The organism is Microvirga ossetica (assembly GCF_002741015.1).
In the GTDB taxonomy this organism is placed as follows: domain Bacteria; phylum Pseudomonadota; class Alphaproteobacteria; order Rhizobiales; family Beijerinckiaceae; genus Microvirga; species Microvirga ossetica.
This window is the reverse complement of record NZ_CP016616.1, coordinates 4098269-4328954: the sequence shown is the minus strand read 5'-3', so window position 1 is coordinate 4328954 and position 230686 is coordinate 4098269. Positions and strand designations below refer to the sequence as shown.

Sequence of the window (230686 nt, the reverse complement as noted above, 5' to 3'; positions counted from 1 at the left end):
GGTGATGCTGACCGCTGTGGCCACAACCGTCCGATAGCCCGGCATGCGGTCGAGATGACCTATGCCCATGCCGATGATGTAAAGCAGCGTGCTCAACCGTCCGCCACGCAGGAAAAGACAGACCTGGAACTCGGGCTTGCCGAGATCCGCCTGTGAAGCGAGCTGGAACTCTCCGCCGTAGAACCGGCTCTTCGCCACGATGATGGAGCTTGCCTCCACCACCTCGGAGCGATCGATCTCGACCCGATAGCGGCGCGGCAGCCCGGCCGCGAGTTCACGCAGGCCCTGCAGGATATAGGCCAGCTTGCCGATCCGTTTCTTCAGGCGAAGGCTCGTGCGATTGACGATATGCGCGTCCATGCCGATCCCGCACATGAGCGAAAAATATCGCCCGTTCGCCCGGCCCACATGGATGTCCCGGGTCCGTCCATCGGCGAGGAGTCGCGCCAGCGCATCGGCTTGCCTCGGAATGCGCAGCTCCCGCGACAGCACATTGGTGGTGCCGATGGGAATGATCCCCAGCGCCGGGGACCGCTCTCGCATCATCAAGCCGTTGATCGCCTCGTTGATCGTCCCGTCGCCGCCGGCCACCACCAGCACGTCGATGTCGGGTCCGCAATCCCGCGCCGTCCGCTCGGCATCGCCGGCGCTCCCCGTTGCGTGCAGCTCGACCTGAACCGCCTCTTTACGAAGCGCGGTCAGGACGGCAGCGAGACGTCTGCGCTCACCGCGCCCGGCCGTCGGGTTATGGATCACGAGCAGCCGGCGGGCCGGTGAAAGGCGGCTGTCCGATGCCGCTGCGGAAACATCTGGCCGGGTCACATCGGCACTTTCGAAAAGCTTGAGGCGTCGATGAAATAGTGGAACATTTCCATAAGCCGTCAGCGCCGGGTTGGTCGATTCGACCAGCCAAGTTGACATGAGGGCCTTCGGATCTAAGCAGGTTTCAGCGGGGTGGCCAACGGATGCTGTCTGTGATTCCATCTCATAGTTTGGTTCGGGATGCGGATCATGGCGGGCAAATCCCCTGTTGTCGCAAGCGCCGCGCAGCGGCGTGAGCTCATGGCTCTCAGCCACTCGCGCGATCGGGGCGAGGCGGATCGGGCGCGGGCGCTCCTGCTGACCCTGGCGGGCTGGACGAGCCCGCGGATCGCCGAGGCCTTCGGCGTGCGCGAGGATACCGTGCGGCTCTGGCGCAGCGCTTTCATGACGGGTGGGGTCGACGCGCTGCGGCGATCCGTTGCCCCGGGACCGGCACCGGTCAAGGCCGAGCGGGCGCTCGCGGTGGCCGAGGCGGTTCTGGCGGGATCGGTCGCAAATCGCCCCAACTGGACCTTGCCGCGGCTGGCCGACGAGATCGAGAAGCGCTCCGGCGTGCGCATCTCGCGCTCACGGCTCTCGGTCGTGTTGCGCCAAAAGGGGATTTCCGCTGGCGCCGGCCGCGCCATACCCTGAAGGGCCGCCAGGATGCAGACGCCGTGGACCGCGCCGGCCTGCGCCGCAAGCTCCTGAAGGCGCAGGCCGAGGCGGGCGATATCGTGCTCTTGTTCGGGGATGAATCCGAAGCGCTCACCCACCCCTATCTCGCCCATGCTTGGGCCAAGAAGGGCGCGGATCTGCGCATTCCCGCGCCCGGCCAAGCCGCCAAGGTGGCGATGCTCGGTCTGCTCGACTGGGCCCCGCGGGACCTGATCGTGCGCACCAGCCGGAGCAAGCGCAGTGCCGATTTTATCGCGCTGCTGGACCAGATCGACACGCAGTATGGCCCAACGTCCGCTCGTGCGACGAAGCCGATCGTGCTCGTCCTCGATAATGGCCCGATCCACACCAGCAAGGCGACGCGCGCCGCCCTCGCCGAGCGGGCGCCCTGGCTCACGGTCGAATGGCTGCCAAAGTACGCTCCCGAACTCAACGCCATCGAAGAGCTCTGGCGCGATCTGAAGCAGCATCATCTTGCTCACCAGACTTTCGCGGGTCCAGAGAACCTCGATGATGCCATCCACGAGGCGGTCGCGATGCTCAATTGCGAGCGAAGTCGCCATCCGTTGGCCAACCACCGAATCGCTGCTTAGCTGATCGATCGAGACTAAGGAAAATACCATGACCAATGCCACGAAGTCAGTCATGACCGGAGGCTGCCAATGCGGCGCCGTTCGCTATGCGCTGATGTCCGAGCCGACCCATGCCAGCATCTGCCATTGCCGCATGTGCCAGAAGGCATTCGGCAATTACTTTGCATCACTTACCGGCGTGCCGCGCAAGGATCTGGTCTGGACGAAGGGCCAGCTTAGCGTCTTCAAGAGTTCCAAGGCCGTAGAGCGCGGCTTCTGCACGGATTGCGGCACGCCGCTGACCTATTCCTATCTGGAGAACGACCGCATCAGCGTGTCCATTGGCAGCCTCGACGAGCCGGGCCGGGTTACGCCGGAGATCCAGTACGGCCTCGAGAGCAAGCTTCCCGCCTTCGAGAGGCTGCATACCCTGCCCGGGGAGCGGACGGGCGATTACGCGACGCCGGAGGAGATGGAGAAGATGGCCTCCCGGCAGCATCCGGATCACGATTGAGGGCAGCCTCCTCGACGTCATCGCCGGCCTTGTGCCGGTGATCCCGATCCGAGAAGCACCGAGCCTCATAAAAGCGAGATGGCCGGGACAAGCCCGGCCATGACGTAAGTGTGCCGCATCCGATCCCGGACCGGCTTGCGCCGTCCGGGATGACGCTTGATCTCAAGCAGCAGCGAGGGCCGCTTCGATGGCAGCGAGAGCCGCCTCGGCCTGGGCACCGTCGGGGCCGCCGGCCTGGGCCATGTCGCGGCGGCCGCCGCCTCCCTTGCCGCCGAGCTTTTCCGAGCCGACGCGCACAAGCGCGACCGCGTCGACCTTTTCGGTCAGGTCCTCGGTGACGCCGACCACGATGCCGGCCTTGCCGTCCTCGGCGACGCCGACGATGGCGACGACCCCGGAGCCGAGGCGCTTCTTGCCCTCGTCGGCAAGGCTCTTCAGGTCCTTCATCTCGACGCCGGTGACCGCGCGGGCCATGAGCTTGATGCCGGCGACGTCCTTGACCGGATCGTCACCGCCCGAACCGCCGCCGCCCATGGCGAGCTTGCGGCGGGCCTCGGCCAAGTCGCGCTCCAGCTTGCGGCGCTCTTCCAGCAGGGCTGCGAGACGCGCGGAGACCTCGTCCACCGGCGTCTTCAGGAGACTTGCGACCTCGCGTAAGCGGCGGCTTTCTTCGGTGAGGTAGCGGCGTGCGGCATCGCCCGTCATGGCTTCGAGACGGCGGACGCCCGCGGCCACAGCGCTTTCGCCGACGATGGTAACGACGCCGATATCGCCGGTGCGGTTCACATGCGTGCCGCCGCAGAGCTCCACCGAGAACGTCCTGTTGGCCTCGCCCTTGCCCATGGAAACCACGCGGACCTCATCGCCGTATTTCTCGCCGAAGAGCGCGCGCGCACCGGACTCGATCGCCTCGTCCACCGCCATGAGCTTGGTGACGACGGGCTCGTTCTGCAGCAGCACCCGGTTCGCGATCTCCTCCACCTTGGCGAGATCCGCATCCTCGATGGGCTTCGGGTGGCTGAAGTCGAAGCGCAGGCGATCGGGCGCCACGAGCGAGCCCTTCTGGGCCACGTGATCGCCGAGCACCTGGCGCAGCGCCTCGTGCAGCAAATGGGTTGCCGAGTGGTTGGAGCGCACGGCCGAGCGGCGCTCGTGATCGACGATCAGCTCCAGAGACTGGTTCTGCTTCAGGGAGCCGTGCTCCACCGTGACATGGTGCACGAAGAGGTCGCCGAGCTTCTTCTCCGTGCCGGTCACGAACACGCGGGCGCCCTCGCCCTGCATCACGCCGGTATCGCCGACCTGACCGCCGGATTCACCGTAGAACGGAGTCTGGTTGAGGACCACGAGGCCTTTCTCGCCGGCCTTGAGCTCCGCGACTTCCTGGCCGTCCTTCAGCAGCGCCAGGACGATGCCCTCGGCCGTTTCGGTGTCGTAGCCGAGGAACTCGGTGGCGCCGGCGCGCTCCTTGACGGCAAACCAGACGGTCTCCGTCGCCGCCTCGCCCGAGCCGGACCAGGCCGCGCGTGCCTTCTCGCGCTGACGTTCCATGGCGGCATCGAAGGCATCCGTGTCGACGCCGATGCCGCGCGGCTTAAGCGCGTCCTGCGTCAGGTCGAGCGGGAAGCCGTAGGTGTCGTAGAGGGTGAAGGCCGTGTCGCCGGAGAGGCTCTGCCCTTTGGTAAGCCCACGGGTTTCCTCGTCGAGGATGATGAGGCCGCGCTCCAGGGTCTTGCGGAAGCGGGTCTCTTCCAGCTTCAGGGTCTCGGTGATCAGCGCCTCGGCGCGGATGAGCTCAGGGTAAGCCTGCCCCATCTCGCGCACGAGAGCGGGCACGAGGCGGTACATGAGCGGCTCCTTGGCGCCGAGCAGCTGCGCATGGCGCATGGCGCGGCGCATGATGCGGCGAAGCACGTAGCCGCGGCCCTCGTTCGAGGGCAGCACGCCGTCGGCGACGAGGAAGCAGGAGGTGCGCAGGTGATCCGCAATCACCCGGTGCGAGGCCTTGCGGTCGCCCTCGGGCGCCACGCCGGTAGCATGGGCCACCGCCTCGATGAGGGTGCGGAACAGGTCCGTGTCGTAGTTCGAGTGCACGCCCTGCATGATCGCCGAGATGCGCTCGAGACCCATGCCGGTATCGATGGAGGGCTTGGGCAGGCCGATGCGGTTGCCGGGCTCGATCTGCTCGTATTGCATGAAGACGAGGTTCCAGAACTCGAGGAACCGGTCGCCGTCCTCCTCCGGGCTGCCGGGAGGGCCGCCCCAGAGCTTGTCGCCCTGGTCGATGAAGATCTCCGAGCAGGGGCCGCAGGGGCCGGTATCCCCCATCTGCCAGAAATTGTCCGAGGTCGGGATGCGGATGATCTTGGAATCCGAGAACCCGGCGATCTTCTTCCAAAGGTCGGCCGCCTCGTCGTCCGTGTGATAGACGGTGACGAGGAGCTTGTCCTTCGGCAGATCGAACTCCTTGGTGATCAGGTTCCAGGCGAGCTCGATGGCGCGCTCCTTGAAGTAATCGCCGAAGGAGAAGTTGCCGAGCATCTCGAAGAAGGTGTGGTGGCGCGCGGTGTAGCCCACATTGTCGAGATCGTTGTGCTTGCCGCCGGCGCGCACGCATTTCTGCGACGACGCCGCCGTGCTGTAGGGGCGCTTCTCGATGCCGGTGAAGACGTTCTTGAACTGCACCATGCCGGCATTGGTGAACATCAGGGTCGGGTCGTTGCGCGGCACGAGGGGGCTCGAGGCCACGACCTCATGGCCGTTCTTGGCAAAGTAATCGAGGAAGGCCGACCTGATTTCGTTGACGCCGCTCATGGGTTCTCAGACTTACGGTAAGGGCTTTTCAGGGCCCGAAAAGGTATGAATGTGGCCGGTTTTAGCCGCCCGCGCCCGCGCTGTCGAGGCGGCGTGTGGTCTAATTCAGGAAGGCGTTTCCCCTCTCTCCTCCGAGAGCGGGGAAACGAAAAGACCGCCGCGATCTCTCGCGACGGCCTCTCTTTGCCCTTGAAGGAGAGCAAAACTTAATCTGCGGAACCCTCGTCGAGGTCGTCTGCGGTCGGGGTCGCCTGCTCCAGGATGCGGTCGGCGAGCAGGCCGGCATTCTGGCGGATGAGACCCTCGATCTTGTCCGCGATCTCCGGGTTGTCGCGCAGGAACTGCTTCGAGTTCTCGCGGCCCTGGCCGAGGCGCTGGCTGTCGTAGGAGAACCAGGCGCCGGACTTCTCGACGATGCCGGCCTTGACGCCGAGATCGATGAGCTCGCCCACCTTGGACACGCCCTCGCCGAACATGATGTCGAACTCGACCTGCTTGAAGGGCGGCGCAACCTTGTTCTTGACGACCTTCACGCGCACCGAGTTGCCGATCGGATCGTCGCGGTCCTTGAGGGTCGAGACGCGGCGGATGTCGAGGCGCACGGAGGCGTAGAACTTCAGGGCGTTGCCGCCCGTGGTCGTCTCAGGGCTTCCGTACATGACGCCGATCTTCATGCGGATCTGATTGATGAAGATCACCATCGTCTTCGACCGGGAGATCGAACCGGTGAGCTTGCGCAGGGCCTGGCTCATGAGACGGGCCTGGAGGCCCGGCTGGACGTCGCCCATCTCGCCGTCGAGCTCGGCCTTCGGGGTCAGCGCCGCCACCGAGTCGATGACGAGCACGTCGACCGCGCCGGAGCGGACCAGCGTGTCGGCGATCTCGAGGGCCTGCTCGCCCGTGTCGGGCTGGGAGATGAGGAGATCGTCCAGGTTGACCCCGAGCTTGCGGGCATAGACCGGATCGAGCGCATGCTCCGCGTCGACGAAGGCGCAGACGCCGCCCTTTTTCTGGGCCTCGGCGATGGAGTGCAGGGCCAGCGTCGTCTTGCCCGAGGATTCCGGCCCGTAGATCTCGATGATGCGGCCGCGGGGCAGACCGCCCACGCCGAGCGCGATGTCGAGGCCGAGCGAACCCGTCGAGATGGTTTCGATTTCAACCGGCTGCTGGCCTTTGCCGAGCCGCATGATCGAGCCCTTCCCAAAGGCGCGCTCGATCTGAGAGAGCGCCGCGTCGAGAGCTTTCGTTTTTTCTTTATCCATTGATGAGCTTTCCACCAGTCGCAGGGAGGACTGTGACATGACCTAACATCCTTATGGCATGGAGGAGGAGTGAATCTCAACGCGGTGTTGAGAGAATATATGTACTTACTTTGTTCTCACCCGCAAGTTCTTTTTTTGTTCTCGCCCGTGAATTCACAGCCTCAACGTCGGCCACGATGTCGCATGGTTAAAATTGTGCTAATTCAACGATTTAGAGCCCGATGACCTGCTTCACCGTCTCGACCAGCTGGCGCAGGCTGAAGGGCTTGGGCAGGAAGTTGAACTCCTCCCCTTCCGGCAGGTTCTTGCGGAAGGCTTCCTCGGCATAGCCTGAGACGAAGATCACCTTGAGATCGGGATAGAGCTTGCGCAGTTCGCCGAGCAGGGTCGGGCCGTCCATCTCCGGCATGACCACGTCGGACACGACGAGGTCGACCGGCGCGCCGCGCTCCTGGATGATCTCGAGCGCCTCGATGCCGGAGGCCGCCTCGAGCACGGTGTAGCCGCGGGCGGACAGGGCCCGGGCGTTCACGGCGCGCACCGGATCCTCATCCTCGACAAGGAGGATCGTGCCCTGCCCCGTCATGTCGGCGGCCGGCTTGCGGACCACCTCGGGCTTCACCTCCTCGGGCGTCTCCTGGATCTCGGGGATGTGCCGCGGCAGGTAGATGCGGAAGGTCGTGCCGTTCCCGGGCTTCGAATCGACGTCGATATAGCCGCCCGACTGCTTGACGATGCCGAACACGGTCGAGAGGCCGAGGCCGGTCCCCTTGCCCACCTCCTTGGTGGTGAAGAAGGGCTCGAAGATCTTTTCCAGCACGTCCGGCGTCATGCCCGAGCCCGTGTCGGAAACCTCGACGACGACGTAATCGGCCGGCGGCATGGCGCTCACGTTCAGCCGAGCTGCCTCGGCGGCAGACACGTTCCCGGTGCGGATCGCGAGCTTGCCGCCGTCCGGCATCGCATCGCGCGCGTTGACCGCAAGGTTCACCACCACCTGCTCGAACTGGTTCACGTCGGCCTTCACGAACCAGAGGTCGCGGCCGTGGCTGAGATCCAGCGCCACGCGCTCACCGAGAAGGCGCTTGAGCAGCATGGAGAGATCGTAGAGCTGATCGTTGAGGTTGAGCACCTCCGGCCGCAGGGTCTGGCGGCGGGAGAAGGCCAGAAGTTGCCGCACCAGGCCCGCGGCCCGGTTGGCGTTCTGCTTGATCTGCATGATGTCCTGGAAGGACGGATCGGTCGGGCGGTGGTTGGCGAGCAGCAGGTCGCTGTAGCCGATGATCGCCTGCAGCACATTGTTGAAGTCGTGCGCCACGCCGCCGGCGAGTTGGCCGACCGCGTTCATCTTCTGCGACTGGGCGAGCTGCTCCTCCACCTTACGGAAGTCGGTGGTGTCGAGGGCGTAGAGGATCGCCGTCTCGCCGTCCGCGCCGGTATCGCCGACCGGCGTCACCCAGACCCGGACGGAGCCGGCATTCTCGCCCGCGGTCTGCAATTCGAGCGGCGGGATGTCGCCCTTGTTCTCCGCCGCCGCCTTGAGGCCGGCCTCGATCGCGCCGCGTTCACGGAAGGCATCGAGGATAGAGGGCCCCTCGTCTCCGGTGTCGCCGGCGCGCGGCAGCGAGCCGAACAGCTTCGAGAACGGCGCGTTGGCGTGAACGATGCGCCCGGCGCGATTGACCGTCGCGATCGCGATGGGCGTGTTGTTGAAGAAGCGCGCGAAGCGCACCTCCGCGGCCCGCTGTCCTTCGTCGACTTCGCCGCCGGCGGAGCGGTTGAGAACGAGCGTCCGGGATGCGCCCATCCGCCCGTCCTGGCCGAAGGCGATGCGGTGATAGAGGCGCACCGGCAGGAACTGGCCGTTGCGGCGGCGCAGATCGAGATCGAAGGTCTCGGTGCGGACGCTGCCCGCCTCGCCCGAGAACGACGTCATCATCGACACCACGTCGCGCGGCACGATGTCGGCGAGGTTCAGCCCGCCGGATCCGACCGTCGCGAGGTCGTAGTCGAGCCACGAGGCGAGCGTGGCGTTCAGATAGACGATGGACCCGGTGGAATCGACAGAGAGAAACCCCGCAGGGGCATGGTCGAGATAGTCGATGGCGTGCTGGAGTTCCTGGAAGACGTTTTCCTGGCGCTCCCGTTCATGCGTCACCTCGCGGATCATCCAGAGCGCCGCCTGACGCCCGTTCGGTCGCGGCACGGGACGCACGCGGACCCGATACCAGCCGAATTCCTGCGCCCCGTTCAAGGCGGGCGACAGGCGGATTTCCTCGGAGCCGGTGCGATGTTCGCGCGCGGCCTGCGCAAGACGATAGACCGCCTCCGAGACTTCCGGCGCGCCCGTGAACAGGCGCTCGACCGACCGCACCTCTCCGCCCTGCAGGCCGGCGAAAGACAGATAGGCCTCGTTGGCATAGGTGATGCGCCCGTCGTCCTCGATCGCCACGAGCCCGTCGCTCGACGTATCGGCCATGAGCTTGGTGATATCGTTGCGCGCCGTCTGCCCGGAAAACTGAACCACGCCGATCGCCATGGCGAAGAGAAAGAACACGCCGGCCATGGCGAAGAAAGCCAGGAGGCCGAGGATCATCAGTTGCGCGTGCTCCATGGCGAGGAAACGAAGAGAGAGAGTTGCGCCGACGAGAATGCCGGCGAGAAGCAGCACCCATCCGATATGGCCGTGACGGTCGGAACGGTCGATGGCCGAACCCTTTGGCATATCGCCCTCGTAAGCCATGGAATATCATTATCCTCAACGGAGGCGGCCGCTCGCTCCGTGCCGACCATCCTACACGCTAATTATTGATCGACCTCTAAGGCGTCGCGGCAAGCGAAAGCAAGGGGGCGAAGGAGGCTGCAACAGGCTGCGTGACGCTTCCCGCCATAGGAAATCCCTATTTTTCTTGATGAAAGCGCGAACAGACCCATCTTGGACGGATCTCGAGGATCCTTCTTCGCCCACAGGCTGCATCAAGAGGCCGGCACCCGTTAACCATCTGTTAACCTTGCCGCTCGCTTTGACGGTCGTTGTGGTACAACCAACGCAGAACTGGCCTGAAAAGGCCTGCACAACGCTTGAGAGTTCATCGTGTCATCTCTTTTTGGTATCGAAGCGTCACGGGCCGTTCAATTTGCGATCGCTTTCGCGATCATCCTGGTCCTGCTCGTGCTCTTCGGTGTGGTCTTCCGCAAGCTGACGGGCGCGCGCCTGATGATGCCCGGCAGCGGCGATCGCAGCCGCAGCCGTCAGCCCCGGCTCGGCATCGTCGACGTGTACGATCTCGACCGGCAGCGGCAGCTCCTTCTGCTCCGTCGGGACAATGTCGAGCACCTGCTGCTGATCGGCGGTCCCAACGACGTGGTGATCGAAACCAACATCGTCCGTGTTGCCGGCGCCCGCATTCCGGCGCCCTCGAACGACACCGGCGCGGAGCGCTTCGAGCCGACCCTCGACCAGCCCCCGCGTGCGCCGCAGGTCGAGTCCAACGGACGGCCGTCCATCGAGAGCCAGCTCGCGGCACAGCTCGGATCCTTCGTCCGCCGCCCCTCCGAGGAATCGGATATCGACGAGGAGCTCTCGCCGGTCGCGAAAGTGAGCGCCCCGATTCCGGCTCATCCCGAACCGGTGCTGAAGCCCGACGCCGTCGCCGTCTCGTCGGCTCCCACCATCCAGGGCCTGCGTGCCGAAGCCCGGGGTCCCGGTGACCAAAGCCCGTCGCCGGGCCCCATCCCGGTGGTGGAGCGGCCCGAGCCGCGCCCGACCTTCACCCCTCCCCCGTTCCAGTCCCGGGCGACACCGGCGCCGCCGGCACCTCCCACGCCACCGATGCCGCCAGAGCCGGTCCGCCCGCCGCAGCCGGCCGCGGAAGAGCGGCCTGCTCCGTCCGAGCGCCCTGCACCCGGTGCGGGCCTGCTCTCGGATATGGCCAGGCAGCTCGAAGAGGCCTTGAAGCGGCCCTCGATCCCAGTTCCGCCTCCGCCGGCACCGGTCGCGCCCGTAGCGTCGCCGATGGTGCAGGAAGAGACTAAGGACGAAGACGAACTTCCGGAGCTTGCCGGGCTTTCCTCTGCCGATGTCGAGGAGATCGCAGCGGAGGAAACGCTCGAGGAGGAGGATCGCGCCGAAGAGACCGAGGTGGCTGTGACGGCCGAGCCTGCGCCGGCCCCAGAGCAGGTCCGCCCAGCGTCGCCTCCGCCGCCCGTATCCGCACCGCTTCCGCCCCAGGCCAAGGAAGCGTCGGCCGCTCAGCAGAAGCCGACGGACCCGTTCTCCGTCGAGGATATCGAGGCGGAGTTCGCCCGCCTGCTCGGCCGTCCGCTCGATCCGGGCAAGAAGGGCTGATAAGACCCCTCGCCTCTCAGCGAGACCGACGCTCAAACAAAAAGGGCTCCGCAAGCGGAGCCCTTTCGATTTGTTAGGCAAGAGTATCAGTCGTCCCGGTAGACCCGCTCGTTCCTCTCGTGGCGTTCCTGCGCCTCGAGCGAAAGGGTTGCGATGGGGCGAGCCTCGAGGCGCTTGAGGGAAATCGGATCTCCGGTTTCCTCGCAATAGCCGTAAGAGCCGTCTTCGATCCGCGCGAGCGCGGCGTCGATCTTGGCAATGAGCTTGCGCTGGCGATCGCGGGCGCGAAGCTCGATGGCGCGGTCCGTTTCCGAGGAGGCGCGATCCGCAAGGTCAGGATGATTCTCGTTCTCGCTCTGCAAGGTGGCGAGAGTTTCCTGAGCCTCTTTGAGGATGTCGTGCTTCCAACGGATCAGCTTGCGCCTGAAATACTCCCTTTGCCGTTCATTCATGAAGGGCTCGTCTTCTGTCGGACGATAACCCTCATCAATCACGATATCTGTCATGTTCAGCCGTTCTTCCCCGATGAACCGTGGCGCCCCTATATAGGCAAGCAGGGACCGCGACAACGATATTAAGCGTCATCGATTTGTCTAAGAGGCCAAGGTCCCTCTTTTGCGCCTTGGACAGGCAAGCGCCGAACGATTTGCCGCACCCTTAATCGGCCGCAGCCTCTGCCCGGCTGATCAGCTCCCCGGCAACGTCGCCGATCCTGGGGATCTCCTCACGGATGAAGGGAAGCGGACGGCAGACGGAGAGGGCCGCAAGGCCGAACCGGGCGGTCATCAGCCCGTTCAGGACGCCTTCGCCGAGCTTGGCCGAGATGCGGGCCGCAAGCCCGAGCCCCAGGACCTGCTGCATCAGGCTGTCGCCGACGGCCATGCCGCCGGTCACCGCGAGATGGTTGAAGGCCGCCTTGGCGAGCCGCAGGAAGCCGAACAGGCCGGGCCTTCCGCCATAGATCCGCGAGAGCGTCCGCAGGAGGCGTACCGCCACGAAGATCACGAAGGCGACGTCGACGATGGCGCGTGGGCTCACTGCCGTGACAAGGGAAACCTGCTTCGCGGCGCCCGCGATCGCCCTCTTGGCCTGGACGTCGAGAGGGGCCAGAAGCTCGCGCTCGGCGATGGCGAGGCGGTCATCCGCGTCGATGATCTCCTCGGTCAGGCCTTTCAGCCGGGCGCTCCCTTGAGCCGCCGCGGCCCGGCCGCCGTAGAGGGCCAGGAGATCGGAAACGATGCTCTTGGCAGCCTTATGGTCCTTGACGGCAAGCGCGTCGATGGCAGCCTCGCGCAGGTGCTCGATCTTCTGCTCCCGCCAGATCCCGGCCACCTCGCGGCCGACGATGGCGAGGAAGGCCAGGACGGCCAGGACGGCCAGCACCAGCGCCACCCAACCGAGCCAGGGCGCGATCGCATAGAGGTCGACGATCAGGTTCTCGACCGCGAGCCCGAGTCCCAGGAGCAGCAGCCCGGACAACGCAGAGAGAAGAATGCCGACCCAGGGCGCCCGGCGCTTATCTCCCATCGGCACGACGACACCGTCGGCCGCCTCGATGGCGTCGAAGGGCTCCTCCGTCACCTGCACGGCGCCGGCGGTGACGTTCGGATCGTCGAGACGATAGGCGCGAGGTTGGCGGCTCATGCGAAACGGTCCCCCAGCAGGAATTCAAGCGCCCGGTCCAGGCGGATATGGGGCATCTTGGCCATGCGGCCCGCCGCATCGACCGGCAGCTTGGGCGGACGGAAACGCGGGAACCTGAACGAGCCCGGCGGGATCGCGCCCTGGAACACGGCCTCGGGTGTCTCCGGCAGTTCGCCCGGAAAGATCGCGGCCTCCGTCTCCCCATCGAAAATCTCGCCTCCGACGCGCTCGCCCGCCTCAGGCACGCCGGCGACGGCGCGCAGGGTCTCGCGGCCTTCGCGGATCGTGGTTTCGCGGGTGGCGCGCACGGAGGCGAGCGCCACGGTGCCGACCCGCGCTCCGGCAGCCTCGGTCCGGCGCGAGGCGCGGTTCACGAGAAGGCGCAGGATCGCGTCGAGCCGGTCGTGGTCGGTGTGGTGGATGTGATCGGCCTTGGTCGCGGCGAACAGGACCCGGTCGGCGCGGGGCGAGAACAGGCGGGACAGGAACGTATTGCGGCCGATCCGGAACGCCATCAGCACCTGATCGAGGGCCTCCTCCAGTTCCGCCAGGGCCACGGGCCCGGCATCGATGGCGGCGAGCACGTCCACGAGCACGATCTGGCGGTCGATGCGCTGGAAATGATCGCGGAAGAAGGGCCTGACCACATGGGTCTTGTAGGCCTCGAAACGCCGCTCCATGAGGGCGGCGAAGCTGCCCGGCGCGATCGGCTGGCCCTGGGGCAGATCGAGGGGGGCGAAGGTGAGCGCGGGCGAGCCGGCAAGGTCGCCCGGCATCAGGAAGCGCCCCGGCGGCGTGGTCGCCACGGCCTCGGACCCGGCGCGCAGGACGGTGAGATAATCCTTGAAGACCTCGCTCGCCCTGAACGCCAGCATCTCGTCGGAAGCGCCTGACGGATCGAAGGTTTTCAGGGCTTCATGCCAATGCCCCGCAGCCGGCGCCCGGTCGCGCTTGCGGCTCGCCTCGATGGTCTGGCGTGACCATTCCGCGTAACCGGCCTCGAGAAGCGCGAGATCGAGCAGCCATTCGCCGGGATAATCGACGATGTCGAGGGCGAGCGAGGCCGGGCCCGTGCGCCAGCCGGCCTTGCGCTCGTATTCGACATCCACCCGCAACTCGCTGATCCGGTTCGTGGATTGCGGCCAGCGGCGGCTCTCGGTGAGGGCCGCCATGTGCTCTTCGTAAGGAAAGCGCGGTACCGCATCGTCGGGCTGATGCGCCAGATGCGCCCGCCGGATCCGCCCTTCGGCGGAGGCGCGGAAGGCGGGAAGATTCGTGCCCCGCGTCAGATGATGCACGAGCGCCGTGGTGAACACAGTTTTCCCGGAGCGGGCGAGACCTGTGACGCCGAGACGGAGGGAGGGCTGGATCAGCTGGCCGGAGGCCTCCCAGAGGGAGTGCGCCGCGGACCCGGCGCGGGAGGCGAGATCGGTGATGACGGACACGAAGATGAACCTAATGCTCTCAAGCCAAGCTTGTAGGTGGGGCTTTCCCTCCTAACGTGCAAGGCGGCCTTACCGCTCCAAGCTCGTCGGAACGCCGTGGCCGGCCTCCGCTTTCGTATTCTCTTTCAGCTTGGCGACCGCACGAGCGATCGCGCCCTCCACGAGCGCCGGGCTCGCCCTCAAGGCTCCGAGTTCGAAAGCCGCCATGGCGAGCATCACATGGGTGAGGTTGGGCTGGGGAGTGCCGTCCGCCGAAAACAGCTTCAGGTCGTCGGTCGGGTTCAGGCCGAGCCCCTCGACCATACGGCCCGCATAATTGCGGTGGCGCTGCTCCTCGGAGGGGCAGGCCGCAGCGACCTGGACCTTTGGCACAGTCTTTGGCGAAGCCGCGGCCGCAGCTGGCTCCCTTGCCGGCTTACTGCGGGCGGCCGTGGAAGGTTGAGGCGGCTTGGCGGCTTTCGGCTTCTCCCCCATGCCCTCGGCGATGCTCGGCACCCGGTATTGCGGCGTCTTGGGCGCCATCGGGATCACCATCGAGACCCGACCGGGCTTGCCGCCAGGACCGGCCTTCGCCGTATAGCGCACGGCCCCGCCCCGCCGGCGCGAGGCGAGATACTGGGCCCGCACCGTGCCGCCGATGCCCCTCACCGCCAGCACGGCGATGCCGCCGATGCCAGTTGCGACATTGCACTCGGCCGGAGCCCAGCGGCGGACGATGTCGAGGGCGGATTTGCGGTTGAACTCGAGATAATAGCGCCGCAGCAGGGTCGCTGCCGCATCGGCCCCATGATCGGCGGAGACGAAGCCCACATGACCTTCGCCGTCGGTGGCGAGCTCCCCGTTCCAGCGGGCGCTCTTGATGCACCAGTAATTGTTGAGCTTGACGCAGCGGGTCACGAACGGGCGCTCGGCCCGGAACAGCGCTGCCATGGCGATGATGGGCTTCGGCTCCAGGGCATCCATGGCCTCATGGCGCCAGTTCGATACCTCCCGCGCCTCCGGCTCGTAATGCGCCTGCACACTCTGCGCTTCTCCGGCCGGGTGCGCTGCGTCGCCTTTCCCGGCGAGATCGCCCGGCAGGAGGGCGCGCATCGCGAGAGCGAGTGCAAGAAACGTCTGAGGCATCATGTGAGGATCCGCCCCCGCGTCGGCCGGACACAATCGGGAAGGTTTCAGGCAGAACGATGGTAGGGCGGACGGGCTTGCTTCCAACCCTTAGTGGACATGCGCGACCCGGCTGCTTGACCGGCGCACGGGAGAGCTTCACGAATGGCTCCCCCTTTTTCCCGGCAGAGCCTCATGTCCTCCACGATCTCGATCCGCCCCCTCGATCCATCCGACGCGCAGGCCTTTCAGCGCCTGCGGCTGGAGGGGCTCGAGAACAGCCCCGAGGCCTTCGCTTCCAGCTATGAGGAAGAGGTTTCGCTGTCGATCGAGACGGTCAGCGCCCGGATCCCCTCCTCCGGACCGAACGCCATCTTCGGCGCCTTCGCCGATGGGGTCCTTGTCGGCGTGGCGGGGTTCGCCGTTCATGACCGCATGAAAGCCCGCCACAAGGGCGTGATGTGGGGCGTCTATGTGAAGCCGGAATGGCGCGGGCAGAAGGTCGGGCAAGCTCTCGTCCGGCAGGTGATCGATCATGCCGCCCGGCACGTGATCGTGCTCGAAGCGGCCGTCACTCTCACGAACGAGGGCGCCCGGCGCACCTATCACGGCCTCGGCTTCAACCCCTACGGCATCGAGCGCAAGGCGATCCGGGTGGGCGACGCCTTCTACGACGAGGAACTGCTCTTTCTCGAATTTTGAAGCGCCTAATCGTCCTCGCCATTGCCCAGCGATTTCGGCGTCACGAAACGCTCGAGCCGTCCGGACTTGTGCGCGACATCGGCCCAGTCCTCCAGGGCAAAATCGATGACGGCGAGGCCGGCGGTCGGATATTTCTGGCCGAGGCGCAGGATCCCGTCCATGTCGCCCTCGCCGATGAGAAGCCGTGCCAGTTCCTCAAAGCCGGGATTGTGGCCGATCATCATCAGGGTTCGGATCCCTGGCTTCGCCTCGCGCACGACCTCCAGAAGCCGGCCGACCGGCGCTTCGTAGATCCGCCCGTCGGTGCGCATCGCGATCTCGCCGACGATCGGCTGCACGCGCTCCCAGGTCTCGTGCGTCCGCCGCGCCGGCGAGACGATGACGAGATTGGGCAGGAGCCGTTCCCTCTTCAGGTAGTCGGCCATGACGAGGGATGCCTCCTGCCCGCGCTTGGCGAGGGGCCGGTCGAGATCGAGCACGCCGCCGGGCCAGGCGGCCTTGGCGTGGCGGAGGAGCAAGAGGCGGAGCATCAGCGCCCTTCCCGTCTGGCGATGAAGGCCAGCTTCTCGAAGAGGCTCACATCCTGCTCGTTCTTCAACAGCGCCCCGTGCAGCGGCGGGATGAGCTTGCGGGTGTCGCGCTCGCGCAGCTTCTCCGGACCGATATCCTCGGACAGCAGGAGCTTGAGCCAGTCGAGCAGCTCAGAGGTGGAGGGCTTCTTGCGCAGGCCAGGCACCTCGCGCACGTCGAAGAAGATCTTGAGGGCCTCCTCGACCAGCCGATGCTTGATGCCGGGATAGTGGACTTCGACGATCCGGGCCATGGTCTGAGCGTCCGGAAACTTGATGTAGTGGAAGAAGCAGCGGCGAAGGAAGGCGTCCGGCAGCTCCTTCTCGTTGTTGGAGGTGATGACGACGATGGGACGTCGGGTCGCGCGGATCGTCTCGCCGGTTTCGTAGACGAAGAATTCCATGCGGTCGAGTTCGAGCAGGAGATCGTTCGGGAACTCGATATCGGCCTTGTCGATCTCGTCGATCAGCAGCACCGGCCGCACCTCGGCGGCGAAGGCATCCCACAGCTTGCCGCGTTTGATATAGTTGCGGATGTCGGACACACGGCTGTCGCCGAGCTGGCTGTCGCGCAGGCGCGAGACCGCATCGTATTCGTAGAGCCCCTGCTGGGCCTTAGTGGTGGATTTGATGTGCCAGGTGATCAGCGGAGCGTTCAGGCTCCTGGCGATCTCCTCCGCCAGAACCGATTTGCCCGTCCCGGGCTCGCCCTTCACCAGGAGCGGACGCTCCAGGGTGACGGCGGCATTGACGGCAACCGTCAGGTCCTCGGTGGCCACATAGGATTCAGTTCCGGCAAACCGCGCCATTCCCACCCTTCCTCGCATTCATCCCGACCCTAATTCCTGCGGTCGCCTTTCGGCAATCGCCTTCATAGGGTAAGCCCAGGACATAAGACGACAACAAACAAAACGGGAGAGATGGCTATGGCTTACAATCGCTACCACAAGGACCGAATCGGCAATCACAAGCTGAAGCCCGAAACCCTGATGCTGGGCTACGGCTACGACCCGACCCTGTCGGAAGGCGCGGTGAAGCCGCCGGTCTTCCTCACTTCGACCTTCGTGTTCAACAGCGCCGAGCACGGCAAGGAATTCTTCGACTACGTGGCCGGCCGCCGGGAACCGCCCAAGGGAGAGGCCGCGGGTCTCGTCTATTCCCGCTTCAACCACCCCAATTCCGAGATCGTCGAGGATCGGCTCGCCATCTTCGAGGAGGCGGAGGCGGGCCTCCTGTTCTCCTCCGGCATGTCCGCCATCTCGACGACGATCCTGGCGTTCGCCAGGCCCGGCGACGCGATCCTGCACTCGCAGCCGCTCTATGGCGGCACCGAGACCCTGATCGCCAAGACGCTCGCCAACATGAACATCGGAGCCGTCGGTTTCGGCGACGGCGTGGATGCGGCGGGCATCCGGGCAGCCGCGAAGGAGGCGATGGGCAAGGGCCGCGTCTCGGTGATCATGATCGAGACGCCCTCCAATCCCCTCAACACCCTGGTGGACATCGCTCTCATCAAGACCATCGCGGATGAGATCGGCGCAGCCCAGGGCCACCGCCCGGTCGTCGTCTGCGACAACACTCTGCTCGGCCCCATCTTTCAGAAGCCGCTCAACGACGGCGCCGACATCTCGATCTATTCGCTGACGAAATATGTCGGCGGCCATTCCGACCTGATCGCCGGCGCTGCGCTCGGCTCCAAGGAACTGATGAAGACCGTGCGCCTGCTGCGTTCGGCCATCGGCACGCAGCTCGACCCGCATTCCTGCTGGATGCTCGGGCGCTCGCTCGAGACCCTGGCGCTTCGCATGAACGCGGCGAACCGCAATGGGGAGATCGTGGCAGCTTTCCTGCACGAGCACCCGAGCGTGGCGAAGGTCCACCATCTCGCCTATCTGCCGGAGGGCTCCCGGGCGAAGGAGGTCTACGAATCCCAGAGCAGCGCTCCCGGCTCGACCTTCTCCTTCGACGTGAAGGGCGGAGAGGCGGAAGCCTTCCGGGTGCTCAACGCGCTCCAGGTCTTCAAGCTGGCGGTGAGCTTGGGCGGGACCGAGTCGCTGATCTCGCATCCGGCCTCCACGACCCATTCCGGCGTGCCAAAGGCAACGCGAGATCGCCTCGGCGTCTCCGACGCCACCATCCGCGTCTCCATCGGCATCGAGCACCCGGACGATCTGGTTGCCGATCTGGCGCAGGCGCTGGCGACGTTGGATTGAGCCGCAAGTCTCGTCATCCCGGGGCTGCGCAGCTGAACCCGGGATCGCAAGACGAGAATGGCGCCTTATCCCGATAACGATCCCGGATCGGCTTCACCGTCCGGGATGACGCGCATGGGGGTGTCGCATTGATAACCCATGCGTTCATGTCGCGCCCGTCATTCCACCTCGGTGGGCATTAACCCCTTGCGCACCCCTTGCCGGTAGAACCACAATGAATTCAACCGGAAGGAAGCAATGGCCGCTGCGATAGACCTGCAGTCCTATCAGGAACCCATTCTTTTTCTGGCAACGGCAGGCATCGTCGTCCCTCTGTTCCACCGGCTCAAGATCAGCCCGGTCCTGGGGTTTCTGGCGGCAGGCGCGTTGCTGGGACCCTACGGGCTTGGGCGCTTGGTTCCGGCCTATCCCTGGGTGAACTGGGTCACCTTCACCAATCCGGAGGGAACCTCGCGCCTCGCCGAGTTCGGCGTGGTCTTCCTGTTGTTCACCATCGGCATCGAACTGTCCTGGCAGCGCCTGCGCACCTTGCGGCGCCTCGTCTTCGGGTTCGGCTCCCTCCAGGTCTTTCTGGGCGCATTGATCCTCGGCCTGGCCTTCTACGCATTCAGAACGGTCGACACGATCACCGCGGCAACGGTCGTCGGCCTGGCCCTGGCCTTGTCGTCGACGGCCATCGTGATCCCGGTTCTGGCTGAGCAGAAGCGCCTGAATACGGCGGCGGGACGCGCCGGCTTCTCGGCCCTTTTGTTCCAGGACCTCCTCGTAGCGCCGATCCTGTTCGCCATCGCCGTGCTCGACACTGGCAAGCCCGAGGTGACGCTGTCGTCCTTCGCCTTGCTGCTCCTGCAGGCGGTCGTTGCGCTGGTTCTGATCGTCGGCCTCGGTCGCATCATCCTCAGGCCCTTCTTCCAACTCGTTTCGACGCCGAAGAGCCCAGAGCTTTTCATGGCGGCCTGCCTGCTCGTCGTGATGGTGACCAGCCTGATCGCCGCCGTCAGCGGATTGTCGATGGCGCTTGGCGCCTTCATCGCCGGCATCCTCCTGTCCGAGACGGAATACCGGCGCGCCGTCGACGTGACCATTCAGCCCTTCAAGGGTCTGCTTCTCGGGGTTTTCTTCGTTTCGGTCGGCATGAGCCTCGACCTGTTCCGCTTCCTCGAGGCGCCGCTGCTCATCCTTTCGCTCGCCGCCACGGTCGTGATCATCAAGGGAATGACCATCGTCGCCATTGGACGTCACTTCGGGCTCAGCACGGCAGAGGCGGCGGAAACGGGGCTTCTCTTAGGCCCCGGCGGCGAGTTCGCCCTTGTGATCCTGGGCGCGGCGATGATTGCCGGCCTCGTGCCGGGCGGGATCGGCCAGAACCTCCTTCTCGTGACGACCCTCACGATGGTCGCGATCCCGCTCCTGGCTCGCCTGGGGCAGCGCCTGAGCCGCAAGCTCGAAGTGCGCCGCCCGCTCGATCCTCTGGTCACCGTCGCTCCACCTACTGACGAGGTCGGACGTGTGATCATTGCCGGCTACGGGCGCGTCGGGCAGCTCGTCGGCGAGATGCTGGACCGCCACAAGGTGCCCTATCTCGCCATCGATCTGGACCCTGCCCGCGTCGCGTCGGAGCGAAAGGCTGGAAAGCCGGTCTATTACGGCGATGGGTCCTACCCCGAGTTCCTGCGCGCCTGCGGCATCGACCGGGCGCTTGCTCTCGTGATCACCTTGGACACCCTCAACTCCATCGAGGCCGTCGTGTCTGCAGCGCGCCAGGAATGCTCCGACATCACCATCGTCGCCCGAGCCCGCGACGCGCGTCACGCCACGCAGCTCTATGAGCTTGGCGTGGACGATGCGGTGCCGGAAACCATCGAGGCCTCCCTCCAGCTGAGCGAAGCGGTCCTGAGCGATATCGGAGTCCCGATGGGGCTCGTGATCGCGTCGATCCACGAGCGCCGCGACGAGTTCAGGGAAATCCTCCGGAAAAAGAATCCGAAGCGCAATCCGGATCGGGCCGTGTTCCAGGCGCGCCGGCGCGTCGGCAAGTCGTCCCCGTCAGCGGTGGCGGAGCAGGCGACGCAGGTCGATACCTGACCTCTGCCCTCGCCTCTTGACCTTCTCACCGCGTAACAGACACTGGCGCGATGTTCCTGACCTTCTTCACAGAGCTGCGCGCAGCCAAGGTGCCGGTCTCCTTCCGGGAGTACCTGTCCCTGCTGGAGGCTCTCGACCGGGATCTCGCCGACAAGAGCGTCGAGGAGTTCTACTATCTCTCCCGCACCTGCCTGGTGAAGGACGAGCGCCATTTCGACAAATTCGACCAGGTTTTCGCCCATGTGTTCAAGGGCATCGAGAGCATGGGCCGGGCGGTCGACGAGACCGGCATTCCCGAGGAATGGCTGCGCAAGCTCGCCGAGCGCTATCTCACCGACGAGGAGAAGAAGCAGATCGAGGCCATGGGCTGGGAAAAGCTCTGGGAGAACCTGAAGAAGCGCCTCGAGGAGCAGAAGGGCCGCCACCAGGGCGGCAACAAATGGATCGGTACGGCCGGCACCTCGCCCTATGGCGCCTACGGCTACAACCCGGAAGGCATCCGCATCGGCCAGGACAAGAACCGCAACTTCCGCGCCGTGAAGGTGTGGGACAAGCGCGAGTTCATGGATTTCGACGACAGCGTCGAGCTCGGCGTGCGCAACATGCGCATTGCGCTGCGGCGGCTACGCCGCTTCGCCCGCACCGGCTCGGCGGAGGAACTCGACCTCGACGAGACGATCCACGAGACCGCACACAAGGGCTATCTCGACGTGCGTCTGCGGCCGGAGCGCCGCAACGCGGTGAAGGTGCTCCTCTTCCTCGATGTAGGCGGCTCCATGGACTGGCATATCGAGATCGCGGAGGAGCTGTTCTCGGCAGCGCGGCTCGAGTTCAAGCATTTCGAGCATTTCTACTTCCACAACTGCGTCTACGAGAATCTCTGGAAGGAGAACCGCCGCCGCTTCGACGAGACGATCCCGACCCTCGACGTGATCCGCACCTATCCGTCGGATTATCGCGTGGTCTTCGTGGGCGATGCATCCATGAGCCCTTACGAAGTCACCCATCCCGGCGGCTCGGTGGAGCACTGGAACGAGGAGCCCGGCCAAGCCTGGCTCCGGCGCATCCTCGATCATTTTCCCAGGGCCGTGTGGCTCAACCCGGTGCCGCAGCCGCATTGGGGCTACACCCAGTCCATCGCCCTGATCCGGCAAGCGTTCGGGGATCGCATGTACCCGCTCAATCTCGAAGGCATCGACCACGCGATGCGCGAACTGGTGCGCTAGACAGCACCGTTTGCCGAGCGGACGGTGCCGGGATAAGAAGCCCCCATGGCACAGACCTACACCCACAGCCCCAAGCCCTTCGGCGGGCCGATCTCCTTCACTCTCAAAGGGGGCGACAAGCTCACCGTCGATTCCGGTCGCAAGGTGCATGAGGTCCTGCTCGGTGCCGTGGATACGGTGCGCATGACCTACGAGCCGGGCCGGCTGGCGCAAAGGGCCTTTCGCACCAAGGTGATCATGAAGGACGGCAAGTCCTTCACCTTCAGCTCGCTCAACTGGAAGAGCCTCGTCGAGGCCCAGGAGCTGACGCAGGAATACCGGGCCTTCGTTCAGGCCCTGTGCGACGCCATCGTCCGTGCCAACCCGCAGGCGAGGCTTGTGGCCGGCAAGCCCTTGGGCCTGTGGCTCCCGACCTCGGCACTTGCAATCGCATCGCTGCTCGTCATGGTCTATCTGATCTGGCAGGCGTTGCAGATGGGGGCGACAGGCGTCGCGCTGATCGGAGCGCTCCTCGGCGTCGTGGGCGTGTGGCAGATCGAGCCGATGATCCGGCTCAACAAGCCGCGCCCCTTCCGGTGCGGGGCCCTGCCCGAGGAAATGCTGCCGAAGGCGGGTTAAGGAGCGAGCCTCCTGTAACCTATGTCATCACCGGCCTTGTGCTGGTGATGACGTGCAGATCATGAAGCTTAAGCCCTTACCACCAGCACCGAGCACTTGGCGTGGCGCACCACGGTCGCGGCGTTGGAGCCGAGCAGGTAGGTTGCCATGGTCGGCCGGTGGGAGCCGATGACGATGAGGTCCGTTCCGGTCTTCTCCGCCTCGTCCAGCACTTCGGCGTAAACGGAGCCGAGGCGGACCACCGCGGAGACCCGATCGGACGACAGGCCGACGCCCGCCGCCAGTTTGGCCAGCTTGGCATCAGCCTCACCCTGCTGCTCCTCGTCGAAGGTCGGCGGCATGAATTCCATATAGGTCACGGGCACGATGGCGCGCACATAGACCAGACGCAGCGATCCGCTCGAGGCCTTGGCAAGCTCGACGGCTTTGTCGATGGCGGGCTTTGCCGTCTCGACTTCACCGAGATCGACAGGAACCAGGATCGTCTTGAACATGAGCTTTTCTCCACACAGAGCATTTTTCGGCGAAGTGGATCCCGTTCGCCGCCTATCATCCCGCGTACCAGCATAAGCACCCTCCGCTACGTGGCGGAAGCCTTATCCTTGACGGGTGGGGGTGTGGACGACGAGACCGTCGAGCTCGGGCCGGACGCGGATCTGGCATGACAGCCGCGAATTGGGGCGCACGTCGAAGGCGAAGTCGAGCATGTCCTCCTCCATCGGCTGAGGCTGGCCCGTCACCGCTTCCCATTCCTCGGCGACATAGACGTGACAGGTGGCGCAGGAGCAGGCTCCGCCGCATTCGGCCTCGATGCCCGGGACACCGTTGCGGATGGCGGTTTCCATCACCGTCGCGCCCTCCTCCGCCTCGACGGTTCGGGCCGTTCCTTCGGCATCGATGAACGTAATATTGATCATTGCGGACCTCTGCTTGTGGGCGCATACTTAAGACAGACCGCGCCGGAAGACGAGAGACGAGCGCGGAGCCTGCCGTTTTTTCGCCGCAATTTCCCCGGTACAGCAGGTTACTAAGCCGTTAACGACGTTCATAAATGACAGGGGACATCGGGTTTCCTTGTTTCAGATCGGCCGCTAGACTTGCTTGGTAAATGACAGATTACCGTGCGGAAAACCTGACAGGCGATCCGCACCGGCTGAGGCCACGCATTCACCTTGCTTTTCACGCAATGAGGCGGCCTCAACCATCACAGTTGCGTCACGAGGGCGGATCATGGCGACCGAGAACAAGAAGATGAAAGACCCGGCGGAGGCGGCCCTTTCGGCTGTCGAGCAGGCGCTCAACCTCGACGAGACATTCGTGATCCACACGCCCGAGCGGCCGGGCGGCAAGTCCTCCTTCGAAGAGCCCAAGCTGCCGGATATCGATGACCACGATTTCACCAAGGGGCCATTCGGTCTGGGCTCCGACTCTCTCTCTGCGCAGGCCGACGACCACGATCCCAGGCTCGACGAGATGCACCGCTCCGGCTTCGTCGCGCCCGACCGGAACTCCGTCGCCAATGACGACCGCCAGAATGTCGGCGTGATGCTCCAGGCACTCCAGTTTCGCCCGTCCCGTCGTGCTTACTGGGTGGCCGCCCTCGCCTCCCTGCTCTGGCTCGGCGGCGTCGGGGCGCTGGTCTACATGCAGGGCATCACCACGCCCGAACAACTGCTGGCCGCCTTCTCGATCTCGCAGCTGGCGCTAGGCGCCGTCGGGCTCGTCGCCCCCCTCTTCCTGTTCTTCATCGCCGCCATGCTGACCGTCCGCTCGCAGGAGATGAAGCTGGTGGCCCGCGCAGTCGGCGAAGTCGCCATGCGACTCGCGCAGCCCGAGAATTTTTCCACCGACGCGGTCCTGTCCGTCTCGCAGGCGGTGCGCCGTGAAGTCGCAGCCGTCGGCGACGGCGTCGAGCGTGCGCTTGCCCGCGCCGGCGAGCTCGAAACTCTCGTGCGCAGCGAGATCTCGACGCTGGAGCGTGCCTATTCCGACAACGAGATCCGCATCCGCTCGCTCATCGACGAGCTGGTGGCACAGCGTGAGGCCATCGTCTCCAATGCGGAGCGCGTGCGTGGCTCCATCACCGGCGTTCACCAGAACCTGATCCAGGATCTCGACGGCGCCAGCGAGCGCGTCGCCTCGGCCGTCAGCGGCGCCGGCGACAAGGTCACCGCCTCGCTCGAAAAGCAGGGCGACCACATCACGCAGGCGCTTGGCCGCGCCGGCGAGCGCGTCGTCGAGGAGATGGCGAGCCGCGGCGTCGAGCTGGTGGAGCGCCTCGCAGGCTCCAGCGACGAGATCAAGAACGGCATCTCCGAAGTCGGCACGACCATCACGAGCGCGCTCGAGAGCAAGGCGCAGGACATCACCGGCGCCTTCGAGCGCACCGGCGACCTCCTGACCCGCCACCTGCAGGACGGCGCAAGCCAGGTCACGCGGACCCTGGCCGAGACCGGCCGCGGCGTGATCGACGCCCTCGCCCAACAGGGCAACGACGTGCGCGAGGCCTTCGAGCAGACGGCCCGCACCCTGGAGGACAGCTTCGCCCAGCGCGGAGCTGAGATCACCGAGAAGCTCGCCGCCACCGGCGGCGTAATCGCCGACGACATCTCCGCCCGCACCGCCGAGATGCGCGACGAGATCGCAGAGGCAGGCTCCTCCGTGAGCGAGGAGATCGTCGCCCGCGGCACGGAGATGCGCCAGGCCCTTTCCACGACAGGCGCGACACTGGTTCAGGAACTCGCCACAAGCGGCAGCAGCCTGCGCGAGGAATTCGCTCTCACAGCCGGCACTCTCCTCAACGAGCTGTCGACCCGCGGCACCACTCTGCGCGAGCAGCTTTCCACCACCGGCACCGGCGTCGTCGACGAAATCGTTCTGCGCGGCAACGAATTCCGCGAGCGCCTGGCGACGACGGCCGCCGACGTCACCCGCGAGATCGGCCAGCGCGGCGGCGAAGTGCGCGAGCAGCTGGAGGGTGCGGTCCGCATGGCCGACGAGTCCATCGGCACCCGCGTCGAGGATCTCGCCACCCGCCTCGAAACGGCAAGCCGGCGCGTCAGCGAATCCGTCACCGTCCAGGGCCATGCCCTCGAGACGAGCCTTACCCAGGCCGGCGAGCGCCTCTCGTCGCTCATGGGCGGCCATGTCGAGGACTTCCGCACCGCCTTCGAATCCCGCGGCCAGGAATTCTCGGACACCCTCTCCCGTCACACGGACGATGCGCAGACCCGTCTGGCCAGCGCCGCCAAGGACATCGTGCTGGCGATCGCCAGCCAGGGTTCGCGCGTGAACGAGGTGCTCAACCGCACGGCCGAGACCCTGTCGACCACCGTCGACAGCCGGACCCGCGAGATGGAAGAAACCCTCGGCGCCCGCCTCACCACCCTGGAGGATGTCACCACCCGCGGCAGCGATGTCGCCGACCGCATTTCCCGCGACGTGGGCGGCCTGACCGAGACGATCACCGGCAGCCTCGAGGAGATGAACCGCCTGATCACCGTGCAGGGCCGCACGGTAGCCGAGTCCTTCACCGAGCGCGCCCGGGAGGCGGCCACCGCCATCGAGACGCAGCTTACCGCCCTCGAGGAGCATGCCTCGCGTCGCACCTCGGAAATCACGGTCAATTTCGACACCATCGTCGAGCGCGTCGACAGCGTTCTCGGCGCCCGGTCGAGCGCTCTCAACGAAGCTCTCGTGGTGCGCACCGGCGAGATGGCCCGTGTCATGGCGGAAGGCGGACGCGACGTGGCCACTGCCCTTCAGGCCCGCGTGGACGAGATCAGCCAGGCGATCACGGCGAGGACCAACACCATCGCCGACACCCTCTCCTCGAAGGCCGAGCAGATCGGCCAGTCGCTCGACGGCCGCATCGCCTCGATCAACGAGCTTTTGGGCAACCGCGCCGACGAGATCTCGGAGAATCTCGGCGCCCGCGCTTTCGAGATCAACCAGATCCTCGGCAACCGCGCCGAGGAGATCGCTGCCGCCCTCGATCAGAGCGTCACGATGCTCGAGGACCGGGTGGTGAACCGCCTCACCGGCGTCGCCGAAACCATCGACGAGCGCGGCCAGACGGTTCTCGGCTCGCTCACGAGCCGCATCGGCGAGATCCGCTCGATCTTCGACACGGAAGGCGCGACGCTCCTCGAGAGCCTCGGCAGCCGCGGCGATGTGATCGGTCGCGAGGTCGCCGCGATCAGCGAGACCACCCTGCGCGACCTGGAAGAGCGCAGCAACGCCGTCATCGGTAGCCTGCAGGACCGCAGCAGCTCCATGCTGTCGTCGCTCCAGCAGCGCACGATGGAACTCACCGCCGCCTATCTGCAATCGACACAGGCCGTACGCACGGCCCTCGACGAAGGCACCGAGCAGACGGTCGTGGCACTCACCGGCGCCAACGAGAGCCTGCGCGGCGAGCTTACCGACGTGCTCGGCCGTCTGAACGACGCCAATCAACTGCTCCAGCAGGTCGCGGCCTCCGCCAGCGCCAATCTCGGCGCGGTCGAGGATGGCCTTGCCGGACGCGTCCAGCACATCGAAGCGCTCCTCTCCGAGATCGCCACCCAGACGGGCCGCGCCTCGGACCAGGTGGCCGATCAAGTCGACGCGCTGCGCAGCGTCTCCTCCGGCGCCATCCAGCAGGCGCTGGAACTCGCCCAGAATCTTGAAGAGCGCGGCCGCGCACTCACCGATACGACCGGCGAGCAGATGCGTACCCTCGTCGAAGCCACCGCGGCCCTGGAACGTGTCGAGACGCGCATGAACGAGGCGCTCTCTGGCCGCCAGCAGGCCCTGGACGCGCTTCTCGGCCGCATCAACGACCGCTCGCAGGATCTGGAATCCGTCACCCGCTCCTTCACGACCCTCCTTGAGAACTCTCTCCAGAACGTGGAAGCCAAGGCAGGCCAGATCGGCGCCGTTCTCGCCGCTGCGGCGGAGACCACGACGGGCGCCATCGGCGAGCAGTTCGAACGCATCCGCGCCACCACGGGCGAGGAAAGCGAGCGGACGGCAGCGGCCCTGCGCACCGGCTACGAGAAGGCCGCGGCCGAGATGACCGAGGCCCTCGGCAATGCGTCGGCGAAGTTCCGCGACACCATGGGCGAATTGCGCGGCATGACCGGCCAGATCCAGCGCGAGCTGGAGGCCACCCGCGCCGAACTGCGCCGCGGCGTCGTCGAGCTGCCGCAGGAGACCCAGGAGACGACGGCCAACATGCGCCGCGTCGTCGCCGATCAGATCAAGGCTCTCAACGAGCTCTCCGCTCTGGTGTCCCGTTCCAACCGGATGGTCGACGCGGCTCCGGCCGCCCAGCCCCGCAAGGCTGCGGTCAACGAGACCCCGGTCGCCGCCACCATGGCAGCCGTCGCGGCCGCCGTCGAACAGCGCATCGCGCAGACACCGGCACCCGCCCCCACCCCGGCGGTCGCCCGCCAGGCGGAACCGAAGCCCGCTCCCGCTCCGGCGCCCGTATCCGCGCCCGCCCCGGCACCGGCACCTGTTCGCCAGGCCCCGCCGGCTGCGGAGCGTCCGACTACGCGCCGGGAGGAAGCGCCTGCCCGCGAGGCCGGTGCCCGCGGCGGCTGGCTGTCGGACCTCCTGAACCGTGCCTCGCGCGAGGAAACGGTCGAGCCGACACGCGCGGCAGGCCGCCCTGATCGTGCGAGAACCAACAGCCTCGAATCCCTTGATTCGATCTCCGTCGACATCGCACGCATGATCGATCACGACGCCGCGCTGGAACTGTGGGACCGCTATCGCCGTGGCGAGAGCAACGTGTTCACCCGGCGTCTCTACACGCTCCAGGGACAGCAGACCTTCGACGAGATCCGCCGCAAGTATGGTCGCGACGAGGAGTTCCGCCAGACGGTGGACCGCTATGTCGAGGAGTTCGAGCGCCTTCTCGCCGAAGTCTCCCGCGACGACCGCGATTCCATGCTGACGAAGACCTACCTCACCTCGGAGACCGGCAAGGTCTACACCATGCTGGCTCACGCCAGCGGCCGCTTCGACTGATCGGACGAGGCTCAACCGGAATATGAAAAACGCGGCCTCAGGGCCGCGTTTTTCGTTGAAGGGAAAGCCTGAAGAGACAGTGTCATTCCCGGCCGGAGCGTCAGCGGAGGGGAAGGGAATCCATGACGCTGAGCGTGGGAGTGGATCCCCCTTCCCGGCCCTGCGGGCCGCCGGGATGACACCCACCACGTCATGGCCGGCCTCGTGCCGGCCATCCCGCTTCTGAAAAGCGCCGCGCCTTACCGATCGAGATCACCGGCACAAGGCCGGTGATGACGTAGGGGCTACATCGAAGTTTACTTGAAAGGGCCTCTAAGCCGGCGCCCGATCTTCGCCCGCCGCTGCGGTGCCGGGATCCTCGCGCCGCGGCAGGTGGCTTCCGCTCACCCAGCGCACGATGTCGAGCATGACCACCGACAGGGCCTCGTCGAGGGCGCGGGCGGCGTTCGGGGCGTCGACGGCACTCGCCGGCACGGCGGCGCGGAAGATGCGGCCGTTCACGATGCGCCCGTCCCGATCGCTGACGATCTTCACGGAGATCTCGGCCACGGCCGCATTGTCGGGGGTCGCGATCTCGAACCGGCGCAGTTCGGAGATCAGCTGCACATCGGCCACCGCTCCGCTGCTCGGGCGCGAGACGCCCCGCAGCTGGGAGGAATTCTCGAAGGTGTTGATCAGGCGCGTCTGGATCAGGCGGGGCAGGTTGTCGGCCCATTGCCCTCCCCCGATGAACGAGACCGAGCCGCTGGCATCCTTGACCAGGATCTGCTGCGTCGCGAGCTGCTGCAGGGCAGCGGGCTCGTTCACGAGCACCTGGACACCGGCCGCGCCGCGGATGCGGGACGACGGCGCGGAGAGATCGTAGGTCGCCGGTGCAGGCCCCGACGAGCAGGCGCCGGTCAGGGCAGCCAGGACCAGCACCGGCGCAAAACGCCGGAGCAAGAAGGCTCGCTCGGTCTGGGGGAGCAACACGGAGGATCCACGCATACTGGTTACTTAACGGCGTCCACTATACTCGGGGAGATTCGAACGACCACCGAAAAGAAACTGCTGTGGATTACGTTCGATGCTCCGCACGGCACGGCTGATGTCTCCCAAGGTCCTGCGGCCCTCGACCGCCAGAGCCTCGTATTCCCGGAGTCCTGAATCCGTGAAACGGCCGACCCCGGACAGCACGCCCTGGATGCCTTCGGTGCGCCGGTTCAGATCGTCGGCCAGCTCGCGCATGGAAACGGCGGCGGCGCGGATCTCGTCGAAGGCTCCCTTGCCCGACTCGCCCGAGGCCGAGCCCAGGAACTTCTCGGCACCGATCAGGACGCTGTCGATGCGGTCGGCGGATTTGTTGAGCTTCTCCGTGATGGAGCGTGCCTCCTGGATCGCCTTGTCCACATCCGGACTGCGCTGGCTCAGCATCTGGCTGAAGGTATCGAGGTTGTCGACCGTCCGCCCGACCTTGGTCGGGTCGATGGCCTTGGCGAGCTCGTCGATCTCGGCCACGGCACTGTCGAGCTTGGGCGCCGTCGCGTTGAGCGATGCGATCAGGCTTGCGGCGTCGCGCAGGGCGTTGTTGATCACATCGCGGTTCTGCCCCAGGGCCTGGGTGAAGTTGTCCGTGTTCTCAACGATCCGGGAGACGCGCTGGCCGTCGATGGCGTTCGCCAGCTCCTCGGCCTTGTCGACGGTGCGGCCGACCTTCGCCGGATCGATGGCCTTGGCGATATTCGAGAGGTCGGACACGGCACTGTCGAGCTTGGGCGCCGTCTGGTTGAGGCTGGCCACGAGAGTGTCGGCGTTGCGCAGAGTGTTCGCGATGGCCTGGCGGTTCTGCTCCAGTGACTCGGTGAAGCCTTCGACGTTCTCCACGATGCGCGTGACGCGCTGCGGATCGACGGCGCGCACCACCGTATCGACATTGGTCGCCAGGGTCTCGAGCTTCTCGGCCAGGGGCCCGACCTTCTCGGCCGCCTGCCCGACCTGGGCCAGGAAGCGGTCGATCCCCTCGGCATTCTCGCCGAGAGCTTGCGAGAAGCGCTCCACGTTCTGGATCGTCCGGCTGACGGCGCCTTCGTTGTCCGTCACCACGCGCCCGACCCGCTCCAGGACGTCGTCAGCCCGCCGCGCGATGTTGCGCGCAGTCTCGATCAGATCCTGGAAGTCGGAACGGTCGGCGAAGATCGTCGGCATGGGCTGGCCGGGCCCTGCCGCCAGCGGCGGAGCACTGGGCTCTCCACCGGAGAGACCGATATTCGCGACACCCGTCAGGCCCTGATATTCCAGGCGGGCCCGCGTATCGGCCCGGATCGGGGTGCGGCTGTCGACCTGGACAATGGCGACGACCCGGCGCGGATCCTCCGGGAGCAGGCTGATATCGGAGACGTCACCAACCCGCAGGCCGTTGAAGGAGACGCTCGAGCCCTGGGAGAGACCGGAGACCGATCCCGAGAACACGATTCGGAGGCTCTGGCGCGCCTGACCCCTCTCGCCGCCGGAGAACCAATAGACGAAGCCGAAGGCCGCCGCGATCACCGCCAGGGTGAAGAGCCCGATCAAGGCGTAATTTGCACGCGTTTCCATCGCTACCCTTACGCGCCGCCGGCCATGACCGCGCGTGCCCGTTTCCCATGAAAGTAAGAGCGGAGCCACGGATGATCCGATCCGAGCATCGTCTCGATGGGACCCTCCGCGAGAATTTTTCCCTCGCCCAAAGCCGCAATCCGGTCGCAGACCGAATAGAGGCTGTCAAGGTCATGGGTTACCATGAATACGGTCAGTCCTAAAGTCCGCTGTAACGTCGCAATAAGGTCGTCGAACTCGCCGGCGCCGATGGGGTCGAGACCCGAGGTCGGCTCGTCGAGGAAAACAATCTCCGGGTCGAGGGCGAGCGCCCGCGCCAGAGCCGCGCGCTTGATCATGCCGCCCGAAAGCTCCGAGGGAAGCTTGTCCGCAGCGTCCGGATTGAGCCCCACCATCTCGATCTTGAGCATGGCGATCTCGTCGAGCAGGCGAGTCGACAGGTTCAGGTATTCCCGCATCGGGACCTGGATGTTCTGCTTGACCGTGAGCGCGGAAAAAAGCGCGCCCTGCTGGAACAGCACGCCCCACTGTCTCTCGAGCTGCCGGCGTTCGTCGGGAGACAGCTCGTCCAAATTCTGGCCCAGCACCTCGATGGTGCCCGCCCGCTTGGGCACGAGCCCGAGAATGGCCCGGGTCAGGACCGACTTGCCCTGGCCGGAGCCGCCGACGAAGCCGAGGATTTCGCCGCGATAGACGTCGAGATCGAGCCCTTTCAGGATCGTCCGCTCTCCGAATCCGACCTCGACGCCGCGAGCGCGGATGATCACGTCGCGGTCCTTGGTGAGGTCGAGCTGGCGGCGGTCGAGCATCATGTCAGTAATTAATCGCTGCGAAGAACATGGCGAAGAGTCCATCGAGCACGATAACCATGAAGATGGCCTTCACGACCGAAGAGGTCACGTGGCGGCCGAGGGACTCGGCGGACCCCTCGACGGCGAGACCTTCGAGGGTCGCGATGATGCCGATCACGAGCGCCATGAATGGCGCCTTGATGATCCCGACCAGGAAGGTGTTCAGGCTGACGGCGGCCCTGAGGCGCGTCAGGAAGATGTCCGGGCTGATGTCGCCGTAGACCCAGGTGGTCAGCCCGCCGCCGACGAGCGCGGCGATGGAGGCGATGAATGTGAGCAGCGGCAGGCCGATCACCAGCGCCATGATCCGCGGCACGATCAGCACCTCGATCGGATCGAGGCCCATGACCCGCAGGGCGTCGATCTCCTCCCGCATCTTCATGGAGCCGATTTCCGCGGTGAAGGCGGAGCCGGAGCGTCCGGCGACCATGATGGAGGTGAGAAGGACGCCCAGCTCGCGCAGGACGAGGATGCCGATGAGATCGATGACGAAGGGCGTCGCGCCGAACTTGATCAGCTGGAAGATGCCCTGCTGCGACACGATGCAGCCGACCAGGAAGGAGATCAGCACGATGATCGGCACGCCGCGATAGGCGATCTGTTCCAGCTGGTTGATCACGGCCGTGCCGCGGAAGCGGCTGGGATGGACGATGACCCGCAGGAGGGCGGATACGAGCTCGCCCAGGAAGCCGACGCCGCCGACCAGGTCCTTGCCGGCACCGGCGACGCTCTTGCCCACATCGACGAGGAAATCGACCGCGCGGGAATGCCGCGGCTTCGGATCGCCCTGGAACTCGCGGAAAGCCGTCTCTTCCAGGAGGGTCGACCGCTCCGGCGACGCACCGGCGAAATCCGCCTTGCCCTTGGCCGACAGCTCGTGCCGTGTCCGGTTGAGGGTCCAGGCACCGAGGGTGTCGAGCCGCCCGATCTCGCTCAGATCGAAGACCACGGGATAAGTCTCGACCTCCGCGGAGATCGCATTGGCAACGGCCTCGACCCTTTCGGCATGGGGCGCCGTCCAGGGACCCGACAGCCGGACCGTCGTCTGCCCCTCCGCTCGCTCGATTGTCGCTTGCGGCTCTTGAGCCAAGGTGCTCTGCGCCACGATCATCCCTTCGGCATTGATTCCGTTTGGTGATAGCGTGTCGCTGCGCCACAAGTCGAGCCGTAGTTAACAGAGAATCCGACAGAATGCCCAATCTCACCGTTTCCATCGACCGTTTTCCCATTGCCGGAAAGTTCACCATCGCCCGCGGCTCCCGGACTGAGGCGGTGGTGGTCACGGCCACGATCGAGGAGCCCGGCGCCTCTGGCCATGGGGAATGCGTGCCTTATTCCCGCTACGGCGAGACGGTCGAAGGCGTGGCGGCGGCCATCGAAGCCATCCGCCCCCGGATCGAGGCCGGACTGACCCGCGAGGCGCTGCAGGACCTGATGCCGCCTGGAGCCGCCCGCAACGCGGTCGATTGCGCCCTATGGGATCTCGACGCCAAGCGCACCGGCATCCGCGCCCATGTCACGGCCGGGCTGACCCGCTGGCCGCCGGCGACCACCGCCTACACAATCAGCCTCGACAGCCCTGAAGGTATGGCGGCGGCCACGGCGAAGGCGGCGGAGCGGCCAATCCTCAAGGTGAAGTTCGGTGCGCCCGACGGCGATATCGAGCGCATCAGGGCGGTCCGCCGCGCCGCGCCGCAGGCGACCCTGATCGCGGATGCCAACGAGGGCTGGACGGAGGCGAACATCGAAGCGCATCTCGCGGCCTGCGCCGAGGAGGGCTACGCGCTCGTGGAGCAGCCCCTCCCCGCCCAGGCCGATGCCTATCTCGGCCAAATCTCGCGTCCTGTCCCGATCCTGGCCGACGAGAGCGTGCACGACCGGGCGAGCCTCGACCGGCTGGTCGGCCTCTATGAAGTGGTCAACATCAAGCTCGACAAGACCGGCGGCCTGACCGAGGCGCTGGCCCTGGCCGATGCGGCCGAGGCCAAGGGCTTCTCCCTGATGATCGGTTGCATGGTCGGCTCGTCGCTTGCGATGGCGCCCGCCCTCGTGCTCGCGCCGCGCTCCCGCTTCGTCGATCTCGACGGCCCCCTCCTCCTTGCCCGCGACCGGGAGCCGGGCCTGCGCTACGAGGGCAGCATCGTCTACCCGCCCGAGCCTGCCCTCTGGGGTTAGAGCATCTGATCGATCCCAAAAGTGGACACCACTTTTGGGATCGATCAGATGCTCAATCTTTTGAGCAGCGCATCGTTCAAGACGGAAAACCGGGACCACTTTTCCGTACGATGCGCTGATCCTTCTGAAGTCGGACGACGACCAGCATCAGCACGAATCCGATGGCGCCCAAGGGGGCCATCGCCGCAAAGACCCCAGCCCCCGCCTCCGTGTAGATCATGCCGCTGACGATCGTGGAGGCCGCCGTCGTGAGCGCAGCGAGCGAGCCGTAGATGCCCTGCGCCCGTCCCCGCGCCTTCAAGGGCGCGAGCGCCGCAAGAGCCGCCATGGTGCCGATATGGGTGGCCGCGAAAGACAGGCTGTGCATCGCCTGGAGCACGAACATGATCTCCGTACCCGGCTGCAGGGACATGATGGTGAAGCGGATCACGGCCGCAGCGGACCCGATCATGATCAGGCCGACGCCCGAGCTGCGACCCACATGCCGTCCGAGATAGACGAAGACCAGAATCTCGGCGATCACGCCGGCGGCCCAGAAATAGCCGATGACCGCATCCGAGAAGCCGATGGAGCGCCAGTAGATGCTGGCGAAGGCGTTGAGCGCGCCGTGGCTTCCCTGCGTCAAGGCTCCGGCGATCAGGACGAGCCAAAGGATCCGGGACAGCTTCGGGGATTCACTCTCCTTCCATCCGTCGTCGTGGCTCATGGGCTCGGGAACCTCGGGCGGGACGGCGATCAGCGTTGCGGTGATTCCTAAGATCGGGATCAGGGTCAGGGCGACGATCACGATGTCCGCCCCGAAGGCCCCGACCAGATAGCCGCCGACGATGTTGGTGATGAAGAACGCCACCGAGCCGGCGCCCCTGATCCGGCCGTAGTTCAGGCCGGGATGCCGCTGGACCGCATTGGTCGAGACGAGGTCGTTGCCGGGGATGATGCAGGATTGCGCTACGGCAACGAGCGCGACGAGGACGACGATCGCGATGCTGCCGTCGGCGAACAGGAACAGCGGAAAGCCGATCAGCTGGCCGAAATGGCTCGCGAGCAGCAGCCGCCGCGCTCCGAACGAGCGGTCGGCAAGGCTCAGGAGCGGCGCCGTCGCCAAGATCCGCACGATGATGGGAATGGCGACCACGAACCCGATGAGCGTCGGCGACAGCGACTTGCTCTGGAGCCACAGGGGAAAGAACGGCAGATACATCCCGTGGCTGGTGAAGCTGGCGGCCTGCAATGCACCCAGGCGGAGTTCGAGAGCTTTGTGCGGATGCATCGGGACGGAGATCTTCTGGGATCGAAAACGGGGGCCAAACGAGCAAGAACGCGGTGCACGACTGCCCCTGAAAGCCTTGTAGGGGTTGAGCTTGCCTGCGCTTTGCACACATCTGTTGGGGACGGGGAATCAAGCCCGGCAGAGATGGATGCCGTTACCATGCCCGATGAAGAGACCGACGTCACGTTCGGCGACCTGGATTTCGACGCCATCGAGACCGCCGTCATGGAGACGGCGCGCGGCCGCTGGTTCCTGAAGGAATATGCCCGGCGCAACCGCCATGCGGACACCCAGACGATCCTCGAGGCCGTAGATCGGCTCAAGGAGCCGGGCGTCGATGGGGAGACCATTGGCAGGCTCAGGTCCGATCTCGAGGAAATGGCCGTCGCCATCCGGCAAACCAAGGAAGCGATCCACTCCTTCCCTGCCATCGACGGCAACGATCCCATGAGCGAGCTGTCGGAGGCCGAGTTACAGGCCGCTGCCGAGCAGCGCATCAGGCATATGGTGCTGACCTTCCAATATCTGGAACGCCACATCCGCGAGATGATCGCCCGCTGCGATGCGAAGTCCGGTCAGACGGAAACCTCGGCGGGACCCGGCCCTTTCGAGGGTGAGAAGGCCCAGCATCTCCACCCGCATCCCGCTTTCCTGATGTAGGCCGGGCTACATCGCGGCGTGGGCCTTCTCGATGTTCGAGAAGAACTGTCTCGCGCTCTCGTGCCAGGTGAAGGTCTCGCCATACGCGCGGCACCTGTCCTTCGGGAGCGCGAGGGCTTCGAGGGCGGCCTGCCTCAGGTTCCAATCGAGAATTCCGCAGCCGGAGGCGCCGATCACGTCGAGCGGGCCGGTGACCGGGAAGGCGGCAATCGGCAGACCAGAGGCAAGAGCTTCCAGGAGGACGATGCCAAAGGTGTCGGTGAGGCTCGGGAACACGAACACGTCGGCGGATGCATAGACCCGGGCCAGATCCTCCCCCGCCAGGGCGCCGAGGAAACGGGCTTGCGGATATCGTCGTTCAAGCTCGCCCCGGGCCGGACCGTCGCCGACGATCACCTTCGTGCCGGGCAGATCGAGGCTCAGGAAGGCGTCGAGGTTCTTCTCCACGGCCACGCGTCCGACGTAGAGGAAGATGGGCGATGCCGCATCCATGACGCGCTCCTTTCGGGGCCGGAACAGGGTCGTATCCACGCCCCGGGTCCAGCGCATGATGTTCCCGAAGCCGCGCCCGGTCAGTTCTCTCTCGAGGGAGGGCGTGCTGACCATCATCGCGCGTGCTGCCCGATGGAACCGCTTGAGCGCCCCATAGGACCATGCTTCCGGAATCCTCGTCCGGGCCGCGACATATTCGGGGAAGCGGGTGTGGTAGCTCGTGGTGAAGGCCCGGCCCTCGCGGGCGCAGGCAAGGCGCGTCGCCAGCCCTATCGGCCCCTCCGTCGCGATATGGACATGGGTGGGGGCGATCTCCTCCATCAGGCGAGCGATGGAGGCTTGTCCCACCAGGGACAGGCGGATTTCCGGATAGGTCGGCATCGGAAAGGAGCGGAAGCGCTCCGGCGTCAGGAACACGATTTCGGCGCCGAAGCGGGGCGCCTCCTCAGCCATGTGCTCCAGGGAGCGCACCACGCCGTTGACCTTGGGACGCCATGCATCGCTTGCGATCAGAAGACGCATCAGGCCGCCCTCTCGCCGATGGCCGCTTCGACGAGCGTCGGAGAAGCGAGGGGCACCTGCGTCGTCTCCGCCCAGCGGATCAGCTCGAAGGATCCGTCGTAATGCTCGACCACCGCCGTGCAGGATTCGACCCAATCGCCGGTGTTCACGTAGGAGACGCCCGAGAACTGGTCATGCATGATCGCATGGTGGATATGGCCGCAGATGACCCCATCGGCCCCCTGCCGCTGGGCTTCGGCCGCCAGGAGTTCCTCGAACCGGCTGATGTAGTTCACCGCATTCTTGACCTTCAGCTTGGCCCAGGACGAGAGCGACCAGTAGGTCAGGCCGAGGCGCCTTCGCACCACGTTGAGATAGGTGTTGACGAACAGGGCCGCCGAATAGGCGCCGTCGCCCAGCAGGGCGAGCCAGCGGGCGTGACGGACCACCAGATCGAACTGGTCGCCGTGGATCACGAAATAGCGCTTGCCGTCCGCGGCCTCGTGCAAGGCGTAGTCCGCCAGCTCGATGCCCCCGAGATTGACGCCGATGAAATCGCGCAGGAACTCGTCGTGATTGCCCGGAAGGTAGACGAGGCGGGCCCCTTTGCGGACCTTGCGCAGGAGCTTCTGCACCACGTCGTTATGGGCCTGCGGCCAGTACCAGCCCGATTTCAGCTTCCATCCATCGACGATATCGCCGACCAGATAGATGGTGTCCGCATCGTAAGCTTTGAGGAATTCCAGCAGCGCATCCGCTTGGCACCCCTTGGTGCCGAGGTGAAGGTCCGACAGGAACAGCGTCCTTACGCGCACAGCATTCGCTTCCTGAGCCATGGCTCCTCCGACGGGCTTGCGGAACAAACCCAAACCGGATTCGCGTCTCGTCCCCATGACGGTTTTCCTGCAGATTTGTGACGGTGGGCCGGAACCACCTTCCTCAGGTGAGGCAAAAGTCCGCTTCCAAGAGCAACGGATTTGCCATAGAGGCTCCGCAGTGATCGGGCGGAGATCGTGATGAGCGTACCTGACTTAGTCGGGCTGATCGGCGTTGCAGCCTATCTCTCGGCCTACGGGCTGCTGCAATTGGGCGCCTTGAAAGTAGAGGATAGTCGTTACGCGCTCCTCAATGCACTAGGCGCAATACTGATTCTCTATTCATTGCTGTTCGACTTCAATTTAGCATCCTTCGTCACTCAATCGGCATGGCTGGTGCTTACCGCAATCGGCTACATACGCTCGCACGTTAAGCGCTCGCGGACAGCCCGTCCCTGAGCCCATGCGTCCGGCGCAGGGGCTTTCGGACCGATTGGGACTTCACGCGGCGGCTTCTCCGTGGTTGGTTGCTGACCTTCCCGTCAAGCGACTCGACCCGTGAAAACCCGCCTCCTGTGAAACCTCTGCTGGGGATCTCCCTCAAAGTCATATCGGCCGTCGTCTTCACGATGATGTCGGCGACCCTCAAGACGCTCACCGTGCGCTACCCCGTCGGCGAGATCGTCTTCTTCCGCTCCGCCTTCGCGCTGCTGCCGCTGCTGCTTTGGTTGAGATGGCAGGGGGACCTCATCAACGCGGTGCGCACGAAGAACGTGGTCGGGCATTTCAAGCGCGGCTTCATCGGCACGGGCGCGATGTATCTCGGCTTTGCCGCCCTCTCCTATCTGCCCCTCCACGATGCCATCGCCATCGGCTACGCCTCGCCGCTCATCGCCGTGATCCTGGCGGCGCTCCTCCTCAAAGAGACGGTACGCGCCTATCGGTGGACGGCGGTCGGCATCGGCTTCGCCGGCGTTCTCATCATGCTCTCGCCCTATCTGAAGATCGGGACCTTCGGCGGCGAACTGAATGCCGGGCCGACGCTGGGCGCCATGTTCGCCTTCGCCGGAGCCTTCTGCTCGGCCGGCGCCACGATCCAGGTCCGGCGCCTGACGGAGACGGAGAAGACCGGCGCCATCGTCTTCTACTTCTTCATCATGGCCTCCGGCCTGTCGCTCTGCACCATCACCCTGGGCTGGCACATGCCGGATGCGATGGACCTCGCCCTGTTCGTTCTCGTCGGCATCCTGGGCGGAATCGGCCAGATCCTGGTCACCCAGTCCTACCGGTATGCGGATACCTCGGTGATCGCGCCCTTCGAATACACCACCATGATCTGGGCGCTCCTGTTCGGCTGGTTCATCTTCGGCGATCTGCCGACCCTCGCCGTGCTGATCGGCGCCGCCATCGTCGCCGCCACGGGGCTGTTCATCGTCTGGCGCGAGCATCGCCTCGGCCTCCTGCGGACCAAGGAATTGCAGGCGACCCCGCAAAGACCGGGTGTCTAACCCGAAAAGGCGGGCCTGCAGCGTGCCGGTGCTTGACCCGCCCTGTCGATTACCCCACAACCGTTTTGAGGAACGAGCGTACGTTTTCCAGAACAGAGGCAGTCATGGGCGTCGAGGGCAAAGAACGGAGCCGAGAACTGGAAACGGGCGCGCAGGTTCTCTCCGGCAACATGGGCAAGACCATCCAGCGTCTGCGCAAGGCCTATAACCTGTCCCTCTCGGAACTGGCCGAGCAGTCCGGCGTCGCGAAGTCGATCATCAGCCAGATCGAGCGCAACGAGACGAACCCCACACTGGCCACCATCTGGCGACTGAGCCAAGCCCTGGACGTCTCGATCGAGCGGGTCCTGGCCTCCGGCGACGAAGAGCCCTTCATCGAGAAGTCGTCCAAGGCCGACACCCCGATCCTCGTCTCCGAGGACGGCAAGATGCGCCTCGCCATCATCGGCTGGCTCAAGACCATCGAATGGCTGCAATGGTACGACGTGCAGTCCGAACCCGGCGGCGTGCTCGATTCCGACAGCCACCAGCGCGGCTCGGTCGAGTGCCTGTCGGTGCTGGAGGGCGAGTTCGAGGTCGAGGTCGGAGGCGTGACGCAGCAGGCCAGAGCCGGTGAAAGCCTGCGCTACCGCTGCGACCGCCCCCACTCGGTGCGCTGCATCGGCAATAGCCCCGGCCGCGCCACCATGGTCTGCATCCTCAAAGCCGCCGTGATGGATTGAGGCTTATCCAGATGGGCGGGCTCAAGACTCGACACCCTAAGCCCTCATCCTGAGGGCCGCCGGAGGCGGTGTCTCGAAGGACGAGGGCGCCTCCAGAGATGGCTGGATCCTCCTTCGAGACGCAGACTGCGTCTGCCCTCAGGATGAGGTTGGAGGAGTTTCCACGCTTGTAGTCGAGCTTACTCTCGGGCGATCTAATTTATTCAGGCTTCTTGAATCCCACCCGAGGCGGTAGGGACAGCAAGTATTCGGCCATCGCCTGACGATCGGCGTCGGGCAGTTGAGCGGTATTGGCCACGACGGCGCCCATCGGGCCGCCGACCGTGTCGAAATTCGGCGTCTCGCCGGTCTTCAGCAATGTAGCGACTTCCTCGGGACTCCAGCCGCCGATCCCGCTCTGATGCGGCGTGATGTTGGGCACAGTGCCCCTGCCGCCTTCGGGATCCGGGCCGCCGGCGAACCGGCGATCCTCAACGATGCCGCCGGCGAAGTTGCGCTCGCTGTGGCACTCCGCGCAATGCCCTGGCCCATTCACCAGATAGGCGCCCCGGTTCCAGGTTGCCGGCTTGGACGGATCTGGCCGGAAGACCTGCCCGTCCAGGAAGGCCAGCTTCCAGAGCCCGACGCCACGGCGGATATTGAACGGGAACGGGAGGTCGTGGCCGGGGGCCCGTCCCTCGACGGCGGGAAGAGTTTGCATGAAGGCGAAGAGATCGCCGAGATCTTCCGGGCTCATCCGCTGATAGCTGGCATAGGGGAAGGCGGGGTAATAGTGGCGCCCGTCGGGGGACACGCCTTCGCGCATGGCGCGGACGAAATCGGCCGCGGTCCAGGAGCCGATACCGTCCTGCTTGTGCGGCGAGATATTGGGAACGTGGAAGGTGCCGAAGGGGGATTTCAGCGCATAGCCGCCGCCGAGCCGCAGCTTGTCCGCCTGATTGGGAACCGCGTGGCAGGAGGTGCAGCCTCCGGCGAAGAACAAGATGCGGCCGTTCTCCACATCCGGAGCGCGGCCGGCAGCGGCGGCAGGCTCCGGACGGATGAGGCGATAGGCCGATGGCGAGGTCAGAGCCAGGAACCCGAGCACCCCGAGAATCGCCAGGGCGGCCAGGCCGATGAGCGCCTTACGCATCCACTGTTCTCCAAACGAAACGGGCGGCCCGTCGGCCGCCCGCGCAGATATGGGTCTCTCAGCTCTTGCGGAAAGTCTGGTGGCAGGTGCCGCAGTTCTGGAGAACCTTCGGCAGCTCCGCCTTCATGGTCGCCTCATCCTTGATCGACGCCATGGCGGCCTGGGCGTCCTGGCCGAACTTCGCCAGGATCGAATCGAACTGGGCCTTCGAATCCCACAATGCCGGCAGGGCGGCAGTCTTTTCCGCGCCCTTGGTGTCCTCGGTGAACAGCGGGCCCGCCTTCTGGGCGTTCTCGGCGAAAACCTTTAGGCCGGCCTGAACCTGCGCGGCGTCGAATGGCGCCTGCCCACGCAGCATGCCCCCGAGCGTGCGGGACTGAGCGCCCATTTCCTTCATCAGAGCCTGGCGTTGCTCCACCTTGTTGCTCTGGGCGATGGCGGCAGTCACTCCGAAGGCCACAAGGCCGGCGACGAAAAGTGTACGCTTCATATGTTCTTCCCTCATGGGCGCGATTCGACGGTGTCCCTACGAACCGTCGTCAGCGGGCCGGCATTAGCGCACATCTCGCCAAGCTTGAGCACTCCACCTTAGAACAAATCTATGTGAAGAGCCGCCGATGACCTATTCGACCGGTTCGCCCGCGGCGGCCCAGTCCTTGAAGCCGCCCTTGTAGTGCTCGCGGATATCGAGACCGGCCCCTTGCGCGAATTCGAGCGCCCTGACCGAGCGGACGCCGGCGGCGCAGGAGAAGACCACCCGCTTGCCCTGGGGCAGCGCGGAGGGGTCGAAGGTCGAGAGGGGTTGGGACACGGCGCCCGGAATGTGTCCGGCAGCGAATTCATGAGGCTCGCGCACATCGACCAGCACGAACGAGCCTTCGCGGAGCCCCTGCTTGACGGCCTCGCGGTCGAGATCGATGACCTTCGGCGCTTCACTCATGAAAAATCCTCCCTGCGAGGAGCCACTCATACCGGCTTGGCAGGGAGGAGCGCAATCGCGGTTTAGGCCAGCGGCGGGATCCGGAGCACCCAACCCGGCTGGATCAGATCGGGATCCTTGACCGGCGGCGAATTGGCCTTGACGATTTCCGTATATTTCGCGCCCTTGCCCTTGCCGTAATGCTTCTCGGCGATCTCCCAGAGAGTATCGCCCTTCTGGACCGTGTACATGGTCGAGGGAGAGGATGGCTGCTGCACCTTGAGCTCGGAAGTGTCGACCTCGGCCACGCCGTAGGTGTTGCCAAGGGAGAGGATGATCTTCTCGGCTTCCTCCTGGTTGGTGGCCTGACCCGACAGTTTCACCTTGTCGCCCTCGACCTGGATCCCGAGCTTGGTTGCATCGAAGCCATGACCCTGAACCTCCTGCTGCAGCTTCTCGGGAGTTGCGGCAGCGGCGCTTCCGCCAAAGATCTTGGCGCCCGCCTCTTTGATGAACTTGAACAGACCCATGTCGTCCTCCTCTTGGCCACTTGGCTTACGATGGCCAAGCTGTGATGAAGACGCGTGGTTGTGCCAACGGTTCCGATCAGGCCAGACTCGAGAAGACATCGGCGAGCGACGGCAGGCGCTCCTTGAGCCGGAGCAGCGCGATCAACTCGATCTGCACGATGGCGGCCTCGAACTCTTGGTCCGTCTCATGATCCAGCCGCTCCTCGAAGGCAGCCAGGATCTCGTCCTTCGAGCGCCCTTTCACGGCCATGATGAACGGGAAGCCGAATTTCTGCTTGTAGGAATCGTTGAGCTTCAGGAATTGATCGCGCTCTACCGCGGTCAGGGTGTCGAGCCCGGCGGAGGATTGCTCGCCCCTCGAATCGGCGGTGAGGTCGGCGAGCTTGAGGCGCCCGGCAAGATCGGGATGCGCGTTGATGAGCGCAAGTTTCTGCTCGTGCGTCGCCTCGGAGAGCACTCGCACCATGGCGGCGTGAAGTCCCTCCGCAGTATCCTGCCCGGTGGCGAGGCCGGCATCGTACGTTCGCTCGGCGATCCAAGGCGAATGCTCGAAGATGTCGCCGAAAAGCTCGACGAACAGAGCCTGGTTCATGGTGCTGGGTCTCACGTCGGCGGGACGGTGGCGGCGGATCCAGTGCCGGGCGATGTCGATGCGCTTGGCGATCCAGACGTTCTCATGAGAAGCGACGTAATCGAGGAAACGGGCGAGCGCCGCGGCGCGCCCGGGACGGCCGACGAGACGGCAATGGAGACCGACCGAGAGCATCTTCGGCGCGGTCTCGCCTTCCGCATAAAGCGTGTCGAAACTATCTTTCAGATAGGCGAAGAACTGATCGCCCGAGTTGAAGCCCTGCGGCGTGCCGAAGCGCATGTCGTTGGCATCGAGCGTATAGGGAACGATCAGCTGCTGCCTTTCGCCGTGAGCCTCCCAGTAAGGCAATTCGTCCGCATAGGAATCGGCGCTGTAGAGGAAGCCGCCCTCCTCCGCGACGAGGCGATTGGTGTGCTCGGAGGTGCGACCCGTGTACCAGCCGAGCGGGCGCTCGCCCGTCGCCTCCGTGTGGATGCGGATCGCCTCGTTCATGTGGGCCCGCTCCTCTTCCGCCGAAAAGTCCCGGTAATCGATCCATTTGAGGCCGTGGCTCGCGATCTCCCAATCGGCTTCCCTCATCGCGGCAACCGCTTCCGGGTTACGCATCAGGGCCGTGGCGACGCCGTAGACGGTCACCGGCATGCCGCGCTCGGTGAACATCCGCCACAGGCGCCAGAAGCCGGCCCTAGAGCCGTATTCGTAGATCGACTCCATGCTCATGTGCCGCTGGCCGAGCCATGCCTGAGCGCCGACGATCTCCGACAGGAATGCTTCCGAGGCGCGGTCGCCGTGGAGGATGTTGTTTTCCCCGCCCTCCTCGTAATTGATCACGAACTGGACACAGATCCGCGCATCGTTCGGCCAGCGCGGATGCGGCGGATTGCGGCCGTAGCCGACGAGGTCGCGGGGATAAGAACTGTCGGTCACGTCAGCTTCCTCGATAGGTGGAATAGCTCCAGGGCGAAACGAGGAGCGGAACATGGTAGTGCCCATCGGGTTCGGCGATGGTGAAGCGGATCGGCACGAGATCCAGGAAGGGCGGATCCGCCGTGGCGGTCGCGACGGATCGGAAATAGGCCCCCACGTCGAAGACAAGCTCGAAAGTGCCTACCCGAAAGGCCTCGCCGATCATCAGCGGTGCATCGGTGCGTCCATCGGCATTGGTTGTCGTCTTAAGGATCGAACGGCGCTGGTCACCCTCGATGGCGAAAAGCTCGATGGCGACGCTCTTGGCGGGCTTGCCGTTGGCAGTATCCAGAACGTGGGTGGACAGGCGTCCCATGAAACCTCGCGGAGAGAGTATGGCCGGATCGGGAATAGTCCCTGAAATCTTTCGGGCTGCCGCCCCGGCGTCAAGCCATCCGGCTGGCATCGGCAGCAGAAAGGCCGAAGGATCGGGACGGACTTCCTGTTGAAAAAGCGCGAAACCGGCCTTTCGCAAATGATATCACCGCAGAGCATCGGACCCAAAAGTGGACTGCACTTTTGGGGTTCATCCGATGCTCCTTCCTGACGAACGCATCGTCGAGGGCGGACCCAGAGGGCCGCGTCAGCGAAAACCGAGTCCACTTTTCCGCACGATGCGCTAGGGTAAGCGCTCTTTCCATCGCCCAAGGACCTGCATGATCGACCCGCAGATTTCCGAGTGGATCAGCCAGATCATCCGCTGGACCCACGTGATCACCGCCATCGCCTGGATCGGCTCGTCCTTCTACTTCATTCACTTGGATCTCAGCCTGAAGAAGCGGGACGGCCTTCCGGAAGGCGTAAGCGGCGAGGCGTGGCAGGTTCATGGCGGCGGGTTCTACAACATGCGCAAGTACCTTGTTGCGCCGCCCGAATTGCCGAAGGAACTGACCTGGTTCAAGTGGGAAAGCTATTCCACCTGGATCAGCGGCTTCTTCCTCATCGTCTGGGTCTATTACCTTCACGCCGATCTCTACACTATCGATCCAACTGTCCGCGCCCTCGAGTTCTGGCAGGCGCCGGCCATCGGCATCGGCGGCATCGTGGTGAGCTGGTTCGTCTATGAGGGCCTGTGCCGTTCGCCGCTCGGCAGGAACGGTAACGTTCTCGGCGTCGCGCTCTTCGTCTATATCCTTCTTGCCGCCTTCGCCTTCACCCAAGTCTTCAACGGCCGTGCCGCCTTTCTCCATACCGGCGCGATGATCGCCACCTGGATGTCGGCCAGCGTCTTCTTCATCATCATCCCGAACCAGAAGAAGGTGGTTGCCGAACTGCTGGCCGGTCGCTCGCCCGACCCGAAGCTCGGCAAGGAGGCCAAGCTCCGCTCCACTCACAACAACTACCTGACCCTGCCCGTCATCTTCCTGATGCTGTCGAACCATTACCCGCTCGCATGGTCGTCGCGCTATGCAGTCGCCATCATCGGGCTGATCGTGATCGCCGGTGCGGTCATCCGGCACTTCTTCAATTCGCAGCATGCCGGCAAGGGCTCCCCCTGGTGGACCTGGGCCGTCGCGGCGCTCTGCATCTGGACGGCAATCTGGCTATCGATCATCGGCAAGCCCGGCTACGCCAACCTGTCGAACGCTCCGGCCGCCACGACGCCGGCTGCGGTCACCGCCTCCTTCGATGAGGCGGTCCTCACGATCCAGTCTCGCTGCTCCATGTGCCATGCGGCCGAGCCGGTCTGGGAGGGCATCGTCACCGCTCCGAAGGGCGTGCGCCTCGACACGCCCGAAGAGATCGCCCGCCATGCGGAGATCATCCGCATCCAGAGCGTGCTCACCCATGCCATGCCGCCGAACAACATCACCGAGATGACCCTGGACGAGCGTAAGGCCGTGGCAACCTGGCTGGCAGCACGGGACACCGCCACCCGCTAGCTACCCTGTGCCCTGCGCCAATAATCATATTAATGGAGGACACCAGTGACCGAACTCACCCTGGATACAGCTCAGAAGATTGCAGCCGCCACTCTCAAGACCGCCCGGGAAAAATCCTTCAAGCCGCTCGCGGTGGTCGTCTACGACGCCCGAGGCGCCCTGAAGGCCCTGCTTGCCGAGGACGGCACGAGCCTCAAGCGGGCCGAGATCGCCATGGGCAAGGCCTACGGCGCCCTGGCCCTCGGCGTCGGCACGCGCGCGCTGCACAAGATGGCGGTGGACCGGCCGTATTTCATCGCCTCCGCCACCCATGCCGTCGGCGGCCAGCTCGTGCCAGTTCCGGGCGGAGTCCTGATCAAGGACGCCCAGGGCGCGACGCTGGGCTCCGTGGGCGTTTCGGGCGATACCTCCGACAATGACGAAATTGCCGCCGCAGGCGGGATCGAGGCCGCCGGGCTGGTCTTCGACACGGGGGCCTGAGGCCCCCAAATATACTCAAGTCTTTGTTATTTCAGGTTTCTCCAAAATTTTGGGATAGTACTGGACATAAACAGTTGATTGATCAACAAATAGGGCAAGGTTACTGCCCTACAGGCTCTGACCGAAAACATTCCAAGACTCTGATATAAAATTCGAAAGGGAACGCGTCCGATGTCATCATGGATCAAACGCACGGCTCTCGCTGCCGTCGCCACGGCCGCCCTCATGGGCGCCGCGTCGGCTGAAACCGTCTACAACCGCGCCAATTCAGGCGAGCCCGAGACGCTCGACACCCACAAGACCTCGACCGTGCAGGAAGCGCATATCCTGCGCGACATGCTCGAAGGCCTCGTCACCTACAGCGCCAAGGGTGAAGCTGTTCCCGGCCAGGCCGAGAAGTGGGAAATCGGCGACGACGGCAAGACCTATCGCTTTACCTTGCGCAATGGCCTGAAATGGTCGAACGGCGATCCGGTGACGGCCGAAGACTTCGTTTATTCCTATCGCCGCATCATGGATCCGGCGACGGGCGCGAAATACGCCAACATCCTCTATCCCATCAAGAATGCCGAGAAGATCAACAAGGGTCAGGGCAAGCCCGAGGAACTCGGCGTGAAGGCCGTCGACGCCAAGACCGTCGAGATCACCCTCGAGTCGCCAACCCCCTACTTCATCGAGCTGCTGACCCACCAGACCAGCCTGCCCGTGCACAAGGCCTCGGTCGAGAAGTTCGGCAAGGACTTCGTGAAGCCGGGCAACATGGTGACGAACGGCGCCTACAAGCTCGTCGAGTTCGTGCCGAACTCCCACATCAAGCTCGCCAAGAACGAGAACTACTACGACGCGAAGAACGTCCAGATCGACACGGTCAACTACTTCCCGACCCCGGACTTCGCCGCCATGGTCCGCCGCTATGAGGCCGGCGAGCTCGACACCACCGACGACGTGCCGGCCGACCAGATGAAGTCGCTCAAGGAGCGCTTCAAGGATCAGGTCCGCCTCGGTCCGTATCTCGGCACCTGGTACCTCGTCGTGAACTCCTCCAAGGCCCCCTTCAATGACGTGAAGGTGCGCCAGGCCCTCTCCATGCTGGTCGACCGGGAATTTGTCGCGGAGCAGATCTGGGGCCAGACCATGCAGCCGGGCTATTCGTTCATGCCTCCGGGCGTGGGCAATTACGGCGATCCGGCCTACATGAGCTACAAGGACCAGTCGCCGATCGACCGCGAGGAAGCCGCCAAGAAGCTTCTGACGGAAGCGGGCTTCGGCCCCGGCAAGCCGCTGAAGGTCGAGATCCGTTACAACACCACGGATAACAACCGGAACTCGGTGATCGCCATCTCCGAGCAGTGGAAGCAGGCCGGCATCGAGACCTCCTTCATCAACACGGACGGCAAGACCCACTTCGCCCATCTGCGCGACGGCGGCGACTTCGATGTAGCCCGCTACGGCTGGATCGCCGATTATTCGGATCCGAACAACTTCCTGTTCCTGCTCAAGAGCGACAACAAGGGCTTCAACTACGGCAAGTACAACAATCCGGAGTTCGACAAGCTGCTCGACGGCGCTGCCAAGGAGCTGGACCTCAAGAAGCGCTCCGACATGCTCAAGCAGGCCGAGGCGATGCTCATGAAGGACATGCCCTGGATCCCGATCATGTACTACGGCAAGAGCAACCTGATCTCGCCGAAGATCAAGGGCTTCGTCCAGAACACCCGCGGCGTCTATCCGACGCGGTATCTGTCGAAGACGCAGTAAAAATAAATCTGATAAGGGGGGCGGTCTGCTTGTCAGGCCGCCCTATTCTTTTACTGTTATGCTGTAGCAGCAGGAGGAGCTACCCGTGCTCTCCTTCATCCTTCGCCGTTTCCTGTCGGCCATCCCTACCCTTTTCATCATCATCACCATCTCGTTCTTCCTGATCCGGCTCGCTCCGGGCGGACCGTTCGATCTGGAGAGGCCTCTCGAGGCCAAGGTGATGGAAAACCTCAACCGGATCTATCAGCTCGACAAGCCGCTGATCCAGCAATACTGGCTCTATCTCGGCGCCGTCATGCGGGGCGATTTCGGGCCCTCCTTCATCCTGCGCGACTTCTCCGTGGGTGAGCTCTTCGCCCGGGGCCTGCCGATCTCGATGACGCTCGGCGGCCTTGCGCTGTCCTTCGCGATTATCGTCGGCGGCACCCTCGGCTCCATCGCCGCCATGCGCCAGAACAGCACCGTCGACTATTTCGTCACGGGCATAGGCGCTCTGGGCCTGACCATCCCGAACTTCGTGGTGGCCCCGATCTTCCAGATCGTCTTCGGCCTGACGCTGGCCTGGCTGCCCGTCGCCGGATGGGCCAATGGGAACCTGCGCAACCTCATCCTCCCGGTGCTGGTGCTGGCCCTGCCGCAGATCGCGGTCGTCTCGCGCATGACCCGCGCGGCCATGATCGAGAACCTGCGCTCGAACCATATCCGCACCCTGCGCTCCCTGGGCCTGCCAACCCGGGTCGTCGTGGTTCATGCCCTGCGCGGCGCGGCCCTGCCCGTGGTATCCTATCTCGGCCCCGCGGCGGCTGCCCTGCTCACCGGCTCCGTGGTGGTCGAGACCATCTTCGGTCTGCCGGGCATCGGACGCTACTTCGTCGAAGGGGCGCTCAACCGCGATTACACGCTCGTCATGGGCACGGTCGTCGTGGTGGCCGTCTTCGTTCTGCTGTTCAACCTCGTGGTCGATATTCTCTACGCCCTTATCGATCCGCGCATTCGCTACGAGTGAGATCTCCCATGGCTGAAGGCGCCGTTCTTCCTGTCGAGATCATGACGGGACCCATCACCGGACGTTCCCTCTGGGCCGAGGCCCGCGGACGTCTCATCCGCAACCGGGCCGCTCTCACCAGCATCATCGTGCTGGCCCTGGTCGCCCTCGCCTGCGTCTTCGGGCCGTTCTTCACGGGCCATCCGTTCGACCGGGTCTACCCCGACTACGTGAAGGTGCCGGCAAGCCTGGAGGCCTACCCCAAGGCCGACCAGGTCGAGCCGAACATCGAGCGCATCGGCGCCCGCGTTCGGGCAAAGGCCGAGGGCATCACCATCGACAACGATGTGGTTCACATGACCCTCGTGAGTTCGAGCGCCCGCCCGATCGACGAGCGGCTTCTCGCCTATTTCGAGCGCTCGGACCTGTTCGGACCGGCCCGCGTCGTCGAAAAGCAGCAGGACGGCCAGCGGCTCGTCGTTGACGTGCCCCTGAAGCGCCAGCACTTCATCTTCGGCACCGACACCAACGGCCGCGATCTTCTGACCCGCACCATGAAGGCGGGCCAGGTCTCGCTCGCCATCGGCCTGCTCGCGACCTTCGTCGCGATCCTGATCGGCGTGATCTACGGCGCGACCTCCGGCTATCTCGGCGGACGCGTCGATCTCGTGATGATGCGCATCGTCGACATTCTCTATTCCCTGCCCTTCATCTTCTTCGTGATCATGCTGGTCGTGTTCTTCGGCCGCAACTTCGTGCTGATGTTCATCGCGGTCGGCGCGGTCGAGTGGCTCGACATGGCACGCATCGTCCGCGGACAGACGCTCTCCATCAAGCGGCAGGAATACGTGCAGGCCGCGGAGGCGCTCGGCGTCGAGACGAAGGGCATCATCCGCCGCCACGTGATCCCCAACACGCTCGGACCCGTCGTGGTCTACATGACGCTCCTCGTGCCGAAGGTGATCCTTTTGGAAAGCTTCCTCTCCTTCCTCGGCCTCGGCGTCCAGGAGCCGAACACCAGCCTCGGCGTTCTGATTTCAGAAGGCGCCAAGAACATCCAGGGCGCGACCTGGATGCTGATCTATCCCTCCATCACGCTCGTCACGATCCTCTTCTGCCTGAACTTCATCGGCGACGGCCTGCGCGATGCTCTCGACCCGAAGGATCGCTGACATGAAGGACGCCACTATTCCCGAACCCGTGCTTTCCGTCCGCAATCTTCACGTCCGCTTCCGCACCGGCGACGGCATCCTCCATGCGGTGAAGGGCATCGACCTCGACATCAATCCCGGCGAGACCGTCGCCATCGTCGGCGAATCCGGATCGGGCAAGAGCCAGACCATGATGTCGGTCATGGGTCTTCTCGCCTCGAACGGCTGGGCCGAGGGCTCGGTGAAGTACCGCGGCCAGGAGCTGGTCGGCCTTTCGCCCGACCGGCTCAACAACTATCGCGGCTCGAAGCTCACCATGATCTTCCAGGAGCCGATGACCTCGCTCGATCCGCTCTACCGGATCGGAGACCAACTCGCGCTGCCGCTCACCGCCCATGGCGGCCTGAGCAAGGCTGCCGCCCGCAAGCGCGCCATCGAGCTTTTGGAACTCGTCCGCATCCCGGATCCGGCCCGCCGCATCGACGCCTATCCGCACGAGATGTCCGGCGGCCAGCGCCAGCGCGTGATGATCGCGATGGCGCTCGCCAACAACCCGGACGTGCTGATTGCCGATGAGCCGACGACCGCGCTCGACGTGACTGTCCAGGCGCGCATCCTGGAGCTGCTCGCGGATCTGCAAAAGCGGCTCGGCATGTCGATCGTGTTCATCACCCACGACCTCGGTGTGGTGCGCCGTTTCGCCGACCGCACCTATGTGATGAAGCGCGGCGAGGTCGTCGAAAGCGGCACCACCGCCGATATTTTCGCGGCCCCGAAGCATCCCTATACCCAGATGCTGATCGATGCTGAGCCGACCGGACGCAAGGAGCCTGTGGCATCCAGCGCACCCCTGGTGCTCGAAGCCAAGAATGTCGGCGTCCAGTTCACGCTCGAGAAGAGCTTCTTCGGCAAGTCCACCCACGTGCTTCGTGCCGTCGACGACGTGAGCCTGCGGGTCCGCGCCGGTGAGACCGTGGGCGTCGTGGGCGAGTCCGGCTCCGGCAAGTCGACGCTCGGCCGCGCCATCCTGCGCCTGCAGCCGGCATCCGGCCTCGTGCGCTTCGAGGACCGGAACCTCATGCCCCTCGATCGCGGCGGCATGCGGCCCCTGCGGCGCCATCTCCAGCTCGTCTTCCAGGACCCGTTCGGTTCCCTCTCCCCGCGCATGACGGCGGGCGAGATCGTGACGGAAGGCCTCCTCGTCCACGAGCCGAGCATTTCCCGCAAGGAGCGCGACCGCCGCGCGGCCCAGGCCTTCGAGGAGGTGCAGCTCGATCCGGCCGGGCGCAACCGCTTCCCGCACGAGTTCTCGGGCGGCCAGCGCCAGCGCATCGCCATCGCCCGCGCCATGATCCTGCACCCGAAGCTCGTCGTTCTCGACGAGCCTACCTCGGCGCTCGACCGCTCGGTGCAGAAGGAGATCGTCGAACTGCTGCGCGGCCTGCAGAAGGCGCACGGCCTGGCCTATGTCTTCATCAGCCATGACCTCGCCGTCGTGCGCGCCCTCTCGGACGAGATCATGGTCATGAAGAGCGGCAAGGTGGTGGAGCGCGGCACGGCGGAGGAAATCTTCGATCGGCCGCACGAGGAATACACCCGCGATCTCATCGCGGCTGCCTTCCTTACCGAGCGCGACAAGGCCGAGGCGGCGGCCCAGCCCCTCGCTTCCTGAGACGTGGAACCGGAGCAACCCGGTGCGGATTGGATCTTTGTTCATCGCATGACGATGCGGTGAACCGGCATCCAAACCACCGGATCATGCTCTGGCACCATGGCAAAGCTCGCAGCTTATCGCGCCAAGCGCGACTTCACGAAAACCTCGGAGCCGGCAGGCAAGGCCTCCCGGCGCCGCGGCGCCTCCTTCGTCGTGCAGAAGCACGATGCCTCTCGCCTCCACTACGATTTCCGTCTTGAGCTCGACGGCACCCTGAAGAGCTGGGCGGTGGCCAAGGGCCCGAGCCTGGTCAAAGGTGAGAAACGCCTCGCCGTTCAGGTCGAGGACCATCCCCTCAGCTACGGCGATTTCGAGGGCACCATTCCCGAAGGCCAGTATGGCGGCGGTACCGTTCTGCTGTGGGACCGTGGAACCTGGGAGCCGGAGGGCGACCCGCATGAGGGCATCGAGAAGGGCCGCCTCACCTTCCGCCTCGACGGTGAGAAGCTGCAAGGCACCTGGCATCTGGTCCGCATGGCCAAGCGCCCGCGTGAGCGCCAGGAATCATGGCTCCTGATCAAGGCCGACGATTCCTATGCCCGCACAGAGGACGATCCGGATATCCTCGAGGAGGCTCCCTTGTCGGTAAAGACCGGCCGTTCGATTGAGGAGATCGGACCTGCTCAGCCAGCGAAGAGCCCCGCCAAGCGGAAAGCCCCAGCGAAGAAAGCGGCCGCAACGAAATCCGACAAACCCGCGAAGCGCGCTGCCGCTTCCGCCAAACCCGCCAAGGACGATGGCGCCGTCGACGTGGCCGGCGTGAGGCTGACCCATCCGGACCGGGTACTATGGGAGGACCAGGGCCTCACCAAGCAGGAGCTGGCCGAGTATTATCTGGACATCGCCGAGTGGCTTCTGCCGCATCTGGCGAACCGCCCCCTCACGCTCATCCGCTGCCCAGGCGGCGCAGAAAAGAAATGCTTCGTCCAGCGTCATTCCTGGGCAGGCATGAGCGATTTCATCCACCGTACCATGATCCCGGACAACAGCGGCGAGCACGAGGCTCTGTCTGTCACCGACATCCAGGGCGTCGTCGCCCTCGTGCAATCCGGCGTTCTGGAGATGCATGTCTGGGGCGCGACGCTGTCCGATCTGGAACGGCCCGACCGCCTCGTCTTCGACTTCGATCCGGGCGAAGGCGTGGAATGGCCGCGCGTGATCGAAGGAGCGCTTGCGCTTCGCGCCCGCCTGGAAGCCATGGATCTTGCAAGCTTCGTCAAGACCACCGGCGGCAAGGGACTTCATGTGGTCGTGCCCCTCAAGCCGAAGGCCGAGTGGAAGGATGCCCTCGCTTTCACCCGAAAGATCGCCGAAGCGATGGCCGGCGACGAGCCCGAGCGCTACACTACGACCTCGGTGAAACAGGTACGGGAGGGCAGGATCTTCATCGACTACCTGCGCAACAACCGCGAGGCTTCGGCGGTGGCACCCTATTCGACCCGATCCCGCCCAGGCGCTCCCGTCGCCACGCCTGTGGACTGGAAGGAACTGACGCCCGATCTCAAGCCCAACGGCTACACAATCGACAATATCGGCAGGCGTCTTGCCTCGCTCAAGCGGGATCCCTGGGCCGATATGGGCAAGATCGATCAGGTTCTGCCTGAGATCCGAGCCTCGAAGAAAAAGCGGTAAGCTCAGAAAACGGGAGCCTTGATCCCTTCCGCATCGAGAGCCTTCTGAACGGCCGGCCGGGCCAGCACCCGTTCCGCGAAGGCGTTCAGGTTCGGGATGCTGCGCGGCGGTCGCGGCATGCCACGCCCCCAGCGGATCAGCATGAACAGGAACAGATCGGCAGCGGAGAAGCGCTCGCCGAGAAGCCATGTTTTGTCGCCGAGCTGCTGCGAAATCACGTCGAACATGCGGTCGAGGCGCTGCCCGGCAGCTTCCTTGACACTCGGCGCGGCTGCCTCGTCAATCACATGTTCATGCGGATAGAACCAGGCGCGATACTCGACCTGCGGCGTGTTCGTCAGGTGGATCATCCACCTGTAGAACGCTGCCCGCTCCGCCGTTCCGGACGCAGGAGCAAGCCCTGCCTCCGGGAATCTGTCGGCGAGATACAGAGCGACGGCGGCGGTTTCGAACAGGACGAGGTCGCCATCCACCAGAACCGGTATGCGGCCGCTCGGATTAAGCTTGAGATACTCGGCACTCTTCTGGGCGTTCTGCCCGCGATCCACGAGGCGCAGCTCGAATTCCACCCCGATCTCCCGCAGCATCATGTGCGGCAGCAGGCTGGCGTTGCCGGGATAATAGTAGAGAGCAAGCATCGCGAGCGCCTTTCGAGCATCACAAACCGTTTTCTTGTTACGGCTAGCCCTCTGCCCCGTAAAGGTGGCTTCGGAAACCATCCAAGGCTTCCTTTCCGGGTCGCTCGCCCTATCGTCCTCGTAGCGACAGGGAGAGTGGATATGGCGGATCGGGTGCAGGACTTGATTGAAAAGCTCCAGGTGAAGCCGGGAGCGAAGGTCAAGTTGAAGGACCACGATCCGCGGGACAAATCCCATTTCAAGGATGAAGAGGAAACGAAGGTGGGGACGGCGGCTCTCGCACGGGAGATCGACGTCCTCCAGGACCGTCTCTATGCGGAAGGCTCGCGCGCCCTGCTGGTTGTCCTGCAGGGCACGGACACCGCCGGCAAGGACGGCACCATCCGGGGCGTCTTCAACGCGACAGGTCCCCTCGGCGTCTCGGTCCATGCCTTCGGCGCGCCTTCGACGCTCGAACTGGAGCACGACTACCTCTGGCGCGTCCATGCCGCCTGCCCGCGACGCGGCACCATCGGCATCTTCAACCGCTCGCATTACGAGGACGTCCTGATCGGCAGGGTCAAGAAGCTCGCGCCGGAAAAGATCATCGAGCAGCGCTACGACCAGATCAACGACTTCGAAAAGATGCTCGTCGAGACCGGCACGACGATCCTGAAATTCATGCTGCATATTTCCAAGGACGAGCAGAAGGAAAGGCTTCAGGAGCGCCTCGACGATCCGGAGAAGCGCTGGAAGTTCAACCCCGGCGACCTCGAGGACCGGAAGCTTTGGGACGATTACCAGGATGCCTACGAGGTCATGCTCGCGCGGTGTTCGACGTCATGGGCGCCCTGGTACGTGATCCCGGCCGACCGCAAATGGGTGCGCAACGCGGCCATCGCGACCATCGTCCGCGCAACGCTCGACGAGATGGATCCGCAATATCCGAAGGTCTCCTGGAAGCCGAGAGATTTCGAGATCGAATAAAGTCAGATGGGTGCCGGATACGGGATAGGCCTCTGTGCCCGAGGCGCTCATGATGAGGTTCCCATCCACAGCGGGAACTGAACTTTCGGATGGACTTGCCGAGGGCCGGTTTAAGCGCGACAATAATCCTTATGAAAAGCATTCTCGTTCCGATCGAAGACCACGGCATCGTCGAACCCCAGCTGGAGACTGCCCTGCAGTTGGCCCGCATGTTCGACGGCTATGTCGAAGGGATCGCGATCACCCCGGATTATCCGGTCGTTCTCCCCGTCGACATCGCCATCGGCGTGCCCTCCCCGATCACACCGGAGAACCGCCTGGAGATGGCGCGGGCCTGCCGGGAGCGCTTCGAAGCCTTCATGACGACGAAGCAGATCTCGCGCTCAGTCGCAGGCGTGACGGGGCCGAGTTTTGGCTGGCGCCAGGACGGGCTGATGGAGGACGCCTTTCTCGGCGCCTATGGAAGGGTTTTCGATATCGCGGTCGTCGGGCGCCCCGACGGGTCCAACGGCCAGACTCGCCTCTCCACGGTTGAAGCCGCCCTGTTCGAGACGGGACGCCCAGTTCTGATCGCTCCACCTGTGCCGACCCGGACCTTCGGCGAGACCGCCGTCATCGCCTGGAACCGGAGCACGGAAACGGCCCGCGCCGTTCTGGGATCGATGCCGCTGCTCAAGAAGGCCCGGCGCATCGTCGTGCTCGAACTCGACGATTGGGGCGTGCCCGGGCCCTCCGGGTCGGAGCTGGCCCGGCACCTGAGAATGCACGACCTGCCCGCCGAGACCGTCATGGCGCCGGACCCATCGAACCGGCCCGGCGAAACCATCCTGACTGAGGCGACGGCGCTCGGCTGCGACCTTCTCGTCAAGGGCGCCTATACCCAAAGCCGCCTGCGGCAGATGTTCTTCGGCGGCGCCACGAGCCATATTCTGAGCAACACGGCCATGCCGGTTCTGATGGCCCACTGAGAGGACATATCGCTTCCATGTACAGGGATGTCGCCGTTGTCCTCGACGATCGCTTCAGGCGCCTGTTCATCGGATCGGCGCGGCTGGAAAAGCTGGCGGAGGGCTGCCGCTGGGCGGAAGGGCCCGCCTATTTCCCGGCCGGGCGCTATCTGATCTGGAGCGACATTCCCAACGACCGCATGATGCGCTTCGACGAGACCTCGAATGCGGTCAGCGTCTTTCGCCATCCTGCCGGCCATTCCAACGGCAACACGGTCGACCGCCAGGGCCGCCTCGTCACCTGCGAGCACGGCAACCGGCGTGTGAGCCGGACCGAGCATGACGGCTCCATCACCGTGCTGGCGAGCCACTATCAAGGCAAGCGCCTCAACAGCCCCAACGATGCGGTGGTGAAATCCGACGGGTCGATCTGGTTCACCGACCCTGCCTATGGCATCGATTCCGACTACGAGGGCCACAAGTCCGACAGCGAGGTCGGCGCCTGCCATGTCTACCGCATCGATCCGCAGTCGGGCGACGTGTGCATCGTCGCCGACGACTTCGTGCGTCCGAACGGGATCGCCTTCTCGCCCGACGAGCGGCGTCTCTATGTCGTCGATACCGGCGCAACCCATGTGGCGGACGGCCCGCGCCATATCCGCGTCTTCGATGTCGACGACAAGGGAAATCTCTCCGGAGGCGGCGTCTTCGCGACCTGCACGGAGGGCCTGTTCGACGGTTTCCGGCTGGACGAGGCGGGGCGAATCTGGACCAGCGCCGGCGATGGCGTCCATTGCTACGAGAGCGACGGCACGCTGATCGGCAAGATCCTGGTGCCGGAAGTTGTGGCGAACGTGGCCTTCGGCGGCCCGAAGCGCAACCGCCTCTACATCTGCGCCACAACCTCGCTCTACGCAATCATGCTGCCGGTCAATGGCGCCAAGACGTTCTAGAGCAACGGCAGTTCTGACGGAGTCGCTAGGGCTATGCGACGTGGCGGCTTCGTGATTCACTCATCTCGACCCTCTTCTGGGAGGAGATGAGCGATGACCAAGTCCTACTCGCTGGATCTGCGCCGCCGGGTGGCGCGCTTTGTTGAGGCCGGGCATTCCTGCCATGAAGCCGCCCGCCACTTCGAGGTCTCGGTCGCGTTCGTGGTGCGGCTGATGGCGGCGTATCGGGCCACCGGCAGCCTGGCCGCTAAACCGGAGGGCGGCTGGCGCTACTCCAAGCTCGACCCGCATCGTGAGTTCCTGCTCCAGCGTGTCGCCGAGAAGGGCGACATCACCATGTCCCAACTTGCCGCAGAACTCCTGGTCCTCGGCACGACGGTCACGCCCGCGTCGATCTCGCACTGGTTCATCCGCCAGGGCTACAGCTTCAAAAAAAACGCTGCGGGCCAGCGAGCAAGAACGCTCCGACGTGCGCCAGGCCCGCGAGCATTGGTACACCAAGCGCCAGCCGCGCATGCGCCAGGAGCCGCACCGGCTCGTGTTTCTCGATGAGACCGGCACATCCACCAAGATGACGCGTCTGCGCGGCCGCTGTCTGAAAGGGCAGCGCCTGTATGCCAAGGCGCCGTTCGGCCACTGGCTGACCCAAACCTTTGTCGCCGGGCTGCGCTACTGTGGTCTGACGTCTCCTTGGGTGATTGATGGGCCGATGACCCGGCAGATCTTCGAGACCTATGTGGAGACCCAGCTCGCCCCGACCTTGTCCAAGGGCGACGTGGTGATCCTCGACAACCTGCCGGCGCACAAGAGTGAGAGGGCGGCGGACTGCCTGAAGCAACGCGGCGCCTGGTTTCTGTTCCTGCCGCCGTACAGTCCGGATTTGAACCCAATTGAGCAACTCTTCGCCAAGATCAAGGCGCACCTGCGCAAAGCCGAAGCCCGCACCTTTGACGCGCTCTGGCGGACCATTGGGGACATCTGCGATGGGATCGAGGCCGAGGAATGCCGAAACTACTTCACCAACGCAGGTTATGGATTCGTCTGAACCGCCGGTGCTCTAGCTGGTTACACCGTCGCGCCCTTCGACTGTCATGAGGGTGGCCATCAGCAGGGCAATCCGCTTCTCTCGACCCTCATGCAGGGCGAACACGTCGGTCTGCGCGAGGGTAATCGTTCTCCCAGCCTTGACGACATTGCCCCGCGCCGTGATGCGTTCGCCGATGCCCGGCGCCATGAGATTGATCTTGAACTCGACAGTGAGAACCCCTGCAGCGGGCGGCATCAGAGTCAGAGCCGCGTAACCGGCGGCGGAATCAGCAATGCTGGCCAGCGCTCCCGCATGTACGAAGCCGTGCTGCTGCGACACGGCATTGGATGTGGGCAGCGAGATTTCCACGAGGCCGGGAGCAACACGAATCAGCGATGCGCCCAGCGTCACCATCAACCCCTGGCGCGCGAAGCTCGCCCGCACCCGCGCCTCATAGTCGGGATCTTTCGGTGTCGGATCATTCATATGGGTCTCTCCGGATGTCTTCGACCTAAGTCAGACCTCAAAAGCCTTGGAATCAAGCCTATTTTCCCTCATTGATCCGGCCCATGAGTTCCTCCGGTTCGTCTTCCGCCCAAAAAGTCCGCTCGGGCACGCTCGTCGGCATCGGCCTAATGCTGCTGGGCGTGTTCATGTTCGCCCTGAACGACGTCATGGGAAAATGGCTCGTGGCCACCTATTCCGTCGGGCAAGTCCTGCTCCTGCGCAGCATCGCGGCCCTTGCGGTTCTCCTGCCCATCATGCGCCAGCGGAAGGTGCCCTTCGCCATCCCGCCGCAGCCGGGCCTGCATGCTGTCCGGATCACGCTGTCGACCCTCGAGGTCGCGTGCTTCTACTGGGCCGTCACCTATCTGCCGCTTGCGGACGTGATGACCTATTACCTCGCCGGGCCAATCTACGTGGCGGCCTTTGCGGCCTTCTGGCTCGGCGAGAGGATCGACAAGCCTCGCATCATCGCCATCGGGCTCGGCTTCGTCGGCGTTCTCATCGCGCTTCGCCCGTCGCCGGCCACCCTGTCGCTGCCGGCCCTCATCGCCCTCGCCGGAAGCCTTTTCTACTCGCTCCTGATGATCACCACCCGCAAGCTGCGGGAAACGGACGACGCGACGCTCGTGTTCGGCCAGATTCTCGGCACCCTGATCTTCGGCCTCGTTGCCGCACCGCTCGCCTGGGTCACGCCCGGGCCGCTCGATCTGGCAGGTCTCTTGGTCCTCGGCATCGTGTCCATGGCCGCCCATGTCTGCGTCAACCGTTCGCTAAAGATAGCGCCGGCCTCCGTGGTCGCGCCCTATCAATACACGCTGATCGTCTGGGCCATCGTGCTCGGCTATCTGGCGTTCGGCGACGTCGTCGGTTTCTGGACGCTCGTCGGAGCCGCCATCATCTGCGGTGCCGGACTGGCTTTGATCCTCCTGGAACGCGAGGCCGCCCGTCGCGGCCGCGAGGCGAAGGACATCGAGACACCCGTGCTGCCGGAGGCCTGATTCAGGCGCGGCAATAGTGTGTCGCTTCTCCTGCAGATGGTCCGAGAGTCGAACTTGACAGGGGAGAAGGCAAAGCAGTCAATGACCCCACAAAACATGGGGAGTCCGATGCGTCTGAAGCTCACGATTACTGCCGCTGCGGCAGGAATTTTCTTTGCCTCCGCAGCCTTCGCGCAAGACATCAAGATCGCTCTGATCGCCGGCAAGACCGGACCGCTCGAGGCTTATGCCAAGCAGACCGAAGCCGGCTTCATGATGGGGCTCGAATATCTCACCAAAGGCACGATGGCGGTGGGCGGCCGCAAGATCAACGTGATCGTGAAGGACGATCAGCTCAAGGCCGATCTCGCCAAGACCTTGCTCGAGCAGGCCTATAACGACGATGACGTGGATCTTGCCGTCGGCACCACATCGTCTGCCGCGGCCCTCGCGATGCTGCCGGTGGCCGAGGAGAACGGCAAGGTGCTGATCGTGGAGCCTGCGGTCGCCGATGCGATCACCGGCGAGAAGTGGAACCGCTTCATCTTCCGCACCGCACGCAACTCGACCCAGGACGCCTATGGCGCCGCCGCGGCCGTTCCGGCGAGCGGCGACGTGTCCATCGCCACGCTCGCGCAGGATTATGCCTTCGGCAAGGACGGCGTTTCGGCCCTCAAGAACGCCCTCGCCCAGATCCGTCCGAATGCGAAGGTGGTGTTCGAGGAATACGCTCCGCAGAACGCCACGGACTTCACCGCGTCCGCGCAGCGCATCTTCGACGCGCTCAAGGACAAGCCGGGCAAGAAGATCATCAACATCATCTGGGCCGGCCAGCATCCGCTGCCGAAGATCGCCGACCTGAAGCCGGAGCGTTTCGGCATCGAGGTCGCGCCCGGCGGCAATATCCTGCCGGCCATGCAGATCTACAAGAATTATCCCGGCATGGAAGGCGCGGTGTATTACTACTATGCCTTCCCCAAGAACGCGATGAACGACTGGCTCGTGGCCGAGCACCAGAAGCGCTACAACGCGCCGCCGGACTTCTTCACCGCCGGCGGCTTCGCAGCCGCATCCGCCGCCGTTACGGCCATTCAGAAGGCTGGCGGCACCGACACCGAGAAGCTGATCACGGCAATGGAAGGCATGACTTTCGAGACGCCGAAGGGGCCTATGACCTTCCGCAAGGAAGACCATCAGGCCCTGCAGGACATGTATCACTTCAAGGTCAAGGCCAACGGCAAGGACGCGAACGACCTGCTCGATCTCGTCGCCACCATCCCGGCCGACAAGATGCCGATCCCGGTTCGCAACAAGCGCTAAGCAGCGATCTGTGACATTCGGAACGACGACGACGCCCGCGCTCGAAACGCGCGGGCTTACCATTCGCTTCGGCGGCCATGTGGCCGTCAACGACGTGTCGTGCCGGTTCAAACCCGGCACGCTCACCGCCATCGTCGGCCCCAACGGTGCCGGCAAGACCACCTATTTCAATCTCATCTCCGGCCAATTAAAAGCCAGTTCGGGGCAGGTCATCGTTGGCGGCGAGGACATCACGGGTCTTGCGCCGTCCGCGCGCACGCGGCGCGGGCTGGGGCGGGCTTTCCAGCTCACCAACCTGTTTCCTCAGCTCACCGCGCTGGAAAACGTGCGCCTTGCCGTGCAGAGCCGCGCCGATGCGGGCTGGTCGCTCTTCAAGGTGTGGAACACCCGACGCGACCTGATCGAGCAGGCCGAGAGCGTCCTGGAACGGGTGCGGCTTTCCGACAAGCGCCACATCGCACCGAAAGCCCTTTCGCATGGCGACCAGCGCAAGCTCGAAGTCGCGCTTCTGATCGCCATGGAGCCGAAGGTCTTCATGTTCGACGAGCCGACCGCCGGCATGAGCGTCGACGAGGCGCCGACGGTGCTCGAACTCATCCACGACATCAAGCAGCGCGGGGATGCCACGGTGCTTCTCGTGGAGCACAAGATGGATGTGGTGCGCTCGCTCTCCGACCGCATCATCGTGCTGCATAACGGCACGCTCGTCGCCGACGGCGAGCCCGCCGAGGTCATCGCCTCGCCGGTGGTGCAGGAAGCCTATCTCGGCGTGGAGGTCGCCCGTGACTGAGCCCCTCCTGCAGCTTTCCGGCGTGCATACGCATATCGGTCCGTATCATATCCTTCACGGCGTGGACTTTGCTGTCCCCGCGGGCGAGCTGACCATGCTGCTCGGCCGCAACGGCGCCGGCAAGACGACGACGCTGCGCACCATCATGGGCCTGTGGCAGGCCTCCTCCGGCCGCATCGTTTTCGACGGCCGCGACATCACCTCGGCATCCACGCCCGACATTGCGCGCTCGGGCATCGCCTATGTGCCGGAGGCCATGGGCATCTTCACCGATTTGACGGTGCGCGAAAACATCGTGCTCGCGGCGCGCAGCGGGCCGGTCGACAAGAAACGGCTCGACTGGATCCTCGGCCTGTTCCCCGCTCTCAAGCGCTTCTGGAACCTGCCGGCGGGCAATCTCTCTGGTGGGCAGAAGCAGATGCTCGCCATTGCCCGCGCCATCGCCGAGCCACGGCGTCTCCTGCTCATCGACGAACCGACCAAGGGTCTCGCGCCCGTCATGGTGCGCTCCATGATCGAGGCCTTCAAGGCTCTGAAGGCCTCAGGCGAGACGATCCTGTTGGTGGAGCAGAATTTCTATGCGGCCTCGGCGCTCGGCGATAATGTGGTCGTCATGGACGACGGGCGCATCGTGCATGCCGGCGCCATGCGCGAGCTTGTCACGGACAAGAACCTGCAACAGCGTCTGCTCGGTCTCTCTCTGGATGCGCATCAATGAGCGACATGACCGCTGATACATCGGCCGCCACTGAGCTGCCCCGCGCCAAGATGGACTGGCTCCCGCTGCTCCTCGTTCCGGCCCTTGCGCTCCTGGCGCTGCCTTTCGTCGGCAGCCCCTCGACCTGGGTGACGCTCACCGTCGCCGGGCTCGCCATGGGCATGATGATCTTTCTCATGGCCTCGGGCCTCACCCTCGTCTTCGGCCTGATGGACATCATCAATTTCGGCCACGGGGTCTTCATCTCGCTCGGCGCCTACGCCACGCTTCTCGTCCTCGGTCCCCTGGCCGGATGGGCGCAGGCGGATTCCGTCGGGCTCAATCTCGCGCTTCTGCTGCTCTGCATCCTGTGCGCCATGACGGTGACGGGTCTTGTCGGTGCGGTCTTCGAGCGGGTGATCGTCCGCCCGGTCTATGGCAGCCATCTGAAGCAGATCCTCGTCACCATGGGCGGGCTGATCGTCACCGAGCAGGCGATCCACGCGATCTGGGGCGCCTCGCCGATCCCGATCCCGCTGCCGCAATCCCTGCGCGGCGCCTTCGTTCTCGGCGACATCGTCATGGAGCGCTTCCGCGTCGTGGCTGTTGTCATCGGGTTGGTGGTCTTCTTCGGCATGCAGCTGCTGCTCAACCGCACCCGCATCGGCCTGTTGATCCGGGCCGGCGTCGAGAATCCCGAAATGGTGGAGGCCCTCGGCTACCGCATCCGCCGGCTCTTCGTCAGCGTGTTCATCGCCGGCTCGGCGCTCGCGGGCCTAGGGGGCGTCATGTGGGCCTTCTACCGCCAGACGCTCACTGCCGGCATGGGCATGGAGGTGATGGTGCTCGTCTTCATCGTCATCATCATCGGCGGCCTCGGCTCGGTCGGCGGTTGCTTCGTCGGCTCGATCCTCGTTGCGCTCGTCGCCAATTATGTCGGCTTCATCGAGCCCAAGCTCGCGTTGATCTCCAACATCCTCGTCATGGCCCTCGTCCTGATCTGGCGTCCTGAGGGCCTGTTTCCGGTGGCCCGCCGATGAGCACATCCCCTGCCCGCGCCCTTCCCTTCGACGAGACCCGCCGGCGGGGCGGCATCTTGAGCGCGATCCTGTCCTCAGACCTGCCTCGTTCGCGGGTGCTGAGCGTCATTCTCCTTGCCATCCTGCTGCTGCTCGCCGCGACGCCCTTCCTCTTCTCCGGCAGCCAGCCTGTCGGCACGGCGGCCAAGATCTGCGTCTTCATCGTGCTGGTCGCGAGCTACGACCTGCTGCTCGGCTATTCGGGCATCGTTTCCTTCGCCCACACCATGTTCTTCGGCATCGGCGGCTACGGCATCGCGATCGCCCTCGAGCGCATGGGACCGACCTGGAGCTCCGCCGCCATCGGGCTCGTCGCAGCGCTCGCCCTGTCTGCGGTGCTGGCCGTCGCCATCGGCCTGCTCTCGCTCAGGGTGCGCGCCATCTTCTTCTCGATGATCACCTTGGCAGTCGCCTCGGCTGCTGCGGTTCTGGCCTCGCAGTTGTCGGATATCACAGGCGGCGAGGACGGCCTGTCGTTCCAGTTGCCTCCGGCGCTGCGCCCGGCCTTCCGGCTGTTCTCCGAGCCTGTCTTCGGCACGGCGATCAACGGGCGGCTGCTCGCCTATTACCTCGTCTTTTTCGTCTCGCTGCTCGTCTTTCTGACGCTGCTCCGGATCGTGAACTCGCCGTTCGGTCGCGTGCTGCAGGCTATCCGTGAGAATGAGTTCCGCGCCGAGGCGCTTGGCTACCGCGTAGTCGCCTATCGCACGGCCGCCTCCGTCATCTCGGCCCTGGCCGCAACGATTGCCGGCGCCCTCATGGCGCTCTGGCTGCGCTATAACGGGCCGGACACCACCCTCTCCTTCTCGATCATGGTCGACATCCTTCTCATGGTAGTGATCGGCGGCATGGGCACCATGTATGGTGCGGTCATTGGTGCGGCTTTGTTCGTCCTGGCGCAGAGCTACCTGCAGGTGCTGATGGGCGCCGGAAGCGCGGCCCTGGCCGGCATCCCCGTCCTGCCGAACATCATCCATCCCGATCGCTGGCTGCTGTGGCTCGGCGCCCTGTTCGTCGTCAGCGTCTACGCTTTTCCGGGCGGCATCGTCGGGCGCTTAAGGCAAGCGAGGCGATAAAGGTTAGGTCCGGAAACCTTAGCGAGCCTCGAACCGTTTTCTCTCGAAAGAGCGGAGGAGACGTAATGAGCCGTGCCTTTGTTCGTGAAACCGAAGGCGGAGAAGCCTTCGAGGACCTGCCGGACCGGACGGTCAGCCAACACCATCTCGTCACACCCTCGGGCCTTGCCCAGATGGATGCGGAGATCGAAGACCTGCAGAAGCGTCACACCGACGCTCAAGCCTCCGACGACAAGGCGGAACTGGCACGTCTCTCCCGCGACCTGCGCTATTGGTCTGCCCGGCGCGCCTCGGCGGAGGTAGCCCCTCCTCCCACGGATGCCTCTCATGTCCGCTTCGGTGCGCGCGTCACGTTCGAGCGCGAGGACGGCCGGCGGCAGACCTATCGGATCGTCGGCGAAGACGAGGCCGATCCGGCAAAGGGAAGCCTCTCCTATGTCTCCCCGCTGGCTCAGGCCCTCATGGGCAAGGAAGTCGGCGACGTGGTGCCGATCGGGCAGACAACGGCGGAGATCGTCGAGATCGGATCCTGATCCCGGAATGCACTAGCGAGGCGCGGATGCGGCCGCGTAGTGGGCGCGCTTCGCCTCGTACATCAGGAGATCGGCCCGCTTCACGATGGCCTCCAGCCGCTCACCTGGCCGGCTTGTCGCTGCACCCATGGCGAAGCTGAGAGGCAGGCCGGTATAGAACTGGTTGTTGACCTCGAGCAGGTTCTCGATGCCGTCCATCACGACCTTGGCGTCCCGCTCGTCGGTTCCCGGCATCAGTAGTGCGAACTCATCGCCGCCGATACGGGCGGCATAGGAGGGCTTGTCGACGGCCTTGCTGAGCACTTCGCCGGCGCGACGCAGCAGCGCGTCGCCGGCCGCATGCCCGAGTTGATCGTTGGCGGCTTTCAGGCCGTTCAAGTCGATGATGACGACAGTAACCGGGAATGGCCCCTTGCGCTCCAGTCGGTTCAGTTCGTCGACGTAGAAGGTGCGATTATAGAGCTTGGTCAGAACGTCGTGCTTGCCGAGATATTCGAGATAGGCCTCGGCCCGCTTGCGCGCGGTGATATCCGTCAGCGCCACCTGCACAAGCGACCAGTCCTTCTCGTAGCCGGGCAGCACGGAGAACTGCAGATGCAGATGAAGCTCATCGCCCGAGAGGGAATAGTTCACCACCTCGCGCTGCTGAAAAATCTTGCCGTTCCAAAGATCGATCAGCTGCTCTCTGAAATGCTCCCGCATCTCGTCACGAAAGACGTCGCCTAGCCGCATCAGCAGGGTCTGCTTGTCGGGGGACGAGAACAGCTCCAGCGTATGCCGGTTGACGTCGATCACGCGGATCTCGCTCATGCAGCGTGAGACGAATTCCGGATGCACGTCGGTGAAGACCCGAAAGTCGCTGATTCCCTGCCAACGCACATCGTCCAGGAGCTGCTTGACCGCGCTGAAATCCTCCACCCACAGCGAGACCGGCGAATGCTCGAACAGGCCGCGGGCGTAGGTTTCGCTGGTGGAGAGCTGCCTGCGCGCGGCTTCGCGCTCGGTCACATCCTCGATGGCGATCAGGACGCGATCCCACCTGCCCTCGTGCCCGGGCAGGACGCTGCCCTTGAGCTGGATGTCGAGCCTGCGCCCGGACAGGGTATAGTTCACCGTGTTGCTGAAGAACTCCGCGCGCCCTTCCCAGAGCTGCACGAGTTCGTCGATGTGAGCCTTCAGCATGTCATTGCGAAAGATCCGGTCGAGATTACCGACCAGATGCGACAGGTCATCCGCTTCGAAGAGGCTGAGGGTCCGGCGGTTCACCTTGATGACACGGATCTGGCTCGAGCAGGCCTCGACGCGTGTCGCATCCTCCAGGAGATAATCCCGCAGCGAGATCACGCCTTCCGCACGCCAGCGTTCGAAGAGCGCCTTGAGGCCGCTGTAATCCTCGAGCCAGAGGGAAACCGGCGCCAGCTCGAACATCTCGGCGTCGTCGGCGAACTCGCTCGACGACGGAACGGCGAACCTCTCGGTTTTGGAGTGCAGCATAGAAGACCTGCTGATGAACCTGATTCCAGTTGCTATTCAGCGCAGAGGAGCAATGTAATACTAGATCGAGAAAGGCCGATTTTCCGCCCTTTCCGAAGGTTGTCGGGCCGGTAGGCATTCTTGCAACACTGTTGATTTGTCGCAGGTCTTTCGATGACTTACCGCAGGCTTGGGACGATGGCTGTCGCCTCGATTTCGAGACGAGCCTTCTTCTCCACGAGACGTACGACTTGAACCAAGGCCATGGCAGGATAATGGGCGCCGAAGACCTCGCGATAGGCGCGGCCCAGGTCGCGGAGGTGTTCGAGATACTCGTCGATATCGACGACATACCAGGTCAGCCGCACGAGATGCCGCGGCTCGGCCCTGCCCTCGGCGAGAATGGCGCGAATGTTCTCGAAGGTCTGTCGCGCCTGCGCGACGAAGCCATCGGGAAATGTCTCGGTCTCGTCCCAGCCGACGATGCCGCCGGTCACAAGAATCCGACCTTCGGCCATCATGCCGTTGGCATATCCCTTTGGTGTCGGCCAGTGCTTCGGGTTGAGGACTTCGGGTCCATCGTCGATTCCAGGCATGGGAGTGCCTTCTATGGCGGCTGTCATTGTTGTTTCTCCCTTATTGACGGAGCACAGCGTCGCGAGTGCCGGAGCGTTGGGCTTCCACCATCTTCAGCATTTCGCGCGCGATCACGATTTTCTGCACCTCGGTCGCACCCTCGTAGATCCGCAGGGCGCGGATTTCCCGATAAAGCTCTTCGACCCTGACGCCTTTTGTGACACCGAGGCCACCGAAGATCTGCACCGCCTTGTCGATCACGCCCTGCGCGGTCTCGGTGGCATGCATCTTCGCCATCGCCGCCTCGCGCGTCACCCGCGGCGCGCCCTGGTCCTTGGTCCAGGCGGCGCGATAGACGAGGAGCGCGGCGCTGTCCACGCCCGTCGCCATGTCGGCGAGAGAGGCTTGCGTCATCTGCAGATCCCCGAGAGGAGCGCCGAAGAGCTTGCGCGAAGCGGCATGCTGCAGCGCCTCCGACAGAGCCCGCCGCGCGAGACCGAGGGCGGCAGCACCAACCGTCGAGCGGAACACGTCGAGGGTGGCCATGGCGACCTTGAATCCTTCACCCGGCCCACCGATCCGCTGCGAGAGCGGCACCCGGCAATTGTCGAAGCGCAGGGTCGCGAGCGGATGCGGCGCGATGACATCGATTCGGTTCTCGACAATCAGTCCCGGCGACTGCGCGTCGACCACATAGGCGGAAAGTCCCTTCGCACCGGGCGCTTCGCCGGAGCGGGCGAAGACCACATAATGATCGGCGATCCCGCCATTGGAGATCCATGTCTTCACGCCGTCGATCCGAACGTGATCCGGCCCGTCCGGCATCGCCGTGGTGCTCATGGCGGCGACATCGGACCCGGCTTCCGGTTCCGAGAGCGCGAAGGCCGCGATAGCTTCGCCCCGAGCCACCGGCGGCAGATATCTGGCCTTCAGCACATCGGAGCCGAACAGAGTGATCGGTCCCGTACCGAGTCCCTGCATGGCAAAGGCGAAATCCGCCAGCCCGTCGTGAAACGCGAGCGTCTCCCGAGCCAGGCAGAGCGTGCGGACATCGAAAGATGCGAAAAGCCCGCCATAGGCCTCAGGCACGACAGCCCTGAGCCAGCCGGCTTCGCCCATGCGCCGCACGAGGCGGCGGCAGGAGGCGTCGACGTCGTGGTGATCGACGAGCGGTTTGACGTCGCTCGCCGCCCAGGCGCTCAGGTCGTTGGCGAATTGCCGGTGGCGGTTTTCAAAGAACGGCCAAGAGAGAAAGCTCGCGTCGATCACGTCAATCTCCCTGGAACACCGGCTTTTCCTTGGCCGCGAAGGCGCGATAGGCGCGGGCGAAATCTTCCGTCGTCATGCAGAGTGCCTGCGCCACCGCTTCCGCCTCGATCGCCTCCTCGACCGACATCGCCCATTCCATCGCCAGCATGCGCTTCGTCATGGTGTTGGCATAGGTCGGGCCCGTGCCGATCGTACGCGCGAGAGCCCGCGCTTCGTCGAGAAGCGTGCCTGCCTCGACGAGGCGGCTGAAGAAGCCCCAGCGCTCGCCTTCCTCCGCGCTCATGAAGCGGCCGGTATAGAGCAGCTCCGAGGCGCGGCCTTGGCCGATGATGCGGGGAAGGATGGCACAGGCGCCCATATCGCAGCCGGCGAGGCCGACCTTGTTGAACAGGAACGCTACCTTCGCCCCTGGCGCCGCAAGACGGAGATCGGAGGCCATGGCGACGATGGCGCCGGCGCCGGCGCAGATGCCTTCGACCGCCGCAATGATCGGCTGCGGCGCGGCGCGCATGGCCTTCACCAGTTCGCCGGTCATGCGCGTGAAGGCGGTAAGCCCCTTCGTGTCCATCTCGACAAGCGGGCCGATGATCTCGAATACATCGCCGCCGGACGAGAAATTGCCGCCTGCTCCGGTCACGACGATAGCTTTGACGTCCTCGTCCTTGGCGCAGGCATGGAAGAAGTCGGCCAGCTCGCGATAGCTCTCGAACGTGAGCGGATTCTTCTTGTCAGGGCGGTTGAGCGTGACCGTCGCAACGGGTCCATCGACCGCCAGCAGGAAGTGTCGCGGCTCATAGGACGAGAGCGGCAGGGTGACGGAATTGGCGAATTGCGTCACTGGTCGTCTCCCATGATCGCCCGGCGGGCGGACAATTTGGTTTTCGCGAGCAGCCGCATGAGATCGTTGCGATCCTTGGCGTTAAGATCTCCGAAGAGATCGGCGATCCAATGCTCATGCTCGCCTGCCATGGTGCGGAACTCGGCGCGGCCCGCCTCGGTCAGGCTGATGACCATCGCGCGTCGATCAGTCGGAGAAACGATCCGCGCGATGTGGCCGGATGTAACGAGCCGGTCGACGAGGCCGGTGAGGTTGCCGTTCGATACCATCATCCGCTTCGACAGATCGGACAGGGTCATCCCATCGGGCGCCTTGTCGAGCTGCGCCATCAGGTCGAAGCGGGGGAGCGTGACGTCGAAGCGCTCGCGCAGGCGGCGGCGCACCTCGCCTTCGATCAGCGTGGAGCAGGTGAGAAGCCGCAGCCAGAGACGCAGCTCCTCCCGGTGATCCTCCGGCATCTCGACCGCCTTGGTTTCGGCGTCGAGCGGAATGGCGTGATCGTCCATGTTCAGATTTCCCCCCCAGCCACCGCAATGGCCTGTCCCGTTACGGAGCGCGCGCCTTCGCTGCACAGCCAAAGCACGGCCTCGGCCACCTCCGACGGGTTGATGAGCCTGCCCTGCGGGTTGTGCTTCACGAGCTCCGCCAGCGCCTCCTCGCGGGTTCTGTCAGTCTTCTCCATGATGCGCGCCAAACTCTCGGAAACGAGGTCCGTATCCGTGAAGCCAGGGCAAACCGCATTCACCGTGACCCCGTTCCTTGCGGTTTCCAAAGCCAAGGCGCGGACGAAGCCGACCACGGCATGCTTGGCGGCGCAATAGGCGCTCACATAGGGATAGCCCTTGAGGCCTGCGGTCGACGCCACGGCGACGATGCGCCCGAAGCCCTTCTCCGTCATCGATCCCAGCACAGCGTGGGCCGTATTGGTGACGCCGAGCAGGTTCACATCCAGCATCTGCCGGAACATGTCCGGGCCTGTCTTCATGAAGGGCGCCGAGGCGGCCGCTCCGGCATTGGCAATCAGCAGATCGACGGGGCCGTAGCGAGCGACGGCGTCCTGAACGGCCGCCTGGACCGCCTCCCTGTCCGTAATGTCGGCGACGGCAGCGGCGTGCGCATCGCCCTGCACAATTGCCAGTTCGAGCGTTGCTGGACTGCGGCCGACGATTGTGACGGTCGCGCCTGCCTTCACGAGACAGCCGGCGATGGCGCGTCCGATCCCGCGTCCGCCACCCGTCACCAATGCATGCCTGCCTTTGAGACTTGTCATGGTCATCTCATTCCGCAGCGAGAGGCTTCTCGCCGGCCTCCAACTTCAATTCGGCGCGCGTCTTCGGCTTCGCCTTCACCTTGAGATCCTCGAGATCCTGCCGATCACGCACGGAGTTGCGGAAGATCTGATCCCTGCCGGCCAGATACTGCGGCGGGCAGTGGATGTCCTTCGCGCCGTACCAGGCAGCGGCCTTCATGGTGAAGGTCGGATCGACCAGATGCGGCCGGCCGAGCGCAACGAGATCGGCGCGGCCGGCGGCCAGGATCGTGTTCACCTGATCGGCCGCCGTGATGTTGCCGACGCACATGGTGGCGACCCGCGCCTCGTTGCGCACCTGATCCGAGAACGGTGTCTGGAACATGCGCCCGTAGATCGGCCGCGCCTCACAGACCGTCTGGCCCGTCGACACGTCGACGAGATCGACGCCGTGCTCTGCAAAAGCACGGGCGATCTCGACCGCATCGTCGCCGGTGACGCCGCCTTCAGCCCAGTCGGTCGCCGAGATGCGCACAGACATGGGCTTGTGCGCTGGCCAGACCTCGCGCATGGCGTCGAAGATTTCCAGCGGGAACCGCAGACGGTTTTCGAGGGAACCGCCGTAGTCGTCCGTGCGGCGGTTGGTGAGCGGCGACAGGAAGCTCGCCATCAGGTAACCGTGGGCGCAGTGCAGCTCGAGCATGTCGAAACCGGCGCGCTCGCCGCGCTGCGCGGCATCCACGAATTGCTGCCTGATCAGGTCCATGTCGGCGCGCGTCGCTTCGCGCGGCATCTGGCTGTCGGGGAAGTAGGGAATCGGCGAAGCGGAGCAGATGTCCCATGCTCCCTCATCCAGCGGGCGATCCATGCCCTCCCACATGAGCTTGGTCGCGCCCTTGCGCCCGGAATGCCCGAGTTGCAGGCAGAACTTCGTGCCAGAGTTGGCATGAACGAAATCGACGATCCGCTTCCAGGCGGCCTCCTGCTCGTCGTTCCACAGGCCCGTGCAGCCGAGGGTGATGCGCGCCTCCGGCGAGATGCAGGTCATCTCCGTGAAGACCAGCCCCGCCCCACCCATGGCGCGCGAGCCGTAATGGACGAGGTGGAATTCCCCGGGCACGCCGTCCTTCGCGGAATACATGTCCATGGGCGACACCACGACGCGATTAGGAACGATCATCTCCCGCAGACGGAAGGGCTGAAACATCGGCGCGCTCGGGCTCTCGGTCGAAACGTCGAAGCCCTGCTTCTGCACCTGTCTTGTAAAGGTCTTATCAACGGCGGCAACGAAATCCGGCGCGCGCAGGCGCAGGTTGTCGTAGGTGATCGCCTTGGCGCGGGTCATGACGCCGAAAGCGAACTGCACCGGATCGAAATCCCAGAAGCGCGCCACGTGCTCGAACCAGACTAGGGACACATCGGCCGCGTGCTGCGTCTTCTCGACCTCCTCGCGCCGTCCAGTCTCGTAGAGCGACAATGCTCCTTCGACGCTCGGCTCGCGGCGGAAAGCCTCGTAGAGCGCAATGGCATCCTCCATCGCAAGCTTGGTGCCCGAGCCGATGGAGAAATGCGCCGAGGCCTTGGCGTCGCCGAGCAGCACCTTGTTGCCCATGACCCAGCGCTTGCTGCGGATCATCGGGAAGTTGCGCCAGATCGAGCGGTTGGTGAGAACGCGGTGACCGCCGAGGAACCAGCCGAAGATCTCTTCCATGAGCGCCGCCGATTCAGCCTCGCTCTTGTCCTTCAGCCCGGCCCGCTCGAAGGTCTCGGGGTCGGTCTCGAAAACCCAGGTCGAGCGGTTCGCTTCATATTGATAGGCATGGGCAATGAACGGCCCCCATTCCGTCTCCTGGAAGATGAAGGTGAAGGCATCGAGCGGCTTGGTGGAGCCCATCCAGGTGAACTTGTTCGGCCGAAGGTCCACCTCCGGCTCGAAGTGATCTGCATAGCGCTCCCGGAAGCGGCTGTTGATGCCATCCGCCACGACCACGAGATCTGCGTCCGCGAAGAGGCTCTCGTCATCCACGTCGGCTTCGTAGCGCAGCCGGACGCCGAGCTCCTCCGCACGATCCTGCAGGATCAGCAGCAGGGTGCGTCGCGAGCAGCCGCAGAAGCCGTTGCCGCCGATCCGGTGCTCGGTGCCACGGAAATGGATGGCGATGTCGTCCCAATAGGCGAATTCCCGGACGATGCGCTGATAGCTCGGCAGGTCGTACTTCTCGAAATTGTCCAGGGTCGCGTCGGAAAACACGACGCCGAAGCCGAATGTCTCGTCGGCGCGATTGCGCTCATAGACCGTGATGTCGGATTCCGGCCGGAGCTTCTTCTGCAGGATCGCAAAGTAAAGTCCAGCCGGGCCGCCGCCGATGATCGCCGTCTTCATGAGGTTCCTACCCGAGAAATTGCACTTATTATTTTAAGCTTAAAATAATTTTCGATCAACCTGTGTCGGTCATCCGGCCGATCGACCGGCTGGCCGTCATGCTCTCAGGGCCTCCTCATGCTTTTCCGGCTCCTGAGCGATGCGGCGAAGCTCGAAACGCTGCAGCTTGCCGGTCTGCGTGCGCGGGAGGGCCTCCACGAACTCGATCAGCCGAGGATACTTGTACGGCGCGATCTCCGCCTTGACATGATCCTGGAGAGCCTTTGTCAACTCGGGACCCGGGGCATGGCCGGGGCGCAGGACCACATAGGCCTTGACCACCATGCCACGCCCGTCGTCGGGAGCGCCCACCACGCCGCATTCGGCAACGGCCGGATGCGTAAGCAGCGCCGCCTCGACCTCCGGCCCTGCGATGTTGTAGCCCGCCGAGATGATCATGTCGTCGGAACGCGCCTGGTACCAGAAGTACCCGTCCTCATCCATGAGGTAGGTGTCGCCGGTGACGTTCCAGCCCCCTTGGACGTATTTGCCCTGCCGCTCGTCGGCGAGATAGCGGCACCCTGTCGGTCCGCGCACGGCGAGGCGACCGACGCTGCCGGGCGGGAGGTCGCGTCCCTCGTCATCGACGACTTTCGCCTCATAGCCAGGAACGGGCTTGCCGGTCGCGCCGGGGCGGATCTCATCCTCGGTCGCCGCAATGAAGATGTGCAGCATCTCCGTCGCCCCGATCCCGTCCATGAGCCTTATTCCCGTGGCATCCTTCCAGGCCTCGAAGGTGCCCTTCGGCAGGGGCTCGCCGGCCGACACGCATTTGCGCAGGCTCGAGATACCGTAGCCTTGGAGTTTCGACAGCATGGCGCGGTAGGCCGTGGGCGCCGTAAAGCAGATGGTGGCCTTGTGCTGCGCGATGGCCGGCAAAAGATCGTCAGGCCCAGCCTTTTCCAGCAGCACGGTCGAAGCACCGACCCGCATGGGGAACAGCACGATACCGCCGAGGCCGAAGGTGAAGGCGAGCGGCGGCGAACCGATGAAGCGGTCGCCCGCCTCCGGGCGCAGCACGTTCTGGGCATAGCCGTCGCAGATCGCCAGCATGTCCCGGTGGAAATGCATGGTGCCCTTCGGCTCGCCGGTCGTACCCGAGGTGAAGCCGATCAGGCAGACATCGTCCGCCGCCGTATCGACGGCAGTGAAGTCCGGCGAGGCCTCGGCGATCAGCGCCTCGAGGCCGTCAGGCTTGCCCGATCCCCAATACACCACATGCTGCAGATCGGGCGCCATCGTCCTGGCGCGCTCCATCTCCTCTGCGAGTCGGTGATCGCAGAGAGCGATAGTGATCTTTGCCTTCTTCAGCGGATACGCGATCTCCTTGGCACGCAGGAGCGGCATGGTGGCCACGACCACACCGCCGGCCTTCAGAACCGCCAGATAGGCTGCCACCATCATCGGATTGTTGGCCGAGCGCAGCAGCACGCGATTGCCGGGCACGAAGCCGAGCTTGTGAACCAGCACATTGCAGATCCGGTTCACGCGCTCCTGAAGCGCGCGGTAGGTGAGCGTCTCGGCCGGGCTGATCAGGCAGGGCTCATCGCCTCGTCCCTCGTCGACCCACCGGTCGAGAAAGGCCGCGGCGCAGTTCAGCCGTTCCGGATACTGGAACTCGGGACGGGTAAAAAGGAAGGCCGGCCACTGGTCCTCGGGCGGAAGGTTGTCTCTCGCGAAGGTATCCACATGTGCCGTGTCCGCCATCGTCCGCTCCTCTGTTGTTATTGTGCGGTGCAAGAGCGAGGCGTCGTGGAGGGGCCGATGGGGAGGATTTCATTCGGAGGCCATGAGCGACGGCGAACTCCGGTCCCCACCCATTCATGGCCGATCACGCGCCTGTCATTTCGCCCGCCTTCCTCTGCGAAACAATCCGCTTGAAGAACCTGGAAAATATTTTAAACTTAAAATAATCCTTGGCAATCCCAAAGATTGGGGATGTGGGGATGAACGCTTCGACAAAGGGAGTGTTCGGCTGGGTCGTTTTGCGGCAGAGTACCGCCCGACTTGTTCGTCGGGCACCGCGCGTCCCGCTGGGAACAATCAACGCAGCACGCAAAGTGCGCAGGGAACAGCCATTCGGGAGACCATGATGAACGTAACGATCAAAACCCTTGGCCTTGCAGCGGCCTTTGGCCTGGCTGCCGCACCGGCCCTGGCGCAGGAGAAGCTGAAGGTTGGACTGCTTCTGACCCTCTCCGGTCCTTCTGCCGTCCTCGGTCAGCAGGCCCGCGACGGCTTTCAGCTCGCGGTGAAAGACCTCGGCGGCAAGCTCGGTGGGCGCGACGTCGAAGTGATCGTCGTCGACGACGAGTTGAAACCCGACGTGGCCGTAACGAAGGTCAAGGGCCTTCTGGAGCGCGACAAGGTGGACTTCGTCGTCGGCCCGATCTTCTCGAACGTGGCCGTTGCCGTCCACAAGCCGATCGTCGACGCTAATACATTCTACATCAGCACCAATGCGGGGCCCTCGAACCTCGCGGGCAAGAGCTGCAACCCGTACTTCTTCGCGACATCCTACCAGAACGATCAGAACCACGAGGTTCTCGGCAAGGTCGCGCAGGATCGCGGCTACAAGAAGGTCTACCTGCTGGCACCGAACTATCAGGCCGGCAAGGATGCGCTCGCCGGCTTCAAGCGCCACTACAAGGGCGAGATCGTCGAGGAATCCTACGTTCCGCTCAACACGCTCGATTTCCAGTCCGAGCTTGCGAAGGTCGCCTCCATGCAGCCCGATGCGATCTTCACCTTCATGCCCGGCGGCATGGGCGTGAACCTGGTCAAGCAGTACCGCGCGGCAGGCCTCGCCGACCGCATCCCCTTCCTGTCCGCCTTCACGGTCGATGAATCGACCCTGCCTGCGCAGCAGGATGCGGCCGTCGGCATGCTCGGCGGCTCGAACTGGGCTCTGAACCTCGACACCCCGCAGAACAAGAAGTTCGTTGCGGCCTACGAGGCGGCCTACAATTCAGTGCCCGGCTCCTATTCCATGCATGCCTATGACGCAGCCCTGCTGATCGACAACGCGCTCAAGGCGACCGGCGGCAAGATGGACAACAAGGACGCCGTGCGCGCCGCGATCAGGAAAGCCGATTTCAAATCCCTGCGCGGAGACTTCAAGTTCGGCACCAACGGCTTCCCGATCCAGGATTTCTATCTCGTGAAAGCCGCCAAGCGTCCGGACGGCAAATTCCAAACCGAGATCGTGGAAAAAGTGTTTGACGATTATACGGATGCTTATGCCAAGGAATGCGCAGCGACGAACTGAGATGCATTGACGAAGACCGGCCTGCTTTAGCAACGCGCGGGCAGGCCGGTCTCCATCTGCGAACGATGACGATGCTCTCACGCAGGGAGCATCCGGGCGGAGGCTCGATCGATGAAGGCCTTCTGCAAGTGACGTGTCGATGACCGCAACTCTTCTCTTCGTCCAGGCTCTGAACGGCATTCAGTTCGGGCTCATTCTCTTTCTCATCGCCGCCGGCCTGACCCTCGTGTTCGGCGTGATGGATTTCATCAATCTGGCGCACGGCGTGCAATACATGGTCGGCGCCTATCTGGTCGCGGCCTTCAGCGCCTGGACAGGAAGCTTCGGCTGGGGGCTGCTTCTCGCCCTGCCCTCGGCTCTGGCCTTCGGGCTTCTCGTCGAAGTTCTGGTGTTCCGACACCTTTACGACCGCGATCATCTCGATCAGGTGCTCGCCACTTTCGGCGTGATCCTGTTCCTGAACCAGGGGGTGAAGTTCGTCTGGGGTGCGGCGCCGCTCAGTGTTCCCGTTCCCGAGCTCCTTTCGGGCTCGGTCGAGATCGCGAGCGGTTTGCTCTACCCGGTCTATCGCCTCGCCATCATCGCGGCAGGCCTCGTCGTCGCGGCCCTCCTCTACGTGCTCGTCAATCACACGCGCGTCGGCATGCTGGTGCGCGCAGGCGCCAGCAACGCCTCCATGGTTTCCGCGCTCGGGGTCAATATCCAAAGGCTATTCATGGTGGTGTTCGGCTTCGGCGCCATGCTTGCCGGCTTTGCGGGAGCGATGGTGGCCCCAATCCTCTCCGTCGAGCCCGGCATGGGCGACAACATCCTGATCCTCGCCTTCGTGGTCATCGTGATCGGCGGCATCGGTTCGATCCGCGGCGCGTTCCTTGCGGCACTTCTGATCGGGCTCGTGGACACGGTCGGGCGTTCCTTTGCTCCGAATCTGCTGCGGCTCTTTCTCGATCCGGCGGCTGCAAGCCAGACCGGCCGCGCCATCGCGCCGATGCTGATCTATATCTTCATGGCTGCGGTGCTGTTCTTCCGCCCCTCCGGCCTGTTTCCCGTGAAGCGCTAGGGTGCGACCATGACCGAACTCGCAGAAACGCCCTCAGCTCCCATGCCATCGCTCACCACGCGGCTCGAGATCGTCCCCATCGTCCTCTTCGCCGCCTTTGCAGCGGCACCGCTCCTCGCCGTGTTCTCCGGTGCGGAAGGCTATGTCCTGTCCCTGCTGACCCGGGTGATGATCTTCGGCATCGCCGCCATGGCGCTCGACCTCATCCTCGGCTACGGCGCCCTCGTGAGCTTTGGTCATGCGGCCTTCCTGGGCATCGGAGGTTATGCGGTCGGCATTCTGGCGAGCCATGGCAGCGAGGATCTGCTCGTGCAAATTCCCGTCGCACTGGCGGCCTCGGCAGCTTTCGCCCTTGTCACGGGAGCGATCTCGCTGCGGACGAAGGGCGTCTATTTCATCATGATCACCCTCGCCTTCGGGCAGATGCTGTACTTTCTCGCCACATCGCTGGCCACTTATGGAGGCGATGACGGCATGACGTTGTCGTCGCGCAGCCTCGTCGCGGGTACTGACATTCTGAAGAACGATTTCGCCCTCTACTGGGCCTGCCTGCTCTGCCTTTTCGGAGCCTATGTGTTCTCCAGATCGATTGTCGCCTCCAGGTTCGGCCGGGTCCTGCGCGGCACACGGGAGAACGCCATTCGCATGGAAGCCATCGGCTACCAGCCCCTGCGCTTTCAGCTCGCCGCCTATGTGCTCAGCGGCATGATGGCGGGGCTTGCCGGATGCCTGCTGGCAAACCAGGCGGAGTTCGTCAGCCCGTCCTTCATGACCTGGCAGCGTTCCGGCGAGCTGATTTTCATGGTCGTGCTCGGCGGGCTCGGCTCCCTGCATGGCGCCATCATCGGGGCTGCCGCCTTCCTGCTGCTGGAGGAATTCCTTCCGGAAATCCTGCATGGCCTAAGCTTCTTTCTCGCCGAGGGCACCCGTGCTCATCTGGCGGAGAACTGGAAGATGGTGTTCGGCCCCCTCCTCATCCTGATCGTCCTGTTCGTCAGGGGCGGCATCATGGGCCTGCTGCGGAGGCCGCACCATGGCTGAGCCCCTGCTCGAGCTGCGCAACCTGCGGAAGGCTTACGGCGCTCTCGTCGTCACCGACGACGTCAGCCTCCCCGTTCAACCCGGCGAGCTGCATGCCATCATCGGCCCCAACGGCGCGGGCAAGACGACCCTGATTCACCAGATCTCCGGCACCCTTCGCTCGGATTCCGGATCGATCCTGTTCGCCGGTAAGGACGTCACCTCTCTCTCGATGCCGCAGCGGGTCGGACGCGGGCTTGCGCGTTCGTTCCAGATCACGTCGATTCTGCCCGGCTTTTCCGCGCTCGAGAATGTGGCGCTGGCGGTTCAGGCACGTTCGGGATCGAGCTTTCGCTTCTTCGGCAATGCCTCGCAGGAGAAGGCGCTGAACGAGCCTGCCATGGACTGCCTGACACAGGTCGGTCTGGCCGCACGCGCTCACATTCCCGCGGGCCTGCTGTCTCACGGTGAGAAACGCCAGCTGGAATTGGCCATCGGCCTAGCGACCGCGCCGAAACTGCTTCTTCTCGACGAGCCGCTCGCCGGCACCGGACACGACGAATCCCAGCGCGTGGTCGAAACCCTGCGACGTCTGAAAAGCCGCCTGACCATCGTGCTGATCGAGCACGACATGGAGGCGGTCTTCTCCCTCGCCGATCGCGTCTCCGTCCTCGTCTACGGCCGCGTGATCGCTACCGACACTCCGGAGAAGATCAGGGCCAACCCGGAGGTGCGCGCCGCCTATCTCGGCGAAGAGGAGTTGGTGTGATGCTCTCCGTGCGCAACCTTCAGGCCTCCTACGGCGCGGCGCAGGTCCTGTTCGACGTTTCCTTCGACATCAAGGAAGGCGAGGTGGTGACCCTGCTCGGCCGCAATGGCATGGGCAAGACGACGACGATACGGTCCATCATGGGCCTGCTGCGCCCGCGCGGTGGCGAAGTGCGGTTCCATGGCGCGGCTGTCACCGGACTTGCGCCCTACCGCATCGCGCAGACAGGCATCGGCCTCGTGCCGGAGGGCCGGCAGATCTTTCCGACACTGACGGTAGAGGAGAACCTCGTCGCCACCGCCTCGGCACGAACGGGATCCCGCCGCTGGACGCTCGATGCGGTCTACGATCTCTTCCCGCGCCTGAAGGAACGCCGGAACAACCTGGGCACGCAGCTCTCCGGCGGTGAGCAGCAGATGCTGGCCATCGGCCGCGCCTTGATGACCAATCCGAAGCTGCTCATCCTCGACGAGGCCACGGAAGGACTGGCGCCGCTGATCCGTACCGAGATCTGGACCTGCCTCAAGCATCTCAAGGGCGAACGGCAATCCATTCTGGTGATCGACAAGAATATCGGTGCGCTGGCGCGTTTCGCCGACCGGCACGTGATCATCGAGAAGGGCCGCTCGGTCTGGACGGGCACGAGCGCGGAACTCACGAGCGATACGAGCCTCAAGGACCGGTATCTCCACGTTTAAGGGGGCGCGCGATGGCAGCCGAAGGGATCGATCTCGAGGCCGAGTACAACAATCGGGCGCGCGTGCCGGAGCACACGGTCCATATCGCGGGCTGGCAGCGGGATGCGGCGGCCTATCGTGCCGAAGCCCGCAGCGAACTCGATCTCGCCTATGGGCCCGGCGAACGTCATCGCCTCGATCTCTTCCATCCGCGCACCGGCGATGCGGGCGGCCCGGTCGTCCTGTTCATTCATGGCGGTTACTGGCAGGCGCTCGACAAGTCGTTTTCCAGCCATCTGGCACGCGGTGCCAATGAGCGCGGCCTGACGGTGGCGGTGCCGAACTATACGCTCGCTCCCACGGCGACATTGGCCGAGATCGTTTCCGAGATGGAAGCCGCTGCCGACTTCCTCGTGCGGCGCATGGGCCGCCCGCTGGTCGCGACCGGGCATTCGGCGGGCGGACATCTCGCGGCCTGCCTCATGGCGCGCCCTGCCCCGCAGACCATGCCCGTGCGGGCCGCCATGCCGATCTCCGGCCTGTTCGACCTGCCGCCCCTCGTCCCGACCTCGCTCAACAAGGCGCTCGGCCTGACGCTCGAGGAGGCCCGACGCCTGAGCCCGCTGGAATGGACGCCGCCGGAATTCGGGCACCTCGTCGCCGTTGTGGGAGGAGCCGAGAGCGGGGAATTCCTGCGCCAGTCCAAGGCCATCGTCGAACGCTGGGGCAAGGGGGGGATCGCGACCCGGTACTATGAGGTCCCAGGGGCGCACCATTTCGATGTCATTGCAGGTCTGGCCGAGCCTGCGGATCCGCTGGTCGATTTCGTCGTCGAGCTGGCGGCAAAGGCCTGATTGCCGACCAACAGTTCGGGGAACCCGGACCTCGATCCGACGTTGCGTCACGCGACGGCAGTGCTTCCTGCGCCGGACTGACAACTGGCTGGTACTTCATGCCGATGGCCGTGGCATTTCTGGTTCTGCTGGCAACCATCTGGCCGCAAGCGCTTCTCGCGTCCGATGCGGCCTGGCAGGCTCTGCGCGACGGCGGCACCGTCGCCCTCTTCCGCCATGCCCGCGCCCCCGGCACGGGAGACCCTCCGCAGTTCCGGCTCGAGGATTGCTCGACGCAGCGCAACCTCTCGGCGGAGGGGCGACGGCAGGCTCAGGCCATCGGCGAGCAATTCAGAGCCCGGCAGATCCCAGTCGAGCAGGTGCTGTCGAGCCGCTGGTGCCGCGCCCTCGATACCGCCCGCCTTGCCTTCGGCAGCCTGACCGAACCGTTCTCGCCCCTCGACTCGTTCTTCGCCGGGCGGGACCGGGAGGAGACTCAGACCGAGGCACTCCGCCAGCGGATCGGGGAATGGCGGTCCCGGGGCGTTCTGGTGCTGGTGACGCACCAGGTCAACATCACGGCCCTGACCGGGATCTTTCCCGAAGAGGGCGAAGCGCTCGTGCTCAAGCCGAAGGCCGGAGCGGGGTTCGACCTCATCGGCAGGATCGGGCCGTAAAGGTCAGCCTCCGGCCCGCAGCTGCTCGACCACGCCCTGGCTCATATAGGGATGCCCGGCCTCGTTGAGAGTTCGATCCAGGGCCTCGATGGCGATGAGGATCTTGGTCAGTTCCTCCGCCATCTCGATGGAGGGAAGCGGCGCCCCGGAAATCTGCCGCGCCATGTCCCTGCGCCGTTTCACGAGGTTTTCGCGCGCTGCGTTCAGTTCCTTGATTTCCTCGGACGTCATGGGCTCCTCGCAAAGGGGGTTGTTTCAGTACTAATTCCCCCGGCCGGCATCCGTTCATCGCTTCCGAGGGAAACCGGACCGTTGCAGCATTTTATCAACCATCCTCTCCCATAGTTCGGGGATGACGTATCGGAATACACAACGCCTCTGGCTCGGATGGGCCTTGCTCTCAGGCCTCACGCTCTGGAGCGGCCCGGGCACCGCCGCTCCAGCCGAAACCGCAGCGCCCAGCAAGCCAGCTCAGGCGATGCCGGCGGCAGCGCCGGCTGTGCGACAGAAAGTTGCAGCCTCAGCCCCGCCGAAGACCGGGGAGCAGCCCGCGCCGGCACCGGTGGCGTCGATCTCGCAGGATTCCCGCCCGAGCCTCGACGCGAGCACCTTCATCAACACCATGCGGGCGGCCTGGACCTACAAGCGCCTCGCCGAAGCCGGAGGATGGCCCTCCTTGCCGGCCGGCACGGTCCTGAAGACGGGCGACAAAGGTCCGCTCGTGGCCCTGCTTCGGCAACGCCTCGCGCTGGAGGGCGACCTCTCCGCGGATGCCGCCGCGAGCACGCTCTTCGATGTGGAACTTGCCAGCGCCGTCAAACGATTTCAGGCCCGGCACGGCCTGCCGGAATCCGGCGCCGTGCGTGCACGAACGCTGGAGGCGATCAACGTCCCTGCAATCACCCGCCATCGCCAGCTCACCGCATCCGCGCAGCGGCTTGCAGGCTCGACCTTCGCCTTCGGCGACCGCTACGTCGTGGTCAACATTCCCTCCGCCGCCGTCGAGGCGATCGAGCGCGGAGAAGTCGCCCGCCGCTATGTCGCGATCGTCGGCAAGGTGGACCGGCCCTCGCCGATCGTCGAGACGCGCGTCACGGCCGTCAACCTCAACCCGACATGGACGGTGCCCGTCTCGCTCATCAAGAAGGACATCATCCCCCACGTCCGCAAGGATCCCGCCTATCTCGACAAGATGAAGATCCGCATTCTCGATGCGAAGGGTCAGGAGGTCGATCCGAAGAGCCTCGACTGGTCGACGGAGACGGCGGTGAACTACACGCTGCGCCAGGATCCAGGCGCCATCAATTCGCTCGGCCAGATCCGCATCGACATGCCGAACAAGCATGCTGTCTACATGCACGACACGCCCAAGAAGCAGCTCTTCGCGCAGGATGCACGCTTCCACTCCTCGGGCTGCGTGCGCGTGGCCGATGTGGGCGATTTTGCCGAATGGCTGCTGCGCAGCGCGAACGGATCGTCGGCGGCCTGGACGCGCGACGGCATCGATGCGGCGATCGCGAGCAGCGCGCGCCAGGACATCCGCCTCGAGAAGCCCGTGCCGGTGGCCTGGGTCTATCTCACCGGCTATGCGACGGCGGATGGCGCCGTGCATTTCCGCGAGGACGTCTATGGGCTCGATGCGCCGAAGAGCGATGTCGTGCCCGAACCGCAGATGGTCGATGTTCCCGCGACGGCGTCGATCAAGCCAAAGCGCCTGTGACGCGATTCAAGACGATCAGAGGCTCTTTCTGCGCAGCAACCGGCCGGACGATGGAAGGACGGTGCGTGTCTTGCGCCATTCGAAGGTGGCATCCTGAAACAGATCGATGGCCGCAACGGCCTGTGCCCGCGAGGCCGCGATCGCTTCGGGATCGCGTTGCGTAAAGCGGTCCGCCGCCTGCGTCAGCTGCCGGCACCGCTCCTCGACCATGCGCCGTGCCTCCATCAGCCGGGAGTCCGGTTCATCCGCATCCGTCATCTCGTCACAGATGCGAAGAACGTCGCTCGTGAGATTTTCGCCCGAATAAAGCCCTGAATAATGATCGATCAGGCCGCGGACGAAACCGAGCGAATGCCGGATTTCCTGCCTTAGAAGTGTCTCGCTGCTCATCGCGCCTTTCCCAGAATAAAGGAGCCGCATTCCCGCCAGGTCCTGGCGATGACGTGATATGAACCGGAGAGTTCTAAAAAGGCGTTAGCCCGGTCCCCCGGCATTGGCCTGAATGGGGGGTGGGGGCGGAACGGGGGTAGCAACCGGGCCGTTCTGGGAGATCGTTGTCGGACGGGACGACCAGACTTTTTCGAGAAGAGGACCTGCAACAATTCCTGCAACGAACGCGAACGCTGTCATAATCAGACCGATCCGGCCGCAAAGGCTGAGCACATCCTTGAATGCCATCGACCCGCCTCCCGTCTGCTTCGTTAGCCAGGATCTTAGGGGAGCGCCTCAGGCCCGCCAATAGACCAACGCACGAAAGCGCAGCTATATGACGGCGGAGCGCTTGAGCATCCAAGCCGAACATCTGGAAAAACCAGATGTTTTTAGCAAAGCTTTCACCATGAATTATTTTTGAGCAGCCGCTCAAAAAGACGTCAAACCATCGATTTTCGCAACATTGCAACTCAGCTTTCGAAGCTCAACTTTGTCCAGTCCGTGGCAAAGCGAGCATGTCTCAACCGCCGTCACCGGGTCCATGCTTGACCCGCTGCGACGCCTCTGAACATTTCGGTCGTGCTAGAGCATCGGACCCAAAAGTGGCCCCACTTTTGGGACCCAATCCGATGCTCCACTCCTAAGAGCGCATCGTTTAGAGCGGACCCAGAGGGCCGCGTCAGCGAAAACCGGGTCCACTTTTCCGCACGATGCGCTAGGAATTGAACACAGGTTCATAGGACCAGCGACATGCCTCCATCCGCCGCCTATCGCGCCGCAACGTGCCACCAGGACCTCGGTCCGGACTTCTACGACATCGTGCAACCGGCGCGCTTCCCCGACCTTATCCTGCGCTACCGCAACCAACGTTGGGCCGAGAAGGTCGGGCTCGGTTCTCTGACAGACGAGGAATGGATCGACCATTTCGGCCGTTTCACGCCCCTGCCCGAGAACCTCGATCAGCCCCTCGCTTTGCGCTATCACGGCCATCAGTTCCGCAGCTACAATCCTCATCTCGGCGACGGCCGCGGCTTCCTGTTCGCGCAGGTTCGGGACGCGGAGGACGGCAGGCTTCTCGATCTCGCCACCAAAGGCAGCGGGCAGACGCCATGGTCGCGCCACGCAGACGGCCGCCTGACCTTGAAGGGCGGCGTGCGGGAGATCCTGGCGACGGAGATGCTCGAGGCGCTCGGCGTCGACACATCGAAGTCCTTCAGCCTGATCGAAACGGGCGAGGACCTCGAACGTGGCGACGAGCCGTCGCCCACCCGCTCATCGGTCCTGGTGCGCCTCAGCCATTCCCATATCCGCATCGGAACGTTCCAGCGCTTTCTCTACCTCAATGAGCCACACAACATCCGCAAGCTGCTCGACTATTCCGTCCGGACTTACATGCCGGAGATATGGCACGACGACGAAGCGGCTCGTGCAATTGCTTTTCTGGAAGAAGTCTGCCGGCGGGTTGCGCGCATGGGCGCACAATGGATGGCGGCAGGCTTCGTGCACGGCGTTCTCAACACCGACAACATCAACATCACGGGAGAAAGCTTCGATTACGGCTCCTGGCGTTTCTTGCCCTCATACGATCCCGCATTTACCGCCGCCTATTTCGACGAGACGGGACTCTATGCCTTCGGCCGCCAGCCCGACGCGTTGCTGTGGAATCTTTATCGCCTCGCGGAATGCCTGCTTCCGCTCGCGCCGCAGGCCAGCCTTGAGCAGGCGTTGGCTACGTTCGAACCGGCCCTGCACCGGGAGTTTCCGGCGACGATCACGCGCCGTCTCGGACTTCAGTCGAAGGGGGTCGAGCAGGACGGCGCGCTGGCCAAGGCGGTGTGGACTTTCCTGCACGAAAGCAAGGCTCCGTTCGAGCAGACCTTCTTCGACTGGTATGGCGGCGCTCTGAGCACAGAGCGTGCGAAGAAGAGTCCATCATCAGCGATCTATGACCAAGCATCCTTCGAGCCAGTTCAACATGCGCTGAGTACATTCGAACCGACGCCGGGCATCCGGTTCGACCATCCCTATTTCGCGCGGGAGAAACCCTGCACCATGCTGATCGAGGAAGTGGAGGCTCTGTGGGCACCCATTGCCGCTGAGGACAATTGGTCATCCCTTAAGACAAAGCTTGGCGATATTCGAAATATGGCCGAGGCCTATGTCTCAGCCTTCGATTGACCACAGCTGAAGCAAGCACAATTCTCAGCTGTTCCAATTATGCGAGCCTATCAAAGGCTATTTCGACATAGTTCCCGAACCCAACAGGAATAGATTTTGCCGGCGCGTTGGAACGTTATTCCCACACTTGCGTCTTTAAGCCATGCGAGCTGCCCTTATCGCAGCTCATCATCAAAAATCGGCTCTCTAAAGGTGAACACCATGTTGCGTTCATACGCTCTTGCTTTGTCCGGCGCTGCCCTCTTCCTCACGCTTGGAACGCCATCCTATGCCCAATCCGCGAGGGTTGGACAGCAATGCGTTCCGGCAGTCGCAGATGCCTCCATGTATCACAACTGCCGGCTTCGCATCGTGCAGGGTCAGGAAACCTGCCGCTGTGCCATTCGGCCCCAAGCCCTCCGCAGGATGGACAATCTCAACGATGCGGATCGGGATAACACGGTGACCGGCTCGATCGGCGGCAGCCCGGCGGGCGTGCCGGGTTCCTTGGGTTCGGGCCCTGGAACCGCAGGCGGGGTTAGCAGCGGTTCGGCCGGCGGCAGCATTGGCGATGGCGCAGGCCCAGGTTCCGGCGGCGTCGTGGCAGACGGCGGCACGGCAGGAGCCGGAAGCTCCGGTGGCGGCCGTAGTTCCGGCGCAGGAAGCGCCGGCGGGTCGACCGACGGTGGCACGGGCGGAACTGGCGGCACGGCCGGGAACGGCAACGGAAACGGCCAGGGCAATCAGGGCTCTGACAACGGCAACGCCGGCGGCCATGGCAATAACGGGCATGGCAACGGCAACGGCAATGGCAACGCCGGTGGCCACGGCAATAATGGGCACGGCAACGACGACGATGGCAACGATTCATCCAATCCCGGCGCATCCAACAATGGCGACGGCACCGATCAAGATGGTCCTGCAGGAAACGGTGGCGGAAACGGCGGCGGACACGGAAGTGGTAACGGCAATGGAAATGGCGGCGGCAAACACTGACGCTGTCTAGCCTCCAGAGCAACGAATCCCTGGCTGCGGAAGGAGCCAGGGATTCGTTGTTTTAAACGGTCGCCGTTCTGAACATCGGCATCGAACAGGGACGGTTGCCGTTCAGGGCAAGCCGATCGTTTTGCGGATAACGTGCTTTAGGTGAAGACGAGAAAAATGCCTGCCGTGGCAACAGCGGCACCCGCCAATCGAAAAGCCTGCATATGGCGGAGGGAGTGCAACCCGAAAACGATGCCCAGAACATGCAGCATCACGCTCGCAAGCGCAAATCCGAGGCTGTAGAGCGTTGCATCGGAGCCGGCCGGAATTTCTGCTCCATGGGCATAGCCGTGGAAAGTCGCAAAGGCTCCCACAAGTGCCATCGCCGCGGCTATCGGCCAGCGCCAACCGAGCGACACGACGGCGCCGAGAACGACGACAGAGACTGTAATCCCGATCTCGACAGCTGGAATATCGATGCCGCTCATGCCCAGCACGCCGCCGATCAGCATCATCGCGACGAAGCTCAACGGAAGCGCCCATAAAGCCTGCCTGCCGAGCATCGCGGCGAAGAGACCGACGCCGATCATCGCGAGCGCATGATCGAGACCGCCGAGGGGATGCGCGATGCCGGACATGAACCCCGACGCCGAATGAACGCCCGTGTGGGCGAGGGCCGGCGTCGCAGCGACCAGCAGCGTTGTAACAAGAATAGAACGCTTGAACATGACGGAACCCCTTAGCTTGTTGCGGACAGACCGCCCGCCTTTTCGATGAATTTCGCAATGGCTTCGACGCCGACGCCGTCGCGGATGTTGCTGAACACGTAAGGACGCTGGCCGCGCATGCGCTTCGTGTCCTCTTCCATGATCGCGAGATCGGCGCCCACATAGGGCGCGAGGTCGATCTTGTTGACCACGAGAAGGTCGGAGCGCGTGATGCCGGGGCCGCCCTTGCGCGGGATCTTCTCGCCGCCGGCCACGTCGATGACGTAGATCGTCAGATCCGCAAGCTCGGGCGAGAAGGTTGCCGCGAGATTGTCGCCGCCGGATTCGACCAGCACGATGTCGAGCGCCGGAAAGCGCTTGCGCATGGTTGCGATGGCCGCGAGGTTGATCGACGCATCCTCGCGGATCGCCGTATGCGGGCAGCCGCCGGTTTCCACGCCCATGATTCGCTCCACCGGCAAGGCGCCCGCAACCGTCAGCAGACGCGCATCCTCCTTGGTGTAGATGTCGTTGGTGATGGCGCAGATGTCGTAGCGCGCGCGGAAGGTCTTGCAGAGCGCTTCCATCAGCGCCGTCTTGCCGGAGCCGACCGGCCCGCCGATGCCGACGCGAAGGGGTCCCGTATGAGAAGTCATGAGCGGAAAAGCCTCGTATACTGGTTCTCGTGGTGGAAGGAGCCGAGGTCGGCCCGAAAGGTCGCCCCGCCGATATCGTCGAGCGTGAGCCGTATCCCCTGCCCCGCCATGTCGCGCACGGTTCCGGCAAGCGCAGCGGAGACGCGGATCCCTGCCGTCTGCCCGATAGGCGCCAGGCGGATCGCGGCAGAGACGAGAGTCTGTACGAGACCGAACAGGTAGGCCTCGATCGTGACCGCTAGCGGGATGTCATGCGCTGCGGCGGCCATGCCGATCGCGACGGGAAAGGCCACGTCGCCTTCAAGGGGAATCAGGCGCGGCGAGGGCCAGGCAGCAAGCGTTGCGTCGAGGAAGCTGCGCCCCTGCTGGCTCGTTTCCAGGTAAAGTTCGGATGACGGCGAGAGGGCGAGCGCCAGCTCGTTGACTTCTTCGAGGGCGGCGCGGTCGCCCGCCCGCACGGCGCGATAGGCATGGTTCAGGAGGATGGCGTCGTTGCGCCCGAAACCCAAGGTGAGAAGATCGACGAGCCAGGCGACCAGCGTCGCCTCGTCGGTCACGTCGCCGGCCTCCACGGCCCATTCGAGCGTATGCGAATAGGCATAGGAGCCGACGGGATAGGATGGCGACAGCCATGCGAAGAGCGGCAGGATCGCTGAGGCGCTGTCATGCAGCAGCGGCTTTGCCGAGGCATCATCCATGGCCATGCCCGTGATGATGAGAGTGACCGCCATGCTCGTGGTGATGGTAGGCCCCGCGCACGGGGCAAAACGGCCTCTCGACGATCTCGACCGTGGCGCCGAGCCCGACGAGCATGTCGACGAGCACATGATCGTAGGTGATGTAGATCGCCTCGCGCGTGATCTCGGCCGGCACGTGCCGGTTGCCGATATGCCAGGCGAGCGTGAGGAGATCGAGCACATCCTCGGTGCGGATCTCGACAAGGCGCTCGGGCGCAGCCTTCACCTCGACGAGCCAGCCGCTCTCCAGCCGGATGGCATCGCCGTCTTCCAGCACATCGGCCCGGTCGAGGTCGAGGAGGAAGGCCGTTCCGCCATCGGCGTTGAGCAGGATGCGGCGGCGATGGCGATCGCCGTGGTCGAGGGTGATCACGTCGACGATGCGGTCCGGATCGACCGATTCACGGCGAATGATGGATGTGGCGCGGATCATGTCAGAACAGGAAATAGCGTTGAGCCATGGGAAGGACCTTTGCGGGCTCGCAGACCAGCAATTCGCCGTCGGCGCGAACGTCATAGGTTTCGGGATCGACCTCGATCGCGGGCGTGGCATCGTTCAGGATCATGTCCTTCTTGCCGATGCCGCCGCGCGTGTTCTCGACGGCGACGAGCGGCTTCTGGATGCCGAGCTTCGCGGCAAGCCCATTCTCCGTCGCCACCTTCGACACGAAGGTGAGAGAGGTCGAGGAGAGCGCCCGGCCGTAGGCGCCGAACATCGGCCGGTAATGGACCGGCTGCGGCGTCGGGATCGAGGCATTCGGATCGCCCATCATCGCTGCGGCGATGGCGCCGCCCTTGACGATGAGATCGGGCTTCACGCCGAAGAAGGCCGGCGTCCACACCACGAGATCGGCGAGTTTCCCGACCTCGACCGAGCCGATATGCTTCGAGACGCCGTGCGCGATGGCAGGATTGATCGTGTATTTCGCCACGTAGCGGCGGGCACGGAAATTGTCGTTGTCGCTGGTCTCGCCCGGCAGCGCGCCGCGCTGGACCTTCATCTTGTGCGCGGTCTGCCAGGTGCGGATGATGACCTCGCCGACGCGGCCCATGGCCTGGCTGTCGGAGGACATCATCGAGAGTGCGCCGATATCGTGCAGGATGTCCTCCGCAGCGATGGTCTCCCTGCGGATGCGGCTCTCGGCGAAGGCGAGATCTTCCGGGATCGACGGCGACAGGTGGTGGCAGACCATGAGCATGTCGAGATGTTCGTCGATGGTGTTCACCGTATAGGGCCGGGTCGGGTTGGTGGAGGACGGCAGCACGTTGGGAAGCCCTGCCACCTTGATGATGTCCGGCGCATGCCCGCCGCCTGCGCCTTCCGTGTGGAAGGCGTGGATTGTGCGGCCCTTGAAGGCCGCGATCGTATCCTCCACGAAACCGGATTCGTTGAGCGTATCGGTGTGGATCATCACCTGCACGTCGTAGGCATCCGCAACCGACAGGCAGCAATCGATGGCGGCCGGCGTCGTGCCCCAATCCTCGTGCAGCTTCAGCGCACAGGCGCCGGCCTGGATCATCTCCTCGAGCGCGCCGGGCCTCGAGGCATTGCCCTTGCCGGTGAAGGCGAGGTTCATCGGAAATGCATCCGCCGCCTCGATCATCCGCGCGATATGCCATGGCCCCGGCGTGCAGGTGGTGGCGAAGGTGCCGGTCGCGGGTCCGGTTCCGCCGCCCAGCATGGTGGTAATGCCCGACATCAGCGCCTCCTCGATCTGCTGCGGGCAGATGAAGTGGATATGCGAATCGAAACCGCCGGCGGTGATGATCTTGCCTTCGCCGGCGATGATCTCCGTGCCGGGTCCGATGATGATGTCGACATTCGGCTGCACGTCCGGATTGCCGGCCTTGCCGATGGCGGCGATCCGGCCACTCCTGATGCCGATATCGGCCTTCACGATGCCCCAATGGTCGAGGATGACCGCATTGGTGATCACCGTATCGACGGCGCCCTCCGCGCGCGTCGTCTGCGCCTGTCCCATGCCGTCGCGAATGACCTTGCCGCCTCCGAACTTCACCTCTTCGCCGTAGGTGGTGAAATCCTTCTCCACCTCGATCATGAGGGACGTATCGGCGAGGCGAATCTTGTCGCCCGTCGTCGGACCGAACATATCCGCATAGCCGGAGCGCGGAAGGGAAGCGGGCTTTCGTGCATTCGACATCAGAGCGCTCCCATCACGCCTTGGCGGAACCCGTAGACCTCGCGCTTGCCGGACAGCGGCACGAGCACCACCTCGCGGGTCGAACCGGGCTCGAAGCGCACCGCCGTGCCGGGCGCGACGTCGAGGCGCATGCCGCGCGCCTTGTCCCGGTCGAAGGAGAGAGCCGGATTTGTCTCGAAGAAATGATAATGGCTTCCGACCTGGATCGGGCGATCCCCCGTGTTGGCCACGGTGATAACCATGCGCTCGGCGCCTTCGTTGAAGACGATCTCGCCCTCCTGCGTCGTCACCTCGCCGGGCACGTTTTTGGAGGCCGCGCCGCGGATCGGATGATGCACGGTGACGAGCTTGGTGCCATCGGGAAAGGTCGCCTCCACCTGCACGTCGTGGATCATCTCGGCGATGCCTTCCATCACCTGATCGGCCGTGATCACGTGGGCGCCTGCCTCCATCAACTCGGCGACGGAGCGCCCATCGCGTGCTCCCTCCACGACCGTATCGGTGATGAGCGCGATCGCTTCCGGATGATTGAGCTTCACGCCGCGCTCCAGCCGGCGTCGGGCGACCATGGCGGCCATGGCGATCAGGAGCTTGTCTTTTTCACGAGGTGTGAGTTGCATGGTTCGACCCTAGCTGAGCCAGACACGAGGCAGAGGTTCGCCGCGAAAGGCAACAAGGAAAGGAATGGCCGCGGCGCGAAGCGCTTCGATCTTTTCAGCGCAGAAGCGCACGGCGAGAAGCCCGTTCCAGGCGCTGGCGGCAGCGTCGCAGCCGTCGACGGAGGCCAAGTGGTCGCGCATGGATTCGAGGCGCGCTTCCGCATCCGGCGCCACATGGATCAGGGTCGCGACAGCGCGCGCGCCTTTACCGACGCTAGGCTTCCGCAGCAGATCGGCAATGGGTCCGGCGAGCCGCAGCGTATCGGCATAGACAAGGCGGTCGCTACGCCGGATGCGCCAGCGATCCTCGAACAGGCCGTCCTCGATCTGCTCCGCCCTCGCCTCCCGCCCGAAGACGACCGCTTCGAACAGGGTCAGGCACGCCGTCTCCGGCATCCTCACATCGAGCCGCCGCACGAGACGCGCCCGGTCGAACAGAATGGTTTCCTGCGGCAGCCAGTCGAGGCGAGCCTTGTCGTGAAGCATTAGGTTGACGTTCAACTCCGCAACCGGCCCATCCGACCGATAGACCTTTTCAGCGGCCGGTGTCGCGACCGTCACCGAGGCACCGGCCTGCGCCTCGATCGCCACGGAGAAGCGGTCGCCGCAGGCGATACCGCCGGCCGTGTTGACGAGAACGGCGTCGATCCCATTCCCCTCGCCTTTCGGGAGCCTGATCCGCATGGATCCGCTCTCCTCGATCCGCATGGGTCGCGTGCGGCCGTCGAGTTCAATTGCACTGAATGCAACACGACCGACGGCTCGCTGACGTTGTGCAGACGGGAGCTGGGAGGCGGCTTCAAATGGCCAGGCGCTGACGTACATCGTCTCCCTCAAGCGCCGAGCGGTCGCCGTGCTGAACGATCTCGCCGCGCTCCATCACCACGAACCGGTCGGCTAGGTCGCGGGCGAAGTCGAAATATTGCTCGACGAGGAGGATGGCCATATCCTTCCGTTCGCGCAAGTAGGTAATCGCCCGCCCGATATCCTTGATGATCGAGGGCTGGATGCCTTCGGTCGGCTCGTCGAGCACGAGCAGGCGCGGACGCGTGACGAGCGCCCGCCCGATGGCAAGCTGCTGCTGCTGCCCACCCGACAGATCGCCGCCGCGCCGGCCAAGCATGGATTTCAGCACCGGGAAAAGTTCGAAAACCTCTTCGGGAACCGTCTTCTCGCCACGCTTCAGCGGCGCAAAGCCGGTCTCGAGATTTTCCTTCACGGTCAGGAGCGGAAAGATCTCACGCCCCTGAGGCACGTAGGCGATCCCGAGCGCCGCACGCTCGAACGGTTTCAGCCGCGCGATGTCGCGGCCCTCGAACAAAATGCTGCCGCCCGAAATCGGCCGATGCCCTGCAATCGCGCGCAGAAGCGATGTCTTGCCGACACCGTTGCGGCCGAGCACGCAGGTGACCTCGCCGAGGGAGGCGGACACGGACACGCCGCGCAGGGCCTGCGCCGCGCCGTAGTACAGGGACAGGTTTTCGACTGAAAGCATCGTCATCGTCCCAGATAGACCTCCACCACGCGCTCGTTGGCGCTGACAGCATCGAGGGTTCCCTCGGCCAGAACGGTGCCTTCGTGAAGACAGGTGACCTTCACATCGAGATCGCGCACGAAGGTCATGTCGTGTTCCACGACGATCACGGCCTGGGTCCTGGCGATGTCGCGCAGCAGATCGGCCGTATCGGCGGTTTCCTGATCGGTCATGCCGGCGGCCGGCTCGTCGATCAGCAGGAGCTTGGGCTGCTGCGCCAGCAGCATGCCGATCTCGAGCCATTGCTTCTGGCCGTGAGACAATTCGCCCGCCTTGCGGTGACGTTGCCCCGTAAGCCGAACCCGCTCCAGAAGGGCATCGATCCGCTCACGCTCCTGCGCCGTTCGCCGTGAGAGCAGGGTCGCGAAGGGAGAGCGGTTCTCCTTGAGGGCCAGAAGAATGTTGTCTTCGACTGAGTGCATGTCGAACACGGTCGGCGTCTGGAACTTGCGGCCGATGCCGAGTTCGGCAATGGCCGCCTCATCGAGCGCGGTCAGATCGTGCGAACCCTCGAACAATGCCGTGCCTTCGTTCGGCCGCGTCTTTCCCGTGATCACGTCCATCATCGTGGTCTTGCCGGCCCCATTCGGCCCGATGATGGCGCGCATCTCGGCGTGATCGACGGCAAGCGACAGCGCATTCAGCGCCCGAAAGCCGTCGAAGGACACCGAGACATTGTCGAGATAGAGAAGCGCGGGGGTGACGGGTGCGCTCATGACTTACTCCGCCGCCTGCGAGACAGGCTCCGGCACCGCCGGCGATCGCAGTCGCTGCCTCGTCCAGTCCCAGAAATCCTTTGCCGCTCCCAGGATGCCGCGCGGCATGAACAGCGTGACGAAGACGAAGAGGCCGCCGAGCGCGAAGAGCCAGAACTCCGGCAGCATGCCGGTGAACCAGGTCTTGCCCGCATTGACCAGAAGCGCGCCAAGGATGGGGCCTGCCAGCGTGCCGCGCCCGCCGACGGCCACCCAGATCACGACCTCGATGGAATTGGCCGGCGCGAATTCGCTCGGATTGATGATGCCGACCTGCGGCACGTAGAGCGCGCCGGCGACGCCTGCCAACATCGCCGAGAGGGTGAAGGCGGCAAGCTTGTAGTGCTCGACCCGGTATCCGAGGAAGCGGGTGCGGCTTTCGGCGTCGCGCACCGCCACGAGCACCTTGCCGAACTTGGATGTCACGACCCAGCGGCAGAGCAGATAGCCGCCGGCGAGCGCCGCCACCGAGAGAATGAAAAGCACGATGCGGGTCGAGGAGGACTGGATCGGAAAACCCAGGATGTCCTTGAAGTCGGTGAGGCCGTTATTGCCGCCAAAGCCCATGTCATTGCGGAAGAAGGCCAGCATGAGCGCGAAGGTCATGGCCTGCGTGATGATGGAGAGATAGACGCCGGTGACCCGCGAGCGGAAGGCGAACCAGCCGAACACGAAGGCGAGGATGCCCGGCACGAGCAGCACCATGATGGCAGCGAAGGGAAACCAGTCGAAGCCCTGCCAGAACCACGGCAGTTCCTTCCAGTTCAGGAACACCATGAAATCCGGGAGGATCGGGTCGGAATAGACGCCGCGCGGCCCGATCTGACGCATGAGATACATGCCCATGGCATAGCCGCCGAGCGCGAAGAAGGCGCCGTGCCCCAGGGAGAGGATGCCGCAGAAGCCCCAGATGAGATCGACCGACAGGGCGAGCAGAGCGAAAGAGATGTATTTGCCGAGCAGCGGCACGAGATGGTCGGACAGGTGCAGCGGGGAGCCGGGATCCACGGCGACATTCAGCACCGGCACGAGAATGGCTGCCGCCGCCAGCAGGCACAGGACGGCGATGCTCTGAGCGTCGAGCAAGGTTTGCTTTGTCATGCTTCGACCGCCCTGCCTTTGAGCGCGAAGAGGCCGCGCGGACGCCTTTGAATGAACAGGATGATGGCGATCAGCAGCACGATCTTGCCGAGCACGGCGCCGGCATAGGGCTCGAGCAGCTTGTTCGCGATGCCGAGCGTCATGGCGCCGACGAGCGTCCCCCAAAGGTTGCCGACGCCGCCGAACACCACCACCATGAAGCTGTCGATGATATAGCCCTGCCCGAGATTCGGGCTGACATTGTCGATCTGCGACAGCGCCACTCCGGCAATGCCGGCCACACCCGAGCCGAGGCCGAAGGCCAGGGCGTCGATCCGGTTCGTGCGGATGCCCATGGAGCCCGCCATGCGCCGGTTCTGCGTGACCGCGCGCACGAACAGGCCGAGCGATGTGTAGCGCAGCACGAGCAGCAGGATGGCAAAGACGGAAAAGGCGAAGATCACGATGGCGATGCGGTTGTAGGTGAGGCTCAAGCCTCCGATCTCCAAAGCGCCGCTCATCCAGGCCGGGGTTCCGACCTCGCGGTTGGTGGGGCCGAAGATCGTGCGCACGCCCTGCTGCAGAATGAGCGAGATGCCCCAGGTTGCGAGAAGCGTCTCGAGGGGCCGTCCATACAGGAACCGGATGACCGTGCGCTCGATCAGGATGCCGATCAGGCCGGCGACGAGGAAGGCCAGCGGCAGCGCGATGAAGAGCGAGGAGCCGAACAGGTATGGCGCATGGGTGCGGATCAGCTCCTGCACGATGAAGGTCGTGTAGGCTCCGATCATGACCATCTCGCCATGGGCCATGTTGATGACGCCCATGGTGCCGAACGTGATCGAGAGACCGATAGCCGCGAGCAGAAGAACGGAACCGAGCGACACGCCGTACCAGACATTCTGGACGGCATTCCAGAGCGCGAGCCTGCTGCGGATGCCTTCGGCGGCCTTGGCAGCAGCCTCAGCGACATCGGCCGGGGTGCCGGTCGGCAGGTTCGTGAGAAGCGCCAGGGCGTCCTGGTTGCCGCGAGCCTTTAATGTTTCGATGGCGGAGATTTTTTCGGGAGCGGAAGCATCCGCCTTATTGAGAAGGATAGCGGCGCGCGCATTTTCGAGGGCCACTTTCACATTGCCTTCGCCCTCCTTTGCAATGGCTTGCTCGAGGGTCGGCAAGGCGGCGGCATCGCGGGAGCGGAAGACGGCGCGGGCGGCATCGAGGCGGGTTCCGGCATCGGAGCTGAGCAGGGTCATGCTGCCGAGCGCCGCTTCGACGGCGCGGCGAACGCGGTTGTTGAGCCGCACGGGCTTGGCGCCTGCGGCGGGTTCGGCGGCCTGGCCCGTCGCAGCATCGACGGACTTGCCGGCGGCATCGCGGATGTAGACCTGCCCACCGGCCATCAACAGCTGCCCATCGCGCAGGGCTTCGACCAGCTTCAGGGACAGGGGATGTCCGCTGCCGGCGACGGCGCCGATGGCAGCCTCAGTATCGGAGTAGCTGTCGGCGGCGAATTTCGGCAATGCGTCTTCGTAGGGTCCGGCGACGGCGGCGGATGCCATGCCGATCAGCAGAACGAATGCCTGCAGAATGCTGCGCAAGCGTGCCATGCAATCAACTTTGAACGGAGGACAAGGTGAGGACGGCCCTGCGGCCGTCCTCGTTTTCGTCAGGAGGTCAGGCGCCGCACTTCTTCGTGACGGTGTTGTAGTTGCCGCACTTGAGGTCCTTCCAGTCGGCGATCAGGTCCTTCGAGCCGTCGAGGAACTTGGACCAGGCATCGCCGGGCACGAGAGCGTCGGTCTGAGAAACGGTCTCGAACTGTCCGTCGTCCTTGATCTCGCCGATGAGGACCGGCTTGGTAATGTGGTGGTTCGGGAGCATCTTCGAAACGCCGCCGGTCAGGTTCGGAACCTCGACGCCGACGATGGCATCGATCACCTTGTCGGGATCCGTGCTGCCTGCCTTCTCCACGGCCTTCACCCACATGTTGAAGCCGATCACATGCGCTTCCATGGGATCGTTGGTGACGCGCTTCGGGTTCTTGGTGAAGGTCTTCCACTTCTCGATGAAGGCCTTGTTGTCGGGCGTTTCGACGGACTGGAAGTAGTTCCAGGCAGCCAGGTGGCCGACGAGCGGCTTCGTGTCGATGCCGGCGAGCTCTTCCTCGCCGACCGAGAACGCCACGACGGGAATGTCCGTCGCCTTCACGCCCTGGTTCGCGAGCTCCTTGTAGAACGGAACGTTGGCGTCGCCGTTGATGGTGGACACCACGGCAGTCTTCTTGCCGGACGCGCCGAACTTCTTGATGTCGGCGACGATGGTCTGCCAGTCGGAATGCCCGAACGGCGTGTAGTTGATCATGATGTCCTCGGCCTTCACGCCTTTCGCCTTGAGATAGGATTCGAGGATCTTGTTGGTCGTGCGCGGATAGACGTAATCGGTGCCGGCGAGAACCCAGCGCTCGACCTTTTCTTCCTTGGCGAGGTAATCGACGGCGGGAATGGCCTGCTGGTTCGGCGCCGCGCCCGTGTAGAACACGTTGCGCTCGCTCTCTTCGCCCTCATATTGCACGGGATAGAAGAGAACGCTGTTGAGTTCCTTGAACACCGGAAGCACGGATTTGCGGGACACGGAGGTCCAGCAACCGAAGACCGCTGAAACCTTGTTCTGGCTGATCAGCTCGCGCGCCTTCTCTGCAAAGAGCGGCCAGTTGGAAGCCGGATCGACCACGACGGCCTCGAGCTTCTTGCCGAGCAGACCGCCTTTCTTGTTCTGCTCTTCGATGAGCATCAGCATGACGTCCTTCAGCGTCGTCTCGCTGATCGCCATCGTGCCGGATAGGGAATGCAGAACACCGACCTTGATGGTCTCCTGCGCTTGCGCCGCTCCCGCCATGGCACCGGAAACCAGCGCTGCGGATGCAAGCGCCATCAGGCTTCTACGGGTCATCTTCAACATCGACATAGATCGTCTCCCTTGGCCGCCCTGTTTCAGGTGCAACGTCGGGGCATTACGCAAGAACCATGCCAGTGTTGTTTTCAGATCGTGTCGTAGACGGCAAAGCTACCTGTCTTCGAGGGAAGAGAGTTGAGCGCGCGCACTCTGCCTCAAAAAATGGCACGGGCTCAAGAATGAGGCTGCAACGTCGTTGCATTTGCGCGTGCGAATTCATCTTGCTGAACGAAAATTGAGCGACATTCGGGTTTGAGGCAGTGAAGGCCGCGACGAAAGTTACGCGACAGCTTTCCGACAGGCGCGTTCGTACACTTCCTGATATCGGGATGCGGATCGATCCCAGCCGTGGGGCCGTTTCATCGCGGCGCGGCGCATCTCGATCAGGCGGGAGCGCGAGCGGAAGGTCTCGAGACCTCTGCCGATCGCGTCCTTGAAGCGCTTGAGCGACGGCTCGCCGAACAGGAAGCCGTTGACGCCATCTTCGATGGTGTCGGCAAGGCCGCCGGTCCTGTGCGCGATGGGCAGGGAGCCGAATTTCTGCGCATACATCTGGCTCAGCCCGCACGGCTCGAAACGCGAGGGCATGAGCAGGAAATCGCTGCCCGCATACATGCGCCGCGCCTCGCCCTCGTCATAGCCGATCTTCACGCCGACGGAGCCCGGATGGCGCTGCGCCAGCGCCTGCAACTCGGCCTCGAACCGGGGCTCGCCCTGACCGATGACGGCGATCTGCCCGCCCTGCGAGACGATTTCTTCAGCAGCGGAGATCGCGAGATCGACGCCCTTCTGATGCACGAGACGCGACACCACCGCAAAGAGCGGACCGTTCGAGAGCGCGAGCCCGAACGTGTCGCGCACGTTCCTCGCATTGGCGCGCTTGCCGTGGCAGTTCTCGGCCGAGAACGGGCTCACCAGATAGGGATCCCGGCTCGGATCCCAGCTCTCGTCGATGCCGTTGATGATGCCGTCGAGGCGGCCCTGCTCGGCGCGGGTCCTGAGCAGACCGTCGAGACCGCATCCGGATTCCGGCTGCGTGATCTCCTGAGCATAGGTGGAGCTCACCGTCGTGATATGGGACGAGTAATAGATGCCGGCTTTCAGGAAGGAGAGCTTGCCGTAGAACTCGACGCCGTCGATCTGGAAGGCCGCGTCGGGAATCCCCAGATGCGACAGACGCCTGCGGTCGAAGAGGCCCTGATAGGCGAGATTGTGGATGGTCAGGATCGTCGGAATCGGCCTGCCGCGCCAGGCGAGATAGGCCGATGCGAGGCCCGACGGCCAGTCGTTGAGATGCAGAAGGTCGGCACGCCACAGAGAGTCGCCATAGCCGCAAGCGATGTCGGCAGCGGCCAGGCCCAGACGCGCGAAGCGGATGTCGTTGTCGCTCCAATCGACGCCGAAGCCGTCGACATAGGGCGAGCCGTCGCGGTCGTAAAGTTCAGGGCACAGCAGAACGTAGACGGTCAGGCCGTCCCGGGTCGTCCCGCGCCCCAGACCGCAGGCGGGAATGCCGAAGGATGCCGGCAGTCGGGCGATTTCCTTTACGGGCCCGATCTGCGACAGAACCTGGCGATAGCCCGGGATGAGAATGCGCACGTCATAGTGATGCCGCAGCGCCCGCGGCAAGGCGGCGGATACTTCACCGAGGCCGCCGGCCTTGATGTAATCTGCGATCTCGGATGTGACGAATAGAATAGACTGCCGTCGCTTGACGGAAATGGACGGCTGGGCGCTTGCCTGCAATTCGGCATGCGCTACCGTCGGGAAAGCCGCACCGGCTTCCAGTCGAAATGAGTCCAGCATGTTCGCTAAGCGGCGCAATCCCCAGCGACCCCCGCGCCATAGGAAGTCGGGCGTCAAACTCGCTGCCCCGGCGAAGTGTTCCGAAAATATTTTCAAAAAATTTTTGATGCACTCAGAAGGCTGGAACCTGCGCTCCATGCCGCGGCTCTGTTACAGCGAAACCGAGCTTGGCTGTTTTTTTGATTTGAGCCGGAACCTTGCCTTAACATGTCCGTTCGCAAGTGCTTTCATCGATACCCGGAGATCAGATGCGGTGCGTTCACTCCATGCCCTTCGGGGCTGAGATAACCTCCGACGGCGTCCGCTTTGCCTTGTGGGCGCCGACCGCCCGCGATGTGCGCCTTGTCCTGGACGGTGCCGAGTTCCCGCTCGATGCCGACAAGGACGGTTGGTATCGTCTGGTCTCGAAGGAGGCACGCGCCGGAAGCCGCTACGGTTACAGGATCGACGGCGATCTGGTCGTGCCGGACCCCACCTCGCGTTTCCAGCCTGACGACGTTCACGGCCTCAGCCTCGTGGTGGATCCCCGGTCCTACACCTGGTCCGACACGTCCTGGACCGGCAGGCCGTGGGAAGAGGCTGTCCTTTATGAAGTGCATGTCGGGACGGCGAGCCTGGAAGGAACCTATGCCGGCCTGTCCGACCGGCTGGAGTTCCTGCGCGATCTCGGCATCACGGCGATCGAGCTCATGCCGATCGGCGAATTCCCGGGCCGGAGAAACTGGGGCTATGACGGCGTTCTGCCCTTCGCGCCCGATGCCGCCTATGGCAGCCCGGATGATCTCAAGCGTCTCGTCGAGCGCGCGCACGAGCTTGGCCTGATGGTCTTCCTCGACGTGGTCTACAACCATTTCGGCCCGTCGGGGAATTATCTGCACGCCTATGCCAAATCCTTCTTCACGGAGCGCCATCCGACCCCATGGGGTGCAGGCATCAACGTGGACGGCGAAGGCAGCCGCATCGTGCGCGACTTCTTCTTTCACAACGCCCTCTACTGGCTGGAGGAATACCGCATCGACGGGCTGCGCTTCGATGCGGTCCATGCCATCACCGATGACGGAAATCCCCATTTCATCGAGGAGCTCGCGACCCGCATCCGGCAGCATATCAAGAATCGCCATGTCCATCTCGTCCTCGAGAACGAAGCCAATCAGGCGCGCTGGCTCGGCCGAGAGGCCGACCGACGCGCGAGCCTTCATACCGCGCAGTGGGCGGACGACATTCACAATTCCTGGCATGCTCTCCTGACGGGAGAGAACGAAGGCTACTACGAAGATTATGCGAACAGGCCGCTCGAGCATCTCGCGCGAGCGCTTGCGGAGGGCTTCGCCTATCAGGGCGATCCCTCGCCGCACAAGGACGGCGTCACACGCGGCGAACCCTCGGGCCATCTGCCGCCGTCTGCCTTCATCGCATTCCTGCAGAACCATGATCAGATCGGCAACCGCGCCTTCGGCGAGCGTCTTTCGCACCTCATTCCGGCCGAGCGCCTCGCCCTGGCGCAGGCACTCTTTCTGCTTGCGCCGCAGATTCCCCTGATGTTCATGGGCGAGGAATGGGCTGCCTCGACGCCGTTCCAGTTTTTCGTCGACTTCGAGAACGAGCCCGACCTCGCGAAAGCGGTGCGTGACGGTCGCCGGGGCGAGTTCAAGCGCTTCAAGGCCTTCACAGATCCGCAGATGTCGCAGACGATTCCCGATCCGACGGATCGCGCGACATTCGAACGGTCGAAGATCGATTGGTCGGAACCGGAGAACTCGCCGCATCGGGAGGCCCTGTCGCAAACGCGTGAGCTGCTCGCCATCCGGCGCCGGGAAATCGTCCCGCTCCTCAAGGGCGATTACCTGGGCTCCCGCTACACTGTCTCACGAGAGAAGACGCTCGACGTGGTCTGGAATTTCTCCGACGGCAGCCTCCGCATGACGGCCAATTTCGGCGACGGCTCAGTGACGACGGATCGACATCCCTCGGCGCGAATCCTCTGGACCAGCCCGAACCTCGATCTCTCCGGAGGAATTCTCCCGCCGTGGAGCGCCATCGTGACGAAAGGACCATCGGCATGAGCAAGCTGAACGCTCTGCTGGAGCGGATGGCCGCGCTTGTCGGAATTTCCGAGGACTACACCGACGCGTTCGGGAAGACCGTCGCGACGGCGCCAGAGACGCGCAGGGCGATGCTCGCCGCCCTCGGTCTCGATGTCACGTCGGAGCAGGGAGCACAGGACTCCATCGAGCGGCTGGAGCGGCTGAAGACGGGACCGATCCCGGCGGTCGTCACGCTCGAAGCGGAGACAGCTTCGACAGTTAAGTTTCGCGGACCGCCCGGGTCGCAGGACTGGATCCTGATCGAAGAGAGCGGCGCGGTTCACGAAGGGCGGCTTGGCAAGGGCGAGACCGCGCTCGATGTTCCCGCCCTGCCCATGGGCTATCACCGCCTCCGGGTGGGCAAGACCGAAACGACGATCATCGCCGCCCCGGCGCGGTGCTGGGAGCTGGACGCCCTGAAGGACGATACGCGGCTTTGGGGCGCGACGGCGCAGATCTATTCGCTGCGCTCGGAGCGCGACTTCGGGATCGGCGACTTTTCCGATGTGGCGCTCGCGGCGGAAAGCATCGGCCATGTCGGCGGCGCCTTCCTCGGCCTCAGCCCGGTCCATGCACTCTTCGCGTCGGATCGCTCGAAGGTCTCGCCCTACTCGCCCTCCTCACGCCTTTTCCTGGAGCCGATCTATATCGACCCGACAAAGGTCGATGGCTTCGCCGAAAGCGACGCGAAGCGGCTTCTCGACGACCCGGCTTTGCAGGCGCGCCTTGCCCGGCTCCGCAGCGCCCAGCTGATCGACTATGCCGAGGCCTGGGCGATCAAGCGTTCCCTTCTCGACTCTCTCTGGGCATCTTTTCGGGCATCGGGCGACCACGCCGCCTTCGAGGCGTTCCGGCGCGCGGGCGGCGAGGCGCTCGAAGCACACGCGACCTTCGAAGCGCTGTCGGAGCATTTGCGTGAGCAGGGCCGGTTCTGGATCGGCGAATGGCCGGAGGATTATCGCTCGGTCCACTCCGTAGCCGTCCGGCGCTTTCGCCTGGACCATGCGGAGCGCATCTCCTTCAATGCCTGGCTGCAATGGCTGGCCGATAGACAGCTCGCGCAGGCTGCCGAGCATGCCCACGCCGCCGGACTGCCCATCGGTCTCTATCGTGACCTCGCGGTCGGCGCGGATGGGGGAGGCTCCGAGATCTGGGCGACACCCGAGCGCTATGCCCCGAAGCTCTCCACCGGAGCGCCCCCGGATCCCCTCGGACCCCAGGGACAGGATTGGGGCCTGCCGCCCTTCAATCCGCTCACCCTGGAGGAGCAAGGACTCGCCGCCTTCCGCGATCTCGTCTCGGCCAATATGCGCCATGCGGGCGCCATCCGCATCGACCACGCTTTCCAGCTGCAGCGCCTCTTCCTGATCCCATCCGGCGCGCCTGCCTCGCAGGGCGCCTATGTGGACTACCCGTTCGAAGCCATGCTTGCCGTGCTGCGCGTGGAGAGCCACCGCGCGCAATGCCTGGTGATCGCAGAGGATCTGGGCACGGCACCGGAAGGCTTTTCCGATGCCATCATGGAATCAGGCGTCCTGAGCTACCGCGTCCTGCCCTTCGAGCGGACAGGCTCGGCCTTCAAGAAGCCGAGCGAATATCCGCGCTCGGCCCTTGCCGTGATCACCACCCATGACCTGCCGACCTTCACCGGCTGGTGGCAGGGTCTCGACATCGACCTGCGGCAGACGCTCGGGATCTTCGAACCGAAAAAGGCTGCCGACGAGCGCGTGGCCCGGGCAGCCGACAAACAACACTTTGCGAAGGCGCTGGCGGAGGAAGGCCTGCTCCCGTCCAATCGTGTTCCGGATCTGCCGCCGCTCGAAGAGACGGTGCGCTATCTCGCCCGCACGTCGTCCCTGCTCACTTCGCTCCAGATCGAGGATGTCACCGGCGAGCTGAACCAGCCGAACATGCCGGGTATGGATGTGGGCCATCCGAACTGGCGCAGGCGCCTGTCGAGCACGGTCGAGACCATTGCCTCGCCCGGCAGCCTGATGGCCAGGCTCGCCGTGGTGCTGGCCGAAGAGGGCCGTGATCGGCGCGCCCGAGGCAACGCCCTGTCGGGGCCGCCACCGCGCGCGACCTATCGGCTGCAGTTTCACAAGGGCTTCACCTTCGACGACGCCATGAAGATCGTGCCTTATCTCGCCGAGCTCGGCATCAGCCATCTCTATGCCTCGCCGATCCAGAAGGCCGCTCCCGGCTCCACCCATGGCTACGACATCGTCGATCACACCGTCATCAGTCCGGAACTCGGGGGAGAGGCAGGCTTCCTTCGGCTCACGCAGGCCCTGAAGATGCATGGCCTCAAGCTCCTGCTCGACATCGTGCCGAACCATATGGGCGTCGGCGGCAAGGACAATGGCTGGTGGCTGTCGGTTCTGGAATGGGGGCCGCTTTCGCCCGTGGCCAAGGCCTTCGATATCGACTGGCAGCGCACGGGCGCCGACGGCAAGCTCATCTCCCCCTTCCTCGGCGGCCTGTATGGCGAGGTTCTGGACAAAGGCGAACTTCAGCTGCAGTTCGACGCGGAAGAAGGCAGCTTCAGCGTCTGGCATTGGGAGCACCGCTTCCCGATCTGCCCGCTCACCTACCCGGTGGTGCTCGATCAGGCCATTGCCGCGCTCGACGTCGCCTCCGCCGATACCGGAAAGCTTCGCAGCCTGACGGAGCGGTTGCGCGCGTTGGCGGACGGTGTTTCGCCAGAGAACCAGGCATCCCTGCCTGACGAATGCGAAGCACTGAAGCAGGAACTCGCCCGCATCGTTTCTGCATCGCCCGCTTTGCAAAAGGCACTCGATCGGGTCATCGCCATTCTCAACGGCACTCAAGGAAGCCCGGAGAGCTTCAACGCGCTGCACCGACTCCTGGAGGCCCAGGCCTATCGCCTATCCTATTGGCGCGTGGCGTCGAGCGACATCAACTACCGGCGCTTCTTCGACATCAACACCCTGGCGGGCATCCGGGTCGAAATCCCCGAGATCTTCGACAAGACGCACGAGCTCATCGTGCGCCTCGTGGAAGAAGGCCATGTGCACGGGTTGAGGATCGACCATATCGACGGCCTCGCCGATCCTGAGGGCTACACCCGCGCCCTGCAGCGAAAGGTCGGTCCAGGCTTCTACGTCGCCGTCGAGAAGATTCTCGAGCCGGGAGAGACGCTGCGCTCCTGGCCCGTCGCCGGAACCTCCGGCTACGACGTGCTGAACGTGATCGACGGTGTGCTGGTGGATTCCACTGCCGGCGAGGCTTTCGAGCGGATTTATCGGAAGGCGTCCAACCTCCGCGGTTCCTATGATACGCTTCTCGAACAGGCCAAGCTGGAGATCGTCGAGAACAACTTCGCCAGTGAACTCGAGGTTCTCGTCTCCGACATCAAGGCGATCGCCGATGCGAGCCGCCGGACACGGGACTATACAATCTTCGCCTTGCGCCAGGCGCTCATCGAGATCATCGCCGCTTTTCCGGTCTATCGCAGCTACATTCGCGATGGCGAACCGGCCGCCGAGGATGTGCGGCTGATCGAGGAGACGATTGCGGCCGCTCAGGAGAGCAGCACCCTCCCCGACCGCGGCGTGCACGATTTCGTTGCAGCTGTCCTGTTGGGGCGGATCGAAGCCGCCGCGCAGGGCGATGTCCGCCGCTTCCGCCGGCGCTTCCAGCAACTGACCGGTCCCGTCATGGCGAAGAGCCTCGAGGACACCCTGTTCTATCGCTATGGCCGTTTGATTGCGCTCAACGAAGTAGGCGGCGACCCCGGCCATTTCGGGCTCTCGCTCGCGGCTTTTCATGCTGCAAACGCTGATCGCGCGAGCGCCTGGCCGCATGCGATGATCGCGACGGCGACCCATGACACCAAGCGCGGCGAGGATGCGCGCGCGCGCCTGCTTGCACTTTCGGAAATGCCCGAGGAATGGTCCAAAGCGCTCGACCTCTGGCAGGAGCTCGTCTCCCCTCACCTGTCCGACGTGAACGGCGCGCCGGCGCCCGATGCCAACGATCGGGTCATCCTGCTTCAGGCGCTTCTCGGTGCCTGGCCTCTCGAGCTTCTGGCGAAGGCCGATGCCAGGCAGCTGGCCTCCTTCCGCGAGCGCAAGGAGGATTATCTCATCAAGGCCCTGCGCGAAGCGAAGCGGCATACGAGCTGGGTTCACCCGAACGAGGCCTACGAAACGGCTGCTATGAAGCTGCTGCAGACGGTGCTCGATCCGAGGAGCCCGTTCATCGAACGCATCCGCCCCCTCGCCCGACGCCTCTCCGTCCTCGGCACGCTGAACGGCCTCTCGCGCACGGTGCTCAAGCTCACCCTGCCAGGCGTGCCGGACATCTACCAGGGCACCGAGTTCTGGGATTTTTCGCTCGTCGACCCCGACAACCGGCGGCCAGTGGATTACGGCGCGCGGAGTGCCGCCTTGAAAACGAGCGCACCGCTGGAAGACCTGATGCGGAACTGGCCGGACGGCCGCATCAAGCAGCATATCCACGCAAAGCTGCTGCGCGATCGATCCGGCGCCCCGGGCCTTTACGCCGAGGGCGACTATCACCCCCTGACGGTAGAGGGCGCACGGGCATCGCAGGTCATCGGCTATATCAGGCGCCATCGCACCGACACGCTTGCCGTGATCGTGCCTCGTCTGTGGGCCCAGCGTCTCGGTCAGGCGGATGGCCCGGTCTTCGATGCATCTCTTTGGCAGGACGTGTCGGTCGCTCTGCCTCATGGCAAGTGGCTGAACGTGATCACCGGAGAGAAAATTCTCATCGACGGCGATCAGAACCGGTTGTCGGATTTCATGGGTATGATCCCCTTTGCCGTCCTGAGATCGGCCGGCGGTGGAGGCGCTCCGGGTTAGCGAAGAGCAGCGGAACCGCCTCCGGAGCACAGCACGCTTCTGGTCCGGGCCGGGTCCTGCTCCATAATGAAAGTCGTCTGGAAGAGATGGCAGAGCGGCCTGCTCCGCTCGCCTTCATGGGACAGAGATATGAAAAGGGTTGCCGGAATGGATCAGCACCGTCGTGGATCGCAGAGCGCAGCAAAGCGCCCGGCCGAGCCGCCTTCGGTTGCCGAGATCATCAATTCCGGCGATCCCTTCGCCGTGCTCGGCCCGCACGAGGTTGGACCCGGCCGGTGGGAGATCCGCGTCATCCGGCCGGATGCCGATACCATCACCTTGGTGGGTCGCGGCGGAGAGACGGTTCTCGGCAGCATGGAAAGAAAGCTGCCGGAGGGCTATTTCGTCGGCTCTGTCGGCGCCTCCGAGAGGCCCGATTACCGGCTGCGCGTCGAAAGGCACGACGGGTCCGAAATCCATCACGATCCCTACAGCTTCGGCGCCTTTCTCTCGCATGACGATCTCACGCGGATCGGCGATCCCACCAGCGATGCGGTCTACAAGAAGCTCGGCGCCCATTTTCTCGACCTCGGCGGCATTCAGGGCTTTCTCTTCACCGTGTGGGCGCCCAATGCCCGCCGGGTGAGCGTGGTCGGCGACTTCAACGGCTGGGACGGACGGCGCCACCCCATGCGGCGACGCCACGAGGGCGGGATCTGGGAGCTTTTCATTCCAGACGTCACGCCGGACCAGCGCTACAAGTTCGAGATCCTCGGCCTGCACGGCAACCTTCTCGCCTTGAAGGCCGATCCCATCGCCTTCGCCGCGGAGCACCCACCCGCGACGGCCTCCATCCTGAAACGCGACCCGAGCTTCGACTGGCAGGATGCGGAATGGATGACAGCGCGCGCGGCGCAGAACCACCGCAAGGCGCCGATGTCGATCTACGAGTGCCATCTCGGCTCGTGGGCAAGGGTGCCCGAGGAAGGCAATCGCTATCTCACCTATCGCGAACTGGCGGTACGGCTCATTCCCTATGTGAAGAATCTCGGCTTCACCCATATCGAGCTTCTGCCGATCACCGAATTTCCCTTCGACGGGTCCTGGGGCTATCAGCCGATCTCGCTTTATGCGCCGACAAGCCGCTTCGGCACACCGGAGGATTTCGCGGCCTTCGTCGAGGCGGCGCATGCGGCCGGGATCGGGATCATCCTCGATTGGGTGCCGGCGCATTTTCCGAACGATCCGCACGGGCTTTCCTATTTCGACGGCACGCATCTTTATGAGCATGCCGACCCGCGTCTGGGATTCCACCAGGATTGGGGCACCTACATCTACAACTTCGAGCGCCAGGAGGTGATGAGCTTTCTCGTCGCCAATGCCCGCTTCTGGCTCGAGCGCTTCCACCTCGACGGCCTGCGGGTCGATGCGGTCGCGTCGATGCTTTATCTCGACTACTCGCGCAAATCCGGAGAGTGGATTCCCAACCGCTACGGCGGCAATGAGAATCTCGGCGCCATTGACTTCATCCGCAAGATGAACGAGGTCGCTTACGCCACTTCGCCGGGCGCCGTCACCATCGCGGAGGAATCGACCGCCTGGCCGGGCGTTTCGCAACCCACCTATACCGGCGGTCTCGGCTTCGGGTTCAAGTGGAACATGGGCTGGATGCACGACACCCTGCGCTATATCGGCAAGGATCCGGTCTTCCGCCGCCACCACCACCACGACCTGACCTTCGGCCTTCTCTACGCCTTTTCCGAGAACTTCGTCCTGCCTCTCAGCCATGACGAGGTCGTGCACGGCAAGGGATCGCTCATCGGCCGGATGCCGGGCGATCAGTGGCAGCGATTCGCGAACCTGCGCGCCTATTTCGGCTTCATGTGGGGCCATCCTGGCAAGAAGCTGCTCTTCATGGGCGGGGAATTCGCGCAGGAGCGGGAGTGGGACCACGATAAGAGCCTCGACTGGCATCTCCTCGACAACGCCTACCACAAAGGCGTGCAGACACTCATCAAGGACCTCAATCAGGCCTATCGCTCCATTCCCGCGCTGCATGAACGGGATTGCGAAGCGAAGGGCTTCGAGTGGATCGTGTCGGACGACCGGGACAACAGCGTCATCGCCTGGCTGCGGCGCGGCGAGGACGAGGAGGCTCTTGCCATCGTTGTGTCGAACTTTACGCCCGTTCCTCGGGAAGGTTATCGCATCGGCGTTCCGCTGCCGGGCCTCTATCGCGAGGCGGTCAACACGGATGCCGCGCTCTATGGCGGCAGCAATCTGGGCAATCTCGGCGGGGTGAAGGCCGAGAGCACGCCGAGCCATGGCCGTCCACTCTCCCTCACCCTCACGATCCCGCCCTTGGCGACCCTGATTCTGGTCCGTGACCGCGATGCTGTCAAAGCGAACATAGAGCTCCGCTCGGGTGCGACTTCCTGAAAGCTCGTGCGTTGACACGAAGAGTTTCTGCTCCGCTTGGCTTTTAGGATTTTGAATGAACGACAAGGTTGATATTCGCGAGACTCCGTCGGCTCAGACCGTCGCTCCGAACATGCGGCGCACGTCGCGCGTCCGGGAAGGGCTGCCCTATCCGCTCGGAGCGACGTGGGACGGGCTGGGCGTCAACTTCGCCATCTTCTCGGCGAACGCCACAAAGGTCGAGCTCTGCCTGTTCGACGAGGAAGGCCGCCAGGAGCTGGAACGCATCGAGCTGCCGGAATACACGGACGAGGTCTGGCATGGCTACCTGCCGGATGCGCGGCCCGGCACCACTTATGGATACCGGGTTCACGGTCCCTACGATCCCGCTTCGGGCCATCGCTTCAACCCGAACAAGCTCCTGATGGATCCCTATGCCAGACAGCTGATCGGCGACCTGCAATGGAATCCGGCTCTCTTCGGCTACACGATCGGCTCGCCCGATGCGGATCTCTCGTTCGACAAGCGCGACAGCGCGCACTTCATGCCCAAATGCCGCGTCGTCGAGTCGGCCTTCACCTGGGGACGCGGGCGCCGGCCGCAGACCCCTTGGGAGCGCACGGTTATCTATGAGACGCATCTGCGCGGCTTCACCATGCAGCATCCGGCCGTGCCGCAGGAGTTTCGCGGCACCTTCTCCGGGCTGATGCAGCACGAGGTGATCGAATACATCCGCAGTCTCGGCGTCACCGCGATCGAGCTGCTGCCGATCCACGCCTTCGTCGACGACAGCTATCTCATCGAGAAGGGATTGCGGAACTACTGGGGCTACAATTCCATCGGCTTCTTCGCACCGCAACCGCGCTACCTCGCGACGCCTTTCGTCAACGAGGTGAAGGAGATGGTGAGCCATCTCCATGATGCCGGGATCGAGGTGATCCTCGACGTGGTCTACAACCACACGGCCGAAGGTAACGAGCTGGGGCCGACCCTGTCCTTCAAGGGCATCGACAACGCTTCCTATTACAGGCTCGCGCCGGACAAGCGCTATTACATCAACGACACGGGCACCGGCAACACGGTCAATCTCAGCCACTCGCGCGTGTTGCAGATGGTGACGGATTCCTTGCGCTACTGGGCGCAGGAGGTGCAGATCGACGGCTTCCGCTTCGATCTCGCCACCATCCTCGGCCGCGAGCCGCACGGCTTCGAGGAGGACGGGCGCTTCCTCGACACCTGCCGGCAGGACCCGGCGCTGAGCCAGGTCAAGCTCATCGCGGAGCCGTGGGATTGCGGACCCGGCGGCTATCAGGTCGGACGCTTCTCGCCCGGCTGGGCGGAGTGGAACGACCGCTATCGCGACGCGATGCGGGCCTATTGGAAAGGCGAGCCGGGCAAGCTGCCGGAACTCGCTTCCCGTCTCACCGCATCGGCCGACATTTTCAACAAGCGCGGACGCCGGCCTTGGGCTTCCGTGAACTTCATCACCGCCCATGACGGTTTCACCCTGAACGACCTCGTCTCCTACAACGACAAGCACAACGAGGCGAATGGCGAAGACAACAAGGACGGGCACGACCACAATCTTTCCTTCAATTATGGCGTCGAAGGCCCGACGGACGATCCGAAGATTCGCGAGGTGCGGCTGCGCCAGATGCGCAACATGCTGGCGACCCTCCTCTTCTCGCAGGGCACGCCCATGCTGCTCGCCGGCGACGAGTTCGCCCGCACGCAGAACGGTAATAACAACGCCTATTGCCAGGACAATGAGATCTCGTGGATCGACTGGGAAGGCATCGATGAGCACGGCATCGAGCTGCTCGAGTTCACCCGCAAGCTCATTCAGCTGCGCCAGGATCTGCCGATCCTGCGCAGGGGCCGCTTTCTGTCCGGGGTCTATAACGAGGAGCTTGATGTCAAGGATGTGACCTGGCTCACGCCGGCCGGCGACGAGATGACCTCCGAGCACTGGCAGGATGTGAACGCCCGCTGCATCAGCATTCTCCTGGACGGCCGCGCCCAGCCGACTGGTATCCGCCGGCGAGGCACCGACGTGACCCTGCTTCTGATCCTGAATGCCCACCACGATGTGGTGAAATGCACGCTGCCGGAGGTGATCGGCGGCGACGCCTGGATGTGTCACATCGATACCAACCAGCCGGATCTGGAGGCGCCGACCGAGTTTAGGTTCGGCAAGGAATATACGGTCACCGCACATTCCCTGCTGCTGTTCCAGCTGAAGCCGGAAAAGCAGCAGAGATCGGCGAAGAAGAAAGGCGCGTAAAACAGACGACTTTCAGTTCATGCGCGCGCAACGCAGGAGCGGTAGAGATCGGCATATTGCTTGGCCGGGCGGTGCCAGCTGACATCGGCCTTCATGCCGTTGACCTGCAGGCGCCGCCATGCATCCTTGTCACGCCACAGGTGCTTGGCACGCTCGAACGCATCGATTGCGGCTCCGAGATTGACGGGACCGAACTGGAAGCCGGTCCCTGTCCCTGTGGCGATAGCCATCTCGTTGGCGTCGATGATGGTGTCGGCAAGCCCGCCTACCCGCGACACGACCGGGATGCTGCCATAGCGCATGGCGCAGAGCTGGGTCAGGCCGCAGGGCTCGAAGCGCGACGGCACGAGAAGTGCGTCGCTGCCGCCCTGGATCTGATGGGCGAGCGCCTCGTCATAACCGAGGAAGCAGCCGACCTGACCGGGATAGACGATGCGCGCGCTCTGAAAACTGTCCTCGAGCGTCTTGTCCCCGGCGCCGAGCAGCGCCAACTGCGCACCGCCGGACAGCAGCCGCGACAGCCCGGCGAGAACGAGATCGAGCCCCTTCTGCTCCGATAACCGGCTGACCACACCGAACAGCATCGCGTCCGGATCCGGCTTCAGCCCGAGACGCTCCTGCAGCGCGCGTTTGTTGGCGGAGCGCGCATCGAGGCTTTCGCGGTCATAGGACCGCGCGAGATGCATGTCCGTCGAAGGGTCCCAGACCTGGTCGTCGATGCCGTTGAGAATGCCCGACACGACGCTTGAGCGGGCCCGCAACAGCCCGTCGAGCGCCATGCCGCCTTCCGGGGTCTGGATCTCCTTCGCGTAGGTGGGCGACACGGTGGTGATGCGGTCGGCGAGCTGAAGGCCGGCTTTCAGGAAGCCGATCTGCCCGTAATATTCCACGCCGTCCACCGTGAAGATGCTCGCCGGCAGGCCGAGCTCGAAGAGCAGATCGGCGGGGAAGATGCCCTGGAAGGCGATGTTGTGAATGGTGACGATCGTAGCCGGTCGTGGGCCGGGCGTGAGGCGTAAATAACCGGGAACGAGCCCCGCCTGCCAGTCATGCGCGTGGATGATGTCGGGCATGAAGGCCGGCACCAGCCCCTGACCGATATCGGCGGCGGTCCGGCTGAGCGCTGCGAAGCGGCGGGCATTGTCCGGCCAGTCCCGGCCGTTGGGCGCGAGATAGGGCGAGCCCGGCCGCTCGAAGAGATGGGGCGCGTCGATCACGAGAAGATCGAGATCGGCGGCGGTGCCGGAGAGAAGGCTTGCCGGTCCTCCGAAGAAGGCGGGATATTCGTGAAGGAGTTCGGCGCCGTTCAACGCCTTCAGCACCGCAGGATAACCGGGAAGGAGCGTGACGACCTTCATGCCCTCCTGCGCAAGGGCCGAAGGCAAGGCGCCGACCACATCGGCGAGGCCGCCTGTCTTGATGATGGGAAAGACCTCTGACGCAACCGACAGAACGTTCAGAGGCCTCATCCTTCCAATCTCTCGATCATCGGCTTCGTGATCAGGCAGATGCCCTTCTCGGTGCGGCGGAAACGGCGGGTGTCCAATTCGGGATCCTCGCCGACCACCAGCCCGTCGGGAATGCGCACGCCGCGGTCGATGACGACGTTCGTCAACCGGGCGTCCCGGCCGACATCCACATAAGGCAGAATGACCGCCCCATCGACATCGGCATGTGAATGGAGATGGACGCCGGTGAACACCAGCGACCGGCGCAGGGCCGCGCCGGACACGATGCAGCCGCTCGACACGAGAGAATTGATGGCATGGCCGCGCCGACCGTCCTCGTCGTGGACGAACTTGGCCGGCGGCCATGTCTCCGAGAACGTGGAGATCGGCCAGTCGCGATCGTAGAGGTCGAGCGACGGGACGATAGCCGTCAGATCGATATTCGCCTCCCAATAGGCATCGACCGTTCCGACATCGCGCCAATAAGCTTCCGCGTCGCTGCCGCCGGCTTCCGCGCCGGAGCGGACGCAGGAATCGCCGAAGCGGTGCGCCACGGCTTTGCCGTGCCGGACCAGATAGGGGATGATGTCCTTGCCGAAATCCCGGTTCGATCCGGGCGTTTCCGCATCGCGCCGCAGCTGCTCGAACAGAAACCGGGTGTTGAACACATAGATGCCCATGCTGGCGAGCGCCATGTCCGGCTTGTCGGGCATGCCCGGCGGATCGGCCGGCTTTTCCAGGAACGAGATGATGCGGTCGGTCTCGTCGACCGCCATGACGCCGAAGCCGGTCGCCTCCATGCGCGGCACTTCGAGACATCCCACGGTCACGTCGGCGCCCGTATCGACGTGCTGCCGCAACATGATCTCGTAGTCCATCTTGTAGACGTGATCGCCGGCCAGGATGATGATGTATTCGGGATCGTTGCTCGCGATGATGTCGATGTTCTGATACACCGCATCGGCCGTGCCCTCGTACCACATGGTCTCGGACACGCGCTGGCTGGCAGGCAGGATATCGAAGCTTTCGTTCCGTTCGGCGCGGAAGTAGTTCCAGCCGCGCTGAAGATGGCGAATGAGGCTGTGCGCCTTGTACTGCGTTGCCACACCGATGCGCCTGATGCCGGAATTGAGCGCGTTCGACAGGGCGAAATCGATGATCCTCGTGTTGCCGCCGAAATACACCGCGGGTTTCGCGCGGATATCGGTCAGCTCCAACAATCGGCTGCCGCGCCCACCGGCAAGGATGTAGGCCATCGCATTTCGGGCGAGAGGTGCGAAGGGAGCGCTTGATTTGGGCAAGACCGGGTCCTCATGGCAGGGGCAACCAACAGCCCCGTTATGTAGACGCTGAAATCGGCCGCAGGTTCTTCGGCGTGTTCCGACTTCAGTTGAGTTCCTGCCCCGAAGCCTCCGGCCGGATGGTCGAAGGCTCATGTCATACTTCGTTCAGATCACGCGCGTCGTTCGCCGACGCTTGGGCGTCACGGACGCCTCGGTTCCTTCCGTCGCGGGTGCGACGGCGGGGGTGCGCTTCTTACGGGTCTTCGGAGCGACGGGAGGGGAAAGCTCCTCATCCTCAGTCATGCTCGTCATCCCCAAGGGAGCCGGATCGATGATCGGTGCAGCCGGTGTGCCTTCGTCGTCACCGCTCTCGCCGCGAACCTCACGCTCGGCCTGATACCAATATTCGTCGGCACGGCCATGGATGCTCCCATGGCGCATCCAGAGCTGATAGGCCCGTTCACGGATGCGTTCTTCAAGCTTCTTGTCCATCATTGCCCTTCAATCCTGATGCCGGCCCCGACCGGTTGTGGCTCAACGAGAGCTGGCCTTGGCGACCAACCACGCACTAGCACTTAACGGATGCGAACTGGTTTAAATTATTAGGCGCTTCTCGCGATTGGCAACGGCTCCCTGCTCAATCCGCCGTAAATGTTTGCCCAGAGTCCGGGCGTAGCCCGATCAGGATTCGAGCAACCCGTCTTTTCGTCGGCAGTGCTCTGAAACGCGCCTCTCCGCCGGCCAAAAACGTTTTCCGGAGTCATCGGCAGGGCAAGACCTTCGCCCGGCCCCTCCGGGAACCTTGGCTTCAGTCCCGAGTTGGCAAGGAGTTGGTAATCGATCGTGGCTGACGTGCAACTTCTGGAAGAAACGAAAAGCCTGCAAGCCCTGAACACGGCCCGGCTGCCGATGCGGCCGCCTGAGGGCTCGATTCTGCGTGCCGGGCAGAATTGCTGGCGCGTCGCCCAGGCGGACCGGGCAGCGGTTCTGATCGATGGGGCGCCCTATTTCGCCCATCTCGAAACCGCCCTGCGCAATGCTCAACGCTCCATCCTGATCGTCGGCTGGGATTTCGACGGCAGCATCCGCCTGTGCCCGGACAGATGTGCCGAGGACTCGCCGCCGCTCGGTCCTCTGCTCCGCGCCCTCGTCGAGGAGCGGTCCGAGCTGGAGGTCAGGATCCTCGTCTGGAGCGTCGCGGTCGTCCATGCGCCCGGCGCGCCGGGTCCCCTCCTCTTCGGCGCCGATTGGCAGAACCATCCGCGGCTGCACATCAAGCTCGACACCCACCACCCGCTTTATGCGGCGCACCACCAGAAGATCGTCTGCATCGACGATGCGCTGGCCTTCGTCGGCGGCATGGACCTGACGGTCGAGCGCTGGGATACGGAACGCCACGCCTGCAACGACCCGATCCGCATGAGGGACGATGGGACAATCTACGAGCCGGTCCACGACCTCCAGATGGCCGTCGACGGCGAAGCGGCACGAGCGGTGGCCGAGGTCGGCTATTGCCGCTGGAAATTCGCCACCGGCGAAGAGCTTTCGCCCTCGCCCGCTGGGGTCGATCCTTGGCCTAAAGGCCTGGCGCCGGATTTCCGCAACGCGCCGGTCGCCATCGCGCGCACCTTCCCGGCCTGGGGCGAGCAAGCCGCTGTCCACGAGGCTGCGGACCTGACGCTGGACGCGCTCGCGGCCGCGAAGAAGGCGATCTACATCGAAGCGCAGTACATGACGGCGCCTTATGTCGGCGACGTGCTCGAGCGCCATCTCGCCGATCCCGACGGGCCCGAGATCGTCGTCATCCAGACCCATGAATCCCACGGCTGGGCCGAGGAGCTGGTGATGGGCTCCAACCGCGACCGGCTGATCCGCCGCCTGCGCAAATGCAAGCACCACGACCGGCTGCGGGTCTATTACCCGGTCATCCCCGACGGCAAGGGCGGGGAATGCCAGGTGCTGATTCATTCGAAGCTCGTAATCGTCGACGATGTGTTCCTGCGCATCGGGTCGTCCAACCTGAACAACCGGTCCATCGGTCTCGACAGCGAATGCGACCTTGCCATCGAGGCGACGACGGACGAGATGAAGAGCACGATTGTCCAGCTGCGCGACCGTCTGCTGGAGGAGCATCTGGAGGTGGATCCGGGCCTGTTCTCCAGCACCCTCGCGGACGAGAACGGCTCTCTCATCCGTGCCGTCGAGCGGCTCAACGCCGGCACGCGGGGGCTTCGCGCCTTTAACGCCATGGACGATGACGGGCCGGATGTGCCGGCTCCCGGCACCGGCCTTCTCGACCCGCTGGAGCCCTTCGAGCCGCTCTCCCTGTTCCGGCGCCGTCGCGACTGAGGCTTACGCCTTCGCCCCGATCTCCGCGCTTTCCTCATAAGAGGAATTCCGACGACGGTAGAACAGCTCCGTCACCGCGAACAGGATGCTGCCTAACCCGAGCGGAACCAGGAAATAGACGAATCGGAACACCAGAAGCGGCCCGATCAGATCCTTTTCCGGCAGCAGGTACATGACCACGCTCTCGATCACCCCGAGGCCACCGGGGACGTGGCTGACGAGAGCCGTCGCGTTGGCGATCACATAGACCGAGGCGACGCCGAGATAGGCCACCTCCGCCACCGCCGCGAGCGCCTGATGCAGGCAGGCCGCCACGAAGGCGAAATTGATCGAGCCGATCAGGACCTGCCCCAATGCCAGCCGGAGCGGCGGCATCTCGAGGGACAAGCGCCGGATCCGCAGCGTCTTGCGGACGAAAGCGGCCAGGATCAGGTAGATGGCCGGCACGGTCAGGCAGCCGATTCCCAGAATGATAACGATGGGCAGCGACAGCCCTGTGATCTCAACCGCAAGGCCTGAGCGCAGCAGAAGCGCCGCACCGCCCAGGACCAGCAGGCCGAGCCCGACGGTGATGCCGCAGAAGACGATCACCTTGGCGACCTCTCCCGTGCTCAGGCCCCAGCGGCTGTAGAAGCGATAGCGGACCGCTCCGCTGCTGAGCGCCGCCAGCCCGATATTGTGACCGAGGGACAGGGCGGTGAACGACGCCAGGGCCGCCTTCGGATAAGGCAAGGGCTTGCCGACATAGCGCAGGGCCAGATAGTCGAAGCAGGTCAGGCAGAGGTAGCTCGCCGCCGCAAAGCCGGCCGCGCCCAGGAGTCTCGGAACGGGCACCGCCGACACGGCCTCCACCAGCTGATCCAGGCTGTAGCGGCCGAGGGTGCGGTAAAGGAGGAAAGCCGCAAGGCCGATGGCCGCAGCAGCGATCAGGTACTTCCAGTTCCGCATCCGCTCTCCTCACCTGCTCCGTGTCATGAGGCTAAACGCGAGGAAACGGCCCGCGATCCGTCAGGCGGACGCCGTGAGCCGTTTATTCCTGTGCATGGACCAGATTAGGCTTGTGTCCCTTGCCGTGAACGATCTGGAACTCCACCAGGAGCGGCAGATGATCCGAGGCGATCCGGGCGAGCGGCGTCCGGACGGTCTCCACCCGCAGCACGCGGATCGAGCGGCTGACGAAGACATGGTCGATCCGCAGCATCGGCAGGCGCGAGGGAAAGGTGGCCTTGGGCTTCGGCAAATGTGCCTCGGCCTGCGCATCGCAGAGATGGGCTGTCAGGCGCCGATAGACCCGCCCCCGCGGCGTGGCGTTGAAATCCCCCAGAACGATCACCGGCTCCCGGCATGCCTGATGGCCGAGCCAATGCGGGCCGAGCAGGGTATCGATCTGGGCCAGCCGCTCGTGCCGGCGAAGGCCGAGATGGGTGTTGATCACCTGCACCTCGGTGCCGCCGAGCTGGACGGAGGCCCATAGCGCCCCCCGCGGCTCGAGGCTCGGGCGCCTCGCCCAGCCGGGGAGCGCCTCCGCCTTGACCAGCTGCGAGGGCCTGTGGGTCAGGATGGCGTTGCCGTATTGCTCCTCGAGCACCCGCAGGCTGGCATGGAAATGCACGTGCATGCCCAGCGCCCGGGCGATGGCATGGGCCTGATCGACGCCGCCCGACCGCAGCCGGCCCACATCAAGCTCCTGAAGCGCGACCACATCCGGTTCGTAGGCCGCGATCACGTCCGCAATCCGCTCAGGGGAAAGCCGACCGTCGGTCCCGAGACAGCGGTGGACGTTGTAGGTCAGGATCCGCGGCATCAGCCCCCTTCTCCTCAGGCCTCGTCGCACGGGCGCAGCCGCCTGCACCGGCCTGTCCGATACGGTCGGAAGCCAAACACGCAGCCAAGGTCCTTGGATCCCGGCAAGCCTGACAATTTAGGCGGCGCGGCTCAACGCTCTGCCGGTTGCCTCATTCCACCGGCTGCGAAGGAGCCGGGCGGAGGGTCAGGAGCGCGGCAGCGAGGGTGACCGCCGCGATCCACCACCCCTGCCAGGCGCCATGGCTGACGAGCGCAATCGCACTGGTCGTCATGAGCGTGACCAAGCCGATGCGACGAATATCGGCCGGGGCGCCCGAAAGGCTTTTCATCACCCAGAGGACGAGCCCAGTCAGAAAGAGCGCGCCAATCGCCCCCAGCTCGACCCAGACCTGCAAAAACGCGTTATGGGGGTGGCCGACATTCAGCATTGTACGATAGGCGGGGTCGATCTCGGCTGCCACCGGATGACTGCCCATATGCGGCGAGGATGCGAAACCCGTTCCAAAGATCGGGTAACGGCGGGAGACATCGCCGAAGGCCTTCCAGAGCTCGATGCGCGCTTCCGAGTTCCCGGCCTTCGTGGCCTCGATCACTTTTTCGGGCATGATCCTCTCAACCGTGCTTCCGAAAAAGGGCTGCATCCAGATCAGCCCAAGAAGAACGACCGTGAGCAGCCGCTTCACCCAAACAAACGGAGCATAGCTGAGCGCAAAGGTCCCAGCTGCAGCAACCAAGCCGAGTTTCGCCGCCTCGCTTTCGGATTCGAGGATGGCGACCACGGTTGCCAGCAATACCAGCCAGCAGAGCATCCACCGCCTGTGAAACCCGATCAGGACGAGGACCGGTCCAAGCAGGAGAAGCAGCGTCACGACCGGCCTGTTGTGAACGAAAGTGGCGAGGCGCCCGCCGTAGAGATGCCGCAAGGGCAGTTTGAACAGGAGTTCGGCGACGATAAACCCGGCCGCGATCAGCATCGCCGTCGCAAGCGCTCCCACCATCCACCGGGGCGGGGGTGCGATGCGCCAGCTGACGATCAGGACCGCGCTCGAAACCGCGGGCAACACTGCCTCGCCCCACGAGAACAGGCCCAGAGCCGGCTTCAGAGCCCAAGCGAGCGTCACGAGGGGATAGACAATTCCACAAATGGCGAAAACCAGAGCGGAGCTTCGCAGCCCTTTCAGAGCCAAGCGATAGGAATCGCTGCCGTCGGAGACCAGGCGCGAGGCAAGAACGAATAAGGCAGCGCAGGCGAGAACCAACGGAGAAGAACGGTTGGCAACTGCCATCGCCATCGGAAGCAGAACGATCAATCCATGACCGATATTGTCCAGATGAATGCGAAGCCGGTCACGTTTATCCCCGGCCGATCGCAAAGGCATCTCTTCCGAATTCATAGAACTCTGCGCGACGGCTGCATACTTCCGCCTATAGCACTCTCTAAATTCAGCAAACATGCAATTTCCGTCGTCAAAACCTTAAATCCGGCCATAGGACCTTCGCGCGGCAGTGGCACCATTAAGCGAGAAGCAACTCTATTCATAGTCCGACGATGCTCCGCCGACCATGGAAAGGCGGAATGTCGCGATCTCAAGGCCGGCGCAGAACCCTATTGGGCAAGGTCCAACGATAGCTGACAGGTGAAGGCCGGGGCAATGGAACCCGAAGGGGGCGGAGGAACTTTGAGCGAGACGCCGGGTTTCGACCGCGGCCGGGGCGGCCCAAATGGAACGGGAGCCGTGCGTACATCCGGCACCGGCTCCCGCCTCCTTGACCGGCCGCCGCTGCAACCGGATTGGCTCATGATAACCCAGCCCGGCCGAACCGGGACGGTTCATAGGGATTAGCCCCCTCCTCCGACCGAGGGGCGCCCCGGACTTCTGAGACATGGCCAGGATGCATCAAAGGGGATGTTCCCCATTGGTCCGGCAGGCTAAAGCATCGGCTCACGGCAAATGGAGCTGACATGAGCGAGATGTTCTCTCTTCAGAAAGACAAGATCCGCGTTCTTTTGCTCGAGGGAGTAAACGACAGCGCTGTCGAGCTGATCAGGAGCGCCGGCTACACCAACCTGACCCATCTCAAGACCGCTCTCGACGAGGCTCATCTGATCGGAGCGCTGCAGGGCGTCCACCTGCTCGGCATCCGTTCCCGGACGCAGCTGACGGGCAAGGTGCTGGAGGCGGCGAACAGGCTGATCGCGGCCGGCTGCTTCAGCGTCGGCACGAACCAGGTCGATCTCGAGGCTGCCCGGCATGCGGGCATTCCGGTCTTCAACGCGCCTTTCTCGAACACGAGAAGCGTGGCCGAACTCGTCATCGGCGAGATCGTCATGCTGCTCCGGCGCACGTTCCCCAAATCCACCGGCGCTCATGCGGGACAATGGGACAAGTCGGCCGTCGACAGCCACGAGGTTCGCGGCAAGACCCTCGGCATCGTCGGCTACGGCAATATCGGTTCGCAGCTCTCGTATCTGGCCGAGGCCATGGGCATGCGGGTCATCTTCTTCGATCAGACCGACAAGCTGCGTCACGGCAACACAGAGCCCGCCGACAGCCTGCACGCTCTGCTGCGCGAGAGCGACATCGTCAGCCTGCACGTGCCCGAGACGCCCGCGACGCACGGCATGATCGGCAAGGCCGAGATCGCAGCGATGAAGAAGGGCGCCTATCTCATCAACAACAGCCGCGGCACGGTTGTCGACCTGGAGGCGCTCGCTGCGGCCTTGAAGGATGGACATCTGCGCGGTGCGGCCGTGGACGTCTTCCCTGTCGAACCCGCCTCCAACAAGGACGCGTTCGTCACGCCGCTGCAGGGGCTCGACAACGTTATTCTGACACCTCACATCGGCGGCTCGACGGAAGAGGCGCAGGAGCGCATCGGCGCAGAGGTCGCCAAGAAGCTCGTCGAGTATTCCGATGTCGGCACGACCATCGGCGCCGTCAATTTCCCGCAGGTGCAGCTGCCGCCACGGCTGACCGGCACACGCTACATCCACGTGCACCGGAACGTGCCCGGCATCCTAGGGCGTCTCAACAACGTGTTCTCGCAGCGCGGCCTCAACATCACGGCGCAGCACCTGCAGACTGACGGCGAGATCGGCTACGTGGTCATCGAAGCTGAAGGATCGCCCGAGCACAGCCGGGATACCCTTCACGAGATCCGCGCGCTCGACGGAACGATCCGCGCCCGCCTGCTCTATGCGCGCGGATGACAGGTCGAGTCTCTTAACCGCATCGCGACCTTCCTGGAGCATTCGCTTCCGAGGCATGGTACGGTCCGGTGCTCTCCCTTGCGAGGGCCCGATGCCGGTTGGAGCGGAAGTGGGAACGTGATTGCAGAACTTCACGTGAAGCTGCGTCGTCTGCTGCAGCAGACCGCCTCCAAATTCGCGCGGGCGACAGGCATGCCTGCGGTCGTCGCCGACGAGACGCATGTCGTGCACGACGAGGAGGACGTGCCGAAAGCAGACAGGATGGCCGAGCAGCATGACCGCGTAGCGTCCCTGCTGCCTTCGCTGGCACAGGCTTTGGGACATCAGGCTCCCGACCGCCTCCCCCGCGCCGTGCCGCCGAGCATCGAGGATCTGGACCGCTCCACCGACATGGACGCCTCGTTGGACACCCTGGCCGAGCAGATGCTGACCCTGGTCGAGATCGTCTCGGCCCAGGAAAAGGATATCAAGGCGCTCAAGGAGCAAAGCCGCCGGCTCGAGGAGCACGACCAGGCTATCGCGGTCGCCGTCTCCACCTTCTTCCATGTTCTGTCGGCGAGCCGCGTCGCCAAGCTGGGCGAGATCGCCAACATCCTGAATCACATCATCACCATTGCGGAGCAGGAGGGCCGTCCGCCGGGCTCGATCAAGTTTCTCCAAGACCTCGCCGGCATGCTGCAGGACGAGCCGCGTGACGAGGCACGCTGACGCCGGACTTATCCCCCGGTCTGTCAGGCGCGGCGCTGGTCGTTAACCATTTATTAACCATATCCTCTACAGCTTCGAAGCTGTCCTATCGGAATCGACGGCCGTGTGCTCGGCCGAACGAGACCGGGGCATCGGGGGAGGAAGCTGCGAATGTCGATAGAAAGGGCCGAGGCCGCTTTGGAGAGCGCGATTGCCGCTCACGTTGCCGCGTCCTTTCAGCGGAACGATCGGGGCGACGAACCCGAAACCACCGCCGCTCAGATTCGCAGCCGCATCACGGACCGTTTTCAGGCCGTCGAAATCCCGATCGAACAGGACAACCAGCCGCCTGCCCTCGTCGTCTTCTATCGGCGCATCGCGGCAGCCTTCGCGCCGATCGCGCGCGAGCCCGAATCTGCGGAGAGATCATCGAGCCTCGCCGATCTCAAGAACGGCCTCGCGACCCTGCGAAGCGCTCTGCCGTTAGCGCCTCAGAGATCCAAGCTGGATCATGCCAAGACGCGTCTCCTGATCGAGCGCCAGCAATTGCTGATGCAGAACGAATTCACGGAAGGTTTCGGGCGGATCGAGGTCTGGATCCTGTCGATCGCCGCCCTGACCCTGGTTCTCCTCGAAGCCGTCGGCATCGTCTGGGCGCTGCCGCTTCTGGCGCTGAGTATTGCCCGGTCCTGGCAGATGGACAGACGCTGCAAAGCCCGGCTCAGAAAGGTCGCAGAGATCGACGCTTTGGTCGAGCGCATCGATCTGATGCCTCAAACCGCTTGCTGACGGTCGGGACGCTATCCGGGCGTCATGACTGCTTCAGGATCGCCGCGGCCATTGCGATGTCCTGAACCGCGAGACCTGAAAAAGCCGAGACGGTGATCTGATCCTCAGCACTGCGTCCCCTGACCGTTCCTGACACGATCTCACCGATTTCGACGATCCTGTCCGCAGCCGATCTATTGTCGCCATAGGCATGGCCAATTTCTCCGCGCGAGCGCGCCTGGCTCCGGCTGTCCGTCACCGCGATGTCGGCGTTGCGGATGATGGCCTCGTCCAATTCCTGCTTGTCGGCACTGTCGGCGCCGATGGCCGTGATATGCGTTCCGGGCCGGATGTCGCGCCAATGGAGCAGCGGAGCGGCGCTCGCAGTTGCCGTGACGATCAATCGGCATCGCTCTGCCACCTCCGCTGACGAGCGCGCGATGTCGACGTTGAAATCCTTCCTGCGCATCCGCTTCGCATAGGCCGAAGCGCGCTCCGGGTTGCGGCCCCAGACCACGACATTCCGGCACGGGCGGACCGATTGAAGCATTTGAACCTGCAGCTCCGCCTGGATGCCGGTTCCGAGCACACCAATCGCATCGACGCTGGCAGGAGCGAGATGCTTTGCAGAGACGGCGCCGGCCGCCGCGGTGCGAAGATCGGTCAGCCGTCCGCGGTCGTTGAGCACGGCCATCAGCTCGCCCGTCGCCTTCCTGAAAACGAGAAGCAGGCCGTCGCTGCTGCTCAGACCGATCGCTGGGTTGTTCCAGAAACCCGAGGCGATCTTGATGACATAGGTGTCGCCGCCGGTCAGGTATCCGTACTTGATATGCACCTCGCCCGGCGGATCGCCGAACAGAAGTTCGCCGGGCGCCGGAACGACGGCTTCGCCGCGCGAGAAAGCTGCAAACGCATCCTCCATCAGGCCGACCAGATCGAGGCCTTCGAGACGTTGCTCGATCTGCGGCAGATCGAGAAAGGTGATCGAGGTTGCAGCGGCCATGGTTCCCGCGATCCTAACCGTTCAGGACAGAGAAGATTGCGTCGCGGTCGAAATTGGCGCCGCAGAGCACCACGACGTTCGTCTGTCCCCGGCAGCGTTCCGCCACCTTGAGGAAACCGGCAAGAGCAAGAGCCGCCGCACCTTCGACGATCTGGTTTTCCTTGAAGGCCAGTTCCTTAAGCGCATGCGCAATGTCGGCTTCCGTGCAGGTGACGACCTCGTCGATAACAGCCGTCGCCAGCGGCAAGGTCATGCTGTCCTCGTCCATGCCGCCGGCAACCCCGTCCGCGAGCGTGTCGAGATGTTCCGTTTCGACGACGCGCCCTGCCGCGATGGATGCGGCGAGAGCGGCGGAATTTTGCGCGGCGACACCAAAGACCCGCGTTCTCGGGCTGAAGCTTTTGAGAACCGCGCCGATGCCGCCGATCAACCCGCCGCCGCCCATGGCGATGAAGACATTGTCGATGGTCCCGGCCTGCTCGAGCAGTTCGAGCCCGATGGTGCCCTGCCCGGCGACGATCTCGGGATCGTTGTAGGGAGACACATAGACGAGGCCTCGCGTGGCGGCTTCGCGCTGTGCATGAAGCTCCGCCAATCCGCTCTCGGCGCCATGCAGGATCACGTCGACATTGTAGGAGCGGATTTTTTCGAGCTTCGCCTGGGCGACCGTCTCGGGGAGAACGACGGTCAGAGCCTGGCCGATGGAGGAGGCAGCCTGCGCCGAGGCGATGCCATGGTTGCCCGATGAAGCGGTAATGACTGCGCGCTCATTGCCGAGCGACGTCATCTTGCTGGCGGCACCGCGGATCTTGAAGGAGCCGGTGAGCTGAAAATTCTCGGCCTTGAAGAACACGGCGGAGCCGGTCTCGCGCCCGATCCGGCGCGACGGCAGCAGCGGCGTCTCATAGATATGGCTGCGGATGCGCCGGTGCGCCTGCACCGAACGGGCCGCGGATTCAAGAACGATGCTGTTCATGGCGTTACTCCGATCTCTGGCTCGTCGGCAATCCGAGCATCCGCATCGTCCTTCTCGCTCGCCCGCTGCGCAAGCCTCTGGAAGATCGCAGCGGAACACTCGGTCATCGCGACGAACTGCGCGACGATGATGTTTTCGTTCGGCGAATGAAGCATGGCGCCGTGATGGGTCATGCCGATGCCGACGATATCCGCTCCGAGCTGTTCGACGAAGGGATGCGACGTGCCGGAGGCGGGCGAGCTCGGCTGCACGATGGGTGCTTGCCCGAAATGCCTCTGCAGAAGTTCCTTGGCATCCCGGATGAACCAATGCTCCGTCGGGGAGCGGACAGGCTTGACGTTCGCATCGTGCACGACGAGCTCGATGTCGTCGAAGCCGTGGCGGTCGAGATGGGCGCGCAGCAGACAAACCACGTGCTGCGGATCCTGGTCGGGCACCAGACGGAAATCGATCTTCACGGAACCTTCCGCAGGCAGCACGGTCTTGGCTCCTTCTCCCGCATAACCGCCGGAGAATCCGTTGACGTTCATGCACGGTGCGAAGTTCATCGCCTGATAGAAATTCGCATCATCGATGCCCTGCAGAACCCGCTGCCCGCCCGTCGCTTGAACGAGGCTATCGAACGAGAAGGGAGGGCTGGACGCGAGATCGCTTTCGCCTTGCGCCGGCGCCCGGACGGCATCATAGAAGCCGTCGATCAGCACCCGTCCGGACCTGTCGCGCAACGATGCGGTCGCCGCGGCGAGGCGCCAGAGGGGATTGTCGAAGACGGCACCGAGGCTCGAATGCAGATCGGCCTTCGCGGTCCGGCAGCGCAGCTCGACGGCCATCACGCCCTTGAATCCGCAGAGGATGATGGGGCGCCCGCTCGAATCGATCTCGCCATATTCCCACCAGCAGACATCCACCCTCTCGCCCGGAAAGCGCCGCTTCAGGAACTTCTCCAACGACGGACTGCCGATCTCCTCTTCGCCGTCCACCAGCCAGATCAGCCGGAACGGCAGCGGGTCGGGATGCTGCTCCCGGAACAAACGCCAGCCTGCGAGGCGGCTGATGAACTCGCCCTTGTCGTCGGCGACACCGCGTCCGTACCATCGTCCATCCCGCTCGGTGAGCTCAAACGGCGGGCTGTGCCAAAGCGCGACGGGATCCTCTGGCTGGACGTCGAAGTGATTGTAGATCATGACGGTCAGCGGCCCGGCGCCGATCTCTCCGACGACATAGGGGCCGATCCCCCCGTCGCAGATCTCCGTTCGAAATCCGGCCTCGTCGAGCAGATCGCGCACGGCCTGCGCGCATTCGACGAGATTGTCCCCGCGCGCACTGACCGAGGGCAGGCTCACGAGACGACGAAGATCGTCGAAGGCACGGAGGAAGTGATCGTCCGGGATCATCGCCTTCGCTCGTCAGGCGAGGCCGCGGCGGGCGAGGAACCTGTCGAGACGGGAAAGCCCTTCCTCCAGATGCTCGGTCTTCACGCCGATGCCGATGCGGATATGGCTTTCGATGCCGAACCAGCTTCCGGCGACGACGAAGACGCTCTGCTCTTCCCGCAGCTCGTTCGACAGCACTTCCGACGGCATCTCGAAATCGTAGCGGAGGAACGCCATGCCGCCGGCTGCCGGGCGCTGCCAGGACCAGCGATTCCGCTTGGCGACCCAGCTTTCGACGATATCGGCATTCTCGCGCAGCAACGCCCTGCCTCGTGCCAGGATGCGCTCGCGGTTCCTCGGCTCCATGACGGCGGCACCGAGGATCTGGCTCAGGATCCCGCTGCCGATCGTGGTGTAATCCTGCCGCTTCGCCGCCTCCTCGACCACAACGTCCGGCCCGACGATCCAGCCGAGGCGCAGGCCCGGGCAGGCGAAGGACTTGGACAGGCTGCTGGTGACGATCACGCGCTCATAGGCGCCGTAGAATGTTTCCGTTTCCGCTCCGTCGATCTCGCCGCCGCGATAGATCTCGTCGACGAGGAGCCAGGCTTCTGTCCGCCGCGCCGCGTCGAGCAGCGCCTCGCGGCTGCGCTGCGACAGGACGGCGCCGGTCGGGTTGCCGGGATTGGTCACCGCAATCAGCTTCACGCTGTCCCCGGTCGCAGCCTTCAGGGCCTCCGGATCGACCTGCCAGCCCCGGTCGGCGAGGAGCGGAAGCCGCTGGATGTCCATGCCCAGCGCGCGGCCCAGTCCGTCGACCTGCATGAAGTTCGGAACGGCGAAGAGGACCTTGTCGCCGGGATCGATCATCGCCATCAGCGCGATCATCGTCGCCTCGGAGGAGCCGTTCGTCACCAGCACATTGGCGGCTGAGGCTTCGGGATACCAAGAGGCAATCGCCGACCTGAGATCGGGCCTGCCATCCGTCCAGCCATAGCCGAGCGGCAGGCGCAGCAGCGCCTGGGCCTCCTGCGCCGGCAGAATCTCCTCGATGGCGCAGGGATGAACCCCGCTCTCGGTGAGATTGATCTCGACGCCGTTCTCGAACAGCGTCTGATTCCGCTCCATGAGGAAGGTCTCGAACTGCACTCCCAATGCTCCTCTTCGGGCAAGCGACGCGATGAGGATAGCAGCCCTTGCCGGCCGCTCCGATCCCCGGATGCGGGACGGACCATGGCAGGAGCTAAATTAAACCGTCAAGTCCATTTTAGACTTTAAAGTCCAAATCTCAGGTGTTACACGACGTCTCCAGCCTGCCAGTCCTGTGGGGATGTCATGAAGATCGAAGAATTCACGCTCGAGCGCATCCAATCGCTTTACGAAAACACCGTCGAGTACAATCTCTCCGACAGTGGCGTGCATCCCTATTCCCTGCGCGAGCTTCTCACGCCCGAGCAGCAGAACCAGTTGCTCGACGTAGAGCTCGGCTATGGCTGGACGAACGGCCGCGTGGAGTTGCGGCAGGCCATCGCCAACCTCCATCCGAACCGCGACCCGGACCATGTGATCGTCACCAACGGATCGGCGGAGGCGAACTTTCTTCTCGTGATGTCGCTGCTCGAGCCCGGCGACGAGCTGGTGGTGTTCGTGCCGAACTACCTGCAGATCTGGGGCTGGGCGCGCGCCATCGGCGTGACGGTGAAGGAAGTGTTGCTGCGCGAGGAACTCGGCTGGATTCCGGATCTCGACGACGTGCGCAAGGCCGTCTCCAGCCGCACGAAGATGATGACGATCTGCAATCCCAACAACCCGACCGGCAGCGTGCTGCCGCGCGAAACCATGGACGGCCTCGTCGCGATCGCCCGCCAGCATGGGATCTATCTCCACGCCGACGAAGTCTACAAGGGAGCGGAGCTTGATCGGGACGAGCCTCCGAGCTTTGCCGATCTCTACGAGAAGGCCATCGTCACCAACGGCCTCTCGAAGGCGATGGCGCTTCCGGGCCTGCGCATCGGCTGGCTCGTCGGACCGGCTCAGGAGATCTACGCCTCCTGGCAGCGCAAGGACTACACCTCGATCACCACGGGCGCGGTCAGCGAGTTCGTGGCGGAGATTGCCGTGCAGCCGGCCAAGCGGCAGGAAATCCTGTCGCGCAGCAAGCGCATCCTGCGCGAGAACCTGGCCCTGCTGCAGCGCTGGGTCGACGCCAACAGCGACCTGTTCTCCTTCGTGCCGCCCAAGGCCGGCGGCATGGCGTTCCTCCGCTATGCGATGCCGATGAACTCGACCGATCTCGTGCATCGCCTGCGCGAGGAACGCGGGATCATGCTGCTGCCAGGCGATGTCTATGGCATGGACAACTACATCCGCATCGGCATCGGCGCACCGGCTCATCATCTCGAAGCGGGACTGGAGCGGCTTGCAGACTTTGTGCGAACCGAACTTGCATGAGCCGCGCCCGCAAAGCCGATGGGAAGACGGCATTGACGCCCGATCTGGCGAGCTATGCGCCTGTCTGCGATGCCATCGCGCTGCTCTTCCAGCCCTATGCCGAGGTGGTGCTGCACGATCTCGCCACCGAGACCGTGGTCCATCTCTCCAACCCCTTCTCGAAGCGGGAGCTGGGCGAGCCGTCGCTCCTGCACGAGATCGACTTCAAGCCGACCGACATCATCATCGGCCCCTATGAAAAAGTGAACTGGGACGGGCGGCGCATCAAATCGGTCAGCGCGGTCCTGCGCTCGGGCGAGAGGGCGATCGGTGTTCTCTGCATCAACGTGGACGTCTCGCATTTCCACGCGGTCATGCAGACATTGACCGCGCTCGTGGCCGTGCCGCAATCACCGGAAAAGCCCGCCTCGCTGTTCAAGGAGGACTGGCACGAGCGCATCAACGAATACATCCAGAGCTGGACGCGCGAACGCGGCCTCACCATTGCCGAGATGAGCCGGCCCCAGAAGCAGCAGCTCGTCACGGATCTTGCCGGCGACGGCGCCTTCGGCGGGCGCAATGCGGCGGCCTATATCTCGCGCGTGCTCGGCCTGGGCCGCGCGACGGTCTACAACTACCTCAAGAAGGATCAGGCCTGAGGCGGCAGAAGCGCGTCACGCAAAAGCTGCCAGCTCGCCCTGTCCGGTGCGCTGATGAGGCCGCCGCCCCGATTGACGGGACGGTACGGCGAGCCGTCGAAATGCGCGGTATAGCCGCCGGCCTCGCGATGGATCAGCCAACCCGCAGCGTGATCCCACGGCAGCACGCTCGATGAGAACGAGAAATGCAGATATCCGGCCGAGGTCTGGCGATAGGTATGCGCCGAGCAGCGCAGATCGGCCGCCATCGCGACCTGCGACAGGTTCCCGGTCACGACCGGGCGAAGCTCCTTCGGCAGGTAGCGCCATGACACGTTGCCCGTCATTTCCTCCAACGGCACCGCGGAAGCGACGCGAAGCGGAATGGTGCTGCCATCCGGGCGCTGCACCCAGGCGCCCTCTCCGCGAACGGCCACAGCCCAATCGTCGGAGATCGGGTCGAGGATGATCCCTCCGACAATCTCGCCCTTCATCACCGCCGCCGCCATGACGCCGAAGAGTGGCAGGCCGCACGCGAAATTCATCGTGCCGTCGACGGGATCGAGAATGAAGGCGAGATCCGCTTCGTCTAAGCCGTCGAGCAGCCTCGCATCCCGGCTGACGCCCTCCTCGCCGATCACACGCGCTCCTGGAAAGACCTTCAGCAATTCGGCTTCGATCATCCGCTCGGCGGCCTCGTCCGCGTCGGTAACGAGATCGAGTTGCGACGTCTTCGTGCGGATGGCGCCCGCCGACAGATTGCGAAATCGCGGCAGGATCTCAGTCTTTGCCGCATCCCTGAGGATCTCCGCGACGGTGAGGGCATCGGCTCTTGAGAACGGCATCGGGCTCATGAAATCCTGTGTTGTCGACCGTCCGGTCAGATCATCTCCAACGGCCGCTTGCGCTTAGGGGGCGGGAACTCGGCATCGATGGCGGCAAGATCCTCCGGATCGAGCCGGATCTCAAGCGCGCGGCAGTTGTCTCTCACGTGTTCGGGGCTCGAGGCTTTCGGAATCGCGATCACACCCGGCTTCTGCAAAAGCCAGGCGAGGGCAATCTGAAAGGCGCTCGCGCCGTGCTTCTCCGCAACCTTTTGCAGCGCGCCTCTGCGCGGAATCCGGCCCTGCTCGATCGGGCTGTAGGCCATGAGCGGCATGCCGCGCTCCGTCATCCATGGCAGCAGATCGTATTCGGGCCCGCGGCGGGTGACGTTGTACAGCACCTGGTTCGTCGCGCAGTTCGGACCGTCCGGAACCTCGAACAGTTCATCCATATCGTCGGTATCGAAGTTGCTGACGCCCCAACGGCGGACCTTGCCGGCGCGGCGAAGCTCCTCGAAGCCGATCACCGTCTCCTCGAGCGGCACGCTTCCGCGCCAGTGCAGCAGATAGAGGTCGAGCCTGTCCGTCTTCAGGCGCTTCAGGCTGCGCTCGCAGGCCTCGACGACGCCCCGGCGGCTCGCATTGTGCGGATAGACCTTGCTCACGAGAAAGAGGCGCTCGCGCTGCCCCGCAAGAGCCTCGGCGACAAGCTCCTCCGCAGCGCCCTCGCCATACATCTCAGCCGTATCGATCAAGGTCATGCCGAGTTCGACGCCAAGGCGCAGAGCCTCGATCTCCTGCGCCCGGCGAGCGGCATTCTCCGCGATCTGCCAAGTCCCCTGCCCGAGGGCCGGAACGGCTTCGCCTTTCGGCAGAGTGACAGTGAGGCTCATGTGCTTGTCTCCGCTGGAAACCGTCCAAGCTGCCGTGCCGACGGCTCCGACAAAATTATTGGAGACGGGGCGGCTTCATGAAACGGCCCCGATCGGCTGACCTGACGGTCACGTCGAACCTGTCACCCTCCCGTTCGAGGGTGAGCGGCACGTCGACACCCGCCGGCCCGAGCGCCCAGATCGCGCGATAGAATTCCGCCAGCGATGTCACAGCCTGCCCCGCGACCGCATGCACCTGATCGCCAGCCCTTAAGCCGGCGCGCTGGGCTGGGGCGTCGCCGGCCAGCCCGATGATCGTGATCTCATCGTCCTCGGCCTCTGCAACATAGAATCCGAGCCAGGGGCGCGGCTTTCTCCTTACCTGCCCGCGGGTCAGGAGATCGTCCAGGATCGGTTTCAGAAGATCGATGGGCACGCTCATGTTGAGGGGCACGACAGCCCCGCCGGACGCCTGATGCTGAAGCTGCAGCGAGCCGATCCCAACCAGATCGCCACGCGGGCCGATCAAGGCCGTTCCACCCCAGTTGGGATGGGCGGGAGCGGTGAAGACGGCTGAATCGATGAGGTATTCCCAATAGCCGGCGAATTCCTGGCAGGCGACGACTTGGGCGGCGAGCGAATGGCGCTGCCCGCCGCTGCCCCCCATCACGACCTGATCGCCGGGCGACAGGCGACGGGAATCGCCCAGGGCGAGGACGGGGATGCCCAGCGGCTCGAGAGACTGCACCAGACCGAAGCCGCTTTCGTAATCATAGGCCAGCACATGCGCCTGCACGACCCGGCCCTTGCTCGTGGTCAGCCACACCTCTTCCGCCTCGGCGATCAGATACCCGATCGTAACGACGAGCCCGTCATCCCGGATGGCGACGCCCTGCCCTGCCCGCTCGGTCCCAAGAGTCTCGGCCGTGAACGCATCGTCGGGAACCGTCGCCCTTAAGGAAACGACGGCGGCCAGAGCATTCTTGAGATCGTAGCCGAGGGTGCGCGGGTCGGGCTGGTATTCAGGAGGGATTTCCCATTCTTCGGGCGATTGCATGAAAGACTCCTCAGACCCTCTGCCGAGAGACCTTACCCTTTCAACATGGCAGGAAAAGCGGAGCCTTCAACCGGCCGCCAAACCATGACGCACAAAAAGCCGTGAGGTCGACTGACAGCCCGAAAGGGGCGGATCCGGGGAATTCCCAAGGTTCGATCTTGAATCAATTTGATCGGGCGAAAGGTCGGAGGTTCGGCTCAAGCAGCCTCGAAGGCGTCGAACCGCAACGCTTCACGGGGAGCGGTCCATGCCCGCTCCTGGTTCTTCTCGAGCATGCCGATGGCCTGCCGGGCATAAAGGCGAAACTCGTGCTTGAGGATCCTCGATGCAGTTTCCCAGGAGGCGTCCTGATGCCAGGCAACAAAAAACGCACGAGCGATATGCTCGATGTCCTGATCCGTCTGTTCCACCTGCGCCCCCGCAGCGAAGCCTTGCGGCCCTGCCCTTCGGATCGGAAGCCCTTCCAATCCAGCGTTGAACAAGGTGTCTGATTTGCGGGGTCGTGTCTGTATCAAAAAAGACACGGATCGACGGCAAAACTGTCGCTGCGGAAGTCATGCCGGCGAGATCGCACCTCGTCGCGACGCCGGGCCGCGGCCCAGTCTATGCGGCTTGCGCAGTCGTCAGGAAACGGTCGATATCCTGCTTCAGGCGCCGGAGCTGCTGATCCAGAGTCTGCCTGGCATCCGACACGTGCTGCGCCGCGACAGCGGCTGAGGCTGTCGATCCGGTCAAGGCTTCGATGCTGCGAACGACCGAATGCGTGTGGTCTGTCGTCTGGTGGACGCTGACTGCAATCTCGGACGTGACCGCAGCCTGCTCCTCGACAGCTGCAGCAATCGCCGTGGCGATGCCGCTCAACTCCACCATGATCCGGCCGATCCCGTCCATATCGGCAACGCTCTGCTGGGTGGCTTCCTGAATCGCGCCGATGCGCGAGCCGATTTCGGTTGTCGCTTTGGCCGTCTGGTTGGCCAGGGTCTTGACCTCCTGCGCCACGACGGCGAAGCCCTTGCCCATCTCGCCGGCACGGGCCGCTTCGATGGTCGCGTTCAGGGCGAGCAGATTCGTCTGCGCCGCAATCCGTTCGATCAGATCGACCACGCCGCCGATCTGCCTGGCCTGCTCCGCCAAGCCTGTCACGGAATCCTTCGTGCGCTGCGAACTCTCCAGGGCATGCCGCGCAACGTCCGCCGAGCGGCTGGCCTGCTGGCCGATCTCGCGGACGGACGCCGCGAGCTGCTCCGTCGCCGCAGCTCCCGACTGCATGTTCGATGCCGTTCGCTCGGCCGCTGTCGTGACCTGGATCGCCAAGGTGCTGGCATCGCCGGTCGCCTCATCGAGCGCAGTGGCGCTCTCCGACAAAGCGTCGCTCGCCTGTCCCGAGATCTCGAGGCTTTCCTGAACCGCATCGGAAAACGAAGCGACGGCTTGCGACAGCGCCTTGCCTCTTCGCTGACGGTCTTCGACGAATGCGTCCTGATAAACCGAGATGGCAAGGTCCATATCGAGCATCACCGCCCGATTGACCACGCTCAACTTGCGCGCCAGCGACATGCCGTTGAAGCGGTGCTTTCTCGAGAGTAATTGAACCAGCTCGTTCAGAATGAAGACGTAGCCACCGATATACCACCGTGGCTCCAGGCCGATCTTGTTGTGAATGAGACCGATGCGGCGGACCCCTTCGAGGTAGGAGGCGTCGAAGTTGCCGCTGAAGAGCCGGCCCCAATGCTGCAGCTGGGCGGAGACCAGCCGGGATTGCTGCGTTCCGATCATCTTCGACAATGCCGGCTGCCGGTGCATATGGGCGTAAAAGCGCTTGAGGATCCTCGGCAGCTCCGGCGCCACCTGCTGCCACAGGGAGCGAAGCTCCTGACAGGCAGTCTCGTCGATGCCCATGAACTTGAGCCGCTCCGTGAGAGATGGATCGGTCTGCAAGGCGTTCCCCCAAAATCTAAATCAGGGGACGTCCTACGGCATTTGGCTGGGTTGAGGCTTGCCGGCCCAAGGTGCGGCAATTTTGTCCGCCTTCCCATGAAACCAACGCCTTTACCAAGCATTAACCTAAGCCTTATTGCGGGGGAAATCGATGCTTGATAACATTGCAGACGATCCTGGATCCTTCATTGCCTCCACCCGACGCAACGCGCCGCTCCTGCCCCATTCGGTTCAAGAGCACCTCGGACGGATGCTCAGGGCGGATTATTACGAGCGCGCGGAAAAACCTCGCTATCTCGGCGACCCTGCCCTTCCGCTCGAGTTCGACTCCTATCTTTATCACCTCGAGCAAAAGGATAGAGCCGTCAGGGTCGCGCGGATTCGCGAACAGGGAACACAGGCCGTTGCGGATGCCCTGTCCGGACTGACACGTTAAAACCGAAAGCGTTGCAGGCGCGGCCCATCGACAGAGCGGTTCGATGCCTCGGATGCGCAATTCATCTGAGGTTAACGGCCACTCGGCATTTTGATCTGAATGGAACTTCGCCGTCGCCAACGAATTCGTCTGCAAGCATGACACCGCATAGCGGCCGAGCCGTTCTCCGGCAGGCATTCAGACATCTGGAACATGAGGTTCCGGGAAAAGTCGCGTACGTCCTCCGCAACCTCCGCCATCCCAATGCAAGATGGATCAGGATTCCCGTGGGCATCCTCCTGATGCTGGGCGGGGTCGTCTCGATACTGCCATTCCTTGGATTGTGGATGCTGCCCCTCGGGTTGCTCCTGATCGCCTATGACGTGCCCTTCCTGCAGAAGCCGGTGGGACGCTTCACGCTTTGGGCGATCCAGAAATGGGCGGTGCTCCGGCAGAGGCTCTTTCCGGAGCGGCCGCAGAATTAACTTCTGCAGCCATTCAGGCCGGCAGCACGCCACCCAGCTCGTCTTCGATATAGACCGAAACGATTTCATCGAAGCTTGTCTCGGCGCGAAATCCGAGGCTTTCGGCACGGCGTGCATCGAAACGGCGCGGCCATCCCTCGACGAAGCCTATGATCGTCGGATCGGGTTCATGGCGGATGTGGGCAACAGCCCCCTCGCCAGCAACGCGCCGCAAGGCATCGATCTGCTCGCCGACGGTCACCGAGACGCTCGGCATGGTCAGGTTGCGTCGCGGGCCGATCAGGCCGGTATCCATGGTCGCCGCATGCACTAGGAAGCCGACGGCGGAACGCGGCGAGGCATGCGCGTGGCGCACTTCGAGCGAAACCGGCAGGACGACATCCTGACCGTTCAGCGGCTCGCGAATGATGCTCGAGAAAAAGCCGGAGGCGGCCTTGTTGGGTTTCCCCGGCCTGACGCAGATGGTCGGAAGGCGGATCCCGACGCCGTCGAAGAAACCACGCCGCGTGTAATCGGCCAGCAGCAATTCGCCGATGGCCTTCTGCGTGCCATAGCTCGTGAGGGGCGTCAGAAAGAACTCGTCGCCGATGGCGTCCGGGAATGGTGCTCCGAAGATCGCGATGGACGATGTGAACAGCAGGCGAGGTTTGTATCCCCCTCCCACGGCGCGGATGGCATCGAAGAGAAACCGCGTCCCGTCGAGATTGATCCGGTATCCCTTCTCCAGATCGGCTTCCGCCTCGCCCGAGACGATCGCTGCAAGGTGGAAGATCACATCGGGGCGGCCCGCCACCAGCTTCTCCGCCTCTCCCGGGATAGAAAAGTCGGAAGTCAGTGTCTCGACATCATACGAAACATCGGGACGCTGAGGTTCAACGACGTCATGCAGGATGAGGCGGGTGATCGCCTTGTCGCCCAGTTTTCCATCCTTCACCAGGCGTTCGGTCAACTTGCGGCCGACCATTCCGGCCGCTCCGAGAATGAGAATCTGCATCGATCGAGGTCTTCTCTCGGTTCGGGCGTCATTAACATCGGGAACGCGAAGACAAATCGGCCCTGCACCGCTCGATCATCGTTCGAACGGTGCAGGGCTCGGGAGCTTACTTCTGACGGACTTTTTCCAGCTCCGCCTGCATCATCTTCACCGTCTCAGGGCCGATCGTGGCCGCATGCTTCTCCCAAACCGCCTTGGCCTGGTCGCGCATCCGATTGGCCTCCTGAGCGTTCAGCTCATTGACCACGGTCCCCTCGCCCTTGATCTTGTTGAGGGAGGCCAGAGATAGTTCACGGGACACTTTGCGTTGTTCATCGCGAGCGAGAACGGCGCAGTCACGGAGAGCAGCCTGCTCGTCCTTCGACAGCCCATCCCACAGCTTCTTCGAGTAGAGGACGAGGAAGGGGGTATAAGCGTGCCGCGTGACGGAGAGGTACTTCTGAACCTCGTAGAACTTGGAGGTGTCAATGGTCACGAAAGGATTTTCCTGACCGTCGATGGCCTTGGTCTCGAGCGCTGTGAACACCTCGCCGAATGCCATCGGCACCGCATTGGCGCCCATGTTCTTGAACGTGTCGAGGAACACGTTGTTCTGCATCACACGAACCTTGAGGCCCTTGAAATCCTCCCACTTTTCGACCGGGCGGCGCGAATTGGTGAGGTTGCGGAACCCGTTCTCCCAATAAGCCAGGTTGACCAGTCCGACCGTCTCGAGCTTGCCGTCGACATACTTGCCGAAGCTGCCATCGAGAACGGCATCGGCCTCCTTCTCATTGGCGAAGAGGAACGGCAGGTCGAAGACGCCGAGATCGGGCAGGATGCCGATCAGCGGCGAGCTCGATGTGACGACCATTTCCTGCGTGCCGGAGCGGAGCGCCTGAGTGGCCTGAAGGTCGCCGCCCAGGGCATTGCCCCAGAAGCCCTGCACCTTCAGCTTGCCGCCGGATTTGTCCGTCAGGCACGCCTTGAACTTTTCGACACCCTTTCCGTTGGGGTGATCCTCGTTCACGCCATTGGAAATGCGGATACTGCGTTCGGTAAATTGTGCGTAGGCCGGAGCCGCGGCGAGAATGGTTGCCGCGACGCCGGCAGCAAGAACGAACTTGAAACTCTTCATCATTGTTTCCTCTCTCTTTTCGTTATTTCAGTCTTCTCATCGTCCCCTCAACCAGGAGAACGGCACCATAACCAGATCGGGGAAGATGATGAGCAGGACGAGCACGATCAACTGCGCGATCAGGAACGGATTCACGCCACGGATGACGGCTCCCATCGGCACGCGGGCAACGCCGCTCACCACATTGAGCACGATTCCCACCGGAGGCGTGATCAGGCCGATGGCATTGTTGATGATGAACAGCACGCCGAAATAGACCGGATCGATTCCGGCCTGCTTGACGATCGGCATGAGAACCGGCGTCAGGATCAGAACCGTCGGCGAGAAATCCAGCGCCGTTCCGACGATAACGACCAGGAACATCAGAGCGAACATGAGCAAGGTCTTATTGCCCATCAGGGGTTCGATAAGCCCGCTGATCTCGCCCGGAATGTTGGCCTGTGTGATGAGCCATGCTGACACGAGCGCCGCGGCGACGAGGAACATCACCACGGCCGTCGTCTTCGCAGCCGTCAGGAAAACGCCGTAGAGCATCGACGGCTTCAGCTCGCGATAAACGAACATTCCGATCAGGAGCGCATAGACGGCGGCGAGCACCGCGGCTTCCGTCGGTGTCACGATCCCCCACTTGATACCGCCAAGGATCATGACTGGCATGAGCAGAGCATAGAAACCATCGACGAAGGCCTTGCCGCGCTCACGCATGGTCGCCCGCGGCGCCGTCTTCATCTTGTCCTTCCGGCTGACGATGGCCCACGCAACCACCAGCGAAATGCCCATCATTATGCCGGGCGCGACGCCTGCCAGGAACAGCTGGGAGATCGAGACATTGGCCGCAACGCCGAAGACGATGAAGCCGATCGAAGGCGGGATCACCGGAGCGATGATGCCACCGGCCGCGATGAGTCCCGCCGCCCGCGGAATGTCGTATCCGGCATTGCGCATCATCGGGATCAGGATGGCGGCGAGAGCAGCCGTATCCGCGGCTGCGGAACCGGACAGGGCCGCCAGGATGAGCGCGGCAACGATGGCCACATAGCCCAGGCCGCCGTGAATATGTCCCAGGCACGCCAGCGCGAAGTTGACGATGCGCTTCGACAGCCCTCCGACATTCATCAACTCGCCGGCGAGCAGGAAGAAGGGAACCGCCAGGAGCTGAAAGTTGTCGGCGCCGATGATCATGTTCTGGGCGACGATCTGGCTGTCGAAGTTGCCGAGCCAAAGCATGAGCGCCAAGGCGCAGACGATCAAAGCGAAAGCAATCGGCATTCCGAGCGCCATGGCGCCCAGCAGCGAGGTGAGGAAGACGACGATGGTCATTCGAGTCGTTCCCTCAGAGCATGGGCTTCATCGTCGCTATAGTCACCGGCAAAGGCCTTGAGCTCATGCTCGCTGATGCGCCCGCTCACCACCCGCAGGATCCGCAGGAGCGCCATGAGGCCCAGGCCGATGCTGGTGAAAAATCCGACGCCGTAGACCCAGAGCATCGAGACTTCGGTGATCGGAGCGTAGTTGGTCGCGTTGATCTCTGCCTGCTGCCACGTTCCCCAGAAGAACACGGCACAGCACCCGATGATGAACAGGTCGGAGAGAACCATGCACACCTTGCGACCCACATCGCCGAGACGGGAAACAAGGGTCTCGACGCCCAGATGCGCGTTCTCACGGCCGACCACGACGGCGCCGATGAAGGTCAACCAGACGAAGAAGTAGCGCGACAGCTCTTCGGAGACGTCGATTCCGGTGTCGAACAGATAGCGCAACACGACATTGCCGAAGACCATGACGACCATGGCCGCCAGGAGAAGGACGAGAAGCCCCTCCAACCCCCTGAAGAAGAAGGATATTATCCTGCTCACCGGCGTTCCCTATTTTGGGCGCCCTCGTGGACGCTCCCTAAATTCTGTTCGTCTTTGGGGACTCTTCAAGTCCTTGGAAGTACGAAGATGTTGCGTGATCTAAGGCTCAGTTCCGGAGAGTGTCAATCGAGCGGCCGGACAAGTTCGGCTGCGAACGGCAGATCCAGCGAAGCCCGACCTCATTCATGACCGGCGCTTTTCCGCTCCTGTCCGTTACGAATTGCGGGGCAGTTTCCAATCCGCGGCAGGAGAACCGGAGAGCAGTCCGTTTAATTTGCTACTTTGTTTCATATTAGACTTATGAATAGCTGCTCGCACCGCTCATTTTCCGTGGATATGATGGGACGCGGCAGCACCGGTGCCTCAGGCTCTGCTCTATATCGTCTTCAAATGGCGCCGCTGCGATGAGGATCCCATGAAGATCACGGCTGTTGAAACGATCCGACTCCAGGAATTCGCGAACATTATCTGGATCCGCCTGCACACGGATGATGGAATCCACGGCCTCGGCGAGACTTTTATGGGCGCAGCTGCGGTCGAGGCCTACATCCATGAGACCGTGGCGGCCAAGCTGATCGGTCGCGACCCGCTTCAGATCGAAGGCATCAACAGAGATATCCAGAATTATCTCGGCTGGCGTTCGGCCGGCGTCGAAACGCGGGGTAATTCCGCCATCGACATCGCCCTGTGGGATCTGTTCGGCAAAGCTCACGGCAAGCCCGTCTGCGACATGCTGGGCGGCCGGTCGCGCGACAAGATTCGCGTTTACAACACCTGCGCCGGTTACAGGTACATTCGCGACAGCCGCGCTCAGAAAGTCGCCAATTGGGGCATTGGCGATAGGCAAGGAGACTACGAAGATCTGGACGCGTTCCTGCACCGCGCCGACGAGCTTGCCCATTCCCTGCTGGAGCAGGGCATTACGGGCATGAAGATCTGGCCCTTCGATGTCGCCGCGGAGCGCAGCCAGGGATACGACATATCGCCGGACGAGCTCCGGACGGCGCTGGAGCCCTTCGCAAAGATTCGCAAGGCGGTCGGCGACAAGATGGACATCATGGTCGAGTTCCATTCCCTGTGGAGCCTGCCCATGGCCAAGAAGCTCGCAACGGCGCTTGCCGAATACGACACCTATTGGCACGAGGATCCTTTCCGCCTCGACAATGTCGGCGACCTCAAGGAATACGCGCAGCATTCGAAGGCCTGGGTCTGCGCATCGGAAACGCTGTCCTATACCCACGCCTTTCGAGAGTATCTCGAGACCGGCGTCGCCGGCGTGGCGATGCTCGATCTGTCATGGTGCGGCGGCCTGACGGAGGCGCGCAAGATCGCCGCTCTCGCCGAGGCCTGGCATGTTCCCGTGGCGCCCCATGACTGCACAGGTCCCGTGGTCTATGCCGCATCGTGCCACTTCTCGCTTCACGCACGGAATGCCCTGATCCAGGAAAGCGTGCGGGCCTTCTATACCGGATGGTACACGGAGCTCGTCACCGAACTGCCGGTCGTCATGAAAGGCGAGGTCACGGTGAACATGAAGCCAGGCCTCGGGATCGACCTCCTTCCCGAGTTGTGGAAGCGGCCCGACGCAATTGTCAGAGTTACCGAGACATCCTAGAGAGCAAAGCGGGTCGGCCTTGCGGGCCGACGCCTGGCCTCCATTCAACGCGGGACCGTGATGAGTGATGTGATCGATGCCCTTGTGAAGGCGCTGGGATCCCAGGTGCGGATCGGGCCGGATATTCCGGCGCGCAACCATGCCGATGCCAGCGGCCTCGCGCCCACTCCGCCCCGCGCGCTCATTCTCCCGCAAACCACCGAGGATGTCTCGACGGCCTTGAGGATCTGCCATGCCCATCGTCAGAGTCTCGTGACGCAGGGTGGGCTGACCGGGCTAGCGGGCGGCGCCCATCCGCAGGCGGGAGAAATCGCGCTCTCCCTCGAACGCATGAGCGGCATCGAAGAGATCGATCCGGCGAGCGCGACGCTCACGACGCTTGCCGGAACGCCGCTCGCAGTGATTCAGCAGGCAGCCGACGAGGCGGGGTTTCTGTGCGGGATCGATCTCGGCGCTCGGGGAACCTGCACGATCGGCGGCAACATTGCGACCAATGCAGGCGGCAACCAGGTGTTGCGCTACGGCATGGCGCGTCGCAACACCCTCGGCCTCGAAGTCGTTCTGGCAGACGGCACCGTGGTCCGCTCGCTCAACAAGATGCTGAAGAACAACGCCGGCTATGACTGGACGCAGCTGTTCATCGGCAGCGAAGGAACGCTCGGCGTCGTCACGCGGGCGGTGATCGGGCTGCATCCCAAGCCTCTCGGTCTTCAGACAGCCCTTTGCGCCGTCGCGAGCTTCGAGGATGCGCTCGTCGTCCTGCGCCAGTTTCAGCAGAAGCATCCAGGGCGCCTGCTCGTCTTCGAGGCGATGTGGCGCGAATTCATGACGGTCGCGACCCAGATCTGCGGCCTTCCGCCAGCCTTCGAGGACGAGCACGACGTCACGCTCCTGATCGAAGCCGATATGGGCGAGGATCCGGAGGGGACAGACGCTTTCTCTCTCCTCCTGAGCGAGTTCTATGAGCAGAACCTGATCAGGGACGCCGTGATCGCTCAATCGCGCGCCGACAGGAACCGGTTCTGGGCCTACCGCGAAACGCCCTACGAATACGGTCGCTTCCTGCCGGAGGAAATCCGCTTCGACGTCAGCGTTCCGCTGAATCGCATGGCGGAAGTCGTCGCTCATCTGCGCCAGGAAATGCCGAAGCAGTGGCCAGACGCCGTTTACGTGGTCTTCGGGCACGTGGCCGACAGCAACATCCATATCAATGTCGCGATCCGCGATATGAGCGACGATATCAAGAAGGGAGTCCAGTCTCTCGTCTACAGCCTCGTATCCGGAATGGGCGGCTCCATCTCGGCCGAGCACGGGATCGGCCGGATCAAGCGCCCCTATCTCTCGATGAGCCGGACCGAGCCGGAACTCGCGCTCATGGCGACGATGAAGCAGGCCTTAGACCCGGCGGGTATCCTCAATCCCGGGCGAGTTCTCTAGCGCATCGTGCGGACCCAGAGGGCCGCGTCCAACGATGCGCTCTTCAAAGAGCGGAGCATCGGATGGATCCCAAAAGTGGATTCCACTTTTGGGTCCGATGCTCTAGCAGATTGGCGACGGCAATTGCCGCTCCTTCGAAAAGCTCGTTCTCGCTGCCGAAACGCCTCTTTAAGGTTTAGCGATAAAAATCGCCATTCGTGGTTGCCATTGCGTCTTAAGATCGTTAGCAACGGCACCTGCAATCTGTCAGACAAGCTGCTTGGAAGGTGCATTGATGCCCCACGGAGCGTATTGCGTCGTATTTAAGCATAATCGTTGGACCGTTTCTCAATTCGGCCGAGATCTCGGCTCGTTCTATTTTCGTGCGAAGGCTTTGAAATTCGCGGTTGAATCGGCTTGCTGGTCGACCGTGTCCAGCCCGACCGTGTTCGTTCTGGATCGCACGGGCGATTTCTATACGGCGTGGTGCGGCGAGCGCGACACGCTCACGGCCGAAGCTTGATCCTTCCAGTTGGGATGTGCTCAACGGGATTCATCGACCAGGATTCAGCATCCCGTCGATGACCGGTCGTCTGCGAGAGCCGCCCCTGGGCTACGCTACCGCGGCTTTCGGGCGCGACGACGTATCCTCGAACTCAACATTCGGCCTTTGCTCCATCAATGACTGGATCTTCTCGGCAAGGTCGCTCGCACGGTAAGGCTTGTAGAGAAGATTGAGCCCTTCGAGCTTCTCTTCGCTATCGAAGTATCCCGTCGTCAGAAGAACCTGAATCTCCGGCTTTTCACGATGCACGAGGCGGGCGAGATCGATGCCGCTGAGTTCACCGGGCATCCGGACGTCGGAAAGGACGAGGTCTATGTCCTTTCCCGACTTCAGAAAGTTTGCCGCTTCATCGCCGTTTTCAGCTTCCAGCACCTTGAACCCGAGGGAGTGGAGAGTCGAACGGGCAACCTGCCGCACGGCGGGATTGTCCTCGACCACCAGCACGGTGCGCCCGTTGCCGAAGGGATGGGCCACAGCCGCTTGATCAAGCGACAGACTCTCCGGCTCTTCATGCGACCGCGGCAGAAAGATGCGGATCGTCGTTCCCGCATTCGGCTCGCTCTCCACTTCGACATGTCCATGGCATTGCTGAACGAAACCATAGACCATGCTGAGGCCGAGCCCCGTGCCCTTGCCGCTTTCCTTTGTGGTGAAGAACGGCTCGAAGACCTTCTCGAGCACCTCCGGCGGCATGCCGGTTCCGGTATCGCTCACGGATATCACGACGAACTCGCCGCTCGGAGCCGATCGTCCATCCTCGATCACTCGGTTCTCGACGGCGATGATCAGATCGCCGCCATCGGGCATCGCGTCGCGGGCATTGACGGCCAGATTCAGAAGAGCGGCCTCGAGCTGAGCGCGATCGACCTGAATCGGCCAGACGCTCTCGCCGGCCTGGAAGCTCGCACGGACGTTCTCGCCGAGCGTCCTACGCATCAGTTCGAGAAGGCTCGGCATCAGGCCGGTCACATCGATAGTCGATATCTGCAATGCCTGGCGCCGTGAGAAGGTGAGCAGTCGATAGGTGAGATCGGCGCAATGCTGCGCGCTCTCCAGCGCCATGTGCACGCGCCGCTCGGCCTTCTCGTTCCCCTGAATGGATTTCTTCAGAAGATCGAGATTGCCGATCACGACGCTCAGCATATTGTTGAAATCGTGAGCGATGCCGCCGGTCAGACGGCCGACGGCTTCCAGCTTGCTGGCATGGAGCAGGTTCTGCTCCATCTGCTTGCGCTCGGTGATATCGAACCACATTCCGAAGGACTCATGGGGCGAGCCATCGTCGTCACGCGTAAGAACCATCTGATCGAGGAAATGCCGCTCGACGCCGTCGGCGCAGCGCCAGCGATACTCGAGATTGACGCCCCCCTCCTCTCCCAGGTGCCGGAGTTGCGCAAGCACGCGGTCGCGGTCCTCGGGATTGATCCGGGACGCCCAGAAATCCGGACTCTCTAGAAAGGAATCCGGTGCGAACCCGGTGATTCGCTCGACGCTTTCATTGGTGAAATGAAGTTTCCGATCGTCGCCGACCGACGCGGTATAGAGAGCGATCGGCAGCGACTGCAGCACGATCGACTGATGCTCCTCGCGACGGCGCAGAGCTTGCTCCGCCTTCAGCTTCTCACTGCGGACATGCAGGTTGTCCATCAGCAGACGGCGCTCCTGCTCAGCCTGCCGCCGGATCTCCTCGGTCTTCCGGTAGAGATCGACGAAAATATCGACCTTCGATTTCAGGATCAGAGGCTCGATAGGCTTGAAGACATAATCGACCGCACCGGCCGAGTATCCCTTGAAGACATGCATATCGTCCTTGTTGAAGGCAGTCAGGAAAAGGATCGGCACACGCGACGAGCGCGGCCGGTTCCTGATCAGGCTGGCGACCTCATAGCCGTCGAGCCGCGGCATCTGCACGTCGAGAAGAATGACGGCGAAGTCATGGTTGAGAACATGGCGCAGGGCAGATTCGCCCGAATCCGCCGTCACGATCTCGACCCCCGGAGACCGCAGCACCTCCTCGACGGCGATGAGATTCCGGGGATCGTCGTCGACCACAAGGATCTTGGCCGCAATCGGGTCGGAGAGAGGTCGAGCCGAGACCAGACGAAACGCGTCCGGGTTCACGCTTGAAGCCTCCTGCCTCACGTCGTCCGTCATGAGTTCAACCCGGTCTCTGCCGCGCCGTTGGGAGCAACCTTTCCATCAGGTATATATGTGCTCCGGCTCAGTTGAACGCGCAAGACCGCGAGAAGTTGATCGACATCCACAGGCTTCGACACGTAGTCCGTGGCGCCGGCCTCGATACACTTCTCCCTGTCCCCCTTCATAGCCTTCGCTGTGACCGCAACAAGCGGCATATCTTCGTATCGCGGAATCCTGCGGATCGCCTGCATGGTCTCATAGCCGTCCATCTCCGGCATCATGATATCAACCAGAGCCACGTCGACGTCGGGATTGGCCTGCAGCTTTTCGATCCCCTCCAGGCCGTTTTCCGCGAAGATGACCGATATTCCATGCTGCTCCAACGCGCTCGTGAGCGAGAAGATGTTGCGCATGTCATCGTCAATGATCAGAACCTTGCGTCCGTCGAGGGAGTTGTCGGCGCGCCGCTCCACAATGATGTGCTTTTCCTCGGGTATGGCGCTGATCGCGCGGTGCAGGAACAGCGCCGTATCGTTGAGGAGCTGCTCCGGCGAGCCTTCGCCCTTGACGATAAGGGTCGCCGCAATACTCTGCAGCCGGCGTTCCTCAGCCTTCGTGAGGTCCTGCCCCGTATAGATCACGATCGGCAGTTCCGCACCGCCCTTGGTCGTGCGGATGCGCTCGATGAGTTCCGTTCCCGGAAGGTCGGGGAGGCCAAGATCGACGATGGCGCAATCGAAATGCCGTGCGGCAATGACCTCGAGCGCACTCTCGGCCGTTCCCACGGCGGTGACATCGACCTGTTCGTCCTTCATGAGTTCGGACAGGCTCATGCGCTGATTGTCGTCATCCTCTACGAGGAGCAGCTTCTTCACCGGCCGGTCGATGAACTCCTTCGTCCGGTTGAGAGCGCCCATGAGCGCTTCCCGATCCACAGGCTTCTCAAGGAAGCCGAAGGCACCGGCCTTAAGACCGCGCTTCTTCTGATCGTCCACCGAGATCACATGGATCGGCACATGACGGGTGCGCGGATCGTGCTTCAACAGGTCGAGAAGCGCCCAACCATCCATGTCGGGCAATCCGATATCGAGGGTCACGGCATGCGGCTTGTAGCGGTGCGCGAGCGCCAGCGCGGAGGCCCCGTCCATGGCGATGAGGCCCTTGAACCCCTCCTCGCGCGCGAGTTCCAGCAAGACGGAGGCGAACATCGCGTCGTCCTCGACGATGAGGACGATCCTGTCGCCATTGGTGATCGCATGGCGGTCGTCGAGCGATGCGGAAAGCGCCATCGCTGCCGAAGGCTGGCGGAGCATCGATCCCGACGCGTCCTCGGTTCCGGCATAGTATCCCACGGCATCGCCGTTCGGCCGCGCGGTCGCTCCGCCCCCCGGCAGCCCGTGGCTTGCAGGCGGTTCCACGGGCACGAACAGCGTGAAGGTCGAACCGCTTCCGGGCGTGCTCGACACCACGATCTCGCCGCCGAGAAGACGGGCGATCTCTCGGCTGATCGACAATCCGAGGCCGGTTCCGCCATATTTCCGGCTCGTGGTGCCATCGGCCTGCTGGAATGCTTCGAAGATGATGCGCAGCTTGTCCTCCGGGATGCCGATGCCCGTGTCGGTCACCGACATGGCAATCCACTTGCTGCCGGATCGCAGCGGCGATCCTTCGGCCGATCCGATCTGAAGCGTCACGCCGCCGCGTTCCGTGAACTTGAAGGCGTTCGACAACAGATTGCGCAGCACCTGCTGCAGCCGCTTCGAATCCGTCCTGATCGCCAGCGGCAGCTTGGGATCGACCTCGACATGGAACTCGAGCTTTCGCTCTTCCGCGATCTGGCGGAAGGTGCGGTCCATGTTGTCGACGAGATCCCTGAATCCCACGCTCGACACCTCGAGGCTCACCGTGCCGGATTCGATCTTGGACAGATCCAGGATATCGTTGATCAGCGCGAGGAGATCGGAGCCTGCGGCGTGTATCGTCTTGGCAAATTCCCGCTGCTTATCGGTAAGATTACCGTCGGAGTTCTCCGTCAGAAGCTTTGAGAGAATGAGGAGAGAGTTCAGCGGCGTCCTCAATTCGTGGCTCATATTGGCCAGGAACTGCGACTTGTAGCGCGACGTCAGCGAGAGCTGCTCCGCCTTCTCCTCCAGAGCTGTCTTTGCGACCGAGACTTCCTGGTTCTTCGTCTCCACTTCCCGCTTCTGAAGCTCGAGCAGGCGCGCCTTGTCCTCGAGCTCTTCGTTGGTCTTCTGGAGCGCCTCCTGCTGCTGGCGCAGGAGCTCTTCCGATTGGCGAAGCGTCGCCGCCTGCTGTTCCAGCCGGTCGTTGGTGTTCCTCAACTCTTCCTGCTGGCTCTGGAGTTCCGTGGTCAGAAGCTGAGACTGTTTCAGCAGGCCTTCCGTGCGCATGTTCGCCGCGATCGTATTGAGAACGATGCCGATCGATTCCGTCAGCTGCTCCAGGAAGGACTGGTGCGCCTCCGAGAAGCGGCTGAACGAGGCCAGCTCGATCACCGCTTTCACCTCCTGCTCGAACAGCACCGGCAGCACGATGATGTTGAGCGGCGGCGCCTCGCCGAGGGCAGAACCGATGGTGATATAATCGCCCGGCACATTGGTAAGGAGAATGCGCTTCTTCTCGTAAGCTACCTGACCGACCAGCCCTTGGCGGAGGCGGAAGCGGTTGCTGAGATGCTTCCGCTCCGTGAAGGCATAGGATGCCACCATCTCCAGCACCGGCCCGCTGCCATCGGCCTCGACCGTGTAGAAAACGGCCTGCTGGGCATTCACCAGCGGAGCGATCTCGGACAGGATCATGTTCGATACGGTGGTGAGATCGCGCTCGCCCTGCAGCATCCGCGTGAACTTGGCGAGATTGGTCTTGAGCCAATCCTGTTCAGCGTTCTTGAGCGTCGTATCGCGCAGGTTGCGGATCATTTCGTTGACGTTGTCTTTCAGCGACGCCAACTCGCCCGAAGCCTCGACCGAAATCGACCGCGTCAAGTCGCCCTTGGTCACGGCGGTGGCCACATCGGCGATCGCTCGCACCTGCGTGGTCAGGTTGGCGGCGAGCTGGTTCACGTTGTCGGTGAGGTCACGCCACAAGCCCGCAGCACCTGGCACCCTCGCCTGTCCACCGAGTTTGCCCTCGACACCCACTTCGCGGGCCACGTTCGTCACCTGATCGGCGAAGGTCGCGAGCGTGTCGATCATCTCGTTGATGGTCTCGGCGAGTGCCGCGATCTCGCCCTTGGCGTCCACGGTCAACTTGCGCTTGAGATCGCCCTCCGCAACCGCCGTCACGACGCTGGCGATGCCGCGCACCTGACCGGTGAGGTTGTTCGCCATCATGTTGACGTTGTCGGTCAGGTCCTTCCACGTTCCGCCGACGCCGCGTACCTGCGCCTGGCCGCCGAGCTTGCCTTCGATGCCGACTTCGCGCGCCACGCGCGTCACTTCGGATGCGAAGGAGTTGAGCTGATCCACCATGGTGTTGATCGTCGATTTCAGCTCGAGAATCTCACCCCGGACATCGACGGCGATCTTCTTGGAGAGGTCGCCATTCGCCACCGCCGTGGTCACCTCGGCGATGTTACGCACCTGACCTGTCAGATTTGCGGCCATCATATTGACGTTATCGGTGAGATCCTTCCAGACGCCGCCGACGCCGCGCACCTGCGCCTGGCCGCCGAGCTTGCCTTCGGTGCCGACTTCGCGCGCCACACGCGTCACCTCGCCTGCGAAGGAGTTGAGCTGATCCACCATGGTGTTGATCGTGGATTTCAGCTCCAGAATTTCGCCTTCGACAGCCACCGTAATTTTCTTAGAGAGGTCGCCGTTCGCCACTGCGGTAGTGACTTCCGCAATGTTACGCACCTGACCTGTCAGATTTGCGGCCATCATATTGACGTTATCGGTGAGATCCTTCCAGACGCCGCCGACGCCGCGCACCTGCGCCTGGCCGCCGAGCTTGCCTTCGGTGCCGACTTCGCGCGCCACACGCGTCACCTCGCCTGCGAAGGAGTTGAGCTGATCCACCATGGTGTTGATGGTCGATTTGAGCTCCAAAATCTCACCGCGGACATCGACGGTGATCTTCTTGGAGAGGTCGCCGTTCGCCACCGCCGTGGTCACCTCGGCGATGTTACGCACCTGACCTGTCAGATTCGCGGCCATCAGGTTCACGTTGTCGGTGAGATCCTTCCAGGTGCCGGCAACACCCTCCACCCGAGCCTGTCCGCCGAGCTTGCCCTCAGAACCCACTTCCTTCGCGACGCGCGTCACTTCGCCCGCGAAGGAATTGAGCTGGTCCACCATGGTGTTGATCGTGGATTTCAGCTCAAGGATCTCGCCGCGCACTTCCACGGTGATCTTTTTCGACAAATCTCCATTCGCGACCGCGGTCGTGACCTCTGCGATGTTGCGGACCTGCCCCGTTAGGTTGGCGGCCATCAGATTCACGTTGTCGGTCAGATCCTTCCAGGTTCCCGCGACGCCGCGCACCTGGGCCTGTCCGCCGAGCTTGCCCTCTGAGCCCACCTCCTTCGCCACGCGCGTCACCTCGGAGGCGAAGGAGTTCAGCTGGTCCACCATGGTGTTGATGGTGTTCTTCAGCTCCAGGATCTCCCCGCGCACCTCCACGGTGATCTTCTTGGAAAGGTCGCCGTTCGCGACCGCGGTGGTGACCTCGGCGATGTTACGGACCTGACCCGTCAGGTTCGCCGCCATCATGTTCACGTTCTCGGTCAGATCCTTCCAGGTGCCGCCGACGCCTTCGACCTGCGCTTGTCCTCCGAGCTTGCCCTCGGAGCCCACCTCTTTCGCCACGCGTGTCACTTCCGAGGCGAAGGAGTTGAGCTGGTCCACCATCGTATTGATCGTGGATTTGAGGGCCAGAATCTCGCCCTTCACATCCACGGTAATCTTCTTGGACAAATCTCCTCGGGCGACGGCCGTGGTGACCTCGGCGATGTTACGGACCTGACCGGTGAGGTTGGCCGCCATCATGTTCACGTTGTCGGTGAGATCCTTCCAGACGCCGGCCACGCCGCGTACCTGCGCCTGGCCACCGAGCTTGCCTTCGGTGCCCACCTCCTTCGCCACACGCGTCACTTCGGAGGCGAAGGAGTTCAGCTGGTCCACCATGGTGTTGATGGTGTCCTTCAGCTCCAGGATCTCGCCTTTGACATCGACGGTGATCTTCTTGGAAAGGTCGCCATTCGCGACCGCCGTGGTGACCTCGGCGATGTTGCGCACTTGGCCGGTCAGGTTCGCGGCCATGAGGTTGACGTTTTCCGTCAGGTCCTTCCACGTGCCGGCAACGCCCTTGACCTTCGCCTGGCCACCGAGCTTGCCTTCGGAGCCGACCTCGCGGGCCACACGGGTCACCTCCGAGGCAAAACTTCCAAGCTGCCCGACCATGGTGTTCACGACCTTGCCGATGCGCAGGAACTCGCCGCGCAGGGGGCGTCCGTCGGTTTCGAGATCGATGGTCTGGCTGAGATCGCCCTTCGCCACGGCACCGATCACGCGCGCCACTTCGGTGGTCGGCTGAACGAGGTCGCCGATCATCGCATTGACGGAGTCGACACATTCGCTCCAGCATCCGGTCGCGGCTGCGAGCCGCCCTCGCTCCTCGATGCGTCCCTCTTTGCCGACGACCTTCGCGACCCGCTCGAGCTCGCGCGCAAGGCCTTGATTCAGATCGGCAATATCGTTGAACGCTTCCGCGATCTCGCCCTCGATGCCGGTGAGATCCGACGGCAGGCGGGCCGAGAAATCGCCTTTTCGAAAGGCACGCAATGTCTTGAGAAGCAGCTTAGGATTAAGCTGCAAAGCGGCAGTTTCGACTTGTGACATAAGGCCCCCCGTTACGCTGTTCCAGGCCAACTCTCCTGCCTGGATCCCCATATGCCGACGTCCCAAAAGGTACTTTGTTCGTCTTCGGATGGAATTCGACCCTATGTAACGCATTTCAAGGGCAGAAAGTTTCGGAGGGTTAAAATTTTTGCGCGGCGCTCGCGAGTAGTGATACTTTGTATCCTCTAGCCGTCGTGTCGCCCAGACTGGTGTGACGCCCGACACTCCAATGGGCAGGAAAATTTCGAGGGAGTGACTTACAAATCACGAGGTTACATTACGCAGCGGAATACAACCCGGGCAAGCGAATGTCCCAGGCACCGGTCGGCACGGAAATCGGAAGGAGGTCCAGGTTGATATGACCCGTCGTTAGCGACTGGGTTTCGCTAAGGCTTGAGGCCGACGAAATCCTCGCGCATGGGCGTGAACACGTCGAGAAGCACGCCGGCCTCCACGGCTACTGCCCCGTGAATGGCGCTCGGCGGCACGAGGAAGCTGTCGCCCTGCTTGAGGCGTTCCGTACGTCCGGCGATGGTGATGTCGAAGACGCCCTGCTCGATCAGGCTGCACTGGATGTGGGGGTGCGAATGCGCGGCGCCCACGGCACCCTTCTCGAACGCCACGCGCACCATCATCACCTCCGCATTGTAGGTGAGGATCTTGCGGCGGATGCCTTCGCCTGCGGGCTCCCACTCGAGATTGCCGTCGAAGGCGAAGGGTTGGTTGATGCGGTTCATGATTCCTCCAAAATGTTTCAGCGGGCCAGCCATCCGCCGTCAACCGGCAGCACGACACCATGGACGTAATTCGCCGCAGATGATGCCAGGAATACGGCCGCCCCGCCGAGATCTGACGGATCGCCCCAGCGGGCGGCAGGAATGCGTGCGAGAATGTCGCCGCTCCGCTTCGGATCGCCGCGGAGCGCCTCGGTGTTGTTGGTCACGAAATATCCCGGCGCGATCGCATTCACATTGATGCCCTTGGCCGCCCATTCGCAAGCGAGCAGCCGCGTCAGACCGGCCAGCCCGCTTTTGCTCGCCGTATAGGAGGGAATCCGGATCCCGCCCTGAAACGAGAGGAGCGAGGCGATGTTGATGATCTTGCCCCCGCCCTCGTCGGCCAGCATGGTCCGCGCCGCCGCCTGGGACAGGAAGAACGTCGACTTGAGATTGACGTTCATCACGTCGTCCCAATCCTTCTCCGTGAACTCGATGGCATCGGCGCGGCGGATGATGCCGGCATTGTTGACCAGGATGTCGATCCGGCTGCCGGCCGACATAGCCTCTGTGACGATGCGGTCGACCGGTTCGAGGGTCGACAGATCGGCCTGGACGGCATGAAAGCGGGCACCGGCCTCGCGGCACAGCCGCTCGGTCTCATCCATGGCCGAGCGGCCAACCCCCACGATGGATGCTCCGGCCTGCGCCAAGGCCACTGCGATCGCCTGGCCGAGCCCGGTATTGGCCCCAGTCACGACGGCTGTCTTGCCGGTCAGATCGAAGGAGAGCGTCATTGCGAACCTCTCAACGCAGGGCATCCATGGGTACCATATCCATATCGGTAAAATCCTGGTTGTCGCCGCCCATGGCCCAGACGAAGGCATAATTGCTCGTGCCGACACCGGAATGGATCGACCAGCCGGGCGAGAGGATCGCCTGCTCGTTGGCGACAACGAGATGCTTCGTCTCGTTCGGCTCGCCCATGAGATGGAACACACGCGTGTCGGGCTGCATGTCGAAATAGACGTAAACTTCGGAGCGGCGGTCGTGCAGATGTGCTGGCATGGTATTCCACATGCTGCCCGGCTTGAGCTGCGTCATGCCGAGGACGAGCTGGGCCGAGCGGCAAACCTCCGGATGGATCATCTGGAAGATGGTGCGGACATTGCCGTTCGCCGCATCGCCCAGGTCGACGCGGCGGGCGCGATCGAGGCCGATCTTCACCGTCTCGAAGCGGGCATGAGCCGGCGTGCTGACGAGATAGAATTTCGCCGGCGTTGCCGCATCAAGGCTCTCGAACCGCACATCCTTCGTGCCCATGGCGACGTAAAGGGCATCGCGAGGCCCGAGATTGTGGATCTCGCCATCCGTATGGACGCGCCCGGCGCCGCCCAGATTGACGATGCCGATCTCGCGCCGATCCAGGAAATTCGGCGAGCCGATCTGCTTGTGCGAGTCGAGCTTGATGGCCCCCGCAAGCGGCGTTGCGCCGCCCACCACCAGCCGGTCGATATGGCTGTAGGTCAGCTTGATCTCTCCGGGAACGAACAGCTGCTCGATCAGGAAGTGGCGGCGCAGGTCCGCCGTGCTGAAATGGCGGACGGCCTCAGGGTGGCATACCTGCCGGATGTCGATGGTCATGAGAGCCTCTTGAATGACGAAGATCAGCGGAAAAGGGCGGGGAGCCAGAGCGACAGGCCAGGGATGTAGGTGACGAGAAGCAGCACCAGGACGCTGGCTCCCAAAAACGGCCAGATCGTCTTCATGGCTTCACCGATGGTGATCTTGCCGACCGCGCAGCCGACGAAGAGCACCGAGCCCACCGGCGGGGTGTTGAGGCCGATGCCGGCATTGAGGATCAGGATCACCCCGAAATGCACCGGGTCGATGCCGAACGCCTTGATCACGGGCAGGAAGATCGGCGTGCAGATGATGATCATCGGCGCCATGTCCATGAAGGTGCCGAGGACCAACAGGATGACGTTGATGAGCAGGAGGACGACGATCGGGTTGTCCGACAGCGTCTTCATGAGAGCGATGGTTGCCTGCGGCACCTGCAGGAAGGCCATGAGCCACCCGAACGCGCTGGCGGTGCCGATGACCAGGAGAACCATGGCGGTGGTGCGCACGGCACCAAGGGTCGCCTCGACGAAGCTCTCCCAGTTCATCTCGCGATAGACGAAGAGCGTGACGAGCAGGGCGTAGACGACAGCGATGCAGGAGCTCTCGGTTGCCGTAAAGACGCCGGAGCGAACCCCGCCGAAAATGATGAAAATGAGCAGGATGCCCGGCACGGCCGAGACCAGGAAGTAGCCGAGCATCCGGAAGCCGGGGAACGGATCGGCCGGGTAGCCGCGGCGCACGGCGACCACGTAGGCTGTGATCATGAGGGCCGCCGCCAGCAGAAAGCCGGGGACGATGCCGGCCGTGAACAGGTCCGCGACCGAAATCGTGCCGCCTGCCGCGATCGAATAGATGATCATGTTGTGGGACGGCGGGATGAGCAGCGCGATGATGGCCGCATTCACCGTGACGTTGACGCTGTAGTCCTTGGCATAGCCCCGCTTTTCCATCTGCGGGATCATGATGCCGCCGATGGCGGAGGCATCCGCGATCGCGGAGCCGGAGATGCCACCGAACAGCGTCGAAGCGACGACGTTCACCTGCCCCAAGCCGCCGCGAAGGTGGCCCACCAGGCCGGCGGCGAGGCGGATCAGGCGGTCGGCGATGCCACCGCGCATCATCAGATCGCCGGCATAGATGAAGAACGGGATCGCCATCATGGCAAAGGCGTTCATGCCGGAATTGAGCTGCTGGAACACAACGATCGGCGGCAGCTGCATATAGAGAATCGTCGCCAGAGACGCGATGCCGAGGCAGAACGCGACCGGCGTTCCGATAATGAGCAGGAGCGTGAAGACGCCGAAGAGAACCCAAATCTCCATGACATCAATCCTTCACGGCAACGAGATGGGGCTCATCCACGCGCACCATCGGGACATCTTCGCCGACGAGCAGCAGACGAATGAATTTCTCGAGAGAGAAAAGCGCGATCAGAAGACCGCCCACGGCGAGAGGGACATAATCGAACCCTTGCGGGATCGGCAGACCCGGCATCAGCGCCGACCAGGTCTCGACGGCCAGCAACGTGCCGTACCATGACATGGCCCCGCCAAAGATCATCACCAGTATCTCGGTCACACCGAGCATGATCTGGCGCAGGCCGTGCGGCGCATAATGGAGAGCGATCTCGAAGCCGAGATGATTGCCGTCGCGCACGCCGACGGCGGAGCCGAGCAGGATGAACCAGCTCATGAGCAGCAGGGAGGCCGGCTCGGTCCAGCTCGGCGACTGGTTCAGCACGTAGCGCCCGAACACCTGCCAGGCAACGAAGACGGTCATGAGAACGAGGCCGATCCCGGCGATCCACAGGGCCGCTCTGTTCACGACGGCCAGAATCCGGGACAGCGCGGCAAGTTCGGCGCGCATCGAAAGCAGTCTCCAGTGGGACAAGAGGCGGACCGGCCTCAGCCGGTCCGTTACAGCATGTGCCTTATTCGGCTCAGTTCATCGCCTGGATGCGGGAGACGAGCTCCTTCACCTTCGCGTCCTTGGCATACTTCTCGTAGACCGGCTTCATGGCGTCGATGAAGGGCTGCTTGTCGACATTGTTGATCTGGCTGCCGCTCGCCCGGATCTTCTTTTCGGCTTCCTTCTCGCGCGCCTCCCAGAGCTCGCGCATCTTCGCGACGGATTCCTTTGCCGTCTCGCGCACTGCCTTCTGGTCCTCGGGGGACATCTTGTCGAAGCTCTTCTTCGACATGACGAGCACTTCCGGAGACATGGAATGCTCGGTCAGCGAGTAGAATTTCGCCACCTCGAAATGGCGGAAGGAATCGTAGCTCGGCCAGTTGTTCTCGGCACCGTCGACCACGCCGGTCTGCAGCGCGGAATAGACCTCACCCGGAGGCATCGGCGTCGCATTGGCGCCGAGCGCGTTCACCATGTCGAGGAAGAGATCCGACTGGATCACGCGGACCTTCATGCCCTTGAGGTCAGCCGGCGTGTTGATGGTGCGCTTGGAGTTGTAGAACGAGCGTGCACCCGAATCGTAGAAGGCCAACGCGACGAGCCCGTGCGGCTCGAAGGCCTTCAGGATCTGATCGCCGATCGGGCCGTCCACGGTCTTGCGCATGTGGTCGACCGACCGGAAGATGAACGGCAGCGAGGGCACCAGGGTCTCAGGAATCAGGTTGTTGAACGGGCCCATATTGATCCGGTTCAGATCGATGACGCCGAAGCGGGTCTGCTCGATCGTGTCCTTCTCCTGGCCGAGCTGCGCGGAATGGAACACCTGGATCTTGTATCGGCCGTTGGTCTTCTTCTCGAGGAGCGAGCCGAAATATTTTACCGCCTCGACAGTCGGATACCCATCCGGGTGAATATCGGCGGAGCGCAGTGTCGTCTGGGCCCCGGCTGTGCCACTTATAAGGGCCGTCCATAGTCCAAGGGCGGCAGCGGCGAGGGTTCTTTTGGTTACCATCATATCCTCCTTAAGCTTTCCTCTGTTGCTTTGTTGTTTCAGGCCCGGTCTTTGCCGGTCTGTCCTGCGCTCTGAGAACCTTGCCGGCCCTTGGAGCGGGACCAGGTGCCGCTTGCTGCGGCTTAACTGGTCGACCCTTGTATGGTAGTATACACTTATATATGATGCAACCCGTCTAAAGAATGAGATCCGCCCGTGAACACGCCCTTCCCCGTCGTCCAAGGCTCCGCAGCCCAGCGCATCGAAACCGAGCTGCGCCGCCTGATCATCGCGCTGGAGCTTCCGCCCGGAAGCCGGCTGTCTGAGCAGGACATCGCCGAGCGCCATGGGGTTTCCCGCCAGCCTGTCCGCGAGGCGCTGATCGGGCTCGCCCGGACGCGTCTCGTGGAAATTCAGCCCCAGCGCGGCACGACGGTGGTCAAGATTTCGGTGCGCAAGATGATGGAGGCCCGGTTCGTCCGCGAGGCGATCGAGACGGCGGTCGTGCGCCGCGCCTGCTTGTCATTCGACCAGCAGAGCCGGGAGCGGATCGACGATCTCCTGGAGATGCAGGACAACGCTGCGAGGCGGGACGACCATGCGGCCTTCCAGCGCTACGACGAGCTCTTCCACATCGCTCTGGCCGAGGGCGCGGGCTGCCCCCTGGCGTGGGAGGCGGTGCAGGACATCAAGGCCCATATGGACCGGGTGTGCCAGCTCACCCTCCCCGGCCCCGAAGCGATGCTGCCCTTGATCGATCAGCATCGCGCCATCGTCGCCGCCATCGACAGCCGTGACGAGGAGGCCGCTGCGGAGGCCATGCGCCGGCATCTTACGGAAATCCTACGCGCCCTGCCCCGGGTCGAGGCGGAGCATCCCGAACTCTTCAGCGCGTAAACGACTGCGGACTTATGCGGTCAGCGCGAAGGCGGTCGTGGACTTGATGCGCTCCATGGCGAAGCGCGACGTGACGTTCTTGAGCGGCACGGCATTGATGAGCTTTTTGTAGAACCCATCATAGGCAGCCATGTCGGGGACGACCACGCGCAGGATGTAGTCCACGTCGCCGGCCATGCGATAGAATTCCATCACCTCGGGCAGCGTCGAGACGAATTCCGCGAACCGCTGCGTCCACGCCTCCGTATGGTCGTAGGCCTCGACCGAGACGAAGGCGGTCAGGCTGAGCCCGATCTTCTCCGGGTCGACGAGCGCGACCCGTCCCTTGATGACCCCCGAGGCCTCCAGGCGCTGGATCCGCTTCCAGCAAGGGGTCTGGGACAGGTTCACCCTTTGCGCCAGCTCCGCAATGGAGATGCTCGCGTCCTCCTGGAGGAACCTGAGGATCTTGGTGTCGATTGCATCCATCTCTCGACCCGCATCTGTTCGCCAGATTGCTTTATGTTCTTTATAAAGAACGAGGTCAAGTGCGGAGGGGGAACCCTGTAAGCGAGGACCCTCCAAGGGTCGCATGAACCGTGGCAGTCCTACCATCTCCGGATCATAAAATAACGCGCTTGCGCACCCCAGCGCAGCGAGAGGGACGGAGAAGTTTTTTCTTCCCGCGATCGTTCTAAAAAAAGAACATTCTAATTGACCCATCCCGCCAATCGAGGCACGATCCTGCAAGTCTCCAAGCGCACCTTGAGACGTCGCTTTGCCCGAGGTGGACTATTCATCGTGAATAGATGGGCCACGATCAGGAGTCCTCCTCGCAAAATACTCGAAAGACGATACCATTTTCGTGCGCGTCGCTCCGAAATGTGACGATCACTCGTCATTCAACCTTTTAAAACGCGAGGTTTTACTATGCTGAGGAAGTCGCTGGCCGTCTGGCACCGCCGCCTGACACGATCCAAGGCCCTGCCGATACTCGCCGTTCTTGCCGCATCCACCTGGGCAATGGCGTCGGGCACGGCTCAGGCGGCGGGTCCGCTGCGGGTCGGTATCAATTCCGGGTTGTCGGCCGATGCCGTTCATCAGGCGGCGAAAGAGGCCAAGGAGCAGGGCCTTGACGTGAAGGTGATCGAGTTCACCGACTGGATCACGCCCAACGCCGCCCTCGCCAACAAGGATATCGACGCCAACTACTTCCAGCACATCCCGTTCCTGGAGGACGCCAAGAAGGCGCGAGGCTATGATTTCGTGTCGATCGGCGTCGGCACCATGTCGAAGGTCGGCCTCTATTCGAAGAGGTACAAGAACGTCTCGGACCTGCCGAACGGCGCGAAGGTCGCCATCGCCAACGATCCGGTGAATGGCGGCCGCGGCCTCGTGCTTCTCGATCGCATCGGCCTGATCAAGCTCAAGGAAGGCTTGGACTTCAGGGCCACCGTCGCCGATATCGTGTCCAATCCCAAGAACATCAAAATCACCGAGCTGATCGCCCAGCAATTGCCGACCGCTCTCGACGATGTGGACCTCGGACAGGGCTATCCTGCGACCCTCAAGCAATTCGATATCGATCCAAACTCTGCGCTGATCTTCGATGACGTCCAGAAGCGCTTCGCCATTCAATGGGTCGTCCGCGCCGAGGACGCGAAGGAGCCGCGGATCAACAAGTTCGTCTCCATCTACCAGAACTCGCCCGAGGTCAAAGCCATCCTCAAGAAGCATTTCGGCGAGATGACCGTGCCCGCCTGGTAGCGGCAGCCAGAACGCCCCGAGCCTGCGGACGGAAACGACCGATCCGCGGGCCACCAGACATTCAATCCGGGTGGAACATGACCAAGAAGATCAACATCTACGCCTTCGACATGAACTGCGTGGGCCACATCAACCATGGCCTATGGACTCACCCGCGCGATCTCTCCTCGTCCTATACGAGCCTCGACTACTGGGTGAACCTCGCCAAGATCGCCGAACGAGGAAAGCTCGACGGCATCTTCCTCGCCGACATCGTGGGCGTCTACGATGTCTACAAGGGAGGTCCGGAGACGGCGATTGCAGCCGGCGCGCAAGTTCCGGTGAACGACCCGATGCTGCTGGTGCCGGCCATGGCTTACGCCACGAAGCATCTCGGCTTCGGCGTGACCGTGAACACGACCTATGAGCAGCCCTATCTTCACGCGCGCCGCATGTCGACGCTCGACCACCTGACCAATGGCCGCATCGGCTGGAACATCGTGACCGGCTATCTCGACAGCGCAGCCCGCGGCATGGGGTTGCAGGAGCAGCTCGACCACGATCACCGCTACGACATCGCGGACGATTATCTCGACGTGCTCTACAAGCTCTGGGAGGGAAGCTGGGATGACGATGCCGTCATCGCGGACGGCGCAAAGGGAATCTACGCGCGACCGGACAAGGTGCGGGCGATCAAGCACGACGGCCCGTATTATCAGATCGACGCCATTCACCTGAGCGAGCCTTCGCCGCAGCGCACGCCGGTACTCTATCAGGCAGGGTCGTCGACGCGCGGACGGGAATTTGCGTCAAAACATGCCGAATGCGTGTTCACCGGCGGACCGAACCCGATCGTGGCCCGTGACATCATCGCCGACATCCGCGCAGGAGCAGCGAGCCAAGGCCGCAATCCGCAGGATGTGAAGGTCTTCGTTGGCATGAGCCTCGTCGTCGGCCGCACGGAGAGGGAAGCGAACGACAAGCTCGAGGATTATCGCCGCCATGCCAGCGTCGAGGGAGCATTGGCGCATTTTTCGAGTTCCTCCGGCGTCGATTTCTCGAAATACGATCTCGACGAGCCGATCCAGTACGAGAAGAACAACGCCAACAATTCCACCCTGGAAGCGATCACCAAGCGCAGCGCCGGCACGGTCTGGACGGTGCGCAAGCTGATCGACCAGATGATCCTCGGCAGCCGCCAGAAGCCATTCGTAGGCACGCCGGAGCAGATCGCAGACCATATCGCCTCATGGGTCGAGGATGCCGACATCGACGGCATCAATCTTCCTCGCACGGTCGCGCCGGAAAGCCTCGCGGACTTCGTCGATCTGGTGGTTCCCGTGCTGCAGGAGCGCGGCCTGTTCAAGGCCGATTACGCCGATGGCACCTTGCGTGAAAAGCTGTTCGGCGAGGGCCGCAACCATCTTCCGGCCGAGCATTGGGGCGCCCGTTTCAGGTCGGGCGCGACACAGAGCGTCCCTGCCAAAGAACTCGCCTGAACGCTTATTCGAACGGAAACAACAATGTCCGCAGCCACACGTCTCTTCGCCTCGGATCTCCATGTCGACACCGGCAACGCTCTGCACGGGTTCGGATCCGAACCGGCCTCCTATGAGGATCTCGCAGAGCGCTTCCGGCCGATCTTCAGGAAGATTGCGGAAGGAGCGGTCGCCCGCGAGCAGTCGCGGACGCTTGCCTTCGAGGCCGTGACCTGGCTGCGCGAGGCCGGGTTCGGCGCTTTGCGGGTTCCGCAGGCTCATGGCGGTCTCGGCGCCACGCTGCCGCAGACATTCCGCCTTCTCATCGAGCTGGGCGAGGCGGACTCGAACCTGCCGCAGATCTTCCGCGCCCATTTCGCCTTCGTCGAGGAGCGCCTCAACAGCAAGGACGAATCCGACCGCCAGCGGTGGTTCTCCCTCATCGTGGAGGGCGCCCTCTTCGGCGCCGCCATGGCCGAGAAGACGGAAGGAACGGAAACCACCGTCACGCTCACGAAGGATGGCGCGCGCTGGATCCTCGACGGCTATAAGTATTACAGCACCGGCACGATCTATTCGAGCTGGATCGTGGCTGTCGCTCTGGAAGGCACGGAATATGTGTCTCTTGCCGTTCCCGCGACGGCCAAGGGCGTCACGATTGAGGACGATTGGGACGGGTTCGGCCAGCGCCTCACCGGCAGCGGCACGACGCGCTTCCATCAGGTCGCGATTGGCGAGGATCAGATCCTGCGCCGCGTTTCCGTCGAGCAGCCGCCCAAGGCATCGTACATCATCGCGTATTACCAGCTGTTCCATCTCGCCGCGCTTGCCGGCATCGCGCGAGCCGTCCTGAAGGACGCCCTCGCATTCACGCAGGCCAAGACCCGCACATTCGCGGTTCCAGGCAAGTCCAGTCCGCGCCATGATCCTCTCGTTCAGAGCGTGATCGGACGGCTCGCAAGTCTCTCGTTCACGGCAGACACCCTGGTCGACGGGGTCGCCGATGCCATCGACGAGGCTTACCGGGCCGCCACTAAAGGCGACGATGCGACGGAGCTCTACACCGTTGCCAACATCAAGGCTTATCAGGCGCAGCAGATCGTCATCGAGCAGGTGCTCGAAGCGACCACGTTGCTCTTCGAAATCGGCGGTGCATCCGCCACGAGCGAGTCGCGCCGGTTCGATCGCTACTGGCGCAACGCCCGAACGCTCGCCTCCCACAATCCGCTCATTCACCGGGAGCGCGCCATCGGCGATTACTGGCTGAACGGCACGCCGCCGGTCGGCGTCCTGCAGGCCGTGATCCAGAGCGAGACACAGGCGAAGAACGCGGCTGACGCTTCGTCGCCGACGCCATAACGCATCATCGACAAAGCGGGATCATCGGCCATGCCCACATATTTCCTCAGCATGTTCAGGGATGCATTCTTCGAAAGCCTGATCATGGTCGGAACCTCCGGGTTCTTCGCCTTCATCGCCGGCATTCCTCTCGCCGTCGTTCTCGTCATCACCAGCGTCGGCGGCATTTACGAGATGCCGCGCCTCAATCGGGTGCTGGGCAGCATCATCAACGGCTTCCGCTCGACGCCGTTCATCATTCTCCTCGTCGCGCTCATTCCGTTCACGCGCCTGATCGTCGGCACGTCCATCGGGATCTGGGCCGCCGTGGTGCCGTTGAGCATTGCGGCAACGCCCTTCTTCGCCCGCATCGCCGAAGTCAGCCTGCGCGAGGTCGATCATGGCCTGATCGAGGCGGCACAGGCCATGGGCGCGAGCCGCTGGCAGATCATCGTGCATGTGCTTCTGCCCGAAGCCCTGCCGGGCATCATTCGCGGCTTCACCATCACCGTGGTGTCGATGATCGGCTCCTCGGCCATGGCCGGTGCCGTGGGCGCGGGTGGGCTGGGCGATCTCGCCATGCGCTACGGCTATCAGCGCTTCGACACGACCGTCATGGTCAGCGTGATCGCCGTCCTGATCGTCATCGTCACGGTCGTTCAATCGACCGGCGATCTCATCGCCAGCCGCTTCGACCGGCGCTGACCTGCGAACATGAGCCGAACCGCAGCCTGCATGAGGGCTGCAAGGAGTGAGGGGCGCCCGAGAGCCGCCCCTCTTTCATGGTTTAGTATTCCAGCTCGAAGCCCAGCCCGATGGAGGTGCCGCCCTCCGCATTCACCTCGCCCTGCGCCTTCAGGCGACGGGTCAGGTCGACGTCAACGGTCACGCCGCTGTCCTCGGGCAGGGCACCGGCTCGCACGCCCACGCGGACGTTGTCGCTGATATAGCGCGAGACACCGACCTCCGGCCCGCCGCCGGCACCGACCGTGATGTCGAGGCTGTCGACGCCGAGAGAGCGGCGCAGGCGCTCGAAGGCGTCGTTCCCCGATCCGCCGGAGAGCTGCGCGACGGCTTGAGCGAGCTGCAGGGCCTGCCCGGCGGACAGCCCGCCGGACGGCCGCTGGAACAGGATGCGCGAGAGGACCTCGTCCTGAGGCAGATAGGGCTCGGAGCTGAAGGTGAATTCCGGCCGTGAGGCCGGGCCCGTCACCCCGATCCGCGCAGTAACGTCGCCAGCCTGGGTCTCGGCCAGGAAGTCGAGCGACGGCGTGAGATCGCCCGTGAAATCCAGCCGACCGCGGACAAAATCGAGACGCTTGCCGAGGATGTCGAAGCGACCGCGCCGCAATTCGAAGGCGCCGATGGCAATCGGATCCTGCGTCGTACCCTGGAGACGCAGATCGCCGCCGAGTTCCGCATTGATGCCACGTCCGCGCACGAAGATGCGGTTCTGCGCGGTCACCGTCAGATCGAGATCGGCACGGAAAGGCCTGCCCTGGGTCGCGGCCGATTGCTGGCGCCGCGCGAGCGCCAGCCGCGCGGCGGCTGTCGGCGTCGGGCGGACATGCCTGGTTCCTGGCAGCGGCCTTAAGGTCGTCGGCAGACGGTCGGGAACTGAAACGCTCATCGTGATGATGTTGATGTTGCCCGAGGCCCGCGGCCGCGTCAGAAGCGGGCCGGAAATGGCGAGGTTCAAATCCGCGCTCGCCTCGACCGTCTCGTTGGAAACGAGCTGCGCGCGGCTTCCCGTGATGCGGATGTCGCCCGGCAGACCGGCGGCAGGATCGAGCGTGACCTGCCCTCGCGCCGAAAGCGACCCGCCGTTCGGCGTCTGCGCCGTCAGGCTCTCGATGGCGAGCACCTGCCCGCGTGCTGAAAGCCGGGCCGCGATGCCGTTCAGCTGGACGCCCTGCAGCGAGTCGACGAAGCTGCCATTGGCAATCGTCACCGTGCCCTGGACACGGGGGCTCGAGAAGGTGCCCGCAACCGACAGATCGAGATTGGCGGCTCCTGTCACGCGCTGCCCGGACAACGAGAGCATGGTGTTGGCGATGGCAAGGTCGGTTCGTCCCGAAATCCTGAGCGCCATCTCATCGGTCGGATCGATCGGAACGCTGCCGGAGATCTGAAGCGTGCCGGCTCTCCCGAGAGCCACGCGCGCATCGATGCTCGCACGGCGATCGGCCAGCCGTCCCTGTGCATCGATGTTCAGCGGCGGCAGGCCCGATTGCCGCGTCTGCGCGGTGGCGAGGCCCGTGACGTTAAGGCGGTAGGTTCCGGTCGGATTCGCCGTGGTTCCTCCCACCGACGCATTGCCGTTGACCGTGCCGGCCAAGCCGAGATTGGGAACCACGATCTCCGCGATCTGAAGCGGCAGGCTGCGGATGTCGACGGAGAGGTCGAGCCTGTCACCGATGGTGCCCGATACGGCCACCCGGCCCTGATCCGCCGCGATCACCACATTGGACAGGGTGACGGTGCCGCTCTGCAAGGCGATGGATGCTGGCTGGGCCAGCGACAGGCGCCGGCCGCCGCGACGCGCCGTGAAGCTCGCCAACTCGATCCGCGTCGCATCGCCGGGAACGAGGCGGCCTTGCGCATCGAGATCGAAGCCCTGGCCAACGGCCGACGCGGTGAAGCGTGATGCTTCGGGCGTGCCCTGGGCAACGAAGCGGATGTTGCGATAGGTCTGGCCGGCAGCCGTCAGGGCTTCGGCGGAGACGAGGCCATCGATCATCGGGCGGCGATACAAGTCCTGAAGCGTCAACCTCGTCTCGAAGTTTCGGACGGCGATATCGGAAGCCCCGAAGCGGGCTCCGCGCGCGGTGACCAGCGCATCCTGGCCACCGTTCGACGCGCTGAGAGAGACCTTCGCATCGAGCGCTCCCTCGAGCTTCATCAGCACGAGGGGGCTCAGATCGTCGAAGTTGCTGCCGGACAGCGAGATTTCGCCCTGCGCCAGCTGGTCCGCGCCCAGCTGGAGATTGCCGTTGAGCGCCACCGAACCGACATCCACATCGAGCCGGTCGAGGAGCCAGCCTCCATCGGCCGGCCTTGCCAGATGAAGCGAGCCCGTTGCGGGCTTGCCGTCGACCTGACCATCGAGGGTGAGCGTCGCATCGAGCGCGCCCGTCACATCCTTGGCGTCGAGATTGACCACGAGGCGTGGGATGAACCGGCCAAGGGCCCGCATGTCGGTCAGGGTCGCGGCACCGGTCACATTCGGCCGTTCGAGAGAGCCCGACAGACGGGCGGCGATGCCGGCCCGGCCGGCGGTGATGCGCGGATCGACCTGCCTCAGCTCGTCGATGGTGACGTCGAGGCCGAGATCCGCGGCCGATTGCGTGGCGCGGCCGTCGATGCGGGTATCGAGATGAGCGCCGTCGACACGCATGTTCTCGAACGCGAAGCCATTGGGAATGCGACGCAGCGTGCCTGCGGCCGTGACAGTGCGGCCTAGAAGGCCATCGACGGCCGGCGTTCCGGTCGACAGATCCCGCAGGCTGGCATCGATGACGGCCGCCATGTCGTAGCGCCGCGGGTTGCCCGACAGCCGCGCCGAGACGTTGGCCGACCCTCGCAACGCACGGCCGGCAAGTCCGGAAAACGATGAGAGCGAAGGAATGCTCGCCTCAAGCGTCCCGTCGAGAACGGTGCTGCCGACCCTTCCCGTGAAACCCGCCTGCGCGGTGGAGGTCTCGATGCGCGCCGTCTCGACGCTGGCGATGCCCTCGAGATCGAAGGAGCCGCGGGATGTGACGGACAGCGTCGTGCCGAGCGCCCGGGCGAGAGCCGGATCGGCGGGCCTGATCCCGTTGGCATTGGCGTCGATCTCGAAGGAGAAGCGGTCGGGCGGCGTGACGCCTGCCACCGGGTTCATGGCCACGCGAGCCCTCAGGGCATCGAGCGAGCCCTGGGGCAGCCTGACCTCCGCGGCGTCGAGCGTTCCGTTGACGCGCGGCGCGGTCAGCGGTCCCTGAACCGTGCCGTCGAAGTTGAGCCGGGCGATCTCCGCCTCCCCTGCCCGTGTCTTCGTCCCGTCGGTAGGCAGCGCCCGGGCATTGAGCTTCAGGTCGAGAACCTGGCCGGAGCTGACGGTTCCCGTCATGTCGAAGCTTGCGACATTCGACGTGATGCGGACCGGCTGGAAGCGCAGGCTGCTGTCGTCGCCGACGGTCACGTTGCCGACGAGCTGGGTGGTGCCGCTGAAGATCGGCGCAGCTGGAGCCGGCAGCAGCCCTTCGATGCGGGAGGCGAGATCCACGTTCACGTCGTAGGCGGAGGTCGCCCGCCTGACGGTGGCGGTGCCTGCGGCGCCGATGGTCGGCCCGGCCGAGAAATCGAGCCGTGCGGCGAAATTGCTCATCGGGCCCTGGCCGGACAGCTTGAGATCGACCGGCGGCAGCCCGGGCAGATCCATCAGCCGGGCTGCAATGCCGCCGGCGGGTTCCTGATGCGTCAGCTCCAGGGACAGCCGGTTCGTCTGGGGCACGTAGTCGAGATTGATGGAAAGCCGCCCCGGAGCGTCGAGGCGCTGGGCCGCGAAGGTGAGATCGAGCCCCTCGGACGGGTTGCCGAGCTGGGCGGAGCCTTGCGCCGACAGCCGGGCTGCGGTGCCGAGGATCGGCTCGCCGAGGGCCAGTTCCTGCAGTGTAAAGCGGTCGACGATCACCCGGACCGGCAGTTCGGGCAGGATCGGTTCGTCGGAGACAGGTGCCGCCTCGTCGGCCGGCAGCGGGCGGCGCAGGATCTGAAGCCGGTCGACGGTGAGCTCGTCCACCTGGAGGCGGCCGCGCAGCAGCGCCGTGCGGCTCCAGACCAGGCGGGCGCGGTCGAGATTGAGCCAGACGCCGTCCTTGTCCGCGATGCGGATATCGCGGATGACGGCGTTCGAGGACAAGGCTCCCTCGATGCTGCCGATGGTGACCTGCGTGGTCGGCGTCGAGAGAAGACGCGAGATCAGGCTTGCCAGGATGCCCTGGTCGCTCTGCGCCTGGCTCGGGCGGCCGGCCATCAGCGAGACGGCGACGAGCGCGGCCGCGGCGATCAGGGACAGGAGGGCGAGGGAGCGAATTGTCTTGATCATCAGAAGGCCTGCCCGATTCCGACGTAAATGGCGTAGGAGGGGTCGCCGGGTCCCGGATTGAGGGGAGCAGCGACATCCAGGCGAATGGGGCCAATGGCCGTATAATAGCGCAGGCCGAGACCCGCGGAGAAGCGGACGCTGTCGTCGAAGTCCGGAAAGCTCGACTCGAAGGCCGTGCCGGCATCGACGAAGGGCACGATGCCGATGGTGTTGGTGATCTTGATGCGTGCCTCGATGGAGGCTTCCAGCAGGCTCCGGCCGCCGATCGGCTGCCCGAGGAAGGTCGGGCTGAGACTCTGGTAGCGATAGCCGCGCACCGAGCCGCCGCCGCCGGCGTAGAAACGCCGATTGGCCGGAATCTCGTCAAGGTCCGCGCCGACGATGGAACCCAGACCGATGCGGCCGGCGAGCACGTAGCGCGCGTCCTCGTCGAGGGAGAAATAGGTCGAGGCCGTGCCCTTGGCGATCGTGATCGGGACCGAGGAGCCGAGGATCTCCGGATATGGCGCCACCGACGCAAGAACCCGGAACCCCTTCGTGGGGTTGAGGAGGTCGTCGGTGGAATCGTAGTTCAGGGACACCGGCAGGCCGACCAGCGTATAGTCGATCTGACCCAGGATGTCCGTGGACTGCCCGCGTTCGTATTCGATGCCGCCTTGAATCGAGAAGGTTTGGCTGAATCGGTGACGGATGCCGGCGGACACGTTCACGAACCGGCTGGTATAGCCTACCGTCCGATCGCGCTCGGCGAGCCCGTCGACCAAAAGATCGTTCCGGGTTCCCCAGAGAGCCGGCTTCAGGAAGCTCGCGCGGAACCTTCCGCCGAGATTATCCCAGTTCCAGCCCTCGTCCCGATCCGGCTGCCCGCCGTCCTCGGTGAGATAGAAGACGCTGCCCTCGAGACGCAGCCTCTCGGCGCCGCCGAACAGGTTCCGGTGCGCCCAATAGGCCCGCAGCGCCGGCCCGTCCGTCGTGGAATACTGGGCCGACGCCCCGATGACCCGCAGCGGCCGCTCGGTGAGTTCCACGAAAAGCGGGAGATTGCCGTAGGCGTCCAGGACTTCGGCCTCGCGGATGCGCACCGAGCCCAGCGCCTCGATCTGGGAGATCGACTTGCGCATGGAGGCAAGTGTCGCGGGGGAATAAGGATCGCCTGGTTCGGTGTAGATGAAGGAGCGCACCACGGCCGGGTCGACGCCTTCGGCCCCCTGGATCGTGATCGCCCCGATGCCAGCCTTCGGCCCCGGATCGACGCCCAGCCCCACATCCATCACCTGAGCCTGGTGGTAGACGACCGGGTCCTGCCGCTGAATCTTGGCGAAGGGGCGCGACTGGGCGCGGAAATAATCGACGATGCGCGCCTCGGCGGCGAGGATGTCGGCGGAGCGGGCCGGGTCTCCCGGCTTGATCTGCACCACCCGCGGCGGAAGCTCGCTCGGCGCATAGGCCAGGCGTGTCCGCGCATCGAAGACGTTCACATCCCTGAGGGCGAATTGCGGCCCCGGATCCGCGACGATCTGGATGGGCACGAGAGCCCGCGACCGGTAGCCGGCCGCGGCCCGGATCGCCGCCCCCGTGCGCGGCGCCTGCAGGACCATCGGCACGCCCGCCACGTTGATCGTCACGCGGGCATTGTAGAACCCCGCGCCCCAAAGCGCATCGATCAGGCGCGGCAGATCGGCTTGGGCGCGGCTGATGAGGGCCGCGGAATCGGGGGGAGGATCAGATTGCAGGCTCTGAAGGGTCGACGCATCCTTGATGGTCTGCTCCAGATCGTCGTTTTCGCCGCCGATGACGATATCGAGGGAGTACGGCAGGGCATCCGCGCTGGGAGCGGGCGGCGCGTCACTGCTGCCGCGGAACCAGCCGAAGAGGTCGAACGCGAAGGCAGGCGCGAGCGGCAGCCCACTGAACAGAACGCCCACGCAAAAGAGACACAAGATCCGTCGGTTGGTGCTCAGCCACGACAATTGAGGCACGATCTCCCTGTAGAAGCGGACCGATGGAACATGGTCTCGAAATCCTGGCACGCAGCATCCGCAAGCGATGACCAGGACAGTCCGGTGTTATTGGGCGGCGTACCTAACCATAGTTTCCGCTGCGGAAAAACCCTAGCTTCCCGATTTTTGCTCGATTTGATGAACGGAAATGTCGAGTGGAGAGGAAAATAAGCTCAGCGCCGAAGAGCGGTCCCGAACCCGGCCGAGCTGGAACGGAATAGGTTCCGTATCTCAGACAATGTTCTCGCGACCCGACATTTTCGGAATCCACAATTTGTGACATTCTGGCATCATTCGCGCCTCGCACTCGGGAGGTTGAGGACAAGCTTTCCGCCGCTCAGGCGGATGGCCAAGGCTCATTGACCGGGCGTCTGGCCGGGTGTAATTTCACATGTGGCCACTGGCTTAACCGAAGTTGCCTGCATGTATAAGACGGCCAGTCGCGAGAAAATATCGCCTAGACGTTTGTTTTGATCGAAGCCGGTCTTAGAGTTTCCCAATCAAAACAGGTAATGGCGTGAAATAAAGTTATCGCCTTCTGCATATCCGAGGCCCCGACACGGCAAGGATGGCTAAGAAATGGCTGTAGCGCTGATATTGGTTTTGGTTGCTCTCGGCTCGGTCATTTTCCACCTCGTCAGCCCGTGGTGGTGGACCCCGATCGCGTCGAACTGGCAATATATCGACAACACGATCATCATCACGTTCTGGATCACCGGCGCGGTCTTCGTCGCTGTCGTTCTCTTCATGGCATATTGCGTCTACCGATTCCGTCATCAGGAGGGGCAGCAGGCGCATTACGAGCCAGAGAACAAGAGGCTCGAATGGTGGCTGACGATCGTCACGGGCGTCGGTGTCGCGGCCATGCTGACGCCGGGCCTCTTCGTGTGGCGGGAGTTCATCACCGTTCCGGAGGACGCCACCGACATCGAGATTTTCGGGCAGCAATGGCAATGGAGTTTCCGCCTGCCCGGCGCGGACGGCCAACTCGCCACCTCGGGCGCGCACCTCATCAGCCCCGATAACCCGCTCGGCATCAACAAGGACGATCCGAAATCGCAGGACGATGTGGTGATCGAAGGCGGCGAGCTGCACCTGCCGATCGGCAAGCCGGTCAAGGCGCTGCTGCGCTCCGCCGACGTCCTTCACAATTTCTATGTGCCGGAATTGCGCGCCAAGATGGATATGGTGCCGGGCCAGGTTTCCTACATCTGGTTCACGCCGACGCGGACGGGAACGTTCGATGTCCTCTGCGCCGAACTCTGCGGCGTCGGCCACCCGCAGATGCGCGGAAAGCTCGTGGTTCAGGAACTGAAGGATTATCAGGCATGGCTGCAGGAGCAGGCGTCGCGGAGCTTCGCTCGCCTCGCGCCGTCGCCGGTGGAGTAGATCCGCGCCTGATCGACTGGAGACGAAACGGAAACAACCGAGGAGAGCATCCTGATGGTTGATGTGCCACTTGGTCCGGGCGGCGTCGTTGCACCGGGCGATATCGACGATGTCGAGCTCTACCATCCTCATAGCTGGGTGACGAAGTACGTCTTCGCTCAGGATGCGAAGGTCATTGCGATCCAGTATTCCCTGGTCGCCCTCTCCGTCGGGCTGCTCGCCCTCGTCCTGTCATGGCTGATGCGCCTGCAGCTCGGATTTCCCGGCGCCTTCGCCTTCATCGATGCCAATGCCTATTACCAGTTCATCACCATGCACGGCATGATGATGGTGGTCTATGTGCTGACCGCCCTCTTCCTCGGCGGATTCGGCAACTATCTCATCCCCCTGATGATCGGCGCCCGCGACATGGTGTTTCCCTATGTCAACATGCTGAGCTTCTGGGTCTACCTGCTCGCCGTGCTGGTGCTCGTGGCGAGCTTCTTCGCGCCGGGCGGCCCGACCGGCGCCGGCTGGACGCTGTATCCGCCGCAGGCCATCCTTTCGGGCACGCCCGGAGGTCAGGAATGGGGCATCATCCTGATGCTCGTCTCCCTGATGATCTTCATCATCGGCTTTACGATGGGCGGCCTGAACTACGTGGTCACCGTGCTTCAGGCGCGCGCGCGCGGCATGACCCTGATGCGCATGCCTCTCACCGTGTGGGGCATCTTCACGGCAAGCTTCATGGCGCTTCTCGCCTTTCCGGCCCTGTTCGTCGGTGCCGTCATGATGCTCTTCGACAGGATTTTTGGAACCAGCTTCTTCATGCCGGCCATCGTCGAGATGGGCCAGCCTCTTGAGCGCAGCGGCGGCAGTCCTCTTCTTTTCCAGCATCTCTTCTGGTTCTTCGGCCATCCGGAAGTCTACATCGTCGCCCTGCCCGCCTTCGGAATCGTCTCGGATCTGATCAGCACCAATGCGCGGCGCAACATCTTCGGCTACCGCATGATGGTCTGGGCCCTGCTTGCCATCGGCGCCCTGAGCTTCGTGGTCTGGGCGCATCACATGTATGTCAGCGGCATGAACCCCTATTTTGGGTTCTTCTTCGCCACCACCACGCTGATCATCGCCATCCCGACCGCGATCAAGGTCTATAACTGGATTCTGACCCTCTGGCGCGGGAACATCCATCTCAACGTTCCGATGCTGTTTGCCCTCGCCTTCATCGTCACCTTCGTGAACGGGGGCCTGACGGGCCTGTTTCTCGGCAACGTGGTCGTCGACGTTCCACTCTCGGATACGATGTTCGTGGTCGCCCATTTCCATATGGTGATGGGCGTCGCTCCGATCCTCGTAATCTTCGGGGCGATCTATCATTGGTACCCGAAGGTGACCGGGCGCATGCTGAACGACACGCTCGGCAAGATCCATTTCTGGGTCACTTTCCTCGGCGCCTATGCGATCTTCTTTCCGATGCACTATCTCGGCCTGATGGGGATCCCGCGCCGCTATCACGACATCGCGGACATGTCCTTCGTTCCCCCCTCGGCCCACACGCTCAATGCGTTCATCACGATCGTGGCTCTGTTCGTCGGCGCGATCCAGTTGATCTTCGTCTTCAACCTGTTCTGGAGCCTGCGCCACGGCCGACCCTCCGGCGGCAATCCCTGGCGCGCAACGACGCTCGAATGGCAGACGCCCGAGACGCCGCCGCCGCACGGCAATTGGGGCAAGGACGTGCCGGTCGTCTACCGCTGGGCCTACGACTACAGCGTTCCGGGAGCGGACCAGGACTTCCTGCCGCAGAACCAGCCCGGCACCGCAAGGTCCGCAATGGGGCCGGCGCATGGCTAGCATCCTGCTGTTTCTGAGCGTGCTGGCCTGCATCGGAGCCTGGTGGCTCTCGAGACAGGGCCTCGCCTCCAAGCCCTGGCTGGAGCAGGGCGCGACCGCGGCCCTTCCCGCCGCAGATGACGCGCCGATACCGGCCTCGAAGGTCGCCCTGTGGATCTTCCTCGCCGTCATCGGCTCCTTCTTCGCGCTCTTCATCAGCGCTTATTCGATGCGCATGCAGTTGCCCGACTGGCGCGCGGTGCCGGTGCCGACCATCCTGTGGCTGAACACGGGGATGCTGGCCTTGAGCAGCATTGCGCTCCACGGCGCGAGGAATGCGGCTCGCCGCGGCGAAGTGAAGGACCTGAGATGGGGCCTCGTCGCAGCGGGGGTTGCCGCTTTGGCCTTTCTGTCAGGCCAATTGGTTGCCTGGCAGCAGCTGACGGGCGAAGGATACCGGCTGGCAGCCAATCCGGCGAATGCGTTCTTCTATGTCCTGACCGGCTTGCACGGCCTTCATCTCCTGGGCGGGCTCGTGGCCCTCGGCAGAACCACCGAGAAGGCGTGGCGTACGGCCGACACCGCGCGGCTGCGCCTCCCGGTCGACCTCTGCGCGACCTATTGGCACTTTCTGCTGCTCGTCTGGCTCGTCTTTCTCAGCATCCTGACGGGCTGGGCCGGCGAGTTCGTCGACATCTGCCGGCAAATATTGACGTGAGAGAGGCTCTGTATATGGCGGATCAGACTCTGACACGTGATTTGGCAACTCCGACGGAAACCTCGGGGCTGAAAAGCATCGCGGCCGATTTCTCGTCGGACAGGAAGGCGTTCAGGAATGTGTCCTGGGGAAAGGCCATGATGTGGATCTTTCTCCTCAGCGACACCTTCGTCTTCAGCTGTTTCCTGATCTCCTACATGACCGCGCGCATGTCCACGACCGTGCCGTGGCCCAATCCCAGCGAAGTCTTCGCTCTGACCATCGGCGGCGTGACTCTTCCCCTTATCCTGATCGCGATCATGACCTTCGTGCTGATCAGCAGCAGCGGGACGATGGCGATGGCGGTGAATTTCGGCTATCGCCGCGACCGCAGGAAAACGGCGATCCTGATGCTGGTGACGGCGCTGCTCGGCGCCACCTTCGTCGGCATGCAGGCTTTCGAATGGACGAAGCTGATCCACGAAGGCGTCCGGCCCTGGGCCAATCCCTTTGGCGCGGCGCAGTTCGGCTCGTCGTTCTTCATGATCACGGGCTTTCACGGCACCCATGTGAGCATCGGCGTCATCTTCCTTCTCATCATTGCGCGCAAGGTCTGGCGTGGCGATTACGATCAGGAAAGCCGGGGCTTCTTCACGAGCCGGAAGGGCAATTATGAATCGGTCGAGATCATGGGCCTCTACTGGCACTTCGTCGATCTCGTCTGGGTCTTCATCTTCGCGTTCTTCTATCTTTGGTGAGAATGGCCATGGCACAGGCATCCGCTCATGCTCAGGGACAGCAGCATCCCATCAAGCTCTATCTGGTGGTCTGGGCCTGGCTGTTCATCCTGAGCGCCTGCTCGTATTTCGTCGATTATTTCCAGGTCCAGGGGCTTCTCCGGTATTCCCTCATCCTCCTGTTCATGATGCTGAAAGCGGGCCTCATCGTCTCCGTGTTCATGCACATGGCCTGGGAACGGCTGTCGCTGGTCTATGCCATCCTAGTCCCGATCAGCGCCGTCCTGGTCTTCGTGGCGATCATGGTGCTCGAGGCGGATTACACGCTTCTCTCCAGAATACACTTCTTCGGATCCGGCTCATGATCGAAAAAGGCGGCCCGGTTTCCCGGACCGCCTGCTCCACGAACTGAGCCGCACATCACACCGCGGGATGAGCGTCGTCCGGATGCGGCGGCTCGACGACCCGGCGATACAGGTGCCATGTCGCATGACCCAGCACAGGCATCACGATCGCGAGCCCGACGAAGAGCGGGATGGAGCCGATGAGGAGAGCAGCTGCCACGATCAATCCCCAGATCGCCATGGTGACCGGGTTCATCGCGACGGCCTTGATCGAGGTATAGACGGCCACTGCCACTCCGACATCGCGGTCGAGCAGAAGCGGGAAAGAGATCACGCTGATGCTTAAGACCGCCACGGCGAAGACGAAGCCGAGGGCGTTGCCGAGAACGATCAGCTTCATGCCTTCGGAGGTGGTGAGAACCTGCTGAATGAACTCCGGATAGGAGGTAGGCGCTGCATAGCCGAAGAGCGATTGGTAGAGCAGGCGCGCCGTCGTCAGCCAGATCAGAAAGATCGCGAGCAGCAGGACGCCCAGCCCGATGATCGACGGGATCGAAGGCGACTTCAGGACGTCGAACGCGTCCTGCCAGGACACGGGAAGACCGAGTTCCCGCCGACGGCTGATCTCATAGAGGCCGATGCCGGCAAAGGGTCCGACCAGCGCGAAGCCTGAAGCCAACGGAAAGAGGAGCGGAAGAGCGTTGTTGGTGAAGGTCAGCGCTGCGAGACACGCGCCGAGGATGGGATAGATCAGCCCGAGGAAGACGAGATGGGAGGGCATGGCCCAGAAATCGTCGAACCCTTTCGTCAAAGCTTCCTTCAGATCGGCGGTCGTGATCTTTCTGACAACGGGATGGGCCGGAACCTCGCTAGCGCCGGCGACAATATGAAAATTGGCCATACTCGCTCCTCCAGGGCTGAACCTTGGCAGTTGAGATCACGGCCGTGCGTGCATCGTGCGAGGTCACGCGTAACCGTAACCGATACCGTCAATATAGGGCGGAACGATTTGGATGTCGCCATGGATCCACGTCAGTTGAATCCATGGCGACGTTTGAGGACAGAATCTGTGAAAGCTGCCGGAAGGCTTTCCTAACGGGCGAACGCCGCCAGGATCCGAGCCCACGACCGGATGCCGTGATGGAAGCTCGATAGATCGTATTTCTCGTTCGGTGAATGCACCCGGTTGTCGAAGCGGGCGAAGCCCACCATCAACGCGTCCATGTTGAGCAGGCGCTTGAAGTCGCCGACGATGGGAATGGAGCCGCCGGTTCCGGCGAGCGCTGCCTCCCTGCCCCATTCATCGGTCAGCGCCTTCAAGGTCGGCTTGAGCCATGGTCCTTCAAGCGGCAGGCTGAGCGCCGGGCTCCCGCCATGCTCCTTGAAGGTCACGGTGCAATCGGCTGGTATCCGCGCTTGCACATGGGTGCGGAAAGCTTCCCGGACCTTCGCCGGATCCTGCCCGGTCACGAGACGGAACGACACCTTGGCGGAGGCTTTCGACGGAATGACCGTCTTGAAGCCTTCGCCGGTATAGCCGCCGACGATCCCGTTGACCTCGCAGGTCGGGCGCGCCCAGACCTGCTCCAGCACGCTGCGCCCTTTCTCACCAGCCGGAATGCTCAAGCCCACCTCACCGAGGAAGCCTGCCTCATCGAATGGCAAGCGGTTCCACTGATCTTTCACCTCAGCCGGCAGCTCCTGCACGCCGTCGTAGAAGCCGGGCAGAGCGATATGTCCGTCCGCATTGCGCAGCGAGGCGAGGATTTCGGTGAGCAGGTGAATCGGATTGCGAGCGGCAGAGCCGAACATGCCGGAATGGAGGTCCCTGTCGGCGCAGGTGATCTCCACCTCCTCGCCTACCAGTCCGCGCAGCATCGTCGTCACGGCCGGGGTGTCGTTGTCCCACATATCCGTGTCGCAAACGAGCGCCACATCCGCCGACAGTTCCTTGTGGTTCGCCTCCAGGAACGGCTTGAGGCTGGGACTGCCGGATTCCTCCTCGCCTTCGAGCAGGATCGAGACGCGGATGGGAAGGTCGCCTGACACGGCCTTCCAGGCCCGGCAGGCCTCGATGAAGGTCATCAGGGCACCTTTGTCGTCGGACGCGCCCCGTGCGACGATCCAGGTGTCGCCATTGGGAGCGGCCACCAGCGTCGGCTCGAAGGGCGGCGTGTCCCACAGCTCGATGGGATCGACCGGCTGCACATCGTAGTGCCCGTAGAACAGCGCATGCGGCCCTTCCGCGCCGTGCACATGATGGCCGACAACCATCGGGTGGCCGCCCGTAATCCGCGCAGACGCATCGAAGCCGAGATCGCGCAGCTCAGCCGCAAGCCATTCCGCCGCCCGGCGGCACTCTTCCTTATAGGTGGGATCGGTCGAGATGCTTGGAATCCGGATGAATTCGAAGAGCCGCTCGAGGCTCTTCTCGAGATCGGCATCGATGCGGTCGAGTACGGCAGGGAGATGATCGGTCACGGAATTTCCTCGTTGCTCGCCCCGAAAGATCGGCGCCGAAAGAGTTTCTCAGGGATGGGGCTGGTGTTGTAGCGCCTCAATGCCGGGCGCAAAAGCCCGAATCGCGCGCCTTTCGAGAGGCTTCGTCCGCCGAGCCAGTCTGCCAAATCGATCATGCCGACGGAATCGCGCAGGTCTTCACACCACTCGCCTAAAATCGTATTTCAAGCCCTGCAGCCACGAAGGGGAATTCCGGTGAAGGATTGGGACGCAGGCCAATATCTGAAGTTCGAGGACGAACGCACCCGGCCATCCATCGATCTGCTGAACCGAGTGCCTTTGAAAGAGCCCCGGAACTGCGTCGATCTCGGATGCGGGCCTGGCAACAGCACGGAATTGATCGTCAGGCGGTTTCCCTCCGCACGGGTTCTCGGCCTCGACAATTCTCCCGACATGTTGTCCAAGGCACGCGGACGTCTTCCCGACTTGACGTTCGAAGAAGCCGATGTCGCGACGTGGCAGCCGAACGAGCGCTTCGACCTGATCTTTGCCAACGCGATGCTGCAATGGCTCCCCAACCACTCCCCGCTCCTCGAACGCCTCGTCTCCCTCCTGACCGACGGCGGATGCCTTGCCGTCCAAATGCCGAACAACCTCACTGAGCCATCCCATCGTCTCATGCGGCAGGTTGCGCAGGAGGGACCATGGGCGGACAAGCTCGCCTCCGCCGCCAAGGCAAGAGAGGAGATCGGCTCGTTCGTCGATTATTATGCTTGGCTGACGCGAGCAGGTTGTTCGGTCGATATCTGGCAGACGACCTATGTTCACCCTCTTGAGAATGCTGCCGCCATCGCCGAATGGTTCAAGAGCACGGGCCTGAAGCCTTATCTCGATCCGCTGACGGATGAGCAGCAGGAGGAATATCTGCGCCGCTATCGCGCCGAGGTCGCAAAAGCCTATCCCGCTCAAAGCGACGGCAAGGTTCTCCTGCGCTTTCCCCGTCTGTTTTTCATCGCCCAGCGGCGCTGACGGGCCAGTCGCCGGCGCATCGAGGCGGTGCATCGGAAAGTGATATCCGGCACATCGCTAGTCCTCCGTCGTTCCGCATAGTATAAAATGCCGTCCATCGTTTCATTCTTGGATGATGTTACGTTCTTTCGGCCCTGGAGAGTGATCATGGTCTCGCACCAAACAGGCCGACGAGCAGTTTTTCCCGCTGCAACCCGCTCTTTTCTCGCCATGGTCTTCGCCTGCGCTCTGGCCGACGAAGCTTTCGCGCAGGGAAGCGGATGCGTGCTGCAGGCCGTGGGATCTCCGCAAAGGCAGATTCTGCGCTGTCGCGACGGTCTCACCATCGAAGCCGAAGCAGGGGCTGCGTTCAATCTCGTGGACCGGAACCGGGACGCCGTTCCCGATGCCGTCAATCTGCAGAACCGTGCCGTTCTCATCGACGCTCCAACGGGAGCACTCCGGCAGGGCTTTCAGGTGCAGACCCCGCAGGCGATTGCCGCAGTGCGCGGCACCCAATGGGTCGTCGATGTCAGTACCGGCAAGACCGCGGTCTTCGTGGTGACGGGCCGCGTCTCGGTGCGGCGGGCGACCAATGCCCGCGGAGTCAACCTCGGTTCAGGAGAAGGTGTCGATGTCGAGCAAGGCACGGCGCCTCTCGTCGTGAGACAGTGGCCCGCAGCGCGGAGAACTGCTCTCCTGGCACGCTTCGGGCGGTAGGCCCCTCATGGGCAATCGCCATGCGATCACGCTCGCTGCTTTGGTCCTGACCTGTCTATGGGGCCTCGGACTGGCGTTCCTGCATTTGCGCGGCGGCATCGCAGCGCTCGACCGCCTTGAAGCGCCGCTTGCTGACCTGCGGTTTGTCATTCAAGGACCACGCCCCGCTCCCGATGACGTCGTGATTGTTGCGATCGACGATCAGACGGTGCGGGAGGTTGGTTCATATCCGCTCCCGAGAGCGACGATGGCGACCTTGGTTTCCGCAATCGGCCGCATGAAGCCGAAGGTCGTCGCGCTCGATGTCCTCTTCATCGAAGCAGGCTCGACAGAGGGCGATCTCGCCCTTGCTTCGGCCTTGCGCGAGACTCCAAGCGTTCTTGCCGCGGCAGGTTTGTTCGGTCGCGGCCCGCCGGCAACGAGCTCACAAAACGGGAACATCTTAACCCTTCCTGAGGCACAGGACCTGCTGTTGCCGCGCGCGACGTTTTCGGAGGCTGCCGCTCTCGGCGTCGTCAATATTGCAACCGATGCATCCGGTGTGCCGCGCCATATCCCTCTTCTGCTGCGCTCAGGAGACCGGATTTGGCCGTCGTTTCCACTGCGGGCAGCCTCTATTGCCCTGAAGAGCGACCCCGTTCTTCAACCGAACGGAATCGAGCTCGGAGGCATGCCATCGAGCACGGGCGACGGATACGCCCTGCCGCTTCGCTTTTACGGTCCGGGCGGCACCGTTCGCACCATCGGCGCCAACCATGTCCTGAGCGGCAGGATCGCAGAAGAGACGATGCGGGATAAGATCGTCGTCATCGGCGCTACGGTGACAGGGGGCGGAGATACCTTTCCCACCCCCTTCGATCCGGTTCTGCCGGGCGTCGAGGTGCTGGCAACGGCGATCGCCCATCTTGTGGACGGCGACGCCCTGGTGCGTGACAACCGTGTCCGCTTCGTCGATGCGGCCATGGCCTTCACCCTGCCCATCCTTTTCATCCTGCTCCTCTCCTGGCATCGCAGCGTGCTGGGATTTGCCCTCATTGCGCTCGTGTCGGCCCTCTGGATCGGATTGACGGTGGTGGCTTTTGCGCATGGCATCTGGCTCAGTGCAACCTTGCCACTTCTGGCGGCGGTGCCGCCGGCGATCCTCTTCGGTGCAGCACGGCTTTGGCTCGATCGCAGCCGCGCGGATAGCCTCACCATCCAGAGCAAAACCCTGCGTAGCTTTCAACCGCCAAGCCTCACCGAAAGACTGGTGAAGGACCCCGGATTTCTTGCGATGCCGGTGCGCCAGAAGGCAGCCGTGGTCTTCATCGACCTGTCGGGCTTCACGGGTGTCAGTGAGGTTCTGCCCCTCGATGAAACGCGTGAGCTGCTTCGGGCCTTTCACAGGCTCGTCGATCAGGAGGTCATCAGCCATCAGGGCTTCGTCGCCAGCTTCATGGGGGATGGCGCAATGATCCTGTTCGGCCTTCCCGATCCCTCCCCGGACGATGCCTGCCATGCAGTGGAGGCCTGCATTGCCCTGAGCTCGCATATGGAAAGCTGGATCGCAGAATTGCCGGAAGCCATCGCATCACGCATCGGCTTCAAGATCGGTGCCCATTGCGGCATGGTCATTGCGTCGCGTCTCGGAGGCGACAGCCATCAGCACATCGCTGCCATTGGAGATACGGTGAATGTGGCAAGCCGGTTGATGGAAGTGGCCGCGTCCCACCATGCGGACGTTGCCTTGAGCGACGATCTCTACAGGGCCGCCGGCAACGTCCGTTCCGTCATGGAACTCGGTGTGCTTGAAGAGACGTTGCCCGCCTCTATCCGCGGTCGATCCGGTTCGATTCCTGTCTGGCTCTGGCGGCGAACGGCACAATCCAACGCGGTTGCTGAAAGGCTCCGATGACGAGCATCGGAGCCTTTCGCATTTTTCGGATTGGACCGAACGATCAGAGCTGATCGGGTGTCGGCATCTGGGTGCCGAACCAGTTTTTCTGCAACAGGGCCTGAGCTTCCTCGACCACCTTCTGATCGCCCTGCGCCTGCGCGGCGCGAAGCAATCCCGCAGCGGCCCAACCGTTATTCGGCGAGCGCTGCAGCGCCTCCCGGAACGCTGCTGTCGCTTCCATCGGCTTTCCCTGGGCCATCAAGGCGGCTCCGAGGGATTGATGCACCGGATAGTACCAGTAGGGAGGCTCCATGTAAGGAAGCCGATCCTGTATGACGGCAGCTTCCGCGAACAGCGAGGCTGCCTTTGCCTGGTCTCCCGATGCCTGCGCGATGCGCGCCGCGATCTCGTGCGAAGCGATGGCGAGCACATCGGGTCCGGGAACGCCGGCATCGGGGAGAGCCGTGACTTCAGGTCTCTTGGCGAGAGCGTCTATGGCTGCTGCTTCGGCGCGGGCTTCGTCCGCGCGGCCCAGGCGGGCAAGAGCAATGCCGCGCGCATAATGCCACGATGCCTCGACAAGAGGGAAGTCGCCCTCAGGCTCGGGGAGAGCCAGCACCTCCTCCGGCTTCGAGAACAAGGCATGGGCGTTGTAGGGCGCAGCCGCGATCGGCTGCGTCCACGGCACCTCGCGCTTGGCACGGTCCGAGACAATTCCGGACAGCTTTTGCGCGGCCGCGATGGCGGTCTGCCCATCCCCTCCCGTCAGAGCGGATACCATGACGAAGTGAACGTTGTGGGCGTAATAGGCCTCCGAGTAGAGAACGCTTGCTCCTCCTTTGCCCAAGATAGCTTCGTCGGCGGCCGCAGCGCGCACATTCGCATCGAGGCTCTCACGCCACCGGCCCAGCCGGTACCAGATGTGGCTCGGCATGTGCACGAGGTGCCCTGCCCCCGGGATGAGACCTTCGAGACGCGCCGCATGAGGTGCTGCAATCTCGGGATGATCCGATGCTTCCACGGCATGGATGTAAAGGTGGATCGCACCGGGGTGATCGGGACTGGGCTGCAACGGACCGAACTGGCTCGTCCCAAGCACACCTTCGAGCAATGCAACGATCTTCGCCGTCTTTCCTTTCGGTGTCTTTCCGCCATCGGCCCAATAATCCCAGGGGGTGAGATTCATGAGTGCATCGGCGGTGAGGAGAGCGACATTGGCATCCTGCGGGAAGAGGGCCTGCACGGCTTCCATGGCATCGGCATAGGCTTGATCCAAAGCCTTGCGATCGGCATTGGGATCAGGCGAATGCCGCTTCGAGAGAGCCTCGACAAGGGCGGCCTGCATGTCGCCTGCCTTGGGCGCGAGATCTTTGGCTTTCTCGAGCACGAACAAGGCACGGGCGTTCGCGTCCGCATCCATCGGATAGTTGATGTGCGGACCGAGCACCCAGGCTTCGGCCCACAGGCACATGGCGCAATTGGGGTCGAGGTCCTGCGCCGCCCGGAAGGAGCGCGCGGCCTCGGCATGGTTGAACCCCCATCCCAGCCTGTAGCCCTGGTCGAAATAGGCTTGAGCATAGCCTGCCGGATCGTTGGTCACGATCCAGGACAGCTTGCCCATATTGGGATGAATCGGAGGCTTTGCATCGGCACTGGGTGCTGCAGCCCCTTTGGGCAGATCGCGCCCATAGGCACCGAGCTCCGTGCGCTTGGGCTGTGCTGCCTGCGGCTGCGACTGCAGCTGCGCCACACTCGTGTGGTGCCCCGAGCCGTGCAGTCCGGGATTTTGCAGAGCATGAAGCATCTTGACGCGTGGGCTGTCATGGCTGCCGAGCGGGCAAGCATCGGCCGATGAGCCGGCTGCGAGAAGCGCAAGGACGGCGCTGGCCGAGAGCAATACTGATCTCAGCGAGAAAAGGTTGTGCCGGGCAAGGAGGATCCTCATGAGCACGGATTCCCATGTTAATGGAATGACAAGGTGCGCATGTCTTTGCGGTGCCAGACCGCACACCCCTCGCGATTGTGCCTGCAACTTCGCTTGCTCGGAATAGGCGATCATGACAACGTAAAGGGGCAAAACTGCCAAGGAGACATAGCGATGCTCCACGTGGTCGTTCTGTTCCTGAATGGCGGATGCTCCTCGACCGCTCTTCTCCCGATGGAGATCTTCCGCAACACCGGCGTGCTCTGGAATCTGCTCACCGGCGCGGTGCCGAAACCTCGGTTTCGTGTGACGACGGCATCTCTCGACGGCGGCCCTGCCGTGACCGATCAGTTGGTTTCGCTCATCCCGTCCTGCGCCGTCGAGGATGTCGATCGCCCGGATATCGTGTTCGTTCCTGCAGGTGGGCTGCCTCTCGAAACAATGATGCAGAGCGGCTATGAGATCGATGCCGTCATTGCACGCAATGGAGCGATCGTTCCCTGGCTCCGGACATGGGCGGAAGTCGGAGCGAAGATCGCGGGAGTCTGCTCCGGCGTCGCGCTGCTTGCGGAAGCCGGCCTGCTCGACGGCAAGCGCGCAACCACCCATTGGGGATTGACGGAGGTCTATCGCAGGCGTTTTCCCGATGTGGATTGGCAGCCGGACTATCTCATCACTGATGCTGGGAATGTGGTCTGCAGCGGCGGCGTCAATTCGGCGGCAGATCTAAGCCTTTACCTGGTCGAGCGCTTCGCGGGCCGCGATCTGGCATTGGAATGCGCCAAGGCATTGCTGATAGAAATGCCGCGCACATGGCAGGTTGCCTTCGCCGATGTCACAATGCGCAAGGCGCATCATGATGAAAGCATCCGGCGCGCGCAGGATTGGGTCCACAGACACTACCGGCATGCCATCGGAGTGGACGCCATTGCAGCAAGAGTCGGCATGAGCCCAAGAAACTTTGTTCGTCGATTCAAGGACGCCACCGGACATACGCCGTTGAGCTACATCCACACCATCCGCGTCACGATGGCGAAGAGGCTTTTGGAGGATGGGCAAGAGAGTATCCAGCAGGTCAGCCAAGCCGTCGGCTACGAGGACGTGATCTTCTTTCGGGACCTGTTCAAGCGCCACACGGGCATCTGCCCTACCGAATATCGAAGCCGCTTCGGCACGCCGTCGATGGTCCAGCCCGGAGGCCGGTTGGACGGCCGAAGCCTCAAGCTCGTGAGCGGACCTCGCGTCTGAGACTAGCGCATCGCGCGGACCCAGAGGGCCGCGCCGAACGATGCGCCAGCCAAGAGAAGGAGCATCGAATGGATCCCAAAAGTGGTGTCCACTTTTGGGTCCGATGCTCTACTGCGCTGCTTCCTGATACTCGACCGGGCTGTTGCCGCGGGTGGAGCGCCTCTTTTCGCGCCTGAGGCGCTTCATCAAGGCGATCGATGCGACCATGGTCCGTTCGAGTTCGGACAGGACGGCACTCGTGTCAGGTGCAAGTGTTAGGTTCTTTCGTTCCAACTTCATCGGCAACTCATTCCACTATTGCTGTCGCACTGATAGGAGCCAGCGGCACCTATATGCCAGCTAAGCGTCGCAGTGCGGCTGCAATGTGGCAATCTTTTCGAGGCCCAATTTCGCATCGTTGTAACCGAACACGTCGCATTACGGTAAACCGCCTCGAGAGATAAGGTGCCGGCTAACCTGCCTGCGCCAGCCGGTTCCATAGCTCGACGTATTCGCGAAACGCTTTCGGAAGTCGGTCGGGGCCCACGACGGGACCCGCCTGGAATATGCTACGCTCCGATGGGCCGAGAGCGAGAAGGGCCGCGCCGACGCTCGTTCCGGTGGAGCTCGCGACAGGCATGACGGATCGCGCCGCCGCCTTCGATAAAGCCTCCACATAGAGAGCGTTTCGCGCGAAAGGCCCTTCCACGACGATCGGGCCCGCTGCCCGCGTCAGATCCAGACAGGCCTTCGTCATCAAGGCCGCGTAGAGGGAAGCAGCGACATAAGTCTCGTCCGGATTGAGCCCCGACGGGGCATTCACGACACGATGCTCGGCATCCGGAAACGGCCCACACCCAGGCACGACACTCGGCGTGAAAAGAATGCCCTCCTCCACGACACGCTCGATCGCCGCGGGCATCGCCGCGCCCTGCCCTTTTGTCAGAAGCTCGAACTCGCGCCCGCCCATGAAGCGTGCCGACGGCACGGCGCGGCCGAACGCATCCACGTTGGCAAGGGTGTCGCGCTGCGGATCGAGATGGTCCAGGTCGCCGCCCACGGCGAAGAGCACGACCCAGGTGCCCGTCGACACGACGGCAAAAGGCGCATCGTGCTGACCGAGATGCGACAAGAGGGAAGCATTGGAATCGTGGATGCCGCAATAAACGGGCACCGGATGCGCAAGGCCGATCGCCGCGGCAATTTCATCGGTCACATTACCGAGCACGTCGGATGGATTTCTCACCGGTGCCAGTTTGCCGCCGATTCCCAGTGACTCGACCAGACCGGAGAACCTCTTCTCCCGAGGGCGCCAGAGATCCGTATGACATCCAAGCGACGTCACCTCGGTCGCCGCGGCTCCGGTCAGCCTCCAGGCCCAGTATTGCGGATAGGTGACGATGGTCCGCACCTCCGCAAAGGCTTCAGGAAAAGCGGTCTTCTGATAGTGCAACTGCGCTCCGAGATTGAGGCCTCCCGGCAGACGCGGGGAGAATGTGTCCGAGAAAGGTGGCCTGATCCTGTCGTACGCGGCTTCGATCTCAGCGGGATAGCGAAACTCGTAATCCAGAACGGGCAGCGCCAGTCCATCCTCGCGCAGAAGCGCTCCGCTTGCGCCGTGGGCCGTGATCGAAATGGCGTCGAAGCCGAATTTCGCATAAAGCTCCTTCAATGCGGAAAGAAAGAACGCGAAGACGCCGTCGACATCGAAATGCGGATAAGGCCCGTCGGTCAGGACCCGGTTGGGCCTTGTCCGGGCTGCGATTTCGCGCCTCTGTTCGCCATCGACGACGACAGCCTTCACGTTGGTCTTGCCGACATCGAGTACCGCGACATTCATGGGATCAGGCCATATGGAAGACGGTCGCCAGCGGCTTTTCGACCGGTGAGTTGTCGGGATTCGTAGCCATGATGTCGGCCATGTAGGCCCACCAGCGCTTCATCACCGGATGGCCGGGCAGATCCGCCATGCGATGATCGGCCGGCCGCCATAGAACGCCAAAGAGCGTGCCGGATTCCGGGTCGAGATGGATCGAATAATCCTCGACTCCCGCGTCCTTCAGGAGTTCCGCCAGCTCCGGCCAGATCTCGTCGTGCCGACGCCGATACTCGTCCTCCATGCCTGGGTTGAGCTTCATCGTGAAAGCATACTTTTCTTTTGCGCTCATGCTGCGGCCTTTGAACGGATGCGGCGAATGACGATAGGCAGCGCGATGACCAGGATCAGCAGCAGGCCGATGAAGATCGACATGACGATGCCGGGGACATTGAGAAGCCCCAAGCCGAAGGTGACGAGCCCCATGACGATGGCAGCAAGCACGACGCCGGGGATCGTGCCCGAGCCGCCCAGGATGCTCACGCCGCCGAGCACCGCCATGGTCACCACCTCCAACTCCCACCCCGCCGCGATGGTGTGACGGGTCGAACCCAAACGCGAGGTCAGGCAGATCGCCGCAAAGCCGCTCATCACGCCGGTCAGCAGGAAGAGGGCGAACTTGGTGCGCTGAACCGGGATACCGGAGAACTGCGCGGCGAAGGCATTGTTGCCGATCGCGTAGATGCGCCTTCCGAACGCGGTCCAATGCAGCAGGATGCCGAAGGCCAGGGCGAAGATCACGAAGGCCACCATCTCGAAGGTGACGACCTCGAAGCCGGGAATCGTCGGCCACCATGAGAAATCCGACATGTAGCCCTGCCCGAACCAGGCAAAGCTCGCCGGATAGCCGCCATAGGCCCGATCGCCGAGGACGATCTGTGCGATCCCGCGAAACAGGCTCATGGTGCCGATGGTCACCACGATGGAGGGAAGGCCGATGCGGGCCACGAGAAACCCGTTGAAAGCGCCGCACAGCAGCCCGACGCAGAGCCCTACTCCGACGAGTGCGGGCGTCTGGAAGCCGGCCTGTGCAGCAGCGCCCATGGCGGTCGAGGCCAGGGCGATGATGGCAGCGACCGAGAGGTCGATCTCTCCTGAGATGATCAGGAGCGTCATCGCAAACGCGATCATCGCCTTTTCGGTGAAATTGTAGGTCGCATCCGACAAGTTCCAGGGATCGAGGAAGTGCGGCGATGCGAACGAATTCGCGATGAAGATCGCAATCGCAACTGCGGCCAGCAAGGCTTCCCAGCTGCCCAGGATGCGCCCCGCCGGCGTCGAGAGCTTATCCGGAATATGCCTCGCAGGCTGCTTCTCGATCGTGAGCGTGCTCATGCAACGGCTCCTTCGGCCTGTGCCTCTGTCAAAGCAGGCCGGCGTTTGGCGGCGTCGCGGAGGATGAGACGGCCCTTGCGCCGCTCCTGCCGCGCGTTGAAGAGCACGGCGATGATGATCACGAGGCCCGAGATCGCCATCTGCCAGAAGGGAGAGACGTTGATGACCGGCAGCGCATTCTTGATCACACCGAGGAACAAGGCTCCGAGCACTGCGCCGCCGACGGAACCGATGCCGCCGAGCGTCGAGATCCCGCCGATCACGCAGGCCGCGACCGTATCGAGCTCGAAACCTGCCGCGATGTCCACATAGGCGACGGCGTAGCGGGAGACCCAAAGATAGCCGCAGAGGCCCGCGAGGGCGCCGGACAGGATGAAGGCGAAGAAGCGCGTGCGGCCGACGTCGATGCCGGCATAGAGCGCGGCCGTCGGGTTGCCACCGGCCGCGTAGAGGGAACGGCCGAAGACCGTGCGCGTGAACACGACCGTGACGATGGCGATCACGAGAATCGCCGCCCAGCCGAGCAGAGGAAGGCCGAGCACCGAGAGGCGTGGTGCGTTGAGGAAGGCCGGCGTCATCTGGGTCTGATTGACCCAGGCTCCGCCCGAGAGCACGAAAGCCATGCCGCGATAGATCGTGAGCGTGCCCAGCGTCGCCACGATGGCGGGGATGCCGATCTTCCACACCATGAAGCCGTTGATGGCGCCGAGCGCCGCTCCGATGGCCAAGGCGCAAACGATCAGGACAGGCAGCGGAATTCCCGGATAGGCCGCGTTCATCATCGCCACGGCCATGCCGGTGAAGGAGAGATTGGCTGCGACCGACAGGTCGATGGACTTGGTCAGGATGACCGCCGTCTGGCCAAGCGCAAGGATGATCAGAATGGACGTATCGTTGAAAATGTTCGCCAGGCTCTCCGGGGAGGCGAAGCCGGGCGCACGATAGGCGACGATCGCAATCAGGACGACGATGATCGCCACCAGCAGGAGTTCACGATATTTGAGGATACGGCTCATCATGGCCTTCCAGTTCGATGTCCCGCGCGATCACATGTTGCCTGTGGCCGCCCGCACGAGCGTTTCCGCATCGAGTTCCTCGCGCTCCCAGGCTCCCACCATGCGGCCCTCGCGCATCACCAGCACCCGGTCGGACATTCCGAGGATCTCCGGCAGCTCCGACGAGACCATAATGACGCTCAATCCCTCGCCCGCAAGTTCGCTCATGAAGGCGTGCACCGCCGCCTTCGAGCCGATGTCGATGCCCTTCGTGGGCTCGTCTAGAATGATGACCTTCGGCCTCGTGGCGAGCCATTTGCCGATCACCACCTTCTGCTGGTTTCCGCCCGACAACGTGCCGACGGGGACTGAGAGCGCCGCGGCGCGAAGGTCGAGCCTCTCGGCATAGCGCCGGGCGAGCGCGAATTCCTCCCCCTGGCGCAGAAAGCCGGCACGCGTCGTCTTGCCGAGGGTCGCCATGGAGATGTTCTGGAAAATCGGCATCTGCAGCACGATGCCATGCCGTCCACGTTCCTCGGGCACGTAGACGATGCCGGCAGAGATGGCATCGACCGGCGAGCGGATGACGATCGGACGGCCTTCGAGCGCGACGGTGCCCGCGCTGGCATGCGTGATCCCGAAAAGCGCCTGGCACAGCTCGGAGCGCCCGGCTCCGACGAGCCCGTAGAGGCCCAGGATCTCGCCGCGGCGCAGCTCGAAGGAAATGTTGTCGAACTCCGTCGGATGCGAGTATCCGGACACTTTCAAGACCGTGCTGCCGATGGCCACATCGACTTTGGGAAAGACATGCTCGACGGAGCGCCCGACCATCATGCGCACGATCTCATCCTGGCCGGTCTCGGCCAGCAGCCCAGAGCCGATGGAGCGCCCGTCGCGAAATACCACGAACCGCTCCGCGATCTCGTAGACCTCTTCGAACTTGTGGCTGATGAACAGGATCGCCTTGCCCTGGTTCTTCAGCCGCTCGATGATGCGGAAGAGGTCTTCCACCTCCTTGTAGGAGAGCGCGGCTGTGGGCTCGTCCATGATGACCACGCGAGCCTCGACGGACAAGGCGCGGGCAATGGCGACCAGATGCCGATGCGCAATCGAAAGATCCTTCAGCCGGGTGTAGGGGCTGATCGGCGCGTCGATGGAGGTCAGAAGTGCTGCTGCACGCGCATTCATCGCCGCCCAATTGACGAGGCCCAGCCGGTTTCTCGGCGCGTGGCCGAGAAAGATGTTTTCGGCCACCGACAACTCGTCGAAGAGAACGGTTTCCTGATGGATCGCGGTGATCCCATTTCGGATCGCCGCCTCGGCGCTCTCAAACCGGACAGGCAACCCATCGACCACGATCTCGCCGGCGTCCGGGTGGTAGATGCCGGTGAGAATCTTGACGAGCGTCGACTTCCCCGCCCCGTTCTCCCCGATCAGGGCGGTCACGGTGCCGGGATAGAGCGTCACGTCGACCTGATCGAGCGCCTTGACACCGGGAAACGACTTGGAGATGCCCCGCATCTCCAGAAGCGGTGTCGGGATATGATGCGCCGCTTGCAGCACGGACATTGGAAACCCGCCGATAGCCAGGGAAAGCAAGGGGGCGCGGCTGCCCGCGCCACCACTCTCGGGATAACCGGATCTCAGAAGATCTTGGCGAACTCGTCGACGTTCTTCTTGTCGTAGACGAACGGATCGGCCATCGCAGCCTCGCCGTTATCGCCGATCTTGATCTTGCCCATCCGGCCGGCATTGATCTCGGAGCCGGGCTTGCCGTCGGTCTCGTTCTTGATCAGGCGATAAGCGATCTGCGTCGCCGAATAGCCGAGATCGATCGGATTCCAGATCGCGAATTCCTTCGTCGCGCCGGAATGAACCGCGCCGGCCATCTCGGATGGAAGACCGAGGCCGGTCACATAAACCTGGCCGATCTTGCCCGCATCCTTCACCGCCTGCGAGGCGGCGAGCACGCCGACGGTGGTCGGAGCGACGATCACCTTCACATTCGGATAGGACTTGAGCAGACCCTGAGCCTCACGATAGCTCTTGTCGGCAAGGTCGTCGCCATAAACGGTCGTGACGAGGTTCAGGCCCGGATATTTCGGGAGCTGCTTCTTCATCTCGGCGATCCAGGTGTTCTGGTTCGTCGAGGTGGAGGTCGCGGACAGAATGGCGAAATCGCCCTTGCCGTCCGGCAGATGAGAGGCTGCAAGCTTCAGGCACATATTGCCGATCAGCTCGTTGGACGACGGATTGAGGTGGACGATGCGTCCGTCCTTGCCCACGGCGGAATCCCAGGAGATGACCTTGATCCCGCGCTGTGCCGCCCGCTTCAGCGCCGGGACGACCGCGTCCGGATCGTTCGCGGAGATCGCGATGGCATCGACGCGCTGGGCGATGAGCGCGTTGATCACCTCGATCTGCCCTTCGGCGGTCGTGGTGGTCGGGCCGGTGTAGATCACCTCGACGCCGCCGAGTTCCTTCGCAGCTTCCTGCGCGCCCTTGTTGGCGGCCTCGAAGAAGCCGTTGCCGAGGGACTTCACCAAGAGGCCGATCTTCACGTTCTGCGCGCTCGCCGATCCGGCGAACAGGGCCAGTCCCAATGCGGTGCCGATGGCAAGCTTTGCAAATGCCTTCATGTTCTTCCTCCCTTTCAAAGCACCTCCTGCCGGCTCTCAGGCCGCCGAGGAGGATTCCGTTGCCTGATCCGCAGCCGTTGCGCCGGCGATGATCAGTTTGATTCCCGCATTCTCGATCATGGTTCGGGCCGAATCCGGGATGGCATCGTCGGTAATCAGCGTACAGACCCGGTCCAGCGGGCAAAGGATGAGGCTCGAGCGGCGCTGGAACTTGCTGGAATCGACCATCAGCACCAGCTCGTCAGCCTGATTGATCAGCTTCTGCTCGGCCTGGATGATCAGGGCATCCTGCTCCATGACGCCGAGCGCGCCGACACCTTGCGCGCCCATGAACATGCGGCGGGCATAGAAGTTGCGCGTCACGTCGTTCTCGAACGGCGAGAGAATGATGCTCTGATCGCGGTAGATCGAGCCGCCCGGCAGCATTACCTGATTCTTCGAATGCTTCACGAGATGCTCGGCGATCGCGAAGGAATTCGTGAACACCTGCAGCCGGCGGGTCGTCAGGTAATGCACCATCTGGAATGTGGTTGTGCCGCCGTTGATGATGATCGCATCGCCCTCGGTGCACAAGGCGACGGCCTCCCGGGCGATGGCGCGTTTCTTGGCGACGTTCTCACTCTCGGACACGCGAAACGGCTTGGCGGCGAGGCTTCCGATCTGCGCCGGATGGAGCGCCTCCGCCCCGCCGCGCACGCGGCGCAGGCGACCCTGGACGTGAAGCGCGGCGATGTCGCGACGGATCGTGGCCTCGGAGGCCGAGGTCAGCTCGACAAGATCCTGAACCGTCGCGACAGGCTTCTCCTGCACGGCGCTCAGAATGATCCGGTGCCTCTCACGTTCGTGCATGCATCCTCGGCCAATGACATAAGAGCGACGGCTGGACCGACGGCATTCAGCATCGATCACGATCCTGCTCAGACTGGGCGCGATAACGAGCACAGTCAATCAATAAAAGCCTACAACCTTCGTATCATGATCGTTGTTGATCGTTTGTGATCGTTTTTGGTTGACAAGACCGAGGCCCAGCGCCACCTTGCGGCCCAATATGGGCACAGGCTGCCCCATGCGCGGACAGGAGGAAACCGTGGACACAGCGACCCCGACCGTCACATTGCTGGACAATCATTGGGACGACGCCAAGGCGGCCACGCTCGACGAGCCCGGCCTGCTGCTCTACCGCTCCAACCTCCTCGGCGCCGACAAGCGCATCACCAATTACGGCGGCGGAAACACCTCGGCCAAGGTGATGGAGACCGATCCCCTTACGGGCGAAACGGCAGAGGTGCTCTGGGTCAAGGGGTCGGGCGGCGATGTCGGCACGATCAAGCTCGACGGGTTCGCCACGCTTTATATGGACAAGCTCCGTTCGCTGAAGACGCTCTACAAGGGTGTCGAGGATGAGGACCGCATGGTGGGCTTCCTGCCCCACGCCACCTTCAACCTCAATTCCCGCGCCGCCTCCATCGACACGCCTCTTCACGGCTTTCTTCCCTACAAGCATGTGGACCACATGCATCCCGACGCGATCATCGCGATCGCAGCATCGAAAAACTCGCGCGAGCTCACGAAGGAGATCTTCGGCGACGAGATCGGCTGGCTGCCGTGGCGCCGCCCGGGATTCCAGCTCGGTCTCGACCTCGAGGCCTTCGCGAGGGCCAATCCCGATGCCAAGGGCGTCGTGCTCGAAAGCCACGGCCTGTTCACCTGGGCGGATAATGCCAAGGAATGCTACGAGCTGACGCTTCGCATCATCAATCAGGCCATCCAATGGTTCGCCGAAAAGACGGCCGGCAAGTCGGCCTTCGGTGGCGCGGTGACCTCCAGTCTCTCGCGCGAAGAGCGCCGCAGGATCGCGGCGCGTCTCATGCCGGAGATCCGCGGCAAGATCGGACAGGCGGAGCGCAAGCTCGGTCACTTCGACGATCAGGATGCGGTGCTGGAATTCGTCAATTCCGCCAACCTGAAGCCCCTCGCCCAGCTCGGCACCAGCTGCCCTGACCACTTCCTGCGCACGAAGATCCGACCGCTCGTCCTCGACTTCGACCCGAAGGCGCCTGACGTCGATGCGGTGCTCGCCGGCCTCGATGCTGCACTAGAAGCCTACCGCGCCGATTACGCGCGCTACTACGAGCAGTCGAAGCATCCGAACAGCCCGAAGATGCGCGATCCCAACCCGGTGATCTTCCTGATCCCCGGTGTCGGCCTGCTCTCCTTCGCCCGCGACAAGGCGACGGCGCGCATCGCCAGCGAGTTCTACGTCAACGCCATCAACGTGATGCGTGGCGCCTCGTCCGTGTCCGAGTACCAGGGCCTTCCGGAGCAGGAGGCCTTCGACATCGAGTACTGGCTGCTCGAGGAAGCCAAGCTCCAGCGCATGCCGAAGCCGAAGAGCCTTGCTGGACGCATCGCCTTCATCACCGGCGGCGCCGGCGGCATTGGCCGCGCGACGGCCGAACGCCTCGTTGGCGAAGGCGCCTGCGTCGTGCTGGCCGATATCGATCAGGAATCCCTGGATAGAACGGTGAAAGATTTCACCAAGCTTTTCGGCCAAGATGCGGTGCGCGGCGTGAAGCTCAACGTCACGAGCGAACCGGAGGTTCTGTCGTCCTTCATCGAGGCCAGCGTCGAGTTCGGCGGCATCGACATTCTGGTCTCCAATGCGGGCATCGCCTCGTCGGCTCCGGTCGAGGATACCGATCTGGCGATGTGGAACCGCAACATCGAGATCCTCGCGACGGGCTATTTCCTCGTCTCGCGGGAGGCATTTCGGTTGTTCCGGCGCCAGAAGCTCGGCGGCAACGTGGTCTTCGTGTCGTCGAAAAACGGGCTCGCCTCCTCCCCCAACGCCTCCGCCTATTGCACCGCCAAGGCTGCCGAGATCCACCTCGCCCGCTGCCTGGCGCTCGAAGGCGCGGAAGCCGGCATCCGCGTGAACACGGTCAATCCCGATGCGGTGCTGCGCGGCTCCAAGATCTGGACCGGCGAGTGGCGCGAGCAGCGCGCGGCGTCATCGAACCTGGCCGTCGACGAGCTGGAGGAGCATTACCGCAAGCGCTCCCTGCTGAAGCTGAATGTCTTTCCGGAAGACATCGCGGAGGCGATCTATTTCCTTGCGTCCGACCTCTCGGCCAAGTCGACCGGCAACATCATCAATGTGGATGCAGGCAACGCGACATCTTTTACGCGGTAAGTTCTGCCCAGGGAGGACGCCATGAGCGAACAGAGGATCTCGGCAGCTGCCGTCGCCGCCGATAACGAGAAGCGCGCAAAGGCTCTGAGGGAGGATTACGAATCCCTCGGCGTCAGGCTCGCCCGCAGCGGCGTCAGCATCGATGCCGTCACTGAGAAGGTAGCGCAGTTCGCCGTCGCCGTCCCCTCCTGGGGCGTCGGCACGGGCGGTACTCGCTTCGCGCGTTTCCCCGGCGCAGGCGAGCCGCGCAACATCTTCGACAAGCTCGATGACTGCGCGGTGATCCACCAGCTCACCCGCACGACGCCGAACGTGTCGCTGCATATCCCGTGGGACAAGGTCGACGATCCGCGGCGACTCAAGGCTTATGGCGATGCGCTGGGCCTCGGCTTCGATGCCATGAACTCCAACACCTTCTCCGACGCTCCCGGGCAAGAGAAGAGCTACAAATACGGTTCCTTGAGCCATGCAGACGCAGCAACGCGCCGGCAGGCCATCGAGCATAACATCGAATGCATCGAGATCGGCCAGGCGATCGGCTCGAAGGCTCTCACCGTCTGGATCGGCGACGGCTCGAACTTTCCGGGACAGTCGAACTTCACGAAGAGCTTCGAGCGCTATCTCGACGCCATGAAGACGATCTACAAGCGGCTGCCGGAGGATTGGCGAATCTTCTCCGAGCATAAGATGTACGAGCCGGCCTTCTACTCCACCGTCGTGCAGGATTGGGGCACCAACTACATGATCGCGACGGAGCTCGGCGAGAAGGCCTATTGCCTCGTCGATCTCGGCCACCATGCGCCGAACGTGAACATCGAGATGATCGTCGCCCGCCTGATCCAGTTCAGGAAGCTCGGCGGCTTCCACTTCAACGATTCGAAATACGGCGACGACGATCTCGATACGGGATCCATCGACCCCCATCGCCTGTTCCTGGTCTTCAACGAACTGGTGGATGCCGAGCACCGCGGCGCCGAGAACTTTCACCCGGCGCACATGATCGACCAGTCGCACAATGTGACCGATCCCATCGAGAGCCTGATCCGCAGCGCCAACGAGATCCGACGCGCCTACGCCCAGGCTCTTCTCGTGGATCGCAAGGCTCTCGAAGGCTATCAGGACGACAACGACGCGATGATGGCCTCGGAAACCCTGAAGGTCGCCTACCGGACCGATGTCGAACCGATTCTGGCTCAGGCCCGCCTCAAAGCCGGCGGCGCCATTGATCCGATCGCGGCGTATCGGGCAAGCGGCTACCGCGCAGCCGTTGCGAAAGAGCGTCCCGCAGTGACTGGCGGCAGCGGCGGTATCGTCTAACATAGGAGCGACCACACGTCGGAGAGAACGGGATGATGGATCTCGGAACTATCTGGTTCTTCATCATCCCCTTCGCGCTCGCTGCCGCCCTCCCCGGCCCGGCTCAGGGAGCGCTGGTCGCGCAGGTACTCGCGCGGGGCGACGCTGCAAGCATACCCTTCCTGATCGGGATGGTGGCGGGAAATGCCTTCTGGCATTGATGGCAGGCTCCGCCGCCGTGATTGCGAGCCGCGGCTGAGAAGAAATTCGTCCAACGCGGCTTGGCTTGGCTCCCGGTAAGCCCTTAATCTGGTTCACGGCTAAGGACGGCTGCAATGAGCCAGCAAGACATCACCGATCTGATCACCTTATGGGTTGTGATCGACCCGATCGGAACGCTTCCCGTATTCCTGGCCATCACGGCCGGCATGAACGCCGCGGCGGCACGCCGAACCGCCCTGAGAGCGACAATCGCTGCGTTCGTTGTTCTGCTGTTCTTCGTCGTGGCCGGCCAGGCGCTGCTTCAGGCCATGGAGATCGATCTCGCCGCTTTCCAGATCGCCGGAAGCGTCGTGCTTTTCTTGTTCGCGCTGACGATGATCTTCGGAGAGCCGAAGGCAGCGGCCGAGGAGAGGGATCTCGCAACCTCCGACGTCGATCGGTCGATCTATCCGCTGGCGATCCCGTCCATCGCCAGCCCCGGAGCGATGCTGGCCGTCGTCTCGCTCACGGACAACAGCAAGTTCAACCTTGCCGAGCAGGCCGAGACGGTCGCTCAGATGACCCTCATTCTTGCCGTGACGCTCGTCCTGATGCTGCTCGCCTCCCGGATCATCAAGATCATCGGGGATGCCGGCGCCAGCGTCATCAGCCGGGTCATGGGGCTCATTCTCGCCAGCGTCGCCGTGAACGGCATCGTTCTCGGCATCAAGCAGGCGTTCAACCTGGCACAGTGAATGCCGATCACATGTCGAGTTCGAGCAGTACGGGCTGATGATCGGACGCCTGGGTGTTCTGGTCGTACGCGACCCTGCTCACCCTGGATGCAATATCCTCTGTCACGAACATGAAGTCACAGCAATGCGGCGGACCGTTCGACTGTTCGAAAAGGCAGAATGACGGCGGATGGGGGGTCGATCCTCGGGCAGCCTCCCAAGCATCGAGGAGCCTGGGTGTCCCGTTCCCGAACGGATCCGATATCCGGCGTTTGACCGGATCCTCCGGCCGCATGTTGAAGTCACCCGTCAGCACCGCCGAAGACGTTGTGGGAAAGCGCACATAGGTCCCGGGCCCATTCTCGCGCGGCGTCAGATGACGTTCGTGGGCTGTACGATGCGCCTCGCGGATGCCCTCAACCTGGGCGCGGCGCAATTCGCTGGATGAATATTCAAGGTGCGTTGTCATGATGCGCAGCGGGCCCGAGGGTGCCTCGACCACCGCTTCGAGCAGCAGGCGCGGCATGTTCCGCGTGGCCGCCGCTTCCCAGGGCAAGGTGTATCGCAGGACCTGCAGCACCGGAAGGCGCGAGAGGATCGTGTTGCCGAAGCGGCGACGCCCCCCTGCTCCGTCGGGAATATCCAGGCCCACTCCCGCGATCGCCGTATAGCCCGGCAGGAGATGTCCCAGCTCCGCGAACTGATCGCTGCCGTCATTGCCCTTCAGGTTGGCGAAATTGTCCGAGACCTCCTGAAGGCAGAGCACATCGAAATCCGCAATGGCACGCGCGTCTCCGATCAGGCGGCTGAGATTCTGGGTCTCGTCGATCCCTAAGCCCCATTGGATATTCCAGGTGACGATCCTAAGCATGTGCCGTCACCATTCTACTGGCCCACCTTGCTCAGGACATCGGCTTTCAGAAATCGCTCGATGACGATCATGAACACGACGGAAGGCACGAGTAGGATGAGTGCCGTGATCGAGGCGATCTGATAATTGCCGCCCATGCTGGCGTTGTAGAGCAGGAGCGGCAGGGTCGTCACCTGAGGCACGCCGACGAAGAACGTTCCGGTGAACTCGTCCAGGGATTCCAGGAAGACGAAGATCGCGCTCGCCATGATGCCGGGCGCGGCAAGCGGCAGGGTGACGGTGAAGAACGTCCGCAGCGGCGACGCGCCGATATTGCGCGCGGCGAGCTCGAGATCGCGGTCGACGGCCGCGAACGCGGCAGCGGCGATCCAGACCGAGTAGACGAGGCCGTGAGCGGCATGGACCAGGACGACGCCGGTGATCGTCCCGGTCAGGCCAATGCTGTAGAACACCCTGGCGACATTGATGTAGATCGCAACCGAAGGAAACGCCTGCGGCAGCAGGAACAGGATCATCAGCGCCGTTCGCCACGGCAGCCTGAGGCGGGCCAGGGCATAGCCGGACGGGATCGAAACGGCGAGCGCGACCAGAACCGTCAGGCAGGCGATGGTGACGCTCGTCGCAAGCGATGACATGGCGTCCCCGGTCGGGCGGAAGACAACTTCCCAGTAACGCAGGCCATAGGATACCGGCAGCTTGAACGGCGTATACCAGCGCTCGGCAAAAGACCACAGAACGAGATTCGCCAAGGGGCCGAAAAGCAGAAACGCGAAGACCGCAAGGCCTGCGATCTTGAGCGCCGTGGAGCCGAAGGTCCAGACCCTGCCGCTCCTCATCGAAACATGTGGAACGCTTGGCGGCCCACCTGAGAGGTCCAGCGTTGCACTCATGGGGGATGAGGGAGACTTTCCGCTCATGCCTGCACCTCACGCTTGACGTTGTGGCGGAGATAGATCCAGGCCACCGTTCCGGCCATGAAGTAGGAAATGACGCCGAGGGCATTGGCCGTAGCGTAGTCGCCGTAGGAGTTGATGCGGAAGGCCATGTCGACGGTCAGCATGGTGGGCTGCGAGCCGGCGACCATCATCGGAACGGACAGGACCGACAGCATCGTGACGAAGGATAGGACAAGGCCGACGAGGAGCGTCTGCGCCACCTGAGGCAGGACGAGCTCGATCAACACCCGCACACGTGAAGCGCCGAGATTGCGCCCGGCTTCGATCGTGGCGCGGTCGATGGAGGCCATCGCACCGGCCAGCATCAGCGTCACGAAAGGCACCTGCTTCCAGACGAAGGTAATGATGATGCCGCGCCAGTCGAGGAAGCTCGTGGTCTGGATCGGTTCCATCAGGCCGAGCGCCACGAAGGAATTGTTCATGAGACCGTTCTTGGCGAGAAAAGTCCGCATGCATTGGGCCGCGACGATGAAAGGGATGAAGAGCGGCCAGCGGTAGAGATTGCGCAGGGCAACGATCAGCCATGGCGTTTCGCTGAGCGTCAGAATGCCGGCAATGATAATCGAGAACAGGCCAGTCAGGAGCGTCGAAACGACGACGATGAAGAGCGTGAAGAGAATATCCGTGGAATAGAGCTCGTACGCCTTTTGGAAATGCATGAGTGAAAGACCGCCGCCCGGTTCGGTGAAGGCCGCGGCCAGGGAGAACCCGAGCGGATAAAGAAATAGAGCGCCTATCATGATGAGCGCCGGCGTGATCAGCAGAAGGCCGAGGAACGAGGGTCTTGCCATGGTCTGAGGGCGTCCCCGAGACGTGAGATACGAGAAGGCGGGCGGCCTGGACATCCAGGCCGCCCGCCTGAGGAGAATTAATTCGCGACCTTCTTCTCGTAGGTCTCGAGGATATCGTTGAAGTACGGCCCGATCGGGAACGGCTTGCCGTTGGCGGCGAGCGCGTCCGGCGGAATATCCGCGAAGAGCTGGTTCCAGGCGGCCTGATCGAGCTTGCCCTCGAGGTTCTTGGCATCGATGCCCGGATACCAGTTGAAGCGTTTCACGATGCCTTCGGCCTGAACGTCAGGGCTCGTCGCAAGCGCGACGAACTCGGCGGCCAGCTTGTTCTGCGCCGTCTTGGCGGGAATGGCGTAGTACATCGGCTGGCCGGGCATGCCGGGCGAGACGAGCTTCAGCCGCATGTTCGGCGGAAGCTTGCCGTCGGCCTTCCAAGTGTAGAACATGTCGACCCAGACCGGACCCATGGCGATCTCGCCGCGGTTGAGCATGTCGAGGGTGCCGGCATTGCCGGGCGTAATGACGACGCTCTGGTTGAACGCCTTCAGGTCGGCCATGGCCTTGTCCCAGGTGGCCTTGGTCGCAGCGTCGTAGGGACCCTTCTCGAGCTTTGCGGCATCGCCGCCGAAGGCGGATACCCAGCCCGTCACGAAGGCTACGCCAGACATGCCGCCCTTGATGCCGTTATAGCCGAACTGCTTCGGGTTCTGCTTGGCCCAATCCCTCAATTCGGCGTAGGTGCTGGGCGGGTTCTTGACGAGATCCGGGTTGTAGGCGATCGCCGTCTGCGAGTGGAACATCGGCATGACATAGCCGGTCACATCCGTGCCGAGGGCGTTTGTCGCGGTGTCGCGCGTCACCAAGGAGCCGGTTGGAAGAGCATCGCGGTACTTCTGGATCAGCCCGTCCTGCGCCATGGTGCCGGCGGCCTTCTGGTGAATGACCACCACGTCGAAATCGGAATTGACGCCCGCCTTCTTCTGCGCATCGAGCTTCTCGAAGATCTTCTGCGACCCGCCGTCGCCAGGCCCGGTGCCGACGGCCACCACCTTCACGCCCGGATGGCTTTTCTCGAACATGGGCCCGAGATAATCCTTGACGTAGTCGACCATGTTCTGGTCGCCGGCGGTCGCGACGTTGAGCGTCTGAGCGCTCGCCGCGTTGGTCATCAGAAAGGCCGCGAGGCCCGCAGTCATCAAGCAGTTACGCATGGTTTCCTCCCGTTATTTGGGCTTGAGGGAACAGGTGCAACGATGCCAGCGGCAGGCGCATGCCCACCGGGCGATCGACGTCGTGGTAGCGATCGTCCGTCACGGTAAAATGACGGTCGCCGATCGCGACAACGTACCTGTAATGTCCTCCCGGATACGTTCTCTGCGTGATCTTTCCCGGGAGAATGATGGACCCGTCGATCCGGGCATTCGGATCGTCGAGCGATGCGACATCGTCGCGAAAATAGGCCGTCAGGGATCCGACCGGCACATCGCCGCCATAAAAGGCCGTGCTGCCGTTGTCGGTGCTGACCTCCACACCTCTGCCGGAGGGCCTGACATCGAGACCGATCGTGTTGTCGGCTCCCATGAAGCTCGCAACGAAGGGAGAATTGGGACGGTCGTAGACGTCCTTCGGCGCGCCGACCTGCGCGATGCGCCCGCCATCCATCACCACGATCCTGTCGGCCATGGTCATGGCCTCCTCGCGGTCGTGCGTGACATGGATCGCCGTGAATCCGAGGCGGCTCTGCAGGGTCTTTATCTCGGACCGAAGCTGGATACGCACCTTGGCGTCGAGATTGGACAAGGGTTCGTCGAGCAGCAGGATCTTCGGCTCGATGGCGAGAGCACGACCGAGCGCGACGCGCTGGCGCTGACCGCCGGAGAGGTTCGTCACCTTCCGCTCCTCGAGCCCGGACAGGTTCAGCATCTTGAGAACGGCAGCGACGCGGCTGCGAACCTCGTCCTTCGGAACGCCGCGCAGACGCAGGCCGTAGCCGACATTGCCGAGCACGGTCATATGCGGCCAGAGCGCGTAGGACTGGAACATCATGGCCATGCCGCGCTTCTCGGGCGGCATGTTCACCACATCCTGCCCATAGAGCCGGATCGCTCCGCCGGAGGCCTTCTGAAATCCGGCGATCGTCCGCAATAGCGTGGTTTTTCCGCAGCCCGAAGAACCTAGGATTGCAATAAACTCACCGGATGCAACCGAAAGACTTATACCGTGCAGCACTTGCTGGCTGCCATAGCTGACCTGAAGATGATCAATGTCGATCGCGGCCAAGACAGAATCGTCCACGCCCGATATCCTCCCTGATGCGCTTTACGCGTCTGTTGTTGCGCGAGAAGATCACAATCGGATGTCGATGGGAAGTCTGCCCTACGGGCATCGAATGGGGTCTTTCGGACGACCTCGGCCCGGCGATTCATCAGGCTCTGATCCGGCGCCGCGGAAATTAAACTGATCAGTTGACTATTTTGTCCACAGCGATTATTTAAACCATATGGTTGAACGAACTTCTGCTCATCTCGACGCCGTGTTCCATGCCCTTTCGGACGCGACCCGCCGGGCGATGCTGAGCCAGCTCTCTTCGGGCCCCCGCAGCGTCGGCGAACTTGCGGCGCCGTTCTCCATGACGTTTGCAGGCGCGTCGAAGCACGTGAAGGTTCTCGAATCCGCCGGCCTCGTCCGCCGCGAGGTGCAGGGTCGGACACATGTCTGCCGGCTCGACGCAGCCCGGCTGTCCGAGGCGGATGCATGGCTTCGCCACTACGAGCGTTTCTGGACGACGAAGCTCGACAGGCTGGAAGAGCTGCTGATCGCAGATGCCGACCGGCAGAAATCCGGGAAAGGTTCCGCCCAATGAATGCCGATGCAAAGCCGGCGATTGTCGTCGTCCGCCGTTTCGATGCCTCGCCCGAGCGTGTCTTCGATGCATGGCTCGACCCGCAGATCGCGCGGCATTGGCTGTTCTCGACGCCGGATGGCGAGATGGTGCGCGCGGAAACCGATGCACGGGTCGGCGGCCGCTTCACCTTTACCGAGCGGCGCGACGGCGAGGATGTCGAGCATGTCGGCGAATATCTCGTCGTCGACCGCCCTTCCCGCCTCGTCTTCACCTTCGGGGTGCCGAAATACAGCACTGAATACGACAGGGTAACGGTCGAGATCCGCCGGCTCGACAAGGGATGCGAATTGACGCTCACGGACGAGATGTCGCCCGAGATCTATCGGGAATGGGGCGAGCGGACTCGCAGCGGCTGGACGATGCTGCTCGATGGCCTTGCCGCCCTTCTCGGCGATGAGAAACGCGCCTGATGAAAAGAAAGATCGCACGATGATCAAGATCAACATCGCGAGCGTCCTCGTCGACGATCAGGCCAAGGCGGAGGCGTTCTACGTCGATGTCCTCGGTTTCGTCAAAAAGCACGATGTTCCGGCCGGCGGCGCACGCTGGCTGACCGTTGCCAATGCGGATGGCTCAGGGGTCGAACTTCTGCTGGAGCCGATGAGATACGACTTCGCGAAGACTTATCAGAAAGCCCTGTTCGACAAGGGTATCCCCATCACATCCCTGGGATGCGACGACATCCGCGCCGAGTACGAGCGTCTGAAGGCGCGTGGAGTCGCCTTCCGCTCCGAGCCGAGCACGCCGTCGGCCGGAATGCCGTCGATGGCCCTGTTCGAGGATGGATGCGGCAACCTGCTTCTCCTCGTCGAGAGCCAAGCCGATTGACACTGGCCACGCTCACCATACGGCTTCGCTCAGAGAATGACCTTGAACGTGAAGATGATTGTCGTTGTCAGGATCGCGCCGCTGACGGCATAAGGAAACCAGGCCGGAAACGGCCGGTCATGTCCGCTGTAATCGCTCATCATGACTTTCAATTACCCACATTTCTGACTTAGCAGCAGTGCTTGCCTGACCAGCACCAAGCGTGATTCCTTGGTGAGCATCTCCTCATCTGTGAGAGGTGTCCCATGGACAGGGCTCTGTCTCGGCTTTCCCGTGATCTCGCTGATCTCTGCGCGCCGGGCATACGCCGGACGGCCTCCTATTCGCTCCCACGAGGCGGCGCGGGAGCTGGGCCATGACAAAGACGTCTCTTCCGACGCATCCTCTGGGAGAGGCAGCCAATGTTATTTCCTGGGTCGATCAGGAACTCGCTGGGTGCCGCTTTCGGGACAATCGTCTCGGCCAGCGCCTGCGCAAGCTCCTGACCCACATGGCCGGTGCCATTGGCGGCAGCCTTCCGCTGGCCTGCCAGGATTGGGCTAACACCAAAGCGGCCTACCGCTTCCTGTCCAATCCCAAAGTTTCCGACCATGAGATCCTTCAGGGCCATTTCCAAGCCACCCGAACCCGCTTTGCCGCCTTCGGTGGCCCTATCTTGGTCATTCAGGACACAACCGAACTGTCCTACGAAAGAGCACAGCCTGAACGGATTGGTGCGACCCGCCGGGTCAACAGCGGCCGGGACAAGGAAGGTCGCTCCAGGATGCACACGGTCTGCGGGCTGCTCATGCACTCTTGCCTGGCTGTGACCGCGGATGGGCTGCCGCTGGGGCTTTCGGCGATCAAGTTTTGGACGAGGCCTCAGTTCAAGGGCGCCCGGACGCTCAAACGCAAGATCAACCCGACCCGGGTGCCCATCGATCAGAAGGAGAGTATCCGCTGGCTGGAGTGCATGAGGCAGTCCGTGGCGCTGTTCGGTGCTCCTGAGCGCTGCATCCATATCGGCGACCGGGAGAACGACATCGACGAGTTCTTCTGCACGGCTCAGGCTCTGAGCACGCACTTCCTGGTCCGAACCTGCGTGGATCGGTTGGCGGGCGATGGCCAGCACACCATCGCGGACGAGATGGCAGAGGTGAAGGTCAAAGGACGGCATCAGGTCGAAGTTCGCAGCCCGAAAGGCGATGTGAGCCTTGCCACCGTAGAGCTCAAATACCGCCGGATCCACATCCTGCCTCCGATCGGCAAGCAGAAGCGCTATCCAGCCCTGAGCCTGACGGTGATCCACGCACAGGAGCGTCATCCACCCAAAGACCGGGCGCGGATCGACTGGAAGCTGATCACGGATCTGCCGGTACGATCCCGCGCGGACGCGATCCAGATGCTCGACTGGTACGCCATGCGCTGGAAGGTCGAGCTGTTCCACAAGATCCTCAAGTCCGGGTGCCGAGCGGAGGAGACCAAGCTGAGAACGGCCGAGCGCCTGGTGAACCTGCTCAGCATCTACTGCATCCTGAGCTGGCGGATCTTCTGGATGACGATGCTCAATCGTGTTGTTCCGGACGTGCCGCCGCGGCTGGCCTTGACGGACTTGGAAATGGACCTGCTCGACGAGCTGGTGCGAGACAAGGGCCAGGTGCTGCTGCGGAGCAAGACGCTCGCCTACTATTTAACTAAGATCGCCCGCATGGGCGGCTACCTTGCCCGTGGCCATGATCCTCCGCCAGGAAACACCGTCATGTGGAGAGGACTATCCCGCCTGATGGATATCGAACTCGGCGCTAGGATTGGGCGCAAATCTATGGGTAATTGAAAGTCATCATGAGCCCCTACATACACAATCGTTTTTGAGGCAATGCTCCGGCGGCTCGTCATGAGTGCTCTTGGGCATCGCTTGCAGGTTCGACCTTACAACGTACAGCGAAATTGGTGCGGCGAAAGCTGCGCTAGGGTTAAGTAGGCCGCCATAAGTCTTGCAACGCGAGAGCTGCGGGTGTTTTCTGGGGAGCATGCAACGACATGATCACTCTCCCGAGACGTGGCTCGACGAGGCGGATCGCAAGCGGCTGGCCGCCGCGCTTGCTGGCGCCCGTGAGGCCCGTGTGTATCGCCGCCTCGAAGCGCTGCTGCTGGTGGCCGAGGGGCATTCTATGGCGGAGGCGGCCCGCCGCTGCCGCGTCAACCGCTCCAGCGTGCACCGCTGGCTGGCCCAGTACAGGGCCGAGCAATGAGGCCACGGCACTGATCGACCGGCCGCGCAGCGGGCGTCCGCGCCTTCACCACACCCTCACGCCGCGGCGGCTGGCGGCGGCCCTGGCGCGCGACCCGCGCCGCTGCGGCTATCAGGCCACGAGCTGGACGGTGCCGCTGCTGGCGCACGACCTGGCCACGAAGGGCCTCGCGGTCAGCCCCCGGACCCTGCGGCGCCGGCTGCACGAGGCAGGCTATCGCTGGAAGCGCCCGCGCTACGTCTATGTCGAGCGCGCGCCTCATCTGGCGCAGAAAAAAGGGGCATCACCCGGCGTCTGAAGGCGGGCTGGCACAGAGGCGATCGGCTGCTGTGCCTCGACTGGACGCTGTTGCGGCTGTTTCCGCCGCTGCGGGCGACCTGGGCGCTCAAGGGCACTCAGGCCACCGTGCCGATCACCGGCCGCAACGCGAAGCGGGTGCTGTTTGGGGCGATCGACCTGCGAAGCGCGCGCCGGGTGGTGCTGATCCGCCACCGCGCCGGTCAGGCCGATGCCCAGGCGTTCCTGCGCGCATTGCGGCGCCGCTACCGCGGCGCCGGCTGGCTCTGGCTGCTGAGCGACCGGGCCAGCGCCCACACCGCCCCGCAGACCCAGGCGCTGGCAGACTGGTCTTGCTTCGAAAAAATGGAGAGCTTCTGATGAAGCAGGAGGATCTCCATGCCGAAGACCCGTTTTAAGAGAGAGTTTCAGGATGAGGCCGTCCGCCTCGTTTTGACGAGTGGGCGCTCGCAACGCGCGATCGCCGACGATCTTGGGGTGAACCGTTCGACGCTCGCGCGCTGGATGGCGGAGCACCAGGATATGCGGCCTTCGTCGGCCCCGCCGCCCAATGAGGATGTCATGGACGAGCTCAAGCGCCTCCGTCGCGAGAACGAGGTGCTGCGGCAAGAGCGCGACATCCTCAAGAAGGCCACCGCTTTTTTCGTCAAGGAGGGAAGTCGATGAGGTTCACGTTCATCGATGCGGCGAAAGCGGAATTCCCCATCCAGCGCCTGTGCCAGGTTCTTGAGGTGAGCCAGAGCGGCTACTTTGCCTGGCGAAGTCGTCCGGCCTGCCAGCGTCAGCGCGACGATCTGGTGCTGCTCGCCCATGTCCGATCCGCCTTTCGAGAATCGAATGGCACCTATGGCAGCCCACGGATGACGCGCGAACTCCAGGATCAGGGCCTGCCGATCGGGCGCCGTCGGACGGCCCGACTGATGCGCGAGAATGGGCTCAAGGCCCGGCAGAAACGTCGCTTCAAGCGCACCACCGACAGCCACCACGCCTTTCCTATTGCTCCCAACCTGCTCGAGCAGGACTTCTCGGCCGAGCGCCCGAACCAGAAATGGAACGCGGATATCTCGTACGTGTGGACGAGCGAGGGCTGGCTCTACCTGGCCGTGGTCCTGGATCTCTTCGCGCGCCGGGTGGTTGGCTGGGCGGTGAGCGACCGGCTGCACAAGGAACTGGCGCTCGAGGCGCTGCGCAAGGCTCTGGCGATCCGAAGACCCGGTGAGGGGCTGACCCATCACGCGGACCGCGGCAGTCAATATTGTTCGATCGAGTATCAGGCCGAGTTGCGGAAGCACGGCATCCGGATCTCAATGTCCGGGACAGGCAATTGTTTCGACAATGCCGTGGTCGAGACTTTCTTCAAGACCTTGAAGTCCGAGCTGGTCTGGCGCACCGTCTTCCAGACGAGAGCCGAGGCCAGGAAGGCGATCGGTCGTTACATCGATGGCTTCTACAATCCCGTCCGGCGTCATTCGACACTGGACTATGTCAGTCCGGCTCAGTTCGAAAGGCTGGCCGGATAGCTACCAAACCGCTCTCCACTAAACCGAAGCAAATCCAGACCGGTTGCGGATCCGCTTCGTGTGGCTGCCCCGGCAGGCACCCGAACTGAGCCCGATGGATCAGCTCTGGCGCGAACTCAAGCGGCTGATTGCGGCCAACCGGCAGGCCGCATCCATCGATGCCCTGGCCGCCGATGCCGCAGCCTGGGTTCTGGCGCTGACGCCACAACAAGCGTGTCGCAAGGCGGGCATGGCATCCAAACACTTCTGGCTCAGAAAGCTGTTGCAGAACTTTTGGCGACCTACTTAAAAGATGGTATCGGCGAATTGTCGGGAAATGCCTGAAAGCAGTGATGCCGGCGAAACTAAGTTTTTTCTATCTCTTCAGCAGCGCGAGCCTCGATAAATCGCAGTTCCGCGGACGCTTCCAGTCTTCAGCGCAGCGCACACGCATCGAGTGTCAGGTAGACTGAGATCAGGACGGCTACGACGACAAGTACGGCGGTGGCCGTCAAGGTCGGCCATCCGACGCGGCTCTCGCGTGTAATCCGCGCTTCCAGACTCTGCAGCTTCCGGTCCCGCAGGTCCTGCTGTTCAATGCGATCGTGTATCATCGATGCCCCCATCGCCACTTTGTAATACTGCCCGTTCACTGGCTACACCTCTAAAGAGGTAGCGTCATGCAACCGCATCCCAATCGGATACTGGAAGGGAATCATCAAGAGCGCGAGGCAGGTATTCTTCAACCCGCGTCGGCCGCACGCACCCAATGGATCGCGTCCGGCGCCTCACTTTTCGTTAAGCCTGTTTCGAATTGAGTTGTCGAAGCGGGAGCCTCGCTGCCCCGAGGCGGTTGTCCTGAGCGTTCCAATTTTCGACGAGGACCGACGATGAGAAATGCTTCACACTTCGTTGCCCTCTCCTTCCTGATCCTAGGCTGCTCATGGCAGCCCGTGTCGGCTGCCAGCTTCGACTGCTCCAAAGCCGAGGCGGCCGATGAAAAGGCGATCTGTGCCGATCACCAACTGAATGACGCCGACGTCGAGATGTCGGTTCTCTATGTCCAGCTGAAACCTTTCCTCGGAATGGGCGCTCGCGGCGACATGGAGGATCAGCAGGTCGCATGGCTCAAGCGTCGCGCGGCCTGCGGAGCGGATCATTCCTGCCTGAGCAAGGCCTATGCGGATCGCCTGCTGCAGTTGAGAGGCGGCTTCGACGCGCTCGCCAAGCGCGGGCCTTTCTGAAGCATTCACCCGAAGATGCTTCGAGCGCCGCGCAAATGAAACGGAATATCGCAGCGTGGCCGCTACGATGGCGATCTGGTATCGATGTGACATCGCGCACACCTCGCAGGCCCAGAAAATGCCACGGTATGCCTCCCTACTGCCTATCCGAAAGGGAGACGAACCATGCGCGCGACCCTGGCTCTTCTTTGCCTTTTCTTCGGCTCGCCGGACGACGTCGCAGCCGAATGCCCCGATGCGGCACAGGAGCTGAAGGTCGAACGCTATCGCACTTTCCTTTCCGCCCTCTCATCCTTCGACCCGGGGCCGGACATCAAGGCACCGACAGACCTGCCCGAGGATCTGAAGGACGTCATCGAAGCGTGGACGAGTCGAAGGTAAGCCCGAACCATCCACCGATCAGTGGAACTGCATGTTGTTCGTCACACCGGCATGCGAGCACGACGGATCTCGCGCTGCAGAACTGCAACTTACGCCGGCTCCATGCCGTACTGGCGTTTCGGCGCCTCCGCCTGAGGCGAGGTCAGATATTCCAGCAGCTCCTGCGCCTTCTCAGGCTGCAAGGACATGCCGGAGACACCGGCCGTGAAGACGGTCACGGATTGAATCTCCGGTGGCAAGGGACCGAGGATCTCTATGCCGGGCACATGCATCAGTTCGCTGAGCTGCTGGAAGCCCAGATCTGCTTCTCCCTCGGCCACAAGCGTGCCGACCGGTACGCCAGGAGGAGCCTGAAGGGCTCGTTGTGAAACCGTCTCGGCTATGCCCCAGCGTTCCCACAGTTGCAGGAGATGATCGCCGCTCGGTCCGGTGGAGTAGCAAATTCTGCGCGCGTCCAAGATGGCCTGCCTGACCGATTCTTCATCGCGGACATTCGGCCTCGGTGCGCCCAAACGGATCGCCATCGCGATCCCCGAGCGCGCAAATCCCACTCGGGTTCCGGGAACGATATGACCCTCTGCCTCCAATTTCTCCATGACGTTCGAGGCAAGGACGATGATGTCAGCGGGCTCACCGGCACGAACCAGACGAGCCGCCTCCACCCCGCCCATCGGCCTGATAGCAACCTCAATTCCAGTCCGTTGCTCATAACTTTCGGCGAGGTCGGCCAGAATTTGCCGCGTCGCCATGGACGAAATGCCCGTCAGCCGATTGGTCATCCACCACCCCAACGTTCTTCTCGGCATATCCTCCATATCAAGCCGCACATCTCAAGAGCGAATGAAGGTCAGGTTATCGAGGTGATCTCAGACACGCATTGTCTCGGCCGCGACGTGAGGCGTGCCGAGGCTGCCATGCGCAAGCGCGAAAGGAAGGAAAAGCGAACGGAAAATGTAAAACGGCTGTAAAACGGTCCTGCCGTTCCAGCCGCACCATCGCCCAAGTCTTTGAAGAGATTGGTGGGTGTGCAAGGATTCGAACCTTGGACCCGCTGATTAAGAGTCAGCTGCTCTACCAACTGAGCTACACACCCGTCGCCGAAGCGAGTTCAGCGGCGCGATGTCCGCTGAAGAGGCCGTGCGTGTAACAAACCGGGTGGACCCTGTCTAGCCCCATTCGGTGAGGTTTTCCGCCTCAGGCCAAGGTTTTCCGGCATGAGGCGACGACGGCGCCGTTTTCCGCCCGGAAACATAGTTTCGCGCCGACAATCGCGACCTCGGCACGCGCCTCCGGCCAAGCTTGCAGGTTCGACAGGCGAAGCCCATCGACCCAAGAAAAAGGCCCGCTGAGCGGGCCTTCAATCTGCTTATTCCGCCGCATGCTGGGCGTGCAGGCGGGCGCCTCGGCTCATGAGCTTGTTCAGGGCGCCGAGATAGGCCTGCGCCGAGGCCACCAGGGTGTCCGGGTCGGCGGCGCGGGAGGTCACGCTGCGGTTGTCGGCAGAGAGGCGCACCGAGACCTCGGCCTGGGCGTCCGTGCCCTCAGTCACCGCATGAACCTGATAGAGCTCCAGCACGGCCTCATGAGGCACGAGGGCCTTGATCGCGTTGAAGGTGGCGTCGACCGGCCCGTTGCCCTCCTGCTCCTCGATGACGATCTTGTCGTCGACCTGGAGCCGCATGGTGGCGCGCTGCGGGCCGCGGGTGCCGGCGACGATGTGGAGCGAGACCAGCTTGATGCGGTCATGGGCCATGGCGATGTTCTGGTCGACCAGGGCCTCGATATCCTCGTCGTAGACGTGCTTCTTGCGATCGGCGAGTTCCTTGAACCGCTCGAAGGCATCCTGGAACTGGTTGTCGGAGAGGCTGTAGCCCAGCTCTTCCAGCTTGTTGCGGAAGGCGGCCCGGCCCGAATGCTTGCCCATGACGAGCGATGTCTTGGACACGCCGACGCTTTCCGGCGTCATGATCTCGTAGGTCTGGGCGTTCTTCAGCATGCCGTCCTGGTGGATGCCGCTCTCATGGGCGAAGGCGTTCCGTCCGACGATGGCCTTGTTGTACTGCACCGGGAACGAGGTCGCGGCAGAGGCGAGCTTCGAGGCGCGGGTCAGCATGGTCGCCTCGATCCCCGTCTCGTAGGGCAGCACATCGCCGCGCGTCTTGATCGCCATGACGATCTCTTCCAGGGCCGCGTTGCCCGCCCGCTCGCCGATGCCGTTGAGGGTGCACTCGATCTGCCGGGCGCCACCTTCCAGCGCCGCCAGGGAGTTCGCCACGGCCAGACCCAGATCGTTGTGGCAATGGGCCGAGAAGACCGCCCTGTCGGCATTCGGCACGCGCTCGCGCACGGCGCGGAACATGGCGCGGTATTCGTCGGGCGTGGCATAGCCTACCGTGTCGGGCAGATTGATGGTGGTCGCGCCGGCCTTGATGGCGGCTTCCACGCAGCGGCACAGATAGTCGATCGGGGTGCGGGTGGCGTCCATGGCGGACCACTCGATATCCTCGATCAGGTTGCGGGCCTGGGTCACGGTGTTGGTGATGATCTCCAGGACCTCCTCCTCCGACTTGCGCATCTGATGCGCCAGATGGATTGGCGAGGTCGAGACGAAGGTGTGGATGCGGGGCCGGGCCGCGTCGCGCACGGCTTCGCCGGCACGGGCGATATCGGCCGAGATGGCGCGGGCGAGGCCGGCGACGGTCGCGCGCTTCACCTGCTTGGCGATGAGGGAGACGGCCTCGAAATCGCCGTTCGAGGCGATGGGGAAGCCTGCCTCGATGATGTCGACGCCCATGGTGTCGAGCAGTTCCGCAACCTCGAGCTTCTCCTCCAGGGTCATGGTGGCGCCGGGGCATTGCTCGCCGTCGCGCAGGGTGGTGTCGAAGATCAGAACGCGGTCCTTGGAGGAGCCGGATACGGAAGCGGTCATTATTCTAGTCCTTCTCGGAGGGAGCGGCGCCTTGGGGAGTGATCCTTTAGCGCTCAAGGTTGTTTCTGCTGGTCCAGAACCCCTGAGAGCCCAGGCGGCGACGCCCAGCCGACCCTCAGGGGCGACTAAGGAGAAGGAGGCCAAGAAGACGCGCGCGAGCGGCCGCGGAAGCGGAACCCTTCGTCGCTGCGCTGGGGAAGCCGATGATCATCGCTGCCCAAATCCTCCTCGGCCGCGGACATGAAGCCGCGAACAACGGGCTTGTTTGTAACGGGGCTCACCTGAGATGGCAAGCGCTTGAAACAAATGAAAAGCCGAGGCTCGACTATCGTATGGGTTATGACTCGCAGCGCGGCAGGGCTGGTCTATCGGCAAAGTGCCCTAGATCGAATGAAGCTTGGCCTTTATTCCTCGCCCCAGAGGTCATCAAGGAGTTGCTTCGATGAAGACTGCCATCCTCGCCTTCAGCCTGACGGGTTTGCTTGCGCTGCCCTTAGCCGCCTGCAACCAGACCGCCTCGGGCCCCGCCCCTGCCGGCACCAGCGTCACGCCGTCCGGCTTCCGCATGCCGGAAGGCTCGGGCTGCAAGGGCGAGATCGACCGCTACCGCGCCGTCATGAGCAACGATCTTTCCATGGGGCATGTGAACTAATCGGTCTATAACCGGGTCGACCGGGAGCTCGGCCAGGCCGAAGCAGCCTGTGCCGCCGGGCGCGATGCCGAGGCCGTGCGCATGGTCAACGCCACGAAATCCCGTCACGGCTATCTCTGACCAACGCATCGGATGGATCCTAAAAGTGGCTTCCACTTTTAGGTCCGATGCTCGAAAGCCCATCCGAAGAAGGATTGCAGGAAGAGCGGCATCCGCTCGGGATCGATGTCCTCTGTCCCGCGGACGATCCGCACATCCTGCAGTTCCGGCTCGTCCTGAGCCGCGATGTTGGCGCGGATCCTCGCTGCCCCCTCCTCCGCCGTCACCGGCAGGGTCACCAGCCGCAACAGAGCGATGGTCGGCCAGCGCTGGACGATGATCCATTCGTCGGCAACGCGGTAATCGCTCTCGCTGAGGCCGGTTTCCTCGGCCAGTTCCCGGGTAAGGCTGGTCGCCAGATCGACGGTGCCGTCAGGCTTGAGGTCGCTCAGATCCGGCGTGCCGGCCGGGAAATAGACCCGTCCCGCATTGGCCGTGCCCGCTACCATGACGCCGCAGATATAGGCACCGTCGGAGCCGCGCAGCGCCCCCATGGCGAAGCCGTTGGCGATGGCGGGATCGGGATAGCCGGCGTCGATCCAGGCGACGAAATCCGCGTAATCGACCTCGAAATAGGTGTTGCGGCAGACATCGCCCTCGAATGCCACGTCCTGAAGCAGAAGCACCCGGCCGTTGAACATCAGCGCCGTGCCTGCCGTGCGGCGCTTCCAGTTCTCCTCGACGAAAGCCCTGTTCTGCTTCGGCCAAGCCCAATCGAACGGCCGGCAGCAGGCCTCGACGCGCGAGACGCGCCGGATCTCGAACGCGCGGTTCACGCGATGATCTCGCCGCGGCTCACCATCACGGCCTGCCCACCGATCTCGGCTGCGACCAACTCTCCACCCTTGACCGTCATCTGTAGCGCGATCTCGCTCGGACGGCCCATCTCGACACCCTGCTCGATGACGATGTTGTGCTCGCCGTCGCCCAAGGGCTCGCATTGCATGAGAGCACCCGCAAAGGCCGCGGCCGCGGAGCCGGTCGCGGGATCCTCGGCGATGCCCATCCCCAGGCCGAACATGCGGGCGCGGAAGCGCAAACCATCTGCCTGGGGCATCCGGGCATAGACATAAGGCGCCGGGTGGTCGCTGTCGCCGAACGCCTTGTCGAAGGCCTCTCCCTGCGGCTTGGATCTTGCCAAAGCATCAAGCGACGAGACCGGCACGAGATCGTAGGCGACGCCGGCCGAATGGCGGCTTGGAACATGGCGGTCGAAGCCGATCTCCGTCGGATCGAGGCCGAGCGCCCAGGCGCAGGTGGTGGAATCCTTGCCCTCGCCCCAGACGAATGGCAGGCGCGGCAGGCGGAAGCGGGCCGACCCGCTCGTCCCGTCCGTCACATCCACTGCGCATGGGACGATGCCGACCTGCTCCTTCAGGCCGAAAGCCACTGCACCCGGCTGCCCGCCTTGATCGAGAATCGCCAGGAGCACGGCCGTTCCGACCGTGGGATGGCCCGCGAAGGGCAGTTCGCGCACGGGCGTGAAGATGCGGATATCCGCACGCTGGCGCGGCTCCGACGGCTGGAGGACGAACACCGTCTCGGAGAGATTGAACTCCTTCGCGATCCTCTGCATCGCCGGCGTATCGAGCCCCTCGGCTTCGAGCACGACGGCGAGAGGATTTCCGGCGAAGCGCTCGCCCGTGAAAACGTCCAAGGTGACAAAGCGGCGGGACATGCGGATCGGACCTCTCCAGAATTCGTCAGGTCGGATGAGGTACTCTCCGACGGCCCGGTGTCAACAGAACGAATACGGGCGGGCCTCGATTTTCTCGCGTGTTTCGAGGCTCGCCCGTTGAGGGATGGAAGAAGGCGCCGGTCCTACATCGAGGCCTGACGCACGAACCGGTCGTTGAAGGTCGCGGCGAGATCGACCTTGGCTTCCTTCAGCTCCGGATCGAGCTGGCGCAGCATGTCGAGCACGCTCTGCATGCCGGTCATCTGGACGATGCCGTCGCGCGAATAGCTCTCGAGCGAGTTCTGCACGGCCTTGAGATAGAGCGGCTTGTCACCGAGGTAGTATTCCTCCGGCACCGTGGCGGCGATGTCATCGGGCTTTGCCGTCTGAAGCCATTTCAGGGTCTTCACGAAGGCATTGACGAGGCGCTGCACGGTCTGAGGATTGCTGTCGATGAAATCCTTCTTCATGTAGAGGGTCGCGGCCGGGTTCGAGCCGCCGAAGAGCGCGCGGGTTCCGGCTTCCGTGCGGGTGTCGACGAGGATCTGGATGTCGCCATCGGCTTCGAGCTTGGCGATCACCGGATCGAGATGGGAGATCACGTCGATCTCGCCCTTCTTCATCGCAGCCACCGCACTGGCGCCCGATCCGACGCCGATGATGGCGGCATCGGAAGGCTTCAGGCCGGCCTTCACCATGGCATATTGCGCGGTGAGCGCGGTCGATGATCCGGGCGCGGTCACGCCGATCTTGAGGCCCTTGAAGTCTGCCGCCGACTTGATCTGCCCGGCCTTGTCCTTCTTCGCCGCGATCACGATGGCCGGGAAGCGCCCGAGCTCCGTGACGGCCACCACGTCCTGACCCTTGGCCTGCATGCGGATCGTGTGCTCGTAGGCTCCGGTCACCACGTCGACGGAGCCGCCGATGAGCGCCTGCAGCGACTTCGCGCCGCCGCCGAAATCGTTGATCTCGACCTCGAGCCCCTGCTCCTTGAAGAAGCCTTTCCGCTCGGCGATGGTGAGGGGCAGATAATAGAGCAGCGGCTTGCCGCCGACGCCCAGCGTCACCTTCGCCTTTTCCGGCGCTCCCTGCGCGAAGGCATTCGGGCCCACAGCCGCAGCGAGGCCGAGAGCCCCTGCGCTTTTCAGAAATGTACGGCGTTCCATGGCGTTTCTCCCTGTTGTGATGGGTAATCGTTGACTCTAGAGCATCGGACCCAAAAGTGGACCCATTTTGGGTCCGATGCTCAACTCCTTAAAGAGCGCATCGTTTGGCGGAAAACCGGGGCCACTTTTCCGCACGATGCGCTAGTTGCGCGCGGCCAGGGACGTCTGCGGCCGCCAGACGAGAAAGCGATTTTCGATCATCGTCACGAGCATGTCGATGAGGATCACGAAGATGGAGAGGATCAGCATGCCGGCGAAGACGCCCGTCACGTCGAACACGCTCTCGGCCTCGTGGATCTTGTAGCCGAGCCCGGCGGACGAGCCGAGGTATTCGCCGACGACAGCGCCGACGAGCGCGAAGCCCACCGAGGTGTGCAGCGACGAGAACACCCAGGTCAGCGCCGACGGCCAATAGACATGGCGCAGAAGCTGACGCTCGTTCATGCCGAGCATGCGCGCATTGGCGAGCACCACCGGCGAAACCTCGCGAACGCCCTGATACACGTTGAAGAACACGATGAAGAACACGAGCGTGAAGCCGAGCGCCACCTTCGACCAGATGCCGAGGCCGAACCACAGGGCGAAGATCGGTGCGAGGACCACCCGAGGCAGCGCATTCGCCGCCTTGATGTAGGGATCGAAGACGGCGGCAAGCAGTTCCTTGCGCGCAAAGAGGAACCCGAAAACGATGCCGCCGCCGGCTCCGATCAGAAAAGCCAGAATGGTCTCGACCAGGGTGATCCAGAGATGCCTCCAGATCTCCCCGCTGGCGAAGAGCGTCCAGCATCGTTTCAGAACATCGAGCGGCGTCGAGAAGAAGAACTGAACCTGCTTGGCCGTTCCGGTGATCGGATAGACGGTCAGCACATGCCATAGCAGCAGAAACATCAGGCCGACGCCGATCTGAAGAACGGTCAGTTTCAAGCGCGGCATCACGCTCCCTCCCCCTGGCTGTAGGCCTTCTGAACCTCGACGCGCAGGCTCGCCCAGATCTCCTTGTGGATGTGGTGGAAGGTGGGCTCCATGCGCACCTCCGCGATGTCGCGCGGCCGGGGCAGCGTCACCGGAAAGTCGCCGATGATCCCTGCCGCGGGACCTGCCGACATCAGCACCACGCGATCCGCCAACGCAATCGCTTCCTCCAGATCGTGCGTGACGAACATCACCGCCTTGCGGTCCGCCGCCCAAAGGCTCAGGAGCAGATTGCCCATGATCTGCCGCGTCTGCGCGTCGAGCGGTCCGAAGGGCTCGTCCATGAGCAGGATTTCCGGATCGCGGATCAGCACCTGCGCCAGCGCGACGCGCTTGCGCTGCCCGCCGGAGAGCATGTGCGGATAGCGGTCGACGAAGGCTTTAAGCCCGACGCGAGAAAGCCAGTCCCGTGCACGCTGCAGGGCCTCGCTGTGCGAGACGCCCTTCGGTTCGAGAGCGACCGCCACATTGTCGAGAGCCGTCTTCCACGGCATCAGCGCTTCCTGCTGGAAGAGATAGCCGGAGCGCAGATTGAGGCCGGCGAGATCGTTGCCGAAAATCGTCACCTTGCCCTCGGACGGCTTCAGCAGGCCGGCCGCCGCGTTCAGGATCGTGGACTTGCCCGAGCCCGTCGGGCCGACGATCGCGACGAACTCGCCTGGGCGGACGGAGAGATCGATTCCGCTGACGGCGGTGTAGCCACCGACTTTCGGCCCGAAGGTGATGGCAACATCGTTGAGCGCCACCGCCGCAAGGGAGGTCGCCTGATCCATTCCGATCCTCATGGTCCCTCTTTCAGGCGGGCATTCTAACCGCCCGAAGACCGACCGCAAGCGAGGCCGCCTTCGCCCTTCGGCCTATCCGCGGACTGGGATCGTCTCAAACTTCCACGGCCTCGAAGCGATGGGAGGGCGTCACGAACTCATCCTGCGCCGCAATGGTCAGGATCTCGCGGGAGCCCGCCTCCTCCGTGCGCTTCAGCAGACCGTAGATGGAGGCGGCGGCCTCGGCGAGAGCCTTGGGCGCCGAGCGCGAACGGGCGTAATGCACGAAGAACAGCGCCGCGATGGCATCGCCCGCGCCGTTGACGGACAGGGAGAGTTTCGGCGTGCGCACCTGCCAGGTGCGTCCCTCGGCGCTCGCGATGAGATCCACGCTGTCGGCCGGCGTTTCCTTCGTCTCGACGGAGGTGACGAGCATGACCTTCGGGCCCAGATCTTGCACGATCGCGATCGCGCGCTTCACGTCGTCGAGACTCTGCGTCGTCAGGCCCGACAGGTAGTCGAGCTCGAACTGGTTGGGCGTGATGATGTCGGCGGCGGGCACGGCCTGCTCGCGCATGAATTCCGGAACGCCCGGACGCACGAAGATCCCGCGCCCCACATCGCCGATCACCGGATCGCAGCAATAGAGCGCGTCCGGATTGAGCGAGCGCACCCGCGCCACGGCGGACAGGATCGCGTTGCCGATATCGGCGGAGCCCATATAGCCGGAGAGAACGCCGTCGCACCGTTCGAGAACGCCGCGCTCGGCGATGCCCTCAACCAGGTCCTCGATGGCCGGACCGTCGAAGACCCGCCCCTTCCAGGAACCGTAGCCGGTGTGGTTCGAGAACTGCACCGTATGGATCGGCCAGACCTCGACGCCGAGGCGCTGCATCGGAAACACGGCTGAGGCATTGCCCACATGGCCGTAGGCGACGTGGGACTGGATCGAGAGAACGTTCATGGCTCGGGCCCCCTTCGCCTTCCGGTTAGCGCAACAAGCGCTTCGCTTCAAATCGCGTGATGTGATCCGATCCATCACGAATGCAGTTGGTTCCCGGGGCTTGGGGCCTTATGGCCTTGGAACGCAACCGCAGCAGGACACCCACCGGCCCGATGGATATCGAGTTTCTCAAAGCCAGCATTGTGGAGTTCGTGCAGACCCATCAGGCCCATGCTCCCCTGGTGCTCGGCCTCATGACCTTTGCCGAGTCGCTCGCCTTCGTCTCCCTGCTCCTGCCGACCACGGCGATCCTGATCACCGTCGGCTTCGTGCTGGCCGCGGCCGATGTCCCCTTCTGGCAGATTTGGGCAGGAGCAGCCTGCGGCGCCTTTCTCGGGAACTGGGTCTCCTATGCCATCGGCCGGCGCTACAAAGAGGCCGCCTATCGAACTTGGCCCCTGTCGCGCAATCCCAAGCTTGTCGCGCGGAGCGAGAGCTTCTTCCGGCGCTTCGGCCCCTGGGCCGTGTTTCTCGGGCGCTTCATCGGCCCGATTCGCGCCGTGATTGCCCTGATCGCCGGCATTTTCCTGATGCCCCCGGTGCTGTTCCAGGCCGCCAATATGGCGTCGGCGTCAGCCTGGGCCTTTCTTGTCCTCGGGCCTGGAGCAAGCCTCGTCCATCACCTGCCCTGGTGAGGGAACCCGGACTTCCGGGGCTCATTAACCTCCACCACCAAAGGAGGCTCCCGATGGGTAAAGGCAAGATGAGCGGCGACAATTCCGGCGAGAGCAAGAAGCATCCCGGCGATCACGTCCGCGGTTCGGGCGGCACGGTGAAAAACCGCATCGACCCCGGCAAGCAGGACAACAACAAGGCTCAGAACACCAAGGACAATCGACAGTAAAACCTGGCGGCTCGCCATCCGGCGAGCTGCCATTCCCCTCCGTTTCCAGAGGTGGCAACGGCCCTCCGCAATGTTAGATCAAGATATAACATTGCGGAAGACTTGTTGTGCCCCTGCCTTCTCCCGGCTCCTTAGAAGAACTCCCCACCGTCGCCTCTCCATCAGAGGCTGTGAATCCCCTGGAAACCGGCCTGCCGGCTGCCTGGTGGCCCTCGGTGGCGGGAGTGACCTCGTTCGTCTTCTCGATCTTCTGGATGGTGGAGAGCTGGAAAAGCGCTGCGCCCCTGCAGGGCCCGACCAAGGTGAACCATCTGACCCAGGACCTTGCGGGTCTCCTGGCGACGCTTGTCTGTTCCTATGCCACTTACCGGTTCTGGAAGCACCGCTCGGAAACGCTCGGCATCGTTCTCGGCCTCCTCGTGGCCGCGGCAGCGATGATGTGGCATCGGACGTAAGCGGGGCAGATTGGGGGCGAGGGATTCCTCCAGACCGGCATTCATGATTCGATCCAGGCATGACCTCGCCGACGGATGATCCCGCTAAGCCCCTGTCCCAGGCGGCTTCGCGCAGGCTCGTTTCAGATCCGGCCGGCACACTCGAGCGAGTGAAACAGGACCTCTCGCAGCTACGGACCGCCCTATGACATGATCGGGGTCGCCGTTGCTGCCACAGCCCCAGCGGACAATCGTTGTCGGGTGTACGCTTGTCCCTCCAGCTGCAAACAGAGAGGTTGCGCCATGACCCCCTCGCCTATGACGGCCGTCACGGACGTATTCACCGAACCCAGCGACGTCGATCCGGAGACGCTGAATAATCTGGGCCCCTTGCGGCGGCTGGCGGGGCGCTGGCGCGCGCGCAAGGGCGTCGACCTCAACCCCAAGGCGGAAGGCCCGGAGCGGCGCGTTTTCATCGAAAACATCGATTTTCAGGCGATCGACCCGCAGACGAACGGACCACAACTGCTCTATGGCCTGCGCTACCACATCCACATCACGACCGAGGAAGAGGACATCACCTTCCACGATCAGGTCGGTTATTGGCTGTGGGAGCCGGCCACCGGCCTCGTCATGCAGACCATCGCCATCCCGCGCGGGCAAGTCGCCATCGCGGCGGGGCAGGCGACACCCGATTCGAACGAGATCGTCGTGACGGCAACCCGCGGGCAGACCGAATATGGCATCTGCTCGACAACCTTTCTGGAGCAGGCGTTCCGCACGAACAGCTACCAGATCACGATCACCTTCCATCCGGACGGGAGCTGGAGCTACGTGACCGATACCGAACTGCTGGTGCATGGCCGGGACGCGCCTTTTGCCCATCAGGACCGGAACACGCTTCATCGAGTCGGGGAAGCGAAGCCCAATCCCTTGGCGATGATTTTGGCCAAGCGAAAGGCAGGTTGAGCGTGGCGCGGCCCGCCGAAAGTCGCTCCGTCTCGAAGCCTTCCCGCTAGAGCATCTTTGAAGAGCGCATCGTTCGGGGCGGACCCAGAGGGCCGCGTCAGCGAAAACCGGATCCACTTTTCCGCACGATGCGCTAGCCATCAGACGTAGCGGTGTTCCGGCTGTTCGAGCGATCTCAGGTGGGTTTGAACCCTTCGAGAGCCCCTGCTTCGATGCGTTCGCGCGTGTGCCGGTAGCCGATCTCCACAACCTTCTCGAAATGCTCCCAGCCGCGCAGCGGCACGTCGGCGAGAGGCGGGTGGATGATGTGGGCCGCATGGGCCCGTGCCTTGAGCGTCTGAGCTTCGCTTGAGATGGTTGCCGAGCGGTAGAGCAGGCTGACTATATCCGGAGCGTCGGCAGGCACACCGAGAAGACGGCGGAGCAGCGGCGCCTTCCTGGCGTCGTCTGGACCGGTGAAGGCCGCGTCCCGGGCCACATCGATCCCGAGCACCGGCCCTCTCTGGAGGTCGGCCATCACATCCGCCGGCAGATTGTTCATCATGGCTCCGTCGACCAGAACCCCCTCCTGCTCGACCACCGGCGGCAGCAGGCCTGGAATGGCAAGGCTCGCCCGGAGCGCGCGCCACAAGGCCCCCTTCCGATGCACATGGGTCGTCCCCGTCGTCAGGTTGGAGGAGACGCAGAAGAAGGGCAGCCAGAGATCCTCGATGTTCCGCTCGCCGAAATGCGCGACCAGGCGCGCATCGACCTTGAGGCCGCGCACCAGCGCGACGAGAGGCAGGGTGTAGTCGTTCAGGGGCGGCCGCGTCACGAAAGCTTCGCGCATGAGAGCCTTCGCCTCGTCGATACCGATCTGAATGGCGCAGGTGGCTGCCATGAGAGCCCCGATGCTGGTCCCTCCGACCAGATCGATGGGGATTTCGTATTCCCGCAGCGCCTGGATGGCACCGAGATGGGCAAAGCCCCGCGCACCGCCGCCGGCCAGGACGAGACCGACGGCCTGCCCGCTCGAGGTGCGGATGAGCCGCTGCAAGTCTGACAGATTGTTCTCACGAAGCTGGAGGCGCTGATCGATGGGAAGTCCGTCGAGCGATGGATGCGCCGGCGCGGGACGGCTCGCATCCGGCTCCTGTAGCAGAACGAGATCGTGCCTTCGCCAGGATGATGCGGTACGCAGCAGCGCCTCGGCATCGCAGGCCAGGGGCTCGCCGGGGCGGGCGACGAATATGACGTGGTCCGCATGGCGGATGCACCGCTCCGTCCAGTGACCCGACGGTTCGGACGCCACGTAGATCACACGTGAGTGGCCAGCCTCGAAGCGATAGAGCCAGCTTTCATCAGCCTCGGACGGCATCGCATCGATCAGGTCAATTCCCGCACCCTGGCTGCGGCGCATCTCCCGGAGGAGGGCCTGCGCGAAATCCGTGGCATCCACGCCCTTCGTCACAGGAACGAGGGCGAAGGTCGTCGGCATGAAGGTGACTGGCGCACTGTGTGTCGCCGCCCGAAGCCTGTCGGCCAGGAGCCTCGAAAGGTAGAGCATGACCGAGGGCCAGCGCTCGATCAGGTGGTCGAAATCCTCTCGAGCCAGCCTGAGCAGCAGGGAATCCCTGAGCGCCGTGACCGTGCCCGAACGGGGTGCATTGGTAATGAGCGCCATTTCCCCGACCGTCTCGGGCGGCTCGATGCGGGCAATGCGCCGCTGTTCGCCATGGCCGCCCTGGAATGAGACGCCGAGCGCTCCCGACATGACCATATAGAGCGAATCCGCCGGATCCCCTTCCTGGAACAGGACCGCGCCGCCCGGCAGGTGGATGCGCTGGAGCCGGGACTGGAACTCGAGACGCGCAACAGGATCAAGCCCGGCCCAGAGCGGGGGGTCGAAATCCGACAGGTCGTCAATCAAGCCTTTAACGGTCATCGCAGCAAAAAAGCATCGGAGGGTTCCTCCGATGCTCTAGCGGGATTACGCCGCGGTGACAAACTTACATTTGGCTTAGCGGCTTATACCGACTTTCGGCGCAGGCCGGCCGCGACGCCTGGAACGGCTCAGTTCCGGGACTTGTCGACCAGGGCCTTTTCCTTGATCCAAGGCATCATGTCGCGCAGGCGGGAGCCCACGTCCTCGATGGGGTGGGCCGCGTTGCGGGCGCGGGTCGCCTTGAAGGAAGTCTGGTTGACCCGGTTCTCGAGCATCCAGTCGCGGGTGAACTTGCCGCTCTGGATGTCTTCCAGCACGCGCTTCATCTCGGCCTTGGTCTCCGCGGTGATGATGCGCGGGCCGGTGACGTATTCGCCGTATTCGGCGGTGTTGGAGATCGAGTAGTTCATGTTGGCGATGCCGCCCTCGTAGATGAGGTCGACGATCAGCTTCACCTCGTGGAGGCACTCGAAATAGGCCATCTCGGGGGCATAGCCCGCCTCGGTCAGGGTCTCGAAGCCCGCCTTGATGAGCTCGACGAGGCCGCCGCACAGCACCACCTGCTCACCGAACAGGTCGGTCTCGCATTCTTCCTTGAAGGTGGTCTCGATGATGCCCGCGCGGCCGCCGCCATTGGCGGAGGCGTAGGAGAGCGCGATGTCATGGGCGTTGCCCGTGGCGTCCTGGTGGATCGCGATCAGGGTCGGCACGCCGCCGCCGCGCTGGTATTCGGAGCGTACCGTGTGGCCGGGGCCTTTCGGGGCGACCATGAGCACGTCGAGGTCCTTGCGGGGCTCGATCAGGTTGAAATGGACGTTGAGGCCGTGGGCGAAGAGAAGCGCCGCGCCCTGCTTCAGGTTGTCGTGCAGATCGGCGCGGTAGATGTCGGCCTGCAACTCGTCGGGGGTCAGCATCATGACCACGTCGGCCCACTTGGCGGCGTCGGCCACCTCCATGACCTTCAGGCCGGCCTTCTCGGCCTTGGCCGCGGAGGGCGAGCCCTTGCGCAGCGCCACGACAATGTCCTTCACGCCGGAATCGCGCAGGTTCAGGGTGTGGGCATGGCCCTGGCTGCCGTAGCCGACGATGGCAACCTTCTTGCCCTTGATCAGATTGATGTCGGCGTCGCGATCGTAATAGACACGCATGGTCCTCAAATCCCTTATCTCGAAGGGGGCGTTCCCCCGGTCTCCATTGGCGCTGCGCCGGCATTCGGCCTGCGCAACATTTATTTTGTCAGGCGCCGCTTTTAGCGAATAAAACTGCGCTGACAAGCTGTTGTTTGTAGCAAAACTGCGACCCCTGGCTGCGTTGAGCGCAAGGGTCAGCCTTTTCCGCCGACAAACGACCCGAAGCTGGAGAGTTCAAACGGCTCCCCAATGCTCTAGATTGACGTCTCGAATCTCCACCGCGAAGGATGACGCCGCATGCAGCGCCTTGCCACTCCCGACGAAGTCGTCTCTTTCTGGCGCGAGGCCGGAACGGAGAAATGGTTCTCGAAGGATGAGACCTTCGACCAGATCTGCCGCGACCGCTTCCTGCCCACCTACGAGGCCGCCGCACGGGGCGATCTCAACGAGTGGGAGCTTAACCCCGAGGGTGCGCTCGCCGTTATTCTCCTCCTCGACCAGTTCCCCCGCAACATGTTCCGGGGGAAGCGCGAAACCTACAAAGCCGATCCGGTCGCCCTGATGGCCGCCGACCGCGCCATCGAACGCGGCTTCGACAAACAGGTGGAGCCCGACTTCCGGCGGTTCTTCTACCTGCCCTTCATGCACTCCGAATCCTTGGAGGATCAGGAGCGCTCGGTGAGCTTGAACGAAGCCCTCGGCGAGGATTCCTCGAAATGGGCACGCCACCATCACGAGATCGTCGCCCGCTTCGGCCGCTTCCCTCATCGCAACGCCATCCTGGGCCGCGAGATCACGCCCGAGGAGGAAGCGTTCCTGAAAGAGAGCGAGTTCAGGGGGTGAGTTTGTGCTTCTCTGACGAGAACTCACCCTCCGTAAAGAACATGGCTTTCTCACCCCGCAGGATGGTGCAGAGTTCCTGAACGTATTTGCCGTTGCTGCTTTCTCGCGATCTTCCACGGGAGAGAAGCCAGTTTCGGTCTTTGTAAACTGTCACCTTCCAGCTGTTGTCGGTTGCCGTACGCATCCTTTCTCCCGGCTTGTCGGGATCAGGCTCGCTACTATGCCGAATTCCTTCGAAACCCCATCCGAGCACCACCCGGAGAGCAACATTCTCGTTGTCACTCGACTTGAGAGGATGGCAATTCCCGAACTCATCGATCAGCGAACCACTCGCTGCAATAGCGGCTTCAGTGCCGACAGTGAGAACAGCACCAGCGACGGCAACCGAGATGCGCCTCATCACAGGATCCCTTCCGCGCCCCGCGCCATGGCGGCAACGCCGGTGCGGGAGACCTCCACGAGACCGACCGCCGTCATCAGCTTGATGAAGCGCTCGACCTCCTCCGTCGTGCCGGTGAGCTCGTAGACGAACGACGTCAGCGTCGCGTCCATCGTGCGGGCGCCGAAGGCGGATGCAAGGCGCATCGCCTCGACCCGATAGTCGCCCTTGCCGACCACCTTCACGAGGCAGAGCTCGCGCTCCACCGCCTCGCCGGTGAGCGTCAGATCGATCACGCGGTGCACCGGCACCAGACGCTCGAGCTGGCTCTTGATCTGCTCGATGATGCTGTTCGTGCCCGTCGTCACGATGGTGATGCGCGAGATATGCGCCTCGTGCTCCGTCTCCGTGACGGTGAGGCTTTCGATGTTGTAGCCGCGGCCCGAGAACAGGCCGGCGATGCGCGCGAGCACGCCCGGCTCGTTGTCGACGATGACCGCGAGCGTGTGCCGGTTCACGGGCTCGACGCGGGTCGCATCGGGATAATGGGTTTTCATCTGGAGCATGGTCTCGTTTCCCGAACTTTCCTCAAAACTCTCAAGCCGCCTTGCGGTAATTGTCGATGGCGTCCTCATCCACCTCGTCGGCATCGACGATCCACTCCTCCTTGAGCGCCGCCGAGCGCCATTCCTGGAAGGCCGGCAGCGAGAGGATCGCATCCACATAGGCGCGCGTCGTGGCGTCGATGGCGATGGAATAGGTGTCGAGGCGCGTGGCGAGCGGCGCATACATGGCGTCCGCCGCAGAGAAGGCGCCGAACAGGAACGGCCCGCCGGCTCTGACGCGCTCGCGCGCCTGGCGCACGATCTCACTGAAGCGCGCGACATCGCGGGCAACCGCCTCGCCCCTGTCCTTCGGCGCAAATTTCCTGCCAAGATTCATCGGACAGGCGGAACGCAAAGCCGGAACGCCCGCATGCATCTCCGCTGCAACCGAGCGCGCCATCGCACGGGCGCCGCGGTCAGGCGGCCATACCGGCGCGAAGGCATCGCCGATATATTCCATGATGGCAATGCTCTCCCACACGGTGACGTCGCCATCAATCAGGATCGGCACCTTGCCGGCCGGCGAATGCGCGAGCACTTTCGCCTTCGTGTCGGGCAGGTCGAGCGGAATGACGATCTCGTCGAAGGCGATCCCAAGCTGCTTCATCAGCAGCCAGGGCCGCAGCGACCAGGACGAGTAGCACTTGTTGGCGATGACGAGGGTTGGCATGGTCAGACGCTTTCCCCCTCTCCCGTGTGGGAGAGGGGCCAGGGGTGAGGGTGGGAGAGCGCAAAAGCGGACGCGGCCCAAACCCTCCTCCCCCTTGTGGGGAGGAGTTGGAGGTGGGGGTGTGAGCGATAGCCTGTCAATGTGTGGCGGAAACACCCCCACCCTAACCCTCCCCACAAGGGGGAGGGGAATGATGAGGCTCCACCGCATTCCGCAGACGTTGGCGTCTTGCGGAGATCCCGTGCGAATTGGCGTGGTTCTCGTACCATCAGCGGCCTTCCCTCACCCCTGCCCCTCTCCCATCCGGGAGAGGGGTTCTCTTTACACTAACATCTTGCCCTTCTCGTCGATCACGGAGCCGATATCGGCTCCGGTCTCGCCGAGATAATCGTTGAGCAACATCTCGTTATGCGCCTTGCCCGAGGGGATCATCGGGAAGCAGTTTTCCGCCTTGTCGACGAGGCAGTCGAAGATGACCGGACGGTTCACGTTGATCATCTCGAGGATCTTCGCATCGAGGTCGCCCGGCTTGTCGCAGCGGATGCCGACGCCGCCATAGGCTTCGGCGAGCTTCACGAAATCGGGCAGCGACTCGGAATAGCTCTGCGAATAGCGCCCGCCATGCAGCAGCTCCTGCCACTGGCGCACCATGCCCATATATTCGTTGTTGAGGATGAAGACCTTGAGCGGCAGGTTGTACTGCAGGGCCGTCGACATCTCCTGCAGCATCATCTGGATCGAGGCTTCGCCGGCGATGTCGATCACCAGCGCATCGGGATGCGCGAGCTGCACGCCGACGGCGGCGGGCAGGCCGTAGCCCATCGTGCCGTGACCGCCCGAGGTCATCCAGCGGTTCGGCTCCTCAAACTTGAAGTACTGCGCCGCCCACATCTGGTGCTGGCCCACTTCGGTGGTGATGTAGACGTCGCGATCCTTGGTGAGCTCATAGAGGCGCTGCAGGGCGTATTGCGGCTTGATGGTCTCCGTGGAATTCCGGTAGGCGAGGCAGTTGCGCGCGCGCCAGCCCTCGATCTTGCCCCACCAATCCTTGATGGCGGCCTTATCCGATGCCTGGGCGTTCTGCCGCCACAGGCGCACCATGTCCTCGAGCACATGCGCGCAATCGCCGACGATCGGGATGTCGACCTTCACCGTCTTGTTGATCGAAGACGGATCGATGTCCACATGGATGCGCTTGGAGAACGGTGAGAAGGCATCGAGCCGTCCCGTGATGCGGTCGTCGAAGCGCGCGCCGATATTGATCATCACGTCGCATTCGTGCATCGCGAGATTGGCCTCGTAGGTGCCGTGCATGCCGAGCATGCCGAGCCAATGCTGGTCGGAGGCCGGATAGGCGCCAAGCCCCATCAGGGTCGAGGTGATGGGAAAGCCGGTGAGCCGCACGAGTTCGCGCAGAAGCGTCGCGGCATACGGCCCGGAATTGACGACGCCGCCGCCGGTATAGAACACCGGACGCTTGGCATTGGCCATCAGCTCGATTGCGGCGCGGATATGGTCCATGTCGCCCTTGACCGTCGGGCGATAGGTCTTGTGCTGATTGCTCAAGGGCCGCGCGTAGGAGCCGGTCTTGAACTGGATGTCCTTCGGCAGGTCGACCACCACCGGACCCGGACGGCCGTTCTGCGCCACATAGAACGCCTCGTGCAGGACCCGCGGCAGGTCTTCGATCGATTTGACGAGATAATTGTGCTTCGTGCAGTGGCGCGTGATGCCGACCGTGTCGCATTCCTGGAAGGCATCGGAGCCGATGAGATGGGTCGGCACCTGGCCGGTGATGCAGACCAGCGGGATTGAATCCATCATGGCATCGGCGAGACCCGTGATCGCATTCGTCGCGCCGGGTCCGGAGGTCACAAGCACCACGCCCGGCTTTCCGGAGGAGCGGGCATAGCCCTCTGCCGCATGCACCGCGCCCTGCTCGTGACGGACGAGGACGTGGCGCACCTTGTCCTGGTGGAAGAGCGCATCGTAGATCGGAAGGACCGCGCCGCCGGGATAACCGAAGATATGGTCGACTCCCTGGTCCTGCAGGGCTCGGATCACCATTTCGGCTCCCGTCATCGTCTCGCTCATGTCACTTGCTCCGGGTCTTGTGCATCTTTGTGTCTTGGAATTTGGGCAATAAAAAAGGCCCCTGAGGGGGCCTGTGCGCCATCGCCGGACCTGCGGGTCAATCCCGCTCCGTCGATGGCGCTCGTACTACGAGAATAAGCTTGCGCATGGGGGCAGCTCTTAAGTTCAAAAGTTGCGCAGACGTTAAACGAGCCGTTTCATTCGGTCAAGGAGGGGTAACTTGGCTCGGAGAAGCTTAGCTTCTATCTTCTGCCCCCTATTTTAGTCGTATGACCATGACAGAGACCATCTCCTCGACCGGCACACCGATGCAGAACATGCGCCTCACGGCCCGCGCCCTTCTCCTGGGCGACCGCCTCGACGTGGCCGGGCTCGAGCGCAGCGACGTGCTCTCCACGACCCCCCTCGCCTTCCGCGCCGGCCAGGACGGCTTCGTCGCCCTCTTCCGTTACGGCGTCGCCGTTCTCGTCGGCCTCACGCCGCTCGAGGAGGACGAGATCATCCGCAGCCTGCGCCAGCGCATCCGGGGCGAGTTCGCCCGCCATGAGGAAGAGACCGCGATCATCGAGATATCGCCCGACCGGGACGACCAGATTCCGCCGGGCGGCCCGATCTTCATCAAACAGCTCTCGACCGAACGCCTGATCGTCATCGCGGACGCCCTGTCCAAGAGCGCCACCCTCGCCCGCGACGAGCGGGAGGCGGCGGCGGCCTTCGAGCTCGTGGAGCCCTCGGTCAGGCACCTTGCCGAAAAGGGCCGGCGCCCTCGCGACCGCCGCCGAATCCTCAAGCAGGTCGGCCAGGCCCTGCTGGTGCGCCAGCGCATGTCGGGCGGCGTCGCCGTGGAGGAGAAGCCGGACGTGCTATGGGACCGCCCCGACCTGGAACGCCTCTATGCCCGCCTCGAGGACGAATACGAACTGAAGGAACGCGCCACCGCGCTCCACCGCAAGCTCGAGGTGCTCGGCGACACCGCTCAGGCCCTGACCGACATCATCGACACCGAACGGTCCTTGCGCCTCGAACTGATCATCGTCCTCCTGATCGTGTTCGAGATCGTCATCACCTTCTACCAGATGTTCACCGGCGCGCCGGGGCATTGATCCGCGCCATCGCGGCCTCGAAGCCCTTCTCCGGCTCGACCCATTGCCAGTCCGGCAATTGGTGGCGGAACCACGTGAACTGGCGCTTGGCGTAGCGGCGCGTATCGCCCTGTCCCCTGGCTATGGCCTCGTCGAGCGGGATCTCGCCGCGCAGATGGGCGAGCAGGCCCGGCACCCCATGGGCGCGCATGGCCGGCAGCATGGGGTCGAGCTTGCGCTCGCCCAGCGCCCTCACCTCGTCGAGGGCGCCCTTGTCCATCATGGCGAGGAAACGAGCGTCGATGCGCCGGCGAAGCTCGTCCCGCTCCGGGGCGAGGAAGAGCTTGATCACCGGAACGTCGGCAAAAGGCCCCGGCTGCCTGGCGCCGTGGAAGGACACGAGCGGCTGACCGGTGGCGGCGAAGATTTCGAGCGCCCGCTGGACCCGCAGGCGGTCGGAGGGCCGTAAGGTCCTGGCCGTCTCCGGGTCGCGTTCCGACAGGAGGCGGTGAAGCTCGGGCGTTTCCAGGCCCTCGCTCTCCCGGCGCACCTGCTCGCGCAACTCGTCTGGCACGGGAGGCATGTCGGACAGCCCTTCCGTCAGCGCCTTGAAATAGAGGCCCGTTCCGCCGACGAAGATCGGCAGCTTCCGGCCCTGGATGTCCTGCAGGACCTCGATCGCGTCGGCGACGTAGCGGCCGACGGAGAAATTCACGGCGGCATCCACGTGGCCGTAGAGCCGGTGCGGAGCCTCGGCCTCCTCCTCCGGCGTGGGGCGGGCGGTGAGGATGCGAAGGTCGCGATAGACCTGCATGGAATCGGCGTTGATCACCACGCCGTCGAGTCCTTGAGCCAGTTTGATGCCCAATGCGGACTTGCCTGAAGCGGTCGGCCCTGCGATGAGAACCGCGCCGATCCTAAACCCACTCACAGCCAGGTTTCCCAATGGCGCCTTCCCGGAATTCCCTCGTTGCGACCCTGATCGCCAACCCGTCCCGGCCCGTCCTCACGGACGAGATCGTAGCATCGGCGGCCGCGTCGCTCGGACATGAGACGGAACGCTCGGTTCTGGCAAGGGGAATCGCAGCCGACCTGATCGTCTCAGGATCCGGTGAGGCCAAGGCGGTCGAGGCAAGACTGCGTGCGGCTCTCGATGGCCAGCCCATCGATATCGTCGTGCAACCGCTGGCGACCCGGCGCAAGCGACTGTTCCTGGCGGATATGGATTCCACCATGATCGGCCAGGAATGCATTGACGAGCTGGCGGATTATGTCGGGCTGAAGAAGGAGGTCTCCGAGATCACCGAACGCGCCATGCGCGGCGAGATCGCCTTCGAGCCGGCTTTGCGCGAGCGCGTGGCGCTGCTCAAAAACCTGCCCGTCAACGTGGTCGACGAGATCGTCGAGACGCGCCTCACCCTGACCCCGGGCGGCCGGGCGCTCGTCCAGACCATGCGCGCCCACGGCGCCTATGCCTGCCTCGTCTCGGGCGGCTTCACCCTGTTCACCGGCCCCATCGGTGCCAAGATCGGCTTCGACGAGCACCGCTCGAACCGCCTGATCCTGGAAGGCGAGACGCTCGCCGGCATGGTCGAGGAGCCGATCCTCGGCCGCGAGGCAAAGCTCGCGACCCTGATCGAGCTGCGCGAGCGCTTCAATCTCGCTCATCACGAGACGATGGCCGTTGGCGACGGCGCCAACGATCTCGCCATGCTGGGCGAAGCCGGCCTCGGAGTAGCCTTCCGCGCCAAGCCCGCGGTCGCCGCTGCAGCTCATGCACGGATCGACCATGCCGATCTGTCGGCGCTGCTCTATGCGCAAGGATATACAGCGGAAGAGATCGTCGCGACGCCGGCGTGATGTGCCACGCCGGCACCGGAGCGATCCGGTTCAGCCCTTGATGAAAGCCAGAAGGTCGTTGTTGAACTGATCGGGCTGGAGCTGCGCCAAGCCGTGCGCGCCGCCGGGATAGACCTTCAGCGTCGCATTGGGCACGATCTTCGATGAGATCATCGCCGATGCGATGATCGGCACGATCTGGTCGTCGTCGCCGTGCAGAAACAGCGTCGGGATGTCGAACTTCTTCAGGTCCTCGGTGTAGTCGACCTCGGAGAACTGCTCGATGCAGTCATAGGCCGGCTTGATGCCGGCCTGCATGCCCTGGAGCCAGAAGTTCATGCGGATGCCCTCCGACACCTTCGCGCCCTCGCGATTGTAGCCGTAGAAGGGCATGCTGAGATCGTAGAAGAACTGCGAGCGGTTCTCGTAGGTGTTCTTGCGGATGTCGTCGAAGACCTCGATCGGCAGGCCGTTCGGATTGGCCTCGGTCTTGAGCATCAGCGGCGGCACCGCGCCGACCAGGACCGCCTTCGCCACCCGCTTCGTCCCGTGCCGGCCGATGTAGTGCGCAACCTCGCCGCCGCCTGTGGAGTGCCCGACGAGAACGATGTCGTTGAGATCGAGATGCTCGATCACTGCGGCGAGATCGTCGGCGTAGGTGTCCATGTCGTTGCCGGTCCAGGTCTGCGACGAGCGCCCGTGGCCGCGGCGATCATGGGCGACGACGCGAAAGCCGCGCTCGCCGAAGAACATCATCTGCGCATCCCAGGCATCCGCACTGAGCGGCCAGCCGTGAGAGAAGACGATGGGCTGACCTGAGCCCCAATCCTTGTAGAAGATCTCGGTGCCGTCCTTGGTCTTGATGGTGCTCATGGCTGTCTGCTCCTGATGCCCCGTTGGACTGGATGCGCATTCGGCCCGCACCAACGGAGATCGTCAGCGGCCGTGGCCCCATGTGTTTGAATAAACCGGATGCGGGATACTGAAACTGAACGAGAAGACGCGATCGGATCGCCGGGAGAGAATCCGCTCCGGCGATCCGCGACAGATCTATCCTGACAAGGTGGGTTCTTTATGACAAGGACGGGCAGTGATCAGGTTTTGTGCAATTGGACCCGCTTCACGATCTCGGCAACCACCGCAGGATCGGCAACTGTGGACGTGTCGCCGTGATTCTCGAAATCGCCGGCCGCGATGCGTGTGAGGATCCGGCGCAGGATTTTGCCCGAGCGGTTCTTCGGCAGCTGCGGCGCCCATTCGATCCGGTCCGGCGTGGCGATGGGGCCGATGCGGGTGCGCACCACCTGAACGAGATCGCGCCGCAGCTCGTCGCTCTCGGCGATGCCCTCTTTGAGCGTGACGAAGGCGAAGATGCCCTGACCCTTGATCTCGTGCGGCATGCCGACGACCGCGGCCTCCGCCACCGATGGATGCGAAGCGATTGCGGATTCGACCTCGACGGTCCCGAGCCGGTGACCGGAGACGTTGATCACGTCGTCGAGGCGGCCCGTGATCCAGTAATCGCCGTCAGCATCGCGCCGTGCGCCGTCGCCGGTGAAGTAGTAGCCGGGGAACGCGCTGAAATAGGTTTTCAGGAAGCGCTCGCGGTCGCCGAGAATCGTGCGTGCCTGTCCGGGCCAGGAATCGGCGAAGCAGAGATTGCCCGATCCCTCGCCTTCGACGACGATTCCATCGCCGGTGAGCAGAGCGGGGCGAACGCCGAA

208 protein-coding genes, 1 tRNA gene and 1 pseudogene (2 of these 210 cut by a window edge) are annotated in these 230686 nt (G+C 63.6%); 95 read left to right on the top strand and 115 right to left on the bottom strand.

Going from position 1 to position 230686, the window contains the following annotated elements; all coding sequences use genetic code 11:
• On the bottom strand, positions 1–921 hold the 5' portion of the coding sequence (locus BB934_RS20580; protein WP_157934239.1) for a diacylglycerol/lipid kinase family protein. 102 nt of this gene lie to the left of the window's left edge; only the first 921 of its 1023 coding nucleotides appear in the window; it begins with the start codon at positions 919–921; its stop codon lies beyond the left edge, outside the window.
• 81 nt (positions 922–1002) lie between these two features.
• On the opposite strand from BB934_RS20580, the pseudogene BB934_RS50950 reads away from it, so the two are divergent.
• The 3 genes and pseudogenes from BB934_RS50950 to BB934_RS20565 form a co-directional block, all read left to right on the top strand.
• Positions 1003–1194: pseudogene (locus BB934_RS50950) on the top strand (helix-turn-helix domain-containing protein); the annotation flags it as partial.
• Entirely contained in the window at positions 1134–2072 is a 939-nt protein-coding gene (locus tag BB934_RS20570; RefSeq protein ID WP_418294744.1) for an IS630 family transposase, read from the top strand. The pseudogene BB934_RS50950 and the gene BB934_RS20570, both read left to right, overlap by 61 nt.
• Before the next feature lie 28 nt (positions 2073–2100).
• Positions 2101–2565 (top strand): GFA family protein, encoded by a 465-nt coding sequence (locus tag BB934_RS20565; protein ID WP_099511294.1) that lies wholly within the window; start codon positions 2101–2103, stop codon positions 2563–2565.
• Positions 2566–2727: 162 nt separating this feature from the next.
• Here the strand turns inward: BB934_RS20565 and alaS are convergent, their stop codons facing one another.
• The 3 genes from alaS to cckA form a co-directional block, all read right to left on the bottom strand.
• Positions 2728–5379: an alanine--tRNA ligase gene (alaS, locus tag BB934_RS20560; protein ID WP_099511293.1), complete on the bottom strand. Its 2652-nt coding sequence runs from the start codon at positions 5377–5379 to the stop codon at positions 2728–2730.
• A gap of 206 nt (positions 5380–5585) precedes the next feature.
• Positions 5586–6680 (bottom strand): recombinase RecA, encoded by a 1095-nt coding sequence (gene recA, locus BB934_RS20555; RefSeq protein WP_099511292.1) that lies wholly within the window; start codon positions 6678–6680, stop codon positions 5586–5588.
• A 172-nt stretch (positions 6681–6852) separates the two neighbouring features.
• On the bottom strand, positions 6853–9366 hold the full coding sequence (gene cckA, locus BB934_RS20550; protein ID WP_237050031.1) for a cell cycle histidine kinase CckA: 2514 nt from the start codon (positions 9364–9366) through the stop codon (positions 6853–6855).
• A 369-nt stretch (positions 9367–9735) separates the two neighbouring features.
• On the opposite strand from cckA, the gene BB934_RS20545 reads away from it, so the two are divergent.
• A complete protein-coding gene (locus BB934_RS20545) occupies positions 9736–10989 on the top strand; it encodes a hypothetical protein (protein WP_237050030.1) in 1254 nt (417 codons plus the stop codon).
• Positions 10990–11075: 86 nt separating this feature from the next.
• On the opposite strand, the gene dksA is transcribed toward BB934_RS20545, so the two are convergent.
• The 4 genes from dksA to BB934_RS20525 all read right to left on the bottom strand — a co-directional run bounded on the left by dksA (position 11076) and on the right by BB934_RS20525 (position 15206).
• The gene (dksA, locus tag BB934_RS20540; protein ID WP_009489488.1) at positions 11076–11495 is read right to left on the bottom strand and encodes an RNA polymerase-binding protein DksA; all 420 of its coding nucleotides are present in this window, start codon (positions 11493–11495) and stop codon (positions 11076–11078) included.
• A 151-nt stretch (positions 11496–11646) separates the two neighbouring features.
• Positions 11647–12633, bottom strand: coding sequence for a YcjF family protein (locus BB934_RS20535; RefSeq protein ID WP_099511290.1), 987 nt, complete (start codon positions 12631–12633; stop codon positions 11647–11649).
• Entirely contained in the window at positions 12630–14078 is a 1449-nt protein-coding gene (locus tag BB934_RS20530) for a YcjX family GTP-binding protein (protein ID WP_099511289.1), read from the bottom strand. Before BB934_RS20530 ends, BB934_RS20535 begins: the two co-directional genes overlap by 4 nt.
• A gap of 69 nt (positions 14079–14147) precedes the next feature.
• The gene (locus BB934_RS20525; RefSeq protein WP_099511288.1) at positions 14148–15206 is read right to left on the bottom strand and encodes a hypothetical protein; all 1059 of its coding nucleotides are present in this window, start codon (positions 15204–15206) and stop codon (positions 14148–14150) included.
• Between the two features lie 141 nt (positions 15207–15347).
• Between BB934_RS20525 and BB934_RS20520 the strand changes: the two genes are divergently transcribed.
• On the top strand, positions 15348–15884 hold the full coding sequence (locus BB934_RS20520) for a GNAT family N-acetyltransferase (protein WP_099511287.1): 537 nt from the start codon (positions 15348–15350) through the stop codon (positions 15882–15884).
• A 5-nt stretch (positions 15885–15889) separates the two neighbouring features.
• On the opposite strand, the gene BB934_RS20515 is transcribed toward BB934_RS20520, so the two are convergent.
• Together BB934_RS20515 and BB934_RS20510 are read right to left on the bottom strand one after the other, a co-directional pair.
• Positions 15890–16414, bottom strand: a complete 525-nt coding sequence (locus BB934_RS20515) for a SixA phosphatase family protein (RefSeq protein ID WP_099511286.1) — start codon at positions 16412–16414, stop codon at positions 15890–15892.
• Positions 16414–17262 carry an AAA family ATPase gene (locus tag BB934_RS20510; RefSeq protein WP_099511285.1) on the bottom strand — a complete coding sequence of 283 codons (849 nt, stop codon included), beginning with the start codon at positions 17260–17262 and terminating at the stop codon, positions 16414–16416. The genes BB934_RS20515 and BB934_RS20510 overlap by 1 nt, the downstream gene beginning before the upstream one ends.
• Positions 17263–17379: 117 nt before the next feature.
• Here BB934_RS20510 and BB934_RS20505 point away from each other — a divergent pair, with 117 nt between their 5' ends.
• The 4 genes from BB934_RS20505 to BB934_RS20490 all read left to right on the top strand — a co-directional run bounded on the left by BB934_RS20505 (position 17380) and on the right by BB934_RS20490 (position 22595).
• Complete coding sequence (locus tag BB934_RS20505; protein ID WP_099511284.1) at positions 17380–18666, top strand: cystathionine gamma-synthase family protein; 1287 nt, start codon at positions 17380–17382, stop codon at positions 18664–18666.
• A 237-nt stretch (positions 18667–18903) separates the two neighbouring features.
• Positions 18904–20751, top strand: a complete 1848-nt coding sequence (locus BB934_RS20500; RefSeq protein WP_099511283.1) for a cation:proton antiporter domain-containing protein — start codon at positions 18904–18906, stop codon at positions 20749–20751.
• Positions 20752–20801: 50 nt separating this feature from the next.
• Positions 20802–21977: a vWA domain-containing protein gene (locus BB934_RS20495; protein WP_099511282.1), complete on the top strand. Its 1176-nt coding sequence runs from the start codon at positions 20802–20804 to the stop codon at positions 21975–21977.
• A 45-nt stretch (positions 21978–22022) separates the two neighbouring features.
• Positions 22023–22595 (top strand): hypothetical protein, encoded by a 573-nt coding sequence (locus tag BB934_RS20490; protein ID WP_099511281.1) that lies wholly within the window; start codon positions 22023–22025, stop codon positions 22593–22595.
• 68 nt (positions 22596–22663) lie between these two features.
• Here BB934_RS20490 and BB934_RS20485 read toward each other — a convergent pair whose 3' ends face one another.
• Positions 22664–23089 carry a universal stress protein gene (locus BB934_RS20485; RefSeq protein ID WP_099511280.1) on the bottom strand — a complete coding sequence of 142 codons (426 nt, stop codon included), beginning with the start codon at positions 23087–23089 and terminating at the stop codon, positions 22664–22666.
• Between the two features lie 102 nt (positions 23090–23191).
• The gene (locus tag BB934_RS20480) at positions 23192–23512 is read right to left on the bottom strand and encodes a 2Fe-2S iron-sulfur cluster-binding protein (protein ID WP_099511279.1); all 321 of its coding nucleotides are present in this window, start codon (positions 23510–23512) and stop codon (positions 23192–23194) included.
• 313 nt (positions 23513–23825) lie between these two features.
• Here BB934_RS20480 and BB934_RS20475 point away from each other — a divergent pair, with 313 nt between their 5' ends.
• Positions 23826–28613 carry an apolipoprotein A-IV repeat region-like domain-containing protein gene (locus tag BB934_RS20475; RefSeq protein ID WP_099511278.1) on the top strand — a complete coding sequence of 1596 codons (4788 nt, stop codon included), beginning with the start codon at positions 23826–23828 and terminating at the stop codon, positions 28611–28613.
• A gap of 312 nt (positions 28614–28925) precedes the next feature.
• Here the strand turns inward: BB934_RS20475 and BB934_RS20470 are convergent, their stop codons facing one another.
• From BB934_RS20470 to BB934_RS20455, 4 genes are read right to left on the bottom strand one after another with little or no spacing between them, the layout of a single operon-like run.
• Positions 28926–29555 (bottom strand): ABC-type transport auxiliary lipoprotein family protein, encoded by a 630-nt coding sequence (locus tag BB934_RS20470; RefSeq protein ID WP_335645578.1) that lies wholly within the window; start codon positions 29553–29555, stop codon positions 28926–28928.
• Positions 29556–29609: 54 nt separating this feature from the next.
• Positions 29610–31187 carry an MlaD family protein gene (locus tag BB934_RS20465; protein ID WP_099511276.1) on the bottom strand — a complete coding sequence of 526 codons (1578 nt, stop codon included), beginning with the start codon at positions 31185–31187 and terminating at the stop codon, positions 29610–29612.
• 8 nt (positions 31188–31195) lie between these two features.
• A complete protein-coding gene (locus BB934_RS20460) occupies positions 31196–31996 on the bottom strand; it encodes an ABC transporter ATP-binding protein (protein ID WP_173909520.1) in 801 nt (266 codons plus the stop codon).
• Positions 31997–32000: 4 nt separating this feature from the next.
• Positions 32001–33149 carry an ABC transporter permease gene (locus BB934_RS20455; protein WP_099511275.1) on the bottom strand — a complete coding sequence of 383 codons (1149 nt, stop codon included), beginning with the start codon at positions 33147–33149 and terminating at the stop codon, positions 32001–32003.
• 80 nt (positions 33150–33229) lie between these two features.
• On the opposite strand from BB934_RS20455, the gene dgcA reads away from it, so the two are divergent.
• Entirely contained in the window at positions 33230–34213 is a 984-nt protein-coding gene (gene dgcA, locus BB934_RS20450) for an N-acetyl-D-Glu racemase DgcA (RefSeq protein WP_099511274.1), read from the top strand.
• A 76-nt stretch (positions 34214–34289) separates the two neighbouring features.
• On the opposite strand, the gene BB934_RS20445 is transcribed toward dgcA, so the two are convergent.
• On the bottom strand, positions 34290–35483 hold the full coding sequence (locus BB934_RS20445; protein ID WP_099511273.1) for an MFS transporter: 1194 nt from the start codon (positions 35481–35483) through the stop codon (positions 34290–34292).
• 159 nt (positions 35484–35642) lie between these two features.
• Here BB934_RS20445 and BB934_RS20440 point away from each other — a divergent pair, with 159 nt between their 5' ends.
• Complete coding sequence (locus tag BB934_RS20440) at positions 35643–36143, top strand: hypothetical protein (RefSeq protein WP_099511272.1); 501 nt, start codon at positions 35643–35645, stop codon at positions 36141–36143.
• A gap of 6 nt (positions 36144–36149) precedes the next feature.
• Here BB934_RS20440 and BB934_RS20435 read toward each other — a convergent pair whose 3' ends face one another.
• The gene (locus tag BB934_RS20435; protein ID WP_099511271.1) at positions 36150–37157 is read right to left on the bottom strand and encodes a glycosyltransferase family 4 protein; all 1008 of its coding nucleotides are present in this window, start codon (positions 37155–37157) and stop codon (positions 36150–36152) included.
• A complete protein-coding gene (locus BB934_RS20430) occupies positions 37157–37972 on the bottom strand; it encodes a UDP-2,3-diacylglucosamine diphosphatase (protein WP_099513083.1) in 816 nt (271 codons plus the stop codon). The genes BB934_RS20435 and BB934_RS20430 overlap by 1 nt, the downstream gene beginning before the upstream one ends.
• Before the next feature lie 180 nt (positions 37973–38152).
• On the opposite strand from BB934_RS20430, the gene BB934_RS20425 reads away from it, so the two are divergent.
• The 3 genes from BB934_RS20425 to BB934_RS20415 all read left to right on the top strand — a co-directional run bounded on the left by BB934_RS20425 (position 38153) and on the right by BB934_RS20415 (position 40181).
• A complete protein-coding gene (locus BB934_RS20425) occupies positions 38153–38410 on the top strand; it encodes a CBU_0592 family membrane protein (RefSeq protein WP_099511270.1) in 258 nt (85 codons plus the stop codon).
• Between the two features lie 116 nt (positions 38411–38526).
• On the top strand, positions 38527–39459 hold the full coding sequence (locus BB934_RS20420) for a DMT family transporter (RefSeq protein ID WP_099511269.1): 933 nt from the start codon (positions 38527–38529) through the stop codon (positions 39457–39459).
• A gap of 104 nt (positions 39460–39563) precedes the next feature.
• Entirely contained in the window at positions 39564–40181 is a 618-nt protein-coding gene (locus BB934_RS20415) for a helix-turn-helix domain-containing protein (protein WP_099511268.1), read from the top strand.
• Positions 40182–40380: 199 nt separating this feature from the next.
• Here the strand turns inward: BB934_RS20415 and BB934_RS20410 are convergent, their stop codons facing one another.
• From BB934_RS20410 to uraH, 6 genes are all read right to left on the bottom strand, one after another.
• On the bottom strand, positions 40381–41313 hold the full coding sequence (locus BB934_RS20410; RefSeq protein WP_099511267.1) for a c-type cytochrome: 933 nt from the start codon (positions 41311–41313) through the stop codon (positions 40381–40383).
• A 58-nt stretch (positions 41314–41371) separates the two neighbouring features.
• Positions 41372–41803, bottom strand: coding sequence for a c-type cytochrome (locus tag BB934_RS20405; RefSeq protein WP_157934237.1), 432 nt, complete (start codon positions 41801–41803; stop codon positions 41372–41374).
• A 132-nt stretch (positions 41804–41935) separates the two neighbouring features.
• A complete protein-coding gene (locus BB934_RS20400; protein WP_099511265.1) occupies positions 41936–42253 on the bottom strand; it encodes a rhodanese-like domain-containing protein in 318 nt (105 codons plus the stop codon).
• 62 nt (positions 42254–42315) lie between these two features.
• Complete coding sequence (gene lysM / locus BB934_RS20395) at positions 42316–42762, bottom strand: peptidoglycan-binding protein LysM (RefSeq protein WP_099511264.1); 447 nt, start codon at positions 42760–42762, stop codon at positions 42316–42318.
• A 76-nt stretch (positions 42763–42838) separates the two neighbouring features.
• Complete coding sequence (gene puuE, locus BB934_RS20390; RefSeq protein WP_099511263.1) at positions 42839–44281, bottom strand: allantoinase PuuE; 1443 nt, start codon at positions 44279–44281, stop codon at positions 42839–42841.
• A gap of 1 nt (position 44282) precedes the next feature.
• Entirely contained in the window at positions 44283–44636 is a 354-nt protein-coding gene (gene uraH / locus BB934_RS20385) for a hydroxyisourate hydrolase (protein WP_099511262.1), read from the bottom strand.
• A 340-nt stretch (positions 44637–44976) separates the two neighbouring features.
• Here uraH and BB934_RS20380 point away from each other — a divergent pair, with 340 nt between their 5' ends.
• The 7 genes from BB934_RS20380 to ligD all read left to right on the top strand — a co-directional run bounded on the left by BB934_RS20380 (position 44977) and on the right by ligD (position 53923).
• Positions 44977–46203 carry a urate hydroxylase PuuD gene (locus tag BB934_RS20380; protein WP_099511261.1) on the top strand — a complete coding sequence of 409 codons (1227 nt, stop codon included), beginning with the start codon at positions 44977–44979 and terminating at the stop codon, positions 46201–46203.
• A gap of 45 nt (positions 46204–46248) precedes the next feature.
• Positions 46249–46683: a GlcG/HbpS family heme-binding protein gene (locus BB934_RS20375; RefSeq protein ID WP_099511260.1), complete on the top strand. Its 435-nt coding sequence runs from the start codon at positions 46249–46251 to the stop codon at positions 46681–46683.
• Between the two features lie 171 nt (positions 46684–46854).
• Positions 46855–48441 (top strand): peptide ABC transporter substrate-binding protein, encoded by a 1587-nt coding sequence (locus tag BB934_RS20370; protein ID WP_099511259.1) that lies wholly within the window; start codon positions 46855–46857, stop codon positions 48439–48441.
• Between the two features lie 85 nt (positions 48442–48526).
• On the top strand, positions 48527–49447 hold the full coding sequence (locus BB934_RS20365) for an ABC transporter permease subunit (RefSeq protein ID WP_099511258.1): 921 nt from the start codon (positions 48527–48529) through the stop codon (positions 49445–49447).
• An 8-nt stretch (positions 49448–49455) separates the two neighbouring features.
• Positions 49456–50598: an ABC transporter permease subunit gene (locus BB934_RS20360; RefSeq protein ID WP_099511257.1), complete on the top strand. Its 1143-nt coding sequence runs from the start codon at positions 49456–49458 to the stop codon at positions 50596–50598.
• Positions 50573–52249, top strand: coding sequence for an ABC transporter ATP-binding protein (locus BB934_RS20355; protein ID WP_173909479.1), 1677 nt, complete (start codon positions 50573–50575; stop codon positions 52247–52249). Before BB934_RS20360 ends, BB934_RS20355 begins: the two co-directional genes overlap by 26 nt.
• Positions 52250–52348: 99 nt before the next feature.
• On the top strand, positions 52349–53923 hold the full coding sequence (gene ligD / locus BB934_RS20350) for a non-homologous end-joining DNA ligase (protein ID WP_099511255.1): 1575 nt from the start codon (positions 52349–52351) through the stop codon (positions 53921–53923).
• A 2-nt stretch (positions 53924–53925) separates the two neighbouring features.
• Here ligD and BB934_RS20345 read toward each other — a convergent pair whose 3' ends face one another.
• Complete coding sequence (locus BB934_RS20345) at positions 53926–54561, bottom strand: glutathione S-transferase family protein (RefSeq protein ID WP_099511254.1); 636 nt, start codon at positions 54559–54561, stop codon at positions 53926–53928.
• A gap of 141 nt (positions 54562–54702) precedes the next feature.
• On the opposite strand from BB934_RS20345, the gene BB934_RS20340 reads away from it, so the two are divergent.
• From BB934_RS20340 to BB934_RS20325, 4 genes are all read left to right on the top strand, one after another.
• Positions 54703–55527, top strand: coding sequence for a polyphosphate kinase 2 family protein (locus BB934_RS20340; RefSeq protein ID WP_099511253.1), 825 nt, complete (start codon positions 54703–54705; stop codon positions 55525–55527).
• A gap of 131 nt (positions 55528–55658) precedes the next feature.
• Positions 55659–56495 (top strand): universal stress protein, encoded by an 837-nt coding sequence (locus BB934_RS20335; protein ID WP_157934236.1) that lies wholly within the window; start codon positions 55659–55661, stop codon positions 56493–56495.
• Positions 56496–56512: 17 nt separating this feature from the next.
• Positions 56513–57427, top strand: a complete 915-nt coding sequence (locus tag BB934_RS20330; RefSeq protein ID WP_099511251.1) for an SMP-30/gluconolactonase/LRE family protein — start codon at positions 56513–56515, stop codon at positions 57425–57427.
• Between the two features lie 93 nt (positions 57428–57520).
• Positions 57521–58472 (top strand): IS630 family transposase gene (locus tag BB934_RS20325; RefSeq protein ID WP_237050029.1). Its coding sequence is split into 2 segments (ribosomal slippage): positions 57521–57856 and positions 57858–58472, totalling 951 coding nucleotides; the frame shifts between segments, so codons are not numbered across the junction.
• 12 nt (positions 58473–58484) lie between these two features.
• On the opposite strand, the gene BB934_RS20320 is transcribed toward BB934_RS20325, so the two are convergent.
• Positions 58485–58940, bottom strand: a complete 456-nt coding sequence (locus tag BB934_RS20320; protein ID WP_099511250.1) for a PaaI family thioesterase — start codon at positions 58938–58940, stop codon at positions 58485–58487.
• Positions 58941–59023: 83 nt separating this feature from the next.
• Here BB934_RS20320 and BB934_RS20315 point away from each other — a divergent pair, with 83 nt between their 5' ends.
• The 7 genes from BB934_RS20315 (at position 59024) to greA (ending at position 65433) form a co-directional block, all read left to right on the top strand.
• On the top strand, positions 59024–59959 hold the full coding sequence (locus BB934_RS20315; protein WP_099511249.1) for a DMT family transporter: 936 nt from the start codon (positions 59024–59026) through the stop codon (positions 59957–59959).
• Between the two features lie 108 nt (positions 59960–60067).
• Positions 60068–61258 (top strand): substrate-binding domain-containing protein, encoded by a 1191-nt coding sequence (locus BB934_RS20310; RefSeq protein WP_099513081.1) that lies wholly within the window; start codon positions 60068–60070, stop codon positions 61256–61258.
• A 10-nt stretch (positions 61259–61268) separates the two neighbouring features.
• Complete coding sequence (locus BB934_RS20305; RefSeq protein ID WP_099511248.1) at positions 61269–62048, top strand: ABC transporter ATP-binding protein; 780 nt, start codon at positions 61269–61271, stop codon at positions 62046–62048.
• Positions 62041–62766 carry an ABC transporter ATP-binding protein gene (locus tag BB934_RS20300; protein ID WP_099511247.1) on the top strand — a complete coding sequence of 242 codons (726 nt, stop codon included), beginning with the start codon at positions 62041–62043 and terminating at the stop codon, positions 62764–62766. Before BB934_RS20305 ends, BB934_RS20300 begins: the two co-directional genes overlap by 8 nt.
• Positions 62763–63785, top strand: a complete 1023-nt coding sequence (locus tag BB934_RS20295; protein ID WP_099511246.1) for a branched-chain amino acid ABC transporter permease — start codon at positions 62763–62765, stop codon at positions 63783–63785. Before BB934_RS20300 ends, BB934_RS20295 begins: the two co-directional genes overlap by 4 nt.
• Complete coding sequence (locus tag BB934_RS20290; protein WP_237050028.1) at positions 63782–64900, top strand: branched-chain amino acid ABC transporter permease; 1119 nt, start codon at positions 63782–63784, stop codon at positions 64898–64900. Before BB934_RS20295 ends, BB934_RS20290 begins: the two co-directional genes overlap by 4 nt.
• 65 nt (positions 64901–64965) lie before the next feature.
• A complete protein-coding gene (gene greA, locus BB934_RS20285; RefSeq protein WP_099511245.1) occupies positions 64966–65433 on the top strand; it encodes a transcription elongation factor GreA in 468 nt (155 codons plus the stop codon).
• A gap of 12 nt (positions 65434–65445) precedes the next feature.
• On the opposite strand, the gene BB934_RS20280 is transcribed toward greA, so the two are convergent.
• From BB934_RS20280 to BB934_RS20245, 8 genes are all read right to left on the bottom strand, one after another.
• The gene (locus BB934_RS20280; protein WP_099511244.1) at positions 65446–66927 is read right to left on the bottom strand and encodes a sensor domain-containing diguanylate cyclase; all 1482 of its coding nucleotides are present in this window, start codon (positions 66925–66927) and stop codon (positions 65446–65448) included.
• Between the two features lie 158 nt (positions 66928–67085).
• Entirely contained in the window at positions 67086–67529 is a 444-nt protein-coding gene (locus BB934_RS20275; RefSeq protein ID WP_099511243.1) for a RidA family protein, read from the bottom strand.
• A gap of 13 nt (positions 67530–67542) precedes the next feature.
• The gene (locus BB934_RS20270; protein WP_099511242.1) at positions 67543–68751 is read right to left on the bottom strand and encodes an acyl-CoA dehydrogenase family protein; all 1209 of its coding nucleotides are present in this window, start codon (positions 68749–68751) and stop codon (positions 67543–67545) included.
• A gap of 1 nt (position 68752) precedes the next feature.
• A complete protein-coding gene (locus BB934_RS20265; protein WP_099511241.1) occupies positions 68753–69589 on the bottom strand; it encodes an enoyl-CoA hydratase family protein in 837 nt (278 codons plus the stop codon).
• The gene (locus BB934_RS20260; RefSeq protein WP_099511240.1) at positions 69586–70095 is read right to left on the bottom strand and encodes a MarR family winged helix-turn-helix transcriptional regulator; all 510 of its coding nucleotides are present in this window, start codon (positions 70093–70095) and stop codon (positions 69586–69588) included. The genes BB934_RS20265 and BB934_RS20260 overlap by 4 nt, the downstream gene beginning before the upstream one ends.
• 2 nt (positions 70096–70097) lie before the next feature.
• Positions 70098–70865, bottom strand: a complete 768-nt coding sequence (locus BB934_RS20255; protein WP_099511239.1) for an SDR family NAD(P)-dependent oxidoreductase — start codon at positions 70863–70865, stop codon at positions 70098–70100.
• A gap of 1 nt (position 70866) precedes the next feature.
• Entirely contained in the window at positions 70867–73221 is a 2355-nt protein-coding gene (locus tag BB934_RS20250) for a bifunctional salicylyl-CoA 5-hydroxylase/oxidoreductase (protein ID WP_099511238.1), read from the bottom strand.
• A gap of 96 nt (positions 73222–73317) precedes the next feature.
• The gene (locus BB934_RS20245) at positions 73318–74967 is read right to left on the bottom strand and encodes a benzoate-CoA ligase family protein (protein ID WP_099511237.1); all 1650 of its coding nucleotides are present in this window, start codon (positions 74965–74967) and stop codon (positions 73318–73320) included.
• A gap of 385 nt (positions 74968–75352) precedes the next feature.
• On the opposite strand from BB934_RS20245, the gene BB934_RS20240 reads away from it, so the two are divergent.
• The 7 genes from BB934_RS20240 to BB934_RS20210 all read left to right on the top strand — a co-directional run bounded on the left by BB934_RS20240 (position 75353) and on the right by BB934_RS20210 (position 81564).
• Entirely contained in the window at positions 75353–76528 is a 1176-nt protein-coding gene (locus BB934_RS20240) for an ABC transporter substrate-binding protein (RefSeq protein WP_099511236.1), read from the top strand.
• 139 nt (positions 76529–76667) lie between these two features.
• Positions 76668–77588: a branched-chain amino acid ABC transporter permease gene (locus BB934_RS20235; RefSeq protein ID WP_099511235.1), complete on the top strand. Its 921-nt coding sequence runs from the start codon at positions 76668–76670 to the stop codon at positions 77586–77588.
• Positions 77589–77597: 9 nt separating this feature from the next.
• Positions 77598–78629 (top strand): branched-chain amino acid ABC transporter permease, encoded by a 1032-nt coding sequence (locus BB934_RS20230; RefSeq protein ID WP_099511234.1) that lies wholly within the window; start codon positions 77598–77600, stop codon positions 78627–78629.
• A complete protein-coding gene (locus BB934_RS20225) occupies positions 78622–79377 on the top strand; it encodes an ABC transporter ATP-binding protein (RefSeq protein WP_099511233.1) in 756 nt (251 codons plus the stop codon). The genes BB934_RS20230 and BB934_RS20225 overlap by 8 nt, the downstream gene beginning before the upstream one ends.
• Positions 79377–80075: an ABC transporter ATP-binding protein gene (locus BB934_RS20220; RefSeq protein WP_099511232.1), complete on the top strand. Its 699-nt coding sequence runs from the start codon at positions 79377–79379 to the stop codon at positions 80073–80075. Before BB934_RS20225 ends, BB934_RS20220 begins: the two co-directional genes overlap by 1 nt.
• An 11-nt stretch (positions 80076–80086) precedes the next feature.
• Positions 80087–80908 (top strand): alpha/beta hydrolase, encoded by an 822-nt coding sequence (locus tag BB934_RS20215; protein WP_099511231.1) that lies wholly within the window; start codon positions 80087–80089, stop codon positions 80906–80908.
• Between the two features lie 98 nt (positions 80909–81006).
• Positions 81007–81564: a histidine phosphatase family protein gene (locus BB934_RS20210; RefSeq protein ID WP_099511230.1), complete on the top strand. Its 558-nt coding sequence runs from the start codon at positions 81007–81009 to the stop codon at positions 81562–81564.
• Positions 81565–81567: 3 nt separating this feature from the next.
• On the opposite strand, the gene BB934_RS20205 is transcribed toward BB934_RS20210, so the two are convergent.
• Positions 81568–81795: a hypothetical protein gene (locus BB934_RS20205; protein ID WP_099511229.1), complete on the bottom strand. Its 228-nt coding sequence runs from the start codon at positions 81793–81795 to the stop codon at positions 81568–81570.
• A gap of 163 nt (positions 81796–81958) precedes the next feature.
• On the opposite strand from BB934_RS20205, the gene BB934_RS20200 reads away from it, so the two are divergent.
• Complete coding sequence (locus BB934_RS20200; protein ID WP_335645577.1) at positions 81959–83284, top strand: L,D-transpeptidase family protein; 1326 nt, start codon at positions 81959–81961, stop codon at positions 83282–83284.
• A 15-nt stretch (positions 83285–83299) separates the two neighbouring features.
• Here BB934_RS20200 and BB934_RS20195 read toward each other — a convergent pair whose 3' ends face one another.
• Positions 83300–83674, bottom strand: coding sequence for a hypothetical protein (locus tag BB934_RS20195; protein WP_099511227.1), 375 nt, complete (start codon positions 83672–83674; stop codon positions 83300–83302).
• A 792-nt stretch (positions 83675–84466) separates the two neighbouring features.
• On the opposite strand from BB934_RS20195, the gene BB934_RS20185 reads away from it, so the two are divergent.
• Both BB934_RS20185 and BB934_RS47170 read left to right on the top strand, forming a co-directional pair.
• Positions 84467–85894 (top strand): protein adenylyltransferase SelO, encoded by a 1428-nt coding sequence (locus tag BB934_RS20185; RefSeq protein ID WP_099511225.1) that lies wholly within the window; start codon positions 84467–84469, stop codon positions 85892–85894.
• Positions 85895–86095: 201 nt separating this feature from the next.
• Positions 86096–86869 carry a hypothetical protein gene (locus BB934_RS47170; RefSeq protein ID WP_157934235.1) on the top strand — a complete coding sequence of 258 codons (774 nt, stop codon included), beginning with the start codon at positions 86096–86098 and terminating at the stop codon, positions 86867–86869.
• 146 nt (positions 86870–87015) lie between these two features.
• Here the strand turns inward: BB934_RS47170 and BB934_RS20180 are convergent, their stop codons facing one another.
• From BB934_RS20180 to glgA (BB934_RS20120), 13 genes are all read right to left on the bottom strand, one after another.
• On the bottom strand, positions 87016–87585 hold the full coding sequence (locus BB934_RS20180) for a HupE/UreJ family protein (protein WP_099511224.1): 570 nt from the start codon (positions 87583–87585) through the stop codon (positions 87016–87018).
• An 11-nt stretch (positions 87586–87596) separates the two neighbouring features.
• Entirely contained in the window at positions 87597–88220 is a 624-nt protein-coding gene (ureG, locus tag BB934_RS20175) for an urease accessory protein UreG (protein WP_099511223.1), read from the bottom strand.
• Positions 88217–88918 (bottom strand): urease accessory protein UreF, encoded by a 702-nt coding sequence (locus BB934_RS20170; protein WP_099513078.1) that lies wholly within the window; start codon positions 88916–88918, stop codon positions 88217–88219. The genes ureG and BB934_RS20170 overlap by 4 nt, the downstream gene beginning before the upstream one ends.
• Entirely contained in the window at positions 88911–89390 is a 480-nt protein-coding gene (locus BB934_RS20165; protein ID WP_099511222.1) for an urease accessory protein UreE, read from the bottom strand. Before BB934_RS20165 ends, BB934_RS20170 begins: the two co-directional genes overlap by 8 nt.
• A gap of 1 nt (position 89391) precedes the next feature.
• Positions 89392–91119 (bottom strand): urease subunit alpha, encoded by a 1728-nt coding sequence (gene ureC / locus BB934_RS20160; protein WP_099511221.1) that lies wholly within the window; start codon positions 91117–91119, stop codon positions 89392–89394.
• Positions 91119–91739, bottom strand: coding sequence for an urease subunit gamma (locus BB934_RS20155; RefSeq protein WP_099511220.1), 621 nt, complete (start codon positions 91737–91739; stop codon positions 91119–91121). The genes ureC and BB934_RS20155 overlap by 1 nt, the downstream gene beginning before the upstream one ends.
• Before the next feature lie 9 nt (positions 91740–91748).
• The gene (locus BB934_RS20150; RefSeq protein ID WP_335645576.1) at positions 91749–92462 is read right to left on the bottom strand and encodes an urease accessory protein UreD; all 714 of its coding nucleotides are present in this window, start codon (positions 92460–92462) and stop codon (positions 91749–91751) included.
• 115 nt (positions 92463–92577) lie between these two features.
• Complete coding sequence (urtE, locus tag BB934_RS20145) at positions 92578–93273, bottom strand: urea ABC transporter ATP-binding subunit UrtE (RefSeq protein WP_099513077.1); 696 nt, start codon at positions 93271–93273, stop codon at positions 92578–92580.
• A gap of 2 nt (positions 93274–93275) precedes the next feature.
• Positions 93276–94028, bottom strand: a complete 753-nt coding sequence (gene urtD, locus BB934_RS20140; protein ID WP_099511218.1) for an urea ABC transporter ATP-binding protein UrtD — start codon at positions 94026–94028, stop codon at positions 93276–93278.
• Positions 94029–94031: 3 nt separating this feature from the next.
• A complete protein-coding gene (gene urtC, locus BB934_RS20135) occupies positions 94032–95168 on the bottom strand; it encodes an urea ABC transporter permease subunit UrtC (RefSeq protein WP_099511217.1) in 1137 nt (378 codons plus the stop codon).
• The gene (gene urtB / locus BB934_RS20130; RefSeq protein ID WP_099511216.1) at positions 95165–96754 is read right to left on the bottom strand and encodes an urea ABC transporter permease subunit UrtB; all 1590 of its coding nucleotides are present in this window, start codon (positions 96752–96754) and stop codon (positions 95165–95167) included. The genes urtC and urtB overlap by 4 nt, the downstream gene beginning before the upstream one ends.
• A gap of 67 nt (positions 96755–96821) precedes the next feature.
• Positions 96822–98105: an urea ABC transporter substrate-binding protein gene (gene urtA / locus BB934_RS20125; protein WP_099513075.1), complete on the bottom strand. Its 1284-nt coding sequence runs from the start codon at positions 98103–98105 to the stop codon at positions 96822–96824.
• A 273-nt stretch (positions 98106–98378) separates the two neighbouring features.
• On the bottom strand, positions 98379–99905 hold the full coding sequence (gene glgA, locus BB934_RS20120; protein WP_099511215.1) for a glycogen synthase GlgA: 1527 nt from the start codon (positions 99903–99905) through the stop codon (positions 98379–98381).
• Between the two features lie 248 nt (positions 99906–100153).
• Between glgA (BB934_RS20120) and treZ the strand changes: the two genes are divergently transcribed.
• The 4 genes from treZ to glgX all read left to right on the top strand — a co-directional run bounded on the left by treZ (position 100154) and on the right by glgX (position 111520).
• Positions 100154–101968 (top strand): malto-oligosyltrehalose trehalohydrolase, encoded by a 1815-nt coding sequence (treZ, locus tag BB934_RS20115; protein WP_099511214.1) that lies wholly within the window; start codon positions 100154–100156, stop codon positions 101966–101968.
• A complete protein-coding gene (locus BB934_RS20110) occupies positions 101965–106839 on the top strand; it encodes a malto-oligosyltrehalose synthase (protein ID WP_099511213.1) in 4875 nt (1624 codons plus the stop codon). The genes treZ and BB934_RS20110 overlap by 4 nt, the downstream gene beginning before the upstream one ends.
• Before the next feature lie 147 nt (positions 106840–106986).
• The gene (gene glgB, locus BB934_RS20105) at positions 106987–109257 is read left to right on the top strand and encodes a 1,4-alpha-glucan branching protein GlgB (protein ID WP_099511212.1); all 2271 of its coding nucleotides are present in this window, start codon (positions 106987–106989) and stop codon (positions 109255–109257) included.
• 55 nt (positions 109258–109312) lie between these two features.
• Entirely contained in the window at positions 109313–111520 is a 2208-nt protein-coding gene (gene glgX / locus BB934_RS20100; RefSeq protein WP_099511211.1) for a glycogen debranching protein GlgX, read from the top strand.
• 17 nt (positions 111521–111537) lie between these two features.
• On the opposite strand, the gene glgA (BB934_RS20095) is transcribed toward glgX, so the two are convergent.
• The 3 genes from glgA (BB934_RS20095) to BB934_RS20085 form a co-directional block, all read right to left on the bottom strand.
• Positions 111538–112989 (bottom strand): glycogen synthase GlgA, encoded by a 1452-nt coding sequence (gene glgA, locus BB934_RS20095; protein WP_099511210.1) that lies wholly within the window; start codon positions 112987–112989, stop codon positions 111538–111540.
• Positions 112986–114224, bottom strand: a complete 1239-nt coding sequence (gene glgC / locus BB934_RS20090; RefSeq protein WP_237050350.1) for a glucose-1-phosphate adenylyltransferase — start codon at positions 114222–114224, stop codon at positions 112986–112988. The genes glgA (BB934_RS20095) and glgC overlap by 4 nt, the downstream gene beginning before the upstream one ends.
• A gap of 192 nt (positions 114225–114416) precedes the next feature.
• Positions 114417–114746, bottom strand: a complete 330-nt coding sequence (locus tag BB934_RS20085) for a DUF2934 domain-containing protein (protein ID WP_099511208.1) — start codon at positions 114744–114746, stop codon at positions 114417–114419.
• A gap of 348 nt (positions 114747–115094) precedes the next feature.
• On the opposite strand from BB934_RS20085, the gene BB934_RS20080 reads away from it, so the two are divergent.
• A complete protein-coding gene (locus tag BB934_RS20080) occupies positions 115095–116600 on the top strand; it encodes a phospholipase D-like domain-containing protein (RefSeq protein WP_237050027.1) in 1506 nt (501 codons plus the stop codon).
• Positions 116601–116603: 3 nt separating this feature from the next.
• On the opposite strand, the gene BB934_RS20075 is transcribed toward BB934_RS20080, so the two are convergent.
• From BB934_RS20075 to BB934_RS20065, 3 genes are all read right to left on the bottom strand, one after another.
• Positions 116604–117548, bottom strand: a complete 945-nt coding sequence (locus BB934_RS20075; RefSeq protein WP_099511207.1) for a lysylphosphatidylglycerol synthase domain-containing protein — start codon at positions 117546–117548, stop codon at positions 116604–116606.
• An 82-nt stretch (positions 117549–117630) separates the two neighbouring features.
• Positions 117631–118404, bottom strand: coding sequence for an endonuclease/exonuclease/phosphatase family protein (locus BB934_RS20070; protein WP_099511206.1), 774 nt, complete (start codon positions 118402–118404; stop codon positions 117631–117633).
• A gap of 151 nt (positions 118405–118555) precedes the next feature.
• Positions 118556–119716 (bottom strand): O-antigen ligase family protein, encoded by a 1161-nt coding sequence (locus BB934_RS20065; protein ID WP_210422112.1) that lies wholly within the window; start codon positions 119714–119716, stop codon positions 118556–118558.
• Between the two features lie 653 nt (positions 119717–120369).
• On the opposite strand from BB934_RS20065, the gene serA reads away from it, so the two are divergent.
• The 3 genes from serA (at position 120370) to BB934_RS20050 (ending at position 123093) form a co-directional block, all read left to right on the top strand.
• Positions 120370–121617 (top strand): phosphoglycerate dehydrogenase, encoded by a 1248-nt coding sequence (gene serA / locus BB934_RS20060; protein WP_099511204.1) that lies wholly within the window; start codon positions 120370–120372, stop codon positions 121615–121617.
• A 117-nt stretch (positions 121618–121734) separates the two neighbouring features.
• Positions 121735–122325, top strand: coding sequence for a hypothetical protein (locus BB934_RS20055; RefSeq protein ID WP_099511203.1), 591 nt, complete (start codon positions 121735–121737; stop codon positions 122323–122325).
• A 150-nt stretch (positions 122326–122475) separates the two neighbouring features.
• Positions 122476–123093, top strand: coding sequence for a hypothetical protein (locus BB934_RS20050; protein WP_099511202.1), 618 nt, complete (start codon positions 122476–122478; stop codon positions 123091–123093).
• Positions 123094–123115: 22 nt separating this feature from the next.
• On the opposite strand, the gene BB934_RS20045 is transcribed toward BB934_RS20050, so the two are convergent.
• Genes BB934_RS20045 through BB934_RS20030 form a run of 4 tightly spaced genes read right to left on the bottom strand, consistent with a single transcriptional unit; the run spans position 123116 to position 127573 of the window.
• Positions 123116–124075 carry a Rossmann-fold NAD(P)-binding domain-containing protein gene (locus BB934_RS20045; protein WP_099511201.1) on the bottom strand — a complete coding sequence of 320 codons (960 nt, stop codon included), beginning with the start codon at positions 124073–124075 and terminating at the stop codon, positions 123116–123118.
• Between the two features lie 13 nt (positions 124076–124088).
• Positions 124089–125051 (bottom strand): pyridoxal-phosphate dependent enzyme, encoded by a 963-nt coding sequence (locus BB934_RS20040; protein ID WP_099511200.1) that lies wholly within the window; start codon positions 125049–125051, stop codon positions 124089–124091.
• Positions 125048–126445, bottom strand: a complete 1398-nt coding sequence (locus BB934_RS20035; protein ID WP_099511199.1) for a M20/M25/M40 family metallo-hydrolase — start codon at positions 126443–126445, stop codon at positions 125048–125050. The genes BB934_RS20040 and BB934_RS20035 overlap by 4 nt, the downstream gene beginning before the upstream one ends.
• A gap of 12 nt (positions 126446–126457) precedes the next feature.
• Positions 126458–127573 carry an aminotransferase class I/II-fold pyridoxal phosphate-dependent enzyme gene (locus BB934_RS20030; protein WP_099511198.1) on the bottom strand — a complete coding sequence of 372 codons (1116 nt, stop codon included), beginning with the start codon at positions 127571–127573 and terminating at the stop codon, positions 126458–126460.
• Between the two features lie 186 nt (positions 127574–127759).
• Here BB934_RS20030 and BB934_RS20025 point away from each other — a divergent pair, with 186 nt between their 5' ends.
• The gene (locus BB934_RS20025) at positions 127760–128875 is read left to right on the top strand and encodes an aminotransferase class I/II-fold pyridoxal phosphate-dependent enzyme (protein WP_099511197.1); all 1116 of its coding nucleotides are present in this window, start codon (positions 127760–127762) and stop codon (positions 128873–128875) included.
• Entirely contained in the window at positions 128872–129513 is a 642-nt protein-coding gene (locus tag BB934_RS20020; RefSeq protein WP_099511196.1) for a helix-turn-helix transcriptional regulator, read from the top strand. Before BB934_RS20025 ends, BB934_RS20020 begins: the two co-directional genes overlap by 4 nt.
• Here BB934_RS20020 and BB934_RS20015 read toward each other — a convergent pair.
• From BB934_RS20015 to BB934_RS19995, 5 genes are all read right to left on the bottom strand, one after another.
• Positions 129504–130346, bottom strand: a complete 843-nt coding sequence (locus tag BB934_RS20015; protein ID WP_418294710.1) for an inositol monophosphatase family protein — start codon at positions 130344–130346, stop codon at positions 129504–129506. The genes BB934_RS20020 and BB934_RS20015 overlap by 10 nt on opposite strands.
• A 26-nt stretch (positions 130347–130372) precedes the next feature.
• Entirely contained in the window at positions 130373–131209 is an 837-nt protein-coding gene (locus BB934_RS20010) for an aldo/keto reductase (protein ID WP_099511195.1), read from the bottom strand.
• 55 nt (positions 131210–131264) lie between these two features.
• The gene (locus BB934_RS20005) at positions 131265–132245 is read right to left on the bottom strand and encodes a S1C family serine protease (protein WP_099511194.1); all 981 of its coding nucleotides are present in this window, start codon (positions 132243–132245) and stop codon (positions 131265–131267) included.
• Positions 132246–132442: 197 nt separating this feature from the next.
• Positions 132443–132655, bottom strand: coding sequence for a hypothetical protein (locus BB934_RS20000; protein ID WP_157934233.1), 213 nt, complete (start codon positions 132653–132655; stop codon positions 132443–132445).
• 193 nt (positions 132656–132848) lie between these two features.
• Positions 132849–134183: a globin-coupled sensor protein gene (locus tag BB934_RS19995; protein ID WP_237050026.1), complete on the bottom strand. Its 1335-nt coding sequence runs from the start codon at positions 134181–134183 to the stop codon at positions 132849–132851.
• A 151-nt stretch (positions 134184–134334) separates the two neighbouring features.
• Between BB934_RS19995 and BB934_RS19990 the strand changes: the two genes are divergently transcribed.
• Together BB934_RS19990 and BB934_RS50580 are read left to right on the top strand one after the other, a co-directional pair.
• Positions 134335–134619, top strand: coding sequence for a hypothetical protein (locus tag BB934_RS19990; RefSeq protein WP_099511192.1), 285 nt, complete (start codon positions 134335–134337; stop codon positions 134617–134619).
• Positions 134620–134885: 266 nt separating this feature from the next.
• Complete coding sequence (locus BB934_RS50580) at positions 134886–135083, top strand: hypothetical protein (protein WP_335645575.1); 198 nt, start codon at positions 134886–134888, stop codon at positions 135081–135083.
• Positions 135084–135096: 13 nt separating this feature from the next.
• On the opposite strand, the gene denD is transcribed toward BB934_RS50580, so the two are convergent.
• The 4 genes from denD to BB934_RS19965 form a co-directional block, all read right to left on the bottom strand.
• Positions 135097–136077 (bottom strand): D-erythronate dehydrogenase, encoded by a 981-nt coding sequence (gene denD, locus BB934_RS19980; RefSeq protein ID WP_099511190.1) that lies wholly within the window; start codon positions 136075–136077, stop codon positions 135097–135099.
• Between the two features lie 106 nt (positions 136078–136183).
• Positions 136184–137194 carry a TRAP transporter substrate-binding protein gene (locus tag BB934_RS19975; protein ID WP_099511189.1) on the bottom strand — a complete coding sequence of 337 codons (1011 nt, stop codon included), beginning with the start codon at positions 137192–137194 and terminating at the stop codon, positions 136184–136186.
• Between the two features lie 36 nt (positions 137195–137230).
• Entirely contained in the window at positions 137231–138514 is a 1284-nt protein-coding gene (locus BB934_RS19970) for a TRAP transporter large permease subunit (RefSeq protein WP_099511188.1), read from the bottom strand.
• Positions 138511–139053 carry a TRAP transporter small permease gene (locus tag BB934_RS19965; protein ID WP_099511187.1) on the bottom strand — a complete coding sequence of 181 codons (543 nt, stop codon included), beginning with the start codon at positions 139051–139053 and terminating at the stop codon, positions 138511–138513. Before BB934_RS19965 ends, BB934_RS19970 begins: the two co-directional genes overlap by 4 nt.
• 415 nt (positions 139054–139468) lie before the next feature.
• Here BB934_RS19965 and BB934_RS19960 point away from each other — a divergent pair, with 415 nt between their 5' ends.
• From BB934_RS19960 to BB934_RS19950, 3 genes are all read left to right on the top strand, one after another.
• The gene (locus BB934_RS19960; RefSeq protein ID WP_099513069.1) at positions 139469–140668 is read left to right on the top strand and encodes a mandelate racemase/muconate lactonizing enzyme family protein; all 1200 of its coding nucleotides are present in this window, start codon (positions 139469–139471) and stop codon (positions 140666–140668) included.
• Positions 140669–140728: 60 nt separating this feature from the next.
• Positions 140729–142105 carry an FAD-binding oxidoreductase gene (locus BB934_RS19955; protein ID WP_099511186.1) on the top strand — a complete coding sequence of 459 codons (1377 nt, stop codon included), beginning with the start codon at positions 140729–140731 and terminating at the stop codon, positions 142103–142105.
• Positions 142106–142379: 274 nt separating this feature from the next.
• Positions 142380–142607 carry a hypothetical protein gene (locus BB934_RS19950; RefSeq protein ID WP_099511185.1) on the top strand — a complete coding sequence of 76 codons (228 nt, stop codon included), beginning with the start codon at positions 142380–142382 and terminating at the stop codon, positions 142605–142607.
• A 90-nt stretch (positions 142608–142697) separates the two neighbouring features.
• Here the strand turns inward: BB934_RS19950 and BB934_RS19945 are convergent, their stop codons facing one another.
• The 8 genes from BB934_RS19945 to BB934_RS19910 form a co-directional block, all read right to left on the bottom strand.
• A complete protein-coding gene (locus BB934_RS19945) occupies positions 142698–144803 on the bottom strand; it encodes a response regulator (protein WP_099511184.1) in 2106 nt (701 codons plus the stop codon).
• The gene (locus BB934_RS19940; RefSeq protein ID WP_099511183.1) at positions 144800–150649 is read right to left on the bottom strand and encodes a HAMP domain-containing protein; all 5850 of its coding nucleotides are present in this window, start codon (positions 150647–150649) and stop codon (positions 144800–144802) included. The genes BB934_RS19945 and BB934_RS19940 overlap by 4 nt, the downstream gene beginning before the upstream one ends.
• 386 nt (positions 150650–151035) lie before the next feature.
• A complete protein-coding gene (locus BB934_RS19935; protein ID WP_099511182.1) occupies positions 151036–151386 on the bottom strand; it encodes a cupin domain-containing protein in 351 nt (116 codons plus the stop codon).
• Between the two features lie 17 nt (positions 151387–151403).
• Positions 151404–152162 (bottom strand): 2-dehydro-3-deoxy-D-gluconate 5-dehydrogenase KduD, encoded by a 759-nt coding sequence (gene kduD / locus BB934_RS19930; RefSeq protein ID WP_099511181.1) that lies wholly within the window; start codon positions 152160–152162, stop codon positions 151404–151406.
• Positions 152163–152172: 10 nt separating this feature from the next.
• A complete protein-coding gene (gene kduI, locus BB934_RS19925; RefSeq protein WP_099511180.1) occupies positions 152173–153009 on the bottom strand; it encodes a 5-dehydro-4-deoxy-D-glucuronate isomerase in 837 nt (278 codons plus the stop codon).
• 23 nt (positions 153010–153032) lie between these two features.
• Positions 153033–154313, bottom strand: coding sequence for a TRAP transporter large permease (locus tag BB934_RS19920; RefSeq protein WP_099511179.1), 1281 nt, complete (start codon positions 154311–154313; stop codon positions 153033–153035).
• A gap of 4 nt (positions 154314–154317) precedes the next feature.
• The gene (locus BB934_RS19915; RefSeq protein ID WP_099511178.1) at positions 154318–154857 is read right to left on the bottom strand and encodes a TRAP transporter small permease; all 540 of its coding nucleotides are present in this window, start codon (positions 154855–154857) and stop codon (positions 154318–154320) included.
• Between the two features lie 73 nt (positions 154858–154930).
• Complete coding sequence (locus BB934_RS19910; protein ID WP_099511177.1) at positions 154931–155911, bottom strand: TRAP transporter substrate-binding protein; 981 nt, start codon at positions 155909–155911, stop codon at positions 154931–154933.
• A gap of 195 nt (positions 155912–156106) precedes the next feature.
• Between BB934_RS19910 and BB934_RS19905 the strand changes: the two genes are divergently transcribed.
• A complete protein-coding gene (locus BB934_RS19905; protein WP_099511176.1) occupies positions 156107–156787 on the top strand; it encodes a GntR family transcriptional regulator in 681 nt (226 codons plus the stop codon).
• 12 nt (positions 156788–156799) lie between these two features.
• Here BB934_RS19905 and BB934_RS19900 read toward each other — a convergent pair whose 3' ends face one another.
• The gene (locus BB934_RS19900) at positions 156800–157255 is read right to left on the bottom strand and encodes an Lrp/AsnC family transcriptional regulator (RefSeq protein WP_099511175.1); all 456 of its coding nucleotides are present in this window, start codon (positions 157253–157255) and stop codon (positions 156800–156802) included.
• A 441-nt stretch (positions 157256–157696) separates the two neighbouring features.
• On the opposite strand from BB934_RS19900, the gene BB934_RS19895 reads away from it, so the two are divergent.
• The 4 genes from BB934_RS19895 (at position 157697) to BB934_RS19880 (ending at position 162033) form a co-directional block, all read left to right on the top strand.
• On the top strand, positions 157697–158533 hold the full coding sequence (locus BB934_RS19895) for a MetQ/NlpA family ABC transporter substrate-binding protein (protein WP_099511174.1): 837 nt from the start codon (positions 157697–157699) through the stop codon (positions 158531–158533).
• Positions 158534–158610: 77 nt separating this feature from the next.
• On the top strand, positions 158611–160011 hold the full coding sequence (locus BB934_RS19890) for an LLM class flavin-dependent oxidoreductase (RefSeq protein WP_099511173.1): 1401 nt from the start codon (positions 158611–158613) through the stop codon (positions 160009–160011).
• A gap of 24 nt (positions 160012–160035) precedes the next feature.
• Positions 160036–161349, top strand: coding sequence for an acyl-CoA dehydrogenase family protein (locus BB934_RS19885; RefSeq protein ID WP_099511172.1), 1314 nt, complete (start codon positions 160036–160038; stop codon positions 161347–161349).
• Positions 161350–161379: 30 nt separating this feature from the next.
• Positions 161380–162033: a methionine ABC transporter permease gene (locus BB934_RS19880; protein WP_099511171.1), complete on the top strand. Its 654-nt coding sequence runs from the start codon at positions 161380–161382 to the stop codon at positions 162031–162033.
• Between the two features lie 82 nt (positions 162034–162115).
• Here the strand turns inward: BB934_RS19880 and BB934_RS19875 are convergent, their stop codons facing one another.
• Together BB934_RS19875 and BB934_RS19870 are read right to left on the bottom strand one after the other, a co-directional pair.
• On the bottom strand, positions 162116–166417 hold the full coding sequence (locus BB934_RS19875) for a translocation/assembly module TamB domain-containing protein (protein WP_099511170.1): 4302 nt from the start codon (positions 166415–166417) through the stop codon (positions 162116–162118).
• Positions 166417–168396 (bottom strand): autotransporter assembly complex protein TamA, encoded by a 1980-nt coding sequence (locus BB934_RS19870; protein ID WP_099511169.1) that lies wholly within the window; start codon positions 168394–168396, stop codon positions 166417–166419. Before BB934_RS19870 ends, BB934_RS19875 begins: the two co-directional genes overlap by 1 nt.
• A 600-nt stretch (positions 168397–168996) precedes the next feature.
• On the opposite strand from BB934_RS19870, the gene BB934_RS19865 reads away from it, so the two are divergent.
• From BB934_RS19865 to BB934_RS19845, 5 genes are read left to right on the top strand one after another with little or no spacing between them, the layout of a single operon-like run.
• Positions 168997–169806: a cytochrome c oxidase subunit II gene (locus tag BB934_RS19865; protein ID WP_099511168.1), complete on the top strand. Its 810-nt coding sequence runs from the start codon at positions 168997–168999 to the stop codon at positions 169804–169806.
• 54 nt (positions 169807–169860) lie between these two features.
• Positions 169861–171642 carry a cbb3-type cytochrome c oxidase subunit I gene (locus BB934_RS19860; protein ID WP_162299177.1) on the top strand — a complete coding sequence of 594 codons (1782 nt, stop codon included), beginning with the start codon at positions 169861–169863 and terminating at the stop codon, positions 171640–171642.
• Positions 171635–172339 (top strand): cytochrome c oxidase subunit 3, encoded by a 705-nt coding sequence (locus BB934_RS19855; protein ID WP_099511166.1) that lies wholly within the window; start codon positions 171635–171637, stop codon positions 172337–172339. Before BB934_RS19860 ends, BB934_RS19855 begins: the two co-directional genes overlap by 8 nt.
• A gap of 14 nt (positions 172340–172353) precedes the next feature.
• Positions 172354–173076 carry a heme-copper oxidase subunit III family protein gene (locus BB934_RS19850; RefSeq protein ID WP_099511165.1) on the top strand — a complete coding sequence of 241 codons (723 nt, stop codon included), beginning with the start codon at positions 172354–172356 and terminating at the stop codon, positions 173074–173076.
• Positions 173077–173084: 8 nt separating this feature from the next.
• The gene (locus tag BB934_RS19845) at positions 173085–173420 is read left to right on the top strand and encodes a cytochrome C oxidase subunit IV family protein (protein WP_099513068.1); all 336 of its coding nucleotides are present in this window, start codon (positions 173085–173087) and stop codon (positions 173418–173420) included.
• Positions 173421–173475: 55 nt separating this feature from the next.
• Here BB934_RS19845 and BB934_RS19840 read toward each other — a convergent pair whose 3' ends face one another.
• Together BB934_RS19840 and BB934_RS19835 are read right to left on the bottom strand one after the other, a co-directional pair.
• Entirely contained in the window at positions 173476–174300 is an 825-nt protein-coding gene (locus BB934_RS19840; RefSeq protein ID WP_099511164.1) for a DUF2189 domain-containing protein, read from the bottom strand.
• 191 nt (positions 174301–174491) lie between these two features.
• Positions 174492–175880 (bottom strand): dipeptidase, encoded by a 1389-nt coding sequence (locus BB934_RS19835; protein WP_099511163.1) that lies wholly within the window; start codon positions 175878–175880, stop codon positions 174492–174494.
• 234 nt (positions 175881–176114) lie between these two features.
• Between BB934_RS19835 and tam the strand changes: the two genes are divergently transcribed.
• From tam to BB934_RS19820, 3 genes are all read left to right on the top strand, one after another.
• The gene (gene tam, locus BB934_RS19830; RefSeq protein ID WP_099511162.1) at positions 176115–176888 is read left to right on the top strand and encodes a trans-aconitate 2-methyltransferase; all 774 of its coding nucleotides are present in this window, start codon (positions 176115–176117) and stop codon (positions 176886–176888) included.
• A 147-nt stretch (positions 176889–177035) separates the two neighbouring features.
• Complete coding sequence (locus BB934_RS19825; RefSeq protein WP_237050025.1) at positions 177036–177587, top strand: FecR domain-containing protein; 552 nt, start codon at positions 177036–177038, stop codon at positions 177585–177587.
• 7 nt (positions 177588–177594) lie between these two features.
• Positions 177595–179481, top strand: coding sequence for a CHASE2 domain-containing protein (locus BB934_RS19820; RefSeq protein WP_099511160.1), 1887 nt, complete (start codon positions 177595–177597; stop codon positions 179479–179481).
• A gap of 43 nt (positions 179482–179524) precedes the next feature.
• On the opposite strand, the gene BB934_RS19815 is transcribed toward BB934_RS19820, so the two are convergent.
• Positions 179525–181408, bottom strand: a complete 1884-nt coding sequence (locus BB934_RS19815; RefSeq protein WP_173909476.1) for a hypothetical protein — start codon at positions 181406–181408, stop codon at positions 179525–179527.
• 153 nt (positions 181409–181561) lie between these two features.
• Here BB934_RS19815 and BB934_RS19810 point away from each other — a divergent pair, with 153 nt between their 5' ends.
• The gene (locus BB934_RS19810; protein ID WP_099511159.1) at positions 181562–182635 is read left to right on the top strand and encodes a GlxA family transcriptional regulator; all 1074 of its coding nucleotides are present in this window, start codon (positions 181562–181564) and stop codon (positions 182633–182635) included.
• Between the two features lie 108 nt (positions 182636–182743).
• On the opposite strand, the gene BB934_RS47165 is transcribed toward BB934_RS19810, so the two are convergent.
• The 8 genes from BB934_RS47165 to BB934_RS19775 form a co-directional block, all read right to left on the bottom strand.
• Positions 182744–182914, bottom strand: a complete 171-nt coding sequence (locus tag BB934_RS47165; protein ID WP_157934232.1) for a hypothetical protein — start codon at positions 182912–182914, stop codon at positions 182744–182746.
• Positions 182915–183086: 172 nt separating this feature from the next.
• Complete coding sequence (locus tag BB934_RS19805) at positions 183087–184454, bottom strand: FGGY-family carbohydrate kinase (RefSeq protein ID WP_099511158.1); 1368 nt, start codon at positions 184452–184454, stop codon at positions 183087–183089.
• Between the two features lie 4 nt (positions 184455–184458).
• Positions 184459–184782 carry an L-rhamnose mutarotase gene (gene rhaM / locus BB934_RS19800; protein WP_099511157.1) on the bottom strand — a complete coding sequence of 108 codons (324 nt, stop codon included), beginning with the start codon at positions 184780–184782 and terminating at the stop codon, positions 184459–184461.
• Positions 184779–185825: an ABC transporter permease gene (locus tag BB934_RS19795; RefSeq protein ID WP_099511156.1), complete on the bottom strand. Its 1047-nt coding sequence runs from the start codon at positions 185823–185825 to the stop codon at positions 184779–184781. The genes rhaM and BB934_RS19795 overlap by 4 nt, the downstream gene beginning before the upstream one ends.
• Positions 185822–186841 (bottom strand): ABC transporter permease, encoded by a 1020-nt coding sequence (locus tag BB934_RS19790; protein WP_099513064.1) that lies wholly within the window; start codon positions 186839–186841, stop codon positions 185822–185824. Before BB934_RS19790 ends, BB934_RS19795 begins: the two co-directional genes overlap by 4 nt.
• 30 nt (positions 186842–186871) lie before the next feature.
• On the bottom strand, positions 186872–188389 hold the full coding sequence (locus tag BB934_RS19785; RefSeq protein ID WP_099513062.1) for a sugar ABC transporter ATP-binding protein: 1518 nt from the start codon (positions 188387–188389) through the stop codon (positions 186872–186874).
• Between the two features lie 74 nt (positions 188390–188463).
• Complete coding sequence (gene rhaS / locus BB934_RS19780; protein ID WP_099511155.1) at positions 188464–189459, bottom strand: rhamnose ABC transporter substrate-binding protein; 996 nt, start codon at positions 189457–189459, stop codon at positions 188464–188466.
• A 36-nt stretch (positions 189460–189495) separates the two neighbouring features.
• Entirely contained in the window at positions 189496–190308 is an 813-nt protein-coding gene (locus BB934_RS19775; protein ID WP_099511154.1) for a DeoR/GlpR family DNA-binding transcription regulator, read from the bottom strand.
• Positions 190309–190546: 238 nt separating this feature from the next.
• On the opposite strand from BB934_RS19775, the gene BB934_RS19770 reads away from it, so the two are divergent.
• The 4 genes from BB934_RS19770 (at position 190547) to BB934_RS19760 (ending at position 194904) form a co-directional block, all read left to right on the top strand.
• Positions 190547–192652, top strand: coding sequence for a bifunctional rhamnulose-1-phosphate aldolase/short-chain dehydrogenase (locus BB934_RS19770; RefSeq protein WP_237050024.1), 2106 nt, complete (start codon positions 190547–190549; stop codon positions 192650–192652).
• Between the two features lie 21 nt (positions 192653–192673).
• The gene (gene rhaI / locus BB934_RS19765) at positions 192674–193969 is read left to right on the top strand and encodes an L-rhamnose catabolism isomerase (protein WP_099511153.1); all 1296 of its coding nucleotides are present in this window, start codon (positions 192674–192676) and stop codon (positions 193967–193969) included.
• A 32-nt stretch (positions 193970–194001) separates the two neighbouring features.
• Positions 194002–194169, top strand: a complete 168-nt coding sequence (locus BB934_RS47160) for a hypothetical protein (protein ID WP_157934231.1) — start codon at positions 194002–194004, stop codon at positions 194167–194169.
• A 114-nt stretch (positions 194170–194283) separates the two neighbouring features.
• Complete coding sequence (locus BB934_RS19760) at positions 194284–194904, top strand: MarC family protein (RefSeq protein ID WP_173909475.1); 621 nt, start codon at positions 194284–194286, stop codon at positions 194902–194904.
• A 7-nt stretch (positions 194905–194911) separates the two neighbouring features.
• Here BB934_RS19760 and BB934_RS19755 read toward each other — a convergent pair whose 3' ends face one another.
• The 5 genes from BB934_RS19755 to BB934_RS19735 all read right to left on the bottom strand — a co-directional run bounded on the left by BB934_RS19755 (position 194912) and on the right by BB934_RS19735 (position 199796).
• Entirely contained in the window at positions 194912–195754 is an 843-nt protein-coding gene (locus BB934_RS19755) for an endonuclease/exonuclease/phosphatase family protein (RefSeq protein ID WP_099511152.1), read from the bottom strand.
• Between the two features lie 14 nt (positions 195755–195768).
• Entirely contained in the window at positions 195769–196590 is an 822-nt protein-coding gene (locus tag BB934_RS19750) for an ABC transporter permease (protein ID WP_099511151.1), read from the bottom strand.
• A gap of 77 nt (positions 196591–196667) precedes the next feature.
• Positions 196668–197501, bottom strand: a complete 834-nt coding sequence (locus BB934_RS19745) for an ABC transporter permease (RefSeq protein WP_099511150.1) — start codon at positions 197499–197501, stop codon at positions 196668–196670.
• Between the two features lie 77 nt (positions 197502–197578).
• Positions 197579–198712 (bottom strand): ABC transporter substrate-binding protein, encoded by a 1134-nt coding sequence (locus BB934_RS19740; RefSeq protein WP_099511149.1) that lies wholly within the window; start codon positions 198710–198712, stop codon positions 197579–197581.
• Positions 198705–199796, bottom strand: coding sequence for an ABC transporter ATP-binding protein (locus BB934_RS19735; protein ID WP_210422109.1), 1092 nt, complete (start codon positions 199794–199796; stop codon positions 198705–198707). Before BB934_RS19735 ends, BB934_RS19740 begins: the two co-directional genes overlap by 8 nt.
• Positions 199797–200001: 205 nt before the next feature.
• Between BB934_RS19735 and BB934_RS19730 the strand changes: the two genes are divergently transcribed.
• The 9 genes from BB934_RS19730 to BB934_RS19695 all read left to right on the top strand — a co-directional run bounded on the left by BB934_RS19730 (position 200002) and on the right by BB934_RS19695 (position 205571).
• Complete coding sequence (locus BB934_RS19730) at positions 200002–200364, top strand: ArsR/SmtB family transcription factor (RefSeq protein WP_099511148.1); 363 nt, start codon at positions 200002–200004, stop codon at positions 200362–200364.
• Positions 200361–200816 (top strand): SRPBCC family protein, encoded by a 456-nt coding sequence (locus BB934_RS19725; RefSeq protein ID WP_099511147.1) that lies wholly within the window; start codon positions 200361–200363, stop codon positions 200814–200816. Before BB934_RS19730 ends, BB934_RS19725 begins: the two co-directional genes overlap by 4 nt.
• Before the next feature lie 19 nt (positions 200817–200835).
• On the top strand, positions 200836–201234 hold the full coding sequence (locus BB934_RS19720; protein ID WP_099513057.1) for a VOC family protein: 399 nt from the start codon (positions 200836–200838) through the stop codon (positions 201232–201234).
• Between the two features lie 355 nt (positions 201235–201589).
• A complete protein-coding gene (locus BB934_RS19715) occupies positions 201590–203047 on the top strand; it encodes an IS4 family transposase (RefSeq protein ID WP_099511146.1) in 1458 nt (485 codons plus the stop codon).
• Positions 203048–203243: 196 nt separating this feature from the next.
• Positions 203244–203465 carry a helix-turn-helix domain-containing protein gene (locus BB934_RS49180; RefSeq protein ID WP_237050023.1) on the top strand — a complete coding sequence of 74 codons (222 nt, stop codon included), beginning with the start codon at positions 203244–203246 and terminating at the stop codon, positions 203463–203465.
• Positions 203466–203595: 130 nt separating this feature from the next.
• Entirely contained in the window at positions 203596–203763 is a 168-nt protein-coding gene (locus BB934_RS49175) for a winged helix-turn-helix domain-containing protein (protein ID WP_237050022.1), read from the top strand.
• A gap of 50 nt (positions 203764–203813) precedes the next feature.
• Positions 203814–204122 (top strand): transposase, encoded by a 309-nt coding sequence (locus BB934_RS19705; RefSeq protein WP_237050021.1) that lies wholly within the window; start codon positions 203814–203816, stop codon positions 204120–204122.
• Between the two features lie 18 nt (positions 204123–204140).
• Positions 204141–205282, top strand: a protein-coding gene (locus tag BB934_RS19700; RefSeq protein ID WP_418294697.1) for an IS3 family transposase whose coding sequence is annotated in 2 segments (ribosomal slippage) — positions 204141–204399 and positions 204399–205282 — 1143 coding nt in all. Because the reading frame shifts where the segments join, the coding sequence is not laid out codon by codon here.
• 43 nt (positions 205283–205325) lie between these two features.
• Positions 205326–205571, top strand: coding sequence for a hypothetical protein (locus BB934_RS19695; protein ID WP_237050020.1), 246 nt, complete (start codon positions 205326–205328; stop codon positions 205569–205571).
• Between the two features lie 124 nt (positions 205572–205695).
• On the opposite strand, the gene BB934_RS19690 is transcribed toward BB934_RS19695, so the two are convergent.
• Positions 205696–205875, bottom strand: coding sequence for a hypothetical protein (locus BB934_RS19690; protein WP_099513054.1), 180 nt, complete (start codon positions 205873–205875; stop codon positions 205696–205698).
• Positions 205876–206151: 276 nt separating this feature from the next.
• Between BB934_RS19690 and BB934_RS19685 the strand changes: the two genes are divergently transcribed.
• Entirely contained in the window at positions 206152–206505 is a 354-nt protein-coding gene (locus BB934_RS19685) for a lysozyme inhibitor LprI family protein (RefSeq protein ID WP_099511145.1), read from the top strand.
• A gap of 165 nt (positions 206506–206670) precedes the next feature.
• Positions 206671–206886 carry a hypothetical protein gene (locus BB934_RS19680; protein WP_099511144.1) on the top strand — a complete coding sequence of 72 codons (216 nt, stop codon included), beginning with the start codon at positions 206671–206673 and terminating at the stop codon, positions 206884–206886.
• Between the two features lie 89 nt (positions 206887–206975).
• Here BB934_RS19680 and BB934_RS19675 read toward each other — a convergent pair whose 3' ends face one another.
• The 3 genes from BB934_RS19675 to BB934_RS19660 form a co-directional block, all read right to left on the bottom strand.
• The gene (locus tag BB934_RS19675; protein WP_237050019.1) at positions 206976–207701 is read right to left on the bottom strand and encodes a substrate-binding domain-containing protein; all 726 of its coding nucleotides are present in this window, start codon (positions 207699–207701) and stop codon (positions 206976–206978) included.
• Positions 207702–207903: 202 nt separating this feature from the next.
• A tRNA-Lys gene (locus BB934_RS19670) sits at positions 207904–207979 on the bottom strand.
• A 273-nt stretch (positions 207980–208252) separates the two neighbouring features.
• Positions 208253–209815 (bottom strand): 2-isopropylmalate synthase, encoded by a 1563-nt coding sequence (locus BB934_RS19660; RefSeq protein ID WP_099511142.1) that lies wholly within the window; start codon positions 209813–209815, stop codon positions 208253–208255.
• 442 nt (positions 209816–210257) lie between these two features.
• Between BB934_RS19660 and BB934_RS49170 the strand changes: the two genes are divergently transcribed.
• The gene (locus BB934_RS49170; RefSeq protein ID WP_237050018.1) at positions 210258–210467 is read left to right on the top strand and encodes a hypothetical protein; all 210 of its coding nucleotides are present in this window, start codon (positions 210258–210260) and stop codon (positions 210465–210467) included.
• Between the two features lie 158 nt (positions 210468–210625).
• Here BB934_RS49170 and BB934_RS19650 read toward each other — a convergent pair whose 3' ends face one another.
• The 6 genes from BB934_RS19650 to pdxY form a co-directional block, all read right to left on the bottom strand.
• Entirely contained in the window at positions 210626–211342 is a 717-nt protein-coding gene (locus BB934_RS19650; RefSeq protein WP_099511141.1) for an NUDIX hydrolase, read from the bottom strand.
• Positions 211339–212244, bottom strand: coding sequence for a PhzF family phenazine biosynthesis protein (locus tag BB934_RS19645; protein ID WP_099511140.1), 906 nt, complete (start codon positions 212242–212244; stop codon positions 211339–211341). Before BB934_RS19645 ends, BB934_RS19650 begins: the two co-directional genes overlap by 4 nt.
• Before the next feature lie 143 nt (positions 212245–212387).
• Entirely contained in the window at positions 212388–213410 is a 1023-nt protein-coding gene (locus tag BB934_RS19640; RefSeq protein ID WP_099511139.1) for an ABC transporter substrate-binding protein, read from the bottom strand.
• 141 nt (positions 213411–213551) lie between these two features.
• The gene (locus BB934_RS19635; RefSeq protein ID WP_099511138.1) at positions 213552–214343 is read right to left on the bottom strand and encodes an ABC transporter permease; all 792 of its coding nucleotides are present in this window, start codon (positions 214341–214343) and stop codon (positions 213552–213554) included.
• Positions 214343–215155, bottom strand: a complete 813-nt coding sequence (locus tag BB934_RS19630; protein WP_099511137.1) for an ABC transporter ATP-binding protein — start codon at positions 215153–215155, stop codon at positions 214343–214345. The genes BB934_RS19635 and BB934_RS19630 overlap by 1 nt, the downstream gene beginning before the upstream one ends.
• A 106-nt stretch (positions 215156–215261) precedes the next feature.
• A complete protein-coding gene (gene pdxY / locus BB934_RS19625) occupies positions 215262–216110 on the bottom strand; it encodes a pyridoxal kinase PdxY (RefSeq protein ID WP_099511136.1) in 849 nt (282 codons plus the stop codon).
• 152 nt (positions 216111–216262) lie between these two features.
• Between pdxY and BB934_RS19620 the strand changes: the two genes are divergently transcribed.
• The 4 genes from BB934_RS19620 (at position 216263) to BB934_RS19610 (ending at position 218396) form a co-directional block, all read left to right on the top strand.
• The gene (locus tag BB934_RS19620) at positions 216263–216784 is read left to right on the top strand and encodes a DedA family protein (RefSeq protein ID WP_099511135.1); all 522 of its coding nucleotides are present in this window, start codon (positions 216263–216265) and stop codon (positions 216782–216784) included.
• Positions 216785–216837: 53 nt separating this feature from the next.
• Entirely contained in the window at positions 216838–216993 is a 156-nt protein-coding gene (locus BB934_RS47155) for a hypothetical protein (protein ID WP_157934230.1), read from the top strand.
• A gap of 224 nt (positions 216994–217217) precedes the next feature.
• Positions 217218–217448, top strand: coding sequence for a hypothetical protein (locus BB934_RS19615; RefSeq protein WP_157934229.1), 231 nt, complete (start codon positions 217218–217220; stop codon positions 217446–217448).
• Between the two features lie 282 nt (positions 217449–217730).
• Positions 217731–218396: an FABP family protein gene (locus BB934_RS19610; protein ID WP_173909474.1), complete on the top strand. Its 666-nt coding sequence runs from the start codon at positions 217731–217733 to the stop codon at positions 218394–218396.
• A 175-nt stretch (positions 218397–218571) separates the two neighbouring features.
• Here the strand turns inward: BB934_RS19610 and BB934_RS19605 are convergent, their stop codons facing one another.
• The gene (locus tag BB934_RS19605) at positions 218572–220320 is read right to left on the bottom strand and encodes a patatin-like phospholipase family protein (protein WP_099511132.1); all 1749 of its coding nucleotides are present in this window, start codon (positions 220318–220320) and stop codon (positions 218572–218574) included.
• Between the two features lie 128 nt (positions 220321–220448).
• A complete protein-coding gene (gene ilvC / locus BB934_RS19600; protein ID WP_099511131.1) occupies positions 220449–221468 on the bottom strand; it encodes a ketol-acid reductoisomerase in 1020 nt (339 codons plus the stop codon).
• A gap of 279 nt (positions 221469–221747) precedes the next feature.
• On the opposite strand from ilvC, the gene BB934_RS19595 reads away from it, so the two are divergent.
• Positions 221748–222293 (top strand): DUF924 family protein, encoded by a 546-nt coding sequence (locus BB934_RS19595; RefSeq protein ID WP_099511130.1) that lies wholly within the window; start codon positions 221748–221750, stop codon positions 222291–222293.
• On the opposite strand, the gene BB934_RS19590 is transcribed toward BB934_RS19595, so the two are convergent.
• From BB934_RS19590 to BB934_RS19575, 4 genes are all read right to left on the bottom strand, one after another.
• On the bottom strand, positions 222283–222693 hold the full coding sequence (locus BB934_RS19590; protein WP_099511129.1) for a hypothetical protein: 411 nt from the start codon (positions 222691–222693) through the stop codon (positions 222283–222285). The two genes, BB934_RS19595 and BB934_RS19590, sit on opposite strands and share 11 nt — an antisense overlap.
• Entirely contained in the window at positions 222693–223238 is a 546-nt protein-coding gene (ilvN, locus tag BB934_RS19585; RefSeq protein ID WP_099511128.1) for an acetolactate synthase small subunit, read from the bottom strand. The genes BB934_RS19590 and ilvN overlap by 1 nt, the downstream gene beginning before the upstream one ends.
• A gap of 31 nt (positions 223239–223269) precedes the next feature.
• Complete coding sequence (locus tag BB934_RS19580) at positions 223270–223947, bottom strand: glutathione S-transferase family protein (RefSeq protein ID WP_099511127.1); 678 nt, start codon at positions 223945–223947, stop codon at positions 223270–223272.
• Between the two features lie 321 nt (positions 223948–224268).
• Entirely contained in the window at positions 224269–226041 is a 1773-nt protein-coding gene (locus BB934_RS19575) for an acetolactate synthase 3 large subunit (protein WP_099511126.1), read from the bottom strand.
• A 275-nt stretch (positions 226042–226316) separates the two neighbouring features.
• On the opposite strand from BB934_RS19575, the gene BB934_RS19570 reads away from it, so the two are divergent.
• Positions 226317–227144, top strand: coding sequence for an RMD1 family protein (locus BB934_RS19570; RefSeq protein WP_099513051.1), 828 nt, complete (start codon positions 226317–226319; stop codon positions 227142–227144).
• Here the strand turns inward: BB934_RS19570 and miaA are convergent.
• Complete coding sequence (gene miaA, locus BB934_RS19565; RefSeq protein WP_099513049.1) at positions 227122–228054, bottom strand: tRNA (adenosine(37)-N6)-dimethylallyltransferase MiaA; 933 nt, start codon at positions 228052–228054, stop codon at positions 227122–227124. The two genes, BB934_RS19570 and miaA, sit on opposite strands and share 23 nt — an antisense overlap.
• A 14-nt stretch (positions 228055–228068) precedes the next feature.
• On the opposite strand from miaA, the gene serB reads away from it, so the two are divergent.
• Complete coding sequence (serB, locus tag BB934_RS19560) at positions 228069–228983, top strand: phosphoserine phosphatase SerB (protein WP_099511125.1); 915 nt, start codon at positions 228069–228071, stop codon at positions 228981–228983.
• Positions 228984–229013: 30 nt separating this feature from the next.
• On the opposite strand, the gene BB934_RS19555 is transcribed toward serB, so the two are convergent.
• Together BB934_RS19555 and acs are read right to left on the bottom strand one after the other, a co-directional pair.
• The gene (locus BB934_RS19555) at positions 229014–229835 is read right to left on the bottom strand and encodes an alpha/beta fold hydrolase (protein WP_099511124.1); all 822 of its coding nucleotides are present in this window, start codon (positions 229833–229835) and stop codon (positions 229014–229016) included.
• 221 nt (positions 229836–230056) lie between these two features.
• Positions 230057–230686 carry the final stretch of an acetate--CoA ligase gene (gene acs, locus BB934_RS19550; RefSeq protein WP_099511123.1) on the bottom strand. 1314 nt of this gene lie beyond the right edge of the window, so only the last 630 of its 1944 coding nucleotides appear in the window; its start codon lies beyond the right edge, outside the window; its stop codon occupies positions 230057–230059.

What these genes read in the sequence shown, in the direction of transcription:
- BB934_RS19570 (WP_099513051.1), top strand. Translation starts at nt 226,317, where the DNA reads ATGACAGAGACCATCTCCTCGACCGGCACACCGATGCAGAACATGCGC.
- BB934_RS20155 (WP_099511220.1), bottom strand. Translation starts at nt 91,739, where the DNA reads ATGCAACTCACACCTCGTGAAAAAGACAAGCTCCTGATCGCCATGGCC.
- BB934_RS20040 (WP_099511200.1), bottom strand. Translation starts at nt 125,051, where the DNA reads ATGAACAGCATCGTTCTTGAATCCGCGGCCCGTTCGGTGCAGGCGCAC.
- alaS (WP_099511293.1), bottom strand. Translation starts at nt 5,379, where the DNA reads ATGAGCGGCGTCAACGAAATCAGGTCGGCCTTCCTCGATTACTTTGCC.
- BB934_RS19760 (WP_173909475.1), top strand. Translation starts at nt 194,284, where the DNA reads ATGAGCCAGCAAGACATCACCGATCTGATCACCTTATGGGTTGTGATC.
- BB934_RS19640 (WP_099511139.1), bottom strand. Translation starts at nt 213,410, where the DNA reads ATGGAACGCCGTACATTTCTGAAAAGCGCAGGGGCTCTCGGCCTCGCT.
- BB934_RS19795 (WP_099511156.1), bottom strand. Translation starts at nt 185,825, where the DNA reads ATGAGCACGCTCACGATCGAGAAGCAGCCTGCGAGGCATATTCCGGAT.
- BB934_RS20150 (WP_335645576.1), bottom strand. Translation starts at nt 92,462, where the DNA reads ATGCGGATCAGGCTCCCGAAAGGCGAGGGGAATGGGATCGACGCCGTT.
- lysM (WP_099511264.1), bottom strand. Translation starts at nt 42,762, where the DNA reads ATGGGTCTGTTCAAGTTCATCAAAGAGGCGGGCGCCAAGATCTTTGGC.
- BB934_RS20510 (WP_099511285.1), bottom strand. Translation starts at nt 17,262, where the DNA reads ATGGCGCGGTTTGCCGGAACTGAATCCTATGTGGCCACCGAGGACCTG.
- greA (WP_099511245.1), top strand. Translation starts at nt 64,966, where the DNA reads ATGAGCCGTGCCTTTGTTCGTGAAACCGAAGGCGGAGAAGCCTTCGAG.
- BB934_RS20020 (WP_099511196.1), top strand. Translation starts at nt 128,872, where the DNA reads ATGAGCCGCGCCCGCAAAGCCGATGGGAAGACGGCATTGACGCCCGAT.
- recA (WP_099511292.1), bottom strand. Translation starts at nt 6,680, where the DNA reads ATGTCACAGTCCTCCCTGCGACTGGTGGAAAGCTCATCAATGGATAAA.
- BB934_RS20425 (WP_099511270.1), top strand. Translation starts at nt 38,153, where the DNA reads ATGAGCGTACCTGACTTAGTCGGGCTGATCGGCGTTGCAGCCTATCTC.
- BB934_RS19555 (WP_099511124.1), bottom strand. Translation starts at nt 229,835, where the DNA reads ATGAGCACCATCAAGACCAAGGACGGCACCGAGATCTTCTACAAGGAT.
- BB934_RS19610 (WP_173909474.1), top strand. Translation starts at nt 217,731, where the DNA reads ATGACCCCCTCGCCTATGACGGCCGTCACGGACGTATTCACCGAACCC.
- BB934_RS20170 (WP_099513078.1), bottom strand. Translation starts at nt 88,918, where the DNA reads ATGGATGATGCCTCGGCAAAGCCGCTGCTGCATGACAGCGCCTCAGCG.
- BB934_RS19685 (WP_099511145.1), top strand. Translation starts at nt 206,152, where the DNA reads ATGAGAAATGCTTCACACTTCGTTGCCCTCTCCTTCCTGATCCTAGGC.
- BB934_RS20445 (WP_099511273.1), bottom strand. Translation starts at nt 35,483, where the DNA reads ATGCATCCGCACAAAGCTCTCGAACTCCGCCTGGGTGCATTGCAGGCC.
- glgC (WP_237050350.1), bottom strand. Translation starts at nt 114,224, where the DNA reads ATGGCCTACATCCTTGCCGGTGGGCGCGGCAGCCGATTGTTGGAGCTG.
- rhaM (WP_099511157.1), bottom strand. Translation starts at nt 184,782, where the DNA reads ATGAGCGCAAAAGAAAAGTATGCTTTCACGATGAAGCTCAACCCAGGC.
- ureG (WP_099511223.1), bottom strand. Translation starts at nt 88,220, where the DNA reads ATGACTTCTCATACGGGACCCCTTCGCGTCGGCATCGGCGGGCCGGTC.
- BB934_RS20315 (WP_099511249.1), top strand. Translation starts at nt 59,024, where the DNA reads ATGAGTTCCTCCGGTTCGTCTTCCGCCCAAAAAGTCCGCTCGGGCACG.
- BB934_RS49170 (WP_237050018.1), top strand. Translation starts at nt 210,258, where the DNA reads ATGAAGACTGCCATCCTCGCCTTCAGCCTGACGGGTTTGCTTGCGCTG.
- BB934_RS19635 (WP_099511138.1), bottom strand. Translation starts at nt 214,343, where the DNA reads ATGCCGCGCTTGAAACTGACCGTTCTTCAGATCGGCGTCGGCCTGATG.
- BB934_RS19955 (WP_099511186.1), top strand. Translation starts at nt 140,729, where the DNA reads ATGAGTGATGTGATCGATGCCCTTGTGAAGGCGCTGGGATCCCAGGTG.
- BB934_RS20380 (WP_099511261.1), top strand. Translation starts at nt 44,977, where the DNA reads ATGATCGACCCGCAGATTTCCGAGTGGATCAGCCAGATCATCCGCTGG.
- BB934_RS19630 (WP_099511137.1), bottom strand. Translation starts at nt 215,155, where the DNA reads ATGGATCAGGCGACCTCCCTTGCGGCGGTGGCGCTCAACGATGTTGCC.
- BB934_RS20370 (WP_099511259.1), top strand. Translation starts at nt 46,855, where the DNA reads ATGTCATCATGGATCAAACGCACGGCTCTCGCTGCCGTCGCCACGGCC.
- BB934_RS20405 (WP_157934237.1), bottom strand. Translation starts at nt 41,803, where the DNA reads ATGAAGCGTACACTTTTCGTCGCCGGCCTTGTGGCCTTCGGAGTGACT.
- BB934_RS20235 (WP_099511235.1), top strand. Translation starts at nt 76,668, where the DNA reads ATGACCGCAACTCTTCTCTTCGTCCAGGCTCTGAACGGCATTCAGTTC.
- BB934_RS47155 (WP_157934230.1), top strand. Translation starts at nt 216,838, where the DNA reads ATGGGTAAAGGCAAGATGAGCGGCGACAATTCCGGCGAGAGCAAGAAG.
- BB934_RS19825 (WP_237050025.1), top strand. Translation starts at nt 177,036, where the DNA reads ATGGTCTCGCACCAAACAGGCCGACGAGCAGTTTTTCCCGCTGCAACC.
- urtC (WP_099511217.1), bottom strand. Translation starts at nt 95,168, where the DNA reads ATGACAAAGCAAACCTTGCTCGACGCTCAGAGCATCGCCGTCCTGTGC.
- BB934_RS19840 (WP_099511164.1), bottom strand. Translation starts at nt 174,300, where the DNA reads ATGGCCAATTTTCATATTGTCGCCGGCGCTAGCGAGGTTCCGGCCCAT.
- BB934_RS19820 (WP_099511160.1), top strand. Translation starts at nt 177,595, where the DNA reads ATGGGCAATCGCCATGCGATCACGCTCGCTGCTTTGGTCCTGACCTGT.
- BB934_RS20085 (WP_099511208.1), bottom strand. Translation starts at nt 114,746, where the DNA reads ATGATGGACAAGAAGCTTGAAGAACGCATCCGTGAACGGGCCTATCAG.
- BB934_RS19935 (WP_099511182.1), bottom strand. Translation starts at nt 151,386, where the DNA reads ATGAACCGCATCAACCAACCCTTCGCCTTCGACGGCAATCTCGAGTGG.
- BB934_RS19730 (WP_099511148.1), top strand. Translation starts at nt 200,002, where the DNA reads ATGGTTGAACGAACTTCTGCTCATCTCGACGCCGTGTTCCATGCCCTT.
- BB934_RS19970 (WP_099511188.1), bottom strand. Translation starts at nt 138,514, where the DNA reads ATGACCATCGTCGTCTTCCTCACCTCGCTGCTGGGCGCCATGGCGCTC.
- BB934_RS19675 (WP_237050019.1), bottom strand. Translation starts at nt 207,701, where the DNA reads ATGGAGGATATGCCGAGAAGAACGTTGGGGTGGTGGATGACCAATCGG.
- BB934_RS20340 (WP_099511253.1), top strand. Translation starts at nt 54,703, where the DNA reads ATGGCGGATCGGGTGCAGGACTTGATTGAAAAGCTCCAGGTGAAGCCG.
- ilvC (WP_099511131.1), bottom strand. Translation starts at nt 221,468, where the DNA reads ATGCGTGTCTATTACGATCGCGACGCCGACATCAATCTGATCAAGGGC.
- BB934_RS19950 (WP_099511185.1), top strand. Translation starts at nt 142,380, where the DNA reads ATGCCCCACGGAGCGTATTGCGTCGTATTTAAGCATAATCGTTGGACC.
- urtB (WP_099511216.1), bottom strand. Translation starts at nt 96,754, where the DNA reads ATGGCACGCTTGCGCAGCATTCTGCAGGCATTCGTTCTGCTGATCGGC.
- BB934_RS20475 (WP_099511278.1), top strand. Translation starts at nt 23,826, where the DNA reads ATGGCGACCGAGAACAAGAAGATGAAAGACCCGGCGGAGGCGGCCCTT.
- BB934_RS47160 (WP_157934231.1), top strand. Translation starts at nt 194,002, where the DNA reads ATGATGGATCTCGGAACTATCTGGTTCTTCATCATCCCCTTCGCGCTC.
- BB934_RS19940 (WP_099511183.1), bottom strand. Translation starts at nt 150,649, where the DNA reads ATGTCACAAGTCGAAACTGCCGCTTTGCAGCTTAATCCTAAGCTGCTT.
- uraH (WP_099511262.1), bottom strand. Translation starts at nt 44,636, where the DNA reads ATGGGACGCCTGTCCACCCACGTTCTGGATACTGCCAACGGCAAGCCC.
- BB934_RS20535 (WP_099511290.1), bottom strand. Translation starts at nt 12,633, where the DNA reads ATGAGCCGCCAACCTCGCGCCTATCGTCTCGACGATCCGAACGTCACC.
- BB934_RS47165 (WP_157934232.1), bottom strand. Translation starts at nt 182,914, where the DNA reads ATGAAGTTGGAACGAAAGAACCTAACACTTGCACCTGACACGAGTGCC.
- BB934_RS20290 (WP_237050028.1), top strand. Translation starts at nt 63,782, where the DNA reads ATGAGCACATCCCCTGCCCGCGCCCTTCCCTTCGACGAGACCCGCCGG.
- BB934_RS20185 (WP_099511225.1), top strand. Translation starts at nt 84,467, where the DNA reads ATGCCTCCATCCGCCGCCTATCGCGCCGCAACGTGCCACCAGGACCTC.
- BB934_RS19720 (WP_099513057.1), top strand. Translation starts at nt 200,836, where the DNA reads ATGATCAAGATCAACATCGCGAGCGTCCTCGTCGACGATCAGGCCAAG.
- BB934_RS19875 (WP_099511170.1), bottom strand. Translation starts at nt 166,417, where the DNA reads ATGATCAAGACAATTCGCTCCCTCGCCCTCCTGTCCCTGATCGCCGCG.
- BB934_RS20520 (WP_099511287.1), top strand. Translation starts at nt 15,348, where the DNA reads ATGGCTCCCCCTTTTTCCCGGCAGAGCCTCATGTCCTCCACGATCTCG.
- glgA (WP_099511215.1), bottom strand. Translation starts at nt 99,905, where the DNA reads ATGCTGGACTCATTTCGACTGGAAGCCGGTGCGGCTTTCCCGACGGTA.
- BB934_RS19865 (WP_099511168.1), top strand. Translation starts at nt 168,997, where the DNA reads ATGGCTGTAGCGCTGATATTGGTTTTGGTTGCTCTCGGCTCGGTCATT.
- BB934_RS20220 (WP_099511232.1), top strand. Translation starts at nt 79,377, where the DNA reads ATGCTCTCCGTGCGCAACCTTCAGGCCTCCTACGGCGCGGCGCAGGTC.
- BB934_RS20015 (WP_418294710.1), bottom strand. Translation starts at nt 130,346, where the DNA reads ATGAGCCCGATGCCGTTCTCAAGAGCCGATGCCCTCACCGTCGCGGAG.
- BB934_RS19805 (WP_099511158.1), bottom strand. Translation starts at nt 184,454, where the DNA reads ATGAATGTCGCGGTACTCGATGTCGGCAAGACCAACGTGAAGGCTGTC.
- BB934_RS20525 (WP_099511288.1), bottom strand. Translation starts at nt 15,206, where the DNA reads ATGATGCCTCAGACGTTTCTTGCACTCGCTCTCGCGATGCGCGCCCTC.
- BB934_RS19605 (WP_099511132.1), bottom strand. Translation starts at nt 220,320, where the DNA reads ATGACCGTTAAAGGCTTGATTGACGACCTGTCGGATTTCGACCCCCCG.
- BB934_RS20035 (WP_099511199.1), bottom strand. Translation starts at nt 126,445, where the DNA reads ATGATCCCGGACGATCACTTCCTCCGTGCCTTCGACGATCTTCGTCGT.
- urtE (WP_099513077.1), bottom strand. Translation starts at nt 93,273, where the DNA reads ATGCTTTCAGTCGAAAACCTGTCCCTGTACTACGGCGCGGCGCAGGCC.
- BB934_RS19595 (WP_099511130.1), top strand. Translation starts at nt 221,748, where the DNA reads ATGCAGCGCCTTGCCACTCCCGACGAAGTCGTCTCTTTCTGGCGCGAG.
- BB934_RS20250 (WP_099511238.1), bottom strand. Translation starts at nt 73,221, where the DNA reads ATGAAGACGGCGATCATCGGCGGCGGCCCGGCTGGACTTTACTTTGCG.
- BB934_RS20485 (WP_099511280.1), bottom strand. Translation starts at nt 23,089, where the DNA reads ATGTTCAAGACGATCCTGGTTCCTGTCGATCTCGGTGAAGTCGAGACG.
- BB934_RS19960 (WP_099513069.1), top strand. Translation starts at nt 139,469, where the DNA reads ATGAAGATCACGGCTGTTGAAACGATCCGACTCCAGGAATTCGCGAAC.
- BB934_RS19915 (WP_099511178.1), bottom strand. Translation starts at nt 154,857, where the DNA reads ATGCGCGCCGAACTTGCCGCGCTGTCCCGGATTCTGGCCGTCGTGAAC.
- BB934_RS19975 (WP_099511189.1), bottom strand. Translation starts at nt 137,194, where the DNA reads ATGAAGAGTTTCAAGTTCGTTCTTGCTGCCGGCGTCGCGGCAACCATT.
- BB934_RS20480 (WP_099511279.1), bottom strand. Translation starts at nt 23,512, where the DNA reads ATGATCAATATTACGTTCATCGATGCCGAAGGAACGGCCCGAACCGTC.
- BB934_RS20195 (WP_099511227.1), bottom strand. Translation starts at nt 83,674, where the DNA reads ATGAGCAGCGAGACACTTCTAAGGCAGGAAATCCGGCATTCGCTCGGT.
- cckA (WP_237050031.1), bottom strand. Translation starts at nt 9,366, where the DNA reads ATGCCAAAGGGTTCGGCCATCGACCGTTCCGACCGTCACGGCCATATC.
- urtA (WP_099513075.1), bottom strand. Translation starts at nt 98,105, where the DNA reads ATGTTGAAGATGACCCGTAGAAGCCTGATGGCGCTTGCATCCGCAGCG.
- BB934_RS19680 (WP_099511144.1), top strand. Translation starts at nt 206,671, where the DNA reads ATGCGCGCGACCCTGGCTCTTCTTTGCCTTTTCTTCGGCTCGCCGGAC.
- dksA (WP_009489488.1), bottom strand. Translation starts at nt 11,495, where the DNA reads ATGACAGATATCGTGATTGATGAGGGTTATCGTCCGACAGAAGACGAG.
- BB934_RS20330 (WP_099511251.1), top strand. Translation starts at nt 56,513, where the DNA reads ATGTACAGGGATGTCGCCGTTGTCCTCGACGATCGCTTCAGGCGCCTG.
- BB934_RS20180 (WP_099511224.1), bottom strand. Translation starts at nt 87,585, where the DNA reads ATGTTCAAGCGTTCTATTCTTGTTACAACGCTGCTGGTCGCTGCGACG.
- BB934_RS20225 (WP_099511233.1), top strand. Translation starts at nt 78,622, where the DNA reads ATGGCTGAGCCCCTGCTCGAGCTGCGCAACCTGCGGAAGGCTTACGGC.
- BB934_RS20240 (WP_099511236.1), top strand. Translation starts at nt 75,353, where the DNA reads ATGAACGTAACGATCAAAACCCTTGGCCTTGCAGCGGCCTTTGGCCTG.
- BB934_RS19990 (WP_099511192.1), top strand. Translation starts at nt 134,335, where the DNA reads ATGCTTGATAACATTGCAGACGATCCTGGATCCTTCATTGCCTCCACC.
- BB934_RS19715 (WP_099511146.1), top strand. Translation starts at nt 201,590, where the DNA reads ATGACAAAGACGTCTCTTCCGACGCATCCTCTGGGAGAGGCAGCCAAT.
- ilvN (WP_099511128.1), bottom strand. Translation starts at nt 223,238, where the DNA reads ATGCTCCAGATGAAAACCCATTATCCCGATGCGACCCGCGTCGAGCCC.
- BB934_RS47170 (WP_157934235.1), top strand. Translation starts at nt 86,096, where the DNA reads ATGTTGCGTTCATACGCTCTTGCTTTGTCCGGCGCTGCCCTCTTCCTC.
- BB934_RS19900 (WP_099511175.1), bottom strand. Translation starts at nt 157,255, where the DNA reads ATGGATGCAATCGACACCAAGATCCTCAGGTTCCTCCAGGAGGACGCG.
- BB934_RS49180 (WP_237050023.1), top strand. Translation starts at nt 203,244, where the DNA reads ATGCAACGACATGATCACTCTCCCGAGACGTGGCTCGACGAGGCGGAT.
- BB934_RS20455 (WP_099511275.1), bottom strand. Translation starts at nt 33,149, where the DNA reads ATGATCGTGGCGCAGAGCACCTTGGCTCAAGAGCCGCAAGCGACAATC.
- BB934_RS20355 (WP_173909479.1), top strand. Translation starts at nt 50,573, where the DNA reads ATGCTCTCGACCCGAAGGATCGCTGACATGAAGGACGCCACTATTCCC.
- BB934_RS19785 (WP_099513062.1), bottom strand. Translation starts at nt 188,389, where the DNA reads ATGTCCGTGCTGCAAGCGGCGCATCATATCCCGACACCGCTTCTGGAG.
- BB934_RS19775 (WP_099511154.1), bottom strand. Translation starts at nt 190,308, where the DNA reads ATGCACGAACGTGAGAGGCACCGGATCATTCTGAGCGCCGTGCAGGAG.
- BB934_RS19645 (WP_099511140.1), bottom strand. Translation starts at nt 212,244, where the DNA reads ATGTCCCGCCGCTTTGTCACCTTGGACGTTTTCACGGGCGAGCGCTTC.
- BB934_RS20460 (WP_173909520.1), bottom strand. Translation starts at nt 31,996, where the DNA reads ATGCTCGACCGCCGCCAGCTCGACCTCACCAAGGACCGCGACGTGATC.
- BB934_RS20295 (WP_099511246.1), top strand. Translation starts at nt 62,763, where the DNA reads ATGAGCGACATGACCGCTGATACATCGGCCGCCACTGAGCTGCCCCGC.
- BB934_RS19895 (WP_099511174.1), top strand. Translation starts at nt 157,697, where the DNA reads ATGCTGAGGAAGTCGCTGGCCGTCTGGCACCGCCGCCTGACACGATCC.
- BB934_RS19890 (WP_099511173.1), top strand. Translation starts at nt 158,611, where the DNA reads ATGACCAAGAAGATCAACATCTACGCCTTCGACATGAACTGCGTGGGC.
- BB934_RS20515 (WP_099511286.1), bottom strand. Translation starts at nt 16,414, where the DNA reads ATGCTCCGCCTCTTGCTCCTCCGCCACGCCAAGGCCGCCTGGCCCGGC.
- BB934_RS19750 (WP_099511151.1), bottom strand. Translation starts at nt 196,590, where the DNA reads ATGAGGAGCGGCAGGGTCTGGACCTTCGGCTCCACGGCGCTCAAGATC.
- BB934_RS20110 (WP_099511213.1), top strand. Translation starts at nt 101,965, where the DNA reads ATGAGCAAGCTGAACGCTCTGCTGGAGCGGATGGCCGCGCTTGTCGGA.
- serA (WP_099511204.1), top strand. Translation starts at nt 120,370, where the DNA reads ATGAGCGAGATGTTCTCTCTTCAGAAAGACAAGATCCGCGTTCTTTTG.
- BB934_RS19725 (WP_099511147.1), top strand. Translation starts at nt 200,361, where the DNA reads ATGAATGCCGATGCAAAGCCGGCGATTGTCGTCGTCCGCCGTTTCGAT.
- BB934_RS20345 (WP_099511254.1), bottom strand. Translation starts at nt 54,561, where the DNA reads ATGCTTGCTCTCTACTATTATCCCGGCAACGCCAGCCTGCTGCCGCAC.
- BB934_RS20075 (WP_099511207.1), bottom strand. Translation starts at nt 117,548, where the DNA reads ATGCGGAACTGGAAGTACCTGATCGCTGCTGCGGCCATCGGCCTTGCG.
- BB934_RS20070 (WP_099511206.1), bottom strand. Translation starts at nt 118,404, where the DNA reads ATGCCGCGGATCCTGACCTACAACGTCCACCGCTGTCTCGGGACCGAC.
- BB934_RS19580 (WP_099511127.1), bottom strand. Translation starts at nt 223,947, where the DNA reads ATGCCAACCCTCGTCATCGCCAACAAGTGCTACTCGTCCTGGTCGCTG.
- treZ (WP_099511214.1), top strand. Translation starts at nt 100,154, where the DNA reads ATGCGGTGCGTTCACTCCATGCCCTTCGGGGCTGAGATAACCTCCGAC.
- BB934_RS19815 (WP_173909476.1), bottom strand. Translation starts at nt 181,408, where the DNA reads ATGAGGATCCTCCTTGCCCGGCACAACCTTTTCTCGCTGAGATCAGTA.
- BB934_RS19790 (WP_099513064.1), bottom strand. Translation starts at nt 186,841, where the DNA reads ATGAGCCGTATCCTCAAATATCGTGAACTCCTGCTGGTGGCGATCATC.
- rhaS (WP_099511155.1), bottom strand. Translation starts at nt 189,459, where the DNA reads ATGAAGGCATTTGCAAAGCTTGCCATCGGCACCGCATTGGGACTGGCC.
- BB934_RS20440 (WP_099511272.1), top strand. Translation starts at nt 35,643, where the DNA reads ATGCCCGATGAAGAGACCGACGTCACGTTCGGCGACCTGGATTTCGAC.
- serB (WP_099511125.1), top strand. Translation starts at nt 228,069, where the DNA reads ATGGCGCCTTCCCGGAATTCCCTCGTTGCGACCCTGATCGCCAACCCG.
- BB934_RS20465 (WP_099511276.1), bottom strand. Translation starts at nt 31,187, where the DNA reads ATGGAAACGCGTGCAAATTACGCCTTGATCGGGCTCTTCACCCTGGCG.
- BB934_RS20215 (WP_099511231.1), top strand. Translation starts at nt 80,087, where the DNA reads ATGGCAGCCGAAGGGATCGATCTCGAGGCCGAGTACAACAATCGGGCG.
- BB934_RS20400 (WP_099511265.1), bottom strand. Translation starts at nt 42,253, where the DNA reads ATGAGTGAAGCGCCGAAGGTCATCGATCTCGACCGCGAGGCCGTCAAG.
- BB934_RS20360 (WP_099511257.1), top strand. Translation starts at nt 49,456, where the DNA reads ATGGCTGAAGGCGCCGTTCTTCCTGTCGAGATCATGACGGGACCCATC.
- BB934_RS20505 (WP_099511284.1), top strand. Translation starts at nt 17,380, where the DNA reads ATGGCTTACAATCGCTACCACAAGGACCGAATCGGCAATCACAAGCTG.
- BB934_RS20260 (WP_099511240.1), bottom strand. Translation starts at nt 70,095, where the DNA reads ATGGACGATCACGCCATTCCGCTCGACGCCGAAACCAAGGCGGTCGAG.
- BB934_RS20050 (WP_099511202.1), top strand. Translation starts at nt 122,476, where the DNA reads ATGTCGATAGAAAGGGCCGAGGCCGCTTTGGAGAGCGCGATTGCCGCT.
- BB934_RS19945 (WP_099511184.1), bottom strand. Translation starts at nt 144,803, where the DNA reads ATGACGGACGACGTGAGGCAGGAGGCTTCAAGCGTGAACCCGGACGCG.
- BB934_RS19920 (WP_099511179.1), bottom strand. Translation starts at nt 154,313, where the DNA reads ATGGAGATTTGGGTTCTCTTCGGCGTCTTCACGCTCCTGCTCATTATC.
- dgcA (WP_099511274.1), top strand. Translation starts at nt 33,230, where the DNA reads ATGCCCAATCTCACCGTTTCCATCGACCGTTTTCCCATTGCCGGAAAG.
- pdxY (WP_099511136.1), bottom strand. Translation starts at nt 216,110, where the DNA reads ATGAACGTTCTCTCGATCCAGTCCCACGTCGCCTACGGCCATGTGGGC.
- BB934_RS20335 (WP_157934236.1), top strand. Translation starts at nt 55,659, where the DNA reads ATGAAAAGCATTCTCGTTCCGATCGAAGACCACGGCATCGTCGAACCC.
- BB934_RS19880 (WP_099511171.1), top strand. Translation starts at nt 161,380, where the DNA reads ATGCCCACATATTTCCTCAGCATGTTCAGGGATGCATTCTTCGAAAGC.
- BB934_RS19660 (WP_099511142.1), bottom strand. Translation starts at nt 209,815, where the DNA reads ATGACCGCTTCCGTATCCGGCTCCTCCAAGGACCGCGTTCTGATCTTC.
- BB934_RS20280 (WP_099511244.1), bottom strand. Translation starts at nt 66,927, where the DNA reads ATGCTGCACTCCAAAACCGAGAGGTTCGCCGTTCCGTCGTCGAGCGAG.
- BB934_RS19855 (WP_099511166.1), top strand. Translation starts at nt 171,635, where the DNA reads ATGGCTAGCATCCTGCTGTTTCTGAGCGTGCTGGCCTGCATCGGAGCC.
- BB934_RS20320 (WP_099511250.1), bottom strand. Translation starts at nt 58,940, where the DNA reads ATGAATGATCCGACACCGAAAGATCCCGACTATGAGGCGCGGGTGCGG.
- BB934_RS20005 (WP_099511194.1), bottom strand. Translation starts at nt 132,245, where the DNA reads ATGCAATCGCCCGAAGAATGGGAAATCCCTCCTGAATACCAGCCCGAC.
- glgB (WP_099511212.1), top strand. Translation starts at nt 106,987, where the DNA reads ATGGATCAGCACCGTCGTGGATCGCAGAGCGCAGCAAAGCGCCCGGCC.
- BB934_RS20255 (WP_099511239.1), bottom strand. Translation starts at nt 70,865, where the DNA reads ATGACCATGACAAGTCTCAAAGGCAGGCATGCATTGGTGACGGGTGGC.
- BB934_RS20210 (WP_099511230.1), top strand. Translation starts at nt 81,007, where the DNA reads ATGCCGATGGCCGTGGCATTTCTGGTTCTGCTGGCAACCATCTGGCCG.
- BB934_RS20165 (WP_099511222.1), bottom strand. Translation starts at nt 89,390, where the DNA reads ATGATCCGCGCCACATCCATCATTCGCCGTGAATCGGTCGATCCGGAC.
- BB934_RS19590 (WP_099511129.1), bottom strand. Translation starts at nt 222,693, where the DNA reads ATGAGGCGCATCTCGGTTGCCGTCGCTGGTGCTGTTCTCACTGTCGGC.
- ligD (WP_099511255.1), top strand. Translation starts at nt 52,349, where the DNA reads ATGGCAAAGCTCGCAGCTTATCGCGCCAAGCGCGACTTCACGAAAACC.
- BB934_RS20025 (WP_099511197.1), top strand. Translation starts at nt 127,760, where the DNA reads ATGAAGATCGAAGAATTCACGCTCGAGCGCATCCAATCGCTTTACGAA.
- BB934_RS20410 (WP_099511267.1), bottom strand. Translation starts at nt 41,313, where the DNA reads ATGCGTAAGGCGCTCATCGGCCTGGCCGCCCTGGCGATTCTCGGGGTG.
- denD (WP_099511190.1), bottom strand. Translation starts at nt 136,077, where the DNA reads ATGCAGATTCTCATTCTCGGAGCGGCCGGAATGGTCGGCCGCAAGTTG.
- BB934_RS20275 (WP_099511243.1), bottom strand. Translation starts at nt 67,529, where the DNA reads ATGACAGCCGCCATAGAAGGCACTCCCATGCCTGGAATCGACGATGGA.
- glgX (WP_099511211.1), top strand. Translation starts at nt 109,313, where the DNA reads ATGAACGACAAGGTTGATATTCGCGAGACTCCGTCGGCTCAGACCGTC.
- BB934_RS20430 (WP_099513083.1), bottom strand. Translation starts at nt 37,972, where the DNA reads ATGGCTCAGGAAGCGAATGCTGTGCGCGTAAGGACGCTGTTCCTGTCG.
- BB934_RS19745 (WP_099511150.1), bottom strand. Translation starts at nt 197,501, where the DNA reads ATGGCAAGACCCTCGTTCCTCGGCCTTCTGCTGATCACGCCGGCGCTC.
- kduD (WP_099511181.1), bottom strand. Translation starts at nt 152,162, where the DNA reads ATGACGCTCTCCTTCGATCTGACCGGCAAGACAGCCGTCGTGACTGGG.
- ureC (WP_099511221.1), bottom strand. Translation starts at nt 91,119, where the DNA reads ATGTCGAATGCACGAAAGCCCGCTTCCCTTCCGCGCTCCGGCTATGCG.
- BB934_RS19620 (WP_099511135.1), top strand. Translation starts at nt 216,263, where the DNA reads ATGGATATCGAGTTTCTCAAAGCCAGCATTGTGGAGTTCGTGCAGACC.
- BB934_RS19575 (WP_099511126.1), bottom strand. Translation starts at nt 226,041, where the DNA reads ATGAGCGAGACGATGACGGGAGCCGAAATGGTGATCCGAGCCCTGCAG.
- BB934_RS20230 (WP_099511234.1), top strand. Translation starts at nt 77,598, where the DNA reads ATGACCGAACTCGCAGAAACGCCCTCAGCTCCCATGCCATCGCTCACC.
- BB934_RS20415 (WP_099511268.1), top strand. Translation starts at nt 39,564, where the DNA reads ATGGGCGTCGAGGGCAAAGAACGGAGCCGAGAACTGGAAACGGGCGCG.
- BB934_RS19850 (WP_099511165.1), top strand. Translation starts at nt 172,354, where the DNA reads ATGGCGGATCAGACTCTGACACGTGATTTGGCAACTCCGACGGAAACC.
- glgA (WP_099511210.1), bottom strand. Translation starts at nt 112,989, where the DNA reads ATGAGGCCTCTGAACGTTCTGTCGGTTGCGTCAGAGGTCTTTCCCATC.
- BB934_RS20205 (WP_099511229.1), bottom strand. Translation starts at nt 81,795, where the DNA reads ATGACGTCCGAGGAAATCAAGGAACTGAACGCAGCGCGCGAAAACCTC.
- BB934_RS19860 (WP_162299177.1), top strand. Translation starts at nt 169,861, where the DNA reads ATGGTTGATGTGCCACTTGGTCCGGGCGGCGTCGTTGCACCGGGCGAT.
- kduI (WP_099511180.1), bottom strand. Translation starts at nt 153,009, where the DNA reads ATGACCATCGACATCCGGCAGGTATGCCACCCTGAGGCCGTCCGCCAT.
- BB934_RS20500 (WP_099511283.1), top strand. Translation starts at nt 18,904, where the DNA reads ATGGCCGCTGCGATAGACCTGCAGTCCTATCAGGAACCCATTCTTTTT.
- BB934_RS20495 (WP_099511282.1), top strand. Translation starts at nt 20,802, where the DNA reads ATGTTCCTGACCTTCTTCACAGAGCTGCGCGCAGCCAAGGTGCCGGTC.
- BB934_RS19845 (WP_099513068.1), top strand. Translation starts at nt 173,085, where the DNA reads ATGGCACAGGCATCCGCTCATGCTCAGGGACAGCAGCATCCCATCAAG.
- BB934_RS20435 (WP_099511271.1), bottom strand. Translation starts at nt 37,157, where the DNA reads ATGCGTCTTCTGATCGCAAGCGATGCATGGCGTCCCAAGGTCAACGGC.
- BB934_RS19885 (WP_099511172.1), top strand. Translation starts at nt 160,036, where the DNA reads ATGTCCGCAGCCACACGTCTCTTCGCCTCGGATCTCCATGTCGACACC.
- urtD (WP_099511218.1), bottom strand. Translation starts at nt 94,028, where the DNA reads ATGAGCGCACCCGTCACCCCCGCGCTTCTCTATCTCGACAATGTCTCG.
- BB934_RS19910 (WP_099511177.1), bottom strand. Translation starts at nt 155,911, where the DNA reads ATGGTAACCAAAAGAACCCTCGCCGCTGCCGCCCTTGGACTATGGACG.
- BB934_RS19755 (WP_099511152.1), bottom strand. Translation starts at nt 195,754, where the DNA reads ATGCTTAGGATCGTCACCTGGAATATCCAATGGGGCTTAGGGATCGAC.
- BB934_RS19740 (WP_099511149.1), bottom strand. Translation starts at nt 198,712, where the DNA reads ATGCGTAACTGCTTGATGACTGCGGGCCTCGCGGCCTTTCTGATGACC.
- BB934_RS20310 (WP_099513081.1), top strand. Translation starts at nt 60,068, where the DNA reads ATGCGTCTGAAGCTCACGATTACTGCCGCTGCGGCAGGAATTTTCTTT.
- BB934_RS20565 (WP_099511294.1), top strand. Translation starts at nt 2,101, where the DNA reads ATGACCAATGCCACGAAGTCAGTCATGACCGGAGGCTGCCAATGCGGC.
- BB934_RS20010 (WP_099511195.1), bottom strand. Translation starts at nt 131,209, where the DNA reads ATGAGCCTCACTGTCACTCTGCCGAAAGGCGAAGCCGTTCCGGCCCTC.
- BB934_RS19810 (WP_099511159.1), top strand. Translation starts at nt 181,562, where the DNA reads ATGCTCCACGTGGTCGTTCTGTTCCTGAATGGCGGATGCTCCTCGACC.
- BB934_RS20045 (WP_099511201.1), bottom strand. Translation starts at nt 124,075, where the DNA reads ATGGCCGCTGCAACCTCGATCACCTTTCTCGATCTGCCGCAGATCGAG.
- BB934_RS20490 (WP_099511281.1), top strand. Translation starts at nt 22,023, where the DNA reads ATGGCACAGACCTACACCCACAGCCCCAAGCCCTTCGGCGGGCCGATC.
- BB934_RS19690 (WP_099513054.1), bottom strand. Translation starts at nt 205,875, where the DNA reads ATGATACACGATCGCATTGAACAGCAGGACCTGCGGGACCGGAAGCTG.
- rhaI (WP_099511153.1), top strand. Translation starts at nt 192,674, where the DNA reads ATGAGCGAACAGAGGATCTCGGCAGCTGCCGTCGCCGCCGATAACGAG.
- BB934_RS20245 (WP_099511237.1), bottom strand. Translation starts at nt 74,967, where the DNA reads ATGGCGGACACGGCACATGTGGATACCTTCGCGAGAGACAACCTTCCG.